Genomic DNA, 225,298 nt, shown 5'->3' with positions numbered 1-225,298 from the left:
CTGGAGCGGAAGAGGCCCAGGCTGCAATTGAACATTTGTTCATCTTCTACCGGAGGGCGCCCTTGCCGCTATCTCTGGCGGGCCAATGCTCAGTCTTATTACCATGCCCGGTCAGTCGAGTACGGCTACATTTATGGCTATGCACGCAGGTATGGGCATTGCCCGCCCGGGCAATTCAAATCTTGCAAGTAGGTGTGCGCAGTTGGTGAGATTCATTGGTTTAGAGATCTGGCCCGATGCACCTCTCTCGGCGCCGATGTACCAGGGGCGGAAGGTCCGCCAGTTCGCGATTGACGGGATGCTGTCTGCAGCAAACCTGACCATATGGGGGCGGCAACTGCAGCTCACATGTAGGAGACGGGGCTCCAGTCGGCTAATTGTCAATCAACAGTCAAGCTCGGCCATGAAGGATTGGGATCCGAGGGAATCTCAGACGATGGCGCCGGATGGTAGTGTCGGCACGCTGTATGCCCCGGTTGACTACGAGGCACAGAGCGTGAGTAGTCGGAATTCGTTCTACGCCAGAGCGTGGTTCCGTGCTCTCGGCTTGATAGGTGCCGACTGCGATGAGGCTGATTTTCCTGCCAACCTTCTTGGTCCAGTGGAAGTCAATATTCCTCTTAAGGGACTTGGCAAGCGGTACTCAGATATTAGCGCAACGGGGTTCCTCGAGACTGATGGAAATGCAGGAGTAGCATTCTATCGCAGAGCACCTGACGGCCAGCAGAAACTGTTGCGGAGGCTGGACGAGTTGCAGCCAACAGTCACCACCTGGCTTAGCCTGGGTCGAGATTTGCGGGTCACCTCAGGCGTCGTTCAGATCGAGGCCCCCTACGAGGATCCCGTTGTTCTCTTTCGCGTGTGACCTTCGGCGACCCTCGGAATTTACAGGCGCGCTCGGTGTCCCTGGAGGAGGCGGCGACCTCTGGCGGGTGGTGGCCTTGGGGTCTGTCCGGCGAACGGTGTAACTGGCCTGACACGCCGACCGTGGTGGTTGGTGAGGAAGGTCTGTGATGACCGAAACACTGGCGGGCGTGCCGCCTGAAGACGATCCTGGCCGTGATGTTCCCGACGAGGCCGTGGTGGCTGCCGAGGCAGCCGCTGCGGTGGAGGTGATGCTGCCGAGCGAGCGGGCGATGATCGCTCAGCTCGTGCGTGCTGCTCGGGCCAGGGGTGATGACCTGACCGGCCCGGACGGGTTGCTGAAACTGTTCACCAAGACGGTGCTGGAAACCGCCCTGGATGAAGAGATGAACGACCACCTGGGCTACGACAAGCACGCTGTGGCGGGTCGTGATGGCGGCAACTCCCGCAACGGAACCCGTACCAAGACCGTGCTGACCGATAACGTCGGCCCGATCACGATCGAGGTGCCACGCGACCGCGACGCCTCGGGGACTGCTGCACGGATAGGTGACAGGTTGGGTCACGCAGCCTGAGTGGCTGGCGTGGTCATGATGGTCCCGAGCTCCACAGGGATCAATCGTCCGAGCGCGGCATGTCTGCGGCGCCGGTGGTAGGTCTTCTCGATCCATGTCACGATCGCGATCCGCAGCTGTTCGCGGGTAGCCCAGGCGCGGCGGTCCAGGACGTTCTTTTGCAGCAGGCTGAAGAAGGATTCCATCGCGGCGTTGTCGCCGCAGGCACCGACGCGGCCCATCGATCCGACCATCTGGTGGCGGTTGATCGCGCGCACGAACTTCCGGCTGCGGAACTGGCTGCCCCGATCGCTGTGCACGATGCAGCCGACCACGTCCTCACCCGCAGCCAGCGGTAGTAGGGCTGGCGAGCGATCTTCAGTACCCGACACGTCACCGCGACCGGCACCCGCACAGGGGCATCGGCAGCGGCCAGCTCACGGACGAGCGGGTACATCATTTTCCCGGCAGGTTCGCCTGCGACAGGTACGCAGCCGCCCGGCGCAGGACCTCGTTCTCCTGCTCCAGCAGCCGCAGCCGCTTCTTCAACTCGCGGTTCTCGACACGATCGGCATCGGTCAGCCCAGGGGCGTTGCCGTCCTCGATATCGGCCTTCTTCATCCAGTTCGTCAGGCATGACTCAGAGATCCCGAAGTCCTTCGCGATCTGAGCCAGCGTGGTGTCCGCGTCACGATTCCGGGCAACCCGGACCACGTCCTCGCGGAACTCCTTGGGGTAGGGCTTGGGCACGAAGCACATCCTTCCAGTGGTGCTGCTCAGCACCACAGATCAGATGTCACCTATCCGGGCAGCAGTCCCATCGCCGCGTTCCCCGCCTTCCTGCACACCTACAATTACGACCGCGGCCACACCGCACTCAACAGCGCTTCACCCGCCGACCGCGTGCCCAACCTGGCGGGTCAGTACAGCTAGTCGCTACCGTGATCGGTGTGAGCTTCTTCGTCCAGCACTACGACCCATACGGGGGCAGGAACGGTGGCCCGCCAAAGGAAGTCAGACGCCTCCTCCAGGCGCGTGCGGCGATCATCACCGAACACTCGCGCCTGGACGACGGGTGGACCGTCTGGGCCGGTCGCCGCAACCGAAGGTTGCAGTTGGATGTGTTCCTCTCGGAGAAGCCGGCATCGAGCGGTCTGAAGCTCGACGGGGACTGGTGGTACGCCGACCTGAACCTCGGTGCTGACCACTTCTCGGAGCTTCCGGTCGGTCCGCAGGTCGGACTGCGGCTGGTCTCCACCATCGAGGCCGTCCTGGTGGCTTTATCGCACACCGTGGACGACCCACCTCCTACCGCGCTGAAGAGGACCAAGCGGGAGATCGAGTGGCTCGCAGCCGGCGGTGTAGACCCTGGGCCAGGGGCCGTGCCGCAGCTTCGAGTCCATCGCGCACGGTGTGCGATGTCAGTCGAGCGATTCTGGGGCCTCATTGCCGCGACCAGCGACAACGAGACCGGCGCCCTTCTCCTGTCGTCGGAGGAAGCCGACAAGTTCACCGCACGCATGCGACTACTGGTCGACGACCTCGATTCATCCGATCACATGACAGCCGCTGAGGTGGCGATGGGTTGGGTCAGCGACGACGTGTGGGAAAACGTCCGAGCATCCGTGGTCAGTCTCGGGAGGGACGCGTACGAGCAGGTGCGTACGACACCGGCGGCGCTCACCGAGCTGATCACAGCGACCGATGCGTTCGAGGGTGGCGAGAGCGATCGGGGCGAGGGTCTGCTCTACCTCCACGGAACCGACTGATGTCGGGCTCGGCCGTGCGGCGCAGACCCGTCGCATCCCTGCAACACCGGACTCGCGTTCCGAATCGATCGTTTCGAGCAGGCGGGAGACCCCCTGAGGACATGTCGACGAAGACTGTCTGATAACCCCTGCTCACTGACCTTCCTGCTCGAAACTTCTCATTTGCCGCCGGAACGGTGCAGGTGATGCCGCCACGCCCCCTCGCGAAATTTCGGGAGCATGAGGGGCATTGGGGGGATGACCTTCAAGACGACATGTTCGTCTTATTTCGGCCAGGCGATCTGCGCGAGGGGAAGACCGAGACGTCGGATGCGGGGAACACGCCGGTGTTGGCCTCTGAATGGGCGCAGTGCCGTTCTTGACAGCGATGCTGGCTCCGTTCAACGAGCTCGATGGCTTACCTGAAAGGCCATTGAATACGACGCCGGAGCTCGGCGGCGATACTCGGCATATCCGCGAGCCGGTGACGCTGACACGAGCCACCGCACGGGACGACGTGGCAGAGTGAGTCGCATGTCGTTCTTCGATCGCATCTTCGGCCGTTCTCAGGAACCTCGCGCCGACCGCAGCCCCGGACCAGCCATGGCGAAACCGGGCGCACCGCAACCGAGTTCGACGCCGGGCGATGCTGACCAGCGTGCGATCGAGCGCTACCAATACCTGCTGAGGACCGCTCCACCGGACAAGATCGAGCAAGCCCACCAGGAGGCCTTCTCCCAGCTCACCCCGCAGCAACGTCAACAGGTGCTGCAGGCCTTGAGCCAGGCCTCGCCAGCTGATCGACCGCAGAGCGACTCGGCGGCCGATCTGGCTCGCAGCGCGACCCGGGTCGAGATGCAGCGCCCGGGCAGCCTGACCCAGATTTTCGGCGGGCGCGGCATGGGCGTGGGCGGCGGGATGGGGATGGGCGGCATCGGCATGGGTATCGGCGGCATGCTGCTCGCTTCGGTGGCCGGCTCGTTCATCGGCACGGCTATCGCCCAGGAGATGTTCGACGACAACGACGGCGGCGATGTCAGCAGCGACACCGGTGACAACTCCGGCGACCAGCAGGACGACGCCACTCAAGACGCCGGGTCCGACATGTCGGCCAGCGACCAGTCCACCTTCGCGGACGACGGCTCGGCCGGATACGACAGCACGGGCTTCGACAGTGGCGGTTTCGACTCCGGCTTTGGCGGGGGCGATTTCGGCGGGGGAGACTTCTAGTTAGTCGGCGAGGAGGGCCGCGACGGTGCCGCCGAGGTCGTATGCCGCCTCGCGCGCCTGCTCGTCCACGTCACCGACAACGTCGAGCACGTCTCGCACCTGACGCCAGCCGAGCGCACCGGTGATCGACAGCACCGACCGGATCGCACCGGTGGTGTCGTAGCGGCCGTGCACGAACAGCCCGAACGGCCGGCCACTGGTCGCCCCGCCCGAGCTGGAGCCGCCCAAACCCGAGCCAGGCGAGCCGTCGTCGGACAGCGACCCGCCGACCCGCAGGAAGGTCGTGTCGAAGAAGTGCTTGAGCGCGCCGGACATATAGCCGAAGTTCGCCGAGGTGCCGAGGACATAACCATCGGCCGCGAGCACATCGTCGGCGGTGGCCTCCAGCGCCGGCCGGGCGACGACCTCGACCCCCTCGATCGCATCGTCACCGGCGCCGGCGAGCACCTGGTCGAGCAACGCGGTCAGTGACCGCGTCGGAGTGTGGTGCACCACCAGCAGGCGAGGCATCACACCGCCCCGAGCGCCGACCTCATCGGCAGTAGCTTGGCGTCGGACTCGGCCAGCTCGGCCTCCGGCTCCGAGCCCGCGACAATGCCGCAACCGGCGAAAAGCCTGATGCCACAAGGGTTTTCGGCGTCCAGCATGCCCGACCGCAAGGCAATGCCCCACTCGCCGTCGCCGTCGGTGTCGAGCCAGCCGACCGGCCCGGCATACCGCCCGCGATCCATGTGCTCGAGGTCCTCGATCACCTGCGCCGCGCGCATCGTGGGCGTGCCGCACACCGCCGCCGACGGGTGCAGCGCCGCGGCGAGCTCGAGCGAGGTCGCCTCGTCGCCGGCGACGCCGGCCACATCGGTCGCCAGGTGCATCACATTGGGCAGATGCAGCACAAACGGCGACTCCGGCACGTTCATCGACGAGCAGTGCGGCCGCAGCGCCTCGGCGACCGAGCGCACCGCATATTCGTGCTCCTCCAAGTCCTTCGAGGAGCGCGCCAGCCCCGCGGCGAGCGCCAGATCGTGCTCGTCGTCGCCCGTGCGCCGGATGGTGCCGGCCAGGATCCGCGAGGTCACCAGTCCCTTCTCGCGGCGCACGAGCAGCTCGGGAGTCGCCCCCAGCATGCCGTCCACGCTGAACGTCCAGGTGTTGTCGTATGCCGACGCCAGTCGCCCGAGTAGGTATCTCGGGTCGATCGGGTCGGCCCCGACGGCGTGCACATCGCGGGCCATGACGACCTTGTCGAGTTCGCCCGCACGGATCAGCTCCACGGAGCGACCCACCGCAGCCACCCACTCGGCGCGTGACAGCGAACCATCACGCATCGCCACCTCGCCCGGCGAGGCCGCCTCGGCAGGTGCGGGCAGCGAGACGGTGCGCGGCAGTCGGGCCGAGCCGGCGATCTGGGTCACCCAGGCGGTCCCGTCGCGCCGACCGACGATCGTCGAGGGCACGACCAGCGTGCTGGACTGGCCGGAGCGGCGGCTGAACGCGAAGGTGCCGAAGGCGACCAGGCCGGTGCCGGGCAGGTCCAGCTCACGGCGCACCACCGCGTGTGCGGCAACGCCCTGCCACCACGCGCTGGCCTCGGCGAACCGGTCCGGTCCGGTCGCGGTCAGCGTGGCCGCGCGACCCCACCCGACGACGCCTTCACCACGACGGATCCAGCACAACAGGTCATGAGGGGCGGCATCGGCGGGCAGCAACCGGGTGAGGTCACCGGGGTCGTCGATGCGAGTGGTGCGCGCGACCAGAGTGGGTGCGGCATCGAGGACGGGCAAGGTCACAGCCGATGAGCCTACGCCGCGGTAGCGCAGGTGCGGGCGGCACCCGGCATACGCGAGGATGAGGATCATGAACCGCGCCAGTCTCGACAAGCAGCCCCAGGACGTCGCCCGGATGTTCGACGACGTGGCGCCGCGCTACGACCTCACCAACGACATCATGTCCTTCGGGCAGGACCGCCGCTGGCGCACCGAGGTCCTGCGCGCGGTCGACCCCCAGCCGGGGCAGCGCGTGCTCGACATCGCCGCCGGCACCGGCACCTCCTCGCTGCCGTTCCGGGCCAAGGGCGCCCACGTCGTGCCCGCCGACTTCTCGCTCGGCATGCTGCGCCAGGGCAAGAAGCAGGCGAGCGGCCTGCCGTTCGTCGCGGCCGACGCGATGCGGCTGCCCTTCGCCGACGACAGCTTCGATGCGGTGACGATGTCCTTCGGGCTGCGCAATGTGGTGGACGCGCAAGGGGCGCTCGCGGAGTTCCTGCGGGTGACCAAGCCCGGCGGGCGCGTGGTGATCTGCGAGTTCTCGACCCCGACGCAGCCGCTCTTTCGCAAGATCTACTCCGAATACCTGATGACCGCGCTGCCCAAGGTCGCGGCCCGCACCGGCAGCAACGCGCCCTCCTATGTCTATCTGGCCGAGTCGATCGCTGCCTGGCCGGACCAGGCCGGTCTCGGTGCGGTCCTGCAGGACGCCGGCTGGTCGCAGGTCGAATGGCGCAATTTGACCGGCGGCATCGTCGCGCTGCACCGGGGAACCAAGGGTGTGGGTTAGGTGGGCCTTAGTAGGTCGTTCGGCGCGGCGGGGCATAGAGTGCCGCAGTTAGTGAACGCCTTCACAAGCAGGACGAGGGAGCACCGTGAGTCAGCCTGAAACCGCCGACGTCATCGTCGTCGGTGCCGGACCCGGAGGCTCGGCGACCGCGGCATACCTCGCGATGTCCGGACTCGACGTCCTGCTGCTGGAGAAGACCCACTTCCCGCGCGAGAAGGTCTGCGGTGATGGGCTCACCCCGCGCGCGGTCCGCGAACTGGTCACCCTCGGCGTCCCGACGCCCGAGGAGGACGGCTGGATTCGCAACAAGGGCCTGCGGATCATCGGCGGCGGCATGCGACTGCAACTGGACTGGCCGGAGAACGCGAGCTTCCCGCCCTACGGCCTGGTCCGCACCCGCCAGGACTTCGATGACATCCTTGCCCAGCACGCGGTCAAGCACGGCGCGCGGCTGCTGCAGGGCATGAATGTCGTCGCACCGATGCTCGACGGCGGCCGGATCGCCGGGGTCGAGGCCAAGGTGATGAATGCCGAGGGCCGCGCCACCGGCGAGACCCGCGAGTTCCGCGCCCCGCTGGTGGTCGCCGCGGATGGCAATTCCTCCCGGCTCTCGCTCGCGATGGGCCGGGAGAAGCGCGAGGACCGGCCGCTCGGCGTCGCGGTCCGCGCCTACTACACCAGCCCGCGCCACGACGACGACTACCTCGAGTCCTGGCTCGAGCTGTGGTCCACCGACCAGGACGGCAACAAGATCCTGCTGCCCGGTTATGGCTGGATCTTCGGTGTCGGCGACGGCACCAGCAATGTCGGCCTCGGCATCCTCAACACCTCCACGGCCTTCGGTCGCACCGACTACAAGGACGTCATGAAGCGCTGGGTCGCCACCATGCCGGCCGAGTGGACCTATTCCGATGAGACCATCACCGGCCCGATCCGCGGGGCTGCGCTGCCGATGGGCTTCAACCGCCAGCCGCACTATGCTGACGGGCTGCTGCTGGTCGGTGACGCGGGCGGCATGGTCAACCCGTTCAACGGCGAGGGCATCGCCTATGCGATGGAGTCCGGGCGGCTGGCCGCCGAGGTCATCGCCCAGGCCTTCGCCCGCGCCGACGACGAGGGCCGCGAACGGGTGCTGCGCTCCTACCCGGGCGTCATGAAGGACGCGCTCGGCGGTTACTACACGATGGGCCGCTGGTTCGCCCGGATGATCGGCAACCCCGAGGTCATGCGGCTCGCGGTGAAATACGGCCTGCCGCGCCAGACGATGATGCGCTTCCTGCTCAAGGTGATGGCCAACCTGGGCGACGAGCACGGCGGCAAGGCCGACGACCGGCTGCTCGCCATACTGTCGAAGGTGACGCCGGCGGCGTGATGAATACCATGTGTGCGCACGCTTCGGCGAGGAAGGAGTCGGCCCCCCGATGACCAACTACTCCTACGGTCCGCTGCTGTTCTTCGCAGCGATCGGTCTGGGTTTCGCGGCCTTCTCGGTCGTCGCCGGTGCGCTGGCCGGTCCGAAGCGCTACAACCGCGCCAAGGCCGACGCCTACGAGTGCGGCATCCAGCCCTCGCCGCACGCCGAGGGTGGCGGTCGCGTGCCGATCAAGTACTACCTGACGGCGATGCTGTTCATCGTCTTCGACATCGAGTCGGTCTTCCTCTATCCGTTCGCGGTTGCCTTCGACCGGATGGGACTGTTCGCGCTGATCGAGATGGTGCTGTTCATCCTGACCGTCTTCGTCGCCTACGCCTATGTATGGCGGCGCGGCGGCCTCGAGTGGGATTGATCGAGGCGATGACCTCCGCGAAGGATCAAAACCCTTGCGCGGCAACGATTTTCGTGTGTTTGGAAGCATGAGGCGGTAGACGAATGGGTATCGAGGAGAAGCTCCCAGCGGGCTTCCTGCTGACGACCGTCGAGAAGGTCGCCGGCTACATGCGCAAGAGCTCGGTGTGGCCGGCCACTTTCGGTCTGGCCTGCTGCGCGATCGAGATGATGGCGGTCGGCACGCCCGACTACGACATCGCGCGGTTCGGCATGGAGCGCTTCAGTGCGACCCCGCGCCAGGCCGACCTGATGATCGTCGCCGGCCGCGTGAGCCAGAAGATGGCCCCGGTCGTGCGCCAGGTCTACGACCAGATGCCCGAGCCGAAGTGGGTCATCTCGATGGGCGTGTGCGCCAGCTCCGGCGGCATGTTCAACAACTACGCGATCGTGCAGGGCGTCGACCACGTGATCCCGGTCGACATCTACCTGCCCGGCTGCCCGCCGCGGCCGGAGATGCTGCTCAACGCGATCCTCGAGCTGCACCAGCACATCCAGGACTCCAAGCTGGGCGTGAACCGGGTCGAGGCGGCGCGCGCCGCCGAGCGGGCGGCCCTGGAGGCGACTCCCACTCACCAGATGAAGGGGTTGCTTGCCTGATGGCGGATAACGGCAAGAACGAGCAGGACAAGCCGACCGTCGGCGACCCGGCGACCGGCCCGGTCGTCGAGCCGCCGACCGAGACCCGTCCGCCGGCGCAGCTGGCCCAGGAGGCCGGCCGGATCGTCGAGCCGCCGCAGGACAGCGAGCCGGTGAAGGTCGCCGAGCGGCACGGCATGTTCGGCCCGTCGCTCGGTGGTGACACCTCGGGGTATGGCGGGCTGGAGCGGCCGGTGCTCTTCCCGGGCGCAGCGCAGCGGCCCTATGGCGGTTACTTCGACGAGATCGCCGACCGGGTGGAAGGCGTTGTCGCACAAGGCATCGAGCGCGTGGTGATCGACCGCGGCGAGATGACCTTGTTCGTCCGCCGCGAGGATCTGCCGGCCGTGGCGCGGGCGATGCGGGATGAGCCGGGTTTGCGGTTCGAGATGTGTATGTCGGTGAGTGGCGTGCACTACCCGCAGGAGACCGGTCGCGAGCTGCACGCGGTCTACCACCTGATTTCGCTGACCAACGACAGCCGCCGGGTCCGTCTCGAGGTCACCGTCCCGGAGACCGACCCGCGCATCCCGAGCGTGGTCGAGATCTGGCCGGGCGCCGACTGGCACGAGCGGGAGACCTGGGACATGTTCGGGATCATTTTCGAGGGCCACCCGTCGCTGACCCGGATCTTGATGCCGGACGACTGGCCGGGCCACCCGCAGCGCAAGGACTACCCGCTCGGCGGCGTGCCGGTCGAGTACAAGGGCGCGACGGTGCCGCCGGCGGATGAGCGGAGGAGTTACACGTGAGCGGTAGCACGACGACTCAGAACGACGCGTTCGGCGCGTCCACGCCGGGCGATGCGCCCGAGGACACCCCGGTCATCAATGCCGTTGGCGGCGACTGGGATTCGGTGACCGACGAAGCGACCGCGCTGCACGAAGAACGCATCGTGGTCAACATGGGTCCGCAGCATCCCTCGACCCACGGCGTGCTCCGGCTCATCCTCGAGCTCGACGGTGAGACGGTGACCGAGGCCCGCGCGGGCATCGGCTACCTGCACACCGGCATCGAGAAGAACATGGAGTTCCGCACCTGGACGCAGGGCGTGACCTTCTGCACCCGGATGGACTACGTGATGCCGCTGTTCAACGAGGCGGCATACTGCCTGGCGGTTGAGAAGGTGCTCGGCATCACCGACCAGATCCCCGAGCGGGCCAATGTCATCCGGGTGATGATGATGGAGCTCAACCGGATCACCTCCCACCTCGTCGCCCTCGCGACCGGCGGCATGGAGATGGGCGCCACCACGGTGATGACCATCGGCTTCCGCGAGCGCGAGCGCATCCTGCGGATCTTCGAGATGGTCACCGGCCTGCGGATGAACAACTCCTACATTCGTCCCGGCGGCGTCGCCCAGGACATTCCGGCCGGTTGCATCGACGCGATCCGCGAGATGATGCCGTTGCTGCGCAAGGGAATCGGCGAACTCGAAGCCCTGCTCAACGAAAACCCGATCCTCAAGGGGCGCACGGTCGACGTCGGCTATCTCGATCTGACCGGCTGCATCGCCCTCGGCGTCACCGGACCGGTGCTGCGCTCGACCGGCTACCCGCACGACCTGCGCAAGTCCGAGCCCTACTGCGGTTACGAGACCTACGACTTCGACGTGCCGACCGCGGACACCTGCGATGCCTACGGCCGGCTGCGGATCCGCCTGGACGAGATGTACCAGTCGATGCGGATCGTCGAGCAGGCCGTGCAGCGGCTGGACGACACCCCCGGCCCGGTCATGGTGGCGGACAAGAAGATCGCCTGGCCGGCGCAACTCGCGGTCGGCAGCGACGGTCAGGGCAACAGCCTGGACCACATCCGCGAGATCATGGGCGAGTCGATGGAGTCGCTGATCCACCACTTCAAGCTGGTCACCGAAGGTTTCCGGGTCCCGCCGGGTCAGGCGTATGCCGCGGTCGAGAGTCCCAAGGGCGAGCTCGGCTGCCATGTCGTGTCGACGGGCGGCACTCGCCCCTACCGGGCGCACTTCCGCGACCCGTCCTTCAACAACCTGCAGGCCGTGGCGGCGATGAGCGAGGGCGGCGCGGTTGCCGACGTCATCGTCGCGGTGGCCTCTATTGATCCCGTGATGGGAGGGGTTGACCGCTGATGGGTGGTTGCAACCGAACGGAATTGCGGGGTCCCCGCGAAGTACCGAGCGAGGAACGAGTGAGGACTTCGTGGGGTGTGGGGATGGGAGGCGTCGATCGCTGATGGTCGATCACAGCCCGCTGCACGAACTCACGCCGCTGCAGGCCAGCGACCAGCCGTACACCGCTGAGCAGCTCGCCCAGCTCAACGCCGACTCCGATGCGATCATCGCGCGCTACCCGCAGAAGCGCTCCGCGCTGCTGCCGATGCTGCACCTGATCCAGAGCGTCGACGGCTATGTCACCGGCCGCGGCGTGACCTTCTGCGCCGAGAAGCTCGAGCTCACCGACGCAGAGGTGTCCGGTGTGGCGACCTTCTACACGCAGTACAAGCGCCACCCCAACGGCGAATACACCGTCGGCGTCTGCACCAACACGCTGTGCGCGATCATGGGCGGCGACGCCATCTGGGAGTCGGTGAGCGAGCACCTCGGCATCGGTCACGACGAGACGACGCCGGACGGCAAGGTCACCCTCGAGCGGATCGAGTGCAATGCCGCGTGCGATTACGCCCCGGTGGTCATGGCCAACTGGGAGTTCTTCGACAACATGACGCCGGAGTCGACCAACCGCCTGGTCGACGACCTGCGCGAGGGCGCCGAGGTGCGCCCGAGCCGCGGGCCGAACCGCGTGTGCACCTTCAAGCAGATGTCGCGCACGCTCGCCGGCTTCCCGGACGGCCTGGCCGACCAGGGCCCGGGCGCCGGCCCCGCCTCCCTCGAGGGCCTCAAGCTCGCCCACGAGCGTGGTTGGGTTGCCCCCGGCTCCGCGAACGAGGTGGGCGGCGAGCACCAGGCGACCGAGCAGGCCTCCGGCATACAGCAGGAGAATCTGCCGGGCACGACCCAATCCAGCACCGAGGGCCACGGCACCCCGGAAGCAGCGAAGGGTGAGCAGAATGACTGACCTCACGCCGATCCTCACCAAGTTCTGGGACGCCGCCCAGAGCTGGACCTTGCAGACCTATCTGGACAACGAGGGCTACCAGGCGCTCGACAAGGCGCTCGGCATGAGCCAGGAGGATCTGGTCGCGATGGCCAAGGACTCCGGGCTGCGCGGCCGTGGCGGCGCGGGCTTCCCGACCGGCATGAAGTGGGGCTTCCTGCCCAAGCCGGACGGCGGCCCTCGCTATCTCGTGGTCAACGCCGATGAGTCCGAGCCGGGCACCTGCAAGGACATCCCGCTGATGATGGCCGCGCCGCACTTCCTCATCGAGGGCGTGGCGATCACCTCCTACGCCATCGGCTGCAACCACGCCTTCATCTACGTGCGCGGCGAGGTCGTGCACGTCTACCGGCGGCTGCAGAAGGCGGTCGAGGAGGCGTATGCCGCGGGCCACCTCGGCAAGAACATCCACGGCACCGGTTTCGACCTCGATGTAACCGTGCACGCCGGCGCGGGCGCTTACATCTGCGGCGAGGAGACCGCGCTGCTCGACAGTCTCGAGGGCCGTCGCGGCCAGCCGCGCCTGAAGCCGCCGTTCCCGGCCGTCGCCGGTCTCTACGCCCGCCCGACCGTCGTCAACAATGTCGAATCGATCGCGTCGGTGCCGCCGATCCTGTTGCACGGCGCGGACTGGTTCAAGGGCATGGGCACCGAGAAGTCCAGCGGTTTCGGCATCTTCAGCCTGTCCGGCCACGTGACCCGCCCCGGCCAGTACGAAGCCCCGCTCGGCATCACGCTGCGCGAGCTGATCGACATGGCCGGTGGCATGCGTAATGGTCACCAGCTGAAGTTCTGGACGCCGGGCGGATCCTCGACGCCGATCTTCACCGCCGAGCACCTGGACGTGCCGCTCGACTTCGAGTCGGTCGCCGCGGCCGGCTCGATGCTCGGCACCCGTGCGCTGCAGATCTTCGACGAGACCGTCTCGGTCGTGCGCGCGGTGAGCCGCTGGATCGACTTCTATGCCCACGAGTCCTGCGGCAAATGCACCCCCTGCCGCGAGGGCACCTTCTGGCTGAAGCAGATCATGACCCGCCTGGAGCACGGGCAGGGCACGCAAGGGGACATCGACACCCTGCTCGACGTCTGTGACAACATCCTCGGCCGCAGCTTCTGCGCGCTCGGCGACGGCGCGACCAGCCCCGTCACCTCTGCGGTGCAGTACTTCCGCGAGGAGTTCGAAACCGGCATGCACACGCCCTGGTGGGTCGCCTTCCCGCCGGAGCGTTCGGTGCTGTTCGACACGAAGGAGACCGTCTCCGTATGACGACCGTCACCTCTCCCTCCGCCGGCGGCAATGCCGTCGACAAGGGTGGCAACGCCGCGCCGCCCATCGCGGCCGACGACATCACGCTGACCATCGACGGTGTGCCGGTGAGCGTGCCCAAGGGCACGCTCGTCATTCGCGCCGCCGAGAAGGTCGGCGTGCAGATCCCGCGGTTCTGCGACCACCCGCTGCTCGACCCGATCGGCGCCTGCCGGCAGTGCCTGGTCGAGGTGTCGACCAAGGGCCCGGACGGCTCGATGAAGCCGATGCCCAAGCCGCAGGCGTCCTGCACCCTCGAGGTCAGCGACGGCATGGAGGTCAAGACCCAGCAGACCTCGCCGGTGGCCGACAAGGCCCAGCAGGGCGTGATGGAGCTGCTGCTCATCAACCACCCGCTCGACTGCCCGGTGTGTGACAAGGGCGGCGAATGCCCGTTGCAGAACCAGGCGATGAGCAACGGCCGGCCGATCTCGCGCTTCGAGGACATCAAGCGCACCTACCCCAAGCCGATCAACATCTCCTCCCAGGTGCTGCTCGACCGGGAGCGCTGCGTGCTGTGTGCCCGCTGCACCCGGTTCTCCGACCAGGTCGCCGGTGATCCCTTCATCGCGCTGATCGAGCGCGGTGCGTTGCAGCAGGTCGGCATCTACGAAGAACAGCCGTTCGAGTCGTATTTCTCGGGCAACACGGTGCAGATCTGCCCGGTCGGCGCGCTCACCGGCTCGGCATACCGCTTCCGGTCCCGCCCGTTCGACCTGGTGTCGACCCCGAGCGTGTGCGAGCACTGCGCGAGCGGCTGCTCGCTGCGCACCGACCACCGACGCGGCGTCGTGCTGCGCCGGATGGCGCTGCTGGACGTCGACGTCAACGAGGAGTGGAACTGCGACAAGGGCCGCTGGGCCTTCCAGTACGCCACCCGCGACCGCGTGCAGACCCCGATGGTGCGCGACGCGAACGGCGAGCTGCGGGTCGCCGGCTGGCCTGAGGCGCTCGAGGCGGCTGCGCGCGGTCTCGCCGCGGCGCGGGACGCCCGGGGCGTCGGTGTGCTCACCGGTGGGCGCATCAGCGCCGAAGACGCCTATGCCTACAGCAAGTTCACCCGGCTGGTGCTCGGCACCAATGACATCGACTTCCGGGCTCGGCCGCACTCGGCCGAGGAAGCCGACTTCCTGGCTCACCAGGTCGTCGCCACCGGCCCCGAGGGCGGAGCCGTCACATATGCCGACCTCGAGCACGCCCCGTCGGTGCTGCTCGTGGGCTTCGAGCCCGAGGACGAGAGCCCGATCGTCTTCCTGCGCCTGCGCAAGGGAGCCCGCAAGGGCAAGGTCAAGGTCTTCTCGCTGGCGCCCTTCGCCAGCCGCGGCCTGGGCAAGCTGGGCGGAACCCTCGTGCCGACCGCACCCGGCACCGAGGCCGAGGTGCTCGACGCGCTGGCCAACCCCGGCGGTGGCCTGGACGAGGTCGCGGGCGAGTTCTCCTCCGGCAGCGTGATCCTCGTCGGTGAGCGGATGGCGAGCGTGCCCGGCGCGCTGTCGGCCGTGCTCGCCCTCGCCGCCGCCAAGGACGCCCGGGTGGCGTGGGTGCCGCGTCGCGCCGGTGAGCGCGGTGCGCTCGAAGCCGGTGCGCTGCCGACGCTGCTGCCCGGCGGCCGCAGCGTCGACAACCCGCAGGCCCGCGACCAGGTCGCCACCGTGTGGGGCGCCACCGACCTGCCCGCGCAGCCCGGCCGGGACGGCAACGCGATCGTGCGCGCCGCGGCGGACGGCTCCCTGTCCGGTCTGGTCGTGGGCGGCGTCGACCCGCACGACCTGCTCGACCAGGACGTCGTGCGCGCTGCGCTGCAGCGTGCTTTCGTGGTGTCCCTCGAAGTCCGCGATTCGGCGGTGGCCGAGCACGCTGACGTCATACTCCCGGTGGCTCCCCAGCAGGAGAAGGCCGGCATGTATGTCGACTGGGAGGGTCGCGTGCGCCCCTTCGAGCGCGCTCTGGACACCCAGGCGATGGCCGACCACCGCGTGCTCGACCTGCTGTCCGCCGAGATGGGCGACTTCCTCGGCACCCGGTCGGTGGACCAGGTGCGCGCCGAGATGGCCGAGCTCGGCCCGTGGACGGGGGAGCGCGTGGTCCGCCCGCGCGCCCGCCGCGGCCCGGCCCCGCGCCCGCTCGTCGGCGAAGCGGTGCTCGCCACCTGGGCGCAACTGCTCGACGCCGGGCGGCTGCAGGACGGCGAGCCCTATCTCGCCGGCACCGCCCGCCCGACCATCGCCCGCGTGTCGGCGGCGACCGCGGCCGGCGCCGGTGTCCGCGACGGCGACGCGCTCACCTTGTCCACCAAGATCGGCGAGGTCACCCTCCCGGTGCTGGTGACCGAGATGCCCGACCACGTGGTGTGGGTGCCGACCAATTCCCGCGACTGCGCGGTCCGCTCGATGCTCGGCGTCGACGCGGGCGCGCCGGTCGCCCTCCGCAAGGCAGGTGCCCGATGAACGCGCTGGCGAGCGTGACCGACAACCCGGTCGCCGACTTCAGCGACACCCCGTGGTGGTTGTCGCTGATCAAGGCGCTCATGCTGTTCGTCTTCCTGCTGCTCAACACCCTGCTCGTGATCTGGTTCGAGCGGCGGGTCATCGGCCGGATGCAGCAGCGTCCCGGCCCGAACCGCACCGGCCCGTTCGGTCTGCTGCAGACCCTTGCCGACGGCGTGAAGCTGGCGCTCAAGGAGGACATCGTCCCCAAGAACGCCGACAAGCTGATGTTCTGGCTGGCGCCGGCGATCGCCGGGGCGATGGCGTTCGTGTCCTTCGCGATCATCCCGCTGTCCAATGAAGTGTGGATGTTCGGCCACCGCACCCCGCTGCAGCTCACCGACACCCCGGTCGCCACGCTGCTCGTGCTGGCCGTCGCGGGCGTGGGTGTCTACGGCATCGTGCTGGCGGGCTGGTCCTCCGGCTCGACCTACCCGCTGCTCGGTGGGCTGCGCAGCTCGGCGCAGGTGATCTCCTACGAGATCGCGATGGGCCTGTCGCTGGTCGCGGTCTTCCTCTACTCCGGCTCGATGTCCACCTCGCAGGTCGTCACCTCGCAAAAGAGCCTGTGGCACGTGCTGCCGATGTTCTTCTCGTTCATCGTCTACGTCATCACCATGGTCGGCGAGACCAACCGGTTGCCCTTCGACCTCGCCGAGGGTGAGGGCGAGTTGACCGGTGGCTTCCACACCGAATACTCCTCGCTGAAGTTCGCGATGTTCTTCCTCGGCGAGTACGTCAACATGTTCACGGTCTCCGCCCTGGCGACCACGCTCTTCCTCGGCGGCTGGCAGGCACCTCCCGGGTTCGCCGCGCTCGGCATGAACGGCGGCTGGTGGGGCCTGCTGTGGTTCTTTATCAAGCTGTGGATGTTCATGTTCTTCTTCGTCTGGCTGCGTGGCTCGCTGCCGCGCGTCCGCTACGACCAGTTCATGCGCCTCGGCTGGAAGGTGCTGATCCCGCTGACCCTGGCCTGGGTGGTCGCGGTGGCGTTCATGCGCGCCGCCAACAACGGCTTCCTCGGCAACGGGCAGATCTCGTTGGGCTTCACCGACATTCGCCGCTCGCTGCTGCTCGTCATCGCGGCCGTCATCATCGTGGTCTTCGCCGCGGCATGGGCCTTCGATGTGCGCCGCTCGCGGGCCGAGGCGGAGAAGGCACCCCGCCAGCCGGAGGAGATCGACCCCTTCGCCGGCGGTCACCCGGTCCCGCCGATGCCGGGCCAGCGACTGCGTGAGTCGCGTCCCGCGTTGACCGGCGCCCGCACCACCACCGACCCGGAGGAACCCCGTGGCTGACAACGGCAACCGACGCCCCGATCCCGACAAGGGCGGGTCCTTCAAGGACCTCTTCGCGCCCGTCGCCGGGTTCGGCGTCACCTTCGCGACGATGTTCCGCAAGGTGCAGACCGAGGAATACCCCGAGCAGAAGCGCCCGACCCAGCTGCGCTTCCACGGCCGGCACCAGCTCAACCGCCACCCGGACGGGCTGGAGAAATGCGTCGGCTGCGAGCTGTGCGCGTGGGCCTGCCCGGCCGACGCCATCCTGGTCGAGGGCGCCAACAACGACGACGCGGCAGGGGAGCGGTTTAGCCCCGGCGAGCGCTACGGCCGCGTCTACCAGATCAACTACCTGCGCTGCATCTTCTGCGGCCTGTGCATCGAGGCCTGCCCGACCCGCGCGCTCACGATGACCAACGAGTACGAACTCGCCGACGACAACCGCGCCGACCTGATCTTCACCAAGGACCAGTTGCTCGCGCCGGTGTTGTCCGGCATGCTGCCCGCGCCGCACCCGATGGTCGAGGGCATGGACGAGCGCGACTACTACCTCGGCAAGGTCACCGGCGCCACCCCGGCCCAGCAGGAATGGGTCGAGCGGCACGACGGCGACACGACCGTCGATGAGCCGGACACCCTCCCGGTGGAGCACCAGGAGGCAGGACAACACGCTGGGGAGGGCCGCCCGTGATGAAGCTCGGGGGTGCCGAGTCCACCCTGTTCGCGCTTGCCGCACCGCTGTCGGTGATCGGTGCGCTCGCGCTGCTCTTCGCCCGCAAGGCGGTGCACGCCGCGATGGGTATGGCGCTGACGATGGTCGTGCTGGGCATCTTCTATATCGCCCAGCAGGCCGAGTTCCTCGGCGTCATCCAGATCTTCGTCTACTCCGGCGCGGTGATGATGCTGTTCCTGTTCGTCATCATGCTGGTCGGCGTCGACAGCTCCGACTCGCTGGTCGAGACCATCCGCGGTCAGCGCTGGGCCGGGTTACTGCTGGGCCTGGCCCTCGCCGCGCTCGGTCTGGCGACCATCGGCAAGGCCACCTTCCCCGCGGGCACCGGCCTGGACCGGGCCAACTCGCAGGGCAATGTCAGCGGCATCGCCCGGCTGATCTTCGGCAACTACGTCTGGGTCTTCGAGGCCACCTCCGCGCTGCTGATCACCGCCGCGCTCGGCGCGATGATGCTCGCTCACCGCGAGCGGCTGTCCGAGCGCCCGAGCCAGGCCGACTGGTCGCGCGCCCGGATCAAGAGCGGTCGCAATGTCGCCGGCCTGCCGGCGCCCGGTGTCTATGCCCGGCACAACGCGGTCGACACCCCGGCGCTGCTGCCCGACGGCAGCACCAGCGAGCTGTCGATCTCGCGCGTGCTCAAGGCGCGCGGCCAGGTCGCGACGGCGGACAAGGAGCTCGCCATCTCCCAGGAGCTCGAAGGCGAGACCGGTGACATGACCCGCCGCGGGAACGGAGACGACAAGTGAACATCACCGTCTACGTCTACCTGTCGACGATCCTCTTCGCGATCGGCGCGACCACGGTGCTGCTGCGCCGCAACGCGATCATCGTGTTCATGGGCGTCGAGCTGATGCTCAATGCCGCCAACCTGGCGTTCGTGACCTTCGCGCGCATGCAAGGCTCGCTCGACGGCCAGGTCATCGCCCTGTTCGTGATGGTCGTGGCGGCGGCCGAGGTCGTGGTCGGCCTCGCCATCATCATGGCCATCTTCCGTGCTCGCCGGTCGGCCTCGGTCGACGACGCGAACCTGCTGAAGCTGTAAAGAAGGAGCGGTGACCGGAGTGCTCTCCCTATCCCCCCACGTCGCGAGTCTGGCCGCCGAGGGTTCGGCGTTGACGACCCGTGACGCGTCGGGCGCCTCGGCGATCGGCTGGCTGATGATCGCGCTGCCGCTCGCCGGCGCCGCGCTGCTGCTCGTCGGTGGCAAGGCGCTCAACAAGATCGGTCCACTGCTGGCGACCGCCCTGTCCTGGGCGTCCTTCGGTGTCGGCGTCGCCGTGCTGCTTCAGCTGATGGGTATGGCGGCCGGCGAGCGGTCGCTGCACCTGAACCTCTACTCGTGGATCCCCGCCGGCAAGCTCGACGTGAACTTCGGCATGCTGATGGACCCGCTGTCGATGACCTTCGTCATGCTGATCACCTTCGTCGGCTCGCTGATCCACGTCTACTCCCTCGGCTACATGGAGCACGACCCGGACAAGCGCCGCTTCTTCGCCTACCTGAACCTGTTCATCGCGGCGATGCTCACGCTGGTGCTCGCCGACTCCTACCTCGGCCTCTTCCTGGGCTGGGAGGGGGTGGGCCTCGCGTCATACCTGCTGATCGGCTTCTGGAACTGGAACCCGGCCTACGCGACCGCCGCCAACAAGGCCTTCATCATGAACCGTGTCGGCGACCTCGGCCTGCTGCTCGCGATGTTCACGATGTTCGCCACCTTCGGCAAGCTCGACTTCGCCAGCGTGAATGCGAGCGTGGCCGGCGCCGGCAAGGGCACCCTGACGATCATCGGCATCCTGCTGCTCGTCGCCGCCTGCGGTAAGTCCGCGCAGTTCCCGCTGCAGGCCTGGCTCGGTGATGCGATGGCCGGCCCGACGCCGGTGTCCGCGCTGATCCACGCCGCGACCATGGTGACCGCCGGCGTCTACCTGATCGTGCGCAGCAATGCCATCTACACCGCGACCCCGGACGCGCGCCTGGCCGTCTGCATCGTCGGGGCGATCACGCTGATGTTCGGCGCCATCGTCGGTTGCGCCAAGGACGACCTGAAGAAGGCGCTCGCCGCCTCGACGATGAGCCAGATCGGCTACATGATCCTGGCCGCCGGGCTGGGCCCGGTCGGCTACGCCTTCGCGATCTTCCACCTCGTCACGCACGGCTTCTTCAAGGCCGGGATGTTCCTCGGTGCCGGGTCGGTCATGCACGGCATGAACGACCAGGTCGACATGCGCCGCTTCGGCGGGCTGTCCGCGGTCATGAAGATCACCTGGATCACCTTCGGCCTCGGCTGGCTGGCGATCATCGGTGTGCCCGGCCTGTCCGGCTTCTGGTCCAAGGACAAGATCATCGAGGCGGCCTTCATCGGCGAGGGCTGGCGGCCCTGGGTCTTCGGCCTGGCCGCGCTGATCTGCGCCGGCATCACCGCGTTCTACATGTCCCGGCTGTTCTTCATGACCTTCCACGGCAAGCGCCGCTGGACCGACGACGTGCACCCGCACGAGTCGCCGCTCACCATGACGATCCCGATGATGGTGCTCGCGGTCGGCTCGGCCCTGCTGGGTCTGGCGATCGGCCCGACGGGCATCATCACCGACTGGCTCGCTCCGGTGACCGGCGCGCACGAGGAGGGTGAGCCCGTCATACCGGTGCCGGTCTTGATCGTCCTCACGTTGCTGCTCGTCGCCGCGGGCGTCGCGCTGGCCTGGATGCGGTATGTCCGTGACGCGGTGCCGGTGGTGCCGCCGGTCGGGTCGCTCGCGACCCGCGCCGCGCGCAAGGACCTCTACCAGGACGACGTCAACGAGGCGATCTTCGCCCGCCCGGGTCTGCACCTGACCCGCGGTCTGGTCTTCGCCGACAACAAGGGCGTCGATGGTGCCGCCGGCGGCACGGCCGCGCTCATCGGCGGAAGTTCCTCGCGCCTGGCCAAGCTGCAGAACGGTTTCGTGCGCTCGTATGCCCTGACGATGCTCACCGGCGTCGTCGCCATCCTCGGTCTGGTCTGGGTGATTCAGTGATGTCGAGTAGTTTCCCCTGGCTGACGACGATCGGCCTGCTGCCGCTCATCGGTGCCATCGTCGTCGCGGCCCTGCCCAAGGCGGCCGCGGCGTCGGCACGGATGGTGGCGCTGGTCTTCTCGCTCGTCACCCTGGTGCTCGGCATCGCCGCCGCGACCCAGTACAAGTCCGGCAGCACCGCGCAGTTCCAGCTCACCGAGACGCACTCGTGGATCCCGCAGTTCGGGGTGTCCTACGCGCTCGGCGTCGACGGCATCTCACTCAGCCTGATCCTGATGAGCCTGGTGCTCGTGCCGATCTCGATCTTCGCCGCGTGGAAGGACGTCGACGGCCCGCGGGCGCGCGGCTATTTCGCGCTCATGCTGTCGCTGGAGACCTTCATGGTCGGCGTCTTCGCCGCCACGGACGTCTTCTTGTTCTACGTCTTCTTCGAGGCGATGCTGATCCCGGTCTACTTCCTGATCGGCAGCTTCGGCGGCCCGCGCCGGCAGTATGCCGCGGTCAAGTTCCTGATCTTCTCGCTGCTCGGCGGGCTGATCATGCTGGTCGCCGTGATCGGGCTGTTCCAGCAGGGACCCGGCGGTGACCAGGGCTTCCTGGTGACCAACCTGCACGGCCTGCGGATGTCGGCCACCACCGAGCGGCTGCTCTTCCTCGGCTTCTTCTTCGCCTTCGCGGTGAAGGCGCCGATGGTGCCGGTGCACACCTGGCTGCCCGACGCGGCCGCCGAGTCGCGCCCGGCCACGGCCGTGCTGCTCGTCGGCGTGCTCGACAAGGTCGGCACCTACGGGATGATCCGCTTCTGCCTCGAGATCTTCCCGAATGCCTCCAAGTGGGCGACGCCGGTCGTGATCACCCTCGCGCTGATCTCGATCGTGTATGCCGCGCTGGTCGCCATCGGCCAGAGCGACATGATGCGCCTGATCGCTTACACCTCGGTCAGCCACTTCGGCTTCATCGTGCTCGGCATCTTCGCGATGACCTCGACCTCGCAGGTCGGCGCGAACCTCTACATGATCAACCACGGCTTCACCACCGCGGCGCTCTTCCTCTTCGCCGGGTTCCTGATCGCCCGTGGGGGCAGCCGCAAGATCGAGGACTACGGCGGCTGGCAGCGGGTCACCCCCGTGCTCGCCGGGGTGTTCCTCATCGCCGGCCTGTCCGGCCTGGCCCTGCCCGGCATGAACTCCTTCGTCTCGGAGTTCCTCGTGATGATCGGCACCTTCAGCAAGTACAAGGTGGCCGGTGTCATCGCGGCGACCGGTGTCATCTGGGCGGCGCTCTACATCCTGCTGCTCTACAAGCGGGTGATGACCGGGCCCAAGCCGGAGCGGGCCGCCGTCGCCGACCTCGGCCCGCGGGAGAAGGTCGTCGCCGGAGCGTTGATCGCGATCATGGTCGTGCTCGGGTTCTTCCCGAAGCCGGCCCTCGACCTGCTGCGCCCCGCGGTGAAGACCACGCTGCAGCATGTCGGAGTCCAGGACCCCGCGCCCACCGGCGCGGCCGTTGACGGGAGCCACAACTGATGGGCGAGTTCGTCGCCACGAAGATCAACTACGCGGCGGTGCTGCCGATGCTGATCGTGTTCGCGGCCGCGATGATCGGGGTGCTCGTGGAGGCCTTCGTGCCGCGCGCGTCGCGGTATGTCGCGCAGCTGCCCCTCACGCTGATCGGCCTGGCCGGTGCGCTCGCCGCGCTGTTGCTGAACTCCCGGGACAACCAGGGCATCACCGCCGCCGGCGCGGTCGTCGTCGACGGCCCGACGCTGATGTTCCAGGGCATCGTGCTCGCGCTCAGCATCCTCGCGGTGCTGGTGATGGCCGAGCGGCTGGACCGGGAGGGCGCGGATGCCTTCACCCAGTCCGGTGCGTCCGTGCCGGGCTCGCCGCTGGAGGCCCAGGCCGAGCGGCTCGGAGCCACCACCACCGAGGTCTTCCCGCTGACGCTCTTCGCGGTGGGCGGCATGATGCTCTTCCCCGCCTCGGGCAATCTGCTCACGATGTTCGTGGCGCTCGAGGTGCTCTCGCTGCCGCTTTACATCATGACCGGGCTGGCGCGGCGCCGCCGGTTGCTGTCGCAGGAAGCCGCGCTGAAGTACTTCCTGCTCGGTGCGTTCTCCTCGGCGTTCTTCATCTTCGGCGCGGCGTTGATTTATGGCGCCACCACCAGCACCGACCTGAGCGTCATCGCCAAGGCCGTCGGGCAGGTCACCGGTCTGGACTCGCTGCTGGTGCCGGGCATCCTGCTCGTCGCCGTCGGGCTGCTGTTCAAGGTCGGCGCGGTGCCCTTCCACTCCTGGACCCCGGATGTCTACCAGGGCGCACCGAGCCCGGTGACCGGTTTCATGGCCGCCTGCACCAAGATCGCCGCCTTCGGCGCGATGGCCCGGGTGTTCTACGTCGGCTTCGAGGCGCTGCGCTGGAACTGGCAGCCGGTGCTCGCTGTCGTCGCCGCGCTGACCATGGTCGTCGGTGCCGTGCTGTCGATCACCCAGAAGGACGTCAAGCGACTGCTCGCCTACAGCTCGATCACCCACGCGGGCTTCCTGCTGCTCGGCATCGTGGCGATGGACCGCACCTCGATCGCCGGCCTGATGTTCTACCTGGCTGCCTACGGCATCAGCACCATCACCGCCTTCGCGCTGATCGCGCTCGTGCGCCAGTCCGGCGCCGAGGCCACGCATCTGTCGCAGTGGGCCGGCCTCGGCCGCACCAGCCCGGTCGTGGCCGCGGTCTTCGCGTTCATGATGCTGTCCTTCGCGGGCATCCCGCTCACCTCCGGCTTCACCGCCAAGTTCGCGCTCTTCGCCCCGGCGGTGGCGCACGGCGGGGTGTGGCTGGTCGTGCTCGCGATGCTCGCCAGCGCCGTGACCGCCTTCGTCTACGTGCGGGTCATCGTGCTGATGTACTTCTCCGACCCGATCGACGGCGTCTCGGTCGTGAACCCGTCCTATCTCACGTATGCCGCCGTCGCGGTCGGTGCCGCTCTCACGCTGATGCTCGGCGTGCTGCCGTCGCCGCTGCTCGACGCCGCGAAGTCGGCGTCGATCTTCCTGCGATGAGCGGGCCGACCGTCGCCCTGCCCGGGGCGACCGACGCGCTCAGCGAGCGGTTGGTCGAGGGCCTCGCGGCCGTCGGGCGCCGGCTGGACGAGGTCGTCGCCCACGACGACGACTTCATCGACGGTGCCTCTCGGCATCTGCTGGACGCGGGCGGCAAGCGCTTCCGGCCGATGCTCACTCTGCTGGCCGCCGAGGTCGGTGCCGGCGCGAACCCGCAGGTGGTCGACGCCGCCGTCGGGGTCGAGCTCACCCACCTCGCCTCGCTCTACCACGACGACGTCATGGACGAGGCCGAGGTGCGACGCGGGGTGACCAGCGCGAACGCGGCATACGGCAACACGACCGCGATCCTGGTGGGCGATCTGCTCTTCGGGCGGGCCTCGGAGGTCGTCGCCGGGCTCGGTGCGGAAGCGGTGCTGATCCAGGCCCGGACCTTCGTGCGGCTGTGCTCCGGGCAGATCGGCGATGACCGGCAGGCGCCGCCCGGTGCGGACCCGCTGCAGCACTACCTGGGCGTGCTGGCGGACAAGACCGGCTCGCTGATCGCGACCGCGGCGCGCTATGGCGCGATGTTCGGCGGCTGCGATGCCGCGACCGTCGAATTGCTCGCGGAGTATGGCGAGAAGGTCGGCATGGTCTTCCAGCTCGCCGACGACATCCTCGACATCGCGTCCGACACCTCCGGCAAGGAGCCCGGCACCGACCTGCGCGAGGGCGTGGTCACGTTGCCGGTGCTCTACCTGCAGGCCTCGACCGACCCCGCCGACGCGCGGCTGCGTGACCTGGTGTCCCGGCCGCTCACCGACCCGGCCGAGCACGCCGAGGCGCTGGCGTTGATGCGCGCACACCCGGCGCTGGAGCAGGCGCGCGAGCACACCGAGCGGATCGCGCGGGAGGCGACCGCGCTGCTCGACCCATTGCCGGACACCGATGCGGTGCGCGCCCTGCGCGAACTGCCGGGGTCGGTGGCCCGCCGGCTGAGCTAGTGCTACTCACGAGTTCTTGAACACACGTTCAACAGCTCGGCTACTGTGACCGCCATGGCACGGGTGGCGGCAGAGGTCCGACGTGGAGAGCTGGTGCAGGCGGCGATCCGGGTCGGCCTGGACGAGGGTCTCGAGGCGGCGACCGTCCGCCGGATCGCGCGTGAGGCCGGGGTTTCGCTGGGCACGGTGCATTACTGCTTCGGATCCAAGCGAGCGCTGTTCGAAGCGGTGGTCGAGAGCATCTCCCAGCCCTCGCTGGAGCTCGGCGACATCGAGCGGGACGATCCGCTGACGGTGATCCGCGCAGCCTTCGAGTCCTACTGGACCGAGGCGGGCGGCAACCGGGACCGGCAGCGGCTGGTCTATGAGTTGGTCACCCATCTGGTCCGCCAGGAGGACCCGGGCCCGGATCTGGCACGGATGATGTTCCGTCAGGCGTACGAGACGGTCGAGCAGTTCGTCGATCACTACGCGCTGCGGATCGACGGGCTGCCCGTCGACCGCGAGACAGTGGCCCGGATGGTCGTGGCGATGACCGACGGGGTGGCCCTCGCCTGGATCGCGGACGGGGACGACCAGGCAGCGCTGCGGGTGCTGGATGCCTATGCCTTGATGTTCGCCGCCACCCTGGGGCTGGGCCGGCGCACGTGATCTCGCCGCCGTGGGATGTGGTGCGCGGCGCCGGGGCTCCGGTCGCGGTGGTCGACCTGGACGCCTTCGACGCCAACGCCGACGCGCTGGAATCCGCCGCCGGGGGCGTGCCGCTGCGGGTCGCGAGCAAGTCGGTGCGGGTGCCGGAGCTGATCCGGCGGGTGCTGGCGCGGCCCGGCTGGCAGGGCGTGCTCGCCTATTCGGTCGCCGAGGCAATCATGTTGGCGCGCAACGGAATTGACGACGTAGTCGTCGCCTATCCGAGCGTGGACCGCGCGGCGATTGCCGAGGTGGCCGGCTCGCCCTCGCTCGCCGCGGCGGTGACCTTCATGGTCGATCTGCCCGAGCACCTGCGGCTGCTCGACGAGCTCGCGGCCGGGACACCCTTGCGCGTCTGCCTCGACATCGACTGCTCGCTGCGGATCGGTCGGCTGCGGGTCGGCGCGCACCGCTCGTCGCTGGGCACGCCAGCCGCCTCGAGTGCCCTCGCCCGGCTCGCCTCCGGTATGCCGGGGGTGCGCGTCATCGGCCTGATGTTCTACGAAGCCCAGGTGGCCGGGGTGCCGGACGACCACCAGGCAGGGGTCCGCGCGATGAAGCGAGCCTCACTGCGGCAGCTGCGCCGAGACCGGGCCCGGCATACCGCCGCGGTGGGGGAGCACGCGCGGCTGGAGTTCGTCAACGGGGGCGGCACGGGCTCGCTCGCGCAGACCCGCCTCGACCCGGTGGTCACCGAACTCGCAGCAGGCTCAGGCCTTTTCAAGCCAGCGAGCTTCGACGGCTTCGACGACAGCGGGCTCGTGCCGGCCGCGTGGTTCGCCTCGCCGGTCGTGCGCAAGCCGCGGCCTGATGTCGCGGTCACCTTCTCCGGCGGGTATGCCGCCTCGGGCGCGGCCGGCGCTTCGAGGTCACCGTCGCCGGTTTTCCCCTCGGGGTTGCGCTACTTCGGCTCCGAAGGCGCCGGCGAGGTGCAGACGCCGCTGCGGGGTGAGGCGGCGCGCTCACTCGAGGTCGGCGACCTGGTGTGGTTCCGGCATACCAAAGCAGGTGAGATGTGCGAACGATTCGACACGGTGACGCTCGTCAGCGCAGGCGAGGTCGTGGGGTCGGCGAAGACCTACCGGGGTGAGGGGCACAACTTTGGCTGAGTGGAGCAACTGGTCGGGCACCGTTGTGGCACAACCGGATCGCATCATCGCGGTGCGCGATGTGGCGCACGTGCAGGAGATCTGCGCGACGGCGACGCGGGATGGCTTGCGGGTCAAGCCGATTGGGTCCGGGCATTCGTTCACCGGGATCGGGGAGCCGGTCGACATCCAGCTGCGGATGGACGCGCTGGCCGGCATCCGGTCGGTCGACGAGGAGGCGGGGCGGGTGTGGCTCGGTGCGGGCACCCGGCTGGCCGATGCGGTCGTCGACCTGCATGCCCGCGGGCTCGCGCTGGCCAACCAAGGCGACTACGACCGGCAGACCTTGTCGGGTGCGACCTCCACCGGCACGCATGGCACTGGCATCGGGCTGACCGGCTTCGCCGGGATGGTGCGCGGGGTCGAGCTGGTGCTGGCCGACGGGTCGCTGCTGCGCATCACCGACACCTCGCACGCTGACTGGCTGCCGGGGGCGGCGTTGACGTTGGGCGCGCTCGGTGTGCTCACCGCAATCGAATTCCAGTGTGTCCCAAGCTATTTGCTGACCTCGGTGGAAAAGCCGATGGAGCTGGCGGAGGTGCTCGGCGGCCTGGACGACCTGGTGGACTCCCACGACCATTTCGAGTTCTTCTGGTTTCCGGCGAGCCGTCGCGTGCTCGCGAAGCTGAACGAGCGGCATACCGACCTGGCGCGCCGCGACCCCCTGCCGGGCTGGAAGGCGCGGCTGGACGACGACCTGATCGCCAACAGGCTGTTCGGGGTCGTCAACGAGCTCACCACGCGAGTGCCCCGGCTGTCCGCCCCGCTCAACCGGGTCAGCACGATGGCGCTGTCCGGCCGCAGCTACACCGACTGGTCGCACATCGTCTATCCGACCGACCGCGACGTGCGCTTCCGGGAGAGCGAGTTCTCGGTCCCGCGGGCGGCGGTGGCGCCGGTGCTGCGCGAGCTCGACGGCTGGCTGCGGCGGCATTCCTCCATCACCTCCTTCCCGCTGGAGGTGCGCTTCACCGCGGCGGACGATCGGTGGCTGTCCACCGCCTACGGGCGCGCCTCGGGGTATATCGCGGTGCACCAGTTCCACAAGCGCCCGCACCAGGACTATTTCGAGGCGTTCTGGTGGATCCTGCGCGCGCACTGCGGGGACGAGGCGCGCCCGCACTGGGGCAAGATGCACGATCTGGATGCCGCACGGCTGCGCGCGGCATACCCGAAGTTCGACGACTTCGTCGCGCTGCGCGACCGGCTCGACCCGGCGCGGACCTTCGCCAATCCCTATCTCGACCGGGTGCTCGGCGCCTGAGTTCAGCAGGCGGCGCCCTGGGCGGCGCGGGCCAGGCGGCGAGCGCGGGTGGTGGCCTGCAGCGAGTCGACGGTGAGGATCGCGAGGGCCACCCAGACGATCGCGAAGCCGATCCAGCGGGCGAGGTTCATGTGCTCGCCGAGCACGAGGACGCCGCAGAGCAACTGCAGCACCGGCGTGATGAACTGCAGCAGCCCGATGGTCACCAGCGGCACGCGCGAGGCCGCGGCGGCGAAGAGCAGCAATGGCACAGCGGTCGCGATGCCGGTGCTGAGCAGCAGCAGCGTGTGCCCGACGCCCTGGGTGGTGAAGGTCGTCTCGCCGCGCGCGGTGATGACCGCCAGGATCACCACGGCCACCGGAGCGAGGACGGCGCTCTCGGCGGCGAGGCTTTGCAGGGCGTTCGCGGAGCCGCCGATGCGCTTTTTCATCAGGCCGTATGCCGCGAAGGTCAGTGCCAGCGTGATCGAGATGAGCGGCGGACGGCCGTAGTCGATGGCGAGATAGACGCAGGCGATGACGCCGACGCCCACCGCGACCCACTGCAGGGGGCGCAGCTTCTCCCGCAGCACGATCACGCCGAGCGCGACGGTGACCAGCGGGTTGAGGAAGTAACCGAGGGCCGCCTCGACGGTGTGGCCGGTGACGACCGCGAAGATGTAGACGACCCAATTGATCGCGATGAGCACGCCCGCAACCGCCATGGTGCCAAGGCGGCGCGGGTCGCGTGCGAGGTCGCGCAGGAAGCGCAGCTGCTTGGTCGCCGCCAGGGCAATCAGGCAGACGACCAGCGTCCACAGGATGCGGTGGCACAGCACCTCGAAGGCGGTCGCCGGCTTGAGCGCGGCGAAGTAGAGCGGGAAGGCGCCCCACAGCAGATAGGCGAGGAAGCCGTACACGGTGCCCTGGCTCTGCTCACTGCGTTGCTTCACGAGCCGACGCTAGTGCAAAGCTTCGAAGTGCAATACATCGGTCTGCGATCCGAGCGCTGCCACCGTTGTCGCTGGTTGAGCAAGCGGGGGAGCGAAGCGGAGGAGCGCGTCGAAACCGCGCTGGCGAGACTTCACCGTGGCGCTGGGTGCCGCCTACCTCCCGCCTGCTCGCGCGGTGATGGGTGCCCGCTCGGTTAGACCGTCCAGGTGTCGTTGCCGGCGAGCAGCGTGGCCAGGTCTGTGTCGCTGTGGTGACCCTCACCGGAGGCGGCGGCGAGCTGGCGACGCACGCCGTCGTCATACGTCGGGCGGTCGACGGAGCGGAAGATCCCCATCGGCACGTGCGCGAACGACGGGTCGTCCAGTCGCGAGATCGCGAACGCGGTCGAGGGGTCCGGGTCGTCGACGCGGTGCCGTATGACGGCCGCCGGGTCCGCGTCCTGCTCCGGCACCACGCGCAGCCCGTCGACGTCACGCACCACGACGCGGGCGTCGGCACCCTCGCCGGCGCGGATGGGTTCGCCGTCAACGAGGTGCAGCAGCCGGGCCTGCGCCTCGTCGCGATCCTTCAGCAACTGGAAGGCGCCGTCGTTGAAGATCGGGCAGTTCTGGTAGATCTCCACCAGCGAGGCGCCCCGGTGCGCGGCGGCGGCACGCAGCACGTCGGTGAGATGCTTGCGGTCCGAATCCATCGTGCGCGCAACGAAACTCGCCTCCGCACCGAGCGCGAGCGACACCGGATTGAAGGGCGCATCGACCGACCCCACCGGCGTCGACTTGGTGATCGCGCCGACATCGGAGGTGGGGGAGTACTGGCCCTTGGTGAGGCCGTAGATCTTGTTGTTGAACAACAGAATCGTGATGTTGACATTGCGGCGCAGTGCGTGGATCAGGTGGTTGCCGCCGATCGACAGCGCGTCACCGTCACCAGTCACCACCCAGACCGACAGGTCCTCGCGGCTGGTCGCCAGCCCGGTCGCGATCGCCGGCGCCCGCCCGTGGATCGAGTGCATGCCGTAGGTGTCGAGGTAGTAGGGGAAGCGCGACGAGCAGCCGATGCCCGACACGAAGACGATGTTCTCCCGCTTCAATCCCAGCTCGGGCAGGAAGCCCTGCACCGCCGCGAGGATCGCATAGTCACCACATCCCGGGCACCACCGCACTTCCTGATCGGAGGTGAAGTCCTTGCGGGACAACGCTTCTCCGTCGGGCAGGCGGGGCACGCCGGAAGTCCCCACACTCGGCATACCAATATCAACGCTCACTTCAGCTCCTCCAACTGCTCGCCGATCGCGGTCGCGAGTTCGGCGGCGGTGAACGGCAGCCCGCGGACCGCCGTGTGCGAGTGGATGTCGACGAGATACCTGCCGCGCAGCAGCAGCGCGAGCTGGCCGAGGTTCATCTCCGGCAGCACGACGCGGTCATAGCCGCGCAGCACCTCGCCGAGGTTGGCCGGGAACGGGTTGAGGTGCCGCAGGTGCGCCGTCGCCACCCGCTCACCCCCGTTGCGCAGCAACCGCGCCGCGGCCTGGATCGGACCGTAGGTCGACCCCCAGCCGAGCACCAGCAGCCGTGCGTCGCCGCTCGGGTCGTCGACCGCCAGGTCGGGCACCTCGATGCCGGCGATCTTCGCCGCGCGGGTGCGGACCATGTGGTCGTGGTTGGTCGGGTCGTAACTAATGTTGCCGGTGATGTCGGCCTTCTCGATGCCGCCCACGCGATGTTCCAGTCCGGGAGTGCCCGGCACCGCCCACGGCCGCGCGAGCGTCTCGGGGTCGCGCTTGTAACCGTGGAAGACCGGTTTGCCTTGTGCGTCAACGTCATTCGGCTCGGTGGTGAACTCCACCGGCATCGTCGGCAGCGTCTCGACCGCGGGGATCCGCCACGGCTCGGAGCCATTGGCCAGGTAACCATCGGACAGCACGATCACCGGCGTGCGGTATGCCGTCGCGATGCGCGCCGCCTCCAGCGCGATGTCGAAGCAGTCGGCCGGCGTGGACGGCGCGATGACGGCGACCGGCGATTCACCATTGCGACCGAACATCGCCTGCAACAGGTCGGCCTGCTCGGTCTTGGTGGGCAGGCCCGTCGAAGGTCCGCCGCGCTGCACGTCGACCACGATGAGCGGCAACTCCAGGGAGACCCCGAGACCGATCGTCTCGGCCTTCAGCGCGAGGCCCGGGCCGGAGGTGGTCGTCACACCGAGCGAGCCACCGAAGGACGCACCGAGCGCCGCACCGACCGCGGCGATCTCGTCCTCGGCCTGCAGGGTCATCACGCCGAAACGTTTCAGACCCGACAGCGTGTGCAGCAGATCGGAGGCGGGCGTGATCGGATAGGACCCGAGCACCAGCCGCAGGCCGGTCTGATGCGCAGCCGCCACCAAGCCATAGGCCAAGGCGAGATTGCCGGTGATATTGCGGTAGGTGCCCCCCGGCATACGGGCCGGGGCGACGGCATACTGCACCGCGAAGGTCTCAGTCGTCTCGCCATAGGCGTGCCCCGCCTTGAGCGCGGCCAGGTTGGCCGCGAGGATCTCCGGCTTGGTCGCGAACTTGCGTTCGAGGAAGGAGACCGTGCCGTCGAGCGGGCGGGTGTAGAGCCAGGACAGCAGGCCGAGCGCAAACATATTCTTCGCGCGCTCCTTGTCCTTGCGGGTGAGCGCGTCGTGCTCGGCCAGGGCCTCGACCGTGATCGACGTCAGCGGCACGGCATGCACCTGCCAGGACTCGAGCGAGTCGTCCTCGAGCGGGTTGTCGGCATACCCGACCTTGGCGAGATTGCGCTTGGTGAACTCGTCGCTGTTGGCGATGATCGTCGCGCCGCGCGGCAGATCGCCGAGATTCGCTTTGAGCGCAGCGGGATTCATCGCGACGAGCACGTCCGGCGCGTCACCCGGGGTGAGCACGTCGTGGTCGGCGAAGTGCAGCTGGAAGCTCGAGACGCCCGGCAGGGTGCCCTGCGGCGCGCGGATCTCGGCGGGAAAATTGGGCAGCGTCGACAGGTCGTTGCCGAGCACCGCGGAGTCGGAGGTGAACCGGTCGCCGGTGAGTTGCATGCCATCGCCGGAGTCGCCGGCGAAGCGGATGACGACGCGGTCGAGCGTCTGGGTGGTCTTGCTGGTCACGGTGCCTGCACTGCTCCGTTCGCTGGGTCGGGGCCTGATCTCCACGGTACGCCGCGGCCGGTGCAACACAGCGGGTAGTCAGCCCGATTCCATAGGCTGGCCAGGTGTCCAGATGGTGGTCGCTCTATGTCGTCGACGCAGGCAAACTGCCGCTGGCCGTGTGCTTCGCGTCGTTCGTGCTCACCTTCCTCGGCACGCGGGCCGTCACCCGGCTGATCCGCAGCGGTCGTGGACCCTTCCGCAACCAGGCGCTGCCCGACGGCACGCGCGTGCACCACGCCGTGCCCGGCATCGTCTTGCTGCTGGCCGGCGCGATCACCGCGCTCGCCTCATCCCACCTCGTGCCCCTGATCATCGCCGGCGTGCTCGTGGGTTCCGGCGGCTCGCTCGTGCTCGACGAGTTCGCGCTGATCCTGCATCTGGACGACGTGTATTGGGCGCACGAGGGGCGCGCCTCGGTGCAGGCGGTCGCCTTGACCTGCATGTGTTTTGCCCTGTTGCTGCTCGGCTACACGCCAGCCTCGGTCGAAGCCCTCACCGACCGCGACGCGGCCGTGCGCTATGTCGTGCTCACCGTCGTGCTGCTGACGATCGTGTTCTGCATCGTCTGTGCGATGAAGGGCAAATACCGGCTGGTGCTGCTCGCGGTCTTTCTGCCGATCGTGGCGATCGTGGGGGCGTGCCGGCTCGCGCGACCCGGGTCGCCGTGGTTCCGGCGGTAGGCCGAGGGCTCCCGCAAACAGCGTCGGGCCGTGCGCCGCGCCGACCGGTTCGACCGGCACGTCGACCAGCGCCTCACCTGGCTCGGTGACCTCGTGGCGGGCGCTCCCGACGAAGACCGCACCCCCTATCCCCGCCACGACTGAGCCCCGATCTGAGTCGCCCACTCCTCGAAGGTTGCGTCCAGCGCGGTGTCATGAGCCCGTATGCCGACCGCGCGGGCTACCGCTCCCGGCTGCGCCAGCCGGAACGCGCGGGTGGTCGCCGCGGGTCGGGCACCGAGCAGGGTCACGGTGTCGATCACCCGGTGGGCGCCGAGCATGCCGGGCAGCGTGGCGTCGGCCAGGTCGAGTCGCTCGACCAGGGCAGGGCGCCCGGCATAGGTCAGCTCGGTGTCGCAGACGATGTCGCCGCCGGTCTCGCCGGAGCGTCCCAGGACGAGCGTGTCGCGCATCAGCAGGCGACCGCCCTCGGCCACCGTGGCGTGGGTGGTGCGACGCACCGATGCGCCCTGGGAGAGCACCAGGGGTTCGGCGCGCCATACGAGTGAGGCACCTTCGGCCACATCGATCTCGTTGTCCCACCACGCTTCCCGTCCGCGGGAGTGATAGGCCACGGTGCCAGCGACATCGCGGATGACAAGGTGCATCCCAGCGTCAACGGCGAGCTCGATCCGGACGTGATCCCCGCCGAGCAACGTCGCGTTGGTGGCAACGAGCGCGACCTCCAAGCAGGTGGGGCCGCGCTGCAGCACCCGTGGCGCGAGCAGGCCGGCGACGAGTGTCTGGCCGTCCTGGCGCAGGTGGACCCGAGTCAGACTCAATGCGCGTGCACCGTGCCGTCAGCATGGAAGTGTGGCGCCATCGGGCCCGGGTCGGTGGCGACATGCTCGCCGTGGCGGTGCCGCGCGAGCAGGTGTCGGACCCAGGAGGTCAGCGCCGCGATCGAGTCAGCGTCGTTGCGGGACAACGCGATCACCGGTCGTCCCTCGCGCGCCTGCTCGCCCTCGCGGCGCATCCGGTCGGCGTCGACGCCCACGTGGGGCGCGAGGTCGGTCTTGTTGACCACCAGCAGGTCGGCGCGCGCGATGCCGGGGCCGCCCTTGCGCACCACATCGCCCCCGCCAGCGACATCGAGCACGAAGATCTGGGCGTCGACCAGGGCTGGGCTGAAGGTCGCGGTGAGGTTGTCACCGCCAGACTCGATCAGCACGAGTTCCGTTGCGGGATAGTCGGATTCGAGATCTTCGATGGCGATCGCGTTGGCGGTGATGTCGTCCCGGATGGCGGTGTGCGGGCAGGCGCCAGTCTCGACAGCGCGGATCCGGTCGGGGTCGAGCACGCCCGCGGCGCGCAGCATCCGGGCGTCCTCGTCGGTGTAGATGTCATTGGTGACGACGCCGAGCTCGATCGTGCCGCCGAGCTCGCGGCACAACAGGGCGATGAGCGAGGACTTGCCGGTGCCGACCGGTCCGGCGATGCCAAGGCGCAGGGCGCGGGTTTCAGGCACGGAACAACCTCCTGGTTGCGGTCGAGTGGGCGTGCTGCCATAGCTCCATGAGCGGAGCGGTGGTGGCCGGAATCTGTTGCGGCTCAGTGAGTTTGGCGACATCGGCGACGGCCTCGTCGATCGGGTCGGCGCAGGCGAGCAACCAGCCGACCGGCGTGGCCGGGTCCATCGGGGCAAGCTTGAGCGCCGCCGCGCAGGCCGTCTGCAGGTCGTCGTAGATCGCGACTCGGGCGACCTCGGCGGCGGCGAGCCCCAGGTCGCGCGCCAACGAGCCGAGCGCGATCGGGCGGGGCGTGTCCCGCGGGAGGAGGGAGGTCGGCATACCAAGGGTGCGCGCGAGGCGCAGGTAGCCGCGACCAGCCTCCACGGCGGCGGCGCGGACGACTTCGGACGGCGTGCGCGCGGCCCAGGCGTCGAGCACCTGCTCGACCGGTGCGCCCGCCCGGGTGACGACGGCGGTCGCCGCATCGACCCGGGCGCTGGTGGCCAACCGGGTGCGCAGGAACCCCGGGATGTCCGTTGGCTCGAGCCCGCCCAGGAGCGCGGGCTCCAGCCCCGCGGACTGGGTGTGGCCACCCGCCGGCAGACGCGCATCGGCCAGCAGCAGCGCAGCGATGCCGGACATCAGAAGAGCGAATACCGTTGTGCAAGAGGGAGTTCCGCCACAGGTGCGGGCTCGACCGGCTCGCCGTGGATGGCGATCGCGAAGGACTCGGGGTCGATCTCGATCGCGGGACACAGGTCGTTATTGACCATGTCCGCCTTGGTCACCGACCGGGTGTCGCGAACGACCTCGACCGGATGCCGCAGGCCGAGCTGGTCACCGATCCCCGCCGCCAGCGGGCCGACGAAAGTGATCGAGTTGTCGGCTGCGGCCTCGGTCACCAGAGCGGGCCGCATCAGCACCGGCTGCGGCGTCGGGATCGAGGCATTGGGATCGCCGAGGGCGGCCCAGACGATCGCGCCGCCCTTGACCACGATCGAGGGACGCACTCCGAAGAACGCCGGATCCCAGAGCACCAGGTCGGCCAGCTTGCCGACGTCGATCGAGCCGACGAGGTGGTCGATACCATGGGCCACCGCGGGATTGATCGTGTACTTCGCGACATAGCGCCGGGCGCGCTCGTTGTCCGCCTGCGCGCCGAGCGGCCCGCGCCGGGCCTTCATCACGTGCGCGACCTGCCAGGTGCGGGTGATGACCTCACCGATGCGGCCCATCGCCTGGGCGTCCGAGGAGGTCATCGACAGCGCGCCGAGGTCGTGCAGGATGTCCTCCGCAGCGATCGTCGTCGCGCGGATCCGGGACTCGGCGAAGGCCAGATCCTCCGGCACCGACGGGTTCAGGTGATGGCAGACCATCAACATGTCCAGGTGCTCGGCGACCGTGTTGATCGTGTGCGGCAGCGTCGGATTCGTCGATCCCGGAAGGACATTCGGCTGTCCGGCGATGCTCAGGATGTCCGGGGCGTGGCCGCCTCCGGCGCCCTCGGTGTGGAAGGCGTGGATCGTCCGCCCGCCGATCGCGGCGAGGGTCGAGTCGACATAGCCGCACTCGTTGAGCGAGTCCGAGTGCAAAGCCACCTGCAGGCCGAAGTCATCCGCCGCCCGCAGTGCGGCGTCGATCGCCGCCGGCGTCGCGCCCCAGTCCTCGTGCACCTTGTATGCCGCCGCGCCGGCCTCGGCCTGCTCGCGCAGTCCCGCTGTGCTCACCGTGTTGCCCTTGCCCATCAGCAGCAGGTTGACCGGCAGGTGGTCCAGGCCGCGCAAGACTGAGTGCAGATGCCAGGGGCCAGGAGTGACGGTCGTGGCCTTCGATCCCTCGGACGGGCCGGTGCCCCCACCGCCCAGAGTGGTCAGCCCGCTGGCGAGGGCCTCGTGCACCTGCGAGGTGGAGAGGAAATGCACGTGCAGGTCGATGCCACCGGCGGTGAGGATGCGGCCCTCACCCGCGATCACGTCCGTGCCAGGGCCGATCTCCAGATCCGGTGAAATTCCTTGCGCCACAGCGGGATTGCCCGCACGCCCGATGCCGGCGATGCGCCCATCGCGGATGCCGACATCGGCCCGCACAACACCCCAGTGGTCCAGGACCACCACCCCGGTGATGACGGTGTCCAGCGCGCCGTCGCCGCGGGTGCGGGTGCCCTGCGCCATCGACTCGCGCACTGTCTTGCCGCCACCGAAGATCGCCTCGTCGCCATAGGACACGCCACCACCCGGCAGCTGAGCCACCAGATCGCGCTCGACCTCGATCCACAGGTCGGTGTCGCCGAGGCGCACCTGATCGCCGACGGTCGGGCCGTAGAGCCCGGCATACCTCTGGCGGGACAGCCAGGCCATGTCAGGCCCGCCCGATCCGCAGGCCCGGCACCTCGCGGGTGCCCTGCAGCGTCACCGCCGAGACTCGACGGGACACCCCGGGCTCGAAACGCACCGACGTGCCCGCCGGCACATCCAGCCGAAACCCTTGTGCCGCTTGACGATCGAAGTCCAACGCGTCATTCGCGTCGGGCAGGTGCAGATGCGAGCCGACCTGGATCGGCCGGTCGCCGGTGTTGGTCACCACCAGCTCGATGCGTTCACCCTCGGGGCGCGGGTTGAGCTCGAGCTCGCCGTCGGCGGGACGCACGGCGCCCGGCCGGTCGGCCGGATCCCCCTGGATCGGATGGTGCAGCGTCACCAGCTTGCGGCCGTCGGGGAAGGTCGCCTCGACCTGCACATCAGTCACCATCTCGGCGACCCCCGGCATACAGTCACCCGCGGTCAGCACCTCACGGCCGCGCTCCATCAGCTCCGCCACGGTCGCGCCTTCCCGCGCCCGCTCGATCACCCAGGTCGACAACAGCGCCACGGCTTCGGGGTGATTGAGCCGGACACCGCGAGCCTGCCGGTCACGCGCCACCATCCCGGCCACGGCGAGCAGCAACTTCTCGGTGTCCGAGGGCATGAGATGCATGACCGTAGTCAACCGGGCCCGCATGTCCGGTGTGTTTCGGCGCCGCAAAGTGCTCGTAATGTGCGCTGCCCGGCGCCCGCCACGGGTGCGCTCGGTAGGCTGCGGGCCGTGCATACCGGACTCGGCGGCTATCTCGTGCTCGGCGGGGTCACCGTCGCGGCGCTGCTGCTCTTCGCCGCGGCGATGGTCGCCCGCCGGTTGCTCGCGCCTCGCGCGCCGGGCCTGACCAAACAGTCGACCTACGAGTCCGGCGTCGACCCGGTCGGCGGCGGCTGGGCCCAGACGCACGTGCGCTATCTCGCCTATGCCTTCTTGTATGTCGTCTTCGCCGTCGACGCGGCCTATCTGTTCCCGTGGGCGCTCGTGCTGCGCGATCAGCGGGTCGGCGTCGCCAGCCTGGTCGAGATGGGCATCTTCATCAGCGTGATCCTGGTGGGGCTGCTGCACTTCGCCCGCCGCCGCGCCCTGAGTTGGGATGACGATGACTGACCTGCCGATGCCACGCGTCGGCCCGCTGCAGGAGGCCACGCCCAAGCCGATGCGCCTGATCCTCAACTGGGGCCGGCGCTACTCGCTGTGGGTCTTCAACTTCGGATTGGCTTGCTGCGCCATCGAATTCATCGCCGCCTCGATGGCGCGCCACGACTTCATCCGGCTCGGTGTCATCCCGTTCGCCCCCGGTCCGCGCCAGGCCGACCTGATGGTCGTGAGCGGCACGGTGACCGACAAGATGGCGCCGGCGGTGCGTCGCCTCTACGACCAGATGCCCGAGCCGAAATATGTGATCAGCTTCGGCGCCTGCTCCAACTCCGGCGGCCCCTACTGGGACAGCTACTGCGTCACCAAGGGCGTCGACCAGCTCATCCCGGTAGACGTCTATGTGCCCGGCTGCCCGCCCCGCCCCGAGGCGCTCTTGCAGGGAATCCTGTTGCTGCAGCAGCGGATTGCCTCCGAGCAGCCGGCCTCGCGGTCCCTGCGCAAGAAGTCGTATGCCGACCGCCGCGCCGCCGCGGCCGTGCTCAGCCGGCCGTTCGTGTCCGCGCAGGACCGGGAGCGCCTCGCCGGAGCGCCGAGCGAGAGTGACGTTTCGCGGGGAACTAGTGACGCTTCGCGGGGAACTGGTGACGTTTCGCGGGGAACTGGTGACGTTTCGCGGGGATCTACTGACGTTTCGGGGGAAGCGTGAGCGAGAGCCCTGCGCGCACCGTCGAACCCGGGCAGTGGCTGGAGGCGGCCCGCGAGCTGCGTGAGGAAGGGTTCACCTTCTTCGACTTCCTCACCGCGGTGGACGAGACCGACACCGAGGCGGGCGGCTTCGAGGTGGTGCTGCACCTGTATGCCGTCGAGCCCGAGGGCCTGCGCGACACCTTCCTCACCACCCGCGTCCCCGATGGCGAGCTGCTGCCGAGCCTGACCGAGGTCTGGCCGGGCGCCGCGTGGCACGAGCGCGAGACCTTCGAGATGTTCGGCATCGGCTTCACCGACTTCGTCGACACCTCCGGCCTCGGGCTGCGACCGCTGCTGCTGCCGGACGGCTTCGAGGGCACGCCGCTGCGCAAATCCTTCGTGCTCACCGCCCGCGTCTCCAAGCCCTGGCCCGGCGCGAAGGACCCGGCCGACGCCAGCCACGGCGATCAGAAGGGCGACAAGAAGCCCGCCCGCGCCCCGCGCCGCCGGATGCAGCCGCCCGGCATACCGGACGAGTCCTGGGGCCCGCGCTGAGATGACCGTCACCGAAGTCGTGCTGCGCTGCCTGATCGTGCTGGTCGGGTTCCTCGTGCTGCCGCTGCTCATCGGGCAGACCGAGCACAAGTTGATGGCCCACATGCAGGGCCGTCTCGGCCCGATGTATGCCGGTGGTTTCCACGGCTGGGCGCAACTCGTCGCCGACGGCGTGAAGTTCGTGCAGAAGGAGGATGTCGTCCCAAGCGCGGCCGACAAGCCGGTCTTCCGGTTCGCGCCGGCGCTCGCGCTCGCGTCATACCTGATGGCGCTCGCGGTCGTCCCGCTCGGCCCGGTGACCTGGGGCGCCAATGTGCCCGGCTCGCTGGTGTGGGTGCTGGCGGTGGGCGGCATCGGTACCCTCGGCACGCTGATGGCCGGCTGGAGCTCGGGCAACAAATACTCGCTGCTCGGTGGTCTGCGCGCCGCGGCCCAGCTCATCTCCTACGAATTGCCGCTGATCCTCAGTTGCGCATCCTTCGCGATGGCCGCCGGCTCCCTGTCGCTGGTCGCCATCGGGCACGCCTGGACCCCCTGGTGGCTGATCTGGCAGTTGCCCGGCGCCCTGGTCTTCCTCGTCGCCGCGACCGCCGAGCTGCAGCGCCCGCCCTTCGACATGCCGGTCGCCGACTCCGAGCTGGTCTTCGGGCCCTACACCGAATACACCGGTCTGCGGTTCGCGTTCTTCCTGCTCGCCGAATATGCCGGGATCGTCGTCATGTCGCTGCTGCTGGCGGTGCTGTGGCTGGGCGGCTGGACCGGCCCCTTCGATCACCAGATCGGCGTGCTCTGGACGCTGCTCAAGGGCTTCGGTATCGCGCTGGTGATCTTGTGGATGCGGATGTCCTGGCCCCGACTGCGCGAGGACCAGCTGCAGCGGATTGCCTGGCTGTGGCTGGTGCCGCTCGCCCTACTTCAGATCGCCATCACCGCGGCCGGCGTCGTGCTGATGTCGCGCTGAGGTCGCACGGACGCGGTCCGCGCCGCGAGATGTTCGCGCGCATCGCCGCGGTCGCACCGGGCACGCCCACGTGCGGCAGGTACCGTTACCACCCGTTGCACCGCTCGAAGACCGGATCAGGAAGGGCTGCTCATGGCCAGGCAGGAGAAGGAATCGCGCGGCCTGGTGCCGGGCCTCCTCTCCGGTATGGCGACGACCGCCCGCACCGCCTTCCGCCCGACCCACACCCGGCAATATCCGGATGTCGCCCCCGACCTGCCGCCGCGCTCCCGCGGGGTCATCGCGCTGCTCGCCGACAACTGCACCAGCTGCATGCTGTGCGCCCGCGAATGCCCGGACTGGTGCATCTATATCGACTCGCACAAGGAGACGATCCCGCCGGCGAGCGAAGGCGGCCGGCCCCGGCAGCAGAACGTGCTGGACCGGTTCGCGATCGACTTCTCCCTGTGCATGTACTGCGGCATCTGCATCGAGGTCTGCCCGTTCGACGCGCTCTTTTGGAGCCCGGAGTTCGAATACGCCGAGACCGACATCCGTGACCTGTTGCATGAGAAGGAGCGGCTCGGGGAGTGGATGGCGACGGTGCCGCCGCCCGCGGCCTTCGAACCCGGCGCGCTCGAGGAGGTCGTGGTCGACGAGCCGGCCACCGAGGAGGACGCGACGCAGCCGCCCGAGGCGACCCGATGACGGCATACGACCTGTGTTTCGCGATCGTCGGCCTGCTGTCCGCCGCCAGCGGGCTGCTCGCGGTCACCACCAAGCACCTCACCCACGCGGCGCTGTGGCTGGTGGTCTGCCTCGGCAGCCTGGCCGGCTGCTATCTGGTGCTCGGTGCTGAGCTGGTCGCGCTCGTCCAGGTGCTGGTGTATGTCGGGGCCGTGGTCGTGCTGGTGCTCTTCGCGATGATGGTGACCCGCGCTCCCATCGGCCGCAGCACCGAGCACGACACCTCCCTCACCCAGCGCGCCGCGGCGGTGGTCGTTGCCGCTTCGACCGCTGTGCTGGTCGGTGCGGTGCTCGTCTCCCTCTTCAGCGGACCGGCCCGGCGGATCGACGTGGCCGGCACCCACGCCCTGGCCACCGAACTCTTCGGCACCTGGGTGTGGCCCTTCGAGCTGCTGTCGCTGCTGCTGCTCATCGCCGTCGTCACGGCGCTCGCGCTCACCCGGTTGCGCTCCGAAGCGCCGGAGGACGACCGGTGATCCACGCGTGGCTGCCCGCGGTGCTCGTCGCCGTGCTCTTCGGTCTCGGGCTGTATGGCGTCCTCGCCCGCCGCAACGCCGTCCTGGTGCTCATCGGGGTCGAGCTGATGATCGCCGCGGCCGGGCTGCTGCTCGTCACCTCCGGGGCGGTGCACCCCGACCCGCGCCGAGCCGGGCTAACCTTGACGCTCTTCCTCATCACCATCGCCGCGGCCGAGATCGCGGTGGCGCTCGGCGTGGTGATCGCGGTCTTCCGCGCCCGCGGCGATGTCGACATGTCGCTGGCCACCGGTGAGACCCGGGTGGTCGATGCCACCGATCCCAATATCCCGGTGATGAGCCAGAGGGACGGAGCGTGAACCTGCAGGCGTGGCCGGTGCAGCCCGGCCAGTTGGTCGTGCTCGTGCCCGCCGCCACGGCGGTGCTCATGGTGCTGCTCGCCCGGCGGAGCAATGCGGTCAACTTCGCGATCGCGATCCTCGGCGCGCTGCTCGGGCTGGGCGCGGCCGGGCTGCTCGCCGCCCAGGCGGCCCGCGGCCCGCTGCCGGCCGACCTGCCGACGATCGGCGCGCTGCCGGTGGGCCCCGGCATCGCGATCCCGCTGCGCCTGCACATCGACCACATCGCGGTGCTGGTGACCGGCGCGGTCGCGATCGTCAGCCTCACCGTGCAGGCCTTCGCCCGCTGGTATCTCTTCCACGACCCGCGCTACCGCCAGTTCGCCGCGACCGTCGCGCTGTTCACCGCCGCCATGCAACTCGTCGTGGTCTCCGACGACGTGCTGCTCACCCTGGTCGGCTGGGAACTCATGGGCTGGTGCTCCTACCTGCTCATCGGTCACGACTCCGAGCGCGAGAAGGCGAGGCGGGCGGCATACAAGGCCTTCCTGGTGACCCGGTTCGCGGACGCACCCTTCGTCGTCGGCATCGCCGCGCTCGCAGTCGTCGCGCAGACCACCTCGATCCGCGCGATCGTGCAGCACTGGAGCGCGCTCAGCGGTTCGCTCACGCTGACCGCCGCGCTGATCTGCATCATCTGCGGCGTGGCCGGCAAGTCCGCCCAGGTGCCCTTCCAGGACTGGCTGCCGGACGCGATGGAGGGCCCCACGCCCGCGTCTGCTCTGATCCACGCCGCGACGATGGTGGCCGCCGGCACGATCGTGCTCGCGCGGTTCGCCCCGCTGCTGGCCGGCAATGGCACCGCCCGGCTGGTGCTCGCGATCAGCGCCGGCCTGTCGACCGTATTCGCGGCCGCGCTCGCCTTCTGCCAGCATGACCTCAAGCGGCTGCTCGCCTGGTCGACGGTCTCGCAGGTCGGGCTGATGCTGCTCGCGATCGCGGCGCTGCGCCCGGGCGTCACGCCGGACCTCGCGGTGCTGCACCTGCTGTCGCACGCAGCCTTCAAGGCGCTGCTCTTCCTCGTCGTCGGCTGGCTGGCCGTCCTCACCGGCTCGACCGTGGTCGAGCGGTTGTCGGGCGCCGTCACCGACCACCCGCGCACCCGCCGGCTGGTCGCGGCCGGTTTGCTCGCCCTCGCCGGTGTGCCGCCGACGATGGGTTTCGTCTCCAAGGACCTCATCGTCGATGAGGCGCTGCGGTCGGCCGCCGATCGTGACGCCGCCTCGGTGGTGGCCGCGCTCGCGCTGATCATCGTCGTCCCGCTGACCGCGGCCTATGCGATGCGGGCCTGGCTGGTGCTCACCCACCGCACGGTGTCCGAGCGCTACCAGGAGCTCGACGTCATCGACGACTCGCGCTCGGTGCGCGAGGTCGGCCTGGCCGAGATGCTGCGCGAGGCCGAGCCGGTCGACGCGCACGGTCACGCCCTCGAGCCGGCCCCGGCGCCCGATCCCGAACCCGTCGACGACAGCCCGCGTCCGCCGATCCCGACCCGCGGCCTGCTGTGGGTGCTCGCGCTGGTCGCGGTCTTCGGCGGCGTGCTGATCCTCAGCCCCTGGCTCACGGTCGACTATCTGCACCCGAACTGGTGGATCGTCGCGTCCGCGCTGATGGCGATGGCCGCGGCCGCCATTCTGGTCCGGGCGATGGCGCTGCGCACGGTGTATGGCGACGCCGCAGCTCGCCTGCCGAGGTATGTCCGCTCGGTCGCCTCCCGCGGCCTGGACCTCGACCGGGTGTATGTCGCGCTCGTCGCCACCCCGGTCCTCGCGCTGGCGCGGGTCGTGGCCCGGCTTGACGGCGCAGGGGAGCGCGGTGTCGCTGCGCTGCCCGGTGCGGCCGAACGGTTCGGGCGGTGGTCGGAGACCAAGCACCGGCGCACGCCGACCACCGGGCTGGTCGCGGTCGCCCTCGGAGTGCTGGTGATCGGGCTGCTCGGGGTGACCTTGTGGTAGCTGCACTCTGGGTCGCCGGGGTCCTCCCGCTGCTGACCGCTGCTGTGCTGCTGGCCCTGAGCCGGCTGCCGCGCCGCGTGCCCGAGACCGCGGTCTTCGTGATCTCGCTGGCGAGCGCGGCGATCTCGCTGGTCGCCGCGGTGCTGGTGGTATGGCGCCGCCCCTCCGTCGACCTGCCCTGGGTGCCGGGCCTCGGATTGCGCTGGCAGCTGGGCGTGGACGGCATCAGCGGGCCGTTGCTCGTGCTCGCCGCCGCGGTCACCGTGCTCGCGGTGCTGCAAGTGCGCACCGAACCCACCAAGGGCGGCTCGCCCGCGCTGCACCAGGCCTGCCTGGCCGCCGTCCAGGGCGGCGCGGCGCTGACCTTCCTCGCGCGCGACGCGGTGCTCTTCTTCGTCGCCTTCGAGATCGTGCTCATCCCGATGTGGGTGCTCATCGCCGTCTTCGGCGACCGCAGTGAGCCGGGCCGGGCCAAGGCCGCCGCCACGACCTTCGTCCTCTACACCGTGGCGGGCTCCACGATCATGCTCACCGGCATCGTCGGCCTGGTGTATGCCGGGGGCACCGCCGATCTCGCCCGGCTGTCGGGCTCCGGCATACCTGCGGGGCAGCAGACCCTGCTCGCCGCGGTGCTGCTGCTCGGGCTCGCGGTGAAGGTGCCGCTGTGGCCGCTGCACTCCTGGCTGCCCGCCGCGCACACGACCGCGCCGACGAGCGGATCGATGGTGCTTGCGGCGGTGCTGCTCAAGATGGGCACTTATGGCGTCGTGCGGCTGGTGGTCGGGCCGCTGCACGAGGGCTTCGCCCGGCTGGCGCCGATCGTCGGCACCCTCGCGGTCATCGGCATCCTCTGGGCCGGGCTGATCTGCCTGGTGGAGCGCTCGCTCAAGCGGGTCATCGCGTATTCCTCGGTGGCCCACATGGGCGTGGTGATGCTCGCCCTCGCCTCCGGCAGCGCGCTCGGACTGCAGGCCGCGCTCTACGGCAATCTCGCGCACGGCGTGATCTCGGCGCTGCTCTTCGCCGTGGTGGGCGGGCTGAAGCACCGCTGGCACGGTGACGACCTGCAGCTCGCCCGGCCCGGTGCTCGCGACCTCAGCCCCCGCCTCGGACTCGCGCTGGTGCTCGGCCTGGCCGCCTCGCTCGGCGTGCCGGCGCTGGCGGGCTTCTGGGCCGAGTTCCTCACCGTGGTCGCCGCGTGGTCGCCCGCCGACGGCCGCAGCGTCGGCTACTTCCGCGTCCTCGCAGCGCTCGCTGCGCTGGGAGCCGTGCTCGGGGCGGCATACGCCTTGCGGGTCGCCCGGCTGGTGTGGGCCGGCTCGGACACCGGGGATGCCCGCGAGCCGGTGGCGAAATGGCCGGACCTGCACGCCGCCGAATGGGTGGTGGTGAGCACGCTGGCGCTCGCGGTCGTCGTGCTCGGCGTCTGGCCGAACGGGCTGATGCAGCTGGCCGCCCCCGTCGTGCGCGACCTGCTGGGGGTGGCCCGGTGAAGGTCTCGGTCAACTGGCTGACGCTGCTGCCGGTGCTCGTGCCCGCGCTCGCGGCGATCCTCGTGCTGCTCGTCGACGCCGTGCTGCCGCGGCGCACGGCGCTCCACTGGTGGTTCGCGGCGGCCGCGCTCGTCGGCGGGATGGTGGCGACCGTGCCGGCCGCACGTGCCCCGGTGCGCACCTTGTGCGGCTCCGGCCAACCATGCCTGTATGCCGCCGACCGGGTCACCGCGGCGCTGCAGCTGGCAGCCTTCGCGTGCTCGCTGGTGGCAGTGCTGCTCGCGGTGCCGGTGCGCCGGGCCTCCCGCCTCACCGCGGTGGAGGCGAGCGCGGTGCTGTCGGCGACGGCTGGTGCGGTGGGCGTCGGTGCTGCGCGTGATCTCGGCGCCTGGCTGGTGCTGCTCGAACTCGCGACGCTCCCGCTCGTGGCGCTGGTCGCGTTCCGGGCTCGGCGCACCGCGGTGGACGGTGCTCTGTCGATGCTGACGACGGCGCTGACCTCCTTCGGCGTGACCGCCGTGGGTGCGGCACTCTGGTTCAGCGCCACCGGCTCGGCGACCTTCCTCGGGGACGCCGCCGCGCAAGCGATGCTGGACGACGACAAACGCCGCGGTGTCGTGCTGGCGGTGCTGCTGCTCGTCGCGGGCGTGGCCTTCAAACTCTCGCTCGCGCCCTTCCACGCCTGGACCCCCGAAGCCTTCGACGGGGCCTCGACCCCGATCGGTGCGCTGCTTGCCACCACCTCCAAGATCGCGGCCGTCGCGGCGCTGGTGGTCGTGCTGCGCAGCGCGAGCGCGATCAGCAGTTCCACCCTCTATGTCCTCGGCGCGCTCGCCCTGGCGTCGATGACGCTTGGCAACCTGATGGCCCTGCGCGAGCAACGCACCCTGCGCTTCCTCGCCTGGTCCACCATCGCGCAGGCCGGCTGGGTGGTGCTGCCGCTGTCGACGGTCGACCGCCCTGGTCTGCCCGCCTCGGTCGCCTATCTCGTCGTGTATGCCGTCGCCACCCTCGTCGTCTTCGCGGTGGTGACCCTCGTGGCCCATGCCGACGGCCGGGATGCGGCGACCGACCTGTCGGCATACCGCGGGATCCTGCGCACCCGGCCGGTGGCCGGTCTGGCGCTGGCGCTGGCGTTGCTGGTGCTCGCGGGGCTGCCGCCGGGCGTGGTCGGGCTGGTCGCCAAGGTCGCCGCGATCGTGCCGGTGGTGCATCAGCACGCGTGGTGGCTGGCGATCGGTGCCGCGCTCAACGCGATGCTGGGTGTGGCGGTCTACCTGCGGTGGTTGTGGCTGCTGTGGCAACCGGCCGGTGCGGCGCAGCGCGACCCGGCGCATCCGGTGCACCGGGTGGTCGTGGCGCTTGGCCTGCTGGCGTTGGTGGTGACGAGCGTCCTGCCGGGGACGGTGCTGGCCTTCCTGCGCTGAGTGCCGCACTCGCCTGCGGTCGCCGCACTCGCATGCGGCTGGCGCTCTTGCAGACGCTCCGGCCACTCGCATGCGCTGACCACGGTCTGCAAGCGGCGTTACCGCATGCAAGTGGGTGCATGGCATGCGAGTGCGCCGCACATCTGGCACACCACCTCAGATCTGGCACCGCACCTCAGATCTGGCACCGCACACCGTGCCAGACGTGCACATAGGTGCCAGATCTGCCCGCCCCGGCCGGAGCCTGAGCAGGCGGGCCGGAAGCGTGCGGTGACCGGCGGCGGCATACGGAACAACGGGGCTTCTCCTAGCCGTTGGAGGGGACGTGCGTTCCCATTTCAACGGCCTCAAGACCGCCGCGCTCTTCGGCGGCATCTGGGTGCTGCTGCTCGGCATCGGCAGCCTCGTGGCGGGCGGCCGGTTCATCTGGCTGTTCGCGCTGATCGGCGTCGCGACGACCTTCTGGAGTTACTGGAATAGCGACAAGATCGCCATCCGCGCCATGCAGGCCTATCCGGTCAACGAGCTGCAGGCGCCGCAGATGTACCGGATCGTGCGCGAGCTGTCGACGGCCGCCGGCAAGCCGATGCCGCAGTTGTATATCTCACCGACCCAGGCGCCCAACGCGTTCGCCACCGGCCGCAACCCGAGCCACGCCGCCGTCTGTTGCACCGAGGGCATCTTGAACCTGCTCGACGAGCGTGAGCTGCGCGGCGTGCTCGGCCACGAGCTGATGCATGTCTACAACCGCGACATCCTCACCTCCTCGATCGCGGCGGCGCTCGCGGGCATCATCACCTCGATCGCCCAGATGATGATGTTCGCCGGGATGTTCGGCGGCTCGCAGGACGACGACCGCCCCAACCCGATTGCGCTGCTCGCGATGTCCTTCCTCGCTCCGATCGCCGCAGCGCTGATCCAGCTGGCGATCTCGCGCACCCGCGAGTACGACGCCGACGAGGATGGCTCCAAACTCACCGGCGACCCGCTCGCACTTGCCTCCGCGCTGCACAAGATCGAGGTCGGAGTCTCCCGCGCACCGCTCGCGCCGACCCCAAGAGTGGTCAACGCCAGCCACATGATGATTGCCAATCCCTTTAGGGCACAGGACATTTCGCGGCTGATGTCGACCCACCCCGACACCGCCTCGCGGATCGAGCGGCTGGAGGAGATGGCGCGTCGCGGCCGGTGACCACCGAGCCACCGACCCAGGGATGGGAGAGTGACGGTCATGGCCGTCCTCACCCGCACCGAAGCTGTCGACCGCTCCGCCCTCATCGACGTCACGTCGTATGCCGTCGACCTCGACCTCACCCAGGGCGAGGAGCGGTTCGGCTCGCGCAGTGAGATCCGGTTCGTATGCCGGGAGCCGGGGGCGCAGACCTTCCTCGAGGTCAAAGCCGTCGAGGTGCGGTCAATCACGTTGAACGGCAACGCCATCGACCCAACCACCGTGACCGATGGCCGGGTCACGCTGAACAACCTGCAGGCCGACAACACCGTCGTCGTCGAGGCGACGATGGCCTATAGCCACGACGGTGAGGGCCTGCACCGGGCGGTCGACCCAGCCGACGGCTTGGTCTACACCTACGTGCAGGCCTTCCTCGACGCGGCGCCGGCGGTCTTCGCCTGCTTCGACCAGCCCGACCTCAAGGCGCCCTTCGAGGTCACGGTCACCGCGCCGCCGGACTGGATCGTCGCGGGCAACGGCGCGGCCACCCAGGAGCAGCCGGGCCACTGGCGCCTCGCGACGACGCGTCCCCTGGCGACCTACTTCTTCACGATCTGCGCCGGGCCTTATGTGAGCGTCACCGACGAGCACGACGGCATACCTCTGGGCGTGCACGCGCGGGCGTCGCTGCAGGACGAGCTCGTCAAGCACGCCCCGCACATGCTGCAGATCACCAAGCAGTCCTTCGACTACTACCACCGGCTCTTCGGCATCCGCTATCCCTGGGGGGAGTACCACCAGTTCTTCGTGCCTGAGTTCAACGCCGGCGCGATGGAGAACCCCGGGTGCGTCGTGCTGCGCGACCAATATGTCTTCCGCGGCGCGGCGACCCGCGCCGACGTGCTGCTGCGGTCCAACACGATCTCGCACGAGATGGCGCACATGTGGTTCGGCGACCTCGTCACGCTGAAGTGGTGGGACGACGTGTGGCTCAACGAATCGTTCGCCGAATATATGGCGCACCGCTGCGTCTCCGAAGCCACCGAATTCGCCGAGGCGTGGGTCGACTTCGGCGTCGCCCGCAAGCACTGGGGGTATGGCGCGGACCGCTCGCCCTCCACCCACCCGATCGCCGGCACCCCGGCCGAGGACGGCAATGCGGCGCTGACCAACTTCGACGGCATCAGCTACGCCAAGGGCGCTTCCGCGCTGCGGCAGCTCGCCGCCTATGTCGGCGACGAGGCTTTCATCGCCGGCGTGCGCGACCACCTGACCAAGCACTCCTTCGGCAATGCCACGCTCGCCGACTTCCTCGCCGCGGTGAGCAGGGCCAGCGGCAAGGACCTCGACCGCTGGGCCACGGCCTGGCTGCGCACGCCCGGCACCGACACCATCGCGGTCCGCTCGGGCGACGGCGAGCAGATGAGCGGCGTGCAGATCGTGCGGGCGACGCCAGCGCAGTTCCCCGCGGAGCGACCGCATGTGCTTGACGTCGCGGGCTTCACCGACGGTGCGCAGATCTGGCGCGAGGGTCCGTTCACGCTCGACTCGGCCGCCGAATCGCTGCCCGACCTCGACGGCAAACTGCGGCCAAAACTGTTGATTCCCAACGCTTCTGACCTCACCTGGGCAATCCCGAGCTTCGACATCGCGACGGTCGAAGCGATGGCCGACCAGCTCGGCCGGGTCACCGACTCGCAAGCGCGGCAGATCGCCTGGTCCGGCCTGCTCAACGGGATGGCGACCTCGACCGTCGACCCGCGCGTCGTGCTCGACGTCTTCACCGCGGCCTGGCCGGTCGAGACCGACGAGTCACTGCGGCAGATCCTCGCCGCTCGCGTGCCCCTGGGCCTCGAGGTGTTCCTGCCGTATGCCGAGCGCGAGTCCGCGACCGCCCAGTTGGCCGACGCGGCGCGCCGCTCGCTGGAGTCGAGCACCGGTCCGCAGCAGGTGGTCGCCGCCCGGCTGCTGGCGCAGACCTCCGCCGAGGAGGAGCTGCTCGGCCGGTGGGCGTCCGGCCGCGACCTGCCTCCGGCGCTGGAGGGCGATATCGACTTCCGCTGGGCGGCGATGCTGCGCCTGGCCGCCCTCGGTGCCGCCGACGAAGCACGCATCACCGAGCTTGCTGACGAGGACGGCACGATGAGCGGCCGCCAGTCGACCTTGGGCTGCCTGACCGCCCGGCCAACTCGCGAAGCCAAGGACTGGGCCTGGGACCAGCTGGAGCACCACACCGAGCTGTCCAATTACGAAGCGCTGGCGATCGCCGGTCAGCTCTTCGTGGCCTCCGATCCCGACCTAGTGCGCCGGGACGTCGAGCGCTATTTCACGGTGATCCCCGCCCTGGCCGGTCGCTACGGCGAGTTCGCGGTGAAGCGCATCGCGATGGCGGCCTTCCCGCTCACGCTCACCGAATCCGCCGCCGTGCAAGCGGTGCACACCGCGCTGGCCGCCGACCAGGAGATGACCGCGGGGGTGCGGCGGGCTCTCGTTGACTGCGCCGCCCGGCTGGATGAGGCGATGCTGTCCCAGCAGCGCTTCACCACCCCCGCGAAGCGTCAGTAAATCCCCGCGAAGCGTCACCAGTTCCTCGCGAAGCGTCACCAGTTCCTCGCGAAGCGTCACTTGATCCTCGCGAAGCGTCACTCGTTCTCCGCGAAGCGTCACTAGATCTTCGCGAAGCGTCACTAGATCCTCGCGAAGCGTCACTCGTTCCTCGCGAAGCGGATGCCGCCGACCACGCCGAGCGAACGGCATACTCGCTAGTCGGCGCGGACGGTGACAGGCTCTGGGACGTGGCTTCTTCAGGTGCTTCTTTCTCGCGGATCGCGATCGTCAACCGGGGTGAGAGCGCGATGCGGCTCATCCACGCCGTGCGCGACCACAACGCCGCCCTGCCCCCCGGCGAACCCCGGATCGAAACCATCGCGTTGCATACCGAAGGTGAGAAGCGCGCGATGTTCGTGCGCGAGGCGGACCATGCCTACAACCTCGGCCCGGCAGCGAACCGGCCCTACCTGGATTACGCCGTCCTCGAGCGCGCCCTGACCGACACCGAGGCCGACGCCGCCTGGGTCGGATGGGGCTTCGTCGCCGAGGATCCCGGCTTCGCCGAACTGTGCGAACGCATCGGCGTCACCTTCGTCGGGCCGAGCCCGGAGGCGATGCGCAAGCTCGGCGACAAGATTGGCTCGAAGCTGATTGCCGAGGAGGTCGGCGTGCCCGTCGCGCCGTGGAGCCGCGGCGGCGTCGACACCTTGGCGGATGCCAAGGCGGCGGCTGAGCGCATCGGATATCCGTTGATGCTCAAGGCAACTGCCGGTGGCGGCGGTCGCGGCATCCGGCGGGTCGACTCCGAGGCCGACCTCACCGACGCCTACGAACGCACCCGCGACGAGGCGGCCCGGGCGTTCGGCTCCGGTGTCGTCTTCCTCGAGCGGCTGGTCACCGGTGCCCGCCACATCGAGGTGCAGGTCATCGCCGACGGCCAGGGCACGGCGTGGGCGATCGGCGTGCGTGACTGCTCGGTGCAACGCCGCAATCAGAAGGTCATCGAGGAGTCGGCCTCGCCCGTGCTCGCGCCCGAGCAGGTCGCCGAGGTGAAGGCCGCCGCCGAGCGACTCGCCATCGCCGTCGGGTATGCCGGAGCCGGCACCGTCGAGTTCCTCTATCACCCGGGGGAGAAGTTCTTCGCCTTCCTCGAGGTCAACACCCGGTTGCAGGTGGAACACCCGATCACCGAGGCGACGACGGCCACCGACCTGGTCCGGTTGCAGCTGCACGTCGCCGCCGGTGGCCGGCTCGAGGGTGACCGCCCCACCGAGGACGGGCATGCCGTCGAGGCCCGACTCAACGCCGAGGACGCCGACCGCGATTTCGCGCCGTCGCCGGGACGGATCAGCCGTCTCGACCTTCCCTCCGGTCCTGGCATCCGGGTGGATACCGGTGTGGCAGAAGGGGATTCGATCCCCGCAGATTTCGACTCGATGATCGCCAAGATCATCGCGGTGGGCCGTGACCGGGACGAGGCGCTCGCCCGCCTGCGCCGCGCCATGGCCGAGACCACCGTCGTGATCGACGGCGGCGCGTCCAACAAATCCTTCATCCTCGACCTGCTCGACCAGCCCGAGGTGATCGACGGCAGCGCCGACACCGGCTGGATCGACCGGGTGCGCGCCGAAGGCCGGTTGCAGTCCCGCCGCCACTCCGGCATCGCCCTGGTGATGGCCGGCATCGAAGGCTACGAGGAGGAGGAAGGCGTCGAGCGCACCCGCCTGCTCGAGACGGCGCGCGGCGGCCGCCCGCAGGTGCAGCACCGCACCGCGCTCGCGATCGACCTCAAACTGCGCGGGACGGCATACAAGGTGACCGTCTCCCAGACCGGGCCGCACCGCTTCCGGGTGGTGCTCGCACACGGCGCGACCGAGGAGACCGTCGACGCCGAGCTCGACCGGCTGGACGACTTCACCGCGCGCATCACCGTCGGCGGTCGCACCCACCGGGTGATCACCGCGACCCACGGCCCGGTGCACTTCGTCGAGGTCGACGGCGTCGCCCACCGCGTGAGCCGCGACGAGGGTGGCGTGCTGCGGTCGCCCGTGCCCGCGCTCGTCGTCGCCACGCCGGTCTCGGTCGGCGCCGAGGTCGCCGCCGGTGCGCCGGTGCTCGTGCTCGAGTCGATGAAGATGGAGACCGTGCTCCCCGCGCCGTTCAAGGCGCGCGTCAAAGAGCTGCTGGTCTCGGCCGGCAGCCAGGTAGAGACCGGCACGCCGATGGTGCGCCTGGAGCCGGTGGGCGACGCCGAAGAAGCGGTCGCGGCTGCTCCGACCGACGCCGTCGAGCTGGATCTGCCGGTGGTCGACCCGGAGTCGACGGGTGCCGCTCAGCGGGCCTCCCGCTCGTGGTCGGACTTGCGCGCCATGGTCCTCGGGTATGACGTGGACCCCCGCGACGAGGGCGCCACGCTGCGCCGCTACCTCACGGCTCGGGACGAGCTCGCTGCCGACGGTCAGCCGCAGCTGGCGGCCGAGGTCGACCTGCTCGAGGTCTTCGCCGATATCGCCGAGTTGGGCCGCAACCGACCCGCCGGTGAGGAGGCACATGTCGAGCACCGGGTGCACAGCCCCCGCGAGCACCTGCACACCTATCTGCAGAGTCTCGACGCCGACCGCGGACACCTGCCGGCGGAGTTCCGCACCAAGCTCGAACGCGCCCTGCGCCACTACGACGTGGACGGTTTGGAGGTGACGCCTGACCTGCAGGAGGCGGTCTTCCGGCTGTTCCTCGCCCAGCAGCGCACGGCGCCGTCGATCTCGCTGGCGTCGGCGCTGCTGCAGCGCTGGGCCACCGACCCCGCGCCCGAAACGCCGCTGGATGCCCGCGCCCACGAGGTGCTCGACCGGGTGCTGCTCGCCACCCAGCTGCGCTTCCCGGCCCTCGGTGACCTCGCGCGCAGCGTGCGCTTCCGCTGGTTCGACCAACCCGCGGTCGACGGCGAGCGACTCGCCGTGCTGGGTGGTGTCCCCGACGAGCTCGCGTCGATCGCGGCGCTGCCCGACGGTCCGGAGCGGTCCGCCCGCACCGATGCGCTGGCCCAGATCCCGGAGCAGATCGTGAGCTTCCTCGGTCGGCGACTGGCGGGCGGCATACCGGATCGTGAACCCATGCTCGCGGTGCTGATCAAGCGGCACTATCGCGACCACGAACTCACTGATCTCGTTGAATCGCAACGGGATCGGCGGGCATACGCGACAGCCGACTATGTCCTCGACGATCGGCCGGCGCATCTGGTGAGCACGGTCGGCGCGGTCGATGAGCTCGACGCGGGATCTGCGCTGGTCGACCTGGTGACCGACCTGAGCGCCGGCGGCGATCAGGGCCAGTCGCGGGCTGTCGATCTCTACCTCACCTGGACCGACCAGCCGGAAAGTGTGGACGATGCGTCGGCTGCGCTCGCGCAGCGGCTGAGCCGGCTGCCCTTCGCGCGCGGCTCGCGGCGGATCACGGTGGCGGTGTTCCCCGGCGGCGATCGACCGGTCGGCTATTTCACCTTCCGCCCCTCCGGCGACGGGCTGGTCGAGGACGTGCTCGTGCGCGGCGTGCACCCGATGGTCGGCCGCCGGCTCGACCTGTGGCGGTTGCGCGATTTCGACATCGTGCGGCTCGAAGCGCCTCAGGACGTGCTGCTCTACCAGTGCACCGCGCACGACAACGCCGCCGACCAGCGGCTCGTCGCGCTCGCACAGGTGCGGCAGTTCTCGGTGATCCGCGACGACGACGGCACGGTCACTGCGCTGCCGCAGCTCGAGCGCGCCATCGCCAACTGCCTCGAGGCGATCCGGCGCGCCCGCAGTGCCCGCGGCGCGGCCGGCACCCGGCTGGACATGAACCACGTCTGGATCACCATCTGGCCAACCGTCGAGGCCGACCTGGACCAGTTGACGCAGTTGCAGGCGAAGATCGCGCCCCTCACCGCCGGTGCGGGCATCGAGGAGTTGCTGATCAACGGCCGGATCGCGGTCGGTGGCGGCGAGCGGCCGGTCTCGGTCCGCTTCGGTTACCAGCCCGGCTCCGGGGTCTCCTTCACCGTCGAGGACCAGCCGACCGATCGTCTCAAGCCGCTCGACGGGTATGCCGAAAAGGTGGTCCGCGCCCGTCGGCGCGGTGGCGTCTACCCCTACGAACTCCAGTCGATGATCGCCGGATCCGGTGGCACCGCAACGGAATACGACCTCGACGACACCGGTGTGCTGGTGCCGGTCGACCGGCCGAAGGGCCTCAACAAGGCCGGCATCATCGTCGGCGTCATCAGCTCGCCGACGCAGCGCTATCCCGAGGGCGTGACCCGGGTGCTGCTGTGCGGTGACCCGCTCAAGGCGCTCGGGGCGGTCAGTGAGGCTGAGTGCACCCGGATCATCGCCGCGCTCGACCTGGCCGAGCGGATGCAGGTGCCGGTGGAGTGGTTCGCGGTCTCGGCCGGTGCGCGCATCTCGATGGAGTCCGGCACCGAGAACATGGACTGGGTCGCGCGGGCGCTGAAGCGGATCGTGGAGTTCACCCAGGGCGGTGGCGAGATCAACATCGTGGTGGCCGGCATCAACGTGGGCGCCCAGCCCTACTGGAACGCCGAGGCCACGATGCTCATGCACACCAAGGGAATCCTGGTGATGACGCCCGACAGTGCGATGGTGCTGACCGGCAAGCAGTCGCTGGACTTCTCTGGTGGAGTCTCGGCCGAGGACAACTTCGGCATCGGCGGTTACGACCGGGTGATGGGGCCCAACGGTCAGGCGCAGTACTGGGCGAACGACCTCGTCGGGGCCCGCGACGTGCTGATGGCGCACTACGACCACACCTATGTGCACCCGGGGGAGTCCGGCCCGCGCCGAGCTCGCACCAGCGACCCGGTCGATCGCGATGTGTCGAGCTTCCCGCATGTCGCCGACGGGTCCGACTTCGCCACCGTGGGTGACATCTTCAGCCCGGCGACCAACCCGGACCGCAAGAAGCCCTTCGACATCCGCGTGCTGATGGCCGCCGTCGCCGACCAGGATCACCCGACCCTGGAGCGCTGGGCCGGTATGGCGGACGCCGAGACGGCCGTCGTGCAGGACGCCCACCTCGGCGGAATCCCGGTGTGCCTGTTGGGGATTGAGTCCAAGGCGGTGCCGCGGCGCGGCTTCCCGCCCACCGACGGCCCGGACACCTACACCGCCGGCACGCTGTTCCCGCGGTCGTCGAAGAAGGCGGCACGCGCGATCAACGCGGCCTCGGGCAACCGCCCGCTCGTGGTGCTGGCGAATCTGTCGGGCTTCGACGGATCACCGGAGTCGATGCGCCAACTGCAGTTGGAGTATGGCGCGGAGATCGGCCGGGCGATCGTCAACTTCGAGGGCCCGATCGTGTTCGTGGTGGTGAGTCGCTACCACGGCGGGGCGTTCGTGGTGTTCTCCAAGGCGCTCAACCCGCAGATGACGGTGCTGGCTGTGGAGGGCTCCTTCGCCTCGGTGCTCGGTGGGGCACCGGCGGCCGCGGTCGTCTTCTCCCGCGATGTCGACGCCCGCACGGCGGCCGACCCGCGGGTGAAGGAGGTCGAGGAGCAGCTCGCCACCGCCGACGACACGCAGCGGGCGGGGCTGGCCGCGCGGCTGGCCGAGCTGCGCACGTCGGTGCGAGCGGAGAAGCTGACCGAGGTGGCGCAGGAGTTCGACCGGGTGCACAGCATCCACCGTGCGGTGACGGTGGGCTCGGTCGATCGGGTCATCGCTCCGGAGGAGTTGCGCCCGGCCATCATCGAGGCCCTCGGCGGCTGAGTCGGAGCACACAGCAAGAAGGCCCGCGTCGAAATCGCCTGTCCGGCAGGGGTTTTCGACGCGGGCTCTCGCTTGTCGCCCCGACTACGGGACGATGAGCGTGATGGTCTCGGCGACCAGCGCGGGGCGGTCGGATCCTTCGATCTCCACGGTGACCTTCATCGTGCACTGAGCACCCTTGGGCCCGGACTCGACCGAGCCGACCTCGACGCCGGCGCGCACCTTCGACCCCACCGGCACCGGCGCGGGGAAGCGCACCTTGTTGGAGCCGTAGTTGATGCCCATCGAGATGCCCTCGACTTTGTAGATCTCCCACACCAGCATCGGCACCATCGACAGGGTCAGGTAGCCGTGGGCAATGGTCCCGCCGAACGGGCCGGCCTTGGCCTTGTCGACGTCGACGTGGATCCACTGGTGGTCACCGGTGGCGTCGGCGAAGGTGTCCACCTGCTCCTGGGTGATCTCGTGCCACGAGGAGTAGCCGAGGTGCTCGCCGACGGCGGCCTGGATCTCGTCAATCCCGTTGAAAACCTTCATGATTCAGTCCCGTGGCCCGCCGGCGACATACAGCACCTGACCGCTGACGTAACCGTTCTCCTCGCGGCAGAAGAAGGACGCGGCGGCGGCGATGTCCTCGGGGTAGCCCACGCGGGCGACCGGGATCTGCGAGGCGGCAGCCTTCTTGAACTCCTCGTAGTCCATCCCGACCCGGTCGGCGGTCGCCTTGGTCATGTCGGTGACGATGAATCCCGGGGCGATGGCGTTGGCAGTGACGCCGAACTTGCCGAGCTCGATCGCGAGGGTCTTGGTGAAGCCCTGCATGCCGGCCTTGGCGGCGGCGTAGTTGACCTGGCCGCGGTTGCCGAGCGCGGAGGTGGAGGACAGGTTGACGATGCGGCCGAACTTCGCCTCCGTCATGTGCTTCTGCGCGGCGCGAGTCATCAGGAAGGAGCCGCGCAGGTGCACGTTCATCACCGTGTCCCAGTCGTCCGCGCTCATCTTGAAGATGAGGTTGTCGCGCAACACGCCCGCGTTGTTGACCAGCACGGTCGGCGCGCCTAGCTCGCTCGCCACCCGCTCGACCGCGGCGTTGACAGCCTCCTCGTCGGACACATCGCAGCCCACGGCCAGCGCCTCACCACCGTCGCTCTTGATCTGGTCGACAACCTGCTGGCAGGCGCTCTCGTCGAGGTCGATGACGGCAACCTTCATGCCGTCCTTCGCGAGTCGCTGCGCCACCGCCGCGCCGATGCCGCGGGCGGCTCCGGTCACGATCGCAGTGCGCTGCTGGGTTGCTTCGGTCACGATGACTCCTTCGTCGTTGTATGCCGGGTCGCAGGCTATCGACCACCGCGTGGGGCCCGGGTGGGATCACCCGCAGGCGCCGCACGCCGGCTCCGTCGTCTGCTGATGCCCAAACTAAGCGATCGCTCAGCGTGACACGCCGGCACGGTACGGTCAACGCTGACGAACGGAGGTCCGATGTCCACCGACGACATGCTGCCGGCGCGGCAACGCCTCCTGGAGGCTGCGCAAAAGTCCTTTGCCGACAAGGGTTTTCACGGCACGAGCACGCGCGACATCGCCTCGGCGGCGGGCCTCAGCCCCGGCGGCGTCTATGTCCACCACCGCTCCAAGGAGGACATGCTCTTCGAGCTGTCCCTGGCGGGCCACGAGCAGATCGTCCGGCTGCTGGAGGAGGCCAAGGCCGACCACCCGGACGATCCTCGACAGCAATTGCACCGGATGGTCCACCAGTTGGTGCTCATGCACGCCCGCGACAACTCGGTGGCCCGGGTCGTCAACTACGAACTGGCCGCGCTGAACGCGCCACACCGCGAGCAGATCGACGCACTCCGTCACCGCATCCAGGAGTTGCTGCGCGAGGCCATCGAATCCGGTGTCACCGCAGGTGTTTTCGTCGTCGACGAGGTCGGCATGACCGCCAACGCGATCTCCGGGATGAGTGTCGACGTCGGCCGGTGGTACCGCCCGGACGCGCACTGGACGCCCGAACGGTTGGCGGTGCATTTCGCCGATCTCGCCCTGCGGATGGTGTCCGCGGCCTGACAATGGCGGGGCGCCCAGGCATTCACCTGAGCGTCAACCGGACGTTGCCTCCGGTCGGCCTCGGTCCGTCACGCTGGACGACGCACCTGCTCAGAATCAGCCTGCTCGGAGTCAGCCGCATCTCGCACAGGGAGTCCCCCATGACCCGGATCAACCGCCGCACACTGCTGCTCGGAGGTGTCGCGGGCCTCGGCTCGGCGACCCTCGCCCGGGGCAGCGCCGCCGCCCTCGACCGCGCCGCGACGACGACCGCCCGGCGCACGGTCGCGCCGATCGCCGGGACGACGCTGCAGCAGGCGGCCACCCCGGTGAAGGCGAGCGGCTATTCGCGACTGACGGCCGGGCCGGCATACCCCTTGGTCGTGCGCACCGAACTGTGCCCTGCCCAGGCGACCCGCGACGACACCCGCACCGCGCTGGCGAGCATCGTGCAGTTCACCGACCTGCACATGGTCGACGCCCAGTCCCCGGTGCGCTTCGAGTGGCTGCACGGTTACACCGGCTCGGCCTTCCGTCCGCAGGAGGCGCTCGGCACCCAGGGTGCGGCGCAGCTGGTCCGCCGGGTCAACCAGGTGCAGCGTGGGCCCTTCGGCGGGCGGCGCTTCGACTGCGTCGTCTCGACCGGGGACAACACCGACAACCACGAGCAGATCGAGCTCGACTGGTTCCTCGCCGCGATGAGCGGTGGCTCGATCACCCCCAACACCGGCGCCACGGCGTGGGAGGGCGTGCAGACCGGCGGTGACACCTACTACTACAACCCGGAGTTGCCGGTCGTCGACGACTACAAGAAGGCCGGCTTCCCCCAGGTCGGTGGCTTCTTCGCGCGCGCGACCGCCACGCACACCAGCCCGGGGCTGAACACGCCGTGGTTCAGCGTCTTCGGCAACCACGACGACTCGATCGAGGGCACGCTGCCGTCCAACTTCCCGGTGCTGTCGCAGATGTACACCGGCAACATCAAGTTCACCGGCTTCGCCGACCCGATCTCCAACACCGCCCTGCGCGCGGCGCTGCAGACCGGTGACCGGAGCATCCTCAACCTGAGCGTGAGCGCCACCAACAAGTGGATCGTCACCCCGGACTCCCGTCGCCGGCCGTTCACCCCGCTGGAGTTCGTGCAGGCCCATTTCCGTTCTGGCGCAACGGGTCCCGGCCCGGTCGGGCACGGCTTCACCCAGCAGAACCTTGCCGACGACACCGGCTATTACGCCTTTTCGATCGCGCCCGGCGTCACCGGCATCGCGATGGACTCGACCAACCGCGCAGGCTTCACCGAGGGCTCGATCGGCGACGCGCAGTGGCGATGGATCCAGCGCCGGCTGGCCCAGGGCAGCTCGCTCTACTACGACGCGTCCGGCGCTGCCGTGCGCACCAGCGCGACCGACGAACTCTTCGTGCTCTTCAGCCACCACACCAGCGGGTCGATGAACAACCTGCTGCTCGACCCCGCGCTGCCGCTCGACACCCGCCACTCCGGCAGCGAACTCGTCACCATGCTGCAGCGCTTCCCCAATGTCGTCGCGTGGGTCAACGGCCACACCCACCGCAACCAGATCACCCCGCACGGCCACGCCGACCCCGCGCGCAGCTTCTGGGAGATCAACACCGCCTCCCACATCGACTACCCGCACCACGCGCGGATCATCGAAGTCAGCGACAACCGCGACGGCACGGTGTCGCTGTTCACCACGCTGCTCGAGTCGGCCGCGCCCTACCAGGCGTCCTACAGCGACGGCTCCCAGGCGGGGCTCGCCTCGGTCTATCGCGAGTGGGCCTACAACGACATCGAGGGCGATCCCTCCCAGCTGGGTGCCGCCGGCGACCGCAATACCGAACTGTTGCTCGCCCGCCCGCGCGGCTGACCCCGGCATACCGCGCTGCGCGCCAGCGGTATGCCGGACCGCCGCGCCTACCGCTGTCCCGGCAGCGTGGCGCGGTGCAGGACGGTGCGCTTGGTCGGGCGGTAACCGAGGTGTTCATACAGGCCCATTGCGCCCGAGGGGTTCTGGGTGTCGACGCCGAGCTCGGCAGCGTCCATGCCGTCGTCGGCGAACAGCCGCATCGATCGCAGCAGCAGGGCCGAGGCGAGCCCGCGGCCGCGATGACTACGCAGCACGCCGAGCCCATCGGTGTAACCCGACCGGTGCCCGGCCTGCCAGTCCTGCTCCCACGCAGCGTTGAGCGCGTAGCCGACGACCTCCTCGCCGTCGAGCGCGATCAGTGACCAGGCGGGCCGGAAGCCGTGCGAAGTGATGTGTTCCTTCCACTGCTGCTCGTCCATGGGCAGCGTCGACCAGTGGTCGGCGAAGGCGGTGTTGTGGGCGACCCGCACCTGCTCCGAGCGCGCCGGGTCCCAGCCGACGATGTCGACGCCGTCGACCGCCGGCACGTCATAGGACTCACCCGGGAGGAGCGGGCGCGACATCTCGGTGAACCAGCGCACCGCCGGCAGCCCGAAGCGCTCGGCGAGCCGCTGATGGTCGGTGGCCGCCTCCTCGGCATACGCGCTCAGCGACAGCTCGCCGTAGCCGTCCTGGCGGGTCTGGGCGTCCCAGGATTTCGCGTGCTCGATCTCCCAGCGCATGATCGCCCGGCCGAGGCCCTGCCCGCGACGGCTCGGAGTCACCGACCCGATGAGCGTCACCCGCCGCTCGGTGGTGGCGCTGTCGTTGGGCCGGCTCTGCGCGAGGGCGACGACCGCGCCGCTGCCGTCGCGGCCGACCAGGTCGTGCAGCTCGGGGTGGCTGCGAGGGGAGTCGAAGTACTCCTGCAGATCCGTGAGGGACTGCCGCTCTGCCGCGTCCTCGTGCTCGTAGACCCGCTCCAGCATCGCGGCGACATCCGGCAGGTCGTCGCGGGTCAGCGCCGACCAGGTGAGGTCGGGCAGCTCATCGAGCTGCGCGCGGGCGGCGACTTCGGCGGGCGAGGCGAGGTGGGTCGGCATACCTGCGACCCTGCGGCAACCCGCCCCGCCCGGCAACCCATTTACTCCCCCCGAAACGTCACTTATGCGCGCCGAAACGTCACTTATGCGCCGCGAGACGTCACTTATGCGCCGCGAGACGTCACTTATGCGCCGCGAGACGTCACTACGGCAACCGGCAGTGACGTCTCGCGGTGCATTACTGACGTTTCGGCGAGGGGTCAGCGGTAGTTGACGAACTGCAGCGCCACGTCGAGGTCGGCGCTCTTCAGCAACCGCTGCACCTCCTGCAGGTCATCGCGCGACTTGGAGGTGACGCGCAGCTCGTCGCCCTCGATGCGCGATTTGACCGACTTGGGGCCTTCCTCGCGGATGATCTTGGAGATCTTCTTGGCGTTCTCGGCGCTGATGCCGTCCTTCAGCGTGCCCTCGAGGCGGTACTCCTTGCCGAACAGCTTGGGCTCGCCGTCGTCGGACAGCTCGATCGACTTCAGCGAGACGCCGCGCTTGACCAGCTTGGTCTGGAACACATCGAGCACGGCCAGGCAGCGCTCCACCGCATTGGCGCGCATGACGATTTTCTCCCCGGACCACTCGATCGAGGCCCCGACGTTCTTGAAGTCGTAGCGGGTGGAGATCTCCTTGGCGGCCTGGTTGAGGGCGTTGGCGACCTCCTGCTTGTCGGTCTTGCTGACGATGTCGAAGGACGAGTCGGCCATGGCGGTCTCCTTGCGTCGGCGGTGGATATCTGCGCCAGTATGCCGGGTGCCGCGCCCGCCGCTGCGACCCGAACGCGGGTGCCCGGTGCCCGATTGGCCGCACCCGAGCGTCGTTGTTATCCTTGCGGCGCACTCATGCCAGGTTGCCCGAGCGGCCAATGGGAGCGGACTGTAAATCCGTCGCGAAAGCTACGAAGGTTCGAATCCTTCACCTGGCACCAGTGCGAAGGCCCGTCCCGGATCCGGGACGGGCCTTCGATCATCATCGGCGGTTGCGAGGGGGCGGCGTGAGCGGCACAGCGCTGGGCCTGGTGCTCGCCGCCGCTCTGTGTCACGCCATCTGGAATATCGCGGCCAAGCGGGTGCGCGGCGACGGCTATGTCTTCGTCTGGTGGTATGACGTGTGGTCGGCAATCGTGTGGGTGCCGGTCGGGCTGGTGATCCTCGCGCGCGCCGGCTGGCCCTGGTCCTGGGGCCTGCTCTATGCCCCACTGGTGTCCGCGGTCGCGCACATCGCCTACCAATTGTTCCTGCAGACCGGTTACGACAAGGCCGACCTCGGCGTGGTCTACCCGGTGGCGCGCGGCGTCGGGCCGCTGCTCACGATGGCGGTCGCCCTGCTCGCCTTTCAGGAGCGACCGGGTTGGCTGGGTGTGCTCGGCGGGCTGGTGATCATTGCCGGCATCGTCGTGGTGGCCACGGGGCGCGGCAGCGCGCATCGTCACCGGACCGCCGACGGCATCCTCTGGGGCGGTCTCACCGGCGCGGCGATCGCGGCATACACCTTGTGGGACGACCACGCGGTGACCACGCTCGCGCTGCTGCCGGTGACCTATTTCGCGTTCGGCACGTTGTGGCAGGCGGTGCTGATGGCGCCGGGCCTGCGCCGCCACCGGGAGGCCGGGCTGGTCGCGGTGCTGCGCCGCTACCGGTGGGAGGTCGGCATCGTGGCGATCCTGTCGCCCTTCGCCTACATCCTGGTGCTGGAGGCGATGCGCACGACGCCGGTCGCGCTGGTGGCGCCCGCTCGCGAGTCGAGCATCGTGGTCGGTTCGCTGCTCGCGTGGTGGCTGTTCAAGGAGCCCAACCCGGTGCGCAAGCTCGTCGGTGCAGCCGTCGTGCTGAGCGGCATCGCCCTCATCGTCGCCTGACCGGCGTCAGTCCTCGTCGATATCGCGCGGAGCGGCGTCCTGCATCAGCCGGTCGACCTCGGCGAGCGCCTCCCGCGCCCACTGGCGCTGTTCGGGGGTGCCCACCCGGTCGGCGAGATCCGCCGCGTGCTCGAACTCCTCGTAGGCCTGTACCAGGTCGCCGCGCTCGCGGTGGGTCCAGCCCAGGTTGTTGTGCAGCGACACCTGCCAGCGCTGGGTGCGCGCGTCCCCGCGTTCGGCGACGGCGAGCGCGTGCCAGGTCCATGCCTCCGCCTGCGCAGAGTCGGCGATCGCGAGCATGTGCAGCGCGTCCACCTCGAGGAACCGGTCGCCGGCCCGCCGCGCGAGTTTGGCGGCCTGCTTGAACATCGGTATGGCGCCCGCCGGGTCACCGGCGCTGTTGCGCACCCGGCCGTTCTCCAGGGCCACCCTGGCCTGCACGATCGGGTCGGTGGAGGTCACCGCGGCGAGTTCGCGCTCGGCTTGCATCCACTCACCCTGCAGGCCGAGGGCGCGGGCGACCTGAGTCTGCAGTTCGGCGCGTTCATCCGGATCGGTGCTGGTGTCCGCAGCGCCGCGCAGCCGCTGCTCCGAGCTCTGCGGGTCGGCGAAGTCCCACAGCTCGTCGAGGCGTTCCTGACGCAACACCCTTGCATCGTGGCACAGGTCGCCGCTGCCGCGCCCTCCTTGACGTTCGCGCGCGGCGCCCGGGTCGGTCGGGAAGCGGACCGCCAGGGCTAAGGTGCGCTGGTGAACGCTCCTGACGAACCGTTGCGCCTGCACGAACCTGCCGGCCGTCGGTTGCTCGCCACCACGGTGCTCGGCTCTGGGGTGGTCTTCCTCGACGGCACGGTGACCAATGTCGCCCTGCCGCATATCGGCACCGAACTGCACGCCGACCTGGCCGGGCTGCAATGGGTGATCAATGGCTACACGCTGGCGCTGGCCTCGCTGATCCTGGTCGGTGGTTCGCTCGGTGACCGGTTCGGCCGCAAACGCGTCTTCGCTTGGGGGACAGCGGGTTTCGCCGTCGCGTCGGTGCTGACCGCACTCGCTCCGACGATCGAACTGCTGGTGGGAGCCCGCGTGCTGCAGGGCATCGCGGCGGCGATGCTCACACCCGGGAGCCTGGCGATGCTGCAGTCCTCCTTCCACCCCGACGACCGCATGAAGGCGATCGGCGCGTGGACCGGCACGCTCGGGGTCGCGACCGCGGGAGGTCCGCTGCTCGGTGGCTGGCTGGTCGGCATCGACTGGCGCTGGGCGTTCTGGATCAACCTGCCGCTGGGTCTGCTGGTGCTGTGGTTGCTGCGCCCGGCTCCGGAGACCCGTGACCCGAAGGCCGCACACCATCTCGACCTCGCCGGGCTGGTGCTCACCCCGGTCACGCTCGCCGGCATCACCTGGGCGCTGACGGTCTGGCCAGCGCGCAGTGCCGTGGTCGCTGGAGTGGTCGGCCTGCTGGCGGCGGTGGCCTTCGTGGTGGCCGAGCGGCGGGAACGCGCGCCGATGGTGCCGCTCGGGCTCTTCGCCGACCGGGTGTTCGCGGCGATCAACCTGGTGACCCTGTTCATCTACGCCGCGTTGTCCGGGTCGATGCTCTTCCTCGCGATCTTCCTCCAGGTGAGCGCGGGGTGGACGCCCTTGGCAGCCGGCGCCGCCACGGTCCCGCTGTCGATCGTGATGCTCTTTCTCGCATCCCGGGGCGGCGACCTCGCGACCAAGATCGGCGCCCGCACCCCGATGGTCGCCGGCGCGCTGGTGCTGGCGGCCGGCCTCGCCCTGCTGGCGTTCGCGCCGGACCACCCACGCTTCCTGGTCAACATCCTGCCGGGCGTGCTGCTGATGGGTTTCGGCCTGTCGTTGCTCGTCGCACCGCTCACCGGCACCGTGCTCGCGGCCGCCCCCGACGAGTTGTCCGGCCTGGCGAGCGGCATCAACAACGCGGTATCCCGCACCGCCGGGTTGCTCGCCGTCGCCGCGCTGCCGCTGCTGGTGGGGCTGAGCGGTGAGGCCTACCGCAACGGCCCGGCGGTGGCGTCGGCATACCGCCAGTCGATGTGGTGGTGCTGCGGGCTCGTCCTGCTCGGTGCCGCTCTCACCTTCCTCGGCCTCACCCCGAAACGTCGCTAAAACCTCGCGAAACGTCACCAAGTCCCCGCGAAACGTCACCAAATCCCCGCGAAACGTCAGTAATGCTCTGCGAGACGTCGCGGGTGACGTTTCGGCGCGCACAAGTGACGTTTCGGCGCGCACAAGTGACGTTTCGGCGCGCACAAGTGACGTTTCGCGAGGAACTACTGACGCTTCGCGAGGAACTACTGACGTTTCGGGGTCAGGCGTTGGAGGTGGTCCGCTCCCCGGTCGCGATCGGCGCAGTGATCAACTGCTCCGGTATGCCGAGCCCGTCCACCAGGTCGTCGACGTCGCCACGCAGTTCACCGCACAGGTCGTTGATCGCCGCGGTGACCTGGCGCGACCGGGTGGTGTTGAGCCGCCCGTGCTCGAGGAACCACGCCTTGTCCTTCTCGATCGAGGACAGCGCATAGAGCGACAGCACTCGGCCGAGCAGGTCCTTCGCCGGACCGTCGGGCATCTCGGCGTGCGCCTCTTGCGCGTCCTCCAGCACACACCGGTCGATGTGCGCCCGCGCCGCGAACAGCACGTGGTCCTGAGCGTTGTTGAACAGCTCAAAAGCGTTGTCCTTGTTGGCTTTTCGCAACCGCTTGCCGACCGTTTCCAACGCGTGGTCGGCGCGCTGCTCGAACATCGACAGCTGCCAGCCGGCGTCGTCCATCGCGCTCTCGTCGTCGCGGCCCTTGGCGATATCGCGCAACCGCTGCAGACCGGCCCGCCCGGTGGTGCGCTCGACCAGCCCCTCGGCGACCTGCTTGGTCACCAGGGACGCCAGCTCGGCCATCGCCAGGTCGCCGAACATCTCCTTGAACTCCGTCAGCAGGCCCTTGGCGACGAGCTGCAGCAGCACCGTGTTGTCGCCCTCGAAGGTCGCGAAGACGTCGACATCGGCGCGCATCTGGGTGAGCTGGTTCTCGGCGATATAACCGGCGCCACCACATGCCTCGCGCGCCGCCTGGATGGTGTCCACGGCGTGCCAGGTGGTGATCGCCTTGAGCCCCGCGACGCGCGTCTCCATCTCGCGCCCGGCCTCCTTGGGCAGCTCGCCCTCGGGGTGCTCCACCCCGTGCAGCTCCTGCAGGGTCTCGGTGATCGCGTTCTGCGCCAAGGCCAGGGCGTATGACGTCGCCAGCCGTGGGAGCAGCTTGCGCTGGTGCGCCAGGTAGTCGAGGATCACGATTTCCTGCGCGTCCCCCGGGGCCTGGAACTGGCGGCGCTTCTGCCCATACCGCAACGCGATCAACAGCGCCTTGCGGGCGGCCGCACCGGCGCCACCGCCGACGCACACCCGCCCACGCACGAGCGTGCCGAGCATGGTGAAGAACCGCCGGTTCTCGTTGTCGATCGGCGAGACATAGCGGCCGTTCTCGTCGATGCCGCCGTATTTGTCGAGCAGCATCTCGCGTGGCACGCGGACCTCGTCGAAGGAGAAGGTGCCGTTGTCGACACCGGGCAGACCGCCCTTGGCGCCGTTGTCCTCGATCGTGACGCCCGGCATCGTCGCGCCGTTCTCGTCGCGCACCGGCACGAGGATCGCGTGGACGCCGAAATCGCCCTCGGCAGAACGCAATTGGGCGAAGACGACCGCCAGGCGGGCATCGCGCGCCGCGTTGCCGATGTAGGTCTTGGTGGCCGACGGGGTGGGGGAGTCGATGACCAGCTCGTCGGTGGCCGGGTCGTAGGTCGCGGTCGTCTCGATGTGCTGGACGTTGGACCCGTGGCCGATCTCGGTCATCGCGAAGGAGCCGAGGATCTTGCCGGTCATGATGTCTTCGAGGTACTTCTCGTGGTGGCGTGCGGTGCCGAGGCGCGCCACCGCACCGCCGAAGAGGCCGAACTGCACGCCGGCCTTCACCTGCAGCGACAGATCGCCATAGCCCTGCATCTCGAAGAGCACGCAGGAGGCGCCGTAGTCGTAGGTGCCGCCATACGCCTCGGGGAAGCCCACCCGGCCGAGGCCCTCGTCGCAGATGATGCCGATCTGCTTGGTGACGCGTTCGCGTTGTGCCTCAATGGATTCGCCGGGTTCGCCGAGCACCCACTCGGGGCGCACGCGCTCGCGGAACTCCTGGCGGATGTCCTTCCAGCGGCCGTCGAGCGCGTCGCGCAGGGCAAGGGCACGGGGGGAGGGGGAGGTCATGACCGTTCTCCTCGGTTGGGGGTCGGGGTCTGATCGAGGACGCCGGTGAGTCCGACGGCAGCGAATCGCGCCAGGTGTTCGACGACATCCTGGCGGGGCGGGCGGTCCGGTGTGGCCAACCAGCGGTCGGCCGCTTCGCGGACGAAACCGACCAGGCCGTGCGCCCAGTAGCGCGCACCGTCGGTCGGCGCCCCGCGCTCGGCGAGGCCGGCGGTGAACAACCCGGCCAGCCGGGTTGCGATCGCGTCGGTCAGGCCGGTCACCGGATCGGCCTCACCGGGCAGGTCCACGAGTGGTCGCCGGATGACGAAGCGATAGAGCTCGGGGTCGCGTTCGACCAGGCTCAGGTAGGAGTCGATGACCGCCCGGATCACGGCAAACGGATCACCGCGCAGCGGATCGCTCACTCCGGACTCCTGCGCACCGCGGGCGATCGCGGCGTCGAAGTCGCCGAGGATCTGGGCGTCGACCGCCTCGCACACGGCGAAATACAGGCCGAGCCGGTCGCCGAGGTGGCGGTAGATCACCGTCTTGCTGGTGGCCGCCTCGGACGCGATCTCCTCCATGCCGACGGTCGCCCCGTGGCGCCGGATCGCCTTGATGGCGGCCTCGACCAGGGTGCGGCGCCGTTTGACCCGATGGCTGGTCCAGCGGGCGTCGCGGCCGTCCACGCGCGGTTCGTCGACCGCGCCCGGCTCGTCGGGAGAAGGCGTCAGATCCATGATGTCCGTCAAGGTACCCGAAACTCGACGTACCTGCTACTGTCGGTATCGGTAAATCTGCTCGGTGCTCCTCAGCGCGCTCCGAGCTCGTCCCCGAGTGGAAGAGACCCACCATGAGCCTGCGTGACGTCTATGTCATCGGCGGTAACCGCATCCCCTTCGCGCGCTCCGGCGGCAAATACCTCAAGGCCTCCAACCAGGACATGCTGACCGCCGTCATCGACGGCCTGGTCGCCCGCTACGGCCTGGCCGGCGAGCGCCTCGGCGAGGTCGCGGCCGGCGCCGTCATCAAGCACGCGCGTGACTTCAACCTCACCCGCGAGGCCGTGCTCGGCTCGCACCTCAGCCCCGAAACCCCGGCGTATGACGTGCAGCAGGCCTGCGGGACCGGCCTGGAGACCGCGATCCTGGTCGCCAACAAGATCTCGCTCGGCCAGATCGACTCCGGCCTGGCCGGCGGCTCCGACACCACTTCGGACGCGCCGCTTGCGCTCAATGACGAACTGCGCCAGACCTTGATGCAGGCGAATTACGCCAAGACCCCGCAGCAGCGGATCAAGGCGCTGGCCAAGATCCGGCCGAATCAGCTCGTGCCCGAGCAGCCGCGCAACGCCGAGCCGCGCACCGGCCTGTCGATGGGCGAGCACATGGCGATCACCACCAAGGAGTGGGGCATCAGCCGCGAGGCCCAGGACGAGCTCACCGTCAACAGCCACCACAACCTGGCGGCGGCATACGACCGCGGTTTCTTCGACGACCTGGTGACTCCCTACCTCGGGCTCACCCGCGACCAGAACCTCCGCCCCGACTCCAGCGTCGAGAAGCTCGCCACGCTCAAGCCGGTGTTCGGCAAGGGCGAGGGCGCGACGATGACCGCGGGCAACTCGACCCCGCTGTCGGACGGCGCGAGCATGGTGCTGCTGTCCAGCAAGGAGTGGGCCGACGAGCACAAACTCACCCCGCTCGCCCGCTTCGTCGACGGTGAGGCCTCGGCGGTCGACTATGTGCACGGCAAGGAGGGCCTGCTGATGGCGCCGCCTTACGCGATCGCCCGCCTGCTCAAGCGCAACAACCTGACCCTGCAGGACTTCGACTTCTACGAGATCCACGAGGCCTTCGCCTCCACCGTGCTGTGCCACCTGGCCGCCATGGAGGACGCGGAGTTCTGCAAGACCCGCCTCGGTCTCGACGAGCCGCTCGGCGCGATCGACCGCAGCAAGCTCAACGTCAACGGCTCCTCGCTCGCCGCTGGCCACCCCTTCGCCGCGACCGGCGGCCGCATCGTTGCGACCCTCGCAAAGATGTTGCACGAGAAGGGTTCTGGCCGCGGACTCATTTCCATCTGTGCAGCCGGCGGCCAGGGGGTCGTCGCGATTCTGGAAGCAACTTCGGAGGACAACAAGTGAGTGACACCTACGCCAACCTCGTCAACAACGGCGTCGGCAAGGAGGTCGCCAACAAGCTCGGCCTCCCGCGCCCGGCGCAGCTGCGCCGCTACGAGAAGGGGCAGGACCTCGTCGATGGACCCGTCGCCGTGGGCGGCCTCGGTACCGCCCCCGTCGCGGCCACCGCGCGCACCGTGCTGAGCGGTGCGGGGGCCACCGTCGTCGAGGCGACCGCCGAGAGTTCGTATGACGGCCGCCTGGGTGCCGTGGTCTTCGACGCCTCCGCGGCCCGCACCCTGGATGAGCTCGAGGGCCTGCGCGCCGTGCTCGCACCGGCGGTGAAGAGCCTCGGCAAGAGCGCCCGGGTGATCGTGATCGGCACCCCGCCGGACCAGGTCGAGGGCGCTGAAGGGGCCGCGACGCAGCAGGCGCTCGAGGGCATCACCCGCTCGATCGGCAAGGAGCTGCGGGCCGGCGCCACGGCCAACCTGCTGTGGGTCGACACCGATGCCCAGTCCGACGCCGGGTCGCTCGCGGCTCCGCTGGAGTTCTTCGCCTCCAGCCGGTCGGCCTATGTCTCCGGCCAGCCGTTGCGGGTGCGCAAGGCGAGCGATGACCAGGCCAGCGACTGGCGTGCGCCCTTCGTCGGCGAGGTCGTCGTGGTGACCGGTGCCGCCCGCGGCATCGGCGCCGAGATCGCCAAGGTGTTCGCCCGTGGCGGCGCCAAGGTGATCGCGGTCGACATCCCTGCGGCTGGCGACGCGCTCGCCAAGGTCGCCAACACCATCGGCGGGGTGGCGCTGCAGCTCGACATCACCGCGGCCGACGCCGGCGAGCGGATCGCCAAGGCGGTCGCCCAGCACGCCGACAAGCTCGACGTCATCGTGCACAACGCCGGCATCACCCGCGACAAGCTGTTCGTCAACACCGACGCCGACCGGTGGGGCAGCGTGGTCAATGTCAACCTGCAAAGCCAGTTCCGGATCAACAAGGTGCTGCTCGACCCGGCCACCAAGGGCGGGTTGCGCGACGGCGGCCGGATCGTCTCGGTCGCCTCGACCAGCGGCATCGGCGGCAACCGCGGCCAGGCCAACTACGCGGCCTCCAAGGCCGGCGTGATCGGTCTGGTGCGCTCCCTGTCCGCCGAACTCGCCGACCGGCACATCACCGTCAACGCGGTCGCCCCTGGTTTCATCGAGACCGACATGACCAAGAAGATCCCGTTTGCCACGCGCGAGGTGGGCCGCCGGCTCAACTCGGTGCTGCAGGGTGGCCAGCCGGTCGACGTGGGCGAGGCCATCGCCTTCTTCGCCGAGCCGGGGTCGAGCGGTGTGACCGGCCAGGTGCTGCGTGTCTGCGGCCAGTCCCAAATCGGAGCATAAGTCACCCCACGAAGTTCTCCGCTCGTTCCTCGCTCCGATACTTCGCGAGGACCCCGACCACCCCACGAAGTTCTCCGCTCGTTCCTCGCTCCGATACTTCGCGGGGACCCCAACGAAAAAGAGAAACAAATGACTCGGACGATCGAACTGCGCTCGGCGCCCGCGCTCGGCCAGGTCTTCGCCAAGGCGGCGGCGACCGGCCCGATGCGCAAGGGGCGCACGCTGCCCGACCTGGAGGTGGTGCGCCGCGGCGTACGCATCGACCAGGGCGCGCTCGCGGCATACGACCAGGTGTGTGGCTTCCCGGTCACGCACCTGGTCCCCGCGACCTACCTGCACGTGCTGGTCTTCCCGCTACAGGTGACCCTGATGGCGGACAAGGAGTTCCCGTTCCCGTTGGTGGGCAGCGTGCACCTGTCCAACACGATCACCCAGCACCGCCGCGTGGACGCCCACGAGACGCTCGACCTGGCCGTGCGGATCGAGAACCTGCGCCCGCACCACCGCGGCGCGCAGGCCGACCTGATCGGCGAGGCGCGGGTGGGCGACGAACTCGTGTGGGAGGACCGCTCCACCTACCTCTTCCGCGGGCAGAAGGTCGACGGGCAGGCGGCGCCGCGCACCGAGGACCCCGAGCCGCCCAGCGGGCCGGGTGTCGTCTGGCCGCTCGCGGCCGACCTCGGGCGTCGGTATGCCGCTGTGTCCGGTGACGTCAACCCCATCCACATGCACCCGCTGACCGCCAAGGCCTTCGGCTTCCCCACCACGATCGTGCACGGCATGTGGACCAAGGCCCGCATGCTCGCCGCGGTGGACAACCGGTTGCCGGAGGCGTTCACGATCACCGTCGACTTCAAGAAGCCGGTGCTCATCCCGTCCAAGGTGCGCTTCACGGCAGCCGAAACCGACGGGCGCTGGCAGCTCGGTCTGGTGAACGCGGGCAAGGGGTCGGTGCACGCGCTCGGGTCCGTCATACCGGCGTCATGACGGCCGATTTCGCAGATCGTGGAGGGCTCGGGTAACCTCTTCGACGCGCTGCCCGCGGGCAGCGCGATGCCGCCCCTATAGCTCAGTCGGCAGAGCGTCTCCATGGTAAGGAGAAGGTCAACGGTTCGATTCCGTTTGGGGGCTCTGGTGCACGTCGGTGCCCGGGAATGCCACCGGGTGCGCAGGTGTTCCGCAGGGCGGGATAGCTCAGCTGGTTAGAGCGCACGACTCATAATCGTGAGGTCGCGGGATCGAGCCCCGCTCCCGCTACAACGTCCGTCCCAAGATCGCATACATCCGTTTTCGAGAGCAGGTAGCCCGGTGGCTAGCAAGAGTGCAGACGTCCGCCCCAAGATCACCTTGGCGTGCGTGGAGTGCAAGGAGCGCAACTACATCACCAAGAAGAACCGCCGCAACGATCCCGACCGGATCGAGCTGGCGAAGTTCTGCCCGCGCTGCGGCAAGCACACCGCGCACCGCGAAACTCGCTGACGCGCAAACAATCGCGTTCACGGCGGCGGTCACCCGAGCAGGGTGGCCGCCGCCGTTGCGTTTCCCCGTCGCTGGTTGAGCGAGCGCTTGTCGTTGGTTGAGGAAGGCCGAGGGACGAGGCCGCCTCGAAACCCTTGGGTTGAGGAAGGCCGAGGGACGAGGCCGCCTCGAAACCACCCCGATAGGCTCACTCGCATGCCGGTCAATGCTGAGATCGAGGGGCGCACCTATCCCGCCACCCCGCCCTACACGGTGTCCCGCGCCAAGATCGCCGAGTTCGCCGCGGCCGTCGGTGCGAGCGACGCCGCGCACACCGACCCGAAGGTCGCCCAAGAGCGGGGGTATGCCGATGTCATCGCCCCGCCGACCTTCGCCGTGCTCATCGCCCAGCAGGCCGAGGCCGCGGTGATGGTCGACCCCGAGGCCGGCATCGACTTCTCGATGCTCGTGCACGGCGAGGAGAACTTCACCCATCACCGGCCGCTCGTCGCCGGCGATGAGGTGACCGCCGCGACAACCGTGTCGAAAGTCCGCGCGGCCGGCGGCCACTCGATGGTCACCATGAGCACCGAAATCCACACCACCGCAGGCGAACTCGTGACCACCGCCGGTTCGGTCGTCGTCATCCGCGGAGGTGGCGCGTGAGCGAGGTGCAGGCCGGCCAGTCGATCGGCGAACTCAGCGTGCCCGTCGACCGCGCGCGTCTGGTGCGGTATGCCGGGGCCAGCGGCGACTTCAACCCGATCCACTGGGACGACCGCTTCGCGACCTCGGTCGGGCTGCCGGACGTCATCGCTCACGGCATGTGGACGATGGGCGCGGCCGCCGAACTCGTTGCGCGCTGGATCGGCGACGCGGGACGGATCACGTCATACGGCGTCCGGTTCAGCAAGCCGCTGCCGGTGCCCTACGAGGGCGGCGCGACGCTCACCGTCACCGGAGAGGTGAAGTCGGTCGACGGCGACACCGCGACGATCGCGATCACCGCCACGAACGGCGAGGAATCGGTGCTCACCCGCGCGCTCGCGACCGTGCGGCTGTGACGGCGACGATCGAGTCCGACGCCCCGCTCGCTCCGCTGACGACGATGCGCGTCGGCGGGCCGGCCGCGCGTCTGGTCACCGTCACCACGCCCGACGGGCTTGTCGACGCGGTGCGCGAGGTCGACGACGCCGACGAGCCATTGCTGCTGCTTTCGGGCGGTTCCAACCTGGTCATCGCCGACGACGGTTTCCCCGGCACGGTCGTGCGGATCGCCACCGAGGGCATCGAGGTCGAGTCGGCGGACGCCTGCGGCGGCGTCACCGTGCGAGTCGCCGCGGGGGAGTCGTGGGACTCCTTCGTGGAGCGAGCGTGCGGTGAGGGCTGGTCGGGAGTCGAGGCGCTGTCCGGCATACCGGGGCTGGTCGGCGCCACCCCGGTGCAGAACGTCGGCGCCTACGGCCAGGACGTCAGCCAGACCATCGCCCAGGTGCGGGTCTTCGACCGCGACCGGCAGACCGTGCGGACCTTCGCCAACGCCGACTGCGCGTTCACCTACCGCCACTCGGTCTTCAAGCAGACCGGCCGGTATGTCGTCCTCGATGTCACCTTCCAGCTCCGCCCGACCGAGCTGTCGCAACCGATCAGGTATGCCGATCTCGCCACGGGTCTCGGTGTGGCACAAGGGGATCGGGTGCCACTGGGTGATGCTCGCGAGGCGGTGCTGGAGCAGCGGCGCCGGCGCGGGATGGTGCTGGACGCAGCCGACCATGACACCTGGTCGTGTGGGTCGTTCTTCACCAACCCCATCCTGGCCGTGGCGGATTTCGCGGCCTTCGAGCGGCGAGCCGCCGAGCGGCTGGGCCCGGACGGACCGGTGCCGCCGCGCTTCCCCGAGGCGGACGGCCGGGTCAAGACCTCGGCCGCGTGGCTGATCGACAAGGCCGGTTTCGGCAAGGGTTTCGGCCTGCCCGGCCCGGCGGCGCTGTCGACCAAGCACACGCTTGCGGTGACCAACCGCGGCGCAGCGACCGCCGCCGACATCCGCGCGCTGGCAGGCGAGGTGCGCGACGGGGTGCAGGCGGCGTTCGGCATACGGCTGGTGAACGAACCGGTGTTCGTCGGTCACGAACTGTGACCTGTGTCACCTCCGCGGCGTACCGTCGTGGTGGAGGTGGTCACCATGCACCCGCTCGTCAACTACGCGGTGGTGTGTGCCCTGCCCGCCGTGCTCTTCGGCGTGATCGAGAAGGGTGCCCGGGTCTGGATGGGCACCTCGCCGATGCCCGGCCGTGCCCGACCGGTCGCGACCCCGGTTGCCGACACCGAAGGGCGGCGTTCGCGCCGGCCGATCGAGCAGCTCGCCGAGGATCTGCGGCGCATCGGTGACGAACTCACCCGGCTGAGGAGCGCCGACGGTTATGCCCGCCGCCACCGCCGGGAAGCCACGGCGCTGGCCTACGACGACGTGCTGCGCGAATGCGCCCGGGCGCTGGAAGTGCCGGTGCCACCGTGCCCGTTCGACGACGTGATGCGGCTGCAGGTCGAGGCCGATCTGGCCCGCGCCGGTCTGCTCTGGTAGCCGAGCGGGCACTGGTCCGCCGCTCGACGATCAAGAAATCGATCTGCGGAGCGGGCACCTATCGTCGCCCGAGCGGCGAGAAAAGGTTCACTCGGCGCGCAGTGCGGCGCGCAGCCCGCGGATCTCGTCCTCGCTCCAGCCCTGCGTGCGCAACCAGCCCGCGCTGCCGCCCCAGCGCTCGCGGATCGCGTCCAGCAGCCGGACCATCGTCTCGGCCTGCGGGACGTGCTGGTCCAGCGTCGTGCCCTGCATCGCCTCGGCGTATGCCGGGCGCCGGCCCAGACGCTCCACCACCCGCTCGATGCGTTCGGAAGTGAGGGCATATTCCTCGGCGATGACCTCCGGTGCGACGCCGGCCACGTCCAGTGCCATGGCCACGACGGTGCCGGTGCGATCCTTGCCGGCGGCGCAGTGCACCACCGTCGCGCCCTCGCTGGTGGCGACCACCCGCAGCGCCTCGGCGACGGCATCGGGCCGGTCCAGCAGGTAGCCGAAATACGGCCCGATCGCGATTTCGTCCGGTGATCGCTCGGGGCGGGTGCGGTCGGCATTCGGCGACCACGGCAGCACCGCGTCCTCGGCCACCTCGACCGCGTCCTGGCCCTCGTCCTCCGGCAGCAGCGAGAGGTGATGGTGGGTCACGTCATACCGCTGCAACGGCCCCTCGCCTTCGATGGCGCGCTCGATGTTGGCGCGCAGGTCGACGATGTCGGTGACGCCGAGCCCGGCCCGCAGGTGGTCGATGTCGGCCTCCGACAGATCCTGCAGGTTGTCGGCCCGGATCAGCCGGTGCTCGGCGATCCGGCCGCCGTCCTCGGTGGGGAGCCCGCCGACATCGCGGACATTGACGGCACCGTCGAGTTCGATCCACTGGGTCACCTGCCCGAGCCTAGGCGCCGGGGATGAACCGCTCGCTGACGTCTCGCGAGGGATAAGTGACGTTTCGCGAGGCATTGGTGACGTTTCGCGGGGTTAGGCGAGCCAGGCGTCGATGTCGCGCAGCGTCTGCGCCTTCACCTCGTCCGGCGCGAACGATGCCCGCACCGACCGGCGCGCCAATTCGGCCAGCTCCTCATCGGCGAAGCCGAGGGTCCGCGCGTTCTCGTATTGCGCCACCAGCCGCTGCCCGAACAACAGCGGGTCGTCGGCTCCGAGCGCGACGGTCGCACCCGCGTCATACAGCCGGCGCAGCGGCACGTGCTCCAGGTCGGGGTAGACCCCGAGCGCGATATTGGACCCGGGGCAGACCTCCAGGGCGACGCCCGCGTCGAGCACGCGCTGCAGCACGATGTCGGATTCGACCGCCCGCACGCCGTGCCCCAGCCGGGTCGGTGCGAGCGCGTCGAGCGTCTGGCTCACCGCCCGTGGCCCGAGCAGCTCGCCCGCGTGCGGTACCCCGGGCAGCCCCGCGTCCCGCGCGATCCGGAAGGCCGGCGCGAACTCCTCGGTCACCCCGCGCCGCTCGTCGTTCGAGAGCCCGAAACCCACCACCGCGCCGGTATGCCGGGCCGCCAGCCGCGCGAGTGTCCGGGCATCGAGCGGATGCCTGATCCGGGATGCGGCCACGATGACGCCCACCCCGAGCGGCAGTTCGCGCGAGCAGGCGGCCGCTTCGTCGAGCACGATCTCCAGGGCCGGCGTCAGGCCACCCACGCGGGCGGCATACGAGGTCGGGTCGACCTGCAACTCCAGCCAGCGCGACCCTTCGGCGGCGTCGTCCTCGGCTGCCTCCCGCACCAGCCGGCGCAGGTCGGCCTCGCCCTGCACGCAGGCGCGCGCGGCGTCATACAGCCGTTGGAAGCGAAACCACCCGCGCTCGTCCGCGCCCGACAGCTGTGGCGGCCAGCCCGCGGTCAGGGCTTCCGGCAGCCGCTGGCCGTGGTGGGCGGCGAGTTCGTGCAGGGTGCTCAACCGCAGCGAACCGGTGAAGTGCAGATGCAGGTGCGCCTTCGGCAACAACGCAAGATCGCGACCCGGCTCCGGCATAGGGGAACGCTAGTGGTCCGGGGACATAGAGGCGACGCGCCGCTCTCGCCAGCCAGGGCGAGTTGGAATGTTGCAACGGTCCTGCCGTAGACTGGCGTGTCGGTGGTCCCTCGGGCCACCACCTGTGTGCTGACCGCCCACCGCGGCCAGCGCGGAGGGCACTAGCTCAACTGGCAGAGCACCGGTCTCCAAAACCGGGGGTTGGGGGTTCAAGTCCCTCGTGCCCTGCATCGTCGGACCATCGAACGGGAGAATGACGTCGTGACGGACACGAGCACTACACCCGCTCGCGCCACCGAGTCGGCACCCGGCGGATTCTTCGGCCGCATCATCCTGTTCATCCGGCAGGTGATCGACGAGGTCCGCAAGGTCGTGCGCCCGACGCGCGAGGAACTGTGGAACTACACCGCGGTCGTGGTGGTGTTCGTCGTGCTGGTCATGTTGTTCGTGGTCGGCCTGGATCAGTTGTTCCAGCGTGTGGTCGAGTGGGTCTTCGGCTCCGGCAGTTGACCCGAGCGCCACGAGCACGCCATACCGGTCTGATGACCGACCCGAAGTAGACGAGAAGGAAGCAGGTCCATGACGCAGCACGACCTCGACGACCAGCAGGTCGAGCAGGCCGCCGACGAGGGCATGACCGCCCCCGTGGAGGGCGCTGCCGTCGACGCTCTGCACGCGCACGACGAGGCGGCAGACCCCGGCCAGGTCGCGGACGCCGAAGAAGAAGGTATGCCGGCCCGCGCCGACGACGTGGACGGCGAGGGCGAAGGCGAAGGCGACACCGCTGACGCCGAGCGCTCGGACGATGACGGCACCGACACGGCAGCATCAGCCGATGAAGCTGCCGACGCGCCCGCCGTCGACCCGCGCGAGGCCTTCATGACCGAGCTGCGCTCGCAGTTTGGCGACTGGTACGTCGTCCACTCCTACGCCGGCTACGAGAAGCGGGTGAAGTCCAACCTGGAGACCCGCATCACCTCGCTCGACATGGAGGACTACATCTTCCAGGTCGAGGTGCCGATGGAGGACTTCACCGAGATCAAGAACGGCCAGAAGAAGTCCGGCACCCGCGTGCGGATGCCCGGTTATGTGCTGGTCCGGATGGATCTCACCGACGCCAGCTGGGGCGCCGTGCGGCATACCCCGGGCGTCACCGGCTTCGTCGGCAACGCGCACGCGCCGTCGCCGCTGAGCCTGGATGAGGTCGTCACGATGCTCAACCCGGTCTTCGAGGAGCCCGAGGCTCCCGAGACCGGCGCCGCCGCGGCGAGCTCCGGTGGCGGTCGCGCCGCCAGCGCCCCGGCCGCCGAGGTCGACTTCGAGGTCGGCGAATCGGTCACCGTCATGGAGGGCCCGTTCGAGACCCTCCCGGCGACCATCTCCGAAATCAACACCGACACCCAAAAGCTCAAGGTGTTGGTCTCCATCTTCGGCCGGGAGACCCCGGTCGAGCTGGGCTTCAACCAGGTCGCCAAGATCTGACGCTGCCCCAGCACTGCAACCGGGTCATCGCCCACGGCGTGGGCCCATCACCAAAGGAAGAACATGCCTCCCAAGAAGAAGGTCGCAGGCTTCATCAAGCTGCAGATCCAGGCCGGTCAGGCCACCCCGGCGCCGCCCGTCGGTCCGGCACTCGGCCAGCACGGCGTCAACATCATGGAGTTCGTCAAGGCGTACAACGACGCCACGGCGGACCAGCGTGGCAACGTCATCCCGGTCGAGATCACGGTCTTCGAAGACCGCTCGTTCACCTTCATCACCAAGACCCCGCCGGCCGCGGAGCTGATCAAGAAGGCCGCCGGTGTCGCCAAGGGCTCGGGTGAGCCGCACAAGTCCAAGGTCGGCAAGCTGACCAAGGACCAGGTGCGCACCATCGCCGAGCAGAAGATGAAGGACCTCAACGCCCACGACCTGGACATGGCCGAGCGCATCATTGCCGGCACTGCCCGTTCGATGGGCATCGACGTTCAGTCCTGACGAAGGATGCAGCGGAGGTTGGGGGCGAGCGCAGCGAGCACCCGGCCGAAGCGGAATCCGAGGAAGGGCTGACAACGGCACAGTCCTGACGAAGGATGCAGCGGAGGTTGGGGGCGAGCGCAGCGAGCACCCGGCCGAAGCGGAATCCGAGGAAGGGCTGACAACGGCACAGTCGTGAACGTCGACGATCAGGTATGCCGGCCCGGCATACCTGGTCGTTCGTGGAAGGGCCCGCTTCGGCCCGTCACACCACACCTCACCCAAGAGAAAGAAGAAGCATGAAGCGCAGCAAGACCTACCGCGCAGCGGAGGAGAAGATCGAGGCCGGCAAGGTGTACCCGCCGCTGGCCGCCGTGCGTCTCGCCAAGGAGACCACCAAGACCAAGTACGACTCGACCGTCGAGGTCGCGATGCGCCTCGGTGTCGACCCGCGCAAGGCCGACCAGATGGTGCGCGGCACCGTCAACCTGCCCCACGGCACCGGCAAGACCGCCCGCGTGCTGGTGTTCGCCAATGGTGACAAGGCAGCAGCTGCCGAGGCCGCCGGTGCGGACTTCGTCGGCTCGGACGACCTGATCGCCAAGGTCGCCGGTGGCTGGACCGATTTCGACGCGGTCGTCGCCACCCCGGACCTGATGGGCAAGGTCGGCCGGCTGGGCAAGGTGCTCGGTCCGCGTGGCCTGATGCCGAACCCGAAGACCGGCACCGTGACGATGGACACCGCCAAGGCCGTGTCCGACATCAAGGGCGGCAAGATCGAGTTCCGCATCGACAAGCACGCCAACCTGCACTTCATCATCGGCAAGGCGTCCTTCGACGACAAGGCGCTGGTGGAGAACTACCAGAGCGCGCTTGAGGAGATCCTGCGGCTCAAGCCGGCCGCGTCCAAGGGTCGCTACATCACCAAGGCGACCCTGTCGACGACGATGGGCCCCGGCATCCCGCTGGACTTCACCAAGACCCGCAACCTGCTGGCCGAGGACACCCCGGTCGAGGCCTCCGAGATCGAAGAAGAGGCCTGAGCCGCAACGGCTTTCGCATCGAAGAGGCCGCCCACCGACGCACCGTCGGTGGGCGGCCTCTTCGTTGGTTGAGCGCCGTCCCTCCCGCTGGTTGAGCAAGGGCGCCCCTCGTTGGTTGAGCAAGGGCGCCCCTCGTTGGTTGAGCAAGGGCCGAGGAACGAGGCCCGCGTCGAAACCAGTCCCTCGCACTCGCATGCCACCACCGCACTGGCATGCCCCAACCCGACCTGCAGGCCGTGACCAGCGCATGCGAGTGAGGTCAACGCATGCAGGTGGCCACAACGCATGCAACCGGGCGTCAATCGGTGTCGGCGAACTGAGGTGCCCAGGTCGCGACGACCGCGACGCGCCGGCTTCGGCGATGATCCACCGATCGTGGCGAGGATGCGGCGAGCAGTTTCGCCGCGTCGACCTGGGGGACGGGCAGGTCGACATACGCCTGTCGCAGTTCCTCTTCGATGCTGTTCATGGCCGCGCCTTTCTGTCGGAGACCTGTCACCCCTCCAGACGCGATAGTCGGGTCCCCGGGTTACATCATCGCCCCGCCGGCCCGATTTGGCGGGTGGCCCCGTGCGCCGTACCCTTGAGGCACCAATGACCGCCGGTCGTCGCGTGCTGTTCGCAGCAAGCGGCCGAAGGTCCCGCCTCGAGGCGGGCGACCTGCGCAGGTGAGCCAGGCCGACGGCCTTCGTCATACATGCTCGTATGACGTGCCTCCGTGAGCCCCGTGCGCATCTGCGCCGGGGCTCTTCTCGTTGCAGGATCGGCGCCAGACCGGCCCAGCACCCGGAAGGAGGATCGCATGCCGAACCCGAGCAAGCAGGCCGCGATCTCGGAGCTGACGGAGAACTTCCGCAACTCCGGCGCTGCCGTGTTGACGGAGTACCGCGGGCTGAGCGTCGCTCAGCTGACGGAGCTGCGCAACTCGCTGCGCGAGCACGCGACCTACGCCGTGGTGAAGAACACGCTCACCCAGCGCGCGGCCAAGGAGGCGGGAGTCTCCGCCTTCGACGACCAGCTCGTTGGCCCGTCGGCCATCGCCTTCGTCACCGGTGACCCGGTCGAGGCGGCCAAGAGCCTGCGTGACTTCGCCAAGGCCAACCCCCTTCTCGTGATCAAGGGTGGTGTCCTCGACGGCAAGGCGTTGTCGGCCGAGGAGATCACCAAGCTCGCGAGCCTGGAATCCCGCGAGGTCCTGCTCGCCAAGCTGGCCGGCGCCATGAAGGCGTCGCTCAGCCAGGCGGTCTACCTCTTCGCGGCCCCGCTCAGCAAGACCGCCCGTGCGGTCGACGCGCTGCGGGCCAAGGTCGAGGCCGAGGGTCCCGCGACCCCCGAGTCCGACACCACCGAGGCGCCCGCTGCGGACGCCACGGACGAGGCGCCCGCCACGGACGCCGCTGCTGAGGCTCCCGCCGCGGACGCCGAGGCCACCACCGACGTCGCCGAGGGTGGCGACGAGAGCTGATTTCAGCTCGCTCACAACACCAGCCACTCACGGCATAACGAAAGGAAAGCCATCATGGCGAAGCTCAGCACCGACGAGCTGCTCGACGCGTTCAAGGAGATGACCCTCATTGAGCTGTCGGAGTTCGTGAAGCAGTTCGAGGAGACCTTCGACGTCACCGCTGCGGCCCCGGTTGCGGTTGCCGCTGCGGGTGCCCCGGCGGGCGGCGGCGACGGCGCCGGCGCGGCCGAGGAGCAGGACGAGTTCGACGTGGTCCTCGTGGCCGCGGGCGACAAGAAGATCGGCGTCATCAAGGAGGTGCGCGCGCTGACCTCCCTGGGCCTGAAGGAGGCCAAGGACCTGGTCGACGGTGCGCCGAAGCCGGTCCTGGAGAAGGTCGACAAGGCTGCGGCCGAGAAGGCCAAGGAGCAGCTCGAGGGCGCGGGCGCGACCGTCGAGCTCAAGTGAGCCCCGCGGGCTGAGCCCGCACTCACCGACTCCGCGAGGGCGGGGTCACCGTTCATCGGTGACCCCGCCCTCGTGCGTTGTCGGTATGCCGCTCGCGCCCGCACAAAACGCCCAGTTGGGCGTTCGGCGCCACCCCGAGCCGAGGCCACCGGCAGAAAACGCCCAGTTGGGCGATCGGCGCCACCCCGAGCCGGGGCCACCGGCACAAAACGCCCAACTGGGCGTTCGGCGCCACCCCGAGCCGAGGCCACCGGCACAAAACGCCCAGTTGGGCGTTCGGCGCGACCCCGAGCCGGGGCCACCGGCACAAAACGCCCAGTTGGGCGAAAATTGGGAGGCGCGCTGTCGGTGCCGACCCGTAGCGTTGCGGCGCGATGACCCTCACCACCACCCCTCCCTCCGCCGACCGGCTCCCCGTCACCGATTCCGTCACCTCGGATCCGCGTCGACAGGTCACCTGGCGGCGATTGCGTTCCGGCGTGGCCGGACTCGCCGTGTTCTGTCTGGCCATCGGCGCGCTCGGCACCACCCTCGGCACGGTCGTGGCCGGACGTCTGGCCGAGCATGCGACCGCCGCGCTGCTGTGGCTGCTTGTGTTCTGCGTCGTCGGCGGAGCGCTGCTCGACACGGTCGGGCGCTATGCCTGGGCCGGCGTCGTCGACCGCGCCGAAGGGCGGTTGCGCGAGGACCTGCTCGACGCCGCGCTCCACCAGCCGCTCGCCGCCCTCGGCGAACAAGCCGTCGGCGAAGTGCTGGACCGCGTCGACGACGACACCCACGAGGTCGGCACCCTGGTGCGGCAACAGTTCTGGATGGTGCTGCGCGCCGCGCTGTCGGTCATCCCGTTGTGGATCATCGGTGCGATCACCTGGTGGCCGGCGTGGTTCGTCTTCCCGATCGCGGCGACGCTCGTGGTGCTGGTCATGCGCCCGCTGCTGGGCAAGATCGCCGCCGCCAAGGTCATCGAGGAGATGGCCTGGACCGACCACGCCGCGGCGCTCGAGGAGAGCATCGCCGGCCGCGACGACCTGCGCACGAGCCTGGGTCAGTCGTTCGCGATCTCCCGGCTGACCAAGCTGTCCCAACTCGTCCACCAGCGCTTCTTCACGGTGATCACCCTGGAGCGGCGGGTGACGCTGCGCGCCGCGATGGTGCTGCACCTGTTGCTCGCGGTGGTGCTCGTGGTGGGCGCCTGGCTCACCAGTCGCGGCTCCCTCTCGGTCGGTGAACTGGTGACGCTCTTCCTGGTCACCAGCACCTTCGTCGGCCTGATCGGCAATGTCGCCCACCAGTTGCCGGACCTGCAGGCCGGGCTCGGCGCCGTCATCCGGCTGCGCCAGATGCTCGCGGTGGCACCGGAGCCGGCCGGGGGAGACGAACTGCCGGCCGGAGGCCTCGACCTGGACTTCCGCGACCTGCATTTCTCCTATGGCGAGGGCACCTTCGCGCTGCAGGGCATCACGATGCACGTGCCGAGCGGCCAGACCGTGGCCCTCGTCGGCCGCACCGGCTCGGGCAAGTCCACCCTGGCCTCGCTGATTTCCCGAGCAGTCGACCCCGAGCCCGGGTCGGTCCTGATCGGTGGGGAGGACGTGCTCGACCTCGACCTGCACGCGCTGCGCGACGCGGTCGGCGTGGTCACCCAGCGCACCGAGGTCCTGGCCGGCACCCTGCACGACAACATCACTCTCTTCGCACAGCGCTCCCGGACCGAGGTGGAGGCGGTCGTCGCCGAACTCGGTCTGCAGGACTGGGTCGCCGGTCTGCCCGAGGGTCTGGACACCCTGCTCGGCCCCGGCGGCACCTCGCTGTCGGCGGGCGAGGAGCAGTTGCTCGCCTTCGCCCGTCTGCTCGTGCGCGATGTGCGGGTGGTGGTGCTCGACGAGGCCACGGCGCGGATGGATCCCTTGACCGAAGCGCTCGTCGTGGCGGCCTCGGCACGGTTGTTGCGCGGGCGCACCGGCATACTCGTGGCGCACCGCCTGTCGACGATCGCGCGGGCCGACCTCGTCGCCGCGCTCGACCACGGCCGGCTCGTCCAGTTCGGCCCCCGGACGCGGCTGGCGAGCGAACCCGGCCCGTTCCGTGATCTGCTCACCGCCGCCGATGTCGACCACACCGACGATCCGGCGACGGTCGAGGACGGCACCGCCGTGGGAGGCGCGCGGCGTCGCGGCACCCCGCCCGAGCGCGCCGATGTCGGCACCGGGCCGTCGCTTGCGCGCGGCATCGCCCACGCTCTCAGCGTCACGCCGCGGTGGGGACTGCTGTCGATCGGCCTGTTCGCCGGCTTCGCACTCACCGGCGCGCTCGGCGCGATCACCGGTTATCTGTGGGGCCACACCGTGCAGTCGCTGCGGGGCGGCCAGCTGCACTGGCCGTGGGTGATCGGGGCGACGCTCAGCGTGCTGATCGGCCCCTACCTGCTGGCCGAGGCGATTTCGCGCTATCCCCGCTGGTGGGTCGAGATCCTGCTTCGCGTCCGTATGTCGGTGTTGCTCGGCCAGACCGCGCAACGTCGCCTCACCCGCACCCCGCCGGGGGAGGTGGTCGCGCGGGCGATGGACGCCGACCGTTATGCGCGGTATGCCGACCGCTGGGTCGACTTTTGCAATGGCCTGTTGATCGCGCTCGTCACGGCGATCGCCGGCGGCACCTACCTGGCCGGGCTGGTGCTCCTCGCGGTGATGGTGTGCGCTGCGTTGGCGTCCGCGGTCGGCCGACCGGTCGCGGGCCGCTCGGCAGCCCAGGCATCGGCGGCGCGCGCTCGGTTCGGGCGGGCGTTGGTCTCGACGCTGGAGTCGGTGCGCACGATCAAGCTCGCCGGCCGCACGCCGCAGGTGCATCGCCATCTGCGCGAGGTCGACGGCGGGCGCGTGGATGCCGCGGTCCGCGAACACCGGGTGCAGGCGGTGCTCGACGGCGTGCCGATCGTGATGGTCCAACTCGGTGCGGTGGCCGCCTGGGCAGCCCTGCTCGGCGGGGTCTGGGGCCTGGCGACCACGCTGCTGGTCGTCAATGCGGTCAACGGTTTCGACTGGTTCGGGCGCGTCGCCGGCTCAGTGGTCACCGAGGCGCCCGGCACGCGCGCCTGGCAGAAGGTCACCAGCCGGATGGCCGGTGGCACCGACCTGACCCGCATCCCCGCCGACATCGACCTGATCGAGGGCCGGTCGCCCGAGCCGCCGCAGGTGCAGCGCATCCCCTTGCAGACGCTCACGCTGCGTGGGCTCGGCGCGGTCCACGACGACGGCACGATCGGGGTGTCCGGCGCCGACCTGCAGGTGCAGCGGGGCGAGCTCGTGCTGCTGCTCGGTCAGGTCGGGTCCGGCAAGTCCAGCCTGTTGTCCGCGCTCGCCGGTCTGCTCGATCACACCGGCTCCCTGCAGTGGAACGGCATCGAGGTCGAGGACGCCGAGGTCTTCCTCCGGCCCGGTCAAGTGGCGCACGTCGCTCAGGTGCCGCGCGTGCTGTCGGGGTCCTTCGCCGACAACGTGCAGCTCGGCTTCGGCCGCGATTTCGACCAGCCGGTCGCCGATGCTCGGTTGGGCGGGGACGTCGCCGACGCCGGTGGACCGTTGGCGATCGTCGGCCATCGCGGCGTGCGACTGTCCGGCGGCCAGGTGCAGCGCCTCGCTCTCGCCCGGGCGCTTGCGACCGACGCCGAGCTGTTGCTCGCCGACGATGTGTCGAGCGCGCTCGACGCCCGCACCGAGATCGAGTTGTGGGCGGCGCTGCGGCAGCGTGCCACCACCGTGATCGGCGCGACCTCCAAGCGAGCGGCCCTCGCCCAGGCCGACCGCGTCGTCGTGCTGGTCGACGGCCAGGTGGCAGCGGTCGGTCCGTGGCAGCAGCTGAGCCCCGACTGGGCTCACCTCGCCGGCTGACGGGCGCCCGCGTGCGTCCGCGGCCGAGCATCACGGGTCGTGCGGAAGCGCGGACGCGTGGGGCGCCGCTGTCGCGCCCACCGAGGCCGAGGACACGCGGATCGGGCGAGATGCTTGACCACTGGGCCGGGCAGGTGTCAGGCTCGTGTCCAGCGTTCAGCGGGTAGGGATCTCTGTGTCCCCGAAGTGGACATGCCTTCCCATCTCATATATGCTCCTGCTTTGCGCTGCCCTCTTTCGGTCAACCTCCTTCCCTGCTCGGCGACCACGCTTCGCGTGCTGACGCCCTTGTCCTGCCCAGGACAAGTCCCTGGCATGGAATCCGGACGGCTGGAGCGGGCCTCGCGCCGAACCGCCCGCTGTTAGGCCTGTGGAAGGACCCTCCTTGGCTGCCTCGCGTACTGCGACCCCGTCCCTGTCCTCGGCAAAGACGGCTTCTGGCCGTTTGTCCTTCGCGAAGATTCGCGAACCTCTGGAGATGCCCGATCTGCTTGCACCGCAGACCGAGAGCTTCGACTGGTTGCTCGGCAACGAGCGCTGGCAGGCGCGCGTCGCCGAGGCGAAGGCCGAGGGCCGTGACGACATCAACGACCGTTCCGGTCTCGAAGAGATCTTCGAGGAGATCTCGCCGATCGAAGACTTCTCCCAGTCCATGAGCCTGTCCTTCCGGGACCACCGCTTCGAGGACGTGAAGTACTCCATCGACGAGTGCAAGGAGCGGGACATGACGTATGCCGCTCCGCTGTTCGTCACCGCGGAGTTCATGAACAACAACACCGGTGAGATCAAGAGCCAGACGGTGTTCATGGGCGACTTCCCGCTCATGACCGACCGCGGCACCTTCATCATCAACGGCACCGAGCGTGTCGTCGTCTCCCAGCTGGTCCGCAGCCCGGGTGTCTACTTCGAGCGTTCGCTCGACAAGACCTCCGACAAGGACATCTTCACCGCCAAGATCATCCCGAGCCGCGGTGCCTGGCTGGAGTTCGAGATCGACAAGCGCGACCAGGTCGGCGTGCGCGTCGACCGCAAGCGCAAGCAGTCGGTGACCGTGCTGCTCAAGGCCCTCGGCATGTCCGAGGCCGCGATCCTGGAGGAGTTCGGCGACTACGAGTCGATGCGCTCCACCCTGGAGAAGGACAGCACCGCCACCCAGGACGAGGCGCTGCTCGACATCTACCGCAAGCTGCGTCCGGGCGAGCCGCCGACCCGTGAGGCCGCCCAGACCCTGCTGGACAACCTCTACTTCAACGGCAAGCGCTACGACCTGGCCAAGGTCGGCCGCTACAAGATCGACAAGAAGCTCGGCGTCGACCTCGGTCTGTCCGAGTCCACGCTGACGCTGCAGGACGTCGTCGCCACCATCAAGTACCTCGTCGCGCTGCACGCCGGCGAGACCTCGATGAAGGGCACCCGCGACGGCCAGGAGGCCGACATCCGGGTCGAGGTCGACGACATCGACCACTTCGGCAACCGTCGCCTGCGCAATGTCGGTGAGCTCATCCAGAACCAGGTCCGCACCGGCCTGTCGCGCATGGAGCGGGTCGTGCGCGAGCGGATGACCACCCAGGACGTCGAGGCGATCACGCCGCAGACGCTGATCAACATCCGGCCGGTCGTTGCCTCCATCAAGGAGTTCTTCGGCACCAGCCAGCTGTCGCAGTTCATGGACCAGAACAACCCGCTCGCGGGCCTGACGCACAAGCGCCGGCTGTCCGCGCTCGGTCCGGGTGGTCTGTCCCGTGACCGCGCCGGCATGGAGGTCCGCGACGTCCACCCGAGCCACTACGGCCGCATGTGCCCGATCGAGACCCCGGAAGGCCCGAACATCGGCCTGATCGGCTCGCTCGCCTCCTACGGCCGGATCAACCCCTTCGGCTTCGTCGAGACGCCCTACCGCAAGGTCGTCGACGGCCAGGTCACCGACGAGGTGCAGTACCTCTCCGCCGACGAGGAGGACGAGTTCGTCATCGCCCAGGCCAACGCGGCCCTGGGTGACGACGGTCGTTTCGTCGAGGAGCGGGTGCTGGTGCGCACCAAGGGTGGCGAGGCGAGCGACGTCCCGGCCGGTGAGGTCGACTACATGGACGTCTCGGCCCGCCAGATGGTGTCGGCCTCGACCGCGCTGATCCCGTTCCTGGAGCACGACGACGCCAACCGTGCGCTCATGGGTGCCGCGATGCAGCGTCAGGCCGTGCCGCTGGTGCGCTCTGAGGCGCCGCTGGTCGGCACCGGCATGGAGTACCGCGCCGCGCTGGACTCCGGTGACGTCGTGCGGGCCGAGAAGGCCGGCGTCGTCGAGGAGGTCTCGGCCGACCTGGTGACCGTCGCCAATGACGACGGTTCGCGCACCACCTACCGGATCGCCAAGTTCGACCGCTCCAACGCGGGCACCTGCTACAACCAGCGGGTCGTCGTCGACACCGGCGACCGGCTCGAGCAGGGCGCGGTCATCGCCGACGGCCCGGCGACCGACGGCGGCGAGATGGCGCTCGGCAAGAACCTGCTCGTGGCGTTCATGCCCTGGGAGGGTTACAACTTCGAGGACGCGATCATCCTCAGCCAGCGTCTGGTGCAGGACGACGTGCTCTCCTCGATCCACATCGAGGAGCACGAGATCGATGCTCGTGACACCAAGCTGGGTCCGGAGGAGATCACCCGGGACATCCCGAATGTCTCCGAGGAAGTCCTGGCCGACCTCGACGAGCGGGGCATCATCCGCATCGGCGCCGAGGTCCGCGACGGCGACCTGCTGGTCGGCAAGGTCACGCCCAAGGGCGAGACCGAACTGACCCCGGAGGAGCGCCTGCTGCGCGCGATCTTCGGTGAGAAGGCGCGCGAGGTCCGCGACACCTCGATGAAGGTGCCGCACGGCGAGACCGGCACGGTCATCGGCGTCAAGGTCTTCGACCGTGAGGAGGGTGACGAGCTCGCCCCGGGCGTCAACCAGCTGGTGCGCGTCTATGTCGCCAACAAGCGCAAGATCACCGACGGTGACAAGCTCGCCGGCCGCCACGGCAACAAGGGCGTCATCGCCAAGATCCTGCCGGTGGAGGACATGCCCTTCCTCGAGGACGGCACCCCGGTGGATGTCATCCTCAACCCGCACGGTGTGCCGCGACGGATGAACCTCGGCCAGATCCTCGAGTTGCACCTCGGCTGGTCCGCCAGCCGCGGTTGGGACATCGAGGGCGACCCGGAGTGGGCCGCGCAGATCCCGAAGGACGCGCACACCGCGCCCGCCGGATCCCGCGTCGCCTCGCCGGTGTTCGACGGTGCGTCCGAGCAGGTCATCACCGGGCTGCTCGACTCGGCCACCCCGTCGCGTGATGGTGAGCGCCTGGTCGACGGCACGGGCAAGGCCCGGCTCTTCGACGGCCGCTCGGGCGAGCCGTTCCCGGAACCGGTGTCGGTGGGCTACATGTACATCCTCAAGCTGCACCACCTGGTCGACGACAAGATCCACGCGCGCTCGACCGGTCCGTACTCGATGATCACCCAGCAGCCGCTCGGCGGTAAGGCCCAGTTCGGTGGCCAGCGCTTCGGTGAGATGGAGGTGTGGGCGCTCGAGGCGTACGGCGCGGCATACGCACTGCAGGAGCTGTTGACGATCAAGTCCGACGACGTGACCGGCCGGGTCAAGGTCTACGAGGCGATCGTCAAGGGCGAGAACATCCCCGAGCCCGGCATCCCCGAGTCCTTCAAGGTGCTCATCAAGGAGATGCAGAGCCTGTGCCTCAACGTGGAGGTCCTCTCCAGCGACGGCCAGGCGATCGACTTGCGCGACTCCGACCAGGAGGTCTTCCGCGCAGCCGAGGAGCTCGGCATTGACCTGTCCCGGCGTGAGCCGAGCAGCGTCGAAGAGGTCTGACAAGCAGACAACCGGTGAGGTATGCCGGCTGCCCGCCAGTCGGCATACCTCACCAAAGCCCTTCATTCACAAGACTTTTCAGACTTCTCAAGAAACGAAAGAAGGAAGCACCAAGTGCTGGACGTCAACTTCTTCGATGAGCTTCGGATCGGCCTGGCCACCGCCGACGACATTCGCCAGTGGAGCCACGGTGAGGTCAAGAAGCCCGAGACCATCAACTACCGCACCCTCAAGCCGGAGAAGGACGGACTCTTCTGCGAGAAGATCTTCGGCCCGACCCGTGACTGGGAGTGCTACTGCGGCAAGTACAAGCGCGTCCGCTTCAAGGGCATCGTCTGTGAGCGCTGCGGCGTCGAGGTGACTCGCTCGGCCGTGCGTCGTGAGCGGATGGGTCACATCGAGCTGGCCGCACCGGTCACCCACATCTGGTACTTCAAGGGTGTCCCGAGCCGCCTCGGCTACCTGCTCGACCTGGCCCCGAAGGACCTGGAGAAGGTCATCTACTTCGCGGCCTACATGATCACCTCGGTCGACACCGAGCAGCGTCACAAGGACCTGCCGTCGCTCGAGGCGCAGATCGAGGTGGAGAAGAAGGAGATCGAGAACCGCCGCGACTCCGACATCAACACCCGCGCCGCCAAGCTCGAGGCCGACCTGGCCGAGCTGGAGAAGGAAGGCGCCAAGGCCGACGTGCGCCGCAAGGTGCGCGAGTCCGCCGAGCGTGAGATGAACCAGCTGCGCAAGCGCGCCGACCAGCAGGTCGAGCGGCTCGAGCAGGTGTGGGACCGCTTCAAGAACCTCAAGGTCCAAGACCTCGAGGGCGATGAGGTCCTCTACCGCGAGATGCGGGACCGGTTCGGTCTCTACTTCGAGGGTGGCATGGGCGCCGCGGCGCTGCAGAAGCGGCTGGAGACCTTCGACCTGGAGGCCGAGGCCGAATCGCTGCGCGAGATCATCGCCACCGGCAAGGGCCAGCGCAAGACCCGTGCGCTGAAGCGCCTGCGGGTCGTCACCGCCTTCCAGCAGACCACCAACAACCCCTCGGGGATGGTGCTGGACTGCGTGCCGGTGATCCCGCCGGACCTGCGCCCGATGGTGCAGCTGGACGGTGGCCGCTTTGCGACCTCCGACCTGAACGACCTCTACCGTCGCGTCATCAACCGCAACAACCGTCTCAAGCGGCTGCTCGACCTCGGTGCACCCGAGATCATCGTCAACAACGAGAAGCGAATGCTGCAGGAGGCCGTCGACAGCCTCTTCGACAACGGTCGTCGCGGTCGCCCGGTCACCGGGCCGGGCAACCGCCCGCTGAAGTCGCTGTCCGACATGCTCAAAGGCAAGCAGGGCCGGTTCCGCCAGAACCTGCTCGGCAAGCGCGTCGACTACTCCGGCCGTTCGGTCATCGTGGTCGGCCCGCAGCTGAAGCTGCACCAGTGCGGCCTGCCCAAGCAGATGGCGCTGGAGTTGTTCAAGCCGTTCGTGATGAAGCGGCTGGTCGACCTCGACCACGCCCAGAACATCAAGTCGGCCAAGCGCAAGGTCGAGCGCGCCAACCCGGTCGTGTGGGACGTCCTCGAAGAGGTCATCACCGAGCACCCGGTGCTGCTCAACCGGGCGCCCACGCTGCACCGACTCGGCATCCAGGCCTTCGAGCCGCAGCTGGTCGAGGGCAAGGCCGTGCAGATCCACCCGCTGGTCTGCACCGCGTTCAACGCCGACTTCGACGGTGACCAGATGGCGGTCCACGTGCCGCTGTCCGCCGAGGCCCAGGCCGAGGCTCGCATCCTGATGCTGTCGAGCAACAACGTCCTGAAGCCGGCCGACGGCCGCCCGGTCACCATGCCGAGCCAGGACATGATCACCGGCATTTTCCACCTGACGACGCCGGAGGACCCGATCCCGGCCGAGGGTGGGCAGGACGGCCAGCTGCGTTCGTTCGTCTCGGCCGCCGAGGCCCGGATGGCGTTCGACCGCGGTGAGATCAAGCTGGGCTCGCTGGTGTCGATCCGGTTGCGCGAGCAGGTCCCGCCGGCCGGCTTCGAGCTGCCCGAGGGCACGGAGACCGACGAGCTGGGCCGGGCGACCTTCGCCCTGGACACCAGCCTGGGCCGGGTGCTGTTCAACGAGGCGCTGCCGGAGGACTATCCCTACCTCAACGAGGTCGTGGACAAGAAGGCGCTCTCCGGTGTGGTCAACGACCTCGCCGAGCGCTACCCCAAGGTCCAGGTGGCCGCGTCGCTGGACGCGCTGAAGGAGGCCGGTTTCTACTGGGCGACCCGTTCGGGCTGCACGGTGGCCATCTCCGATGTGCAGACGCCGGACCGCAAGATCGAGATTCTCGGCAAGTACGAGCCCAAGGCCGCCAAGGTCCAGGGTCAGTACGAGCGCGGTCTGATCACCGACGAGGAGCGCCGCGAGGAGCTCGTTGAGATCTGGACGCAGGCCACCAACGAGGTCGCCGCGGAGATGCAGGCGAACTTCGGTGCCAAGAACCCGATCAACCGGATGGTGTCCTCGGGTGCTGGTGGTAACTGGTTCCAGGTGCGTCAGATCGCCGGCGCGCGAGGCCTGATGGCCAACCCGAAGGGCGAGATCATCCCGCGTCCGATCAAGTCCAACTTCCGCGAGGGCTTGTCGGTGCTGGAGTTCTTCATCTCCACCCACGGTGCGCGTAAGGGCCTGGCCGACACCGCGCTGCGGACCGCCGACTCGGGTTACCTGACCCGTCGTCTGGTGGACGTGTCGCAGGACGTCATCATCCGCGAGCTCGACTGTGGCACCGACCGTGGCCTCACGCTGCCGATCGCGCAGCGCGACGCCGACGGCCAGCTGGTCGAGCACGAGAATGTCGAGTCCTCGGTCTATGCCCGCACGCTCGCGGCCGACGTCGAGGTCGACGGCAATGTGCTCGCCAAGGCCGGTGACGACCTGGGTGACGTGAGCCTGGACAAGCTCATCGCTGCCGGTGTCGAGGACGTCAAGGTCCGCTCGGTGCTCACCTGTGAGTCCCGCGTCGGCACCTGCGCCAAGTGCTACGGCCGTTCGCTTGCGACCGGCAAGCTGGTCGACATCGGTGAGGCGGTCGGCATCATCGCCGCCCAGTCCATCGGTGAGCCCGGCACCCAGCTGACGATGCGGACCTTCCACACCGGTGGCGCCGCGGGTGACGACATCACCCAGGGTCTGCCGCGCGTCGTGGAGCTCTTCGAGGCCCGCACCCCCAAGGGTGTCGCGCCGATCGCCGAGGCGGCCGGTCGGGTCCAGGTCGAGGAGAACGACAAGGCTCGTCGCATCCTGCTCACCCCGGACGACGGCTCGGAGGAGCACGCCTACCCGGTGAGCAAGCGTGCGCGTCTGCTCGTGCAGGACGGCGACCACGTCGAGGTCGGCACGCTGCTCGTGCAGGGTGCCATCGACCCCAAGCAGGTGCTGCGCATCCAGGGTGCCCGCGAGGTGCAGAAGCACCTGGTGGACGAGGTCCAGGGTGTGTACCGCCAGCAGGGTGTGTCGATCCACGACAAGCACATCGAGGTCATCGTGCGGCAGATGCTGCGTCGCATCACGATCATCGAGGCGGGCGACACCGACCTGCTCCCGGGCGAGCTGGCCGAGCGTTCTCGCTTCGAGGACGCTTCGCGTCGCGCGGTCGCCGAAGGTGGCCGGCCGGCCTCGGGTCGCTCCGAGCTGATGGGCATCACCAAGGCGTCGCTCGCGACCGAGTCGTGGCTGTCGGCGGCCTCCTTCCAGGAGACCACCCGCGTCCTCACCGAGGCCGCGATGCAAGGCAAGCGCGACCCGCTGCTCGGCCTCAAGGAGAACGTCATCCTGGGCAAGCTCATCCCGGCCGGCACCGGGTTGACCCGGTACCGCAACCTGGCGGTCGAGCCCACCGAGGAGGCCAAGGCGGCGCTCTACGCCCTGCCGGACTACCAGCCCTACGACTACCCGATCTTCGGACCGGGCTCGGGCGAGGCGGTCCGTCTGGACGACGAGTCGCTCGGCTTCACCAGCTAAGCCGGATGGCGAGCGGCCCCGGTCACCCTTCGTGGGTGGCCGGGGCCGCTTCGTTATGCCGAATGCCGGTCAGGCATGCCGTATGCCGGTCACGGCCGGTTGAGCGTCCACACCGCCGCTGCGGGGTTCTGGTAGACCAGCCTCGCGTAGGGCGCCAACCGAGTGCGGGGGGTAGTCAGCTTGTCGACATAGATCCACCGCACCCCCCGGTTCCACAGCTCACGGGCCGCCTGGGGCGTGGGCGAGGTGTAGAAGCCGTCGTTCAACCGCAGCAGGGCCGGGTCGTTGAACGGCGCTGTGATCGAGGTGCGTCCCTTGACGTAGGCGGCGGTGATCGGCGGCGAATAGCCCCAGCCCTCGACGAGCACCTGTCGCCCGCTGAAGGCGGCCACGAGATACCACCGGCTCTCACACACGCCACGGACCGGGCGTGGCGTGGTGCAATGCCGGTTCGTCATCACCAGCGCGTCGGGTGAGGAATGGTTGCCGATATAGGTGGCGGCATCCAGCTGACCCTGCCGCACCGCGCCCGCGACGCCGGGAAGGACGGGGCCGGCGTAGTCGCCACGTCCGCCGAAACTGTCGGCCACCGACACCGCGCCGGTCAGCAGCAGCGCACCGGAGGTCACCGTTGCCGCCGTCAGGGCGCGTTGCCGGCGGTCCAGCGCGGCGACCACGGCACCGGCGAGCAGGCACAGGACGACGCCGAGCAGGACGACCAGAAAACTGGTGCTCGGTCGGTGCGGGCGGACCGGGACCCATGAGATCGGCAGCTGATAGGCCATCCAGGCGAGGATCGTGGCCGCAGCCACCGCGGCGACCAGTTGGACCCGCGATCGGTTGTGCCACCACAGGGTCAGCCCGGCGGCGCTCAGCACTGCCGCGAGCGGCAGGGCCTGGATCCGGAAGTAGTTCTGGCTCACGCCCGGTTGCACGAACAGGGCCGGCCCGAACGCGCCGGCGATGACCGAGCCGAGCAGGATCCACACGATCGGGTCGCGGCGGCCGAGCCGTTCGTCCGGCCGCCAGAGCAGCACCACGCCCAGCACGGCCTTGCTCAGCCCCCAGAGCACGAGGAAGACACCCCCGGCGAGCAGTACGGCGGTCGTGCTCGTGCCGCCGATCGCCGCGACCGGCCAACTGCGCTGCACCGCCTCGGTGGGGTTGAGCACCAGCCCATCGGTCGAGCCGTTGAAGATCACCTTCATGGTGACCAGCAGGCCAACGGTGACCAGGGCGAAGTCCACGAGCGGCCGGCTGATCGCGCGACGGTCCCACACGACGGCTGCGGCCACGGCGAGCGCGAGGCCGGCGACCACCAGCGGCGTCGCCGAACCCTTGGTGCCCGCAGCGACGATCGCCAGCGCAACGACCGCCGCCGCGCTCGCCGCATCACGGCGTTCGCCGCGCAGCCGGAAGGCCAGGACCGCGACGAGAGCGGTCAGCACGATCAGGCTGGGCGCCAGCGTGGGCGAGAACGGCGTGATCGGCAGGGCGGTGCCCGGCGCTCGCCATACGACCACGTAATTGGTGAACATCGACACCACCGCTGCGACCGCAGCGGCCGAGGCCCTCCCGGTGACGCGCAGGGCGAGGGCCGCGATGGCCGCCACGGCCAGCACCGGCAGCAGCGCCGGCGCGAAGCGCAGCACGACCTGGGCTGCGGGCACATCGGCGACGGCCGCGAGCTGGCCCATCCACGCGTGCGTGAACCAGTGGTAGTCCAGGCGTTCGCCGGCGATCATCGGCCAGCCGGCCGGACCGCGGAAGCGCAACTCGTTGGTGAGCGCGACCTGGAAGTACTGGTCGACATGGGGCCGGCCAGCAGTCTTGATCGGCCAGTCCAGCCGGTTTTGCCGGAAATAGCCAGACAGGTCGCGCACGCAGCCGAGGCTGGCGACTGCGATCACCACCGGTAGCCACCACGGGGTGCGGGTCCAGCGCGCGTCGAGGATCCGCCGCCGCGCCGCCGGCACGACCAGCAAGGCCAGCGCGACCAGGAGGGGGAGGCTCGCGCTCACGACTGCGCTGTCCAGGAAACCGCCGATGACCTGGGCCGGCACACTGAGGGCGAACCCGCAGGCGAAGCCGGCCGCGAGATCCTCGACCAGCCAGCCGTCCCGCGGGCGCAGGAATCGCCACAGCAGTATGCCGGGGAGCCATTGCACCACGACGGTCGTGACAAGGAGTCGAGCGAGCGATCCGGCGGGGAGTCCGGCGTACACGGCATACGCGCCAAAGAGGCCGACGGCCGCCAGGAGGATCAGGCCGGTCCAGGCGTCGCCGGCTGCGAGTGGAACGCGCGAAGGCCGCTCGGTCGAGGACGACACCGATCGGGTAGGTGCCGTGCCGTTCAGGGCCGTCGAGCCTTGACCCACAACGACACACCGGGCAGGGAGCGGACGGGCAGGTAGCGCTCGAGGGTCACGACGCCCTTCAGGGCGGTGTTGACCAAGGCCCCGGGCTCGTCCAGGTCGCTGCCGGAGGTGCTCTTGCGGCGCAGCGCCACGACGGGGCGCAGCAGCACCATCCAGGACGAGCATTCCTCGACGACCAGCCCATTGCGTTGCAACACATCGAGCAGCGCGGGCCGGGTGTAGCGGCGCACGTGGTTGACCGCGACATCGTGGGCCGACCACAGCTTGGGATCGGCCGGCACGGCGATCACCGCGGTGCCGCCGGGGCGCAGCACCCGCCGGATCTCGCTGACCGCAGCGTCGTCATCCTCGATGTGCTCGATGATGTCCAGGGCGGTCACCAGGTCTACCGACTCATCCGCCAGGGGCAGCTTGGTGGCGTCGGCCCGGGCCACATTGAGTCCGCGGGAGGCGCCGACCTGCGCGCCATCGGGACTGAGCTCGAAGGCGATCGCCCGCCAGCCGTGGTCGAGCAGCACGCGGGTGTTGCCACCGCCGGCCGCTCCGATATCGGCCGCGTCACCGGCGGGGAGGTCCTTGATCAGTTGCCCGACCAGGTGGCGGCGCTCGGCATACCACCAGTGTCGATCCTCGACAGCGGTGAGCTTGCGTACTTCATCGGCTCTCACGGCGGTCACCCTAACCCGGCCGGCTGCCGTCGGCCCGGATGCGCGCGCGGGACTCGCGCTGCGGATTTGGTCGTGTATCGGCGCGTCGGTAGACTCGTGGCTTGTGCGTGGGCTCTGCCCTGCCCGGTTCTTCGACGGGGCATCAGGCCCGCCACACGCTCTCGCCGGGCAGTCGCCCGGATCGACCGTGGTGCGCCTTGGCGTAACCCCGGCCGGCTCGGTGCGGAAGTGCGGGGGAGGGCGCCGTCGCGACACACCCGACCTCGGGTTACGGCCCGAGGGTAGCGCGCGGTCATCACCAAGGAGTCGGTCCCACCGCGGACCGGCGCGACAAGACACCGATCAGACGGAGAACAGGTTGCCTACCATCAACCAGCTCGTCCGCAAGGGCCGGCAGGACAAGATCACTAAGGTCTCGACCCCGGCCCTGAAGGGCAGCCCCCAGCGACGCGGCGTGTGCACCCGCGTCTACACCACGACCCCGAAGAAGCCGAACTCGGCGCTGCGGAAGGTGGCGCGTGTGCGCCTCACCTCCGGCATCGAGGTGACGGCCTACATCCCGGGCGTCGGCCACAACCTGCAGGAGCACTCGATCGTGCTCGTGCGTGGCGGCCGGGTGAAGGACCTCCCCGGCGTTCGCTACAAGATCATCCGCGGCGCGCTCGACACCCAGGGTGTCAAGAACCGCAACCAGTCCCGCTCCCGTTACGGCGCGAAGAAGGAGAAGAAGTAATGCCTCGTAAGGGCCCTGCTCCGAAGCGCCCCCTGGTCGTCGACCCGGTCTACGGCAGCCCGCTGGTGACCCAGCTGGTCAACAAGATCCTGCTCGACGGGAAGAAATCTGTCGCCGAGCGCATTGTGTATGGCGCACTCGAGGGCTGCCGTGAGAAGAACGGCACCGACCCGGTGGTCACCCTCAAGCGCGCGCTCGACAACATCAAGCCGAGCCTGGAAGTCAAGTCCCGCCGTGTCGGTGGTGCGACCTACCAGGTGCCGGTCGAGGTCAAGCCCGGCCGGGCGACCACCCTCAGCCTGCGGTGGCTGGTCGGTTACAGCCGTCAGCGCCGTGAGAAGACGATGACCGAGCGGCTGATGAACGAGATCCTGGACGCCTCCAACGGCCTGGGTGCCGCGGTGAAGCGTCGCGAGGACACGCACAAGATGGCCGAGTCCAACCGGGCCTTCGCGCACTACCGCTGGTGACCCGCGTGGTGCCCGGCCTCGGCCGGGCACCGGGTCCCCCAGGGGAACCGCACTAGGGCTGCCCACGCAGCCACCCGACATACGACGAACGAGATCGAGGACGACAGTGGCACAGGACGTGCTGACCGACCTGAAGAAGGTCCGCAACATCGGCATCATGGCGCACATCGATGCCGGTAAGACCACGACCACCGAGCGCATCCTGTTCTACACGGGTGTGAACCACAAGATCGGTGAGACGCACGACGGTGCCTCGACCACCGACTGGATGGAGCAGGAGAAGGAGCGCGGCATCACGATCACCTCCGCCGCGGTCACCAGCTTCTGGGAGGGCACCCAGATCAACATCATCGACACCCCGGGGCACGTCGACTTCACCGTCGAGGTGGAGCGGTCCCTGCGCGTGCTCGACGGTGCGGTCGCGGTGTTCGACGGCAAGGAGGGTGTCGAGCCGCAGTCGGAGACCGTGTGGCGGCAGGCCGACAAGTACGACGTCCCGCGCATCGCGTTCGTCAACAAGATGGACAAGATGGGCGCCGACTTCTACTTCACGGTGCAGACCATCAAGGACCGCCTCGGCGCGGAGCCGCTGGTGATGCAGCTGCCGATCGGTTCCGAGAGCGACTTCGTCGGTGTCGTCGACCTGCTCTACATGCGCGCGCTGGTCTGGCCGGGCGACGCCAAGGGTGACGTCACCATGGGCGCCAAGTACGAGATCCAGGAGATCCCGGCGGACCTGCAGGCCAAGGCCGAGGAATACCGCGAGCACCTCGTGGAGCGCGTCGCCGAGTCCGACGACGAGCTGATGGAGAAGTACCTCGGCGGCGAGGAGCTGTCGATCGACGAGCTCAAGGCCGGCATCCGCAAGCTCACCGTCAACTCCGAGCTCTACCCGGTCTTCTGCGGGTCGGCGTTCAAGAACCGTGGCGTGCAGCCGATGCTCGACGCGGTCGTGGACTACCTGCCGAGCCCGCTGGACGTGCCGCCGATGAAGGGGTACAAGCCGGGCGACGAGGAGACCGAGCTCACGCGTGCTCCGTCGGTCGACGAGCCCTTCTCGGCGCTGGCCTTCAAGGTTGCCGCGCACCCCTTCTTCGGGACGCTGACCTTCATCCGCGTGTACTCCGGCCGGGTGGCCGCGGGCTCGCAGGTGGTCAACAGCACCAAGGGCAAGAAGGAGCGCATCGGCAAGCTGTTCCAGATGCACGCCAACAAGGAAAACCCGGTCGACGAGGCGCTCGCCGGTCACATCTACGCGGCCATCGGTCTGAAGGAGACCACGACCGGTGACACGCTGAGCGACCCGAACCAGCAGATCGTGCTGGAGTCGATGAGCTTCCCCGAGCCGGTCATCTCGGTGGCCATCGAGCCCAAGACCAAGGGTGACCAGGAGAAGCTCGGCACCGCGATCCAGAAGCTGGCGCAGGAGGACCCGACCTTCCAGGTCGAGCTCGACGAGGAGACCGGCCAGACCATCATCAAGGGCATGGGCGAACTCCACCTCGACATCCTGGTCGACCGCATGAAGCGGGAGTTCAAGGTCGAGGCCAATGTCGGTGCCCCGCAGGTGGCCTACCGCGAGACCATCCGTCGTGCGGTCGAGAAGTACGACTACACGCACAAGAAGCAGACCGGTGGTTCGGGTCAGTTCGCCAAGGTGCAGGTCACCCTGGAGCCGCTGGACACCTCCGAGGGCGAGCTCTACGAGTTCGACAACGCCGTCACCGGTGGTCGTGTCCCGCGTGAGTACATCCCGTCTGTGGACGCCGGCATCCAGGAGGCCATGCAGCTCGGCATCCTCGCCGGTTACCCGGTCGTCGGCGTCAAGGCGACGCTGGTCGACGGTGCCTACCACGACGTCGACTCCTCCGAGATGGCGTTCAAGATCGCCGGTTCGATGGTCTTCAAGGAGGCCGCCCGCAAGGCCGACCCGGCCCTGCTCGAACCGATGATGGCCGTCGAGGTGCGCACGCCCGAGGACTACATGGGCGACGTCGTCGGCGACCTCAACTCCCGCCGTGGCCAGATCCAGGCCATGGAGGATGTGAGTGGCGCCAAGGTCGTTCGCGCTCTTGTGCCGCTGTCGGAGATGTTCGGGTACGTTGGCGACTTGCGGTCCAAGACCCAAGGTCGGGCGAACTACTCGATGCAGTTCGACTCGTACGCCGAGGTTCCCCGGAACGTCGCGGACGAGATCATCAAGAAGGTCCGGGGCGAGTGATCGCGGGCTTTTCGCCCTCGATCGGTTGACCCTTACGATTCACACCAACCCAGAAGTCGACGCCGCCCCGGCGTCAGTACCCAAGTCCTGAGGAGGACCAGCAGTGGCTAAGGCCAAGTTCGAGCGGACCAAGCCGCACGTCAACATCGGAACCATCGGTCACATCGACCACGGCAAGACGACGCTGACGGCTGCCATCTCGAAGGTTCTGCACGACAAGTACCCGGACCTGAACCCGCAGTTCGCGTTCGACGAGATCGACAAGGCGCCCGAGGAGAAGCAGCGCGGCATCACGATCTCGATCGCGCACATCGAGTACCAGACCGAGAAGCGTCACTACGCGCACGTCGACTGCCCGGGTCACGCCGACTACGTCAAGAACATGATCACCGGTGCGGCGCAGATGGACGGCGCCATCCTGGTCGTGGCGGCCACCGATGGCCCGATGCCGCAGACCAAGGAGCACGTCCTGCTCGCCCGTCAGGTGGGTGTGCCCTACATCGTCGTCGCGCTGAACAAGGCCGACATGGTCGACGACGAGGAGATCATGGAGCTCGTGGAGATGGAGGTCCGCGAACTGCTGTCCTCCTACGAGTTCCCCGGTGACGACCTGCCGGTCGTCAAGGTCTCCGCGCTCAAGGCCCTGGAGGGCGACGAGGAGTGGGGCAAGACCGTTCTCGAGCTCATGGACGCGGTCGACGAGTCGATCCCGGACCCGGAGCGCGAGACCGACAAGCCGTTCCTGATGCCGGTCGAGGACGTCTTTACGATCACCGGTCGTGGCACCGTCGTCACCGGTCGTATCGAGCGCGGCGTGCTCAACGTCAACGAGGAGGTCGAGATCGTCGGTCTGCACCAGACCGGTCCGGTCAAGACCACCGTGACCTCGATCGAGATGTTCAACAAGATGCTCGACAGCGGCCAGGCCGGCGACAACGCCGCCCTCCTGCTGCGCGGCATCAAGCGTGAGGACGTCGAGCGCGGCCAGGTCATCTCCAAGCCGGGCACCACGACGCCGCACACGAACTTCGAGGCGAGCGTCTACATCCTGTCCAAGGACGAGGGTGGCCGTCACACGCCGTTCTACGACAACTACCGTCCGCAGTTCTACTTCCGCACCACCGACGTCACCGGCGTCGTGAAGCTGCCGGAGGGCACCGAGATGGTCATGCCGGGTGACAACACCGAGATGTCGGTCGAGCTCATCCAGCCCATCGCGATGGACGAGGGTCTGCGGTTCGCGATCCGCGAGGGCGGTCGCACCGTCGGTGCGGGCCGCGTCACCAAGATCACCAAGTGATGATCTGAACCCGCGAGAGTGGCCCCGAGACTTCGGTCTCGGGGCCGCTTTTTCGTATGCCGCCACCGTCGCGCAGTTGTCGCGCGCTCGCATACGCGCAGCAGTGCGCGCCCGCGGAAGCTGCGCGATGGTGATTCACGCTGCCCGGAACCCACGCCGGCGCTTCGCGGCAGGCACATGCGCGAGCGGGGACCGCAGCCACTGCGCCCCACGGTCCGGTCGGATGCCGATCTCGCCGAGCCGGTGCAGCATCGGGACTCGAGTGAGCGCATCGGCCCAGATCCAGCGGGCGATCCGGTGGTTGCGTCTGATCCGGTCCTCGCGGGTCTTCTCCAGCGCGAGTGCGTTGGCCGGGCTACCAGCCGTCAGTCCGTACTTGACCATCCCGTCGAACTCGCCCACTGCCTGCTCCCACCCGAAGTCACTCCAGCCGATGAGTCCGTCGGCATCCCGCACCTCGACCTGCAGCTGCGGCTGCGGTAGCCCGCCGGCATACATCCCAGCGCGGCTCAGTGACTCGCCGACCGACTCCGAGCCGGCATCGGCAATGGCGATCACGGCGCGCGCAATGGGCAGACCCCGAGCTCGTCCGGGCACCGCAGCAAGCTCCGCATCCAGGTCCGCCGGCGTGCACAACTCATGGCGTAGGGCGGCATCGGCGATCACCAGGCCGGCGGCCAGCGAGCTCGACCGCACGACGTCCAGGACGGTGCGCGCCGCGCTGGTGACTGCGAATCCGGAGACGTACACCGGCTCGGGAAGGCTCGGCACATGCCATCGGTGGACGTGTCCGCTGGACCCTTGCCGGGTGTCGACCAACACGTCGATCCGCTGCGGCCACTTCCCGAGGATGGGCAGGCCCCAGACCGCCGCGGCTGCGTGATGCGACAGCAGCGGCTGGCTGCTCATGCTGTCCAGCGTGCCGATCACCAGCACCTGGTGGCGTTGCAGCGGTGACAGCTGATGCCACCGTGCGCTGTCGACATACGTGCCCCTGCGTGCGCGAGTGAAGGACGCGGCGGCGGCGCCGCGCCACGGTTCGATCCCGGACCGGATCAGCTCACGCGCGGTGTGCACCTCGTGTCCCTGGAGTGGCTCGGCCATCACCACACCGTGGCACGGCGCGCCCCGCAGTCGCCCGGGTTATCCACAGGGTCGCCGAGCATCGCGCAGCTCACGCGCTCTCGCGGCGCTGCGCCGGTGCGAGAGCGCGATAACTGCGCGAAGCGGCGCCGGGGCCGGGCGCTCATCCTCGGGCTCACCGCACGCAGCACCGCAAGGAGACCCGGACCTGTTGGTCCGGGCCTCCTTCGTGTTCTGCTCGCCGGTCAGCGACCGCCGACGAAGCACTTGGTCGGCTGGTAGCCCTGCTGCACACCCAGCATCTTCAGGGTGAACGGCGCCCAGTTGGAGCCGGACAGCGTCGGGGCGTTGTCGTCGTCGGCCTGCACCAGGCCCTGCGCGTCGGCACAGACCACGTTGATCGACATGATCATCCCGTCGCCGGACGCCTTGCGGATCTGGCCGGACACCGTCGGGACATTGGAGCTGCTGTCCCGACCGATCGACAGGCCCTTCACGTCGGACACGGCCGCGAACTGGTTCGCCTCGTTGGAGGTGATCGACAGCCGCACCATCTTGATCTTGCTGCGCTCGACGGGCAGCTTGCCCTTGGCATTGGTGATCTTCAGTTCGCCCTGGGTTCCGCCCACGGCGATGCTGTCGTCCACGCTGCCGAGCACCTGACCGTTCGCGTCGAGCATGTCGTAGCGCAACTTGACCAGGCCGTTGGTGGTGGAGTTGGTCTGCAGCACGGCATAGAAGGTGCCGTAGTCCGAGGACTGGCTCTGGCCGTCGCCGGAGTAACCGCCGAGCACCAGCACCTTGACCGCGTTGAGCGGGCCGGACGGCAGTGTGGTGACCTGGGCGTCGAGGCCGTTCTTGTCCTTGACGTCGCGGCTGCCGGCCGCATCGGTGGCGGTGCCGCCGGGAGCCGAGGACTGCGAGTCGCTGCTGCTCGAGGAGTCCGAGCTCGAGCTGCTCGAGCTGTCCGAACTGGTGCTGCTGCTCTGGTCCGAGGTCGGGCTCGAGCTGTCGGACGTCGAGCTGCTGCTCGACGAGGAGCTGGTGCTCGTGTTGTCACCCGAGCCGCTGGTCGAAGTGTTGCAAGCGGTCAGGCCGAGGGTCGCGGTGAGCGCGAGTCCGGCTAGCACTGTCGGTGTCTTCTTCATGGGTCCTCCCTGGGCGATGTAACGGTTGTGCCGCTTACGACGGCGAGGGGCAAGGCCGGGTTCCACTTGGAAACTCGCCGGTGTCAGCGATGCGGACGCGCCGGCACTGGTTCTCCCCCCTTTTGGGAGGATAGTGCGGTCAAGCTCGCACCACCCCCCTTGCAGGAGCAATCCACCGTGGCCCTCGCCGACCTGTCCACCCAAGAACTCGCTGCCCTCACCCAGTCGTTGCGTTCGTCGTATGACGAACTCGCCTCGCGCGGGCTGAAGCTCGACCTGACCCGCGGCAAGCCGTCGGCGGCGCAGCTGGACCTGTCCAACGAATTGCTTTCTCTGCCAAAGGGTTTCACCGCGAAAGACGGCACGGACACCCGCAATTACGGTGGCCTCGACGGCCTGCTCGAGCTGCGCGAGATCTTCGCCGAGCTCCTCTGGGTTGACCCCAATCAGCTTCTGGCACAAGGCAATTCGAGCCTGTCGCTGATGCAGCAGGTGCTGGTCGACTGCTTGCTGCACGGCGCGGTCGACTCCGAGCGGCCGTGGGCGGCCGAGGAGAAGATCCGCTTCGTGTGCCCGGTGCCGGGCTACGACCGGCACTTCTCGCTGCTGCACTCCTTCGGCATCGAGATGATCCCGGTGCCGATGCGTGCCGACGGCCCGGACGCCGACGCGATCGCGGCGCTGGTCAAGGACGACCCGAGCATCAAGGGCATGTGGGTGGTGCCGACCTACGCCAACCCGACCGGTGACACCGTCACCCAGGAGGTCGCGGTGCGGCTGGTGTCGATGCCGACGGCGGCCCCGGACTTCAAGATCTTCTGGGACAACGCCTACGCGCTGCACCACCTGACCGAGGAGGAGACCAAGACGGCCGATGTGCTCAGCCTGGCGTCGGCGAGCGGCAACCCCAACCGGCCGATCATGTTCGCCTCGACCTCCAAGATCACCTTCGCCGGTGCCGGCGTGGCCTTCCTCGCCGCCTCAACCGACAACATCGCCTGGTTCAAGAAGCACCTGTCGATGGCGTCCATCGGCCCGGACAAGATCAACCAGCTGCGGCACGCGCAGTTCTTCGGTGACGCCGAGGGCGTGCGGGCCCACATGCGCAAGCACGCGCAGATCATCGCGCCCAAGTTCGAGGCGGTGCACCGCATCCTCACCGAACGGCTCGGTGGCCAGGATGTCGCGGAGTGGACCCAGCCGATCGGCGGCTATTTCGTCAGCCTCGACGTGGTGCCCGGCACCGCATCGCGGGTGGTCGAACTCGCCAAGGAGGCAGGGATCGCGCTCACGCCGGCGGGCTCGTCATACCCCCTCGGGCAGGACCCGGATGACGCCAACATCCGGCTCGCGCCGACCATGCCTCCGCTGGAAGAGGTCGAGACCGCGATGGACGGGGTGGCGACCTGCGTGCTGCTCGCGGCCGTGGAGCACCTCGCCCGCTGAGGCGGTCCGCCCGTCCTGACAGGATGGGCGGTATGAAATACGCCGAGCACATCGCCGACCTCGTGGGCAACACCCCGCTGGTCCGGCTGAACAAGGTCACCGAGGGCATCACCCCCGCCACGGTCCTGGCCAAGGTCGAATACTTCAACCCGGGCGGATCGGTCAAGGACCGAATCGCGCTGCGGATGGTCGAGGCCGCCGAGGAGTCCGGTGCGCTGCAACCGGGCGGCACGATCGTCGAGCCGACCTCCGGCAACACCGGCGTGGGGCTGGCGCTCGTCGCCCAGCGCAAGGGCTACCAGTGCATCTTCGTCTGCCCCGACAAGGTCGGCGAGGACAAGATCAATGTGCTCAAGGCGTATGGCGCGCAGGTCGTGGTGACGCCCACCGCGGTGGCGCCGGACCACCCGGACAGCTACTACTCGGTCTCCGACCGGATCACCGCCGAGACCCCGGGGGCGTGGAAGCCGGACCAGTACTCCAATCCGAACGGTCCGAGGTCGCATTACGCCAGCACCGGCCCGGAGATCTGGGTGGACACCGACGGGCGCATCACGCATTTCGTGGCAGGCATCGGCACCGGCGGCACGATCACCGGCACCGGCCACTACCTGCGCGACATCAGCGCGGACCGGCCGAGCGGCCGGGTGCAGATCATCGGCGCGGACCCGACCGGGTCGGTCTACTCCGGCGGCAGCGGCCGGCCCTATCTCGTCGAGGGCGTGGGGGAGGACATGTGGCCGCGCGCCTACGACCCCAAGGTCGTCGACCGGGTCATCGCCGTCGATGACGCCGACAGCTTCGCGATGACCCGGCGGCTCGCCGAGGAGGAGGGGCTGCTCGTCGGCGGATCCTGCGGTATGGCGGTCGTGGCTGCCCTCGAGGTGGCCCGGGACCTGACCGCGGACGACGTGCTGGTGGTGCTGCTGCCGGACTCCGGCCGCGGCTACATGGGCAAGATCTTCAACGACGAGTGGATGAGCTCCTACGGCTTCCTGCGCACCGACGCGGGCCGCACGGCCGGGGACGTGCTGCGCGCGAAGTCCGACCAGTTGCCGCAGCTGGTGCACACCCACCCGAACGAGACGATCCGCGAGGCGATCGCGATCCTGCGCGAATACGGCGTCTCGCAGATGCCGGTCGTCAAGGCCGAGCCGCCGGTGACCTCCGGTGAGGTGGCGGGTGCGGTGTCCGAGCGCGAGCTGCTCGACCTGCTGTTCACCGGCAAGGCCCAGCTGTCCGATGCCGTCGGCGATCACCTCAGCCCGGGCCTGCCGCTGCTCGGCGCCGGCGAGCCGGTCGAGAATGCCCGGCGCGCCCTCGAGGACGCCGACGCCCTGCTCGTGGTGGAGGGCGGCAACCCGATCGGCGTGCTCACCCGGGTGGATTTGCTGCAATTCCTCGCCGAGTGACCCCGCCGCCTGCGCCAACCACGAAATGATGTGACCGCTATGACCGACCAGACCCTCGGCTTCTCCTCGCGCGCGATCCATGCGGGGCAGGAGCCCGACCCGACCACCGGCGCCGTCGTGCCGCCGATCTACGCCACCTCCACCTACAAGCAGGACGGCATCGGCGGCCTGCGCGGCGGCTATGAGTACTCCCGCTCGGCCAACCCGACCCGCACCGCGCTCGAGGAATGCCTCGCCGCGCTGGAGGGCGGTGAGCGCGGGTTTGCGTTCGCCTCCGGCCTGGCTGCCGAGGACACCCTGATCCGGTCCGTCCTCGCTCCGGGCGATCATGTGCTGCTGCCCTCCGACGCGTATGGCGGCACCCATCGCCTCTTCGACAAGGTCGCCCGGCCGTGGGGCATCTCGTTCGACACCCCGCCGCAGTCCGACCTGGATCGGGTCCGCGCCGCGGTGCGACCCGAGACGCGGCTGATCTGGGTGGAGACACCGACCAACCCGATGCTGGGCATCGCCGACATCGAGGCGCTCGCCACCATCGCGCATGACGCCGGCGCGCTGCTGGTGGTCGACAACACCTTCGCCTCGTCATACCTGCAGCAGCCGATCGCGCTCGGCGCGGATGTGGTGCTGCACAGCACCACCAAATACGCGGGTGGGCACAGCGATGTCGTGGGCGGCGCGCTCGTCGCCCGCCAGGGCGCCAAGACCGCCGCGGGCGACGACGTCAGCGAGCGGATCGGCTTCCACCAGAACTCCATGGGCGCGGTCGCCGGGCCGTTCGATGCCTGGCTGGTGCTGCGTGGCCTCAAGACGCTCGCGGTGCGGATGGAGCGGCACTGCGACAACGCCGAGAAGGTTGTGGACTTCCTGCTCAGCCACCCCGGCGTGAGCACGGTCCACTACCCGGGGCTGGCCGATCACCCCGGCCACGAGATCGCCAAGCGGCAGATGCGCCGCTTCGGCGGCATGGTGTCCTTCCAGCTCAAGGGCGGTGAGGACGTCGCTGCCAAGGTCGTCGCCGAGACGCAGCTGTGGACCCTCGGTGAATCGCTCGGTGGGGTCGAATCGCTCATCGAGCACCCCGGCCGGATGACGCATGCCTCGGTCGCGGGCACCGACCTGGCGGTGCCCGCCGACCTGGTGCGGCTGTCGGTCGGCATCGAGGACGCCGACGACCTGATCGCCGACCTGCGGCAGTCGCTGGACCGGTTGGCATGAACGATTCCGGTATGCCGTCCGCGGACCAGGAGCAGGAGCCGACGCCGGTCTTCTTCGTCGCGGGCGGCACCGGAATCTCCGCCGAGACCCTCGGCAACATGATGCTCGGGCAGTTCCCTGGGCTGCGCTTCGAGCGCACCAAGATCCCGTTCATCACCACGGTGGAGCGCGCGGCCGAGGTGGTCACCACGCTGGATGCGGCCAAGACCGACACGGTGACGCCGCTGGTCTTCTCGACCGTCGCCGACAACGACGTCCGCGACACCCTGATGCGCACCGAGTGCGCGTTCATCGACCTGTTCGGCTCCCACCTGGAGGCGGTCGAGCGGGTGCTGCACGTCAACGCCGCCCATGTCGCCGGCACCGTGCACGGCGTCGGTGACCAGGGCCGCTACGAGGCGCGGATGAAGGCCATCGACTACGCGATGGAGCACGACGACGGGCAGAGCCTGCGCAATCTCGAGGGTGCCGACCTGATCCTGATGGCGCCCTCGCGCTGCGGCAAGACGCCGACCTCGATGTACCTCGCCCTCCAGCACGGCCTGTTCGTGGCCAACTACCCGCTGGTGGAGGAGGACTTCGACTCCGCTGAGCTGCCCCGGCCGATCCGGCCCTATCAGGCCAAATGCTTCGGCATTCTGTCCACGCCCGCGCGCCTGTCGCAGGTGCGCGGGGAGCGCCGGCCGAACTCGACCTATGCCTCGATCCAGCAGTGCAGTTATGAGTTGCGCCGGGCCGAGGCGATGTTCCGCGCCCACCGGATCCCGACGATCAACTCCGCCTCCATGTCGGTGGAGGAGATGTCCGCGGTGATCCTGCAGTCCCGGCCGGGCACGCCCGGGTGAGCACCCGGCATACTGCCCCCCAAACTCCGAAATCCCCTCCCGAGAGGACGCGCGATGGCCCACGAAGAGAATGTCGTCTGGTTCAAGGACCTCGGCCTGGACGATGTCGACAGCGTCGGTGGCAAGAACGCCTCTCTCGGGGAGATGGTGCAGCACCTCGCCGAGGCGGGCGTGTCGGTGCCGGACGGTTTCGCGACGACCGCCTCGGCCTACAAGCGCTTCCTCGCCCACGAGGGCCTGGCCGACAAGATCAACGAGTCGCTGCGCGGGCTCGACGTCGACGACGTGCGGGCGCTCGCCGCGGCCGGAGCGCAGATCCGCGCCGATGTGGAGAACCAGCCCTTCCCGCCCGACCTCGAGGCCGACATCCGGACGGCCTACGAGAAGCTCGGCGGCGAAGAAGGCGTCTCCTGGGCGGTGCGCTCCAGCGCGACCGCCGAAGACCTGCCGGATGCCTCCTTCGCCGGTCAGCAGGAGACCTTCCTCAACATCAGCGGGATCGACAACATCCTGCACGCGATCAAGCTGGTCTTCGCCTCGCTGTACAACGACCGGGCGATCGCCTACCGCGTGCACCACGATTTCGACCACGAGCAGGTGCTGCTGTCGGCCGGCGTGCAGCGGATGGTGCGCTCCGACATCGGCGCCAGCGGCGTGATGTTCACCATCGACACCGAGTCCGGCTTCTCCGACGCGGTCTTCATCACCTCCTCCTACGGGCTCGGCGAGGCCGTCGTGCAGGGCGCGGTGAACCCCGACGAGTTCTATGTCTACAAGCCGGCGCTGCGGGCCGGGCGCCCCGCGATCCTCAAGCGCGGCATCGGGTCCAAGGCGACCAAGATGATCTACACCTCCGACGCCGAGGTCGGCCGCACCACCGAGTTCGTGCCGGTCGACGACGCCGAGCGACAGCGGTTCTCGATCACCGACGAGGACGTGACCACGCTCGCGGCATACGCGCTCAAGATCGAAGAGCACTACGGCCGGCCGATGGACATCGAGTGGGGCAAGGACGGCGAGGACGGCAAGCTCTACATCCTGCAGGCGCGCCCCGAGACGGTGAAATCGCGCCAGAGCGGCAGCACCACGCTGCAGCGGTTCGTGATGGGCAAGGAGCGCGGCGACGTGCGCGTCGAGGGTCGCGCGATCGGCCAGAAGATCGGTGCCGGCCAGGTCCGTCTGCTCGACCACATCGACAAGATGAGCGACTTCCAAGAAGGCGAGGTGCTCGTCGCCGACATGACCGACCCCGACTGGGAGCCGATCATGAAGCGCGCCTCGGCGATCGTCACCAACCGTGGCGGGCGCACCTGCCACGCGGCGATCATCGCCCGCGAGCTCGGCATACCGGCTGTGGTCGGCACCGGCACGGCCACCTCCGACCTCAAGGACGGCGACAAGGTCACCGTCTCGTGCGCCGAGGGCGACACCGGCTTCGTGTATGACGGCGAGCTGGACTTCGAGGTCAAGGAGACCTCGCTGGACTCGATGCCGGACATCCCGGTGAAGATCATGATGAACGTCGGCACCCCGGACCAGGCCTTCGAGTTCTCCCGGCTGCCCAACAAGGGCATCGGCCTGGCCCGGCTGGAGTTCATCATCAACCGGCAGATCGGCATCCACCCCCGGGCGCTGCTCGAACTGGACGACCAGGACGCGGCGGTGAAGGCACAGATCGAGCCGCTGATCGCGGCCTACAACAGCCCGCGCGATTTCTTCGTGCAGCGGGTCGCCGAGGGCGTCTCGATGCTCGCGGCGGCCTTCGCGCCCGAGCCGGTGATCGTGCGGATGAGCGACTTCAAGTCCAACGAATACGCCGGGATGATCGGCGGCGAGCGCTACGAGCCGCACGAGGAGAACCCGATGATCGGCTACCGCGGCGCGGCGCGGTATCTGTCGCCGGAGTTCGCCGACTGCTTCGCGATGGAGTGCGAGGCGCTGCGCTATGTGCGCGACGAGATGGGCCTGACCAACCTCAAGATCATGATCCCGTTCGTGCGGACCCTCGAGGAGGCGCAGGGCGTGATCGACCTGCTCGGCTCGCACGGGCTGAAGCGCGGCGAGAACGACCTGCAGGTCGTGATGATGTGCGAGGTGCCCTCCAATGCGGTCATCGCCGATCAATTCCTCGACCACTTCGACGGCTTCTCGATCGGCTCGAACGACATGACCCAGCTGACCCTCGGCCTGGATCGCGACTCCTCGCTGGTCGCCGGCTCGTTCGACGAGCGCAACCCGGCGGTCAAGCAGATGCTGTCGATGGCGATCACCGCCTGCCGCGAGCGCGGGAAGTATGTCGGGATCTGTGGCCAGGGCCCCTCGGACCACCCCGACCTCGCCGAATGGCTGATGGAGCAGGGCATCGAGTCGATGTCGCTCAACCCCGACACGGTCGTGGAGACCTGGATGGCGCTGGCCAAGAAGGGCTAAGGCCGACGGCAGCCCCGGCATACGCCACCATGGGCGCGTGACACAAGCAGCCACACCAGCACCAGCCAAGGCCCCGGGCGGCGAGAGCCTGCTCACGGTCATCGTCGCGTTCTCGGCCAACGCCATCATCGCCATCGCCAAGACCGTCGCCGCGGTGCTCAGCGGCTCGGCGTCGATGGTGGCCGAGGCGGCGCACTCGTGGGCCGACACCGGCAACGAGATCTTCCTGCTGATCGCCGAGAAGCGTGCGGGTCGGCCGCGCGACACCGACCATCCGTTCGGCTTCGGTCGGGAGGCCTATGTCTGGTCGATGTTCGCCGCCTTCGGGTTGTTCACCGTCGGTGCGGTGGTGTCGATCGCCCACGGCATACAGCAACTCGGGGCGGGGGAGGAGAGCGGGGACTATCTGCTCGGTTACCTCGTGCTCGGAGTGGCCTTCGTGCTGGAGGGCGTGTCCTTCCTGCAGGCCCTGCGCCAGACGCGCGGCGCGTCGCGGCGGATCGGGATGCGCACCCTGGGGTACATCAACATCACGTCCAATCCGACGCTGCGCGCGGTCTTCGCCGAGGACGCGGCGGCCCTCATCGGCCTGGTGATCGCGGCGCTCGGCATGGTGTTGCACCAGGTCACCGGCGAAGCGGCATACGACGCGATCGGTTCCATCCTCGTCGGCCTGCTGCTCGCCGTGGTCGCGGTCTTCCTGATCCGCCGCAACCGCGACTTCCTCACCGGCAAGCCCGGCTCGGACCGGCTGCGGCGCCTCGTGCTGGCCGATCTGCAGGCCGATCCGCGGGTTGCCGCGGTCACCTTCCTCCATCTGGAGTATGTCGGCGCCGATCGGGTGCTCGTGCTGGCCTCCCTCGATCTGGTCGGGGACGACGACGAGCCGACGCTCACCACCGAACACCAGGCGATCGAGGACCGGCTCGAGCAGTTGCCGTTCGTCGAGCGGGCCTTCGTCACGCTGCCGCGGCCGGGCGCCCAGCCGCTGCCTCCGGCCCAGAGCGAGGCCCGCTGACGGCGAGGCGGGTATCACGCCGGCTCGATTTGGCCGGTCCGCCACGCCTCTGGCACACTAGACAAGTTGCTTGACGCGCGATGGTTCGCGCGCCCGACCAGGTGTCGGGTGTGAGGGTCGTCGCCGCCTCGGAATCACGACCAGGTGAGGACCTCCGCAGCGAGGGCCGATGGGCGGGTCCGGGGAGCGCAAGCCCTGGCCCTTTCGGGCCGCTCGAAGACTCCAGGTCGGCAGGTCGAGTTCACGCATGTGCGTGCACGGGACGACACGCCCGACCTCGGGGGTCGGGGTGGTCGAGGGTCAGCCATAGACGGATCAGCAGTACGGCGAGAGAGAGACGCGACAAAGATGGCGGGACAGAAGATCCGCATCCGGCTGAAGTCGTATGACCACGAGGTCATCGACAGCTCGGCGCGCAAGATTGTCGACACGGTCACCCGTGCCGGCGCCACGGTGGTCGGCCCGGTGCCGCTCCCGACGGAGAAGAACGTCTTCTGCGTCGTCCGGTCGCCGCACAAGTACAAGGACAGCCGCGAGCACTTCGAGATGCGCACCCACAAGCGGCTCATCGACATCGTTGACCCGACGCCGAAGGCCGTCGACTCGCTCATGCGGCTCGACCTGCCGGCCGACGTCAACATCGAGATCAAGCTCTGAAAGGCGGGCTGACTCATGACTCACACCACTGAGCGCTCCGTCCAGGGCGTCCTCGGCGAGAAGCTCGGCATGACCCAGGTCTGGGACGAGAACAACCGGCTGGTGCCGGTGACCGTCATTCAGGCCGGTCCGTGCGTCGTCACCCAGGTCCGTGGTGACGAGGACGGCTACCACGCGGTCCAGATCGCCTACGGGCAGATCGACCCGCGCAAGGTCACCAAGCCGCTCACCGGTCACTTCGAGAAGGCCGGCGTCACCCCGCGCCGCCACGTGATCGAGATCCGCACCGCGGACGCCGGCTCCTACGAGCTCGGCCAGGAGATCACCGTCGAGTCCTTCGAGACCGGCTCGAAGGTCGACGTCGTCGGCCGCACCAAGGGCAAGGGCTTCGCCGGTGTTATGAAGCGTCACGGCTTTGCGGGCGTCAGCTCCAGCCACGGCGCGCACAAGAACCACCGCAAGCCGGGTTCGATCGGTGGCTGCGCCACCCCCGGCCGCGTGTTCAAGGGCATGCGTATGGCGGGCCGCATGGGCGGCGTGCGCCAGACCACCCAGAACCTCACGATCCACGCCGTCGACGCCGACAAGGGCGTGCTGCTGGTGAAGGGTGCCGTCCCCGGCCCCCGCGGCGGCATCGTCCTGGTCCGCACGGCCGTCAAGTCCGCGAAAGCTGAGGCCTGATTTCGATGACCACGATTGACATCGTGAGCCCGTCGGGCTCGGCGAACGGCTCGGTCGAGCTGCCCGCCGAGATCTTCGACGTGGCCACCAACGTCCCGCTGATCCACCAGGTTGTGGTGGCTCAGCTGGCCGCGGCCCGCCAGGGCACGCACGCCACCAAGACCCGCGGCGAGGTCCGCGGTGGTGGCCGCAAGCCCTACCGCCAGAAGGGCACCGGCCGCGCCCGTCAGGGTTCGACCCGGGCGCCGCAGTTCGCCGGCGGTGGCGTCGTGCACGGCCCGCAGCCGCGCGACTACAGCCAGCGCACCCCGAAGAAGATGAAGGCTGCCGCTCTGCGCGGAGCCCTGTCGGACCGGGCGCGTCATGGCCGCATCCACGTGCTCACCTCGATCGTCGACGGTGACACCCCGTCGGCGCGCACCGCTGCCAAGGTCCTGGCCGGTCTGACCGACCGCAAGAACCTGCTGGTCGTCGTGGACCGCGCCGAGGAGATCGCGGTGCTGTCGGTGCGCAACCTGGCCGGTGTCCACCTGCTGTGGGCCGACCAGCTCAACACCTACGACGTGCTGTGCTCCGACGACATCGTCTTCACCAAGGCGGCGCTGGACAGCTTCCTGGCCGGCCCGCTGCAGGCGGCCAAGCTGGACAAGGCTGAAGCCAAGCCGGTCAAGACTGAGGCGAAGCCGGGCAAGGCTGAGACGCCCGCGAAGGCTGCTCCGGCCGCGAAGGTGGAGGCTCCCGCCGCCGCGTCCTCGGACGCGACCGACGGTGGCTTTGGCGCCGAGTCGGCTGCCCCGCTGGCCGACGGCGCGTCGCCCGACCCGGCGAAGTTCCAGGTCAAGGGCAACAAGGACTCGATGAAGTACCACGTGCCCGGTTCGCGCTGGTATGACGCGACCGTCGCCGAGGTCTGGTTCACCACGGGTGAGGCTGCTGCCGCAGCCGGCTTCGCGCCGGCCGGTGGGGCCGCCGCCCAGCAGGTCAAGGAGGACGACAAGTGAGCAGCTTCGCGCTGAACAAGGACCCGCGCGACATTCTGATCGCGCCGGTTCTCACCGAGAAGTCGTACACGCTGCTCGACGAGGGCAAGTACACCTTCATCGTCGACCCGCGGGCGAACAAGACCGAGATCAAGATCGCCGTCGAGCGCATCTTCGACGTCAAGGTCGACTCGGTCCACACGATCAACCGTCAGGGCAAGACGCGCCGTACCCGGTACGGCATGGGCAAGCGCAAGGACACCAAGCGCGCCATCGTCTCGCTGAAGGAAGGCACCATCGACATCTTCGGCTCGGCGAGCTGAAGGTCGGGCGAAGGACATAAGGAACTAGCTGATGGGTATCCGTAAGTACAAGCCGACGACGCCGGGACGTCGCGGCTCGAGCGTGGCCGACTTCGTCGAAGTCACCCGCTCGACCCCCGAGAAGTCCCTGGTGCGCCCGCTGTCCAAGACCGGTGGCCGCAACGCCTCGGGCCGCATCACGACGCGCCACATCGGTGGCGGTCACAAGCGCGCCTACCGGGTGATCGACTTCCGCCGCGCCGACAAGGACGGCATCCCGGCGAAGGTCGCGCACATCGAGTACGACCCCAACCGCACCGCGCGCATCGCGCTGCTGCACTACGCCGACGGTGAGAAGCGCTACATCATCGCGCCGAACCGGCTGCGTCAGGGCGACGCGATCGAGAACGGTCCGGGCGCCGACATCAAGCCGGGCAACAACCTGCCGCTGCGCAATATCCCGACCGGTACGGTCGTCCACTGCATCGAGCTGCGGCCCGGTGGCGGTGCGAAGATCGCCCGCTCGGCCGGTTCGCGCGTGCAGCTGGTCGCCAAGGACGGTCCCTACGCCCAGCTGCGTATGCCGTCCGGTGAGATCCGCAATGTCGACGCGCGCTGCCGCGCCACCGTGGGCGAGGTCGGCAACGCCGAGCAGAGCAACATCAACTGGGGCAAGGCCGGCCGGATGCGGTGGAAGGGCAAGCGCCCGACCGTCCGTGGTGTGGCGATGAACCCCGTGGACCACCCGCACGGTGGTGGTGAGGGCAAGACCTCCGGTGGACGTAACCCGGTCAGCCCGTGGGGCCAGAAGGAAGGCCGCACCCGTCGCCCCGGCAAGCCGAGCGACAAGATGATCGTCCGCCGCCGTCGTACTGGAAAGAAGCGCTGAGCCATGCCTCGTAGCCTGAAGAAGGGCCCCTTCGTCGACGATCACCTCGCCAAGAAGGTCGAGGCTCAGAACGAAGCCGGCACCAAGAACGTCATCAAGACCTGGTCGCGCCGGTCGATGATCACCCCCGAGATGCTCGGCCACACCCTGGCTGTGCACGACGGCCGCAAGCACGTCCCGGTCTTCGTGACCGAGGCGATGGTCGGCCACAAGCTGGGTGAGTTCGCCCCGACTCGGACCTTCAAGGGTCACGAGAAGGACGACAGGAAGGGTCGCCGCCGCTGACGCGGCGGGGTGCATCCCTCATGACTGCAACTACTGAGAGCAAAGGACAGGCGATGGAAGCCAAGGCGCAGGCGCGGTTCGTTCGCGTGACGCCGATGAAGGCCCGCCGTGTCGTGGACCTCATCCGGGGCAAGAACGCCCAGGAGGCGATCAACGTGCTGACGTTCGCGCCGCAGACTGCGAGCGAGCCGGTGCTGAAGGTGCTCAACAGCGCCATCGCCAACGCCCGGGTCCAGGCCGACAAGCACTCGGTCGCGTTCGACGAGCGCACGCTCGTCGTGACCGCGGCCTTCGTGGACGAGGGTCCGACGATGAAGCGGTTCCGTCCGCGGGCGCAGGGCCGCGCGAGCCGCATCAACAAGCGCACGAGCCACATCACTGTGTTCGTGGCCCAGCCGAGCAAGAAGGACGGTGACCGCTGATGGGTCAGAAGGTCAACCCGAACGGCTTCCGCCTCGGTGTCACCACCGAGCACACCAGCCGCTGGTTCGCCGACAGCACCAAGACGGGTCAGCGGTACCGCGACTACGTCAAGGAGGACGTCGAGATCCGCAAGCTCATGTCCGAGGGCATGGAGCGCGCCGGCATCTCGCGCGTCGACATCGAGCGCACCCGCGACCGCGTGCGCGTCGACATCCACACCGCGCGTCCGGGCATCGTCATCGGCCGCCGTGGTGCGGAGGCCGACCGCCTGCGCAGCGCGCTGGAGAAGCTCACCAAGAAGCAGGTCCAGCTGAACATCCTCGAGGTGAAGAACCCCGAGGCCGACGCTCAGCTGGTCGCGCAGGGCATCGCCGAGCAGCTCGCTGCTCGCGTGAACTTCCGTCGTGCGACGCGCAAGGGCATCCAGTCCGCGCAGCGCGCCGGCGCGAAGGGCATCAAGGTGATGGTGTCCGGTCGCCTCAACGGCGCCGAGATGTCCCGCATGGAGCAGTACCGCGAGGGCCGTGTCCCGCTGCACACGCTGCGCGCCAACATCGACTACGGCTTCTACGAGGCCAAGACGACGTTCGGTCGCATCGGCGTGAAGGTGTGGATCTACAACGGTGACCTCACCGCCAAGGAGCTCGCCCGCGAGCAGGCCGCCGCGCCGTCGCGTCCGCAGCGCCGTCGTGGTGAGGGCGAGCGTGGCGCCCGCGGCCGTGGCCGTGGTCAGCGCGAGCAGCAGATCGCCGCAGAGAACAACGTGCCTGAGGCCACCGAGACCGTCCCGGCCTCCGGTGAGCAGCAGCAGACCGAAGGGGCTGAAGCCTGATGTTGATCCCCCGTCGTGTGAAGCACCGCAAGCAGCACCACCCCAAGCGGAGCGGGGCTGCGAAGGGCGGCACCGCCGTGTCCTTCGGTGACTACGGCATCCAGGCTCTCGAGCCGGCCTATGTCACCAACCGGCAGATCGAGTCCGCTCGTATTGCCATGACCCGTTACATCAAGCGAGGCGGAAAGGTGTGGATCAACATCTACCCCGACCGCCCGCTGACCAAGAAGCCGGCCGAGACCCGTATGGGTTCCGGTAAGGGTTCGCCCGAGTGGTGGGTCGCCAACGTCAAGCCCGGCCGCGTCATGTTCGAGCTGTCGGGTGTGTCCGAAGAGGTTGCACGCGAGGCCCTGCGCCTGGCGATGCACAAGCTGCCGATGAAGTGCCGCTTCGTCGCGCGTGAAGGTGGTGACTTCTGATGGCCGTCGGTTCCAAGGACCTGGCGCCCGCGAAGCTGCGCGAGCTGAACGACAACCAGCTCGTCGAGAAGCTCGGCGAGGCCAAGCAGGAGTTGTTCAACCTGCGCTTCCAGTCGGCCACCGGCCAGCTGGAGAACCACTCGCGGCTGCGCGCGGTCCGCAAGGACATCGCACGCATCTACACCGAGATGCGCGAGCGTGAGCTCGGCATCGGCCGCACCCAGTCCGACGATGTGAAGGCGGGCTGAGCATGACCGAGAAGACGGAGCAGGCAGTGAGCACCGACCGCAACTACCGCAAGACCCGCCGCGGCTACGTGGTGAGCGACAAGATGGACAAGACCGTCGTGGTCGAGGTGGAGGACCGCGTCAAGCACGCGCTCTACGGCAAGGTCCAGCGCAAGACCGCTCGCCTCAAGGCGCACGACGAGGCCAACGAATGTGGTGTCGGCGACCGCGTGCTGCTGATGGAGACCCGGCCGCTGTCGGCGCAGAAGCGCTGGCGGGTGGTGCAGGTGCTCGAGAAGGCCAAGTAGACCGCGTTCGCGCGCCTACGCGGATTTCGTCGTAGGGCGGCCCCCGGCCTAGACTGGATGGTCGCCCTACGGCACCCGCCCGCCGCGTGATCGGCAGGCGAAAGACATGTATCCGTTCCACCAGGCTCGGACCCCGATCCGAGGGCCGAGAACCAGTGAGACGACAGGAGAAGAACTGTGATCCAGCAGGAGTCGCGACTGCGCGTCGCCGACAACACCGGTGCCAAGGAGATCTTGTGCATCCGTGTGCTCGGTGGCTCCGGACGTCGCTACGCCGGCATCGGTGACACGATCGTGGCCACCGTGAAGGACGCCATCCCCGGCGGCAACGTCAAGAAGGGCGATGTCGTCAAGGCGGTCATCGTGCGCACCCGCAAGGAGAAGCGCCGCCCGGACGGCAGCTACATCCGCTTTGACGAGAACGCTGCGGTGATCCTCAAGAACGACGGTGACCCCCGGGGCACCCGCATCTTCGGCCCGGTGGGCCGCGAGCTGCGCGACAAGCGGTTCATGAAGATCATCTCGCTCGCGCCGGAGGTGCTCTGAAGCCATGGCGAAGATGAAGATCAAGAAGAACGACCTGGTCCAGGTCATCAGCGGCCCCGACAAGGGCAAGCAGGGCAAGGTCATCGGTGTCAAGACCGAGACCCAGCGGGTCACCGTCGAGGGTGTCAACCGCGTTACCAAGCACCTGCGTGCCGGTCAGCCGGGCCAGGCCAGCGGCGGCATCCAGGTCGTCGAGGCGCCGATCCACGTGAGCAACGTGATGATCGTGGACCCGGAGACCAACCAGCCCACCCGCATCCGCACCCGCGTCGAGCAGGTCGAGCGGGACGGCAAGACCAAGACCGTCCGGACCCGCGTGTCCGTGCGATCGGGCAAGGACTTCTGAGATGACCACCGAAGCCCCCGAGAAGACCGCGCCGCGTCTCAAGCAGCGCTACCAGGACGAGATCAAGCAGGCGCTGCAGAGCGAGTTCGAGTTCGCCAACGTCATGCAGGTGCCGACGGTGACCAAGGTCGTCGTCAACATGGGTGTCGGCGACGCCGCCCGGGACAGCAAGCTCATCGAGGGTGCGATCCGCGACCTGTCGGCGATCACCGGCCAGAAGCCGGCGGTCACCCGCGCCCGCAAGTCCATCGCGCAGTTCAAGCTGCGTGAGGGTATGCCGATCGGTGCCCACACCACCCTGCGCGGTGACCGGATGTGGGAGTTCCTCGACCGGCTCGTCTCGATCGCGCTGCCGCGAATCCGCGACTTCCGCGGTCTGTCGCCGAAGCAGTTCGACGGCAACGGCAACTACACCTTCGGTCTCAACGAGCAGTCGATGTTCCACGAGATCGACCAGGACAAGATCGACCGCGTGCGCGGCATGGACATCACCGTGGTGACCACCGCCCGCACCGACGACGAGGGTCGCGCGCTGCTGCGTCAGCTGGGCTTCCCGTTTAAGGAGAACTGAGCATGGCCAAGACTGCGCTCATCAACAAGGCGAACAAGAAGCCGAAGTTCGCGGTGCGGGCCTACACCCGCTGCCAGCGGTGCGGCCGTCCGCACTCGGTGTACCGCAAGTTCGGGCTGTGCCGTATCTGCCTGCGCGAGATGGCGCACCGTGGCGAACTGCCCGGCGTGACCAAGTCCAGCTGGTAAGCCAGCCACCCGTCATACATCACACTTTCGAAGAAGAACATCTGCACCGTAGGTCGGCCGCGCCAAGCGGCTGAAACCCCGGTGAGAGAGGGCGGAGCAGCCCCATGACCATGACCGATCCGATTGCGGACATGCTGACCCGGGTCCGGAACGCCAATTCGGCGCACCACGACTCGACCAAGATGCCGTACTCGAAGTTGAAGGCCCACATTGCCGAGATCCTGCAGGCGGAGGGCTATATCGCTGGCTTCCGCGTCGAGGACGCCGAGGTGGGCCAGACCCTGATCATCGACCTGAAGTACGGCCCCAACCGGGAGCGTTCCATCGCGGGCGTGCGCCGGGTGAGCAAGCCGGGCCTGCGGGTCTACGCCAAGTCCACCAACCTGCCCAAGGTGCTCGGTGGTCTGGGTGTGGCGATCATTTCCACGTCGTCCGGCCTCCTGACCGACAGGCAGGCGGCCTCCAAGGGTGTGGGCGGGGAAGTCCTCGCCTACGTCTGGTAATTCGGGAAAGAGGAGGAGAAGACAATGTCGCGAATCGGACGTCTCCCCGTCACGATCCCGAACGGTGTCGATGTGACCATCGAGGGTGACTCGGTGGCCGTCAAGGGCCCCAAGGGCGAGCTCGCGCTCACCGTGCCGGCACCCATCACCGTTGCCAAGGGCGACGACGGCTCGATCGAGGTCAGCCGCCCCGACGACGAGCGCGAATCGCGTTCGCGTCACGGCCTGACCCGCAGCCTGATCCACAACATGGTCGTCGGCGTGACCGATGGCTACACCAAGAAGCTGGAGATCCACGGCACGGGTTACCGCGTGACCGCCAAGGGTTCGGACCTGGAGTTCGCCCTCGGTTACAGCCACCCGATCCTGGTGAAGGCGCCGCAGGGCATCACCTTCGCGGTGGAGAACCCGACCCGGTTCTCGGTCTCCGGCATCGACAAGCAGCAGGTCGGCGAGGTTGCGGCGAACATCCGCAAGCTGCGCAAGCCCGACCCCTACAAGGCCAAGGGCGTGCGCTACGAAGGTGAGCACATCCGCCGCAAGGTCGGAAAGGCCGGTAAGTAAGTCATGGCACGCGCAAAAATCGTCAAGCGCTCCACCAGCAAGGCCGCGGCCCGGCTGCGGCGGCACGCCCGGCTGCGCAAGCGCCTGGCCGGCACCGCCGAGCGGCCCCGTCTGGTCGTGTCGCGGTCGTCGCGGCATGTCTTCGTGCAGGTCGTCGACGACAGCATCGGCAAGACCGTTGCGTCGGCGTCGACCATGGAGACCGACCTTCGCTCCTTCGAGGGTGACAAGACCGCCAAGGCGCGCAAGGTGGGCGAGCTGATCGCCTCCCGCGCCAAGGACGCGGGCGTCGACGCAGTCGTCTTCGACCGTGGTGGCAACCGGTATGCCGGTCGGGTGGCCGCGATCGCCGAGGGCGCTCGCGAAGCCGGTCTGGCCCTGTAAGGCTCGATGACCATGTCTATTGCGAAGAAGAGGAATCACTGATGGCTGGACCCCAGCGTCGAGGTGCCGCTGGCTCCGCCCAGGGCGCCGAGAACAGCGAGAACAACGACCGCCGCGGTCGGGGTAACGACCGCGGTGACCGTCGTGACAACCGTCGCGGCAACGACGACCGCAACCAGTACCTGGAGCGCGTCGTCACCATCAACCGCGTCGCCAAGGTCGTGCAGGGTGGCCGCCGCTTCAGCTTCACCGCGCTCGTCGTGGTGGGCGACGGTGAGGGCACCGTGGGCGTCGGCTACGGCAAGGCCAAGGAAGTCCCGACCGCGATCGCCAAGGGCGTCGAGGAGGCGAAGAAGAACTTCTTCCGCGTCCCGACCATCGGTGGCACCATCCCGCACCCGGTGCAGGGTGAGGCCGCTGCCGGTGTGGTGCTGCTGCGTCCGGCCTCGCCCGGTACCGGTGTCATCGCCGGTGGCCCGGTGCGCGCCGTGCTGGAGTGCGCCGGCATCCACGACGTGCTGAGCAAGTCGCTCGGTTCGGACAACGCGATCAACATCGTGCACGCCACGGTGACCGCGTTGAAGGAGCTCGAGCGGCCCGAGGCTGTCGCTGCCCGTCGCGGGCTGCCCGTCGACGCTGTCGCGCCCGTCGCGATGCAGCGGGCGATGGCCGCGGCCGCCGCAGAGAAGGCAGGTGCCTGATGGCGACCCTGAAGGTGACCCAGGTTCGTTCCGAGATCGGTAGCAAGCCGAAGGCCCGCGAGACGCTGCGCTCGCTCGGGCTGAAGCGCATCGGTCACACGGTGGAGAAGGAGGACCGCCCGGAGATCCGCGGCATGGTCCAGGCCGTTCGCCACCTGGTGACGGTGGAGGAGACGAAGTAACGATGGCTGAAGACAAGACCCACGCGCTGAAGGTCCACCACCTTCGGCCCGCGCCGGGTGCGAAGACCGCCAAGACCCGTGTTGGTCGTGGTGAGGGCAGCAAGGGCAAGACCGCCGGCCGCGGCACCAAGGGCACGAGCGCCCGTTACCAGGTGCCGGAGAGCTTCGAGGGTGGTCAGACCCCGCTGCACATGCGTCTGCCGAAGATGCGTGGCTTCAAGAACCCGTTCAAGGTCGAGTACCAGGTCGTGAACCTGGACAAGATCAACGCGCTCTTCCCGTCCGGCGGCGACGTCACGGTCGCCGACCTGGTCGAGGCGGGCGCGGTCCGCAAGGGCCGGCCGGTCAAGGTGCTCGGCACCGGCGAGATCTCGGTCGCGGTGAACCTCACCGTGACCAAGGTGTCGGACTCGGCCAAGCAGAAGATCGAGGCGGCGGGCGGTTCGGTCACCATCGCGTGACCCTGCCCCGCACCTGACGACGTCCCGCGCTGACCTTCGGCCGTATGCCGAAGCAGCCGGGACGTCGTCGCATCTCGGGGCGGCGCCCCGGGGCAGGCTCCTCACCGCCGGAGGGCGGCGAGAGCCTCGACATCCATCGGGTATCGTCAAGTCAGTTTGACCCCCACCGCTTGGCAGCGGCCGAGCATCCACCGTTCGACCCCGCGTGCGACGCGGGCCACGATCTTTAGGTCACGCCCCGGCGTGACTTCAGGAGGAACAGTTGCTCTCGGCTTTCGGTCGCGCCTTCCAGACGCCCGACCTGCGCAAGAAGATCCTCTTCACGCTGGCGATCATGGCGATCTTCCGGTTGGGATCGCATATCCCCACGCCCGGCATCGACTACAACTTGGTCGCGCAATGCCAGAAGGCGGCCGGTGGTGAGCAGACCCTGCTCGGCCTGGCCAACCTCTTCTCCGGCGGTGCGCTGCTGCAGCTGTCGATCTTCGCGCTCGGGATCATGCCGTACATCACGGCCAGCATCATCATCCAGTTGCTCACCGTGGTCATCCCGCGGTTCGAGCAGCTGAAGAAGGAGGGTCAGGCCGGTCAGACCAAGATGACGCAGTACACGCGTTATCTCACGATCGGTCTGGCGCTGCTGCAGTCCTCGACGCTGGTCGCCGGCGCCACCGCGGCGCCCTACCGGCTGCTTGGTGTGTCCCCGTCGGCCTGCCCGACCGTCACCACCGACGACAACATCCCGACCCTGGTGATCATGGTGCTGGTGCTCACCGCCGGCACCGGCCTGATCATGTGGCTCGCCGAGCAGGTGACCGAGCGCGGCGTCGGCAACGGCATGTCGCTGCTGATGCTGACCGCCATCGCGGCCCGCGTGCCCGGCTCGATCTGGTCGATCCGCAGCCAGGGCTGGGGCAAGTTCGCGCTGGTTGTGGTGATGGGCCTGGCGATCACCGTCGCGGTCGTCTTCGTGGAGAACTGCTTCCGGCGCATCCCGGTGCAGTACGCCAAGCGGATGATCGGCCGGCGGATGTATGGCGGCACCTCGACCTACATCCCGCTGAAGCTCAACATGGCCAACGTGATCCCGATCATCTTCGCCAGTTCACTGTTGTCGCTGCCGGTGATGATCACCCAGTTCGCCGGCAGTCAGTCGGGGTGGTCGCAGTGGGTGGCCGAATATCTGGCCCGGGGTGACACCCCGACCTATATGGCGATCTACACCGTGCTGGTGGTCTTCTTCACCTTCTTCTACGTCTCGATCACCTATCAGCCCGATGAGGTGGCCGACAACCTCAAGCAGAGCGGCTCCTTCATCCCGGGTGTCCGCGCAGGATCAGCGACCGCGAAGTACATCAACTACGTGCTGACCCGGGTCACCGTCGTCGGAGCGCTCTACCTGGCGGTCCTGGCACTGATCCCGTTGATCGCGCTCGCCCTGGTGGGTGCGAACTCCAACTTCCCGTTCGGTGGCGCCTCGATCCTCATCCTGGTGGGTGTGGGCCTCGAGACCGTCAAGCAGATCGACTCCAAGCTGCAGCAGCACCACTACGAAGGGTTCCTCCGGTAAATGAAACTCATCATTCTCGGGCCACCCGGGGCCGGCAAGGGCACGCAGGCCGAACGCCTCACGAGCGCACACGGCATACCGCATATCTCCACCGGTGACATCTTCCGGGAGAACATCAAGAACCAGACCGAGCTCGGCCGGCAGGTCAAGGGCATCCTCGACGCGGGCGGCTATGTCACCGACGACATCACCAACGCGATCGTCGCCGACCGGCTGGCGCAGGATGACGCCAAGGCCGGTTTCCTGCTCGACGGTTACCCGCGCACCATCGCCCAGGTGCAGGCGCTGGACGAGATCCTCGGCGACGACAGCCTGACCGCCGTGCTCGAACTCGTCGTCGACGACGAGGAGATCGTGCAGCGGCTGGTGAAGCGCGCCGAGACCAGTGGCCGCAGCGACGACACCGAGGACGTCATCCGCGAGCGGCAGGCGATCTATCACCGCGAGACGGCTCCGCTGTCGGCGGAATACCGCAAGCGCGGGCTGCTCGTCGAGGTCGACGGTGTGGGCTCGATGGACGAGGTCACGGCGCGGCTTGAGCAGGCTCTGGCGGAGCGCTGACCGCGGCGTGTTCGGCCGGGAGAAGCTGCCCACCAAGACCCCCGAGCAGCTGCGGGCGATGCGTCGCGCCGGGCTCGTGGTCGGTGGTTGCCTCGAGCAGCTGCGCGGTGTGGTCGCACCCGGTATGACGACCGCTCACCTCGACGCGGTCGCCGAGGACTTCATCCGGGGCCGGGGAGCAGTGCCCTCGTTCAAGGGTTACCACGGCTTTCCCGGCACGCTGTGTGTCTCGGTGAACGAGGAGGTCGTGCACGGCATACCCGGGCAGCGGGTGATCGAGTCGGGCGACCTGGTCTCCATCGACTGCGGCGCGATCGTCGACGGCTGGCACGGTGACTCGGCGATCACGGTCGCAGTCGGCGAGGTGGGCGCCGAGGACAAGGCTCTGTCACGGGCCACCGAGCAGGCCATGTGGGCCGGTATCGGTGGCTTCCGGGAAGGGCGCGGTGTCTATGAGCTCGGCGGTGACATCGAGGACTCGGTGCGGGCTTCCGGTCGGGAGGCGGGCCTCGCCTTCGAGATCGTCGACGGCTACACCGGCCACGGCATCGGCCAGCAGATGCACATGGAGCCGACCGTCTACAACGAGCGGGTGTCCGCCGCCGGGCCGAAGATCCGGGTGGGCGCGACGGTCGCGATCGAGCCGATGGTGACGCTTGGCGGTTGCGAGACGCACGAGCTCGAGGACGACTGGACCGTGGTCACCGACGATGGTGCGCGCGCCGCCCATTGGGAGCACACGGTCGCCCTGACCGAGCACGGTCTGTGGGTGCTCACCGCCCTCGACGGCGGGGAAGCCGAACTCACCGCGCGCGGCCTGCCCTTCGGCCCGCTGGACTGACCAGCTCGCTGCTGCACGCTCGCGCTGCTCCTGCCCTGAGTCGTTCGCAGCGGCTTGGGGCGGGTGGATGCCGCTGGTGCTGACGGCGTCATCAGGACCTGGCTTGTGTCAGTCGCTGCGGCTTTGTTCGTGCCGCTGGTGCTGACGGTCGGTCGTGGCGGGGCCTGGGGTCAGCGGCTGCGGCTTTGTTCGTGCCGCTGGTGCTGACGGGTCACCAGAACCCGGGCTTGTGTCAGCCGCAACGGGCTCCTTCATCTCGTCACCTGCGGACGCTGGCGGGTCGTTTGGCCAGGGTCCGTGTCAAGGAGCACTCCATGCGTCTGGGTTGCGGACGCTGGCGGGTCGCGGAGCGGGCGTCCGAACCTGGTATGGCGAGGTTGCACCCGCCCGCACCTTCCGCCGGGTCCGCCCGCTGGTTGCACCCGCGCTGTCAACGCGTCGATTTGGGCGGTGTGCCGGGGTCACGGTAATCTGGTGCGTCGGCCGGAGTGTGTCCAATGCTCCGTGCCGGCTTCGAGGTCCCGCTCAACCGGAGCGAGGCCGTCAGCACAGCCGTTCGGTGACCACGGGGGAGTCGATCCCTCGCGGGCGCAGAACGCAGGAGTATGTGGAGGATATGGCCAAGAAGGACGGTGTCATCGAGATCGAGGGCACGATCGTCGAGGCTCTCCCGAACGCAATGTTCCGGGTGGAGCTCACCAACGGTCACAAGGTGCTCGCTCACATCTCGGGCAAGATGCGCCAGCACTACATCCGGATCCTCCCCGAGGACCGTGTGGTGGTGGAGCTCAGCCCATATGACCTGACCCGCGGCCGCATCGTCTTCCGCTACCGCTAACCGACTCCGCTGACAACACCGTTCGCAACGCCGGGGAAACCCGGCCCGACTTCAAGACAAAAGGTGCGATGAAGGTCCAGCCGAGCGTCAAGAAGATCTGCGACAAGTGCAAGGTGATCCGCCGCAACGGCCGGGTCATGGTGATCTGCGAGAACGCCCGCCACAAGCAGCGGCAGGGCTGATCGCGCGCCATACCGCGCACGAGTCGTGTCTTCGTAGGACGCAGACGAACAACTGAATACCCCTAGATCCGCACCGCCCGACCCCGGCATACCTCTGCCGGACGGCACCCTCGGCTCGGAGGCCGAGGACCCGCACCACCCACTCCGGGTGACCACGGGACCGGCGAGTGCACCAGACCTCCGGACGATCAACCAAGGAGAACGCCACCATGGCACGACTCATCGGTGTCGACCTGCCGCGCGACAAGCGCGTCGAGGTCGGCCTGACCTACATCTTCGGCGTGGGCAAGACCCGCGCCGCGGAGGCGCTGGAAGCCACCGGCGTCAGCCCGGACACTCGCATCCGTGACCTCAGCGAGGAGGAGCTGGTCAAGCTCCGCGACCACTTGGAGCAGTACCGCCTCGAGGGCGACCTGCGCCGCGAGGTTGCTGCAGACATCCGTCGCAAGGTCGAAATCGGTTCCTACGCGGGCCTGCGCCACCGTCGTGGCCTGCCCGTCCACGGGCAGCGCACCAAGACCAACGCGCGCACCCGCAAGGGCCCGAAGAAGACCATCGCGGGCAAGAAGAAGAAGTAAGCCCGCGGACCACCGCTGACTTCACGAAGACGAGAGATTCGAGATAGCTATGCCTCCCAAGAGCCGTCAGGCCTCCGGCGCCAAGAAGGTGCGCCGCAAGGAGAAGAAGAACGTTGCTGCGGGCCACGCGTACATCCGCAGCACCTTCAACAACACCATCGTTTCCATCACCGACCCGACCGGTGCGGTGATCTCGTGGGCCTCGGCCGGCCAGGTCGGCTTCAAGGGCTCGCGTAAGTCCACCCCGTATGCCGCCCAGATGGCGGCCGAGGCCGCCGCCCGCCGCGCCATCGAGCACGGCATGCGCAAGGTCGAGGTGTTCGTCAAGGGCCCGGGCTCGGGCCGCGAGACCGCGATCCGCTCGTTGGCCGCTGCCGGCCTCGAGGTCGGCGCGATCCAGGACGTCACCCCGCAGGCCCACAACGGTGTCCGCCAGCCGAAGCGTCGCGGCTGACCCGACGAGACATCGAAGGAGAGATTGACCTATGGCCCGTTACACCGGACCCATCACCAAGAAGTCCCGTCGGCTCAAGACCGACCTCGTCGGTGGCGACAAGAACTTCGAAATGCGCCCCTTCCCGCCCGGCCAGCACGGCCGCGGCCGGGTGCAGGAGAAGGAATACCTGACCCAGCTGCAGGAGAAGCAGAAGGCCCGCTTCACCTACGGCGTGATGGAGAAGCAGTTCTCCCGCTACTACAAGGAGGCGGCGCGCCGCACCGGCAAGACCGGTGAGAACCTGCTGTCGATCCTGGAGTCGCGCCTCGACAACGTGATCTACCGCGCCGGTCTGGCCCGCACCCGTCGTGCCGCCCGCCAGCTGGTGACCCACGGTCACTTCGAGGTCAACGGCAAGCGCGTGGACGTCCCGTCATACCGCGTCTCGCAGTACGACATCATCACCGTGCGCGAGAACTCCCGGGAGATCTTCCCGCTGCAGCTTGCGCGGGAGACCTTCGGCGACCGCCCGATCCCGGCGTGGATGCACGTCGTGCCGGGCACGCTGCAGATCCTCATCCACAGCCTGCCCACCCGTGAGCAGATCGACATCCCGCTCACCGAGCAGCTCATCGTCGAGTACTACTCGAAGAACTGATCGTCCGGCGCTTCGCGCCGTCCGCTCAGTCCTTCGATTCCTTTTGTTCGATCTCCTCCTCCGGAAGGCGGGTCGCAAGCTCCCCGCCTCCCGGCATCGTCGATCGAACGAGGCCCGCTCGCACGCTCGCGGGTCGTGGGGAGGATGGCCGTTCTCGGCCGCCCCTCCCCGCCCCGCCGGTTGAGCAAGGCCGACGAAGGAGGCCGCGTCGAAACCTGGCGGGCTACAACTTCATACTGATCACTGCAATGGGCGTCATATAGCGGTCGCCCCACGCGAAAGGAAAATACGTGCTCATCGCACAGCGTCCCTCGCTCAGCGAGGAAGTCGTCGCCGAGAACCGCTCCCGGTTCGTCATCGAGCCGCTGGAGCCGGGCTTCGGCTACACCCTCGGCAACTCCCTGCGCCGCACCCTGCTCTCCAGCATCCCCGGCGCCTCCGTGACCAGCCTGCGCATCGACGGTGTGCAGCACGAGTTCTCCACGATCCCCGGGGTCAAGGAGGATGTCACCGAGATCATCCTGAACATCAAGGGCCTGGTCGTCTCCTCCGAGCACGACGAGCCGGTCGTCATGTACCTGCGCAAGCAGGGCCCCGGTGTGGTCACCGCCGCGGACATCGCGCCGCCGGCCGGTGTCGAGGTGCACAACCCCGACCTGGTTATCGCCACGCTCAACGACAAGGGCAAGATCGAGATGGAGCTGACCGTCGAGCGCGGCCGCGGCTACGTCTCGGCCCAGCAGAACAAGTCCGCTGACCAGGAGATCGGGCGCATCCCGGTCGACTCGATCTACAGCCCGGTGCTCGCCGTGACCTACAAGGTCGAGGCGACCCGTGTCGAGCAGCGCACCGACTTCGACAAGCTCATCGTCGACGTCGAGACCAAGAACTCGATGGCACCGCGCGACGCGATGGCGTCGGCCGGCAAGACCCTGGTCGAGCTGTTCGGCCTGGCCCGCGAGCTCAACGTCGAGGCCGAGGGCATCGACATGGGCCCGTCCGCCAGCGACGCCGCGATGGCCGCCGACATGGCGCTGCCGATCGAGGACCTCGACCTGACCGTCCGGTCCTACAACTGCCTCAAGCGCGAGGGCATCCACACCGTGGGTGAGCTCGTCGGGCGCAGCGAGGCCGACCTGCTCGACATCCGCAACTTCGGTGCGAAGTCGATCGACGAGGTCAAGGACAAGCTGACCGAGATGGGCCTGCAGCTGAAGGACAGCCCGCCCGGGTTCGACGCCTCGGTCATCGCCGACCGTTACGACGACGACTCGGACGCCGGCTTCGCCGAGGACGAGCAGTACTGAGCCGCTGAATCACGCTGTGGCACAGCGTGATTCGTAGACCAAGGAGAAATCATGCCTACCCCTACCAAGGGTCCCCGCATCGGCGGCGGTCCCGCGCACGAGCGGCTCATCCTGGCCAACCTGGCCACGGCGCTCTTCGAGCACGACCGCATCACCACCACCGAGGCCAAGGCCAAGCGGCTGCGTCCGCTCGCCGAGCGGCTGGTCACCTTCGCCAAGCGCGGTGACCTGCACGCTCGTCGCCGGGTGCTGACCGTCGTCCGCGACAAGGGCGTCGTGCACCGCCTGTTCACCGAGATCGCGCCGGACATGGCCGACCGCCAGGGTGGTTACACCCGGATCACCAAGATCGCGCCGCGCAAGGGCGACAACGCCCCGATGGCCGTGATCGAGCTCGTCCGCGAGCCGGTGAACGCCAAGCCGAAGCGCGCCGTCGTCGCCGAGGCGGAGGCCGCCACCAAGCGCTCCGCCAAAGACAAGGACGCCGCGGCCGAGGCGAAGGCCGAGGAGTCCACCGAGCCGGCGACGCTGGCCGAGGGTGCCGCGGCGACGGACGGCGGCTACGGTGCCGAGTCCGCCGCCCCGCTCGAGGACGGCGCATCGCCCGACCCCTCGAAGTTCGACGTCAAGGGCAACAAGGACTCGATGAAGTACCACGTGCCCGGTTCGCGCTGGTACGACTCGACCGTCGCCGAAGTGTGGTTCACCTCCGGTGAGGCCGCAGCCGCCGCCGGCTTCGAGCCGGCCGGTGGCGAGGACGCGCAGAAGGAAGACTGAGCGTCCGGCATACGCCGATAGTGAGGGGCCCTGCATCGATCACGGTGCGGGGCCTCTCGACGTTGTCGGTCAGGAAGGGCCGAAGCCGCCGTCGGAACCCCTCATGCCGGTCCGGTGCTGCTGCATGCTGCGGAACGCCTCGGGCGCGGCACTGCCGAGGTCTTGCTCAAACAACCGATCGCGACGCGCGCCGCGCAGGTTCCAGTGACCGTTGCGGACCTTGTCGATCACGAAGACGACCGCGCACAACACGACGATGAAACCGATGACCCACAACCAGAACATGGAGCCTCCCCTGAGTAGCCCGTCCGGCCTGGACGGTCTGGCGCACAGCGTATGCCGGTCGGGGCCGCGGGTGGCGACTCAGACGCGCACGGCGCCGTCGGTGGGACAGCGGCGTAGGCTCGCGGTCGTGCGGCTGCGGATCGATTTCGGGTATGACGGCACCGACTTCTCCGGGTGGGCCGCGCAGCCGGGGTTGCGCACGGTGGAGGACGTCTTGTCCGAAGGCTTCGGCCGGATCCTGCGCACTGACCCGCCGAGACTCACGGTCGCCGGTCGGACGGATGCCGGCGTGCACGCGCGGGGCGCGGTCTGTCACCTCGACGTGTTGCCCGAGGCGTATGCCGCCCTGCCGGGCCGCTCGACCCGTTCGCCGGCGGAGGCTGCGGTGACCCGGCTGAACGGCGTGCTGCCGGCGGATGTGCGGGTGCATCGGGTGGCCGAGGCGGCGGAGGGTTTCGATGCTCGCTTCTCGGCGACCTCGCGGCGCTACCTCTACCGGATCGCGGATGCTGAGGCGGTCCAGGATCCATTGCGCCGCCGCGACACGCTGTGGCTGCGGTCGGTGCTATCGGTCGATGCGTTGAATGCAGCATCGGCAAACCTGTTGGGGCTCAAGGACTTTGCCGCGTTCTGCAAGCAGCGCGAAGGTGCGACGACGGTGCGGACCTTGCTGGCGTATTCGTGGCGTCGGGCCTCCGACGGGGTGCTGGAAGGCACGGTCGTGGCCGACGCGTTCTGCCACTCGATGGTGCGCTCGCTGGTGGGCGCCGTGGTGCCGGTCGCCGAGGGCAAGCGCGGCGTTGAGTGGCCGGGGGAGGTGCTGGCTGCCGGTCGCCGCGACCCTGCGGTCGCGGTGATGCCGGCGCACGGTCTCAGCCTGGAAGAGGTCACCTACCCGCCCGATGCCAAACTCGCGGTGCGCGCGAACCAGGCACGCGCCATACGGACGCTTCCCGGCCCCGACTGAGCGAGCGGCGGGGAACGCTCTCGCCCGCAGCCATCGGGTGCCCGCGAAGGGCTAGCGCTGCCGTCGGACAAGTGGTTTCATGGTGGTCTGCGCGTAGGAGGCACGTCATGACCATCAAACGCGCTGTAGCGCTCGCAATGGCCGCGACGGTCGGGTCCTTCTTACTTGGGAGCTGTGGATCGGAGGTCGCTGCGCCTGGCCAGACGCAGGCCACCAAGCCGCCGCCGCCTGTGAAGACGAGCGAGCCGGAGGTCGGGGCGTCGGCGTTGCCCTCGGAGACTAACTTGGGACCGCGGCCAGGTCGTGCCCGGCTTGTTGTCAAGCGTGCTGGCGCTGGCTTGAGGTTCTCCGGCACTTGCCCGCTCCCATCGAAATCTGTTGCCATCAACGTGTCTGGGCGAAACGCTAGCGATGAATCGCTCGCGGTGTTGACTGCTGACGTCGACCCGCGCACGGGGAGATACACAGCACGCACCGTCCTTCTTTACGCGGCGGGACATGAGCGTGCCCCCTTCGAACGAGCGCAGACCCTCTGCTTTTCGAGCGGGCGTGGCGACAAGGCGCCGACCGATGCGGATTTGATCGCCTCAAGCACATTGACGCCAGTAAAATGAATTCACGCAAGAAGCCCACGATATGGAGCTATTTTGCTCCCGGGTATTTCGTCGCCAGTATGACGCTCGTGCTTGCGCTAGGAGGGTGTCGCTCCAGCAGTCAGGAAATCATCGTCGCAGGGGGCTCTGTTCAGTATCTAACCGCACCGGGCAAGGGGGTCGTGTCATACGTGGTCTTGCGCGGCTACTTTTCGATCAGCGGCCAGTGTTTGCAATTTGTCACAGTTGACGGGGAAGCGCACACGCCCGTCCTGTACACCAACGGCGTCAAGCCACTGGGCGAACCTCTCAACGCCATAGAGGTGACCGCCGAGAGTCGGCGTTACCCCCATTGGGCCGCGCGGCACTCGATACTGGCTCGCTAGTCAGTCTCGCTCCGACAACATGCCGGTCATCCGCGGATGTCCGCGAACCAGTCCAGTTGACGTGTTTGGCTGATGCAGTGATGAAATTTCGCTCTGCGGTAGTTCTTACCATCGTGATGGTTACAATGCTGGCTGTCGCAAACAGCACCATTGCCGTCGCTAGGGACTCGGCCAGTTCAAATGGGCGGTTTATCGTAATGCTCCAACCGGGGAGCGAGTGCCAGTGACCTCACCCGTGTTATAGATGACGCGCGCCGGATCGGTGCTGGCGTGGATCAATACTATACGCATCTGCGAGGTTTCTCTGGAATAATGACGACCGCGAGAGCCCTAGCACTACGAAAGAACCCGGCCGTCGCGATAGTTGAGCGGGATGGATGGTCGAGTATGTCGGACGTGCAGAACGGGGCCCCATGGGGGTTGGACAGGTTGGATCAACGATCGCTGCCATTGGACACAAAGTTCCGCTATTCATCTACGGGTCAGGGAGTCCAAGTTTACGTAGTTGACTCCGGAATAAACGCCGCCAGCGTTGATTTTTCGGGCCAGATTGGGGCGGGTTACGTGGCGGCATATGATGGCGGAACGGTTAATGACTGTGCGGGCCACGGAACACATGTGGCTGGAATTATTGCCGGCACCACGTACGGCGTCGCCAAGGCGGCCACAATCATCCCCGTGAGAATCTTCGCCTGTGGGTCCCAGTCTGCGCGAAACAGCGACATCATGAAAGGGTTAAACTGGATTCTTTCGCGGTCCCATGTTGGAGTTCGGGATGTTATCAACATGAGTTTTGGAACGGGTGGAGTGAGAGACCCTGCTATAGATTCGGCGGTCAGCTCTCTACATGACGCCGGTTTCACTATGGTTGCGTCAGGCCCGAATGCGAACATCGACGCGTGCAGCGAATCGCCCGGGGGAATCCCGGCGTAATATCGGTTGGAAGCACCGATTCTAACGACGTCAAGCAGGATGGATCCGGGTGGGGATCGTGCATTGGACTGTTCGCGCCAGGTGTGAATATCCAATCGGACTGGATAGGCGGTCCCGAGGCGACCGCGACGATTTCGGGGACGTCCATGGCCGCGCCTCACGTGGCAGGTGCAGCGGCCGCCTACCTGGCCGACAACTCGGCCAACACCTCTCCCGACACTGTCGCTAGCGCACTCTTGGGGAGGGCGACCGTGGGCGCCGTTGTCAACCCGGGAACGAACACCCCGAACCGCCTGCTGTACAGTCCGCCGCCGACAACAGGAAGTGTTGATGTAGTTAATGCTGGAGCGCTCTCTGCGTGGCGGTCGGCGATGTCCAATGCTGTCGGGCAGTCGGTAAAGCTGGGGGTCGCGGGAGATTCAGTGTTTGAGGGTCAAGGGGTCTCGCCCGGTCCGAGCGCTCTTAGTAACCGGGTGATCGAAAAGCTGCAGAGCAAGATCCGGGCTAAGAGTTCCATCCCGTACTGCTATACGGATCCGACTGTATATCGCAAATCGTCGACGCTCATTCCAGGTTGGTATCAGTCGTCTCCTCAGATGGAGTCGGCGGAGGTGCCGAAGAGCGGACCTGTGAACGATGCGTGGCTCCGCGACTCTACTGTCGGTCCTGGCGGCCGCGCTGCGCACCTGGAACTCAAAGGTGACAGCGCCTCTAATGTGCAGGCCCGAGGTACGAGCGCGACTTTCTCCGGCGTGTTCACCAAAGTTGATATCGACTACTACGCCAGCGCTTGGGGTCGGCGCATCGAGGTTGTCGTGGACGGCGTCGTTGTGCTCAATACTCCGACCTATCTTCAGCTCGGGGCATACGAGTACAAACCCATGCGATTCACGTGGAGTCAACCAAGTGGTGCTGCCGCCCAGCACACTGTGGTAGTAACTGCCATTAGGGATACGAGGTTCTTTGGAGGCTCAGTTGTCCTCGTGGGTTCACGCCCTATGATGCGGATCAGGCTCGCTGCGTGAAGGTCCTCGACCTAAGTCACGGCGGGTTTGGTGTTCACTTCCTGTTGACGTACTCGCCCCAGGTTGTCCGCGATAACGTCTTGGTGGGAGATGGTTCGGCCTCTCTGGCGGTGCGTCCGTTCCTCGGGGACTGGACTTGCTGGCTTTTGAGTATGGATACAACGACCCTGAATATTACACGCCAGCAGAGTTCGGAGTCGCGTTGCGACAATTGATCTCGCAGACTAGGGCGAACGGATATTCGGGCCCGATCGTATTGGTCGGAATGCCCCAGCCGAACATGGCGCCAGAATGGAAATCGAAAGACTGGGGGGCGTATCTGGCGGAAATGAAGGCGATCGCAGCGGTTCAATCCAATAACGTCGCATACATCGGATTGAACAACGCTATGCCTGCCTATCCGAATGGGCCCTATTGGGCAGACACGGTGCATCTTAATGAGGCTGGTTGTGACCTGGCGGCGCAGTTATTGACCAACGTGCTCGGGTAAGGATGTCTTCTATAGTTCGCCTCCGCCGCGTTGCCCGAGGCGTCCGAAACCGCGACCATTGCCGCCTCCGCATGATGCTCACCGGCGGCGCACTCACTCACCCTCACCTCAGGTAGGAAGAGCCCGTTAGAACGCGGCTCGACCGACGAGAAGGCGCCGTTCGGCCGACGATCTTCCGTCAACGTGAGTGGTGCTCTTTCGTCAGGTGGGGGTGTCCCTACGACGGGAGTGTCCGTTTAGCGGTGTAACTGGCGTTGTTCATTTAAAGGTTCTCCGCTGCGGGCATGCGGTCGGCGAAGGTGACGGCGAACGCGTTCAGCGCTGGCTTCCACCGCATGGTCCAGCGTGCCTGACCGGTGCCCTTGGGGTCCAGGGACCGGGTCACCAGGTACAGCGTCTTGAGCGCGGCTTGCTCGGTTGGGAAGTGCCCTTTGGCGGTGACAGCACGCCGGTAGCGGGCGTTCAACGACTCGATGACGTTGGTGCTGCATAGGACTCGGCGGATCTCCACGTCGTAGTCCAGGAAGGGAACGAACTACTCCCACGCGTCACGCCACAGCCGGGAGATCGCTGGGTACATCGCCGCCCAGGTTTCTTCGAACTGCTCGAACGCTGCCCATGCCGCGTCCGCTGAGGGTGCGGTGTAGATCGGGCGCAGGTCCTTAGCGATCCGCTCCCAGTACTTCTTGGAGGCGTACCGGAAGGTGCCGCGGATGAGGTGGATGATGCAGGTCTGGACGGTCGCGAGCGGGAACACTGCGTTCGCTGAGTCCGGGAGCCCCTTGAGCCCATCGCACACGATGAAGAACACGTCGGTCACGCCGCCGCCGCGTACACCGGCAGCAACGGGCGGGCACACCAGTCGGTCATCTCACCGATCACCCGGTCGGTGATCACGCTAATCCTGTCCTTGGACAACGACGCACCGTAGACCTCGGCGAAATGCGAACTGATCTCGCCGGTACTCAGGCCTTTGGCGTACAGCGATAACACCATGGTGTCGACATCGCCCAGGCGGCGTTGCCGCTTCTTGACGATGACCGGGCCGACGTTATCGGTCAGCACGGTCTTGGTACGGGTTCCGTTGCGGGAGTTGCCGCCATCACGACCCGCCACACGACCTTCATAGCATTTCTCAGACTCGCCGGTGGCGGGGTGTACCTCGACCGGCGATAAGGCGCCGCTCGACCGGCGATAACTACCTGCTCGGCGAGATGGGTCGCGTGAGTGGCGCTGTTTCGTCAGGCGGGCGGGTCGACGGGCAGCAGGGCGGCATAGGCGACGAGGCGTCGCGCCCCGGGGGAGCCAGCACCGATCCGGCGATAGCGCTCCAGCAATTCGTCGAGTTCGGCCGCGAACGCGGTCGCCTGGTCACCGGTCATCAGCAGCGGCTTGTCGCGCAGCCCGAGCAACTCCTGCCAGACGGCCGGCCAGTCGGCCGCAGCATCGATGAGGGCGTGCGAACGCTCGGCGAAGTGGTCGACGTAGTCGTGCTCCAGCCACCGGTCGGCGGCCAGCTCGTCGGGGTCGGTGGGCAGGTCCGGCTCCGCGTCGTCATCCTCGACCAGCGCCCACACCCGCGTCTTGGCATTGCCGAGCCCGGTGTCCTCGACCAGGCCGGCGCCCTCCAGCACCCGCAGGTGATAGGACGTCGCGCCGGTATTGGTGTCGAGCGCACGAGCGAGTTCCGCGCTGGTCGCGCCGCCCTCCAGCCGCAGGTGGGCGACCAGCCGGGAGCGCAAGGGGTGGGCCAGCACCCGCCGCGGTTGAGGAGCCATGGATTGCACAATACTTGTGCAATTACGGGGAAGGCAACTGGTGCGAATCGCCCAAAGACTGTCGTATGCCGTTGTGCCACAAGGGATCGGCGCGATTTGGGGGCCGCGCAGAGCCCTCCGTAGAATGGACGACTGTTGTGCTTCGAGCGCCGGGCCGGTTGCGGCCCACGCGACGAGGCGCGACGTAAGACCTGCGGCGGCCACGGTCGCCATACTCACCGATCAGAAGAGGGTACGAGAGTGCGCACCTACACGCCGAAGCCGGCGGAGGTCCAGGCTGACCGCGTCTGGCACATCATCGACGCGACCGACGTCGTGCTCGGCCGCCTGGCCACCCAGACCGCGACGCTGCTGCGCGGCAAGCACAAGCCGACGTTCGCCCCCCACGTGGACACCGGCGACTTCGTCATCATCATCAACGCCGACAAGGTCGCCCTCACCGGCGCCAAGCTGGAGAAGAAGAAGGCCTACCGCCACTCCGGCTTCCCGGGCGGTCTGAAGGCCGTCTCCTACACCGAGCTGATGGCCAAGGACCCGGCCAAGGCCGTCGAGAAGGCGGTCCGCGGCATGCTGCCCAAGACCACCCTCGGCCGCAACCAGCTCAGCAAGCTCAAGGTCTATGCCGGCGCGGAGCACCCGCACGCCGCGCAGCAGCCGAAGCCGTTCGAGATCACCCAGGTCGCGCAGTAATAGCCGCGCCCCGACGCTTACAGAAACTCAAGGAGAATCGTGGCTGACCAGACCACCGACGTCGAGGCCCTCGAGGCCGACGAGCCCCAGCTGACTTCCTACACTTCCGAGTCGTCCGCCGCCTCCAGCGACGAGCCGACCCGCCGCCCGTCCGCGTCCGCCCCGGGCGCCGGCACCGGCCGCCGCAAGCAGGCCATCGCCCGCGTGCGCATCGTGCCCGGCAGCGGCGAGTGGAAGATCAACGGCAAGTCGCTCGCGGAGTACTTCCCCAACAAGGTCCACCAGCAGATCGTCAACGAGCCGCTCCAGGCGCTCGAGCTCGACGGTGCGTATGACGTGCTCGTGCGCGTCCACGGTGGGGGCACCTCCGGCCAGGCCGGCGCGGTGCGCCTCGGTGTGGCCCGCTCGCTCAACGAGGTCGACGCCGAGCTCAACCGTCCGATCCTGAAGAAGGCCGGCTTCCTGACCCGTGACGCCCGCGTCCCGGAGCGCAAGAAGGCTGGTCTGAAGAAGGCCCGCAAGGCGCCTCAGTATTCCAAGCGCTGATCCGCTCCGCGCAAGTATTCAGCGCTTGGCTCCAGAAGCGCTGACCCCAGCGCAAGAGGGGCCCGACCGTTGTGGTCGGGCCCCTTTTCGTATGCCGGGCGTCCGCTGCTAGGAGACGGGCGGGATCAGCACGCCCGGGTTGAGCACGTCGTGCGGGTCGAGCTCGGCCTTCACCGCGCGCAGGATCCGCGCCCCCACCTCGCCGATCTCTTCCTCGAGGTAGTCGCGGTGGTCGCGTCCCACGGCGTGGTGATGGGTGATGGTGCCCTCGGCGGCGACGATCGCCGACGACGCCGCGGCCTTGACCGCGCGCCACTGCTCGGCCGGGTCGTCGGCTTCGCGCGCGAGATAGGTGAAGTAGAGCGACGCCCCCGAGTGGTAGACGTGGGAGATGTGGCATTGCACGATGCCAGATGTGTCCAGGCTGGCGAGCGCGGTCGAAATCGCTTGTCGCACAACGGCATACAGCCGCGGCAGGTTGCTCCAGGTGGTCGCTGTCTCGAGCGTCTCGACGAAGACACCACGGGTCATCAGCTCGTCGCGCAGATAGGGCGCGCGGAATCGTCCGTGCTCCCAGCCTCGGGCGATGCGCGCCGGCAACGCCACCGCTCCGTGCGCCCGCAGGATCGGGGTGGCGCGTTTGGCCCGTGCTGCCGCTGCCGCATCGGAGCTGTCATGCCACAGCAGGATCATCAGGCTGGCATCCGGCATACGGCGACCGCGCAGATAGCTCCCGAGCACGCGACCGGCCCGGCCGGCCAGCATCAGCGACACTCGCGTCTCGTCGGCGTCGGAGACCCGGGTGACATCCGGCTGTCCGTCGTGACCGAGCGTCTGCACCATCTCGCGCAGTGCCGCCGCGGCCGCCTCGAAGGACGGGAACGCGTAGGCCGCATGCCGGGTGGCCGACGGCGCGCGGTGCACCCGCAGCGTGGCCTGGGTGATCACGGCACACGCACCCTCGTTGCCGACGACCAGGTCGAGCAAACGCGGCCCGGCTGCCGTCGCGGGGGAGCGCTCGCCGAAGGCGACCTCCCCGGCCGGCGTGACCGCGCGGGCGGCCAGCACCATGTCGTCGATCCGGCCGTACCCGCTGGAGCTCTGCCCGGCCGAGCGCGTGGCGACGAATCCGCCGATGCTCGCCTGCTGATAGCTCTGCGGGTAGTGGCCGAGCGTCCAGCCGCGCTCGCGCAGCGCCCGCTCGGCGTCGATGGCGCGGGTGCCGGCGCCGAAGGTCGCGGTGCCGCTCACCTCGTCGAGCGCGACGAGCCCGGCGAGGCGCCGCAGGTCCAGGCTCAGATGAGGACGCGGGTCGGAGGCGGTGAGGCCGCCCACGACGCTGGTGCCGCCGCCATACGGGATGACCGTGAAGCCGTGCTCGGCCGCGAGCGCGAGCACTCCCGCGATCTGCTCACCGTCCGCGGGCAGCAGGACAGCGTCGGGCGCGTATGCCGTCTCACCGGTCCTCGCGCGCAGCAGGTCCAGGTAGCTCTTGCCGCCGGCATGCTCCATCCGGGCCCGGGGGTCGGTGAGCACGTGGTCGGCGCCGAGCAGCGCGGTGACGGCGTCGCGCGTGGCCGGGGTCCACCGGGGTGCCGGCAGGGACAGGTCGGCGAGGGCGACCGGCGGGCGGTGGACCTCGGACAGGGACAGTTCGTCGCGCAGCCGGCGCAGGGCAGTGGCCGGCACCGAACCCGCGCGAGCCGGGTCACCCCAGCCCCACCAGACCGAGCGGCCAACCTCTTCGAGCGTCACATCGTCCACGAGTGACAGTGTGACATACTCTGTCACTGTGTCACAGGACTCGGATCCGACCCACCAGACCTTGCTCGCTGCCGTGCGCGCCGAAGTCGTCGCCGGCGGCACGAGCCGCACGACCGTCACCTCGGTCGCCAAGCGCGCCGGCGTCTCGCGGATGACCGTCTATCGGCGCACCACCGGGCTCGAGCAGCTCTTCCGTGACGCACTGGCACAGGAGTTCGCCGACGCCGCGCAGCTCAGCGCGACCAACGGGACGGTGCGCGAGCAGATCGTGGCGCAAGCGCGGCAGATCGTGCACCGGCTGCGCGCCTCCGAGCTGTTGCGCACGCTCTTTCGCGATGAACCCGCGCTGATTGCGGCCTACCAGCGCGACCAGTTCGGTCGTGGGCAGGCGCTCTTCGCCGACCTGCTGCAGGACGCGATCGCCGAGGGGCAGCGCGACGGGTCAGTCTGCGCCGGCGATCCGGCGCTGCTCGCTCGCGTCCTGTTGATGGCCGTGTCACCCTTCGTGCTCGCCGAGCCGACGGTGCTCGGGCCGCCCCGGGAGTCCGCGCCGGACGACGACGCGCTGGATCGCGAACTCGCTCGGCTGGTCGATGGCTATCTGCGGCCGGACGCGTCGTGACCGCGCTCAACCGAAGCCAACGCGATCTCGCTCTCGCCCGGATGGCGCAGGAGCGGCTTGACCTGTTGGTCGTCGGCGGCGGCATCACCGGAGCCGGCGTCGCGCTCGACGCTGCCTCACGCGGTCTGCGCACCGGACTGGTCGAGGCCGACGACTACGCCTCGGGCACCTCGCAATGGAGTTCGAAGATGGTGCACGGCGGGCTGCGCTATCTCGCGACGGGGCAGGTCGGCATCGCTTGGGAGTCAGCCCGCGAACGGCATCACCTGCTGACCGTCATCGCACCGCACCTGGTGCGACCACGCCGCAGCCTCGCGCCCTTCCTGCCCGGCATGAGCCGGCCGGACGCGCGCATCATGCGCTCCGGCATCGGTGTCGCCGACCTGCTGCGCCGCGGGGCCCGCACGCCGTCGTCGGTGCTGCCCTCGCCGCGCACGCTCAGTGCCCGCGAGCTGGCCACCACCGCCCCGGCGCTCGCGGCCAGTGGCCAACGCGGCGGGGTGGAGTACTGGGACGGTGAGCTCGAGGACGACGCCCGCCTGGTGCTGACCGTGCTGCGGACGGCGGTGGCGCATGGGGCGTTGGTGGCCAACCACGCTGCGGCGTCGGACCTGCACTGCGATGGCGCGATCGTGCGAGATGCGTTGAGCGGCAACGAATTCGGCATACGGGCCCGGGTTGTCGTCAACGCAACCGGAGTGTGGGTGGCCGAGCACGAGAAGTCTCTGCACGTCATACCGAGTCGTGGCTCGCATCTCGTGGTCGATGCTGCTCGTCTGGGCGGGCTGGACGCGATGGTGAGCTTCCCGGTCGCCGGCGAGCGCGGCCGTTATGTGCTCGCCAAGCCGTATGCCGACGGGTTGGTGCTGATCGGACTGACCGACGAGGAGGACCGGGCCGCTGATGGTCACCGGCCCGCCGTGCCCGACGTGGACGAGAGGTTTCTGCTGGAGGCGGCGTCGGCGGGATTCGGGATCGAGCTGGGGCATGGCGATGTCGTCGGGCGATTCGCCGGGTTGCGGCCGCTGGTCGAGCAGGCCGGGCGCAGCACGGCCGATGTGTCCCGCGACCATGTCGTGGTGGACCAGCCGGACCGGCCGATCGCGATCGTCGGCGGCAAGCTGACGACCTATCGCGCGATGGCCCAGGATGTCGTCGACCGGGTCGTCGGCCGGCTCGGGCTGGAGCGCGACTGCCGCACGGCGACTCTGCCGCTGGTCGGAGCGGCCGCGCCTCAGGTGTTGCGCCGGCTGCCGGAGCGCCCGGAGTGGATCGCCCGTTACGGGACGCTCGCTCGTGATCTGGACGCGCTCGTCGCCGCCGACCCGCAGCTTGGGCTGCCCGCGGTCGAGGGCAGCCGGTTCACCCGCGCCGAACTCCGCTACGGCGTCACCCACGAGGGCGCGCTCACCGCCGAGGACGTCGTCGCCCGGAGGGCCAGGATCGGCCTGCGATCCCGCCTCGCGGACGCCGCGATGACAGTCGCGGAGGGCTTGCTGGCCTGCAGTGAGGCCCGTCACCCGGCGGGGTGAGGCCGCGCGAGGATTCCTGCGACCAGACGGGGAGCGGCTATCTTGGTCCGGTTCATCGCACGCAACGCGGAAGGCAACACCGGCTCCATGGCACGTCTCTTCGGCACCGATGGGGTGCGTGGACTCGCCAACGGCGACGTCATCACCGCAGATCTCGCGCTCAAGCTGTCGGAGGCGGCCGCCAAGGTCTTCGGTCGCTCCTCCAGCGTCCAGGACCACCGCCCGACCGCGGTGGTCGGCCGCGATCCGCGGGCGTCGGGTGAGTTCCTCGCTGCCGCTGTTGCCGCCGGTCTCGCCTCCAGCGGCATCGATGTGTATGACGTGGGCGTGCTGCCCACTCCCGCCGTCGCGTTCCTCACCGCCGACCTGGGCGCGGACTTCGGCGTGATGCTGTCCGCGTCGCACAACGCGATGCCCGACAACGGGATCAAGTTCTTCGCCCGCGGCGGTCACAAGCTGCCCGACGAGGTCGAGGACCGCATCGAGGCCGAGCTCGACGAAGCCCCGTGGCGGCCGACGGGAGCCGAGGTCGGCCGGGTGCGCCCGATCGACGATGGTGGCGAACGCTATGTGCAGCACCTCGTCGCGGCTGCGCCATACTCCCTCACGGGCCTGCACGTCGTGGTGGACGCCGCACACGGGGCCGCGAGCACGGTCGGCCCGGAGGTGTTGCGGCGCGCCGGTGCGCGGGTCACGGTCATCGGTGCCGAGCCGGACGGTCTCAACATCAACGACGGTTACGGCTCCACTCACCTCGACCGGCTGATGGCCGCCGTGCCGGAGGCGCGCGCCGACCTCGGCGTCGCCTTCGACGGTGACGCCGACCGTTGCCTCGCCGTCGACGCCGCCGGTCAGGTGGTGGACGGCGACCAGATCATGGCGATCCTCGCGATCGACCTCAAGGAGCGCGGAGAACTCGCCGGCGACACCCTCGTCGCCACCACGATGAGCAATCTCGGGCTGCTGCATGCGATGCGTGACGCGGGCGTGCACGTCGTGCAGGCCAATGTCGGCGACCGTTATGTGCTGGAGGAGATGCGCAAGGGCGGTTTCGTGCTGGGTGGCGAGCAGAGCGGGCACGTCATACAGCTGGCGCACGGCACGACCGGTGACGGGGTGCTCACCGCGCTGGTGCTCGCGGCGCGGGTGGCCGCGACCGGCAAACCGCTTGCCGACCTGGCCGCTTGTATGACGGTGCTGCCCCAGAAACTCGTCAACGTCAAGGGCGTCGACAAGCACGCGGTCGACGGCCATGCGGGAGTGCTTGCCGCGGTGGGTGAGGTCGAGCGTCAGCTCGGCGATCAGGGGCGCGTCCTGCTGCGCAAGTCCGGCACCGAACCGGTGGTGCGCGTGATGGTCGAGGCGCCGACTGCCGAACTCGCCAACAGCTTCGCCGACCACCTCGCCGGAGTCGTGCAGCGCGAACTCGCGCTCTAAGTCTCTGCTGCACGGGGGCTCGTGTCCGCGAGGGCGCATGTGTCCGCAGTTGTGCGTCAGGGGTGGTGCGGATCTGCGGACGCTTTCGCGTGGGTCGGCGGGTGTGTCCGCAGTTGTGCGTCAGCGGTCGTGCGGATCTGCGGACGCTTTCGCGTGGGTCGGCGGGTGTGTCCGCAGTTGTGCGTCAGCGGTCGTGCGGATCTGCGGACGCTGGTCGGTGGGCGCGGGGGTGTGTCCGCAGTTGTGCACCAGCGGTGGTGCGGATCTGCGGACGCTGGGCGCAGCTGCGCGTGGGCGTGCGTGGCTCGGAGCGGTTTTCGGGCCGCTGGTGCTGACGGTTTAGCGGTCGTGGGCTGATGTCAGGGGCGGCGACGCTCTGCCGACCGATGAGCCAACGCTGCCCGCATGGCAGGGAACGTCACCTCTCGGAAGCCAGCGCGTTCGTAGATGGTGCGGCCGCTCGCCGTGGCCATAAGTTCTGCCCGGCTGATGCCGAGCCGACCCGCCCACGACATCACCGCTTCGAAGGCTGCCTCGCCGTGTCCGCGACCACGGCTATCGGCGGTGCAGACATTGCTGATCAAGACGTCACGTCCATGCGGTGCTGACGGTGAGGGTGCGGCGTCTCGCACGGCCCCGACGGCACAACTCACGACTCGACCGTCCACCTCGACGACGGCGAAGCAGTAGTCGGCATCGTCGATGCGATCCTCGAACCACGTCGCGGCCTGTCTGCGCCATTCCTCGCCGGAGGCATCCGTCCCCATGGCCTCGAACATCGCGGCACGTAAGTCGACGAGCGCCGCCACGTCGGTGGGGCGGGCTCGTCGCACCATCGCTTCACCCACGTTGCCAGCGTAGGGAGCACGAGCACGTGGGAAGATCACCGGTCCGGTGGACGGTGGGCGTGGGCGACGGCGGTGTGTCCGCAGTTTTGCGTCAGGGGTCGTGCGGATCTGCGGACGCTTTCGCGTGGGTCGGCGGGTGTGTCCGCAGTTGCGCACCACGGTTCGTGCCGATCTGCGGACGCTCGGCGCAGGTCAGGCGGACGCTGGGCGTCCGGCACCGCGCTTGGGCGGTGCCGGACGACGTATTCAGGCCGCGACCGGCTTGCCGACAGCGTCGATCAGCGCCTGCACGGTGGCGCGCAGCGAGTCGTTGATCGGGGTGTGGGCCGACACGTCGACGTCAGCGAGTTCGCCGAGCGCGAAGGTCGAGCTCGCCTCGGGCAGGGGCCGGCCGCCGGCGATGGTCACCGCGAGGTGGGTGTGGTCGACGACGGTGCTGGTGTTGTGCGCCGCGGAGGCCACGGCGACCGGCTTGCCGCTCAGCGACGACTCGCCGTAGGGGCGCGACGCCCAGTCGATGGCGTTCTTGAGCACTGCGCTGAGCGTGCCGTTGTTGGCGGGGGAGAGCAGCAGCACGGCATCCGCGCCGCTCAGCCGGTTGCGCAGCCGCTGCACCGAGGACGGAGCAGGAGCGATGTCGAGGTCCTCGTTGTAGAAGGGCAAAGCGTCGAGCCCGTCGATGATCTGCACGTCGACGTCCTGGGGCGCCACGGCGGCGGCCACATCGGCGAGGCGACGGTGGATCGAGGCGGCGCGCGGGCTGCCGACGACGACGGCAAGGGTGGTGGTCATGGAGAGGGAGCCTTTCGAAGCGAAGTGATGATCCGTATCCGTAAACGGACCGTAGTCCGCTTTGTTCCCAACGCGCAACCCCGGATGGGACAATGGCCGTATGCCGACCCCGTCCCGCCTGCTGCCCGTGGCCGGTCCGCCGACCCGAGTGCGGCGTGATGCCGCCGCCAACTCCGACCGAATCCTTTGTGCCGCAGTCGAACTCGTGCAAAGCGAAGGCGTCGACGCGATCACCATGGACCGCGTGGCCGAGCGCGCCGGTGTGGGTAAGGGCACAGTGTTCCGCGCCTTCGGCAGCCGCAGCGGGCTGCTCGCGGCGCTGACCGACGAGACCGAGCGAGACTTCCAGCGCGGCATGCTCCAGGGCGCTCCACCCCTCGGCCCCGGCGCCGCGCCGCTCGACCGCTTGCTCGCCTTCGGCGAGGGGCGGCTGCGGTTGCATGCCGTCCACGGTCAGCTCTTCCGCGAGATCGCGCGCACACCGACCGGCAAGTATGACGTCCCCGCTCGCCAGGTCTCGATGACGCACGTGCGGATGCTGCTGCGACAGCTCGGCGTGGACGCGCACCTGGAGGTGCTATCCGAAGCCCTGGTCGGCACGCTCGACGCCGATGTCGTCAGCCAGCTGCTCGAGCGCGGTCTGAGCGAGGCCGAGCTCATCGCCGGCTGGCGCGACCTGGTGCTCCGCCTCGTCGGCGGGTGCCGGCCCTAACCGCCGGCCGACAGGATGCTGACCACCACGGCCAGCGCGTTGAACACCGCGTGCACCACGATGCCGGGCACGATCGAGTCGGTGGCGCGCACCAGCAGGCAGTTGACCAGGCCGAGCAGGAAGACCACCAGGCCCAGCGTGGCCGCACCGAGCAGTGTCGTCACCTGGTAGGTGTGCAGCAGGCCGAAGGCCGCCGACGACGCCACCGCGGCCGGCCAGAACGACCAGCGCCGGGCCAGCGCTCGCAGCAACAGCCCGCGGAAGAGGAATTCCTCGACGACCGGTGCGATCACGGCCGCCACCACCAGGAAGCCCAGCGCCGCCAACACCGGCATCCGTGGCAGGTGCAGGTTGCTCGACTCCTGCACCGCGCGCCCGTTCGTGAGCACCTGGGCGGCGACGCCGATCACCATCCGCGTCGCGAAGACCAGGGCCACGCCGGCCGCCGCCGCGGCGAGGTCGGACAGTCTGGGCCGGCGCACACCCCACGCGTCGCCCCAGCCGAAGCGCGCCGCCACCGGCCGGGCCGCCAGCAGCCCGAGGGCCCCGGCGAAGAGTTCCGCGCCGGCCATCAGGGCAAGCACCAGGCTGATGCGGGCGGCATACCCCGTGGGAAGCAGGCTCGCCGAGACGCCGGAGAGCACGAGCTGACCACCCACGATCGCGAGGACTGGCACGACGACGACCAGCCACCCGAACGGCCGAGGGTCGCGCGCGCGGAGCCGGCCCATCGTGCGGTCCATCGTGGCGAGCCGTTCGCCCGGCGTGGTCACCCGTTGCTGCACCGCGGGCGTCCAGCGCATCCCGTCCCACCAGCGCAACCGGTCGGGGTCGGCGGGGTCGGAATACCAGCCGGGTTGCGGGTCAGTCATCGACGATCACCGGATCGCCCACGCGGATCGTGCCCTCGCCGTCCGGCAGCAGATGGACCGCCATCCAGGTCTTGCCGTCCTCGCGACGGTGCCGAGCCAGGGTGCGAATCGGCTCCTTGCCCTTGACCGCCGACACCGGGTCGATGGTCGTCATCACGCAACGGTCGACCCGGCGGCCCACGCGGAAGGGCACCGCGCCGATGCGGATCCGCCGCCAGCCGTCCTCGGCGAACGCAGCTGCACCGCTGATCACGACGTTGGGCCGAAATCTGTTGTGCGACAACGGATCTGATCCGATCCACTCGTTGAGTTGTCGCACCGATTCCTCGCCGAGCAGGGTGACCGGTGAGTTGTCCTGGTATGCCGCGTGGTCGCCTTCGCGGGTGAAGGCCGGGTTGAGCGTGCGGCGGGTGGGGTCATCGCACCACACCAGGCGCAACCCGGCTCGGCCGGTCGCGGCCTCCAGCCAGGCGGTGGCCCGCGGGTCTGCCGGCCGGGCGGTCATCGGGGGCCGGGTGAACATCCGCACCGGCACAGCGCCCGCGGCGGGCCGAGGCACCTGCAGCTCAGGCAGCCCGTCGGCGCGCAGCCACAGGTCGCCCCGGTCGTCGCTGTCGGCGGTGATGCGAAACAGCGCCGGCAACTCGCGGGCGGTCACGAGTTGACCCTCCGCGTCGACGACCATCCACTCGCGGTCGCCGCGCAGGCCCGCGCGGCCGGCATACGCCTCGGGGACCGGACGGATCGCCGTGCTCTTGACGGGGTGGACGAACAGCCCGGTCACCTGCATGACCTCACCCTACGGTCCGCATGGTGGGCGAGCGGGAAGGGCAAGTGCGCACCGCTCGTTGGCGTCAGTGGACCCGGCCGACCCCGTGCCGGGCGCACACACCAAGGAGTTTCGATGCCGCACGAGTCCCTCAACGAGACGCTCTACACGATCGCCGCGACCTCCCAGGGCGGCCGCGACGGACGGGTCAAGAGCGAGGACGGTGTCGTCGACCTCGCCCTCGGCAAGCCGGGCAGCGCGAGCAACCCGAAGGCCAACCCGGAGACCCTCTTCGCGGCCGGCTATTCCGCCTGCTTCGGCGGCGCGCTGGCCAAGGTCGCCGAGGCCGAGGGCATCGACGCCAGCCAGGCGCCGGTCACCGCGGCCGCGACTCTCGGCAAGACCGACTCCGGCTTCGGCCTCGCCGTCGAGATCACCGCCCAGATCGCCGGCGTCGACGCCGAGACCGCCCAGCGCCTGGCCGAGAAGGCACACGAGGTGTGCCCCTACTCCAAGGCCACCCGCGGCAATATCGACGTCACCGTCAAGGGCGTCCCCGCCTGAGCCGACAGCGCTCTCACACGCGACGGTCGAGCAGCCCGGTGTCGACGTCGTAGATGAAACCAGCGCAGTCCACCCGCGCCGGGATGAGCGGGTGGCTGCGCACCTTGCCGACGTCCTCGCGCAACGCGCGCTCCTGGTCTTCGACCACGTGGAAGTGGCTCCAGTGCGCGTCGACGCCGGACAGTTCGGTGATCTTGTCCCGCAGTTGCGGCTCGGTCATCGAGGTCATCGCGCACCGCGTGTGCGGGATGACCAGGACACGCCGCACATTGAGCAGATGCACGCCGAGCACGAGCGCCTCCAGCGCCGCCTCTGAGACGCGGCCGCCGGGATTGCGGAAGATCTTCGCGTCGCCCGGCTTGAGTCCCAGCATCCCCAACGGGTCGATGCGGCTGTCCATGCAGGTCACGATCGCCACGCCAGCGGCCGCCACACCGTCAAAACCCTTGAGCGCGAACGAATCTGCGAACTTCCGGTTCGCTGCGATCAGGTCATCGAAGGCGTGCTCGCTAGCCATCGGTGCCGCCGCCGTGTCCTGCTCACTCGCTGCCTTGTGCGCGTCCGCTCCCATGCCAGCTCCTGTTCGCTCGAGGCCCTCTCCGATCACCCTAGTTGCGCTCGCCGAACGCGCTCTGGAGGGTCCACCCGAGAGGGTGCCGATCGCGGACCCTCGCCATACGTGCGGAATTCAGTAAGGTCGTATGTCGTGACATAGCTCACGACTGCGGTATAACGCGGGGTGAACAAAAGCCGAACCAACGGCAGGGAGCACAACATGAGAAGTCCCCGACCACGACGCGGAGTCGCCTTCGGGCTGGCCTCGGCGCTCGTCGCGAGCATGGGTGTCGCGGCGTGTGGCAGCAGTTCGAGCGGCGGCGCGCCGACGCTCACGTGGTACATCAACCCCGACGGCGGTGGCGCCGACCCCACCAAGGGTGGCCAGGCGCAGATCGCCAAGACGTGCACCAACGCGTCCGGTGGCAAGTACAAGATCAGCATCCAGCAGTTGCCCAACAGCGCGAGCGACCAGCGCACCCAGCTGCTGCGCCGCCTTGCGGCCGGTGACAGCAGCATGGACCTGATGAGCATCGACCCGGTGTTCGTGGCCGAATTCGCCGAGGCGGGCTATCTCGCACCGGTGCCGGCCGCGATGGAGCAGGACTTCACCGCCGACCGCGTGCAGTCCGCGATCGACGCGTCCAAGTGGAAGGGCAAGCTGGTCGCGGTGCCGTTCTGGGCCAACACCCAGTTGCTCTGGTATCGCAAGTCGGTCGCTCAGAAGGCCGGGCTCGACATGAGCAAGCCGGTGACCTGGGAGCAGATCATCGGTGCGGCCAAGAAGACCAACACCAAGATCGGCGTGCAGGGCAAGCTCTACGAGGGCTACACCGTGTGGATCAGCGCCCTGATCTCCGGCGCCGGCGGCAAGATCGTGTCCAACCCGGGTGCGAACTACGAGAACCTCAAGCTCGGCGTGGACAGCCAGGCGGGCAAGGACGCGGCCAAGATCATCAACCAGGTCGCCACCTCCGGGGTCGGCGGTCCGGCGGTCGGCTCGGCCGACGAGACCGCGGCGCTCAACCTGTTCCAGTCCAATTCCACCAGTGGGTTCCTGGTCAACTGGCCTTATGTGTATGCCGCGCTCAGTGGCACGACACCCAAGATCCCCTGGCTGAAGGATGTCGCCGCCACGGAATATCCGCAGACCGTCGCGGGCAAGACTTCGGCGCCACCCTTCGGTGGCATCGAGCTGGCGGTCGGCAAGTCCAGCAAGAACCCCGCCCTCGCGTATGACGCGATCAAGTGCATCACCTCCACCAAGAACCAGGCGATGTACATGGTCAAGACCGGCAACCCGGCCAGTTCCAAGTCGGTGTTCGATGACCCCGAGGTCAAGAAGGCCTTCCCGAACGGGATCGCCGACGTGATCCGCACGTCGCTCCAGCACGCGGTGCCGCGGCCGCAGTCGCAGTACTACGGCGATATCTCCACCGGGCTGCAGCAGAAGTTCAGCCCGCCCGGGTCGGTCAACCAGAGCACTCCTGGCCAGGCCCAGTCATTCATCCTCAACGTGTTGAAGGGGAAGTCGCTGCTATGAGCACCGCTATCGACACCGGCAGGTCCACCGCGGCAGGGCCGAAGAAGGCCAAGCTGTCGGACCGGGCGCGCGGTGAGCGCTCCCTCGGCTGGAAGCTCGCCGGGCCGGCCTTCCTGGTCATGCTGTTCGTCACGCTCTACCCGATCGTCTACGCGATCTACCTGTCGCTGTTCAACTACCGGCTCACCGACCCGACCGGACGCAGGTTCGTCTTCCTCGGCAACTATGTGACCGCGCTCGGTGACCCGCTGTTCTGGCAGGCCTTCGTGACGACCTTCATCATCGTGATCGTCACCCTGATCTTCGAGTTGATCCTCGGCATGGGCATCGCCATGGTGATGAACAAGATCGTCATACCGCGGCGGACGCTGCGCACGGTCGTGCTGATCCCGTACTCGATCATCACCGTGGTCTCGGCGTTCTCCTGGCTGTATGCCGCGAAATTCGACACCGGCTTCTTCAACCACTGGCTGAACTTCTTCACCTTCGGTGCCTGGGACCTCAACTACGACTGGTTCGGTGGCCGCTGGTCCTCGCTGCTGATCATCTGCCTGTCGGAGATCTGGAAGACCACGCCCTTCATGTCGCTGCTCCTGCTGGCCGGCCTGGCTCAGGTCGACAGCGCCCAGGAGGAGGCGGCGAAGGTCGACGGCGCCACCTGGTGGCAGCGCCTGACCAAGGTGATCCTGCCCAACATGAAGGCGGCGCTGATGGTGGCGGTGCTCTTCCGCACGCTGGACGCGGTCCGCATTTACGACAACCCCTATGTGATGACCGGCGGCGCGAACAAGACGCTCACGCTGTCGATGCTCGTCGGCACCGAGACGATCGACCGGGTCGAGATCGGCATGGGCTCGGCGCTCGCGGTGATCTTGTTCCTGATCGTCCTGATCATCGCGTTCATCTTCGTCAAACTCTTCAAGGTCGACCTGACCGGTGGGAGGAACTGAGCCGTGGAAAGCAATATCTCCGACAAGACCAAATGGGGTCTGGCGGCCGTCTCGATCCCGATCATGATCTGGACGATCATCCCGATCCTGTGGATCGTGGCGACCTCGCTGAAGAGCGACGCCGCACTGGCCGACCCGTCCAAGAACATGTTCGGCAACTTCTGGCCCAAGAGCCCGTCGCTGGACAACTACCGGCTGATCCTCACCGGTGGCGCGAGCGAGTTGTTCAACCCGGCGCTGCTGAACTCGATCATCATCTGCCTGGTCGCGACCTTCATCGCGGTGCTGCTCGCGACCTTCTGCGCCTACGCGATCTCCCGGCTGGACTTTCCGGGCAAGCGCCTCATCTTGACCACGGCGCTCGCGGTGTCCTTCTTCCCGGTCATCGCGATGGTGACGCCGCTGTTCAACCTGTGGCGGCAGATCGGGTTGTTCGACACCAAGATCGGCCTGATCATCCCCTACCTGTCGCTCACCGTGCCGCTGTCCATCTGGACGCTGTCGGCCTTCTTCCAGCAGATCCCGTGGGAGATGGAGCAGGCCGCGCAGGTCGACGGCGCCACCAGCTGGCAGGCCTTCCGCAAGGTCATCGCCCCGCTGGCCGCGCCGGGTGTCTTCACCACGGCGATCATCGCGTTCTTCACCGCGTGGAACGACTTCGTCTTCGCGGTGAACCTCACCTCGTCCAATAACGCGCGAACCGTGCCCGCCGCGCTGGCGTTCTTCACCGGAGCCAGTCAGTTCACCCAGCCGACCGGAGCGATCTGTGCGGCCGCGGTCATCGTCACCATCCCGGTCGTGATCCTGGTGCTGCTCTTCCAGCGGCGGATCGTGGCCGGCCTGACCTCCGGCGCCGTCAAGGGCTGACCGGGCCCATCGTCATACGAGATCTTCTCGAAAGCAGGAGAAACCAATGTCAAGCATCGAGCTGAAGAACATCGTCAAGAAGTACGGCGACGGATTCCCGGCAGTCAACGACGTGTCCCTGGACATCGCCGACGGGGAATTCATGATCCTCGTGGGCCCGTCCGGGTGCGGCAAGTCGACGCTGCTGCGGATGGTTGTGGGTCTGGAGGACATCACCTCCGGAGACCTGCTGATCAACGGCAAGCGGGTCAACGACCTCGCGCCGCGGGACCGCAACCTGTCGATGGTGTTCCAGAACTACGCGCTCTACCCGCACCTCACGGTGTTCGAGAACATCGCCTTCCCGCTGCGACTGGCCAAGGGCAAGCACAGCGACGACGAGATCCGCTCCAAGGTCAACGACGCGGCGAACATGCTGGAGTTGAAGGACCACCTCGAGCGCAAGCCGGCGAACCTGTCCGGTGGTCAGCGGCAGCGCGTCGCGATGGGGCGGGCCATCGTCCGCGACGCCGAAGCCTTCCTCTTCGACGAGCCGCTGTCCAACCTGGACGCCAAGCTGCGTGGCCAGATGCGCACCGAGATCGCGCGCATGCAGCGTCGGCTCGGCGTGACCACCATCTACGTCACGCACGACCAGACCGAGGCGATGACCCTCGGTGACCGGGTGGCCGTGCTGAAGAAGGGCGTGCTGCAGCAGGTCGCCTCGCCGCGCGAGCTCTACGAACAGCCGGTCAACCTCTTCGTGGCGGGCTTCATCGGATCGCCGCCGATGAACTTCCTCCCGGCCCGGGTGGACGGCAGCACTCTCAAGCTGCCGTTCTGCGAGGTGCCGGTGGGTGGCCCGCTGGCCGAGAAGCTGCGGGGTCTCGACATCGTCATCGTCGGGTTGCGCCCGGAGTACATCAAGGACGCCTCGGTCGCCGATGTGCCGAATGGCGTGCACTTCAGCGCGGTGGTGGACCAGACCGAGTGGCTGGGCAACGAGCAGTACGCCTACATCCCGTACGAGGCCGACCACGCGGTGCAGTCCAAGCTGGACGAACTCGACCGCGACCTCGACGGCGAGGGGATGCGCACCCAGATGATCGTCAACCTCGACTCGCGCTCGCGCATCCTGGAGGGCGACGAGGCGCAGTTCGCCTTCGACCCGGCGATGATGCACGTCTTCAACCCGGAGACCGGTGAGAACCTCACCCGGGACGACGAGAAGGCGGCGCAGATCGCCCGCGACTCCGAACAGCAGCGCAAGGCCGCACTCGAGCGCGCCCGGGCCCGTGAGGCCCAGGGCGCCGATCGTTCAGCCGGCGACCGGTCGGCCGCCGACGGTTCGGCTGCCGACGGTGAGGCGCGCGCCTCGTAATTCGGTTGCTTCCGCTCCTCGGGGCGGGTGGGCTGACCTTTCGTCAGTTCGCCCGCCCCGAGGAGTTTTCATGCGCCGGGCTGCTCGTAGGTTGGGGGTATGAGCCAACCCACCGTCCTCATCACCGGAGCCACGCGCGGCATCGGCCGCGCGATCGCCGACGCGCTCGCCGACGACCACCACCTGCTGATCGGTGGCCGGTCCGCGGCCGATGTCGATGCCGTATGCCGCGCGCTGCCGTCCGCGGCGCCCTTCGTCGCCGATATCGCGGACGAGGCCTCGACGGAGGCGGCGGTGCAGGCCGCCGGGCTCGAACGCCTGGACGGGCTCGTGCACAGTGCTGGCGTGTCCGGTGGCTGGACGACGCCCGAGTCCACACGCGAGATCTGGCGAAAGATGTTGGAGATCAACGTGATTGCCGTCTCCGACCTCACCCGGCTGCTGCTCGAACCGCTGCGTGCGGCGCAGGGCACGGTGGTGATGATCAACTCCGGGTCGGGGTTGGTGGCGCGGGGCAAGGGCGGTCACTACCCGGCCTCGAAGTTCGCGCTCACCGCGCTCACCGATGTGTTGCGTGAGGAACTGCGGCCGGACGGCATCCGGGTGTGCTCGGTGCATCCCGGCCGGGTCGACACCGACATGCAGCGCGAACTCGTGGCCTCTGAGAACCGGCCCTATGACCCGCAGGAGTTTCTGCGCCCGGAGTCGGTGGCGACGGCGGTGCGCACCGCGCTCACCGCCTCGCCGGACGCGACCTACGAGACGATCTCGATCCGGCCGGGCCCGTTCGCGACCAACCGCTGAGCGCTCGTCGTCGGTTGAGCTTGTCGAAACCACTCGCCGGTTGAGCTTGTCGAAACCCGGCCCGTCGTCGGTTGAGCTTGTCGAAACCCGGCCCGTCGTCGGTTGAGCTTGTCGAAACCCGTTGTTCCGCAAGTGATTTCGACGCGGGCCTCCTTCGTCGGCCCTTGCTCAATCAGCGAACGGTCGGGGTGATTTCGGCACGGGTCGGGGGTTGAGCACCAGCGCGGGACACGGTGATCGCCGAGGCCTGGATCGCCCGCTCGACCGCCGGGCGCAGATCGTCCCAGCGCGCGGAGCGGAGGCGCTCGCGAGCGGACCGGCCACCGAGCAGCCCGGCATCAAGCAGGCCCGAGAGCAGGCCGGACATGAACGAATCGCCCGCCCCGACCGTGTCGGCCACCTGCACCGACCGGCCCGGCAGCATCTGCACCTCGGCCTCGCCGTTGACATAGGCGGAGGCACCCTCCGCACCGCGGGTGAGCACCACCAGCGAGGGACCGAGCCCCGCCCACAACCGCAGCACGGTCTCGGCCGGCGCGTCCTCGCCATACAGCCAGGCGATGTCCTCGTCACTGGCCTTGACCACATCGGCCAGCCCGACGAGTTGTTCGATGTCCTGGCGTGCGTCCTCCGGCCGGCCCATCAAGGACGGCCGGGCATTGGGGTCGAAGGAGATCGTGCTGACCTCACGGGCCGCGAACACGATGTCGCGCACCTGGGAGGCGCCGGGTTGCAGCACCGCGGCGATCGAGCCGGTGTGCAGATGCGAAGGCGGGCGCGGCACGGCATACGGCAACTGCCAGTCGATGTCGAATTCGTAACTCGCAGAACCAGATTCGTTGACCGTCGCCACCGCCGTCGCGGTGCGAGCCGCGTCGTCACTGCCGGTCACCAGCGGCACGGAGTCGGCGGCCAGATGTTCGGTGATCGCCGCGCCATGAGCGTCGCGACCAATCCAGGTGGCCAGCTCGACCGGATGACCGAGCCGCGCCAGCCCGATCGCGACGTTGAGCGGCGAGCCGCCGACATGTTCACGCACGCTGCCGTCGGGGGAGCGGACGACGTCGACCAGCGCCTCTCCGACGACGAGGGTGCGCGCGGCCATCAGTCGGTGCCGACGGCGCCCAACTGGCGCAGCTTGGTCAGCGTGTGCTCGGCGTCGATGGTGCGCACGGTGCCGCTCTTGGAACGCATCACCAGCGACTGGGTGGTGCAGCCGCCGGGCCGGTAGCGCACACCCTGCAGCAGCTCGCCGTCGGTGATGCCGGTGGCGACAAAGAAGCAATTGTCGCCGCGGACCAGATCGTCGGTCGAGAGCACCGCCTCCAGATCGTGGCCGGCGTCGATGGCCTTCTGCCGCTCCTCGTCATCCCGCGGCCACAGGCGGCCCTGGATGACACCGCCGAGGCACTTCATCGCACAGGCGGTGATGATGCCCTCCGGGGTGCCGCCCACACCGAGCAGTAGGTCGATGCCGGTGCCAGGGCGCGCGGCCATGATGGCGCCGGCGACGTCGCCGTCGGTGATGTAGCGGATGCGGGCGCCGGTGGCCCGGATCTCCTCGGCCAACTGCTCGTGACGCGGCCGGTCGAGCAGCACGACGGTCACATCGGACTTGCTCATGCCCTTGACCTTGGCGACCCGGCGGATGTTCTCAGCGACCGGGATGCGGATGTCGACCACATCGGCCGCCTCCGGGCCGGTCGCGAGCTTGTCCATATAGAAGACCGCGCTCGGGTCGTACATCGAGCCGCGCTCGCTCACCGCCATCACCGACACGGCATTGGTCATGCCCTTGGCGGTCAGCGTGGTGCCGTCGATCGGGTCGACCGCGACGTCGACGTCCGGACCGGTGCCGTCACCGACCTCTTCGCCGTTGAACAGCATCGGCGCGTTGTCCTTCTCACCCTCGCCGATCACCACGGTGCCGCGCATCGATACCGACGAGATCAGGTGACGCATGGCGGCGACCGCGGCGCCGTCGGCGTCGTTCTTGTCGCCGCGACCCACCCAGCGACCGCCGGCCATCGCGGCGGCCTCGGTGACCCGCACGAGTTCGAGGGCGAGGTTGCGGTCCGGCGGCTCGGGGTGGTGCTGCGACATGACTCTCCTACGGGCGACGGGGCTTCGACGCGACTCTATCTGCCCCGTCGTCCGGGGGCGCCGGCCGATGAGCGACGATGGAGGGCGTGAGTTCTCCCGCCGCCCCTGCGCCTCGCCGTCGCGGTATGACGGGGTCCGCGCGCAGCCTGATCATCTCGATGGTGCTCGTCGCGCTCGGCGCGGTGATCTGGCTGGCGCTGGTGCCTCGTCCGAGCAAGGTCGACGCGCCGACCGCGGATGTCACCGGGATCGCGAGGGAGCGCTCCCGGGCCCAGCAGTGGAGCCTGGCCTACCCGCAGGGGCTGCCGAGCGGCTGGCGTCCGGTGAACGTGCGGATGCTGCCCGCGCAGAACGAGCAGCCCACCTGGCAGGCGGGTTACGACGGTCCGAACGGTGGTTACGCGGCTGTGCTGCAGACCTCGGGCAAGCCGACGAGCTGGATGCGCTCGCAGACCGACGGTGCCGCGGCACGGGGCATGGTCACCATCGGGGGCACCGGCTGGGCGAAGGTCGAAAAGTCCGACCCGGACCAGAGGAGCCTGGTGCGCACCGCGCCCTTGAACGGCCTGACCACCGTCGTCACGGGGACCGGCTCGTGGGAGCAGTTGCAACAGTTCGCGGCCGCGCTCAAGCCGGGGAGTTAGTCCTCGGCCGGGTCGTCGTCCTCACCGGTCATCTGGCGGATCCGCTGCTCAGCGCCGTCCAGCCACCGGTGGCAGTGCGCGGCAAGCGCTTCGCCGCGTTCCCACAACGTCATCGATTCCTCCAGTCCGATCTGCCCGCCCTCGAGCCGGCTGACGATGGTGGCGAGTTCGTCGCGCGCCTGCTCGTAGCCGAGCTGCGCGACGTCGGGGGCTTCCTCGGTGGCCATAGAGCGCGAGTTTAGGAGACCGGGCGCACGCCGAAGTCGCCGTGCGCGACGGTGACCCGCAGAATCTCGTCGGACTCCACCTGCTCGACATCGGTGACGACGGTCCCGTCCCGGTGCCGCACCACGGCATACCCGCGCTCGAGGGTCTGCTGGGGTGACAGGGCCCGCAGCTGGCCCCGCAGGTGGGTCACCTGGTCGTGCGCGCGGGCGATCCGGTCGGTGAGGCGGTATGCCGCCCGCTCCCGCAGCCGGTCGATCTCGTCTCGACGGGGGGTCACCATCGAGGCCGGGTCGGTCATCACCGGGCGGCTGCGCAACAGACTGAGGTGCCGGCGCTCGGCGGCCACCCGGCCGGTGAGGGCCCGCCGGCCGGTGGCGACGAGCGCGTCGAGCCGCTGCTGTTGCTCGGCGAGATCGGGGACGATCAGCTTGGCCGCGTCGGTCGGCGTGGACGCGCGCACGTCGGCGACGAAGTCGAGCAGCGGGGTGTCGACGTCGTGGCCGATCGCGCTGACGATCGGAGTGCGCGCCGCCGACACCGCACGCAGCAGGGTCTCGTTGGAAAAGGGCATGAGGTCTTCGAAGGACCCGCCGCCACGCGCGATGACGATGACGTCGACCTGCTCCAGCGCGTCCAGCTCGCGCAGGGCCGCGGTCACCTCGGGCACGGTGTCGGTGCCCTGCACGGCCACCTGGCGGATCTCGAACCGGGTGGCCGGCATCCGCCGCCGGGCATTCTCGACGACATCCTTCTCGGCGGCGCTCGCCCGCCCGCAGATCAGCCCGACCGTGCGCGGCAGGAAGGGCAGCGGCCGCTTGCGGTCGGTGTCGAACAGGCCTTCGCTGCGCAGCAGTTGCTTGAGGTGCTCCAGCCGGGCGAGTAATTCGCCGACGCCGACGGCGCGCATCCGTCGTGCGTCGAGGTGCAGCGAGCCCCGCTTGGCCCAGAAGGTCGGTTTGGCATGCACCACCACCCGGGCGCCGGGCTGGATGGCCGGGCCCATCGCGTCGAGCGTGTTGACATGCACGGTCACCGACAGCGACATGTCCACGTCGGGATCGCGCAGCGTGAGATAGCAGGTCGGCGACCCCGGCCGCCGGTTGAGTTGAACGATCTGCCCCTCGACCCACAGCGGCGACATCTTGTCGATGTAGTCGCCCATCTTCAGGCTGAGCGTGCGCACCGGCCACGGGGACTCCGCGGTCGTGTCGGACGCGCGCTCGGGCAAGGGGGTCGGCATACGGGTCAGGGTATGCCGGGGCTCCGTCGCCCGCGAGCGTCCGCGGCTGCGCACGAGCGGTGGTGCGCAGGTGCGGACGCTGGGCGGGGGTCGGCGGGTGTGTCCGCGGATGCGCACGAGCGGTGGTGCGTTGGTGCGGACGCTGGGCGAGAGCCGTCTCATCAAGTGAGCTGATTCGCGGTCAAACTCTCCGCTGAGGCAACCGAATCCGCCTGCGACAACGTCTACGACAGCGAAGGTTCGCCACAACGCAGGAACTCCGCGGAATATCGAAGCGAGGTACGAGCGGAGCACTTCGTGGGGCGAAAGGCGGGGCCGTGCCGGTCAGGGGACAGCACGGCCCCGTTTGCCGTATCGGCCCCACGTAGCATGGGTGATATGACCAACACCCAGACCGTGGACAGCAAGCGCGTGCTGCTGGCAGCGCCGCGCGGATACTGCGCCGGTGTCGACCGGGCGGTGGTCACGGTCGAGAAGGCGCTCGACCTCTATGGCCCGCCGGTCTACGTGCGCAAGGAGATCGTGCACAACAAGCATGTGGTCACGACCCTCGAAAAGCGTGGCGCGATCTTCGTCGACGAGACCGACGAGGTGCCCGAGGGCGCCACCGTGATCTTCTCCGCGCACGGCGTGGCGCCGGTCGTCCACGAAGAGGCGAAGGCGTTGAACCTCAAGACGATCGACGCCACCTGCCCACTGGTGACCAAGGTCCACCGCGAGGCGAAGCGGTTCGCTGCCGACGATTTCGACATCCTGCTCATCGGCCACGAGGGGCACGAGGAGGTCGTGGGCACCTCGGGCGAGGCGCCGGAGCACATCGTGCTGGTGCAGAGCCCGGACCATGTCGAGCAGGTGCAGGTGCGCGACCCGGACAAGGTCGTGTGGTTGTCGCAGACCACCTTGTCGGTGGACGAGACGATGGAGACCGTGCGGCGGTTGCGGGAGAAGTTCCCCAAGCTGCAGGATCCGCCGAGCGACGACATCTGTTATGCCACCCAGAACCGGCAACTCGCGGTCAAGCAGATGGCGCCGGAAACCGACCTGATGATCGTGGTCGGCAGCCGCAACTCCTCCAACTCGGTGCGTCTGGTCGAGGTCGCCATCGAGCACGGCGCCAAGGCCGGTCACCTGGTCGACTACGCCGATGAGATCGACGAGTCCTGGCTGCAGGGCGTGACCACCGTGGGCGTGACCTCGGGTGCTTCGGTGCCGGAGGTGCTCGTGCGCGACGTGCTGGAATATCTGGCCGAGCGCGGCTATCAGGACGTCCGCCCGATCGTCGCGGCCGAGGAGAGCCTGCTGTTCGCCCTGCCGAACGAGCTGCGTCGCGACCTCAAGGCGCGCAACGGCTCGGATGCCGACCAGGTGCGCCACGACGCCGGCTCCTTGCACTGAGGGCTGGTCAGCCCGCGTCGCGCCGGGTGACCTGGTCGTCTGCCGCTGGCTCGAAGTCGAGCATCGGGCGCTGGATGTCCTCGCCGAGAGCGTCGATCAGCTCGCGGGCAGTGAGCACGCGCGGTGTCGCCTCGACCACCGGGACCTCCGCGATCGAAGACGAGGCGACCCCGAGGTCGTTCATCCGGCGCGCCGACACCAGCACCCGCGACTCGAGCGTGCCAACCATCGCGTTGTAGGACTCCACCGCCTTGCGCAAGGACGCGCCGAGGGCACTCGTGCGGTCGCCCAAGGCGGACAGCCGGGCATAAAGCTCCTGCCCGAGCCGCAGCAACTCCTCGGCATTGCGTGACAGCGAATCCTGTTGCCAGACAAGGGAAACCGCTTGCAAGGCGGCAAGCAAGGTCGACGGTGAGACCAGCACCACGCGAGCCCGCATCGCCCGGTCGACCAGCCCCGGATCGTGGCGCACCGCGGCGGCCAGCACCGCGTCGGCGGGCACGAAGCACAGCACCAGCTCCGGCGACCGGCGGAAGGCCGTCCAATAAGCCTTCCCTGCCAGCCCGTCGACATAGCGCCGCAGCGCTGCCGCATGGTCGCCCAGCAGCGAGTCGCGCTCGTCGTCGGAGATGCCGGTGGCCTGCGCGTCGAGGAACTTGGTCACCGGCGCCTTGGCATCGATCACCAGCGACCGGTCGCCGGGCAGCCGCACCACCACATCGGGCCGGACCGCGCGATCGTGGGCGCTGACCGTCGAGACCTGCTCCTCGAAATCGCACTGTGGCAGCAGCCCCGCATGCTCGAGCACCCGGCGCAGCTGCACCTCACCCCACAGGCCGCTCGTCGTGGACGAGCGCAGCGCACCGGACAGCGACGCGGTCTGCTCGCGCAATGCGTCGGTCGTCACGCCCATCGCCGACAACTGCTGCTCGAGCGCGCCGAACTGGTCGACCCGGTCGCGCTCCAGCACCGACACCTGCCGCTCCACCCGCTGCAGCGTCGAAGCCAAAGGCGCCAGCACCTCCTGAGTGGCCCGCTCGCGCTGGTCACCGCGCGAGAGATCCTCGACGCGAGCGTGCAGCAGGTCGCGCTCGGCGGTCAGTGCGGCGAGGCGGGCGGCATACATCGATCGCAGAGCCAGCCAGGCGAGCAGGCTCCCGAGCACGAAGGCCAGGATCACGAGAAGCACCGTCATACCGACAGGCTGACAGCCACCACCGACAGGGTTGGCGCGGCGCAGCGGCGGTGTGTTCAAATGACGCGCCGTGACGAGGAGGTGACGCGGTGGACGTCCTGGTGATCGACAACCACGACAGCTTCACCTTCAACCTCGTCGAACTCCTGCGGGCCCACGACCGCGTGCAGGTGACCGTGCAGCGCAATGACGAACCGCTGCCGGCGGACTGGGCGGCCCGCTTCGATGCGGTGGTCATCTCTCCGGGGCCTGGACGGCCCGACGTGCTCGCCGATGTCGGGTGTTCGCGCGAGGTCGTCGAGCACGCCGCCCTGCCGGTGCTCGGAGTCTGCCTCGGGCACCAACTGATCGCCTCGCTGCACGGCTGTCCGGTCGCCGAGTCCGCTCACCCACGGCATGGCGAGGTCTCACCGGTCACCCACGACCGCGATCCGCTCTTCGCGGGCATCCCGGACACCTTCGAGGTCGTGCGCTACCACAGCCTCGATGTGCCGGCCGTGCGCGCGCCGGTGCGCCCACTCGCGTATGCCGACGACGGCACGCTGATGGCCCTGCGCGTCGCTGACCAGCCGCTCTGGGGAGTGCAGTTCCACCCCGAGTCGATCCGCAGCGCCTGGGGACACACCCTGATCGGCAACTTCCTCCGCCTCGCGGGGGAGCACGCGCGGTCCACCACGACGTGGCGGCAGCGCTCCCGCCAGGTGCCGGCCGTGGGCCTGGAGCAGGTGCTCGCGGCCGGTCCGGCCCCGCGAGTCGTGCTCGACGGCGTGATCGGTCACACCCTGGTCGGCTGGGATGTCGGATCACACGAATTGCAGTACCGCTGTGGGGGATTCGCGCGCATCGTGAGCCGTGACGGGGCGATCGAGGACTCCGAGATGGGGTTGCTGGATCTGCTTGAGCGGCGCCTCGGCGGCTTGACCGGTGAGGGTCCGGTGCGGCTGGGCTATGCGGGCTACCTCGGTTACGAGTTGGGCGTGGAGCTGCTCGGTCATGCGGCGCTGCCGTCCGACGAGTTGCCCGCCGAAGGCCCGCCGGACGGGTGGCTGGCGCTGATCACCCGGGGCGTGCTGCTCGCCGCGGACGGTGAGGTGACCCTGGTCGGCCTGGACGATCCGAACGATCCCGCGTCGGTCGCCGCGCTCGACGAATGGTTCACCACCACGACCGAGCAACTCGCCGAATCCATTGTCGGACAGTCATATTCACCGCCCACGGCAACGGATCTCAGGTGGACCGAACCAGCCGACTATCTCGCGCTGATCGCCCGTTGCCAGGACGCCATCACTCGCGGTGAGTCCTACGAGCTGTGCCTCACCCACCAGGTGCGGGGGCGGTGGACCGGCGATCCGTTGCAGCTCTTCCTCACCCTTCGCGCCGGCGGCACCGTGCCCTATGCCGCCTTCCTCGACCTCGGCGATGGGCGGTATGCCGTCTCCGGGTCGCCGGAGTTGTTCCTGTCCGTCGACGCTCACAGGCATGCAGTCAGCCGCCCGATCAAGGGGACGAGGGCGACGACGGGTGACCCGGCGCGTGACCCCGGCATACGGCAGGAACTGGCCGAGTCGGCCAAGGACCGGGCGGAAAACCTGATGATCGTCGACCTGGTGCGCAACGACTTCGCCCGGGTGGCGGTGCCGGGATCGACCACGGTGACCGAACTCTTCGGAGTGCACAGCTTCCCGACGGTGCTGCAGATGATCAGCACGATCGAGTGCGATCTGCCGCCCGGGGTGAGTGCGGTGCAATTGGTGCGGTCGGCGTTCCCACCGGGCTCGATGACCGGGGCGCCGAAGGCGCGGTCGGTAGCGATCCTGCGCGCGCTGGAGGGACGGCCGCGCGGGATCTATTCCGGGACGATCGGTCTGTTCGGGCTGGACGGCAGCGCCAGCCTCAATGTCGCGATCCGCACGATCGTCCTCGACGGAGGCGACTTCTCGATCGGCGTCGGCGGGGCGATCACCCGGCTGTCCGACCCCCAGGCCGAATGGCGCGAGACCGTCGACAAGGCACGATCCTCGCTGACCGCCCTCGGCGCGACTATGGGCGAAATGGACGGCGCCGGTTGGGGCGAAACAACGGCTCGGTCAGCCGATCGACCTTGCGCCACAGGAGTTTTTGGGCCAGCAGGGTGAGCGTGCCGGCGACGATCATGCCGAAGATGTTGACCGCGAGTTGCGCCGACGATCCGCGGATCTCGCCGAGGGAGCCGGTCGCGATCCCGAGCGCCAGATTGCCGGCGGCGGGGACGGTGGTCACCGAGATGAACACGCCCACCATCGTTTGCGATTTCTCGACCGACAACGCGATCACGCCCGCGGCACCGGCGAGCAGGGCCACCAGGAAGGACCACAGGTCGGGGTGCCAGATGAACCCGGTCTGCGGGCGCGGCCGGGTGACGATCTCGCCGGTGACCCACCCCAATCGCACGGCGAGCCAGGACACCACCGTGACGATGGTGATCGCGAAAAGGAAGGCGAACACCAGCAACCGCACACCGGCCAGGATCAGGTGCGGGCGCCAGAAGATGATGCCGGTGCAGATCGCCGCGATCGTGGCGAATTCCGGGCCGACGACCATCGCGCCGACGACCAGCACGGCCGAGTCGGTGACGACCGCGATGCTGGCAAGGAACACCGCGATGAGCAGGAACAGGTGGAAAGACACCGTCGGGCGGACCGCGTTGGTGGCCTGCTCCTTAATGACGTCCCAGATCACCGCGTCGTCCGGGTCGCCGAGGGCCGCTTCTTCGAGTTCGTGCGCCTTGTCGAAGGGGGTCGCGGTCAGGGGGCTGAGGACGACGCCGGCGTGCTGGCCCAGGTGGATCGAGTCGAACGCCTCGAGCAGGTCGCTGGCCACCTCGCGCGCCACATCGGCCTCGATGAGGTCGCCCTTGGGCTCCAGCGAGGCGCCCCGGAGCCGGACGAGGTTGGTGACGGTGTCATTATCCGCGAGGATCGCGCAGACCTCGTCGGCCTGCGCTTCGGGGACATTGATCCGGACGTGGACGAGCATGGCCCACAGGGTAGGACGCGTTGCGACGGGGTGGTGGCGCGCATCCGGGCGCTCGGCCGCGGGCTCGGTCGCGACCGCCGAGGAGGTGCAGTTCGCGGCGGACGCCTAAACTCCTGTCCTCGTGGCCCTCACCATCGGAATCGTCGGACTGCCCAATGTCGGCAAGTCCACCATGTTCAACGCCCTGACCAAGAACAACGTGCTTGCCGCGAACTACCCCTTCGCGACGATCGAGCCGAATGTCGGGGTGGTGCCCCTCCCCGACCCGCGGCTGAAGGTGCTCGCCGAGATCTTCGGCTCGGCGCAGATCGTCCCGGCGACGGTGTCCTTCGTCGACATCGCCGGCATCGTCAAGGGTGCGTCCGAGGGGGAGGGGCTGGGCAACAAGTTCCTCGCCAACATCCGCGAGGCGGACGCGATCTGCCAGGTCGTGCGCGCCTTCGAGGACGACGACGTGCATCACGTCGACGGCAAGGTCTCACCCGCCTCGGACCTGGAGACGATCAACACCGAGTTGATCCTCGCCGACCTGCAGACCCTCGAGAAGGCGTTGCCGCGCCTCGACAAGGAGGTCAAGGGCAAGAAGACCGAGCGCGCCGTGCTGGACGCCGCGCAGGAGGCGCAGCGCATTCTCGAAGCGGGAGACACGTTGTCCGCCAAGGGTTTTGACACCGCGCCGATCCGCGAGCTGGGTCTGCTCACGGGCAAGCCGTTCATCTATGTCTTCAATGTGGACGAGTCACAGCTGACCGACGAGGCGTTCCAAGCCTCGATGCAGGAGTTGGTCGCTCCGGCCGACGCCATCTTCCTCAATGCCCAGCTCGAATCCGAGGTCGCCGATCTCGATGAGGACGAGGCGCGCGAGCTGCTGGGGTCGGTCGGCATCAACGAGCCGGGCTTGGAACAGTTGGCGCACAAGGGTTTTCATACCCTCGGCCTGCAGACCTATCTCACCGCCGGCCCAAAGGAGACCCGCGCCTGGACCATCCGCAAGGGCGCGACGGCCCCGGAGGCGGCGGGCGTCATACACACGGATTTCCAGAAGGGCTTCATCAAGGCCGAGGTCATCTCGTATGACGACCTGGTCGCCTTGGGCTCGGTCGCCGAGGCCCGCGCACACGGCAAGGCCCGGATGGAGGGCAAGGACTACGTCATGGCCGACGGCGACGTGGTCGAGTTCCGCTTTAACGTATAGCGTTATTGACGCATGTCGTCATAGACTGTCCTCGTGATCAGATCGTTCGGCGACAAGGACACCGAGCGCATCTGGCACGAGCAGTATGTCAAGCGTGTCGACCGGACGGTGCAGAGAGCCACACTGCGGAAGCTCGAACTGATCCACGCGGCGAAGGCTGTCGAGGATCTGCGGATCCCGCCGGGGAACCGGCTGGAGCGGCTGGTCGGCGACCGGCGTGGGCAGCACAGCATCAGGGTGAACACGCAGTGGCGGATCTGCTTCGTCTGGAGAGATGGAGGCGCAGAAGATGTCGAACTCGTCGACTACCACTGAGATGGACGACCTGATTGAACCGATCCATCCGGGAGAGATCCTGATGGAGGATTTCATCAACGGTTTCGGGATTACTCAGAACAAGCTGGCCGTGTCGATCGGCGTGCCGCCGCGCCGGATCAACGAGATCGTGCACGGCAAGCGGGGGATCACTGCTGACACTGCGATTCGACTGGCGCGGTACTTCGGGACGTCCGAGGAGCTCTGGATGAACCTCCAGTCGAACTACGAGTTGCGCCTTGAGCGACGGCAACTTCGCGACACTGTCGACGCGATTACTCCGTTGAAGTCCGCATGAGTGGGTCGCGCCCACGTGTCTCGTTCGAGCCGTTGACCGATGACGACTTCGATTGGGCGTGGGACGTGTACCGGTCCACGACTCAGGGTCACGTGGAGCTGGTCACCAATGCGTCCGATGAGGAGCAACGCAGTGAGCGTCTTGCGGCGCTGCGCCGTGGGTCGTTCGATGCGATCCTCGACGAGCGCGGCAGTCGTATCGGGCTGGTCGAAGTCACCGACGATGGTGTCGACCTCACGATTCGCACCACCGCGACCCACACCTCGCCCGTAGATCAGCGACGACGGGTGGACCGCGACCAGGCTGCCGCCAAGGGGGCCGAGCTCGGCCTCACAGACGACGATTTCTGAGGCTGCTAGCATCAAAGTAGGCATCAGATGATGCCGTCCTCGATGCATGGGAGACGTCATGAGGACCACCGTCACGATCGATGACGAACTGTATGCGCGCGCCGCTGAGCTGACGGGCGTCCGCGAGAAGTCCGCGCTCCTGAGGGACGGACTCGAGACCCTGATCCGGGTCGAGAGCGCACGTCGACTCGCCGCCCTCGGAGGCTCCGACGCACGTGCTCAGGGCGCGCCCCGCAAGCGCCGTCGCGCGTCGTGATCCTTGTCGACACGTCCGTCTGGATCGACCATCTGCATCGACGCGACGAGCATCTCGCGTCCCTTCTCGAACGCGACGAGGTCGGGTGTCACCCGATGGTCATCGAGGAGCTGGCGCTGGGCTCCGTCCGCGACCGCGCCACGGTGATCGGGCTCCTGGCCAGCCTGTGGTCGTTCCCCGTCGTCTCGCATGACGAGGTCATGGTGCTGGTGGATCGGCAACAGCTGTGGGGCCGTGGGCTGAGCGCCGTTGATGCCCACCTGATGGGCTCGGCGATGGTCGTGCGGGGTGGTCAGTTGTGGACTCGGGACAAGCGCCTTCGAACTGCCTGCGAGGAACAGGGTGTCGCAGCAACGACGCCGCGCTGACCGGCATCCTGCCGTTAATCCCTATCCTGGGGATATGGACGCTCCGGTCGCTGCCGCGCCTGAGTTCTGGCACGACCCGGGGTTTCCCGAGGTCGAGTCTCGGCGGTCGGCCCGGGAAAACAGCTGTTACCGCTCGCACACCCACGATCGGTTCGCGATCGGGATCATCGACGAAGGGCGCAGCGAGTTCGTCGGGCGCTCCGGAACCCCCGTCATACTCGAGGCCGGTGATGTCGTCTTCATCCCGGCTGGTCAGCTGCATCAGTGCAATCCCGTGGGTGGTCGCTGGGTCTACCAGATGATGCTCGCGGACGAGACGTGGCTGCGCGATCAGGTGTGGACCGATGGCGAATCAATCAGCGCCGCGATCCAGGTGCACCGAAGCGAGAAGACGCGCGAGGCCTTCGATGTGGCAAATGCTGCGTTGTATGCCGGCGAGGGTCGGGAGACCTTCGCCGGGCTGCTGAGGCGAGCGTTCTGCCTGGCCGGCACCACTGAAGTCCTTGAGCCGACGCCCGATGCGGTTGTGGCACAACGACTTCGGCCGGTGCTGAGGTTGCTCGCCGAACAGGTGGGTGATCCGCGGGTCGATGAACTTGCGGCGATGGTCGGGATGAGCCGCTTCCAGTTGATCCGCGCGGTTCGGTCCGCCACCGGGCTGACACCGATCGCGTGGCGCAACGATGCGCGCGTCGTGCGTGCGCGGGCCCTGTTGCGGGGCGGTGAGCCCATCGCGTCGGTCGCCCACGTGCTGGGGTTCGCCGACCAAAGCCACTTTCACCGCGTGTTCCGGGCGCACGTCGCCGCGACACCCGGGCGCTATCGGCGCTGACGCACTTTTGTTCAAGACCGGCGACCTGGTCGACCGCGAAGGTGAGGGACCTCAGTCCCTCGACCTTCGAAAGCTCCATGGAACAGTTCGTCGCCGTCGCCCTGGCGCACTTTCTCGCGCTGCTCATTCCGGGCGTCGACTTCTTCTTGATCGTCCGCACTGCCGCGGCTCATGGGTGGCGGTTGGCCAGCGGCGTGTGCCTCGGCATCGCCATCGCGAACGGGGTCTTCATCGCGGCGGCGTTCGGAGGGCTGTCGTTGGTCGGCAATGATGTCGTGCTCGCCGTGGTCGAACTCGCCGGCGGTCTCTTCCTGCTCTGGATGGGCGTCGCGTTCTGGCGGGCGCGGGTGAGCGTGCCCTACGACGAATCCGGGTCTGCGAGGCGCACATCGTGGAGCAGGAGTTTCGGCCTCGGTCTGGCATCGGGACTGCTCAATCCGAAGAACCTGCTCTTTTACCTCAGTCTCGCGGCTGCCACGTCGAGCGCTGCGACCGCGGCGCGGGCACTGTATGGCGTGTGGATGTTCACCGTCGTGCTTGTCTGGGACCTGCTGGTCGCGGGCCTGATGGGAGCATCGCGCAATCGAAGGGCCCTGTCTGCAGCGCTTCCGTGGATCACGCGGGTCGCCGCGGTCGTCGTGGCAGTGTTCGGCGCGGCCGCGATCGTCGCTGCGGCTCGCATTCTGCTGGGATGAGCGGATGGGGTCATCGGTTGTAGCGCGCGTGCTACATTTTGCGGATGAGCGGGAGTGAGCCGTCGATCGAGAGCTTGTCGCAACGCGAGTTGCGCAACGAGTCGGGGCGAGTCCTTCGTGCCGTGAGCGAGGGCCATTCGTTCGTGCTCACCAACCGCGGGGTTCCCGTCGGTCGCATCATTCCGCTCGATGCGCCCAGTCCCGCGCTGACCATTGCCCGACCGGCTAAGCGAGTCGGCGGATGGGCGCAGTTGAGTCCGAGGCGCTCGGAGAGCGACCCGTCGTTGTCTCAGATCCTCGGTGAGCTGCGTGAGGACCGCAGGTGAACGAGCTCTCGCTCGTGTATGTCGACACCTCGGCGCTCGGAGCGCTCCTGCTCTGGCAGCCCGAGACCTCGGAGCTGATCGACTGGCTTGACCACACGCCTGCCGACCTTGTCTCAAGCGACTTGCTGGAGACTGAATTGCGCCGCATCGCTGTGCGGGAAGGGCTCGAGCAGTCGGCGGTGAGCGACCTCGTGGACGGGGTTGCACTCGCTGCCTTCGATCGGGCCACCTTCCGCGCGGCCGGGCTCTTGCCGATTCCGAATCTGCGCACCGTGGACGCATTGCATCTGGAAGCCGCGCTGCGCCTCGACGTGGACGCCGTGCTCACTTACGACCATCGCTTGGCGGAAGCCGCCCGCGCGCTCGGTCTCGACGTCCTCGCGCCCGGCCGGGCCCTCTGACGCCGCGGCGTGCGATTCGGCGCCGACGGTATGCCGCTCGCGGAGTCAGCGTGTCAGGATCGGCCGGTGGCCTCGATCCAGACCTTGAGCGAACCTGACCACCGCACCATCACCCCGCTGGGCCGCGCCTCGGGTGCTCACAGTGGCCGCTCATGGTCGCGGCACAACACTACTGTTTTCGGTATAGTTGTGACATGGTTGCCGGGGTGAAGTACCGAGAGATCGTGCGCGAGATCGCTCTCGATCACTACGGATATGTCACGACGAGGAAGGCTGCCGAGGCTGGCGTGCCAGCAGTCGAACTGCCAAAGCTCGCAGCACGGGGCGGTCTGGAGAACATCGCGTACGGGTTGTACCGGGTCCCTGACATCCTGCCGACGGCGTACGACCAGTTCGCCGAAGCGCTCCTGCGCGCAGGCGACGGGGCGTACCTCCACGGTGAGTCGGTGCTGGCCTTGTTCGGGCTTGCTGATGTCAATCCCCGGAAGATCAAGGTGGCGGTCAGTCGACGGGCTCGTCCCAAGCTGCCGCCGTTCGTGCACTTGACCCAGGTCAAGCACCACGCCCGCACAACGGTCTACGAAGGCCTCGAATCGCAGCCCGTTGCCGACGCCATCCTTGAGTGTCGCGGTCGCATCGAGACCGAGCGCTTGCTGGACGCGGCCAAGCAGGCTCGCGGCGACGGACTGCTGACGACCTCCGAGTGGCAGCGGGTGAGGAAAGGACTTCGGTCGTGAGCTACTCGGATACGCCGACGAACGTTCGATCGCTGGAACAGCGCATTCGCAACCTAGAGGCCAGCGACGGACTCGCCCTTCGCCGTCGCGTCGGGATGGCCCTTGTGGTGGTTGGGCAGATGCTGCCCGAGGGTGCGATCAAAGGAGGAAGCGGGATGGCGCTGCGATATGGACGGGGTACCCGCTTCACCCGAGACCTCGATGCCGCGCGTGTCCAGCCGCTGGCCAAATTTCGCAGCGATTTCGAGGACTCGCTAGCCGCTGGTTGGGCCGGTTTCACGGGCAGGCTGATCGAGAAGGCGGCACCTCGCCCGAGCGGTGTTCCGAGGGCGTACGTCATGCAGCCCTTCGACGTGAAACTCGACTACCGCGGCCAGCCGTGGTGCACAGTGAAGTTCGAGCTCGGACATAACGAGATCGGCGACGCGGATGAGCCGGAGTACCAACTCGCCCACGACCTGGCGCAGCTTTTCAGAGAGGTCGGGCTCGAGGCGCCCAATCCGGTGCGGGTAACGCGCGCCGATCATCAGATCGCCCAGAAGCTGCATGCGCTATCGGAGCCTGAAAGCGAACGAGCGCGCGATCTCGTCGACCTCCAGTTGCTCGACAAGGGCGAGGAACTCGACCTCGCGCAGGTCGAGGCCACCTGCTTCCGACTTTTCGAGTACCGGCGCCAGCAAGCATGGCCGCCGACCATCGTCCCAGGTGATGGCTGGGCCAGGCTGTACGAGGCGGCAGTTGAAGACCTCGACGTGCTCCCCGACGTCGACGATGCTGTCGCTTGGGCAAATGACTTCGTTCAGCGCATCGCTAACTACGGCGGCTGACAGGCGGTGGCGCGCGAGCCAGGAGGGCCGTTCGGGACGGTGCTGCCGAACTCGCAACCGCGCCCAGTTGTCGGACCCACCACGTAGTTTGCTGCCGTGAGCGTTCCCACGGCGAACCAGCACAAAGGTCCGATAGCCCACCACGTCCGGAGGGGACGTGTCTACATGTCCCGCTCGCCGCGACTGGCGCGCTCCAGATTGAGAACTGGTTCAAGCACGGCCTTCCTGACTTCCTGTGACCCGCGCTCGTTCTTGCAGAGAAGGGGAACGACAGCGTCCGGCGGTTCGTGCGGTGGCAGATGGCAGTTCAGGAAGATCTCGCTGTCCATGGCGAGACCGCCTTTGTTGCCGAGTTGTTGGACGGACGCCTGACGCACCGGCCGCGCCGTATGCCGCTCGTGGAGTCCGTCGCCCACGCGGCAGCCGTGGCCCATGTGGGCTCGCACGCGCTCGGCGCGACGGTGGTCGCTGACGAAATCCGTTGGCAGATCACGCAATTGACCGAAGTAGACCGAGAGATCCTGCGTCAGTTGCCTGCGCTCGGGACCGCTCGGTCCGGCCCGCTCGGGCCTGGTCTGCTGACCCAAGGCATCCTCGCCACGACGATTCGTGAGTTGCAGTCCGCCGTCGACGCGTAGGCCTGCTGGCCACGGTGGCGCTCCTGACGCGTTCAGCCGCCTCTGGCATTCTCTGCACCATGAGGCGCACACGGATCGGGACACGTGGCTGAGTCGAGCGGCCGACTGTCGCGCCGCGTCTTCGTCGGGCTGCCCGCTCTCGCGGCCGCTGCCTGCTCGGGTCCGAAATCTTCGAGCTCGCCGTCGGGCACGCCGTCCGGGTCATTCACGGCATCCGGCTCGCAGAACCGCTCCGTCGACTGGGTTGTGGCAGAGAATGCCCGGCCCGGAGCGGACTGGCGTCGCCCGGCCGCCGCGATGGCCCGCGACGAGGAGCTGTGCGGCTATCCACGGCGGATCGTGCTGTCGGCGGGGGAGCCGCTCGAGCTTGCCGTCCGGAGCACCATCGGCGCGTGGACCGCGACCGTCCTGCGGGTCGGCCACTACGGCGGCAAGGGCGCCCGCGAAGTGCATCGCACGGCGTCGACACCCGCGCGGCCCAAGCCGCAGCCGCGCATCGACCCGGCCACGCACTGCGTGACCGCTGGCTGGGAGGCCGATGTGTCCGTCCCGACGGACGGCTGGCCGGCGGGCGCCTACCTTGTCGTCCTGGAGGCGCAGAAGCGTTGGCGCTACACGACATTCGTCATCCGCTCGGAGGCGACCACCGACCGGCTGGCCCTCGTGGTCGCGACCTCCACCTGGGCGGCATACAACACGTGGGGCGGCTACTCGCTCTACAAGGGTCCGACGCCGAACGACCCGCGCGCCTACCGGGTGAGCCACGACCGGCCGCAGGAGAGCAATGGCGCCCCTAAGCTCCTGTCCTTCGAAGCGGCGACGATCCGGCTCGCCGAGTCGCTCGGCCTGCCCGTCGCCTATGTGACCTCGTACGACCTCGAAGACCCGGCGCGCGTCCGGGGCGCGACCGGGATCGTCTCCCTCGGCCACGACGAGTACTGGTCGCGGGCGATGCGAGACAACGTCACGACCGCCCGCGACGCCGGCACGAACCTCGCCTTCCTCGGCGCGAATGCCTGCTACTGGCGGATTCGCCACGAGGACGATGGACAGTCGGTCGTCTGCTACAAGGTCGATGACCGCCTCGACCCCGTCCGCGGCCGCGAGCGCACCTCGCTCTGGCGGGCCGGGCAGCAACCCGAACCGGAGAATTCACTGACCGGGATGCTCTACGAATGCTTCCCCGCGCACGGCGACCTGGCCGTGCGCCGACCGGATAGCTGGCTCCTCGACGGGACGGGCGTGCAGGCCGCAGACCGTCTCCCCGGCATCGTCGGCACCGAGGTCGACCGGGCCTACCCCATCCCGGGCACACCCGCGTCGCTCGAGGTCGTCGCGCACAGTCCGGTCGAGGGGCGGCCGGGCGTGCGGACGCATTCGGACTTCACCTACTACCGCGCGGACAGCGGAGCCGGCGTCGTCGCGGTCGGCACGATGCAGTGGACATGGGCGCTCCTCGGGGTCAACAAGCGGCTCGGGACGAATGCCGCGAGCGTCGCCTTCGTCGAGCGTGTCACCACCAACCTCCTGCGCGGAGTCGCGACACGGCGCCTCGGCGACGTGCACCCGCCCCGCCCCGATCTTGCGTCGCTCGGGGCGAGCCCGGACACCCGCACGGGCACGGGTGGCGCGGTCGGCGCTCGCTAGGCTTAGTGGATCGGCCGTTAGCAGGCGGTGATGTCCTCGGCCAGGCCGACCAGGATGCCCTCGGGACCGCGGACGTAACACAGCCGATAGACGTTCTCGAAGCGGACGACCTCGCCCACCAATTCGGTGCCGTGTGCGGCCAGCTGCTGCAGCGTCGCCTCCAGATCGTCGACCTCGAACATCACTCGCAGATACCCGAGCGAGTTCACCGGCGCCCGCCGATGATCGGCGGCAACGGCGGGCTGCAGGAAACGCGACAACTCGAGCTTGCCGTGCCCATCGGCCGTGCGCAGCATGGCGATCTCGACACGCTGTCCGGGCAGCCCGGTCACCCGCCCGGCCCACTCACCCTCGACCACCGTGCGGCCCTCGAGCTCCAGCCCGAGCGCCTCGAAGAAGGCGATCACCGCATCGAGATCCTCGACGACGATCCCGACGTTGTTCATCCGCGCGCTCATGACCCGCAGACTAGGCGAGCTATCATGACCGATATCAGAAAGGGGCGAGGTATGGCGTCGATCATCGTGCGCGGCCTGGACGAGTCGGTGAAGCAGAGCCTCGCCGCGCGGGCGAAGCGACACGGCCGGTCCATGGAGGCGGAGGTGCGTGAGATTCTCACCGAGGCCGCTGACCGGCCGCATATCGGCGTGGCCCTGCTGGCCGCGGCGCGAGAGGTCGGGGGAGTCGGCGACCTTGCCGTGCCGCCGCGCGCGGATGTCGCCCGCGCGGCGGACCTGCCGTGATCGTCCTCGACACCAACGTCATCTCCGAAGTCTTCCGCCCGCGGCCGAGCCCCGCCGTGGTCGATTGGCTCCAGTCCCTCACGGGCGAGGTGGCCATCACCGCGATCACGCTCGCGGAACTCCAGGCCGGATTGGAGGCACTCCCCGCCGGCCGGCGAAGTCGTGCGCTGAGAGCGCAGGTGAGCGCCGCGCTCGAGCCCTATCTGAACGACGGTTCGGTGCTGCCCTTCGATGCCGCTGCCGCGCCGCACTACGCGGGCATCCTTACCGCGCGGCAGTCCGCCGGCCTGCCGATCAGCACGGCCGACGCCCAGATCGCCGCCATATGTCGGGCGCACGGGGCCACCTTGGCAACCCGCAACGTTAAGGACTTCGTCGAGGCCGGTGTGGAGGTGGTGGATCCGTGGACGGCCTAGCGCGCGAAGATGGACGTATGACGAGTGACACCTTCCCGCTTGCCGGTCACCAGGTCCGCCGCATGGGGTTCGGCGCGATGCAGCTGCCCGGCCCCGGAGTCTTCGGCCCGCCGCGCGACCACGACGAGGCGATCGCGGTGCTCAAGCGCGCAATTGCGTTGGGCGTCAACCACATTGACACCTCGCAGTTCTACGGACCGGACGTGGCCAACGCGCTGATCCGCGAAGCGCTCGCGCCCTATCCGGACGATCTCGTGCTGGTGTCCAAGGTCGGCGCGCGCCGCGACGACCAGGCCGGCTGGCTGCCCGCACAGGCGCCCGAAACGCTCAAGGCCGACGTGCGCCGCAACCTCGAAGCGCTCGGCGTCGACCGGCTGCCGGTCGTCAACCTGCGGGTGATGCCCGCCGACGAGATCCCGGCCGAGGAGGTCTACCCCTTCGCCGACCAGCTCGCCGCGATGCGCGAACTCGTCGACGAGGGCGCGCTCGAAGCCTTCGGCGTCAGCAATGTCTCCACCGAGCAGGCGGCCACCGCCCTCGACGCCGGCGCGGTCTGCGTGCAGAACGCCTACAACCTACTGATGCGCGACGACGAGCCGACGCTGCGGCTGTGCGCCGAGCGCGGGGTCGCCTATGTGCCCTTCTTCCCCCTGGGCTCGGCCTTCCCCGGTATGCCGAAGGTCACCGAGGACGACACCGTCGCACGAGTCGCCGCAGACCGTGGGTGCACGCCGGCCCAGGTCGGCCTTGCCTGGTTGTTGCAGCGGTCGGACAACATCCTGCTGATTCCCGGCACCTCCTCGGTGACCCACCTCGAGGAAAACATCGCGGCCGCCGAACTGACGCTGACCGACGAAGAGCTGGACGCGCTCGGTCGCTGAAAACGGCTGCAGCACAAGCAAATCCGCGTTCGGTGACTAGCGGACGATGGCCACCGGACACTTGGCGTTGTGCAGCACGCCGTGACTGACCGAGCCGAGCATCATGCCGCGCAAACCGCCGCGGCCCCGGCTGCCGGTGACCAACAGGCCCGCGCCGGCGGACGCCTCGGCCAGCGTCGAGGCCGGGTCGCCGTCCAGCACCTCTGCGGTGATCGTCACCGATGGATGCTGTCGGCGCAGTGACTCGGCGATCTCCTCGACCGTGACGCGGGCGGAGTCGCGCAACTGGTCGCCCATTGCCAGGCCGGTGGTGTCGAGATAGGAGGACGCCGCGAGCAAGGCGGCCGGATTCGACCACACCACAACACAATGCAGCGGTGCTCCGGTGGCCTCGGCCGCCCGCGCGGCGAAATCCGCCGCCACCAAGGAGCGCTCCGACCCGTCGACGCCGACCACGATGGGCCGGTCGGCGTCCGGCTTCGGAGCCTCGGTGCGCACCACCACGACAGGGCACGGGGCGTGCGCACACACGGCATACGACGTCGATCCGAGCAGCGCGGACAGCAACGGCGACCGGCCGTGGCTGCCGATGACCAGCAGCCGGGCTCCCTGCGCCGCGTCGACGAGTTGTTCGGCGACGGTGCCGAGCGCCGAGCGGGTGGCGACTTTCTCGACCCCGCGCTCGCGGGCCTGACGTGCGCCCTCCTCGGCAAGATCCGCGGCAGCCTGTTCGAGATCGGTGGGGTCGAGGACCACCGCGCCTCCCGCGTCGACGAACCGCGGGTGCGCCATGACGGATACGACCAAGAGTTCCTCGTCGAGCCGTTTGGCCTCGTGGGCAGCCCAGGCGAGCGCGCGCTCGCAGTCCGGAGTGTTGCTGAAACCGACGACGATCATGGCGTCCTCCTCGATCAGCGGCTCGCCCGCCGAGCGGGCTGCACCCCTCCAGTGTCCCCCTCCTCGGGACGTGGTGCACCCCGCGCAGACAAAAGCGTCCGCAGATGCGCACGATGGATCGCGCGCATCCGCGGACTGCTCCGGGGGTGAGGGCTTACTTGCCCATCAACACCGTGTCGATGATGTAGACGGTGGCGTTGGCGGTCTGCACGTTGCCGCAGATCACCGAGGCCTTGCCGTCGACCTTGAAGGTCTCACCGGAGCCGGTGACATTGATCGTGGTGCCGGCCAGCGACTTGTGCGTGCCGGCGAGCTGCGCCGGGGTCAGCCGACCCTGCACGACGTGACCGGTCAGCAGCTTGGTGAGCGCCGGCTTGTCGGCGAGCACCTTGTTGAGGTCGGCGGCCGGGATCTTGTCGAAGGCCGGGTTGGCCGGCGCGAAGACGGTGATGTCCTTGCTGTTGTTCAGCGTGTCGACCAGGCCGGCCTTCTTGACCGCGGTGACGAGGGTGGACAGCACCGGGTTGTTGGAGGCCGCGGTGGCGACCGGGTCCTGGGTCATGCCGGAGAACGACCCCTTGCCGTCCTTCGGGACCGCCGCACAGCCGGCGCCGAAGGGCTTGGTTGAAGCCGAGCCCATCGAGGTGTCGCTGGAGGTCATCGAGCTGGAATCCGAGCTCGTCGAGGAGCTGCTGTCGGAGCTCATCGACGACGAGCTGTCGGAGGGGGTCATCGAGGAGCTGCTCGAGGTGTCGCTGGCGGAGCCGCCGGCGTTGCTGTCGGAGGAGGAGCCGCAGGCAGCGAGCCCGAGCGAGGTGGTCAACACGAGTGCGCTGGCGGCGAGGCGGGTCTTCATGGCGTGACTCCTTGAGTCCTGGTCGATAGTGCTTACACCAGGTATTCGCCGCTGACGTCATGCCGGATTGCGCTGGTGCACAACTATTTTCAGCGAAGGAAGAAAATCTGTTCCTGTATGCCGCTGGACCCGCTGGGAAAGACTCCCGCGCGGGCCGACGACTGCACCTGCCCCTCGCCGTAGACCACCCGCGCCCGCACCGAGTGCTGGCCCGGCGCTGCCTTGCGGGCATCCCAGCGGTGGATCCACTGCCGCCAGAAGTCGACATTGACCGACGGCCCGAGCGTCGCAGCGACCCACGGTCCGTCGTCGATCGACACCTGCACGCCGACCACGCCGTGGCGTTGCGCCCAGGCGATGCCGCCGATCGTGACGATGCCGCGGTCGAGCTGAGCGAGGCCTCGGGGGAGGTCGATCCGTGCCGACGGCTTGACCGGACCATTGGTCGTCCAGCCGCGCTGGGTCCAGTAGGCCCGCTTGGCCGCGTAGGTCGTCACGGTCAGCCGGGTCACCCATTTGGTCGACCCGAGCATGCCGTAGAGGCCGGGGGTCACCAGCCGGGCTGGATAGCCGTGCTCACGGGGAAGCGCCTTGCCGTTCATGCCGATCGCGAGCAACGCATCCCGGTCGTCGAGCATCGCCTCGAGGGGAGTGCTGATCGTGAAGCCGTCGCTCGAGGTCGACAAGACCTGTCGCTCGGCGCCTGCGGCCCGCACCCCGGCCAGCCGGAGAAGGTCACGGGTGCGGACACCCAGCCAGGTCGCGCCCCCGGCATACGAACCGCCGACCTCGTTGCTCACACAGGTCATCGTGATGTTGCGCTCGATCAGGTCCATGCGAGCGATCTCGTTGTAGGACAACGTGATCGGGTGCGCTACGTCGCCGTCGATACGCAGCCGCCACCGATCGCGGTCGAGCGAGGGAACGGTGAGCGCGGTGTCGACCCGGTAGAACTTCGCATTCGGTGTGCGCAGGGGAGTGAGGTCTCGCACCTGGGCTTCCAGACCCGCAGGTATGCCGGGAGCCGGTTGCCTCGCGCGCGGAAGCGCCAGCCCGCTCGTGTCCTCGGCGGAGCTCAGCCGCACCCCGGCGAGGGCACCGCCCGCACCGACCACGGACGCGGCGCCGGCAGCCGCAACGAAGGCGCGCCGGGAAGGTGCCGCCGTGCCCGCGCCCCCTCCTCTGCGCCGGACACGGGACACGACGGCACCGGCTGTGGGATGCCCGGCCAGCGCGAGCAGGCCGAGCAGTGCGACGACACCGACGATCAGGGTCAGCGCTGTGGGCAGCAACCAACTGACACCGGCACCCGGCCGGCGCAGCACGGCGGCTGCGGCGAGGGCGACGAGCAGCATCAAGCCGGCCAGCCCCCACCGAAGCCGCCGTCGGGCGAGCAGCCCGACCGCAGCCGCGAGGACCACCGTCATGACGGTCACCGAGCCGAGCAGCACGGCCTTGTCCGCGGTGCCGAAGGTGCGAATCGCCCAGTCCTTCAACGGAGTTGGCGTCCGGTCAATCACCTCGGCGCCGACCGCCAGCACCGGCGAGCGGGCAGGATCGGTCAGCGCCGCGGCGAGGTGACCCACCGCCATACCGACTCCGGCAGCGATGACACCGGACAACGCGGCAGCGGGACGGGAAACGAGCGGTGCGGCCATACCCGGTGTTCGGAGCGCTCCGCCCCGCGGCTTGGATCAGACGAGGAGGCGCCTCAGGCGAAGACGTCGACCTCGGCGTGGTCGCTGACGTCGCGGGCGAGCTGGCCCAGGTGATAGCGGGTGTCACCGAAGGTGTGCTCGATCGCGGTGAGCCGGGTGGTGTAGTGCCCGACGGCATATTCGGCGGTCATGCCGATGCCGCCGTGCAGCTGGATCGCCTCCTGGCCAACGTGCCGGCCGGTGCGACCGGTGAGCACCTTGACCCGGGACGCCGTCGCGTTGTCCGACGGGCGCTCGGCCAGCGTCATCGCGCCGTAAAGCACTGTGCTGCGGGCGAGTTCGACACTGACGTACATGTCGGCGGCGCGCTGGGTCAGCGTCTGGAAGGTCATCAGCGGCACCCCGAACTGCTTGCGCGTCTTGAGGTAGTCCACCGTCATCGCGAGCGCGGCGTCCATCGCACCGAGCGCCTCACCGGCGAGCGCGACGATGCCCAGGTTGAGTGCGGCGTCAAGGTCATCGGCGCTCACGTTGAGCTTTGTGGCGGCGGTGCCATCCAGCTTCAGCGCACCATCGGACACCTGCGGCGAGTCGACCAGGTAGACCCCGGTCTGGTCGCCCTCGCAGGCGGTCACCAGCACAGCATCGACCTCAGCGATCGGCACGGGCGCCTTCACACCACTGAGCGATCCGCCCGATGCCGTCACCGACGGGTCGTGCGGCGCCCACGCGCGCATGGGCTCGGCGAAGGCCGGCAGCACCAGCGCCGAGCCGTCGATCACCTTCTCCAGCAACGCTTTCTGGTCACCTGCCGCCGCGAGCAGGGACGCCGCGACGAGGGCTTCGCCGTATGCCGTCTGCACGCGCGCCTTGCCGAGTTCGGCGGCAGCCAGCACCACCTCGACCGCAGTGGCGTCCATGCCGCCGGCGTCCTCGGCGAACGGCAGGCCGAGCAGGCCCATCTCGGCCAGCGCCGTCCACGCCTTGGCGTCGTGGGCTCGCGGCCCGGTCGGCACCTTGTCGCGTTCCTCCGGCGGGGCGAACCGGCTCGCCATATCGCGCACCGCGTCGCGCAGCGCCCGCTGTTCGTCGTCGATCGTGAAGTCCATGTCTCAGCCCTTCAGTCCGAGGATGCCGCCGGAGATGATCTGCCGCTGGACCTCGTTGGATCCGCCGTAGATCGACGCCTTGCGGAAGTTCAGGTAGGTCGGGGTGGAATGCGTTGCCCAGCCCGGCAATTCGTCGCCGGCTGCCCACTGCAGGCCCATCGGCCCGGCGATGTCGACGATCAGCTCGAGCACGTCCTGCTGCAGCTGGCTGCCGCGCAGCTTCAGGATCGAGGAGGCCGGGTCGGGCTTGCCGTCCTTGGAGTTGGCGGCCACCCGCAGCACGGTGAGGTCCAGTGCCATCACCTCGGTCTCGAGCTCGGCGATCCGCGCTGCCAGCAGCGGGTCGTCGAGCAGCGTGCCGGTCGGGGTGGCGATGGAGGCGGCATACGTTTTGGCGTCGGCGAGCTTGCGCTTGATCGACCCGACCGGGGCGACGCCGACGCGCTCGTTGCCGAGCAGGAATTTCGCGTAATCCCAGCCCTTGTTCTCCTCGCCGACGAGCTGGTCGGCGGGCACGCGGACGTTCTCGAAGAACACCTCGTTGACCTCGTGGCCGCCGTCGATCAACTGGATCGGGCGCACGGTGATGCCGGGGGTCAACATGTCGATGAGCAGGAAGGAGATGCCCATCTGCTTCTTCGGCGCCTTGGGATCGGTGCGCACGAGGGCGAAGATCCAGTCGGCATACTGCCCGAGGGTCGTCCAGGTCTTCTGGCCGTTGACGACATATTCGTCGCCCTCACGCACCGCTGTCGTGCGCAGCGAGGCCAGGTCCGAGCCGGCGTCCGGCTCGGAGAAGCCCTGGCACCACCAGATGTCGAGGTTGGCGGTGGCGGGCAGGAAGCGCTGCTTCTGCTCCTCGCTGCCGAAGGCCGCGATCACCGGGCCGACCATATTGGCGTTGAAGGCCAGCGGCGGCGGCACCGACGCGGCCTGCATCTCTTCGTGCCAGATCTGCCGCTGCAGGGTGGACCAGTCCTGGCCGCCCCACTCCTTCGGCCAGCCCGGCACGGCGAGGCCGTTGGCATTGAGCAGCTGCTGCGAGCGGCGGATCAGGTCATCCATCCCCTCCTCGGCGCCGGCCGCCCATCGGGTGCGGATGTCTTCTGGGACCTGGGTCGTGAAGAACTCGCGCATCCGCTGACGGAAGGCGGCGTCCTCATCGGAGAGCTGTCGCTTCATGGCCCCACCGTAACTGAGCGATCGCTTAGTCGGGAGACCCCCATGCCGCTCGATAGGGTTGAGGGGTGCGTGCGAGAGAGATGGCCGAACCCTTCCCGGTGGTCGACCTGGATACCGATGCGCTGCAGGCGGCGGCCGCGATGGCCAAGCGCAATCTGCCCGGCATCGTGGTGCGCGGCGAGGACGGCAAGCCGCACACCGTCATACCGGGTTCGCAGGTGCTCAACTTCGTGATCCCGCAGTACGTCCAGGACGACCCGCACCTGGCGCGCGTGTATGACGAGGAGGCCTCCGACGCGTTCGCGCGCAAGTTGGCCTCGGTCACGGTGCGCGACGTGTTGCCCAAGAAGAAGGACCTCGAGGACCTGCCGGTGGTCGACGGCGACGCCACCGGCATCGAGGTGGCCGCGGTGATGGCGCGCATGCACAGCCCGATCGCGGTGGTCTGTGAGGGCGAGGGCGGAGAGATCCTCGGCGTCATCCGCATGGGCAAGCTGATGTCGCACCTGCTGCCCGAGCACGGCCAGGAGGGCTAGTGCAGACAGCCGCTGTGGTCGCCGTCTTCCTGGCGGCCTACGTCCTCATTGCCACCGAACGCATCCACCGGGTCGCCGCTGCCCTCGGAGGAGCCGCACTCATGGTGCTGCTCGGCGCCGTCGACGAGGAGACGGCGTTCTTCAGCACCGAGACCGGCGTCGACTGGAATGTCATCTTCCTGCTGCTCGGGATGATGATCCTGGTCAGCGTGATCCGGCAGACGGGCGCCTTCGAGTTCCTCGCCATCTGGGCGGCCAAGAAGGCGCGTGGGCGCCCGCTGCGGATCATGGTGATGCTGGTGCTGATCACCGCGATCGCCTCGGCGCTGCTCGACAATGTCACGACCGTGTTGCTGATCGCGCCGGTGACCCTGCTGGTGTGCGACCGGCTCGACGCGCCACCGGTGCCCTTCCTCATCGCCGAGGCGATGGCCTCCAATATCGGCGGTGCCGCGACGCTGATCGGTGACCCGCCCAACATCATCATCGGGTCGCGAGCAGGCTTGTCGTTCAACGACTTTCTCGTGCACATGGGCCCGATCGTGGTCGTGCTGCTCGGGGTCTTCCTGCTGCTGTGCAAATTCCTTTTCGCGCGCGGTTTGGAGTATGACGCCGCCAAGGCGGCCGCGCTGATGAAGCTGGACGAGAAGGAAGCCATCCGGGACAAGCGCCTGCTGGTCACCTCCGGTGGCGTCCTGGCGCTGGTGATCATCGGGTTCGTCACCCACTCGCTGACCGGCCTGGCTCCGTCGATGGTGGCGCTGCTCGGCGCGGGAGCCGCGGTGGCGTTGTCACCGAAGCTCGAACCGGCCGAATACCTCGAAGAGGTCGAGTGGCCGACGCTCGTCTTCTTCGCCGGCCTGTTCGTCATGGTCGGCGGCCTGGTGCACGTCGGTGTGATCGGGGACATGGGCAAGTGGCTCACCAGCGCGATCGGCAGCCACTGGCTGGCCGGTGCCTCGGCGATGTTGTGGGTGTCCGGCCTGCTGTCGGGCATCGTCGACAACATCCCGTATGTCGCGACCATGGCACCGCTCGTCGTCGACCTCACCAAGGGCGCCGACCCCACCCAGGCGCACGCCATGTGGTGGTCGCTCACCCTGGGCGCCGACCTGGGCGGCAACGCGACCGCGGTCGGCGCGTCGGCCAATGTCGTCGTGCTCGGCATCGCCGCGCGCAACGGTCACCCGATCTCGTTCTGGCGGTTCACCAAATATGGCCTGATCGTCGCCCCGATCACGATCGCGATCGCGTGGGGTTATGTCTGGCTGCGCTATTTCGCGCTCGCCTAGCGCACGACGGTGACCAGCGGGGCGTAGAGCTCCATCAGGCCGAGCGCGCGCTCGTGCTCGGCGGGCGTCGAGCCCGCGCAGCCAGCGGCGAGCACGCGGGTGCGCACCCCGGCGTCGGCCATCGCCAGCACCGTCGACACCACACAGCAGTCGGTCGAAACCCCAACCACGTCAACGGTATTCGTGCCCTCGAGCAGCTCCGCCAACTCCGGTCCCCATTTGCCGAAGGTCGTGCGGTCGAGCGTCTGCTCGGCGGTGAACGGCGGCATCAACGCATACAACGGGTCGTCCGCCGACACCTTCGCCCAGGGCCATTGCTCGAAGTAATCGCGCCACGCGCCGACGGGACGTTCGGGGGCGACATACCGGGTGAAGATCGTGCGCGGATAGTCCCCGAGGATCCCTTCGATGTATGCCGAAGCCGGTCCCCACATCGGCGAACCCCACGGGCTCTTCGGGTCGGCGAAAACGCGCTGCAGGTCGATGCAGACCAGGGCGTCGCCGCGGGTCACGCGGTCGCCTCCTCGCGGCGTACGACCGACTTGGTGAGCAGGGTGCCGAGGAAGCCGATGAGCAGGGCAGCGAGCACGCCGAGGTTGGCGTAGGCCCAGTCGCCCTCCTTGCCACCGATCGGGCCGAGCAGGTAACCCTGCCACTGCAGCCAGGAGGCGAGGCTGTTGGTCACCAGGCCCCAGCCCACCACGGTGCCGATTGCGATGAGTGCCAACGGGATTGGCTGCACCGACCCGTAGCGGCCGCGGGCGTCGAAGAGCGAGGGTTCGTCATAGTCGCGCTTGCGCAGCAGCAGGTCGCCGAGGAAGATCCCGCACCACGCCGCGATCGGCACGCCGACGGTGATGAGGAAGCCCTGGAAGGGGCCGAGGAAGTCCTTGGCGACGAAGACGACCAGCGCGGCACCGATCGACATGATGATGCCGTCGATGAGGGCGGCGACCGGTCGCGGCACGGGCAGGCCCGCGCTCATCAGCGCGAGGCCGGAGGAGTAGATGTCCATCACCGCGCCGCCGATGAGCCCGAGCAGCACGACGAGCAGGAAGGGCAGCAGGAACCAGGTCGGCAGGATCGGGGTCAGCGCGCCGATCGGGTCGGCGCCCACCCCGTCGGCGAGCTTCTGGTCGCTGGCCGACAGCATCAGACCGAAGACGATCAGCACGATCGGGCCGAGCGAACCGCCGAGGGTGGTCCAGCCGACGACGCCGCCGCTGGACGCCGAACGCGGCAGATAGCGGCTGTAATCGGCCGCGCAGTTGACCCAGCCGAGCCCGAGCGCGGTCATCACCATCACCAGAGCCCCGAAGAACTGCGGCGCACCACCGGACTTGTGCGCGGTGACGGCGCTCCACTGGATGTGCGAGGCGGCGAGGATCATGTAGCCGACGGTCAGCACCGCGGTCGCGATGGTGATGAAGGTCTGCACCCGCATGATCAAGTCGAAACCGAAGATGCCGGCAAGCACCGTCACGCCGGCGACGAGGATCAGCACGATGATCTTGGAGATCGTGCCGCCGCCCCAGCCGAGCCGGGTCAGCACGGTGGAGGTTGCCAGGGTCGCCAGCACGACCAGCACGGTCTCCCAGCCCACGGTCAGCACCCACGACAGGAATGACGGCACCCGGTTGCCGTGCACGCCGAAGGGCGCCCGCGACAGGGTCATCGTGGGTGCCGAACCACGCTTGCCGGCCAGCGAGACGAAGCCGCACAGCGCGAAAGACGCGACCGTGCCGACGATCGCCGCGGCGAGCGCCTGCCAGAAGGACAGGCCGAAGCCGAGCACGAAGGCGCCATACGAGATCGACAGCACCGAGATATTCGAGGCGAACCACGGCCAGAACAGTGACGAGGGCCGGCCCTTGCGCTCGGACTCGTCAATCACGTTGAGGCCGTTGGTCTCCACGCCGGCCGGCACGGCGGTGCTCTTCACGTCGGTCATGCGCGAAGGCTACTGCCGCCAACCGCTCAGGGGCAGGTGACAGACTCAGGGACCATGACTTCTTGGCCCTCCGACGTCGACATCGCGGCGTCCCGGCCGATGCGCCCGATCGACCAGATCGGTGAGCGTCTCGGCATACCTCCCGCTCACCTGTTCCGGTATGGCGACCACGTCGCCAAGGTGGACCACCGCTGGCTGGAGGGCCTGCCGCGGCGCGCCGACGCCAAGCTGGTGCTGGTGACCGCGACCAGCCCGACGCCGGCGGGGGAGGGCAAGACCACCACCACGGTTGGGCTGACCGACGCGCTGAACCTGTTGGGGCACAAGGCAGTTGCCGCGTTGCGCGAGCCGTCGATGGGTCCGGTCTTCGGCATGAAGGGTGGCGCGGCCGGCGGCGGTTACGCCCAGCTCAACCCGATGACCGACATCAATCTGCACTTCACCGGTGACTTCGCGGCCATCGCCGCGGCCAACAACCTGCTCGCCGCGATGCTCGACAACCACCTGCACCAGGGCAACGCCCTCGGCATCGATCCGCGCCGAATCATGCTCAAGCGCGTGCTGGACGTGAACGACCGCGCGCTGCGTGACATCGTCATCGGTCTGGGCGGCCCGACCCATGGCGTCCCGCGGGAGACCGGCTTCGACATCGTGGTCGCCTCGGAGGTGATGGCGATCTTCTGCCTCGCCACCTCGCTCGCCGACCTGAAGGAGCGATTGGGGCGCATCGTCGTCGCCCGTCGGCAGGACAAATCACCCGTGACCGCGGCCGACCTTAAGGCCCACGGAGCGATGGCCGCCCTTCTCGCACAGGCAATCTCGCCCAATCTGGTGCAGACGCTCGAGGGCAATCCGGCCTTCGTGCACGGCGGCCCGTTCGCCAATATCGCCCACGGGTGCAATTCGGTGGCCGCGACGACCGCCGGGCTGGCGCTCGCGGACTGGACGGTGACCGAGGCCGGCTTCGGCGCTGACCTGGGTGCGGAGAAGTTCCTCGACCTGAAGTGCCGGATGGCCGGTCTGCGGCCGGACGTCGCGGTGGTCGTCGCCACCGTGCGCTCGATGAAATACCACGGTGGCGTCGCCGTCGCCGACCTGGAGCGCGAGGACACCGCGGCGCTGCAGCGCGGCCTGGCCAACCTCGACCGGCATGTCGGCAATCTGCGCGAGGTCTTCGGGCTGCCGGTCGTCATCGGCGTCAACCGGTTCCCCAGCGACACCGAGGCCGAGCTTGACGTGCTGCGCCGGCGGGCCGGTGAGCTGGGCGTCGCGCTGCAAGTGGCCACCCATTTCACCGACGGTGGCAAGGGCGCCGCCGACCTGGCTGGCGCGGTGGTGACGGCGGCCGCCCCGGGGACCCTGCGAACGGCATACGACACCGACGCCTCGTTGCTCGAGAAGGTGACCGCGGTCGCGACCCGCATCTACGGCGCGGCCGGCGTCGAGATGTCCTCGGCGGTGCAGCGGCAGCTTGAGCAGTTCGAGGAGGAGGGCTATGGCGCGCTGCCGGTCTGCATCGCCAAGACGCAGACGTCCTTCTCGGCCGACCCGAGCCTGCGCGGCGCCCCGAGCGGGCACACCCTCACCGTGCGCGAGGTTCGCCTCAACGCCGGCGCCGGGTTCGTGGTGTTCGTCTGCGGTGACCTGATGACGATGCCTGGGCTGCCGAAGAAGCCCGGGGCCGAGCGGATCGATGTCGACGAGGACGGCGCGATCCACGGGCTGTTCTGAGCCGGGTCAGACGCTGACTCCCAGGGAGTGGCCGATCGCGTAGGTCACCGCCATCGCGATCGCGCCGCCGCCAACATTGCGCAGCAGCGCGCGCCGCGGGTCGGCGTCACTCATCCGCGCGCTCGCGAAGCCGGTGATCGCCAGCATGATCGCCACCGCGACGAAGGTCACCGGCACGTTCACCGAGCTCGGCAACAGGATGGTGAGCACGGGCAACAGGGCACCGATGGTGAACGACGCCATCGAGGCCCAGGCCGCGTGCCAGGGGTTGGTGAGTTCGTCCGGGTCGATGCCGAGCTCGACCTCGGCGTGGGCAGCGAGCGCGTCGTGCGCGGTGAGCTCGGCGGCGACCTGCTCGGCCAGCTCGCGGCGCAGACCCTTGCCCTCGTAGATCTGGGTGAGCTCCTCGAGCTCCTCGCGCGGCAGGTTCTCCAGCTCCCAGCGCTCCTTGTCCAGCAGCGCCTTCTCCCCGTCACGCTGGGTGCTCACCGAGACATATTCACCGGCGGCCATCGACAGGGCCCCGGCGACGAGCCCGGCGACCCCGGTGACGAGCAGGGTCGAGCGGGCATGGTCGGTGCCGGCCACCGCGCCGGCGACACCCACGACTAGGCCGGCCACCGAGATGACACCGTCGTTGGCGCCGAGCACCGCGGCGCGCAGCCAGTTCAGCCGCCCGGCGTCGGCGGCGTCGTGTGGCTCGTGGTGTTGCAGTTCGACGGGCTGCTCGGCGGTCATCGCCTCAACTCCTTCTGCGGGGTGCGGGCCTGCCTACTCTGGCCGCCGACGGCGGCATCGTCCACGAAGGTGAGGCAATGCTGAGCTGTCAGAGCCGGGGTCTAGCGTGAGCGCAATGACACAGGTCGCCGGGCGCCACCGCGCCGCCCCGAAGCAGGACGCGAGCCCCTGGCGGGCGCTCTTCGCGCTGCTGTTCGGTTTCTTCATGATCCTCGTCGACTCGACCATCGTGTCGGTCGCGACGCCGGCGATCATCGCCGACCTGCACAGCGACATCAACGGCGTCGTGTGGGTCACCAGCGCTTATCTGCTCGCGTATGCCGTGCCGCTGCTGGTCACCGGCCGTCTCGGCGACCGGTTCGGGCCCAAGCGGGTCTACCTGCTGGGGTTGACGATCTTCACCCTGGCCTCGCTGTGGTGCGGGCTCACCGGCAGCATCGGCATGCTGATCGCCGCGCGGGTGGTGCAGGGTCTCGGCGCCGCGCTGCTCACCCCGCAGACGATGGCGATCATCACCCGGATCTTCCCGGCCGAGCGCCGGGGCCAGGCGATGGGCGCATGGGGTGCCACGGCCGGCGTGGCGACCCTGGTCGGCCCGATCCTCGGCGGCGTGCTGGTCGACAACGCGGGCTGGGAGTGGATCTTCTTCGTCAACGTGCCGGTCGGTGTGCTGGCCTTCGTGCTGGCGGCGCGGCTGGTGCCGACCCTGCCGGTGCACAGCCACCGCTTCGACCTGGTCGGCGTCGCGCTCTCGGCGGTCGGCATGTTCCTGCTCGTCTTCGGCATCCAGGAGGGGCAGAAATACCACTGGGGCACGATCACCGGGTTCGTCTCGGTGCCGCTGCTCATCGTGCTCGGCCTGGTCGTGCTGGTGGCCTTCGTGGCGTGGCAGCGCCGCAGCCCAGAGCCCCTGGTGCCCTTGGTGCTCTTCGCCGACCGCAACTTCTCCCTGGCCAATCTCGCGATCGGCGTGGTCGGCTTCGGCATCACCGCGATGGCCTTCCCGATCATGCTCTACGCCCAGGTGGTGCGCGGCTGGTCGCCCACCCGGGCCGCGCTGCTGCTCGTGCCGATGGCCGTGGTCACCGTGGTGCTGTCCCCGATCGTCGGGCGGCTGGTGGACCGGTTGCACCCGCGCATCCTCGCTGCCTTCGGGCTGAGTTGCTTCGCCTACGCTCTCGCGTGGTTCGGCTTCGTGGTCGGCAGCGACACCCCGGTGTGGCAGCTGGTGTTGCCGGTGGTCCTGCTCGGCGTCGCCAATGGGTTCATGTGGTCGCCGCTGTCGGTGACCGCGACCCGCACGCTGCCGCCGCAACGTGCCGGGGCCGGCTCGGGCGTCTACAACACCACCCGGCAGGTCGGCGCGGTCCTCGGCAGCGCCGCGATCGCGACCCTGATGGAGTCGCGCCTCGCCGCGCATCTCGGTGCGGCCGTGGGCAGCATGTCCGAGGGCGCCTCGGCCGGAGCCCGGCGGTTGCCGCCGCAGGCCGCGGAGGCCTTCTCCCGCGCGATGGGGGAGTCGCTCTACCTGCCCGCGGCGGTCGTGGTGCTCGCCGTCGTCGCGGTGCTCTTCTTCCGCAACCCGCACGCGGTCAAGCCGGCCGCCGGTCGGCCCTAGATCTCGACCGCTGAGGCCGGCGCCGAGGGGCCGTGCTCGTCGGACTCGACGGCATTCGGATCGGTCGCAGTCGCCTCGACCTCGTGCGGCTGCAACTCGCCCGAGCGGATCTGCTCGGCGAAGTGGCAGGCCACCCGATGGGTGGCGGTAGCGCCCGGGATGTCGATCACCCGCAGCTCGGGCCGCTCGTCGTCGCAGCGCGTCGGTTGGCGCCACGGGCACCGGGTGTGGAACCGGCAGCCCGACGGCGGATTGGCCGGGCTCGGCAGGTCACCGGCCAGGATGATCCGCTCGCGCTTGTCCTCGACTACCGGATCGGGCACCGGCACGGCGGACATCAGCGCGCGCGTGTAGGGGTGCAGCGGTTCGGCATACAGGTCATCGGCGTCGGCCTCCTCGACCAGTGCGCCGAGGTACATCACGCCGATCCGGTCGCTGATGTGCCGCACGACCGCCAGGTCGTGGGCGACGACGAGATAGGTGAGGCCGAACTGCTCCTGCAGAGACTCCAGCAGGTTGATCACCTGGGCCTGCACCGACACGTCCAGCGCGGACACCGGTTCGTCGGCGACGATGAGCTTCGGGTCGACCGACAGGGCCCGCGCGATCCCGATGCGCTGACGCTGACCGCCGGAGAACTCGTGCGGGTACTTCTTCAGCGCCGCGACCGGCAGCCCGACCGCGGTGAGGAGTTCGCGCAGCCGGGCGCCCGCCGCCGCCTTGTCCTTGGTCAGCCCGTGCGCCTGCATGCCTTCCAGCAGCAACGCCTCGACGGTCTGGCGCGGGTCGAGGCTGGACAGCGGGTCCTGGAAGACCATCTGCATGTCCTTGCGTTTGCGGCGCAGCGCCTCGCCCTTGAGCGTCGACAGGTCGGTGCCGTCGAAGACCACGGTGCCCTCGGTGGGCTGTTCGAGCTGCAGCAGCGCCCGGCCGAGCGTCGACTTGCCGCAGCCGGATTCGCCGACCAGGCCATAGGTTTCGCCGGAGTTGATCTGCAGGTCGACGCCGTCGACGGCATACACATAGCCGACGGTCTTGTCGAAGATCACGCCGCGCTTGATCGGGAAGTGCACCTTCAGCCCACGCACCTCGACGAGCGCGTCGCCCGTCGCGGCCGGGCGGTCGGCGGTGGTGTCGAGGGCGGTGCTCACGAGGTCTCCTTCGTGATCGGGTTGAAGCAGCGCAGCAGCCGCGGACCGTCCAGGCCGGGGTCGGTCTCGACCAGCTCGGGACTCTGCTCACGGCACTGGGCGATCGGCTGGGAGCACCGCGGTGCGAAGGCGCACGCGCTCGTCCACGGCAGGTTGTCGGCAACCGAGCCCGGCACCGGGTTCAGTCGCTGCCCGCGCGGACTGTCCAGCCGGGGGATCGAGCCGAGCAGACCGTAGGTGTAGGGATGCCGCGGGTCGGCGAACAGATCGTGGCGAGCTGCCCGCTCGACGATGCGGCCGGCATACAGCACGTTGACCTCGTCGCACATGCCCGCGACCACGCCGAGGTCGTGGGTGATCATGATCAGCGCGGTGCCGGAGTCGCGCACCAGGTCGGTGAGCAGGGTGAGGATCTGCGCCTGGATCGTCACATCGAGCGCGGTCGTCGGCTCGTCGGCGATCAGCAGCCGAGGCTGGCAGGCCAGCGCCATCGCGATGAGCGCCCGCTGCCGCATGCCGCCGGACAACTGGTGGGGGTAGTCCTTCAGCCGCCGGTTCGGGTCGGGGATGCCGACCTTCTCCAACAGGTCGCGCGCCTCGGGCATGGCCTGCTTGCGCTTCAGCCCGCGGTGCCGCTCCATCACCTCGGTCACCTGGATGCCCAGAGGTATGACGGGATTCAGCGACGACAGCGGATCTTGGAAGATCATCGCCACGTCACGGCCGCGACGATCACGCATCTGCTTGTCGGACAACGAGATCAGGTCGGTGCCTTCGAACACGGCCGAGCCGGAGATCCGGTTGCCGCGCTTGGGCAGCAGCCCCATGATCGCCAGCGAGGTGACCGACTTGCCACAGCCGGACTCACCGACCAGGCCGACGATCTGGCCGGGCCGGACGTCGAAGGACACACCATCGACGGCGCGGAAGGGATCCTTGCGTGCACCGAACTCGACGGTCAGGTCGCGCACCGCGAGCAGTGCGTCGCCATCGGCGCGAGGGGCGGGTCGGATGTCCGTGGTCTGGGTGCTCATCGTGAGGTCACCTCCGGGACTTGGGGTCGAGGGCCTCGCGCAGCGATTCGCCCATGAGCGTGAAGCCAAGGGCGACGACGATGATGCAGATCGCCGGATAGACCGCGAGGTGGGGATAGGAGTCGATCAGATTCTGCGCCTGACCGAGCATCTGGCCCCATTCGGGCTGAGTGTCGTCGGCATTGCCGGCACCGATGTACGACAGGGCCGCTGCGTCGATGATCGAGGTGGCTACCACCATCGTCGCCTGGACCAGCACCGGGCTGAGTGAGTTGGGCAGCATGTGCCGCAGCACGATCGAGCCCGGTTTCACCCCGAGCGACCGGGCGGCCAGCACGTGGTCACTGTGGCGCTGGGCCATCATCGCGCCGCGCAGCAGGCGGGCGAAGATCGGGATCTGCGCGATACCGACGGCGAGGATCACGCTCCATTGCGAAGCGCGGCCGAAGAGGGCGGCGATCGAGAACGCCAGCAGCAGCGACGGCAGGGACAGCATGATGTCGACCACGCGCATGACGACCGAATCGACCCAGCCGCCGAAGGCGCCGGCCAGCGACCCGAGGATCAGGCCGCCGACGAAGCCGGTCAGCGTCGCGAGCACCGCCACCAGCAAGGTGTTGCGGGCGCCGAAGACCAGGCGGGCGTAGAGATCGCGGCCCACCGGGTCACCGCCGAGCGGGAAGCCCGGGCGGGCCTTGGGCACCGGGTTGTTCTGCTGGCTGACCTCGCCGATCAGGTAGCGGGTGCTCGGGTCGTGTCCGGTCAGCACCGGCGCGAAGAGCGCGACCAGCACGAAGAGGACGACGACCACCGCGCCGATGAGGAAGGCCGGGTTGCGGCGCAGCCGGCGCCAGGCGCTGGCGAGCAGGCTGACGCCCTCGGCGTCCTTGATGCCCCCTGCGTCGACATTGCCTTCGACGCGGGCGCCGGTGGTCGCGGCGAGCTCGTCGACACGTTGCTTCTTGCGGTTCAGGTTCATGGCAGCCATCGGGTCACCTCGTGCGCACGCGCGGGTCGATATAGGCATAGGCGATGTCGACGAGCAGGTTGACGACGACATACGTGGTGGCGGCCATCACGATCAGGACCTGCAAGACCGAGAAGTCCTTCTGCTGGAAGGCCAGGTTCATCGCGTCACCGAGCCCGGCGATCGAGAACACCGTCTCGGTCAGCACCGCGCCGGTGAGCAGGCCACCGACCTGCAGACCGATCGTGGTGACCACCGGCAGCAGCGCGTTGCGCAGCACATGCCGGCGGCGGATCACCTGGCGGGTGAGGCCCTTGGCCTCGGCCGTGCGGACGAAGTCCTCGTCGAGCACGTCGAGCACGGAGGCGCGGGTTATCCGGAAGACCACCGCGAAGGGGATGGTCGCCAACGCGACGCCCGGCAGGATCAGGTGCAAGAAGGCATCCCAGGACGCGTCGAACTCGCGGGTGAGGATGCCGTCCAGGATGAAGAATCCGGTCACGCGGGTGGCATTGAGGTCGGGGTTCTGCCGGCCGTTGAGCGGCAGCAACTGCCAGTCCACGGCGAAATACTGCTTGAGCACGAAGGCGAGGAAGAAGACCGGCACCGCGACGCCGACCAGGGACAGCAGCACGCCGAGGTTGTCGAAGATGCCGCCGTGCCGCTTGGCCGCGAGATAACCCAGCGGTATGCCGGTCGCGAGCGCCAGCACGATCGCGACGCCGGTGAGCTCCATGGTGGCTGGCAGGCGGGTGAGGAAGACCTGCATCGCGTCCGTGCCCGGTTGCACAGCACTGCTGACCCCGAAGTTGCCGTGTGCCGCGTTGTCGAGGAACTTCAGGTATTGCACCGGCAGCGGCTGATCCAGCCCCAGCACCTTGCGTAGCGCGGCGCGGCGCTCCGGGGTGGCGCGCTCACCGAGGAGCGCGTCGACCGGGCCGCCGGGGAGGGCCCGCAGCCAGGCGAAGATGAGCAGTGACAGCGCGAACATCACGCCGATCATCTGCAGCACCCGGCGGGCGATATAGCGAAGCAAAGACGGTCGTCCTTTCGGTATGCCGGCGGTCGTGCAGCGGGCGGCGGCCGCGAAAGGTCCGCGGCCGCCGCCCGATTCGCCCTTACTTCTTGACCGCGGTCGAGAAGTCCTCGGCGGTCAGCGGGCTCGCGACGACCCCGCTCACGCCCTTGCCGAAGACGACCGCCGGCGGCGAAGAGCTGATCGGCAGGCCGGGCAGCCACTGGCTCATGATCTGCTCGTTCAGCTTCTTGTATGCCGCGGTGCGCTGCGTCGGGTCGACAATGCTGTCGTCCTTGGCCAGGTCGGACGCGAGCGTCGTGCCCCACGGGTAGGCGCCGGTGTCCATCTGGCCCTTGGTCGAGCCGAAGAAGCTGCCGAGGAAGTTGTCCGGAGTGTTGTAGTCACCGGTCCAACCCATCAGGTATGCCGGGGCCGCGCCGCCCTGCGTGCCGGTGATGTAGCCGCCGGCCCACGGCTTGGTGACCGGCTTGACCTTGACGCCGACCTTCTCCCAGTCGCCCTTGATCGCCTGGAAGATCGCCTGCGGGTCCGGCATGTAGGGCCGGCTGACCTCGGACGGGTACCAGAAGTCGATCGTGAGGTTGGACTGGCCGGCCTGCTTGAGCAGGTCCTTGGCCTTGTTCGGGTCGTAGTTGTACTTCGTGACGCCGTCGCTGTAACCGTCGACGGTCTTGGGGTAGAACTGCGTCGCGACGCTCGCGCCGTCGGGCAGCTGAGACTTCACCAGCTGCTCGCGGTTGATCGCGTAGTACAGCGCCTGGCGCACCTTGAGGTCCTTCAACGCCGGGTTCTTCTTGGCGTTCAGGCCGAGGTAGAGGATGTTGAACGCCGGGCGGACCTCGAGGTTCATCCCCGCCTTCTTCAGCGAGTCCCAGTCCACCGGGGCGGGCAGGTCGTAGCCGTCGATCTGGCCGGCGAGGAGCGCCTGCTTGCGCTGGGTGGCGTCCGGGATGATCTGGAAGACCAGCTTCTTCACCTTGGCCTTGTCGCCCCAGTAGTTGTCGTTGCGCACCAGGGTGACGGTCTTGTTGGCCACGTCATACGAGGAGAAGGTGAACGGCCCGGTGCCGGTCGGGCGGCTCTTGGCGTACTCGGAGTAGGCGAAGCCCTCACCCTGAGCGCTGATGTTGTTGGCCTTGTACTTGTCCATCGCGGTCGGGCTCTGCATCGAGAAGGACGACAGGCCGAGCAGCGCGGGGAACTTGCTAGTGGCGCGTAGCAGCTTCAACTCCACCTCGGCGTCGCCCTTGGCGGTGCAGCCCTGGAACAGGTCGTCCTTGGACTTCTTGAAGCCGATCATGTTGGTCGCCCAGTACTCCGCGGCGCTCTGGCCGGCGTCGTTCTGGTTGTCCATGCGCTCGAAGTTCTTGCAGACCGCGGCCGCGTTGAAGGGCGTGCCGTCGCTGAACTTCACGCCGGTGCGCAGCTTGAAGGTCCAGGTCTTGCCGTCCTTGGAGGAATTCCAGCTGGTCGCCAGGCCCGGGGCGAGGTCGGCGGTGCCGGGCTTGAAGCTCACCAGGCCCTCGAACAACTGGCGGGTGATCCGGAAGGTCTCACCGTCGCTGGCGTAGAAGGGGTCGAAGGTCGACGGGGCGCCGGCGGCGGCGAAGGTCAGCGTGGCGTCGGAGTTGCCACCCGCCCCACCACTGCCGGAGGTGCCGCTGCCGCGGTCGGATTTGGCGCAGGCGGACAGGCTCAGCGCGGCGGCGCTGAAGACCACAACCGCGGCGGCCTTTCGGGAGACGGTCATGCGTTCTCTCCTCAAACGGATCTGAAAGGGGGGCGACGGTGGCCGCCCGCAAGTGAGAGGGACCATAGTCGGGTACCGGGTGGTAGCGACACCTTCGGTGAAGGTGAAACCGTTCCGAGACCTTCGCGGCCAGTGCCGGTGAACGGTGGGCCGGGCCGTGGTCAGGGCACCGCGGAATCCCTGAGAGAATGGCCCTCATGCCCCAGCAGACCCGCAGCGACATCCGTAATGTCGCGATCGTCGCCCATGTCGACCACGGCAAGACCACCCTCGTGGACAAGATGCTCTGGCAGACCGGTGCGTTCAGCGAACGCCAGACGGTCGAGACCACCGGCGAGCGGGTGATGGACTCCGGCGACCTCGAGCGGGAGAAGGGCATCACCATCCTCGCCAAGAACACCGCGATCTCGTATGACGGCCCGTCGGCTGACGGCACCCCGGTGACGATCAACATCATCGACACCCCGGGGCACGCCGATTTCGGTGGCGAGGTGGAGCGCGGCCTGTCAATGGTCGACGGTGTGGTGCTGCTGGTGGACGCCTCCGAGGGTCCGCTGCCGCAGACCCGGTTCGTGCTGCGCAAGGCGCTCGCCGCGCGGATGCCGGTGATCTTGTGCATCAACAAGGTGGACCGTCCCGACTCGCGGATCGAGGAGGTCGAGGAGGAGACCTACGAGCTGTTCATGGACCTGCTCGACGACGCGCAGGGCCACGCCGACCAGCTCGACTTCCCGGTCGTCTACGCCAGCGCCAAGGCCGGGGTCGCCTCGACCGACCGGCCCGGTGACGGGCAGCTGCCCGAGGGCAACGATCTCGAGCCGCTCTTCCGCACCATCCTGCAGACGATCCCCGCGCCGACCTACGACGAGGGCGCGCCACTGCAGGCGCATGTCACCAACCTGGACTCCTCCAACTTCCTCGGCCGCCTCGCGCTGCTGCGCGTGCACCAGGGCGAGATCGCCAAGGGACAGCAGGTCACCTGGTGCAAGGCGGACGGCAGCCAGCAGAAGGTGAAGATCACCGAGTTGCTGATGACGCGCGGGCTGGAGCGCGAGCCCGCCGACCAGGCCGGCCCCGGCGACATCATCGCGGTCGCCGGCATCCCGGAGATCACCATCGGTGAGACTCTCGCCGACCCCGACAACCCGATCCCGTTGCCGCTCATCACCGTTGACGAGCCGGCGATCTCGATGACGATCGGCACCAACACCTCCCCGCTGGCCGGCAAGGTGCGCGGCGCCAAGGTCACCGCGCGGCTGGTGAAGGACCGCCTGGACCGCGAGCTGATCGGCAATGTGTCGCTGCGCGTGCTGCCGACCGACCGCCCCGACGCCTGGGAGGTGCAGGGCCGTGGTGAGCTCGCGCTGGCGATCCTGGTGGAGCAGATGCGCCGCGAGGGTTACGAGCTGACCGTGGGCAAGCCGCAGGTCGTCACCCGGGAGATCGACGGCAAGGTGCACGAGCCGGTCGAGGCGCTCACCATCGACACCCCCGAGGAATATCTCGGCGCGATCACCCAGATCCTCGCCGCCCGCAAGGGCCGGATGGAGCAGATGACCAACCACGGCACCGGCTGGATCCGGATGGAGTTCAAGGTGCCCTCGCGCGGTCTGATCGGCTTCCGCACCGAGTTCCTCACCGAGACCCGCGGCACCGGCATCGCCCACCACGTCTTCGATGGTTACGAGCCGTGGTTCGGCCCGATCACCACCCGGCTGACCGGGTCCCTGGTCGCGGACCGGACCGGCGCGGTCACGGCATACGCCATGGTCAACCTGCAAGAACGTGGCACCCTGTTCGTGGAACCGGCCACCGAGGTCTACGAGGGGATGATCGTGGGGGAGAACTCGCGCGCTGACGACATGGACGTCAACATCACCAAGGAGAAGAAGCTCACCAACGTGCGCGCCTCCTCGGCCGACAACTTCGAGAAGGTGATCCCGCCGCGCAAGCTCTCGCTCGAGCAGAGCCTGGAGTTCTGCCGCGAGGATGAGTGTGTCGAGGTCACCCCTGAGGACGTCCGCATCCGCAAGGTGATCCTGGACCAGACCGAGCGCGCCCGCGCGCTCGCCCGCAGCCGCCGGTAATCCCCCCGCCTGCGCCCATGACCCGTCTCCTCTACCTCCATGCACACCCGGATGACGAGACGCTGTGGACCGGCGTCTCGATCGCGCAGCACGTGCTGGACGGTGACGAGGTGCACCTCATCACCTGCACCCTCGGCGAGGAGGGCGAAGTGATCCCGCCGGAGCTGCGCCACCTCGAGTTGCCCGCCGGCGAAGCCCGCGACCCCGACGCTCCTGACCCGCTCGCCGAGGTCCGGCGCGACGAACTCGCCTGTGCGACAAGCAAACTCGGCGTCGCTCGGGCGAGTCTGCTGGCCGACCTGGCCGGCCGTCCGCTGCGCGACTCCGGTATGGCGGGGTCGCCGTCGGCTCACCATCCGCGCGCCTTCGCGGCCGCCGAGGTGGAGCCGCTCGGGCAGGTCGTGGCCGATTACATCGACGAGCAGCAGATCGACATCGTGGTGGCCTACGACGAGCACGGGGGCTACCTGCATCCCGACCACGTCCAGGCCCACCGGGTCGCCCTGGCCGGGGCCGCACGGTCGGCGCGCCGCCCGGAATGCCGGATCACCCTGGTGCCGCGGTCGTGGGCGCAGCAGCGGCGCAGGTGGGTGCGGGGCACCGTGCGCGCGGGTGCGGGTGTGCGGCTGCCCGACCCGGACGCGGCATACCCTCCCTCGGTCGTGGACGACGACCTGGTGACGATCATCGAGGGCTCACCGCGCGCGGCCGCCGTGCGAGACGACGCCCTGCGCTGTCACCGCACACAGGTGCAGGTGCGCCAGGGTTGGTTCATGTTGTCCGACGACCTGGCCCAGCAACTGCCCGACCGCGACGGTTTCGCGCTCGTCGATCCGGCCACCGGACGGCTGATCGCCGGCGACGCGGCAGGAGACCCGCGGTGACGGTCGACCCCAATGACTACCGCCGGGTGGTCGGTCGGCTCGCCACCGGCGTGAGCATCGTGACCACCACCGCCGGCGAGATCGACCACGCGATGACCGCCAACTCCATCATCTCGGTGTCGCTGGAGCCGGTGCTGATGCTGGTGTCTGTCGAGCGGGAGGCGCGCTTCCACGACGCGGTGATCGACGCCGGGGTCTGGGGCGTCAGCATCCTGCGCGCCGAGGCGCGGCCCGCGGCCGCCTGGCTCGCGACGCGCGGTCGCCCCCTGCACGGCCAACTTGACCGGATCGCCCACCATCGGGGCGAGACCGGTGTGGCGCTGGTGGACGACGCGCTCGCGACGCTGGAGTGCCGCACGGTCGACACGCATGTCGCAGGTGATCACACCTTGGTGATCGGGGCCGTACTCTCGATGGACACATCGGATCGCGCGGGGGACGCCCTGGTGTATTACCGCGGGCAGTTCGGCACGGTGAGTTGAGGACGTAGATGACCAAGCAGCAGGCCACGGCCCCGCGCAAGCGGCGTCGTGGCGCGTGGATTGCTGGTGGCAGCGCCCTGGTCGTGCTGCTCGCCGGAGGGTATGTCGGGGCCGCCGCGATGACGACCGACACCGTGCCCCGGGGCACGACGGTCGACGGCGTGCCGATCGGCACCCTCGATGGCGCCGACGCCCAGCTCAAGGCCAACAACGCAGCGCGCGCCAAGGTCGCCAAGGCACCGCCGATCACGGTGGCCGCGGGCGGCAAATCCTTCACCATCAACCCGGCGCAGGCCGGGCTGGGTTATGACGCCGCCGGCACGGTCGACGGCCTCACCGGCTTCTCGTTGTCGCCGACCGTGGTGTGGCACCACCTCACCGGTGGCGGACCGCAGCGCACGCTCAAGCCGACCGTCGACAAGGAGGCTCTTGCCGCCGCGGTCTCCCAGGCGGGCCAGGTGATCAAGGGTGCGCCGGTCAATGGCTCGGTCAAATTCGTCAACGGCAAGGTCCAGGTGGTGCGCTCGACCCCCGGCAAGGGCGTCAACGCGGCCGCGCTCGCGGACCAGATCGCGGCCGGCTGGCCGCGCACGACGGCATACACCGCTCCGATCAGTGAGCAGGAGGCGGTGATCAGCAATGCCGACATCGACCGCTATCTCACCTCCTTCGCCAACCCGGCGATGTCCGCACCGGTCAAGGTCGTGGTCGGCGGGCGCAGTGCGTCCCTGACGCCTGCGAATATCTCCGCGGTGCTGTCGACCAAGGTCGTCGGTGGTGAGCTGCAGGGCTATGTCGACCAGGCCAAACTCGCCTCGGTGCTCGACTCGATGTCGCCCGAGCTCGCCACGCCGCCGGTGAACGCGCACTACCAGGGCGACCAGATCGTCGCCGAAAAGGACGGCAGCACCGTCGACCCCACCGGCGCCGACAAGTTGCTGCTGGCGGCCCTCACCAGCCCGTCGCGCACGATGACGCTGGCGGCCAAGCCGGCCAAGGCCGAGGTCACCAGCGCGATGCTGAAGAAGTCGCCCCCGGGCGATGAGTTGATGTCGGAGTTCGTGTCGAACTTCCCGACCGCCCCCAAGGATGCCGCGCGCACTCGCAACATCCGGGTGGCCCTCGCCAAGATCAACGGCATGGTCGTCGCGCCGGGCGAACAGTTCTCCCTGCTCAACGCGCTGCTGCCGATCGACGCCGCGAACGGCTATGTCAACGCGCCGGTCCTCGTCAACGGCGTGGACGAGCTCGGCATGGGCGGCGGCATCTCGCAGGTGTCGACGACGCTCTACAACGCGACCTTCTTCGCCGGGTTGCAGCTCGATCAGCACACCGCGCACGCCTACTGGATCCCGCGCTATCCGATGGGGCGTGAGGCGACCTTGTGGGATCCCACGATCGACAACAAGTGGACCAATGACTCCGGGTCCTCGATCCGCATCCGGGCCGGCATCGAGGGGCACGCCGCGGTGATCCGGCTCTACGGCAAGAAGGTCTTCACCGTGAGCTCGAGCACCGGCAAGCCGTTCAACATCAAGCCGCCCAAGACCCAGACCGTGAAGAAGAAGGGTTGCATCCCGCAGCCGCCGATGGACGGTTTCAGCGTGACCGTGACCCGGGTGGTGAGCCGGGGTGGCGTGGTGGTCAAGAACGAAGCGCTGACCACGACCTACATCCCGGCCGACAAAGTCGTGTGCACCAATCCGTGAGCTCGCCCGCTGAGTTGCTCGCCGCGCTGACCGCGGCCGGTGTGCGAGATGTGTTGAGCGACAACACATCTCGTGCTGCCTTCTCCTCGGACGCCTCGCTCTATCGGCTGGTGCCGCAGGCGGTCGTGCGACCGCACGACCGCGACGAAGTGCTCGCCGCCCTGTCCGTATGCCGCTCGCTGGGCGTGCCGGTCACCGCGCGGGGCGCGGGCACCTCCTGCGCCGGCAATGCGGTGAGCACCGGGGTCGTGCTGGATTTCAGCCGGCATATGAACGCCGTGCTCGAGCTGGATGCCGCCGAGGGGTGGGCGCGGGTGCAGCCGGGCATCGTGCACGCAGCGCTGCAGCGGGTGGCCCTGCCAGCCGGCTGGCGCTTCGGGCCGGACCCATCGAGCCACAGCCGCTGCACGATCGGCGGCATGATCGGCAATGACGCCTGCGGATCACGGGCGCTGGGTTACGGCAAGACCTCGGACAATGTGCTCGGCCTGGAGGTGGTGACCGCGGGCGGCCAGGTGTTGAGCACCCGGCACGGTCAGCCGCGCGCCGAACTAGTCGCGAATCCCGGCTGGGCCACCCTCGACGCGTTGGTGTCCGAGCACCTGGCGACGATCCGCACCGAGTTCGGCCGGTTCGGGCGGCAGGTGTCCGGCTACGCGATGCAGCGGTTGTTGCCGGAGCACGGATTCGACGTCACGCGCTTCCTCGTGGGCAGCGAGGCGACGCTGGCGATCGCGACAGAGGCGACCGTCCGGCTGGTCCGCGAGCCCGCGCACCGACTGCTCGTGGTCCTCGGGTATGCCGATATCGCCGCCGCGGGCGATGCCGCGCCGGCGCTGCTGCCCTTCGGCCCGGTGGCGGTCGAAGGCATGGACAAGCGGATCGTCGACGTGGTGCGTGCCCGGCGCGGGCCGGGCGCGGTGCCGGACCTGCCGCGAGGCGCCGGCTGGCTCTTCGTGGAGATCGCTGGCGACGACCCGGGTGAGGTGACCGCGCGGGCACGTCAGGTCGTCGCGGGCGCGGATGCGCTCGACGGCCGGATCGTCGAGGATCCCGTTGCGGCACAAGCGTTGTGGCGCGTCCGCGAGGACGGCGCCGGCCTGGCCGGACGCAGCCCGCGCGACCGGCCGGCGCACGCGGGATGGGAGGACGCCGCCGTGCCGCCGGAACGGCTGGGCGGCTATCTGCGGGAGTTCGACGCGCTGCTCGCGACGCACGACCTGTCCGGTCTGCCCTACGGCCATTTCGGCGACGGCTGCCTGCACATCCGCATCGACTTCCCCCTGGCCGCGCCGGGTGGCACCGCCCGGTTCGGTGAGTTCCTCTCCGCGGCGGCGACGCTCGCCGCGTCCTACGGCGGCTCGATGTCGGGCGAGCACGGCGACGGCCGGGCACGCTCGGGTCTGCTGCCGGCGATGTATTCACCCGAGGCAATCGGCCTCTTCGAGCGGGTGAAGGGCATCTTCGATCCCGCCGATCTGCTCAACCCCGGCGTGCTCGTGCGGCCGGACGCGCCGACCGAAAACCTGCGCGTGCCGGAAGCCCGCCAGGTGCGAACAGGCTTGGCGCTCAAATACATCCACGACGACGGTGATTTCACCCAGGCGGTGCATCGCTGCACTGGGGTGGGCAAATGCCGGGCCGACAATCCGGCACCCGGGGTGATGTGTCCGTCCTACCTCGCGACCGGGGAGGAGAAGGATTCCACGCGAGGCCGCGCCCGGGTGTTGCAGGAGATGCTCAACGGCTCCCTGGTGCGCGGCTGGGACGCGCCGGAGGTGCACGACGCGCTCGACCTGTGCCTGTCGTGCAAGGGCTGTCTGTCCGACTGCCCGACCGGCATCGACATGGCGTCGTACAAGTCGGAGGTGCTGCACCAGACCTACAAGGGGCGGGTGCGGCCGGTGGCGCACTATTCGCTGGGGCAGTTGCCGAAGTGGATTCGCTTGGGCGGCAAGGCTCCTCGGCTCGCTCGGCGGGCGCTGGGCATCGGCGACGGTGTCGGCATGTTCAAGCGGCTGGCCGGGGTGGACGCGCGGCGGTCGTTGCCCGATCTGGCGCCGCGCAGCTTCCGCTCGTGGGCGGCGGACAACGGCGTGCGCACGGTGGAGGAGAGCGCCGGAGCGCCCGATCGCGTCGCGCTGATGATCGACACCTTCACCGATCACTTCTCGCCCGAGGTCGGCATCTCGGCCGTGCGCGTGCTGCGAGCCGCCGGTGTCGAGCCGGTGATCCCGTCGCGTGACGGTTGCTGCGGGCTGACCTGGATCTCGACCGGCCAACTGGACGCCGCCCGCAAGATCCTGAGCGAGACCATCGGCGACCTGGATGTCGCTGTGGCACAAGGGATTCCGATCGTCGGACTCGAACCATCGTGCACCGCCGTTTATCGCAGCGACGCGCGCGAACTCGTGGGTGACGAACGAGCTGAGCGGGTCGCGGGTGCGGTGCAGACGCTGGCGGAGTTCCTGTGGGAGCTGCCCGGGTGGACCCCGCCCGACCTGTCCGGAGTGTCGGTCATCGCCCAGCCACACTGTCACCACCACGCGGTGATGTCGTGGTCACCAGATGCTGCGCTCTTGCAGGCAGCCGGTGCCCAGGTGCAGCGTCTCGGCGGTTGTTGCGGGCTGGCCGGCAACTTCGGCGTCGAGGTCGGGCATTACGAAGTGTCGGTCAAAATCGCTGAACGACAACTGCTTCCAGCGCTCGACGCGGCGCCGGATGCCGTATTGCTGGCCGATGGATTCTCCTGCCGGACCCAGGCACGGGACTTGCGCGACCGACCCGGCATACATCTGGCGCAGTTGCTCGATCCGGAGCGCGGCTGAGTTCAGCCCGCCTACGACCGGGCCTCATGGATGAGCAGGGCCGCCTGGACGCGGTTTTCGACGCCGAGCTTGGTGAGCACCCGCGAGACATGGGCCTTGACGGTCGGCACGCTCATGAAGAGCTGGCCGGCGATATCGGCGTTGGACAGGCCCTGGCCGATCAGCTCGGCCACCTCGGTCTCACGGTCGGTCAGCTCGGCTGCGGCCACCCGGTGGGCGGCGACGCCCGTGGGAGCCTGCGCGGTGACCCGCTCGACCAATTGCCGGGTCACCGAGGGGGACAGGATCGGCTCGCCGGCGCAGACGGCGTGCACAGCTCCGACCAGCCGCTCGGGCCGTGAGTCCTTCAGCAGGAAACCGCTGGCGCCGGCCCGAAGTGCTTGCACGACAAGGTCATCCGCGTCGAAGGTCGTCAGCACGATGACATGCGGCGGATGTTCACCGGCCGTGATCCGGCGGGTCGCCTCGATGCCGTCCAGGACCGGCATACGGATATCCATCAGGACAACATCCGGCCGGTGCTGCGCAACGGCAGCGACCGCAGCCTCGCCGTCGGTCGCCTCGCCGACGACCTCGAGATCGCTCGCGCCGCCGAGGATCATCCGCAGGCCGGCGCGCACCAGCGCGTCGTCGTCGACAAGCAGCACGCGGGTCATCCGGCGGGTTCCTTCGGCTCGGTGGGCAGCACGGCTCGCAACGAGAACCGGCCACCCCGATCGGTCTCGTGCTCCAGCGTGCCACCGGCGAGTGCGAGCCGCTCGCTCAGACCGATGAGCCCGAGCCCCGCGCCTGGCACCTCGGAGCGGTGGCCGGGCAGCATTGGATTGGTGCAGCGGATGGTCACGGCGTGGTCGTCACGTTCAACGACGATCTCGATGGGCTGCCCGGGTGCGTGCTTGCGACGGTTGGTGAGCGCCTCTTGAACAACACGAAAAGCGTTGCGCGACAACGAGTCCGACAGACCTGTGAGGTCCTCGTCCATGGCCAGCGAAGCCGGCCCGTCGGAGGCCGGCGTGTCGGCGACCAGGGCGGACAAGTCGGCGATGGAGGGTTGCGGCGGCTCGATGCCGTGCAGCTCCGTGTCACGCAAGACACCGAGCACCTCGCGCAATTCGGCCAGGGCCAACTGGGCGTTGTCTCGGATGAGCTCGGAGGTCGCCCGAACCTCCGCGGGCGGCAGGTCGGTGCGATAGGCGAGAGCGCCGGAATGCATGGCTACCAACGAGATTCGATGGGCCAACACGTCGTGCATCTCGCGGGCGATGCGCGCGCGTTCGCCGATCCGGGCCTGCACCGCGCGGGCGTGCTGCTCGGATTCGGCGATGCGCACTCGCTCGCGCAGGCTTGCCAGTAGCTCGCGGCGGGACCCGATCGCCACTCCCAGGGCGATGGCCAGACCGGTGGCCAGCACTCCGATGACGACATTCGCGATGAACTGGGCGGTGTCGTCTCCCGGTGTCGGGTGAACCCGGTCGAACAGCAGGCCCGCCGCGACCGAGACGACGGCGGCCAGGATGATCTGCCGCGCGCGGCGATGGGTCGCGAGGGAGATCAGGCAGACCATCGCGGCTCCGGTGGCCGTGACGGCAAATGCGGTGAGCGCCAACGTGATCAGTGTGATGAGGAGTGGGAATCGACGGCGCAGCAACATGAGGCCGAGGCAGACCAAGCCGATGAGCAGGTCGACGAAGATCCAGGGGTGGCCATCCTCATAGCCGCGTGGGGGCTGGCCGCCCATGATCGCGTAGATGCTGAGGCCGAAGAACGCCGCGGCGAGCACCCGCCATACCTCGCCCCAAGCGCGTCGCCAACGCGGCGGCGAGGGCAGGAGGACATCGGACACCGCAGCAGCCTAGATCGACCGCCCGTCAAGGGGCATCCGTCTCTGGTCGGTGCCGACCCCCTACCAAAGTCTGCGAACGGCATACCTGCGCCCGATGTGCGCGACCGGCGGCGAACGCGAGGGTTGACCCATGATCACCGTGAACCAGTTGACCAAGCGATACGGCCAGCACGCGGCCGTGGACGCCGTCACCTTCGATGCCAAGCCCGGCCGGGTGACCGGATTCCTCGGTCCGAATGGCGCGGGCAAGTCCACCTGCATGCGGATGATGTGCGGGCTCACCCCGCCCACCAGCGGGACCGCGACGATCCTCGGACGGTCGTATGCCGATCTGCCGAACCCCGGGCGACACGTGGGTGTCCTGCTCGACGCCCAGGCCCAGCACGCTGGTCGCACGGGACGGGAGATCCTCACCCTCGGGGCGCTGACCCTTGGTTTGCCGAGGACTCGGGTCGACGAGCTGCTCGAGGTTGTCGGCCTCACGCAAGTTGAGGCCAAGCGGCGGCTGCGCGACTACTCGCTCGGCATGCGCCAGCGGCTGGGGATCGCGCATGCGCTCCTGGGGGATCCGCAGGTGCTCGTGCTCGACGAGCCGGCGAACGGGCTCGACCCGGCCGGCATCCGATGGATGCGCAGTCTGCTGCGCGGGTTCGCCGACCAGGGCGGCACGGTGCTGCTGTCGTCGCACCTGCTGCACGAGATTCAGGTCATCGCCGACGACCTGGTCGTCATCGGCCGGGGCCGGATCGTGGCCGAAGGCGCCAAGGACGACCTGCTCGCCGCGGCGGGCACGACGGTGAGGAGCACTGACAATGCACGGCTGGCAAAAGCTTTGCAGGACAACGGGATTGACGTCACACAGGGGTTCGGTTCGCTGAGCGTGCAGGTGACGCCGGAGCGCGTCGGACGGATTGCGCTCGAGCACCAGATCGTCCTCACCGAGCTCGGTTCCACGAGCTCGACCGGGCTGGAGGAGATGTTCTTGCAGCTCACCGCCGCGGACGCACGAGAAGGAGCAGCAGCATGAGCACCATCGCAAGCGCGGCAACGCCGCACGCCGGCACGAGGTTGCCGAGCCGCCTGGCCGAAGCAGCGACCACCCCGATTCCGTTCCTGCGCCTGCTCAAGGTCGAACTGCGCAAGCTGGTCGACACGCGCGCCGGTCGGTGGCTGCTGATCACCATCGGTGCGCTCACCCTGGTGGTGATCGGCATACTCCTGTTCACCGGAAAACCCAACGAGGGCAAGGGGTTTGGTGATTTCATCGCCGGGACGGTCGGTCCGCAGGCGGTGCTGTTGCCGATCCTCGGCATCCTCACGGTGACCAGTGAATGGTCCCAGCGGACCGGTCTGGTGACCTTCACTCTCGAGCCGCGGCGGTTGCGCGTCGGCCTCGCCAAGTTCCTTGCAGCGTTGCTGGTGGGGTTCGCCGCGATCATCGTCGGGGTGGCGTTCGCCGCGGTCGGGACCGGGCTCGGCGCACTGGTGCGCGGGTCGAACCCGTCGTGGGCGCTGTCCGCAGGAGCGTTCTTCGGGATGTTCCTCGCGCAGGCGGTCGGGATCGCCATGGGTGTCGGTTTCGGGATGTTGCTGCGCAACACCCCTGGCGCGATCGTCGCCTACTTCTTCCTGCCGACGTTGTGGTCGATCGTCTCCTCGATCTCGTTCATGAAGACCGCGGGTGAGTGGCTGGACACCAACAAGACACTGGCGCCCGTGTTCGACGGGTCCATGAGCGGTGAGCAGTGGGCTCACTTCCTCGTCTCGACGCTCGTCTGGGCGGTCCTGCCGCTCGCGGTCGGGATGTGGCGGATGACCCGAGCGGAGGTCAAGTCCGCCTAGGGCGACGGTGGGCAGTCGCCAGCGGCGGCGTGCGTGGGGGTCGGGGGGCCTCGCGCACGCCGCCGACGTTCGTCAGTTGATCGCCGGCTTCCCTCGTTGTTGAGCACGCTTCCCCCGTTGGTTGAGCAAGCGAGCGAGGAACGAGCGAGCGCGTCGAAACCATCGGTGGACCGGGGTGTTGTCGGTGGTGGCTGGCATACTTGCCCACACCCGTTACGCCCGTGCCAGGTCGGTCGAAAACCGTTGTGCCGCAACGAAAAAACTCTCCACATGGTCTTCTATCCGCACACCTGTTCGGGTAAACTTCGGGGTATGCCGATCACCGCACCCGCCCAGCCGAGCAGTGCCGAGGCCGCTGCCGAGAAGGCTGTCAGCGCGCGCGAGTTGATCGAGTCGGTGATCTTCGAAGACGGGTTACCGGCGGCGATGGAGGTAGCGACCGACCCTGATATCGCCGCGTTGCACGGGTTGCACCCGATCGAGGTGCAGTTGGCCGCGATCAGCGTGCTCACCCGCAACGTGTTCGACCGGCTAGCAGCGGACAACCCGTTCGAGCCCGGTGTGGTGGATCGGTTCTTCGCCGACACTGAGGTGTCCGCGGACCCGGGCGCGGGGGTGCCTGAGGTGATCGGCCCGATCAGCGACACCTGGCAGGTGACCGATGGGTGGATCACCCCGGAGCAGGCCGGGCAAGCCGAACGGGCCCGGCTGCTGAAGGAGCGGTACCTGGCGACGGTATCCGCGGCGCACGCGGTGGCTCAGCAGTCCTTGGCGGTGCGGGCGCGAGCGTTGGGCCGGTTCGCCCGGTTCGATCGAGCTGACCTGGCCGATCGGCGGCGTGAATCCTTCCTGGAACCGCCGGTGGAGCACGCCCCGGGGCACTGGTGTTCCGATACGGCCGACGAGGTCGGTCCGGCACTGGGGTTGGGGGACTATGAGGCGTGCACGCTGGTGCAGGAGGCCGCGTGGGTGACCGCCGGACTACCCAAAGTGTTGGAGCAGGTCGGTGCCGGGACAGTGAATTGGGCGACCGCAGCCACGATGGGACGGGAACTGTCGGAGGCCAGCTCGACGACCTGTGAGACGGTCGAAGAGTTGATCCTCAAACGGGGTGTGCAGCATCGGCCGCGCAGTATCGCCCGGCGGTCGGTGCGGGCCTTGGTGCAACGGTTGGAGGCCCCGGCGGCGCGGCGCACCAAGGAGCGGACGCAGGCGCAGGAGACCGGGGTTTGGTTGGACGCGCACTCGGTGCCGGGGTTGGCGTTGCTGACCGCGGCGATGCCGATCGCTCAGGCGGCGGCGTTGAGGGACGCGGTCGAAGCGCGTGCTGCCGCGCGGAGGCTGGAGTTCGCGAGCACCCCGGGTGGTGACCCGTACACGCTGGGTGAGCACCGGGCCGCGGCGTTGTTCGAACTCGCGATGCATAACGTGACCCTGGTCGTGCACGTGGACGTGCTCAAACCCCAGTCCGCGTCCAACACCTTCACCGCGAATGCGTCCGACACTGACGCTGAGGAGGGTGCCGCGAGTTCCGATAACGCCACACGCGATGACTCCGAGACGAGCGCGAGCAGCGAAACGGCAAGCGCCGCGACTGAGGGTGACCACCGACCTGGCACGACTACGGCCAACGAACCCGCTGAAGTCGACGAGGTCGGCGAGGTCGACGAGGTTGCTTCGCCTGGTGGTGTCTCTCCGGAGGAGGTGGTGCAGCATCCGACGGCGGGGCCGATCACCGGGAGTGATCTGGCCGAGTTGATCGGGCACCCGGCCTTCACGGCGTCGAAGGTGACCACCAGCCACCGAAATTTCGACCCGGTGGATTACCGCCTGGACGATCAAGCGATCAGTAAGTCCTACCGGCCGCCGGAGTTGATGCGGGAACGGGTGAAACGCCGCGATCAGCGCTGCCGGTTCCCCGGGTGTACGCGCGGGGCGAGGTTTACCGACCTGGACCATGTGGTCGCCTGGCCGGACGGTCCGACGGCGGACTGGAACCTGCAATGCCTGTGTCGGCGGCATCACCGCACCAAGCAATCGGGGTGGTCGGTGACGATGACCCCGGGTGGGCGGTGCACCTGGACCAGCCCCACCGGACGGGTGTACATGACCTGGCCCGGGCTGCTGGAAACCTACTGGGACACCACCGAACCCGACACCGGTTGAGGACGGTCAATCGCGGCGGCCGTAGACGTACTCGTGATGCGTGTCGAACCCGAGGCCCCGGTACAACTCAACTGCGGCGTGATTGTCGGCGCTGACCTGCAGGTACATCGACGGTATGCCGGCGTCGTGGACTGCCCGTGCACCCTCGACCACCAGCGCCCGACCCAGGCCGTCGCGCCGCCGGTCGGGCAGCACGTGCAGATCGAAGACGCCTGCCCAGCCGGGCGCGAAGGCCAGGCGACCGGCGCTGGACGGGGTGGGGAAGTCCTCCTGCCGGAAAGCCAACAGGTGGGCCGCCGCTCCGATGCGATTCAAGGTCGCTGTGTAGGTCTCCCGGTGCTCGACCGAGCGCGGGGCTGCGACCGACCACCAGCTCTCGTCCGGCTCGGGCAGCACGGCGACCGCGGTGTTGGGACGCATCGGCGCATCAGCGACCACAGCGGAGGCGGCTGTCATGACGAGCACCCGCCCGAAGAAGCGCCACCCCCGCTCCGCGGCGACGGCTCCCGCGGGCGTCGCCCCAGGATCGAAACCGGACGGCCCGGCGAGCTGCGCCAGCGGCGGGAGGCTGCGGTCGGCATACCAACCTTCCACCTGTTCGAACGCCCTGGCGAGGGGAACACCCGGATCGCCTTGCACGAGAACAGAATTCGCGCGGCCGGTGAATCCATCAGCCGCGCGCAGCAGCCAGTCACCGATCACCCCATGCTCGAGCGGCGGCATGCCTCCCACCATCAGGCGCTCGAGGTCGTCGATGCCAATGGCTTGGTGCGGCGCCCCGCGACGAACCGGCCGAGGCGGGATCTCCTTCCACAGCTGCACGTCGCCGCGATCGACCGTTACCTCGCCCTGCCGCGTCCGCACTGTGATCGCGTCTGGGGTGACCTCTGTCACATCGCCCACTACATCTGTCAGGGTCTCACCGGTGGGAGTCCGCGGAATGCGGCAGCGCAGCGTGATCCGGATGCCGGGTCGAAGCCCAGCAGCAGGGTCGGGCTGACTAAGGTCTGGGCTCACGGTTCGCCATACTAGGAACCCACAGGCCGCCCCGGCCGCCACCAGCAGGAGGATCCGCTTCCATGACCTACGTGATCGCCCAGCCGTGCGTCGACCTCAAGGACAAGGCGTGCATTGAGGAATGCCCGGTCGACTGCATCTACGAAGGTGAGCGCAGCCTCTACATCCACCCGGACGAATGCGTCGACTGCGGCGCGTGCGAGCCGGTCTGCCCGGTCGAGGCCATCTACTACGAGGACGACGTCCCGGAGCAGTGGGCCGACTACTACAAGGCCAATGTCGAGTTCTTCGACGACCTCGGCAGCCCGGGCGGCGCGGCGAAGATGGGCCTGATCAACAAGGACCACCCGATCATTTCTGCGCTGCCCCCGCAGGAGCACGCGGAGTGACGACAGCCGTCCGAGGACCCGAGCGTCAGCGAGGCCCGGAGGGCGGCGTGGAGTCACGACCACGAATTCGCGTGACGACGTGGTGATGGCATCGCTCCCGGATTTTCCGTGGGACACCATCGCCGCCGCGAAGGCGCGCGCCGCCGAGCATCCTGACGGCATCGTCGACCTGTCGGTCGGCACGCCCGTCGACCCCACACCTCAGGTCCTCCAGGACGCCCTGGCCGGCGCCGCCGATGCGCACGGATACCCGACCGTCTGGGGCACGCCTGAACTGCGCGAAACTGTCGCCGCGTGGTACGCCCGCCGCCGCGGCGCAACCAGGGTCAACCCGGACGGCGTGATGCCCACCGTCGGCAGCAAGGAGCTCGTCGCCTGGCTGCCCACCCTGCTCGGTCTGGGCGCGGGTGATGTGGTCGGCTTCCCGAGCATCGCCTACCCGACGTATGACGTGGGTGCTCGCCTGGCGGGCGCGACTCCCGCCCCAGCTCGGTCGTTGCTGGAGTATGGCCCGAGCGCGCCAAAACTGTTGTGGCTCAACACTCCTGCCAACCCGCACGGGCAGGTGCTCCCGGTCGACCACCTGAAGAAGGTCGTTGACTGGGCGCGGCAGCGCGGCGTGGTCGTGGCCAGCGACGAGTGCTATGCCGAACTCAACTGGCAGGGCGACGACCCGACCCCCGGCATCCTGGACGACCGGGTGAGCGGTGGTGACCACACCGGTCTGCTGTCGGTCTACTCCCTGTCCAAGCAGAGCAGCGCGGCCGGTTACCGCGCGGCCTTCGTGGCGGGCGACCCGGCGATCGTGAAGCGGCTGGTCGACATCCGCAAGCACGCGGGGATGATGGCGCCCTGGCCGGTGCAGCAGGCGTTGATCGCCGGGCTGAGCGATGACACCCACGTGGCCGAGACCAAGAAGCGCTATCGCGCCCGGCGGGCAACGCTGCGCCCGGCGCTGGAGGCGGCCGGGTGGCGCATCGACCACTCCGAGGCCGGCCTCTACCTCTGGGCGACCCAGGGCGAACCCTGCCGGACCAGCGTGGCGAAGTTGGCCGACCTCGGCATCCTCGCCGCTCCCGGTGATTTCTACGGCGCGGCCGGTGCGCAGCACGTCCGGATCGCGCTCACCGCCACCGACGAGCGCATCGCCGCCGCGGCGTCCCGGCTGGCCGGACGCTGAGAGGCGAGCTTTCACGCCATACGAAATTTTGCTGATCTTCACGTCCGGACCCCCGAGGGGAGCGCTGTGACGCTGGGGTAGCGTTCGGGAAGGTTCGCACGGACCAGGCCCTGGCGCCTGCACAGTCCATGAGTAGGACGGAAGAGATCCAGACATGACCGACCAGACTCCGGCCACCTTCACCGCCGAGGGCAAGACCCTCGAGTTCGGTGTCGTTCCCTCCACCGAGGGCAACTCCGGATATGACATCTCCGCGCTGCTGAAGGAGACGGGCAACGTCACCCTGGACGTGGGTTTCGTCAACACCGCCTCGTGCCAGTCCAAGATCACCTACATCGACGGTGACGCCGGCATCCTGCGCTACCGCGGTTACCCGATCGACCAGCTCGCCGAGAAGTCCACCTTCATCGAGGTGTCCTACCTGCTGATCTACGGCGAGCTGCCGGACAGCAAGCAGCTCGAGGCGTTCACCGAGCGGATCCGCCGGCACACGATGCTGCACGAGGACCTGAAGGACCTGCTCGCGGCCTTCCCGCGCGACGCGCACCCGATGTCGGTGCTGTCCGCCGCGGTGTCCGCGCTCGGCACCTTCTACCAGGACAGCCTGTCGATCACCGACAAGGACCAGATCGAGCTGTCCACGGTGCGCCTGATGGCCAAGCTGCCCACGATCGCGGCATACGCCCACAAGAAGAGCCAGGGTCAGCCGACGCTCTATCCGGACAACAAGCTCGGCCTGGTCGAGAACTTCCTGCGGATGGTCTTCGGCTTCCCCTCGGAGGACTACCAGGTCGACCCGGTCGTCGCCAAGGCGCTCGACCAGCTGTTCATCCTGCACGCCGACCATGAGCAGAACTGCTCCACCTCCACGGTGCGCCTCGTCGGCTCCGGCCACGCCAACCTGTTCGCCTCGATCTCGGCCGGCATCCACGCCCTCTCCGGCCCGCTGCACGGCGGCGCCAACTCCGCGGTGCTGGAGATGCTCGACACCATCGAGAACCAGTTCGGCGGCGACGTCGACAAGTTCGTGGAGAAGGTGAAGAACAAGGAGGACGGCGTCAAGCTGATGGGCTTCGGCCACCGGGTCTACAAGAACTACGACCCGCGCGCCACCATCGTCAAGAAGGCCGCCGACGAGGTCCTCAAGAAGATGGGGGTCAACGACCCCAAGCTCGACATGGCGATGCGCCTGGAGGAGATCGCGCTCAAGGACGACTACTTCGTCTCGCGCAAGCTCTACCCGAATGTCGACTTCTACACCGGCATCATCTACAAGGCGATGGGCTTCCCGACCGAGATGTTCACGGTGCTCTTCGCCATCGGCCGCCTCCCGGGCTGGATCGCCCAGTGGCGCGAAATGATGGAGGACCCGGCCACCAAGATCGGGCGTCCGCGCCAGATCTACATCGGTGAGACCGAGCGCAACTACCCGGGCTGATGACGTTCTCCCACGACGCGTGGGAGCGGGCACGTCCCGTCCTGCAGGCCATCGAACGGCACCCCTTCGTGCTGGGCCTGGGGGACGGGACGTTGTCACGTTCGCGCTTCGACTACTACATGGCCCAGGACGCGCTCTACCTGGTGGACTACGGGCGGTCTCTTGCGCTGGCCGGCTCGCAAGCCGGTGACGTCGACTCGGTGGAGTTCTGGTCGCAGTCCGCGATCGGTGTCGCGGTCGCCGAGCGCGAGCTGCACGCCTCCTTCCTCGGGGGCGAGCTCACCGCGGCCACGATGTCGCCCACCTGCCGCGCGTACACGTCATACCTGCTCGCGGTCGGCGCCGGCGGCAGCTATCCGGTGCTGACCGCGGCCCTGCTGCCGTGTTTTTGGATCTACGAGCACATCGGCGCGCTGTTGCTCTCCCGCGCGTCGCTCACCGATCACCCCTACGCCGCGTGGATCCGCACGTATGCCGACCCCGACTTCGCGGCCGCCTCGGCTCGCGCTCGGGAGCTCGCCGACGAGGCCCTGTCCGGTATGCCGGAGCCGGTCCTCGCCCGCGCCCACGAAGCCTTCGCGACCTGCGCCCGCTATGAGTGGATGTTCTGGGACGCCGCGTGGCGGCAGGAGACCTGGCCGGTCTAGCCCGATTTGCACTTGAGCTAAGCAAAGTGCAAAACTGCACTCCATGAAAGAGAGTGCAAGCGCGGCCGACCGGCGCCGGGCCGAGCGGTTGCTGCGCATCCACATCGAGGCGGTGCGGCTGGTCACCGAGCATGGTTACGCCGGCTTCACCATGGACGACCTGGCCGACGCCGTCGGCATCAGCCGTCGCACGCTCTTCAACGAGGTGAGCGACAAGGCGACGGCGGTGCTCGGCTTCGACGATTTCGCCGACCAGCCTGCGATTGCCGACTTCCGGGCCGGCCAGCCGACCGGCGAGCTGCTGCCCGACCTCGTGCACACCGTGAAGACGCTCGTCGACCTCACCGCGGCCGACGACCCGCGCGCCCAAGAAGCCCACCAGTTGCTGGACGCGGCGATCGCCGCCGACCCCAAGCTCGCCCAGATCGTCTCCGAGCGGCTGGCCGAGATGGCGACTCTGCTCGGCCAGGAGATCTGCCTGCGCGAGGGCTGGGAGCCCGAGGATCTGCGTGCGCGAGCCCTCGCCGCCTCGCTCTTCGCGCTGATCATGCTCACCCTCGAGATCCACAAGACCCAGACCGGGCGCACCTTTAGCCAGATCTTCACCGAGGTGCTCGCCGCCGAGGCCGCAGCTCGGCAGATCACCCGCTGACCCACCAGGAGATTCGCGTGGCAACCTTCCTCTACCGGCTCGGCCGGACGGCATACCGCCGATGGCCGTTGGTCTTCGTCGGCTGGCTCGTCGTGATCCTCGGCGTCGGCGGTTTCGCCGCCGCGAAATCGCAGCCGATGAGCACCACCTTCTCGATCCCCGGCGTCCCGTCGCTGCAGGCAGCCGACACCCAGGCCGAACTCTTCCCCGGCCAGCTGCCGGCCGACAAGCAGGTGGCCGGGCAGATCGTGGTGCAGGCCCCACCGGGCCGCACCCTCGCCGAGCAGCCCTACAAGGGACAGGTCGACCGGCTCGTGGCGGCCGTGCAGCAGGCGCCCCAGTTGCCGCCGGGCACCCGGCTGGCCAACCCGGTCGTCGCCGCGCCCGCCCTGGAGAAGCAGCTCGTCGGCGCCGCCCAGCAGCAGGGGCTGCCGGCAGCGGCAGCCCGGGCGAACGCGGCCTACATCTCTCCGCTGTCCAAGGACGGCCGGATCGGCACCATCAGCTGGAATTTCGCGGTCACCAACCCGATGGAGGTGAAGCCGGAGACCCAGGACTACATCCGCAAGGCCGCAGCCGACGCGCAGCGCGGCGGGCTCACCGTGGTCACGGGCGGGCAGGGCATGCAGGAGGCGATCAACCCCGGCAGCACCGCCGAGGCGATCGGCATCCTCGTCGCGCTCTTCGTGCTCGTGCTCACCTTCGGCTCGCTCGTCGCAGCCGGTATGCCGATCCTCAATGCCGTCGTCGGGGTCGGTCTCGGCACGCTCGGGGTCACCGCGGCCACCGCCTTCTTCGACATCCCGGACACGGCGACGGCGCTGTCGTCGATGCTGGGGCTCGCGGTCGGCATCGACTACTCGCTGTTCATCCTGTCGCGCTATCGCGCCGAGCTGCGCCACACCGGCGACCGGGCCCACGCGATGGGCCGGGCCCTCGGCACTGCCGGATCGGCGGTGGTTTTCGCCGGCCTGACCGTGGTCATCGCGCTGGTGGCCTTCGCGCTGCTTGGCATCCCGATGCTGACCTCGATGGGCATCGCGGCGGCGGCCACGGTGGTCTTCGCCGTGCTCGTGGCGCTGACCCTGCTGCCGGCCTTCATGGGTCTGCTCAAGGGCAAGGCCTTCGCCGGCCGGGTGCGCAAGGACACTGCAGCGGATGAGTCGGACCACGCATCGGTCAACGGTTCGGTGCGGCTCGGCAACGGCATCCGCCGGGCTCCGGCGCTGGTCGCCCTGGCCGTCGTGGCGATCCTCGGCGCGCTCGCGATCCCGGTGACGGGCATGCACCTCGGGCTGCCGTCCGATGCGACCGCCGCGGTCGGCAGCGAGGCGCGCACCTCCGCCGATCTGCTCGCCGAAGGTTTCGGCCCGGGCAAGAATGCCCCGATGGTCGCCGTCGTCGACGGGCGGCAGGTGACGGGCGGCGCCCAGCAGCACCTCGCGGCATACGGGCGGGTGGTCCAGTGGGCCGCCAAGGATCCGAATGTCGCCAACGCCCAGATCGTGCAGGTCAACCGGGACTCCACCGGCGCGGTGGTGCTCATCACGCCGAAGACCGGACCGGCCGACAAGGCCACCGACGATCTGCTGCAGCGGCTGCGGGGCAGTCAGCCGGCGGTGGAGGCAAGCAGTGGCGCGAAGGTCGGCGTGACCGGGCAGACCGCGATCGCCGCCGATGTGTCGGACAAGCTCAACGCCGCACTCGCGCCCTATCTGGCGATCGTGGTCGGGCTGGCGTTCCTGCTGCTGGTGATCGTCTTCCGGTCGCTGCTGGTGCCGCTGCTCGCGACCGTGGGGTTCCTGCTGTCGGTGCTCGGCGCGCTCGGTGTCACCGCGAAGCTGGTGCAGGACGGCATGTTTGGCATCTTCGACCCGCAACCGGTGATGAGCTTCCTGCCGACGTTGATGATCGGCATCGTCTTCGGCCTGGCGATGGACTACCAGGTCTTCCTCACCACGCGGATGCGCGAGGCGCATGTGCACGGGATGGGCGCGAGGGACGCCGTCATCGACGGTTTCCGGCACTCCGGGCGGGTCGTCATCGCCGCCGCGCTGATCATGATCTCGGTGTTCGCGGCCTTCGCCACGCAGGACAACGCGTTGATCAAATCGCTCGGCGTCGCCCTGGCGACCGCGATCGTGCTCGACGCCTTCCTGGTGCGGATGCTGCTCGTGCCGGCGGTGATGCTGATGGTCGGCGATGCCGCCTGGTGGATGCCGCGGTGGCTGGATCGCCTGCTGCCCACCGTCGACGTCGAGGGCGAAAGCCTCACCCGCGGCGCGGTCAGCGAGCCAGCTCTAGCCTGACCTCGCCGGCTCGAGTCGGGTTGTCGGCGGTCGTCCAGGTCCAGGCGCTGCGACCGCGGTCGCGGTTCCAGGCCCGATCGCCGACGACCACCGAGGTGATGTTCTCGGCCTGGGCGTGCGCAACGGCCCAGGAGGCCACCGCCCACACCTGCGCGTTGTCGCCGCGATAGGTCACATAGCCGCCCGAGCCGGTGGCTCGCAGCCCGGACGCGTCGGCCAGCTTGGCGACGACCCGGCTGACCGAACCCGGCCCGGTCGGCGGGTCCATGCGGCAGCCCACGCCGCCCGGTTGCCCACCGGAGAAGACCGACGCGATGACCCGGCCCTGCGTCTCGTGGTCGGCATACGCCTGCGGATAACCGCTGCGCTGAACCTCCTGGGCGACCTCGGTCAGCGTGCGGGTCTGCCAGTCCGGGATCTTCACCAGCGCACGGTAGAACGCCTTGCTGGCGTAGATCGGGTCCTGGATCTGCTCGGCGGTGCCCCAGCCCTGGCTCGGTCGCTGCTGGAACAGGCCGAGCGAGTCGCGGTCACCCGAGCGCAGGTTGCGCAGCTTGGACTCCTGGATCGAGGTCGCCGCGGCGATCTGGGCGGCGCGCTCCGGCAGGCCCTCGTCATACCGGCCGACGAGCGCGATCGTCGCGGCGTTAGCCGTCTGCTCGGTCGACCACTGATAGTCGAAGCGGCCGTCGGTCACCTTGCAGGTGTTGTTGCCGATCGCGTCCATCACCCGCTGATAGCCGTAATAACCCGCCCCACCGAGCGCGGCGAGCATGACGATGGGCAGCACACACCCGAGCGTCGAGCGCAGCCGGCGCGGCCGCTCTTCCTCGTAGTCGCCAAACGCCATACGGGCTAGTGGGAGGTGTGCAGGGCCGGGTTGAGCGCGATGCCCTCGCCCTGTCGCTCGCGGCACTCGACCACGCCGGTGGTGGAGTTGCGGATGAACAGCATGCTGTCGCCACCGGACAGCTCGCGGGCCTTGACCACGCGACCGTCGGGGAGGGTGACCTTGGTGCCGGCGGTGATGTAGAGGCCGGCCTCCACCACGCAGTCGTCACCGAGGGAGATGCCGATCCCCGCCTCGGCGCCGATCAGGCAGCGCTTGCCGATGGTGACCCGCTCGGTGCCCCCACCGGACAGCGTGCCCATGATCGAGGCCCCGCCGCCGATGTCGGAGCCGTCGTCGACGGTGACTCCCTGCACGATGCGGCCCTCGACCATCGAGGTGCCGAGCGTGCCGGCGTTGAAATTGCAAAAGCCCTCGTGCATGACCGTGGTGCCCTCGGCGAGATGGGCGCCCAGGCGCACCCGGTCGGCGTCGGCGATCCGGACGCCACTCGGCACGACGTAATCGGTCATCCGAGGGAACTTGTCGACGCCGAAGACCTGCACCGGTCCGGCGCCGCGCAACCGCAGCCGGGTCTGCTCGAAGTCCGCCACGGCGCACGGGCCGTGGTTGGTCCACACCACATTGGCGAGCACGCCGAAGAGGCCATCGAGGTTGATGGTGTTGGGCGCGACCAGCCGGTGCGACAGCAGGTGCAGGCGCAGGTAGGCATCCCGGGCGTCCGCCGGGGCGGCATCCAGGTCGATGTCGACGAGCTCGACCGAGGTGCGCACCTTGCGGCGCGGGTCATCGCCGGCGAGGTCGGCCAGGTCCGGGGGAGCGGCATACGGGTCCTCGACCGGAGCCTGTCCCAGCTGCGGCTGCGGGAACCAGGTGTCGAGGATCTGCCCGGCGTAGGTCGTCGTGGCAAGGCCGTAGCCCCAGGCGTGGCGAGTGGTCATGGGCCAAGGCTAAGGGAGGCGTCCGACCAGGCCTGACCCTCGGTGCGATGATGGCCGCCATGGCCACCCTGGACCTCAGCACCGATGTCGTGGATCTGACCGCAGCGCTGTGCGACATACCGTCGGTCAGCAAGGACGAGCGCGTCATCGCCGATGCGATCGAGCAGGCGTTGCGCGGCCTGGACCACCTGCAGGTGGAGCGTGACGGCAATGTCGTCGTGGCGCGCACCGACCTCGGTCGCGACGAGCGGGTGGTGCTGGCCGGGCATATCGACACCGTGCCGCTCACCGACCCGCCGAATATCCCCACCCGCCGGGTCGACGGGATGCTCGTCGCCCGCGGCAGCACCGACATGAAGGGCGGCGTCGCCGTCCAGCTCAAGCTCGCCGCCGAGCTCACCGAACCCAGCCGCGATGTCACCTATGTCTTCTACGACTGCGAGGAGATCGAGGAGGAGTTCAACGGGCTCAAGCGGATCGCCGCCGAGCACCCGGACTGGATCGAGGCCGACTTCGCAGTGCTGCTCGAACCCACGGCCGGTGGCATCGAGGGTGGCTGCAAGGGCACGATGCGCGTCGAACTCACCACCAAGGGCATCGCCGCGCACTCGGCCCGCCCCTGGAACGGCCACAACGCCATCCACGACGCCGCCGACCTGCTGCAGCGGTTGTCGGACTACGAGCCGCAGACCGTCACCGTCGACGGGCTGGACTATCACGAGGCGCTCAACGCGGTGCACATCAGCGGTGGCATCGCCGGCAACGTCATACCGGATCGGTGCACGGTGGCGGTCAACTACCGGTACGCGCCCGACAAGGACACCGAGGCCGCCCTCGCGCACGTCCGCTCGGTCTTCCCCGGGTATGACGTCCGCCTCACCGACGCTGCCGACGGCGCCCGCCCGGGTCTGGACCGGCCGGCGGCGCAGGCGTTCGTGGCCGCTCTCGGCCTGCCCGTCGTCGCGAAGGAAGGCTGGACCGATGTCGCCCGGTTCTCGGCGATCGGGGTGCCGGCGGTGAACTTCGGCCCGGGCGACCCGAACCTCGCCCACACCGACGACGAGCGCTGCCCGGAGCAGCAGATCAGAGATTGCGAAGAGGCGTTGACGAGGTGGCTGGCATGACCGATGAGGACTACCAGCGGGGCGCGACCACGCTGCGGGGCAAGCTGGTGCCCCGGACGACGACCGACCAGCGGTTGCTCGACGAGCACACCGACGCCGACTGGCTGCACACCGATCCGTGGCGGGTGCTGCGGATCCAGGCGGAGTTCGTCGAAGGTTTCGGCGCGCTGGCCGAGCTCGGTCCGGCGGTCGCGGTCTTCGGATCGGCCCGGCTGACCAGCGATTCGGAGCATTACGCCCGTGGTGTCGAGGTCGGTCGCCGGCTGGTCGAAGCCGGGTATGCCGTGATCACCGGCGGCGGCCCCGGTGCCATGGAGGCGGCCAACAAGGGCGCTCGCGAGGCCGGCGGCACGAGCGTCGGCCTGGGCATCGAGCTGCCCTTCGAGACCGGCCTGAACAGATACGTCGACCTCGGGGTCAACTTCCGCTACTTCTTCGTGCGCAAGACGATGTTCGTGAAGTACTCCCAGGGGTATGTCGTGCTGCCGGGCGGCTTCGGCACCCTGGACGAGCTCTTCGAGGCGGTGACGCTCGCGCAGACCCAGAAGGTCACCAGCTTCCCGTTGGTGCTGCTCGGCCGAGACTTCTGGACCCCGATGCTGGACTTCGTGCGCGGCACCCTGCTGGGCGAGGGGATGATCAGCGAGCGCGATGTCGAGCGGCTGCAGGTCGTCGACGACCCGGAGGAAGCGGTGCGGCTCGTGGTCGAGGCTCGTCTACCCTGAACCCCGTGATCGTCCTGCTCATCGCCGTCCTCGTCATCGTGGTCGGCGTCGTCGTCGCCGCGGTGCTCGGCCGGTTCGAGGCCTCGATGGACCAGCCGGTCCGCACGACCGCCTTCCAGCCGCTGCCCGAGGGCGCGTTGAGCGACGCGGACCTGGATCAACTGCGCTTCGACCAGACCCTCCGCGGTTACCGGATGGGGCAGGTCGACGATGTGATCGACCGGCTGCGCGAGGAGCTCGCCGACCGCGACGCCGAGATCCGCAGACTGCGCGACGAGGCCGGGGCCTGACCCAAGCCGTGGTGGGGGGCGACGGCATCCTGGTGGGTGCGGACGGTGTGGCGCGGTGCGCGTGGGCGGGGTCCTCGCCTGACTACCTGCGCTATCACGACGCCGAGTGGGGAGTGCCGGTCCACGGTGAAACCGCCCTGCTCGAGCGGCTGATCCTCGAGTCCTTCCAGTCCGGCCTGGCGTGGATCACCATCTTGCGCAAGCGGGAGAACTTCCGGGCGGCCTTCGCCGGTTTCGACGCCGACGCGATCGCGGCCTTCGGCGAGGCGGATGTCGCCCGCTTGATGGCCGACGCGGGCATCGTGCGCAACCGGCGCAAGATCGAGGCCGCCATCGCCAATGCGCGGGCCACCGTGGCGCTGCGGGACGAGGGCGGACTCGATGCCTTCGTCTGGTCGTTCGTGCCGGCCACACACACTCCGCCGGCCACGCTGGCCGATTTGCCGACCACCTCACCCGAAGCCAAGGCCTTGGCAAAAGCCTTGAAGGACAAGGGTTTTCGTCATCTCGGACCCACCACGGTGTATGCCGGGATGTCCGCCTGTGGCCTGGTCGACGACCACCTCACCGGCTGCTTCCGCTCGGGGGCGGGCCGGTGATGGCCTCGGTGCGAGCCCTGATCACTCGACGGTTGGGGCTCAGCGTGCTGGTGGCCTATCTGGGGTTCCGGGCGATCTCGACGGTCTTCATCCTGATCACCGCCGCCCACCAGGTGCCCGCCGGGGTGCCGGGCGGCACGGGCGGTGCCGCGCACCCGGCATACCTGGACATGATGCGGATGTGGGACGGCACGTGGTACCGCGAGATCGCGGTCAACGGCTATCCCGACCAGATCCCGCGCAACGAGGCCGGCGTCGTCCAGCAGAACGCCTGGGCCTTCTATCCGCTGTTCCCGTTGCTCGCCCGCCTCGGCATGGACCTGACCGGCTTCTCCTTCGAGGCCGTCGCCGCGGTCCTCACGCTCGCGATGGGTGCCGGCGCCGCGGTGCTGATGGCGCGTCTGCTCGCCCCCCGGGTCGGCCCGCTCGTCGCCTTCGGCGCCGTCTGTGTGTATGCCGCCTCGCCGCCCTCGCCGACGCTGCAACTGGCCTACACCGAATCGCTCGGCATGCTCCTGCTGCTGGCGGCGCTGCTGGCGCTGGCTCGACGCGACTGGCTGGTCGCCTCCGGGTTGGCGCTGCTCATCGGGCTGACCCGGCCGATCGCCCTGCCGTTGGCCGTGGTGGCGCTCGTCGCGGTCTGGCAGCGCTGGCGCGAGCGCCGCGAAGACCCGATCCGGGCCGGTGACTGGGCCGGGATGGTGTGGACCCTCGTGGCCTGCGGCGTCGCGGGCTTCTTGTGGCCGGCGATCGCGTGGTGGGTCACCGGTGAGCGCAATGCCTACACCGAGACGATGGCGACCTGGCGGATCGGCAACACGATCAAGCCCTTCGACCCGTGGATCACCAACCTCAGCTATCTCGTCGGCACCGGCTGGGCGGTGTTCTGGGTGGCGGTGATGATCGCCGCCCTGGCCGCGATGCTGCTCGGACCCTGGGCCGAGGCGCTCGGGCTCCAGCTGCGGGTGTGGTGTGCGGTCTACGCCGCCTATCTCGGTGCGGTGCTGGATGTGTGGACCAGCGTCTACCGCTACCTGCTGTTCCTCTTCCCGCTCGCGGTCATCCTGATCGGCGGGGGATGGCGGCGACAGCCCGACGAACCTCGTCGGCTCGTCGGGCTGCGCACGGTGGTGCTGGTGCTGCTCGGGATCGGCTGGCAGCTGTGGTGGTGTCTGGAGTTGCTCCAGATCACTCCGCCGGCCGATTACCCGATTTAGGCAGCTGCACGCCCGGCTGGGACGGCGGAAGGGTCGGCATACCTGCCGTCTGGGCGTTCTCCTTCGCGACCGGGAGCTCGGGGTCGACCGAGGTGCGGGCGACGGCTTCGGCGTCGGCGACGGCCTTGGCCACCGCCGGGTCGCGGGTGAGCTCGAACCAGTCGGCGACGTCCTCGTCGTTCGGCTCGGGCACATCGTCGACCTTGGACGGCTCGAACCGGAACACGCCGTCGGACCCCTGCGCGCCGAACGAACGCGCGAAGGACTGCAGGGCCGAGCCGAAGTCGGCGGGCAGCACCCAGGTCTTGTTGGCCTCACCCTTGGCCATCTCGGGGATGGTCCGCAGGTATTCGTAGGCGAGCAGTTCCGGCGTCGGGCGGCTGGCGCGCACGGCGTGGAAGCGCTTCTCGATCGCCTTCGCCTCACCCTGGGCCATCAGGAAGCGGGCGGCCCGCTCACCCTCGGCGCGCAGGATCTGCGACTGCCGCTCACCTTCGGCCGCGAGGATCGACGCCTGCTTGGCACCCTCCGCCGCGAGGATCTGCGACTGCTTGTCACCCTCGGCCGACTTGATCGCCGACTCGCGGTGCGCCTCGGCCGCCAGGATGGTCGCCCGCTTCTCACGGTCGGCCTTCATCTGCTTCTCCATCGACTCCTGGATGGAGGGCGGCGGGAAGATGCTCTTCAACTCGACGCGGGCGACGCGCAGGCCCCACCGGCCGGTCTCCAGGTCGAGCACGCCGCGCAGCTGCGCGTTGATCGTCTCGCGGGAGGTGAGCGTCTCCTCCAGCGTCATACCGCCGATGACATTGCGCAGCGTGGTGGTGGTGAGCTGCTCGACGCCGACGATGTAGTTGTTGATCTCATAGACCGCCGAGCGCGGGTCGGTCACCTGGAAGTAGACGACCGTGTCGATCTGGACGGTCAGGTTGTCCTGGGTGATGACCGGCTGCGGTGGGAAGCTCACGACCCGCTCGCGCAAGTCGACCTTCGCGCGGATGCGGTCGATGAACGGCACGAGGAAGACCAGCTGCCCCGAAATCGTCTTGGTGTAACGACCGAGCCGCTCGATCACCGCGGCCTCCGCCTGCGGCACGAGCGCCACCGACTTCACCACGATCACCACCGCCAGGATGACGATCGCGGCGATGATGACCAGAAGGACTGGATCCATGTCTCACTTCCCCCGTTCTACGACGGCCGTTGCGCCGTCGATGCGTTGGACCACGACGGTGGTGCCGGGTCCGATGTGCTGACCGTCCGTGGTGCGAGCGGTCCAGCGCTCGCCGCCGATTTGCACCAGCCCACGGTCGTGGGTGACCTGCTCGAGCACTGTCGCCGACGCTCCCACGAGCGCGTCGGTTCCGGAAGGGATCATCGGGTTGGAGGTGAAATGCCGCTTGAGCACCGGTCGCACGACCGCGAGCAGCAGCACCGACACGACCGCGAAGACGATCGCGCTGACCCACAGGTCCGCGCCGACGGCGGATGATCCACCGGCCGCGAGTGCGCCACCGGCGAGCATGAGCAACACGAAATCACCGCTCAACGCCTCTCCGGCGATCAGCAGCAACCCGACGGCGACCCAGATGATTGCGGCCATGGTGCGTAGTCTCCTCCCCTTGCCTGATTCAACGACCGTTGAAGCTCGGTTTCTCCTTGGCGAGGAAGGCGTCCACCGCCGCGCGGTGATCCTCGGTGGCTCCGGTCAGCCGCATCTTGTCGGCCTCGAAGGCGAGCGACTGCGTCAGATCGTGCCCGGCCGAGTATTCGACCGCCTGCCGGATCGCGCCGTATGCCGCGGTCGGGCCGTCGGCGAGGGTGCGGGCGACCTTCGCCACCTCGTCGGCGAAGGTGTCCGCCGGGATCACGGTCGTCGCCAGGCCGAGTTCGAGCGCCTCGTCCGCGGGGATGGTGCGCGGCATCAGCAGCAGTTGCTTGGCCTTGGCCACCCCGACCAGGCGGGGTAGATGCCAGGAGGCGCCGGAATCGCAGGAGAGCGCGATCGCGCTGAACGCGGTGTTGAACCCGGCGGTGTCGGCCAGGATCCGCAGGTCGCAGGCGAAGGCGAAGGACGCACCCGCGCCAGCGGCGACCCCGTTGACGGCCGCGATCACCGGCTTGGGCATCGTCGCGAGCAGCTCCACGATCGGGTTGTAGTGCTCGACCACGGTGTCGCTCAGCACCTGCCCGGACTTCAGGCCTTCGACGTGCTCCTTCAGGTCCTGGCCCACGCAGAACGCCCGGCCGGTGCCGGTCAGCACGACGACACGGGCCGCCGGATCCTGCGCCGCCGACCGCAGCGCCGCCAGCAGGCCCTCCTTGGTGGCGAGGTCGAGGGCGCACATCGCGTCCGGGCGGTCGATGCGCACGGTCGCGACACCGTCGGTCACGTCGAAGGCGACGGGTGGGTTCGGCATACGTCCTCCTGGGTTCAGGTCTGCAGACAGTGCTCAACGTAGGCGGCCGCTCGCGGCTGCCAGCGGTCGGCCAGATCGAGGAACCGCTCGGCGGCGCTCGCGCCTGGCCAGTCGGCGGGCAGCGCTTCCGGTGGCAGGTCGGGGTCACTGAAGAGGAACTTGCGCCATTCGTGCACGGCCAGGGCGCGGGCGGCATACACCTGCTCGTCGCTCGCGGGGCCGGTGAGCGAGGCGGCCAGCTCGTCCAGCCAGCTCAGGTAGCGCCGGTGGCTCGCGGCGAGCGCACCGAGATCCCAGGCCGATGCGGCGAGCGTGCGCGGGTCGTCGTCGAAGCGTGCGGTGAAGGCGCGGTATGCCGTGCCGGTCAGGGACCGCTCGAGGTCGTCACTCGGGCGGGGGGCGATCCAGGTGTCGGGCGCGAGGCGGGCGTAGCCGAGATAGGACATCGAGGCGCGCAACCGGGTGCGCGCGCTGCGGTCGCCGGTGTGGTCGGTGACCACGACGTGCCATTGGCCGTCCCACGGTCGCGGGTCGGCGCGATAGATGCGCTGCCACGCCGAGGCGAGCCGGCCGCGAGCCCGATCGGTCATCGCGTAGCCGCGGGCACCCGCCCGCGCATCGGCCCGCAACCACCCCTCGCGCACCATCCGGGAGATCGCCGTGCGTGTTGCTGCGGGGGCCACGTCGACCGCTGACGTCAGCCGCACCAGACCCGCCACCGAGGCCCAACCGTCGGTGCGCAATAGGTGGTCTCCGTAGACGTCGAAGACCGCGGATCGGGCGTGCATGAGCGTCATTGTGCCGCAGCCGTTTTCGGGCGCTGATTTCCGCTGGACCGCCGGACAGGGGATAATGAGCCGTCTGCGGACAAGCCACAGCACCTGGAAGGGGAACACCCATGGCGGCGATGAAGCCGAGGACCGGCGACGGTCCGTTGGAGGTTACGAAGGAAGGCCGCAGCATTCTGCTGCGCATGCCGCTGGAGGGTGGCGGGCGCCTCGTCGTCGAGATGAACGCCGAGGAAGCTAAGGCCCTCGAGGACGCCATCAAGGGTTGCCTGGGCTGACCATCAGCCTGTGACCGAACGGTCCGGCGCTCCGTCCCGCTGCTGCGGGGCGGGGCGTTTCGTATGTCCTGCCCCGGGCGTCCGCCTGGCTCATGCGGCCATCACCAGTCGCAGGAGTTCCTGCTCGAACCGGGAGGGATGCTGGGCGTCGATGGTCGGCAGCGGCAGGGGTGGTGGGGTGCTGGTGTACGCGTGGCCGGTGGGGGTGGTGGTGCTGACGGTATGCCGCCGACTGCCTCCGCTGCCGCTGTGGTCGCTGCTGGTGTCGCGTCGGGTGTGCCAGTCGGGGTGTTCTTTGAGGTAGTTGCAGCTGGCGCACAGGCCTTGACCGTTGTCCATGCTGGTGGGTCCGCCGTCGGTGTGGCGGCGGATGTGGTCGATGTGGCGG

At 68.6% G+C, this 225,298-nt stretch carries 223 protein-coding genes, 4 tRNA genes and 4 pseudogenes (1 of these 231 cut by a window edge); 166 read left to right on the top strand and 65 right to left on the bottom strand.

The annotated features are described in order from the left end of the window. From G9U51_RS05715 to G9U51_RS05705, 3 genes and pseudogenes are all read left to right on the top strand, one after another. Positions 1-209, top strand: partial view of an RHS repeat-associated core domain-containing protein gene (locus G9U51_RS05715; protein WP_166194510.1) — the final stretch only. Its footprint begins 1,729 nt before the window's first position; the window shows 209 of its 1,938 coding nt (coding positions 1,730-1,938); its start codon lies beyond the left edge, outside the window; the stop codon is at positions 207-209. Positions 210-403: 194 nt separating this feature from the next. Beyond that, the gene (locus G9U51_RS05710) at positions 404-865 is read left to right on the top strand and encodes a hypothetical protein (RefSeq protein ID WP_166194507.1); all 462 of its coding nucleotides are present in this window, start codon (positions 404-406) and stop codon (positions 863-865) included. Between the two features lie 250 nt (positions 866-1,115). Beyond that, positions 1,116-1,394: pseudogene (locus G9U51_RS05705) on the top strand (transposase); the annotation flags it as partial. 32 nt (positions 1,395-1,426) lie between these two features. Here the strand turns inward: G9U51_RS05705 and G9U51_RS05700 are convergent. Next, positions 1,427-2,168 (bottom strand): annotated as a pseudogene (locus G9U51_RS05700) (integrase core domain-containing protein). Between the two features lie 78 nt (positions 2,169-2,246). Here G9U51_RS05700 and G9U51_RS05695 point away from each other — a divergent pair. The 3 genes and pseudogenes from G9U51_RS05695 to G9U51_RS05685 all read left to right on the top strand — a co-directional run. Beyond that, a pseudogene (locus G9U51_RS05695) lies at positions 2,247-2,351 on the top strand (IS481 family transposase); the annotation flags it as partial. Positions 2,352-2,368: 17 nt separating this feature from the next. Continuing rightward, positions 2,369-3,187, top strand: a complete 819-nt coding sequence (locus G9U51_RS17775; protein WP_166194504.1) for a DUF4240 domain-containing protein — start codon at positions 2,369-2,371, stop codon at positions 3,185-3,187. A gap of 513 nt (positions 3,188-3,700) precedes the next feature. Then, positions 3,701-4,396, top strand: a complete 696-nt coding sequence (locus G9U51_RS05685; RefSeq protein ID WP_166194501.1) for a hypothetical protein — start codon at positions 3,701-3,703, stop codon at positions 4,394-4,396. Here G9U51_RS05685 and G9U51_RS05680 read toward each other — a convergent pair whose 3' ends face one another. Together G9U51_RS05680 and G9U51_RS05675 are read right to left on the bottom strand one after the other, a co-directional pair. Beyond that, positions 4,397-4,906: a flavodoxin family protein gene (locus tag G9U51_RS05680; RefSeq protein ID WP_166194498.1), complete on the bottom strand. Its 510-nt coding sequence runs from the start codon at positions 4,904-4,906 to the stop codon at positions 4,397-4,399. Further along, positions 4,906-6,183 carry an isochorismate synthase gene (locus G9U51_RS05675; protein ID WP_328823333.1) on the bottom strand — a complete coding sequence of 426 codons (1,278 nt, stop codon included), beginning with the start codon at positions 6,181-6,183 and terminating at the stop codon, positions 4,906-4,908. The genes G9U51_RS05680 and G9U51_RS05675 overlap by 1 nt, the downstream gene beginning before the upstream one ends. A 67-nt stretch (positions 6,184-6,250) precedes the next feature. On the opposite strand from G9U51_RS05675, the gene G9U51_RS05670 reads away from it, so the two are divergent. The 20 genes from G9U51_RS05670 to G9U51_RS05575 all read left to right on the top strand — a co-directional run bounded on the left by G9U51_RS05670 (position 6,251) and on the right by G9U51_RS05575 (position 28,473). Next, entirely contained in the window at positions 6,251-6,949 is a 699-nt protein-coding gene (locus G9U51_RS05670; protein WP_166194492.1) for a demethylmenaquinone methyltransferase, read from the top strand. A gap of 85 nt (positions 6,950-7,034) precedes the next feature. Beyond that, a complete protein-coding gene (locus tag G9U51_RS05665; protein WP_166194489.1) occupies positions 7,035-8,321 on the top strand; it encodes a geranylgeranyl reductase family protein in 1,287 nt (428 codons plus the stop codon). 49 nt (positions 8,322-8,370) lie between these two features. Then, positions 8,371-8,736: an NADH-quinone oxidoreductase subunit A gene (locus G9U51_RS05660; RefSeq protein ID WP_166194486.1), complete on the top strand. Its 366-nt coding sequence runs from the start codon at positions 8,371-8,373 to the stop codon at positions 8,734-8,736. An 83-nt stretch (positions 8,737-8,819) separates the two neighbouring features. Continuing rightward, positions 8,820-9,374: a NuoB/complex I 20 kDa subunit family protein gene (locus G9U51_RS05655; protein ID WP_166194483.1), complete on the top strand. Its 555-nt coding sequence runs from the start codon at positions 8,820-8,822 to the stop codon at positions 9,372-9,374. Next, the gene (locus tag G9U51_RS05650) at positions 9,374-10,165 is read left to right on the top strand and encodes an NADH-quinone oxidoreductase subunit C (RefSeq protein ID WP_166194480.1); all 792 of its coding nucleotides are present in this window, start codon (positions 9,374-9,376) and stop codon (positions 10,163-10,165) included. Before G9U51_RS05655 ends, G9U51_RS05650 begins: the two co-directional genes overlap by 1 nt. A 74-nt stretch (positions 10,166-10,239) precedes the next feature. Then, positions 10,240-11,520: an NADH-quinone oxidoreductase subunit D gene (locus tag G9U51_RS05645; protein ID WP_328823357.1), complete on the top strand. Its 1,281-nt coding sequence runs from the start codon at positions 10,240-10,242 to the stop codon at positions 11,518-11,520. 103 nt (positions 11,521-11,623) lie between these two features. After that, positions 11,624-12,466, top strand: coding sequence for an NADH-quinone oxidoreductase subunit NuoE (gene nuoE / locus G9U51_RS05640; RefSeq protein ID WP_166194472.1), 843 nt, complete (start codon positions 11,624-11,626; stop codon positions 12,464-12,466). Next, a complete protein-coding gene (gene nuoF / locus G9U51_RS05635; RefSeq protein ID WP_166194469.1) occupies positions 12,459-13,772 on the top strand; it encodes an NADH-quinone oxidoreductase subunit NuoF in 1,314 nt (437 codons plus the stop codon). The genes nuoE and nuoF overlap by 8 nt, the downstream gene beginning before the upstream one ends. Continuing rightward, positions 13,769-16,258, top strand: a complete 2,490-nt coding sequence (locus tag G9U51_RS05630) for an NADH-quinone oxidoreductase subunit G (protein WP_166194466.1) — start codon at positions 13,769-13,771, stop codon at positions 16,256-16,258. The genes nuoF and G9U51_RS05630 overlap by 4 nt, the downstream gene beginning before the upstream one ends. After that, a complete protein-coding gene (gene nuoH, locus G9U51_RS05625; RefSeq protein ID WP_166194463.1) occupies positions 16,255-17,595 on the top strand; it encodes an NADH-quinone oxidoreductase subunit NuoH in 1,341 nt (446 codons plus the stop codon). The genes G9U51_RS05630 and nuoH overlap by 4 nt, the downstream gene beginning before the upstream one ends. Next, positions 17,588-18,268: an NADH-quinone oxidoreductase subunit NuoI gene (gene nuoI / locus G9U51_RS05620; RefSeq protein ID WP_166194460.1), complete on the top strand. Its 681-nt coding sequence runs from the start codon at positions 17,588-17,590 to the stop codon at positions 18,266-18,268. The genes nuoH and nuoI overlap by 8 nt, the downstream gene beginning before the upstream one ends. Then, positions 18,268-19,056, top strand: coding sequence for an NADH-quinone oxidoreductase subunit J (locus G9U51_RS05615; RefSeq protein ID WP_166194457.1), 789 nt, complete (start codon positions 18,268-18,270; stop codon positions 19,054-19,056). Before nuoI ends, G9U51_RS05615 begins: the two co-directional genes overlap by 1 nt. After that, entirely contained in the window at positions 19,053-19,352 is a 300-nt protein-coding gene (nuoK, locus tag G9U51_RS05610; protein WP_166194454.1) for an NADH-quinone oxidoreductase subunit NuoK, read from the top strand. The genes G9U51_RS05615 and nuoK (G9U51_RS05610) overlap by 4 nt, the downstream gene beginning before the upstream one ends. A 115-nt stretch (positions 19,353-19,467) precedes the next feature. Continuing rightward, positions 19,468-21,324, top strand: coding sequence for an NADH-quinone oxidoreductase subunit L (gene nuoL, locus G9U51_RS05605; RefSeq protein WP_166194914.1), 1,857 nt, complete (start codon positions 19,468-19,470; stop codon positions 21,322-21,324). Further along, positions 21,324-22,850 carry an NADH-quinone oxidoreductase subunit M gene (locus G9U51_RS05600; RefSeq protein ID WP_166194451.1) on the top strand — a complete coding sequence of 509 codons (1,527 nt, stop codon included), beginning with the start codon at positions 21,324-21,326 and terminating at the stop codon, positions 22,848-22,850. Before nuoL ends, G9U51_RS05600 begins: the two co-directional genes overlap by 1 nt. After that, complete coding sequence (nuoN, locus tag G9U51_RS05595) at positions 22,850-24,385, top strand: NADH-quinone oxidoreductase subunit NuoN (RefSeq protein WP_166194448.1); 1,536 nt, start codon at positions 22,850-22,852, stop codon at positions 24,383-24,385. Before G9U51_RS05600 ends, nuoN begins: the two co-directional genes overlap by 1 nt. Further along, on the top strand, positions 24,382-25,371 hold the full coding sequence (locus tag G9U51_RS05590) for a polyprenyl synthetase family protein (protein ID WP_166194445.1): 990 nt from the start codon (positions 24,382-24,384) through the stop codon (positions 25,369-25,371). The genes nuoN and G9U51_RS05590 overlap by 4 nt, the downstream gene beginning before the upstream one ends. 54 nt (positions 25,372-25,425) lie before the next feature. Further along, positions 25,426-26,022 (top strand): TetR/AcrR family transcriptional regulator, encoded by a 597-nt coding sequence (locus G9U51_RS05585; RefSeq protein WP_166194442.1) that lies wholly within the window; start codon positions 25,426-25,428, stop codon positions 26,020-26,022. Next, a complete protein-coding gene (locus G9U51_RS05580) occupies positions 26,019-27,170 on the top strand; it encodes an alanine racemase (protein WP_166194439.1) in 1,152 nt (383 codons plus the stop codon). The genes G9U51_RS05585 and G9U51_RS05580 overlap by 4 nt, the downstream gene beginning before the upstream one ends. Next, positions 27,163-28,473 carry a D-arabinono-1,4-lactone oxidase gene (locus tag G9U51_RS05575; protein ID WP_166194436.1) on the top strand — a complete coding sequence of 437 codons (1,311 nt, stop codon included), beginning with the start codon at positions 27,163-27,165 and terminating at the stop codon, positions 28,471-28,473. Before G9U51_RS05580 ends, G9U51_RS05575 begins: the two co-directional genes overlap by 8 nt. A gap of 2 nt (positions 28,474-28,475) precedes the next feature. Here the strand turns inward: G9U51_RS05575 and rarD are convergent, their stop codons facing one another. The 3 genes from rarD to G9U51_RS05560 all read right to left on the bottom strand — a co-directional run bounded on the left by rarD (position 28,476) and on the right by G9U51_RS05560 (position 32,532). Continuing rightward, complete coding sequence (gene rarD / locus G9U51_RS05570) at positions 28,476-29,405, bottom strand: EamA family transporter RarD (RefSeq protein WP_166194433.1); 930 nt, start codon at positions 29,403-29,405, stop codon at positions 28,476-28,478. Between the two features lie 194 nt (positions 29,406-29,599). Next, a complete protein-coding gene (locus G9U51_RS05565) occupies positions 29,600-30,670 on the bottom strand; it encodes a 2-oxoacid:ferredoxin oxidoreductase subunit beta (protein ID WP_166194430.1) in 1,071 nt (356 codons plus the stop codon). Next, on the bottom strand, positions 30,667-32,532 hold the full coding sequence (locus tag G9U51_RS05560) for a 2-oxoacid:acceptor oxidoreductase subunit alpha (protein WP_166194427.1): 1,866 nt from the start codon (positions 32,530-32,532) through the stop codon (positions 30,667-30,669). The genes G9U51_RS05565 and G9U51_RS05560 overlap by 4 nt, the downstream gene beginning before the upstream one ends. Positions 32,533-32,636: 104 nt before the next feature. On the opposite strand from G9U51_RS05560, the gene G9U51_RS05555 reads away from it, so the two are divergent. Beyond that, positions 32,637-33,254: a hypothetical protein gene (locus tag G9U51_RS05555; protein ID WP_166194424.1), complete on the top strand. Its 618-nt coding sequence runs from the start codon at positions 32,637-32,639 to the stop codon at positions 33,252-33,254. Positions 33,255-33,379: 125 nt separating this feature from the next. On the opposite strand, the gene G9U51_RS05550 is transcribed toward G9U51_RS05555, so the two are convergent. The 5 genes from G9U51_RS05550 to G9U51_RS05530 are packed head-to-tail and all read right to left on the bottom strand — an operon-like array spanning position 33,380 to position 37,717. Beyond that, complete coding sequence (locus tag G9U51_RS05550) at positions 33,380-34,075, bottom strand: urease accessory protein UreD (RefSeq protein ID WP_166194420.1); 696 nt, start codon at positions 34,073-34,075, stop codon at positions 33,380-33,382. Further along, the gene (gene ureG / locus G9U51_RS05545) at positions 34,072-34,761 is read right to left on the bottom strand and encodes an urease accessory protein UreG (protein ID WP_328823332.1); all 690 of its coding nucleotides are present in this window, start codon (positions 34,759-34,761) and stop codon (positions 34,072-34,074) included. The genes G9U51_RS05550 and ureG overlap by 4 nt, the downstream gene beginning before the upstream one ends. Next, positions 34,754-35,386 carry an urease accessory protein UreF gene (locus G9U51_RS05540; RefSeq protein WP_166194413.1) on the bottom strand — a complete coding sequence of 211 codons (633 nt, stop codon included), beginning with the start codon at positions 35,384-35,386 and terminating at the stop codon, positions 34,754-34,756. Before G9U51_RS05540 ends, ureG begins: the two co-directional genes overlap by 8 nt. After that, positions 35,386-37,101 (bottom strand): urease subunit alpha, encoded by a 1,716-nt coding sequence (locus tag G9U51_RS05535; RefSeq protein WP_166194410.1) that lies wholly within the window; start codon positions 37,099-37,101, stop codon positions 35,386-35,388. The genes G9U51_RS05540 and G9U51_RS05535 overlap by 1 nt, the downstream gene beginning before the upstream one ends. Before the next feature lies 1 nt (position 37,102). Beyond that, a complete protein-coding gene (locus G9U51_RS05530; RefSeq protein ID WP_166194407.1) occupies positions 37,103-37,717 on the bottom strand; it encodes an urease subunit gamma in 615 nt (204 codons plus the stop codon). A 108-nt stretch (positions 37,718-37,825) separates the two neighbouring features. Between G9U51_RS05530 and G9U51_RS05525 the strand changes: the two genes are divergently transcribed. The 13 genes from G9U51_RS05525 (at position 37,826) to G9U51_RS05465 (ending at position 56,358) form a co-directional block, all read left to right on the top strand. Further along, positions 37,826-38,206: an NADH-quinone oxidoreductase subunit A gene (locus tag G9U51_RS05525; protein ID WP_328823330.1), complete on the top strand. Its 381-nt coding sequence runs from the start codon at positions 37,826-37,828 to the stop codon at positions 38,204-38,206. Next, positions 38,193-38,903, top strand: a complete 711-nt coding sequence (locus G9U51_RS05520; RefSeq protein ID WP_235945554.1) for an NADH-quinone oxidoreductase subunit B — start codon at positions 38,193-38,195, stop codon at positions 38,901-38,903. Before G9U51_RS05525 ends, G9U51_RS05520 begins: the two co-directional genes overlap by 14 nt. Further along, positions 38,900-39,439 (top strand): NADH-quinone oxidoreductase subunit C, encoded by a 540-nt coding sequence (locus tag G9U51_RS05515; RefSeq protein WP_166194400.1) that lies wholly within the window; start codon positions 38,900-38,902, stop codon positions 39,437-39,439. The genes G9U51_RS05520 and G9U51_RS05515 overlap by 4 nt, the downstream gene beginning before the upstream one ends. Before the next feature lies 1 nt (position 39,440). After that, the gene (locus G9U51_RS05510) at positions 39,441-40,400 is read left to right on the top strand and encodes a complex I subunit 1/NuoH family protein (protein WP_166194396.1); all 960 of its coding nucleotides are present in this window, start codon (positions 39,441-39,443) and stop codon (positions 40,398-40,400) included. Positions 40,401-40,532: 132 nt separating this feature from the next. After that, positions 40,533-41,087: a NuoI/complex I 23 kDa subunit family protein gene (locus G9U51_RS05505; protein WP_166194392.1), complete on the top strand. Its 555-nt coding sequence runs from the start codon at positions 40,533-40,535 to the stop codon at positions 41,085-41,087. Further along, positions 41,084-41,602 (top strand): NADH-quinone oxidoreductase subunit J family protein, encoded by a 519-nt coding sequence (locus G9U51_RS05500; protein WP_166194389.1) that lies wholly within the window; start codon positions 41,084-41,086, stop codon positions 41,600-41,602. Before G9U51_RS05505 ends, G9U51_RS05500 begins: the two co-directional genes overlap by 4 nt. Further along, complete coding sequence (gene nuoK, locus G9U51_RS05495) at positions 41,599-41,961, top strand: NADH-quinone oxidoreductase subunit NuoK (RefSeq protein WP_166194386.1); 363 nt, start codon at positions 41,599-41,601, stop codon at positions 41,959-41,961. Before G9U51_RS05500 ends, nuoK (G9U51_RS05495) begins: the two co-directional genes overlap by 4 nt. Continuing rightward, positions 41,958-43,955, top strand: coding sequence for an NADH-quinone oxidoreductase subunit 5 family protein (locus tag G9U51_RS05490; RefSeq protein WP_166194384.1), 1,998 nt, complete (start codon positions 41,958-41,960; stop codon positions 43,953-43,955). The genes nuoK (G9U51_RS05495) and G9U51_RS05490 overlap by 4 nt, the downstream gene beginning before the upstream one ends. After that, complete coding sequence (locus G9U51_RS05485; protein WP_166194382.1) at positions 43,949-45,448, top strand: complex I subunit 4 family protein; 1,500 nt, start codon at positions 43,949-43,951, stop codon at positions 45,446-45,448. Before G9U51_RS05490 ends, G9U51_RS05485 begins: the two co-directional genes overlap by 7 nt. After that, a complete protein-coding gene (locus G9U51_RS05480) occupies positions 45,445-46,875 on the top strand; it encodes an NADH-quinone oxidoreductase subunit N (RefSeq protein WP_166194380.1) in 1,431 nt (476 codons plus the stop codon). Before G9U51_RS05485 ends, G9U51_RS05480 begins: the two co-directional genes overlap by 4 nt. Positions 46,876-47,200: 325 nt before the next feature. Beyond that, positions 47,201-48,067 carry a zinc metalloprotease HtpX gene (gene htpX, locus G9U51_RS05475; RefSeq protein ID WP_166194378.1) on the top strand — a complete coding sequence of 289 codons (867 nt, stop codon included), beginning with the start codon at positions 47,201-47,203 and terminating at the stop codon, positions 48,065-48,067. Positions 48,068-48,106: 39 nt separating this feature from the next. Continuing rightward, positions 48,107-50,611, top strand: a complete 2,505-nt coding sequence (gene pepN / locus G9U51_RS05470; RefSeq protein WP_166194376.1) for an aminopeptidase N — start codon at positions 48,107-48,109, stop codon at positions 50,609-50,611. Positions 50,612-50,841: 230 nt separating this feature from the next. Continuing rightward, complete coding sequence (locus G9U51_RS05465) at positions 50,842-56,358, top strand: ATP-binding protein (protein WP_328823328.1); 5,517 nt, start codon at positions 50,842-50,844, stop codon at positions 56,356-56,358. A gap of 84 nt (positions 56,359-56,442) precedes the next feature. Here G9U51_RS05465 and G9U51_RS05460 read toward each other — a convergent pair whose 3' ends face one another. Both G9U51_RS05460 and fabG read right to left on the bottom strand, forming a co-directional pair. After that, positions 56,443-56,895, bottom strand: coding sequence for a MaoC family dehydratase (locus tag G9U51_RS05460; protein WP_166194374.1), 453 nt, complete (start codon positions 56,893-56,895; stop codon positions 56,443-56,445). A gap of 3 nt (positions 56,896-56,898) precedes the next feature. Continuing rightward, positions 56,899-57,663 carry a 3-oxoacyl-ACP reductase FabG gene (gene fabG, locus G9U51_RS05455; protein ID WP_166194372.1) on the bottom strand — a complete coding sequence of 255 codons (765 nt, stop codon included), beginning with the start codon at positions 57,661-57,663 and terminating at the stop codon, positions 56,899-56,901. 177 nt (positions 57,664-57,840) lie between these two features. Here fabG and G9U51_RS05450 point away from each other — a divergent pair, with 177 nt between their 5' ends. Beyond that, positions 57,841-58,428, top strand: a complete 588-nt coding sequence (locus G9U51_RS05450; protein ID WP_166194370.1) for a TetR/AcrR family transcriptional regulator — start codon at positions 57,841-57,843, stop codon at positions 58,426-58,428. Positions 58,429-58,568: 140 nt separating this feature from the next. Next, positions 58,569-60,293: a TIGR03767 family metallophosphoesterase gene (locus G9U51_RS05445; protein ID WP_166194368.1), complete on the top strand. Its 1,725-nt coding sequence runs from the start codon at positions 58,569-58,571 to the stop codon at positions 60,291-60,293. A 47-nt stretch (positions 60,294-60,340) separates the two neighbouring features. Here the strand turns inward: G9U51_RS05445 and G9U51_RS05440 are convergent, their stop codons facing one another. Then, positions 60,341-61,375 (bottom strand): GNAT family N-acetyltransferase, encoded by a 1,035-nt coding sequence (locus G9U51_RS05440; RefSeq protein WP_166194366.1) that lies wholly within the window; start codon positions 61,373-61,375, stop codon positions 60,341-60,343. Positions 61,376-61,575: 200 nt separating this feature from the next. Further along, positions 61,576-62,073, bottom strand: a complete 498-nt coding sequence (locus tag G9U51_RS05435; RefSeq protein ID WP_166194364.1) for a YajQ family cyclic di-GMP-binding protein — start codon at positions 62,071-62,073, stop codon at positions 61,576-61,578. A 137-nt stretch (positions 62,074-62,210) separates the two neighbouring features. Between G9U51_RS05435 and G9U51_RS05430 the strand changes: the two genes are divergently transcribed. Continuing rightward, a tRNA-Tyr gene (locus tag G9U51_RS05430) sits at positions 62,211-62,294 on the top strand. 66 nt (positions 62,295-62,360) lie between these two features. Continuing rightward, on the top strand, positions 62,361-63,224 hold the full coding sequence (locus G9U51_RS17770) for an EamA family transporter (protein ID WP_166194362.1): 864 nt from the start codon (positions 62,361-62,363) through the stop codon (positions 63,222-63,224). A gap of 6 nt (positions 63,225-63,230) precedes the next feature. On the opposite strand, the gene G9U51_RS05420 is transcribed toward G9U51_RS17770, so the two are convergent. Beyond that, positions 63,231-63,872: a hypothetical protein gene (locus tag G9U51_RS05420; protein WP_166194360.1), complete on the bottom strand. Its 642-nt coding sequence runs from the start codon at positions 63,870-63,872 to the stop codon at positions 63,231-63,233. 102 nt (positions 63,873-63,974) lie between these two features. Here G9U51_RS05420 and G9U51_RS05415 point away from each other — a divergent pair, with 102 nt between their 5' ends. Then, on the top strand, positions 63,975-65,357 hold the full coding sequence (locus tag G9U51_RS05415; protein ID WP_207948058.1) for an MFS transporter: 1,383 nt from the start codon (positions 63,975-63,977) through the stop codon (positions 65,355-65,357). A 202-nt stretch (positions 65,358-65,559) separates the two neighbouring features. Here G9U51_RS05415 and G9U51_RS05410 read toward each other — a convergent pair whose 3' ends face one another. Together G9U51_RS05410 and G9U51_RS05405 are read right to left on the bottom strand one after the other, a co-directional pair. Then, the gene (locus tag G9U51_RS05410; RefSeq protein ID WP_166194358.1) at positions 65,560-67,500 is read right to left on the bottom strand and encodes an acyl-CoA dehydrogenase family protein; all 1,941 of its coding nucleotides are present in this window, start codon (positions 67,498-67,500) and stop codon (positions 65,560-65,562) included. Then, on the bottom strand, positions 67,497-68,222 hold the full coding sequence (locus tag G9U51_RS05405; RefSeq protein ID WP_166194356.1) for a TetR/AcrR family transcriptional regulator: 726 nt from the start codon (positions 68,220-68,222) through the stop codon (positions 67,497-67,499). The genes G9U51_RS05410 and G9U51_RS05405 overlap by 4 nt, the downstream gene beginning before the upstream one ends. Before the next feature lie 113 nt (positions 68,223-68,335). Between G9U51_RS05405 and G9U51_RS05400 the strand changes: the two genes are divergently transcribed. The 10 genes from G9U51_RS05400 to G9U51_RS05355 all read left to right on the top strand — a co-directional run bounded on the left by G9U51_RS05400 (position 68,336) and on the right by G9U51_RS05355 (position 75,031). Beyond that, positions 68,336-69,628 (top strand): acetyl-CoA C-acetyltransferase, encoded by a 1,293-nt coding sequence (locus G9U51_RS05400; protein WP_166194354.1) that lies wholly within the window; start codon positions 68,336-68,338, stop codon positions 69,626-69,628. Next, on the top strand, positions 69,625-70,989 hold the full coding sequence (locus tag G9U51_RS05395; protein ID WP_166194352.1) for a 3-oxoacyl-ACP reductase: 1,365 nt from the start codon (positions 69,625-69,627) through the stop codon (positions 70,987-70,989). Before G9U51_RS05400 ends, G9U51_RS05395 begins: the two co-directional genes overlap by 4 nt. 129 nt (positions 70,990-71,118) lie before the next feature. After that, complete coding sequence (locus G9U51_RS05390) at positions 71,119-71,976, top strand: MaoC/PaaZ C-terminal domain-containing protein (RefSeq protein WP_166194350.1); 858 nt, start codon at positions 71,119-71,121, stop codon at positions 71,974-71,976. Between the two features lie 71 nt (positions 71,977-72,047). Further along, positions 72,048-72,120, top strand: a tRNA-Thr gene (locus tag G9U51_RS05385). A gap of 52 nt (positions 72,121-72,172) precedes the next feature. Then, positions 72,173-72,246: transfer RNA gene (locus G9U51_RS05380), tRNA-Met, on the top strand. A gap of 51 nt (positions 72,247-72,297) precedes the next feature. Then, positions 72,298-72,468 (top strand): 50S ribosomal protein L33, encoded by a 171-nt coding sequence (rpmG, locus tag G9U51_RS05375; protein ID WP_166194348.1) that lies wholly within the window; start codon positions 72,298-72,300, stop codon positions 72,466-72,468. A 195-nt stretch (positions 72,469-72,663) separates the two neighbouring features. After that, positions 72,664-73,113, top strand: a complete 450-nt coding sequence (locus G9U51_RS05370) for an FAS1-like dehydratase domain-containing protein (protein WP_166194346.1) — start codon at positions 72,664-72,666, stop codon at positions 73,111-73,113. Continuing rightward, positions 73,110-73,511 carry a MaoC family dehydratase gene (locus G9U51_RS05365; protein WP_166194344.1) on the top strand — a complete coding sequence of 134 codons (402 nt, stop codon included), beginning with the start codon at positions 73,110-73,112 and terminating at the stop codon, positions 73,509-73,511. Before G9U51_RS05370 ends, G9U51_RS05365 begins: the two co-directional genes overlap by 4 nt. Then, positions 73,508-74,587 (top strand): UDP-N-acetylmuramate dehydrogenase, encoded by a 1,080-nt coding sequence (locus G9U51_RS05360; RefSeq protein ID WP_171715540.1) that lies wholly within the window; start codon positions 73,508-73,510, stop codon positions 74,585-74,587. The genes G9U51_RS05365 and G9U51_RS05360 overlap by 4 nt, the downstream gene beginning before the upstream one ends. A gap of 45 nt (positions 74,588-74,632) precedes the next feature. After that, positions 74,633-75,031 carry a hypothetical protein gene (locus tag G9U51_RS05355; RefSeq protein ID WP_166194342.1) on the top strand — a complete coding sequence of 133 codons (399 nt, stop codon included), beginning with the start codon at positions 74,633-74,635 and terminating at the stop codon, positions 75,029-75,031. A gap of 87 nt (positions 75,032-75,118) precedes the next feature. Here G9U51_RS05355 and G9U51_RS05350 read toward each other — a convergent pair whose 3' ends face one another. Further along, entirely contained in the window at positions 75,119-75,910 is a 792-nt protein-coding gene (locus G9U51_RS05350; RefSeq protein WP_328823327.1) for a tyrosine-protein phosphatase, read from the bottom strand. Between the two features lie 93 nt (positions 75,911-76,003). Beyond that, positions 76,004-77,017 (bottom strand): adenosine deaminase, encoded by a 1,014-nt coding sequence (locus tag G9U51_RS05345; protein WP_166194338.1) that lies wholly within the window; start codon positions 77,015-77,017, stop codon positions 76,004-76,006. Between the two features lie 155 nt (positions 77,018-77,172). On the opposite strand from G9U51_RS05345, the gene G9U51_RS05340 reads away from it, so the two are divergent. From G9U51_RS05340 to rplA, 5 genes are all read left to right on the top strand, one after another. Further along, positions 77,173-77,245, top strand: a tRNA-Trp gene (locus G9U51_RS05340). Positions 77,246-77,278: 33 nt separating this feature from the next. Next, the gene (secE, locus tag G9U51_RS05335) at positions 77,279-77,527 is read left to right on the top strand and encodes a preprotein translocase subunit SecE (protein WP_166194336.1); all 249 of its coding nucleotides are present in this window, start codon (positions 77,279-77,281) and stop codon (positions 77,525-77,527) included. Between the two features lie 69 nt (positions 77,528-77,596). Continuing rightward, positions 77,597-78,499: a transcription termination/antitermination protein NusG gene (gene nusG / locus G9U51_RS05330; protein WP_235945553.1), complete on the top strand. Its 903-nt coding sequence runs from the start codon at positions 77,597-77,599 to the stop codon at positions 78,497-78,499. A gap of 63 nt (positions 78,500-78,562) precedes the next feature. Next, positions 78,563-78,994: a 50S ribosomal protein L11 gene (gene rplK / locus G9U51_RS05325; RefSeq protein ID WP_166194334.1), complete on the top strand. Its 432-nt coding sequence runs from the start codon at positions 78,563-78,565 to the stop codon at positions 78,992-78,994. Between the two features lie 278 nt (positions 78,995-79,272). Next, entirely contained in the window at positions 79,273-80,016 is a 744-nt protein-coding gene (gene rplA, locus G9U51_RS05320; protein WP_166194332.1) for a 50S ribosomal protein L1, read from the top strand. A gap of 298 nt (positions 80,017-80,314) precedes the next feature. Here the strand turns inward: rplA and G9U51_RS05315 are convergent, their stop codons facing one another. Further along, positions 80,315-80,485, bottom strand: coding sequence for a hypothetical protein (locus G9U51_RS05315; protein WP_166194330.1), 171 nt, complete (start codon positions 80,483-80,485; stop codon positions 80,315-80,317). Positions 80,486-80,818: 333 nt separating this feature from the next. Here G9U51_RS05315 and rplJ point away from each other — a divergent pair, with 333 nt between their 5' ends. From rplJ to G9U51_RS05290, 5 genes are all read left to right on the top strand, one after another. After that, positions 80,819-81,481 carry a 50S ribosomal protein L10 gene (rplJ, locus tag G9U51_RS05310; RefSeq protein ID WP_166194328.1) on the top strand — a complete coding sequence of 221 codons (663 nt, stop codon included), beginning with the start codon at positions 80,819-80,821 and terminating at the stop codon, positions 81,479-81,481. A gap of 54 nt (positions 81,482-81,535) precedes the next feature. After that, a complete protein-coding gene (rplL, locus tag G9U51_RS05305) occupies positions 81,536-81,928 on the top strand; it encodes a 50S ribosomal protein L7/L12 (RefSeq protein WP_166194326.1) in 393 nt (130 codons plus the stop codon). Between the two features lie 374 nt (positions 81,929-82,302). Next, entirely contained in the window at positions 82,303-85,815 is a 3,513-nt protein-coding gene (locus G9U51_RS05300; RefSeq protein ID WP_166194324.1) for an ATP-binding cassette domain-containing protein, read from the top strand. Positions 85,816-86,200: 385 nt separating this feature from the next. Next, positions 86,201-89,686, top strand: coding sequence for a DNA-directed RNA polymerase subunit beta (gene rpoB, locus G9U51_RS05295; protein ID WP_166194322.1), 3,486 nt, complete (start codon positions 86,201-86,203; stop codon positions 89,684-89,686). Positions 89,687-89,800: 114 nt separating this feature from the next. Then, positions 89,801-93,700 carry a DNA-directed RNA polymerase subunit beta' gene (locus G9U51_RS05290; protein WP_166194320.1) on the top strand — a complete coding sequence of 1,300 codons (3,900 nt, stop codon included), beginning with the start codon at positions 89,801-89,803 and terminating at the stop codon, positions 93,698-93,700. A gap of 89 nt (positions 93,701-93,789) precedes the next feature. Here the strand turns inward: G9U51_RS05290 and G9U51_RS05285 are convergent, their stop codons facing one another. Then, positions 93,790-96,030 (bottom strand): hypothetical protein, encoded by a 2,241-nt coding sequence (locus G9U51_RS05285; RefSeq protein ID WP_166194318.1) that lies wholly within the window; start codon positions 96,028-96,030, stop codon positions 93,790-93,792. A gap of 23 nt (positions 96,031-96,053) precedes the next feature. Next, positions 96,054-96,746 (bottom strand): class I SAM-dependent methyltransferase, encoded by a 693-nt coding sequence (locus G9U51_RS05280; RefSeq protein WP_166194316.1) that lies wholly within the window; start codon positions 96,744-96,746, stop codon positions 96,054-96,056. Positions 96,747-97,104: 358 nt separating this feature from the next. Between G9U51_RS05280 and rpsL the strand changes: the two genes are divergently transcribed. The 4 genes from rpsL (at position 97,105) to tuf (ending at position 101,470) form a co-directional block, all read left to right on the top strand. Beyond that, positions 97,105-97,479 (top strand): 30S ribosomal protein S12, encoded by a 375-nt coding sequence (rpsL, locus tag G9U51_RS05275; RefSeq protein ID WP_166194314.1) that lies wholly within the window; start codon positions 97,105-97,107, stop codon positions 97,477-97,479. Then, positions 97,479-97,949: a 30S ribosomal protein S7 gene (rpsG, locus tag G9U51_RS05270; RefSeq protein WP_166194311.1), complete on the top strand. Its 471-nt coding sequence runs from the start codon at positions 97,479-97,481 to the stop codon at positions 97,947-97,949. Before rpsL ends, rpsG begins: the two co-directional genes overlap by 1 nt. Before the next feature lie 106 nt (positions 97,950-98,055). Further along, positions 98,056-100,170 carry an elongation factor G gene (gene fusA, locus G9U51_RS05265; RefSeq protein WP_166194308.1) on the top strand — a complete coding sequence of 705 codons (2,115 nt, stop codon included), beginning with the start codon at positions 98,056-98,058 and terminating at the stop codon, positions 100,168-100,170. A gap of 103 nt (positions 100,171-100,273) precedes the next feature. Next, positions 100,274-101,470: an elongation factor Tu gene (gene tuf / locus G9U51_RS05260; protein ID WP_166194305.1), complete on the top strand. Its 1,197-nt coding sequence runs from the start codon at positions 100,274-100,276 to the stop codon at positions 101,468-101,470. A 135-nt stretch (positions 101,471-101,605) separates the two neighbouring features. Here the strand turns inward: tuf and G9U51_RS05255 are convergent, their stop codons facing one another. Continuing rightward, positions 101,606-102,574 carry a hypothetical protein gene (locus tag G9U51_RS05255; RefSeq protein ID WP_166194302.1) on the bottom strand — a complete coding sequence of 323 codons (969 nt, stop codon included), beginning with the start codon at positions 102,572-102,574 and terminating at the stop codon, positions 101,606-101,608. Positions 102,575-102,798: 224 nt separating this feature from the next. Next, positions 102,799-103,701 carry a hypothetical protein gene (locus G9U51_RS05250; RefSeq protein ID WP_166193945.1) on the bottom strand — a complete coding sequence of 301 codons (903 nt, stop codon included), beginning with the start codon at positions 103,699-103,701 and terminating at the stop codon, positions 102,799-102,801. Positions 103,702-103,878: 177 nt separating this feature from the next. On the opposite strand from G9U51_RS05250, the gene G9U51_RS05245 reads away from it, so the two are divergent. From G9U51_RS05245 to rplQ, 37 genes are all read left to right on the top strand, one after another. Further along, the gene (locus tag G9U51_RS05245) at positions 103,879-105,147 is read left to right on the top strand and encodes an aminotransferase class I/II-fold pyridoxal phosphate-dependent enzyme (protein ID WP_166194299.1); all 1,269 of its coding nucleotides are present in this window, start codon (positions 103,879-103,881) and stop codon (positions 105,145-105,147) included. Positions 105,148-105,179: 32 nt separating this feature from the next. Next, the gene (locus G9U51_RS05240; protein ID WP_166194296.1) at positions 105,180-106,559 is read left to right on the top strand and encodes a cystathionine beta-synthase; all 1,380 of its coding nucleotides are present in this window, start codon (positions 105,180-105,182) and stop codon (positions 106,557-106,559) included. Positions 106,560-106,598: 39 nt separating this feature from the next. After that, positions 106,599-107,777: a cystathionine gamma-synthase gene (locus tag G9U51_RS05235; protein WP_166194293.1), complete on the top strand. Its 1,179-nt coding sequence runs from the start codon at positions 106,599-106,601 to the stop codon at positions 107,775-107,777. Positions 107,778-107,788: 11 nt separating this feature from the next. After that, positions 107,789-108,622, top strand: coding sequence for a pyruvate, water dikinase regulatory protein (locus G9U51_RS05230; RefSeq protein ID WP_166194290.1), 834 nt, complete (start codon positions 107,789-107,791; stop codon positions 108,620-108,622). Between the two features lie 54 nt (positions 108,623-108,676). Then, the gene (ppsA, locus tag G9U51_RS05225) at positions 108,677-111,052 is read left to right on the top strand and encodes a phosphoenolpyruvate synthase (protein WP_166194287.1); all 2,376 of its coding nucleotides are present in this window, start codon (positions 108,677-108,679) and stop codon (positions 111,050-111,052) included. 37 nt (positions 111,053-111,089) lie between these two features. After that, on the top strand, positions 111,090-112,070 hold the full coding sequence (locus G9U51_RS05220) for a cation diffusion facilitator family transporter (RefSeq protein WP_328823326.1): 981 nt from the start codon (positions 111,090-111,092) through the stop codon (positions 112,068-112,070). A 348-nt stretch (positions 112,071-112,418) separates the two neighbouring features. Next, positions 112,419-112,727, top strand: a complete 309-nt coding sequence (gene rpsJ, locus G9U51_RS05215) for a 30S ribosomal protein S10 (RefSeq protein ID WP_166194284.1) — start codon at positions 112,419-112,421, stop codon at positions 112,725-112,727. A 15-nt stretch (positions 112,728-112,742) separates the two neighbouring features. Beyond that, on the top strand, positions 112,743-113,408 hold the full coding sequence (gene rplC / locus G9U51_RS05210) for a 50S ribosomal protein L3 (RefSeq protein ID WP_166194281.1): 666 nt from the start codon (positions 112,743-112,745) through the stop codon (positions 113,406-113,408). Between the two features lie 5 nt (positions 113,409-113,413). Beyond that, positions 113,414-114,409 carry a 50S ribosomal protein L4, sunset domain variant gene (rplD, locus tag G9U51_RS05205; protein ID WP_166194278.1) on the top strand — a complete coding sequence of 332 codons (996 nt, stop codon included), beginning with the start codon at positions 113,414-113,416 and terminating at the stop codon, positions 114,407-114,409. Further along, on the top strand, positions 114,406-114,711 hold the full coding sequence (rplW, locus tag G9U51_RS05200) for a 50S ribosomal protein L23 (protein WP_171715539.1): 306 nt from the start codon (positions 114,406-114,408) through the stop codon (positions 114,709-114,711). Before rplD ends, rplW begins: the two co-directional genes overlap by 4 nt. A gap of 31 nt (positions 114,712-114,742) precedes the next feature. Beyond that, the gene (gene rplB / locus G9U51_RS05195) at positions 114,743-115,579 is read left to right on the top strand and encodes a 50S ribosomal protein L2 (protein WP_166194275.1); all 837 of its coding nucleotides are present in this window, start codon (positions 114,743-114,745) and stop codon (positions 115,577-115,579) included. 3 nt (positions 115,580-115,582) lie between these two features. Then, positions 115,583-115,864: a 30S ribosomal protein S19 gene (rpsS, locus tag G9U51_RS05190; RefSeq protein ID WP_166194272.1), complete on the top strand. Its 282-nt coding sequence runs from the start codon at positions 115,583-115,585 to the stop codon at positions 115,862-115,864. Positions 115,865-115,917: 53 nt separating this feature from the next. Continuing rightward, entirely contained in the window at positions 115,918-116,286 is a 369-nt protein-coding gene (gene rplV / locus G9U51_RS05185; RefSeq protein ID WP_166194892.1) for a 50S ribosomal protein L22, read from the top strand. Next, positions 116,286-117,119: a 30S ribosomal protein S3 gene (gene rpsC, locus G9U51_RS05180; protein ID WP_166194267.1), complete on the top strand. Its 834-nt coding sequence runs from the start codon at positions 116,286-116,288 to the stop codon at positions 117,117-117,119. The genes rplV and rpsC overlap by 1 nt, the downstream gene beginning before the upstream one ends. Then, a complete protein-coding gene (gene rplP, locus G9U51_RS05175) occupies positions 117,119-117,538 on the top strand; it encodes a 50S ribosomal protein L16 (protein ID WP_166194264.1) in 420 nt (139 codons plus the stop codon). Before rpsC ends, rplP begins: the two co-directional genes overlap by 1 nt. Continuing rightward, complete coding sequence (gene rpmC / locus G9U51_RS05170; protein ID WP_166194261.1) at positions 117,538-117,786, top strand: 50S ribosomal protein L29; 249 nt, start codon at positions 117,538-117,540, stop codon at positions 117,784-117,786. The genes rplP and rpmC overlap by 1 nt, the downstream gene beginning before the upstream one ends. Before the next feature lie 2 nt (positions 117,787-117,788). Further along, a complete protein-coding gene (gene rpsQ / locus G9U51_RS05165; protein ID WP_166194258.1) occupies positions 117,789-118,073 on the top strand; it encodes a 30S ribosomal protein S17 in 285 nt (94 codons plus the stop codon). A 177-nt stretch (positions 118,074-118,250) separates the two neighbouring features. After that, positions 118,251-118,619, top strand: a complete 369-nt coding sequence (gene rplN, locus G9U51_RS05160) for a 50S ribosomal protein L14 (protein ID WP_166194255.1) — start codon at positions 118,251-118,253, stop codon at positions 118,617-118,619. A gap of 4 nt (positions 118,620-118,623) precedes the next feature. Beyond that, a complete protein-coding gene (gene rplX / locus G9U51_RS05155; protein ID WP_217361277.1) occupies positions 118,624-118,965 on the top strand; it encodes a 50S ribosomal protein L24 in 342 nt (113 codons plus the stop codon). A 1-nt stretch (position 118,966) separates the two neighbouring features. Continuing rightward, positions 118,967-119,536, top strand: coding sequence for a 50S ribosomal protein L5 (gene rplE, locus G9U51_RS05150; protein WP_166194252.1), 570 nt, complete (start codon positions 118,967-118,969; stop codon positions 119,534-119,536). Between the two features lie 2 nt (positions 119,537-119,538). Next, on the top strand, positions 119,539-119,724 hold the full coding sequence (locus G9U51_RS05145) for a type Z 30S ribosomal protein S14 (RefSeq protein WP_048552970.1): 186 nt from the start codon (positions 119,539-119,541) through the stop codon (positions 119,722-119,724). A gap of 104 nt (positions 119,725-119,828) precedes the next feature. Continuing rightward, on the top strand, positions 119,829-120,227 hold the full coding sequence (rpsH, locus tag G9U51_RS05140; protein WP_166194250.1) for a 30S ribosomal protein S8: 399 nt from the start codon (positions 119,829-119,831) through the stop codon (positions 120,225-120,227). 24 nt (positions 120,228-120,251) lie between these two features. Then, positions 120,252-120,791, top strand: coding sequence for a 50S ribosomal protein L6 (rplF, locus tag G9U51_RS05135; protein WP_166194247.1), 540 nt, complete (start codon positions 120,252-120,254; stop codon positions 120,789-120,791). A 3-nt stretch (positions 120,792-120,794) separates the two neighbouring features. Further along, positions 120,795-121,175 (top strand): 50S ribosomal protein L18, encoded by a 381-nt coding sequence (rplR, locus tag G9U51_RS05130; protein ID WP_166194244.1) that lies wholly within the window; start codon positions 120,795-120,797, stop codon positions 121,173-121,175. Positions 121,176-121,216: 41 nt separating this feature from the next. Continuing rightward, complete coding sequence (gene rpsE / locus G9U51_RS05125; protein ID WP_166194241.1) at positions 121,217-121,876, top strand: 30S ribosomal protein S5; 660 nt, start codon at positions 121,217-121,219, stop codon at positions 121,874-121,876. Next, positions 121,876-122,058, top strand: a complete 183-nt coding sequence (gene rpmD / locus G9U51_RS05120) for a 50S ribosomal protein L30 (protein ID WP_166194238.1) — start codon at positions 121,876-121,878, stop codon at positions 122,056-122,058. Before rpsE ends, rpmD begins: the two co-directional genes overlap by 1 nt. Before the next feature lie 2 nt (positions 122,059-122,060). Beyond that, positions 122,061-122,519, top strand: a complete 459-nt coding sequence (gene rplO / locus G9U51_RS05115) for a 50S ribosomal protein L15 (RefSeq protein ID WP_166194235.1) — start codon at positions 122,061-122,063, stop codon at positions 122,517-122,519. 262 nt (positions 122,520-122,781) lie between these two features. Continuing rightward, positions 122,782-124,089, top strand: coding sequence for a preprotein translocase subunit SecY (gene secY, locus G9U51_RS05110; RefSeq protein ID WP_166194232.1), 1,308 nt, complete (start codon positions 122,782-122,784; stop codon positions 124,087-124,089). Then, positions 124,090-124,650, top strand: a complete 561-nt coding sequence (locus G9U51_RS05105) for an adenylate kinase (protein WP_166194229.1) — start codon at positions 124,090-124,092, stop codon at positions 124,648-124,650. It abuts the gene before it with no gap. Then, entirely contained in the window at positions 124,625-125,491 is an 867-nt protein-coding gene (gene map / locus G9U51_RS05100; RefSeq protein ID WP_268921487.1) for a type I methionyl aminopeptidase, read from the top strand. Before G9U51_RS05105 ends, map begins: the two co-directional genes overlap by 26 nt. Positions 125,492-126,107: 616 nt before the next feature. Continuing rightward, entirely contained in the window at positions 126,108-126,329 is a 222-nt protein-coding gene (gene infA / locus G9U51_RS05095) for a translation initiation factor IF-1 (RefSeq protein ID WP_006946284.1), read from the top strand. 68 nt (positions 126,330-126,397) lie between these two features. Then, a complete protein-coding gene (rpmJ, locus tag G9U51_RS05090) occupies positions 126,398-126,511 on the top strand; it encodes a 50S ribosomal protein L36 (RefSeq protein WP_019286332.1) in 114 nt (37 codons plus the stop codon). A 209-nt stretch (positions 126,512-126,720) separates the two neighbouring features. Beyond that, positions 126,721-127,089: a 30S ribosomal protein S13 gene (gene rpsM, locus G9U51_RS05085; protein ID WP_166194226.1), complete on the top strand. Its 369-nt coding sequence runs from the start codon at positions 126,721-126,723 to the stop codon at positions 127,087-127,089. 49 nt (positions 127,090-127,138) lie between these two features. After that, complete coding sequence (rpsK, locus tag G9U51_RS05080) at positions 127,139-127,543, top strand: 30S ribosomal protein S11 (RefSeq protein ID WP_166194223.1); 405 nt, start codon at positions 127,139-127,141, stop codon at positions 127,541-127,543. A 31-nt stretch (positions 127,544-127,574) separates the two neighbouring features. Continuing rightward, a complete protein-coding gene (gene rpsD, locus G9U51_RS05075) occupies positions 127,575-128,183 on the top strand; it encodes a 30S ribosomal protein S4 (protein WP_166194220.1) in 609 nt (202 codons plus the stop codon). Between the two features lie 290 nt (positions 128,184-128,473). Then, entirely contained in the window at positions 128,474-129,490 is a 1,017-nt protein-coding gene (locus G9U51_RS05070; protein ID WP_166194216.1) for a DNA-directed RNA polymerase subunit alpha, read from the top strand. Between the two features lie 51 nt (positions 129,491-129,541). After that, the gene (gene rplQ / locus G9U51_RS05065) at positions 129,542-130,267 is read left to right on the top strand and encodes a 50S ribosomal protein L17, sunset domain variant (protein ID WP_166194212.1); all 726 of its coding nucleotides are present in this window, start codon (positions 129,542-129,544) and stop codon (positions 130,265-130,267) included. A gap of 69 nt (positions 130,268-130,336) precedes the next feature. On the opposite strand, the gene G9U51_RS05060 is transcribed toward rplQ, so the two are convergent. After that, entirely contained in the window at positions 130,337-130,552 is a 216-nt protein-coding gene (locus G9U51_RS05060) for a hypothetical protein (RefSeq protein ID WP_166194209.1), read from the bottom strand. 127 nt (positions 130,553-130,679) lie between these two features. On the opposite strand from G9U51_RS05060, the gene G9U51_RS05055 reads away from it, so the two are divergent. The 4 genes from G9U51_RS05055 to G9U51_RS05040 all read left to right on the top strand — a co-directional run bounded on the left by G9U51_RS05055 (position 130,680) and on the right by G9U51_RS05040 (position 134,946). Then, positions 130,680-131,519: a tRNA pseudouridine synthase A gene (locus G9U51_RS05055; protein WP_328823356.1), complete on the top strand. Its 840-nt coding sequence runs from the start codon at positions 130,680-130,682 to the stop codon at positions 131,517-131,519. A gap of 1,291 nt (positions 131,520-132,810) precedes the next feature. Beyond that, on the top strand, positions 132,811-133,431 hold the full coding sequence (locus G9U51_RS17975; protein ID WP_407941426.1) for a S8 family serine peptidase: 621 nt from the start codon (positions 132,811-132,813) through the stop codon (positions 133,429-133,431). Continuing rightward, positions 133,398-134,456 carry a S8 family serine peptidase gene (locus tag G9U51_RS17605; protein ID WP_166194203.1) on the top strand — a complete coding sequence of 353 codons (1,059 nt, stop codon included), beginning with the start codon at positions 133,398-133,400 and terminating at the stop codon, positions 134,454-134,456. The genes G9U51_RS17975 and G9U51_RS17605 overlap by 34 nt, the downstream gene beginning before the upstream one ends. Before the next feature lie 130 nt (positions 134,457-134,586). Next, positions 134,587-134,946, top strand: a complete 360-nt coding sequence (locus tag G9U51_RS05040) for an SGNH/GDSL hydrolase family protein (RefSeq protein WP_328823355.1) — start codon at positions 134,587-134,589, stop codon at positions 134,944-134,946. Positions 134,947-135,208: 262 nt separating this feature from the next. Here G9U51_RS05040 and G9U51_RS05035 read toward each other — a convergent pair. Both G9U51_RS05035 and G9U51_RS05030 read right to left on the bottom strand, forming a co-directional pair. Then, positions 135,209-136,059: pseudogene (locus G9U51_RS05035) on the bottom strand (IS256 family transposase); the annotation flags it as partial. 128 nt (positions 136,060-136,187) lie between these two features. Continuing rightward, the gene (locus tag G9U51_RS05030; protein ID WP_166194197.1) at positions 136,188-136,724 is read right to left on the bottom strand and encodes a winged helix-turn-helix domain-containing protein; all 537 of its coding nucleotides are present in this window, start codon (positions 136,722-136,724) and stop codon (positions 136,188-136,190) included. Positions 136,725-136,964: 240 nt separating this feature from the next. On the opposite strand from G9U51_RS05030, the gene rplM reads away from it, so the two are divergent. Then, entirely contained in the window at positions 136,965-137,414 is a 450-nt protein-coding gene (gene rplM, locus G9U51_RS05025) for a 50S ribosomal protein L13 (protein WP_166194194.1), read from the top strand. A 39-nt stretch (positions 137,415-137,453) separates the two neighbouring features. Further along, entirely contained in the window at positions 137,454-137,960 is a 507-nt protein-coding gene (gene rpsI / locus G9U51_RS05020) for a 30S ribosomal protein S9 (RefSeq protein WP_166194191.1), read from the top strand. Positions 137,961-138,068: 108 nt separating this feature from the next. On the opposite strand, the gene G9U51_RS05015 is transcribed toward rpsI, so the two are convergent. After that, a complete protein-coding gene (locus tag G9U51_RS05015) occupies positions 138,069-139,724 on the bottom strand; it encodes an FAD-binding oxidoreductase (RefSeq protein ID WP_328823324.1) in 1,656 nt (551 codons plus the stop codon). A gap of 28 nt (positions 139,725-139,752) precedes the next feature. Between G9U51_RS05015 and G9U51_RS05010 the strand changes: the two genes are divergently transcribed. From G9U51_RS05010 to glmM, 3 genes are all read left to right on the top strand, one after another. Beyond that, positions 139,753-140,346, top strand: coding sequence for a TetR/AcrR family transcriptional regulator (locus tag G9U51_RS05010; RefSeq protein ID WP_166194188.1), 594 nt, complete (start codon positions 139,753-139,755; stop codon positions 140,344-140,346). Beyond that, positions 140,343-141,878 (top strand): glycerol-3-phosphate dehydrogenase/oxidase, encoded by a 1,536-nt coding sequence (locus G9U51_RS05005; protein ID WP_328823323.1) that lies wholly within the window; start codon positions 140,343-140,345, stop codon positions 141,876-141,878. Before G9U51_RS05010 ends, G9U51_RS05005 begins: the two co-directional genes overlap by 4 nt. Positions 141,879-141,965: 87 nt before the next feature. Beyond that, positions 141,966-143,315, top strand: a complete 1,350-nt coding sequence (gene glmM, locus G9U51_RS05000; protein WP_166194185.1) for a phosphoglucosamine mutase — start codon at positions 141,966-141,968, stop codon at positions 143,313-143,315. 359 nt (positions 143,316-143,674) lie between these two features. Here the strand turns inward: glmM and G9U51_RS04995 are convergent, their stop codons facing one another. Together G9U51_RS04995 and G9U51_RS04990 are read right to left on the bottom strand one after the other, a co-directional pair. Continuing rightward, a complete protein-coding gene (locus tag G9U51_RS04995) occupies positions 143,675-144,163 on the bottom strand; it encodes a GNAT family N-acetyltransferase (RefSeq protein ID WP_207948054.1) in 489 nt (162 codons plus the stop codon). Positions 144,164-144,409: 246 nt separating this feature from the next. Then, positions 144,410-144,955 carry an NADPH-dependent FMN reductase gene (locus tag G9U51_RS04990; protein WP_166194182.1) on the bottom strand — a complete coding sequence of 182 codons (546 nt, stop codon included), beginning with the start codon at positions 144,953-144,955 and terminating at the stop codon, positions 144,410-144,412. Positions 144,956-145,055: 100 nt separating this feature from the next. Between G9U51_RS04990 and G9U51_RS04985 the strand changes: the two genes are divergently transcribed. Then, positions 145,056-145,667, top strand: coding sequence for a TetR/AcrR family transcriptional regulator (locus G9U51_RS04985; protein ID WP_166194179.1), 612 nt, complete (start codon positions 145,056-145,058; stop codon positions 145,665-145,667). Here G9U51_RS04985 and G9U51_RS04980 read toward each other — a convergent pair. After that, positions 145,664-146,539 (bottom strand): CPBP family glutamic-type intramembrane protease, encoded by an 876-nt coding sequence (locus G9U51_RS04980; RefSeq protein ID WP_166194176.1) that lies wholly within the window; start codon positions 146,537-146,539, stop codon positions 145,664-145,666. The genes G9U51_RS04985 and G9U51_RS04980 overlap by 4 nt on opposite strands. After that, on the bottom strand, positions 146,532-147,329 hold the full coding sequence (locus tag G9U51_RS04975) for an MOSC domain-containing protein (protein WP_166194173.1): 798 nt from the start codon (positions 147,327-147,329) through the stop codon (positions 146,532-146,534). The genes G9U51_RS04980 and G9U51_RS04975 overlap by 8 nt, the downstream gene beginning before the upstream one ends. A gap of 114 nt (positions 147,330-147,443) precedes the next feature. Between G9U51_RS04975 and G9U51_RS04970 the strand changes: the two genes are divergently transcribed. Continuing rightward, positions 147,444-147,872, top strand: coding sequence for an Ohr family peroxiredoxin (locus tag G9U51_RS04970; protein ID WP_166194170.1), 429 nt, complete (start codon positions 147,444-147,446; stop codon positions 147,870-147,872). 13 nt (positions 147,873-147,885) lie between these two features. Here G9U51_RS04970 and G9U51_RS04965 read toward each other — a convergent pair whose 3' ends face one another. Beyond that, the gene (locus G9U51_RS04965; protein WP_166194869.1) at positions 147,886-148,389 is read right to left on the bottom strand and encodes a beta-class carbonic anhydrase; all 504 of its coding nucleotides are present in this window, start codon (positions 148,387-148,389) and stop codon (positions 147,886-147,888) included. 258 nt (positions 148,390-148,647) lie between these two features. On the opposite strand from G9U51_RS04965, the gene G9U51_RS04960 reads away from it, so the two are divergent. From G9U51_RS04960 to G9U51_RS04940, 5 genes are all read left to right on the top strand, one after another. Further along, on the top strand, positions 148,648-149,970 hold the full coding sequence (locus G9U51_RS04960) for an extracellular solute-binding protein (RefSeq protein WP_166194167.1): 1,323 nt from the start codon (positions 148,648-148,650) through the stop codon (positions 149,968-149,970). After that, positions 149,967-150,920: a carbohydrate ABC transporter permease gene (locus G9U51_RS04955; protein ID WP_166194164.1), complete on the top strand. Its 954-nt coding sequence runs from the start codon at positions 149,967-149,969 to the stop codon at positions 150,918-150,920. The genes G9U51_RS04960 and G9U51_RS04955 overlap by 4 nt, the downstream gene beginning before the upstream one ends. Before the next feature lie 63 nt (positions 150,921-150,983). After that, entirely contained in the window at positions 150,984-151,787 is an 804-nt protein-coding gene (locus G9U51_RS04950; RefSeq protein WP_166194866.1) for a carbohydrate ABC transporter permease, read from the top strand. Between the two features lie 46 nt (positions 151,788-151,833). Then, positions 151,834-153,147, top strand: coding sequence for a sn-glycerol-3-phosphate ABC transporter ATP-binding protein UgpC (gene ugpC / locus G9U51_RS04945; RefSeq protein WP_166194161.1), 1,314 nt, complete (start codon positions 151,834-151,836; stop codon positions 153,145-153,147). A 99-nt stretch (positions 153,148-153,246) separates the two neighbouring features. Then, positions 153,247-153,951, top strand: coding sequence for an SDR family oxidoreductase (locus tag G9U51_RS04940; RefSeq protein ID WP_166194158.1), 705 nt, complete (start codon positions 153,247-153,249; stop codon positions 153,949-153,951). Between the two features lie 172 nt (positions 153,952-154,123). On the opposite strand, the gene G9U51_RS04935 is transcribed toward G9U51_RS04940, so the two are convergent. Both G9U51_RS04935 and glpX read right to left on the bottom strand, forming a co-directional pair. Continuing rightward, positions 154,124-155,056: a PfkB family carbohydrate kinase gene (locus tag G9U51_RS04935; RefSeq protein ID WP_166194155.1), complete on the bottom strand. Its 933-nt coding sequence runs from the start codon at positions 155,054-155,056 to the stop codon at positions 154,124-154,126. Beyond that, positions 155,056-156,054, bottom strand: a complete 999-nt coding sequence (gene glpX, locus G9U51_RS04930) for a class II fructose-bisphosphatase (protein WP_166194152.1) — start codon at positions 156,052-156,054, stop codon at positions 155,056-155,058. Before glpX ends, G9U51_RS04935 begins: the two co-directional genes overlap by 1 nt. Before the next feature lie 125 nt (positions 156,055-156,179). On the opposite strand from glpX, the gene G9U51_RS04925 reads away from it, so the two are divergent. After that, positions 156,180-156,698, top strand: coding sequence for a DUF4245 domain-containing protein (locus tag G9U51_RS04925; protein WP_166194149.1), 519 nt, complete (start codon positions 156,180-156,182; stop codon positions 156,696-156,698). On the opposite strand, the gene G9U51_RS04920 is transcribed toward G9U51_RS04925, so the two are convergent. After that, complete coding sequence (locus G9U51_RS04920) at positions 156,695-156,925, bottom strand: exodeoxyribonuclease VII small subunit (RefSeq protein WP_166194146.1); 231 nt, start codon at positions 156,923-156,925, stop codon at positions 156,695-156,697. The two genes, G9U51_RS04925 and G9U51_RS04920, sit on opposite strands and share 4 nt — an antisense overlap. Positions 156,926-156,936: 11 nt before the next feature. Beyond that, the gene (gene xseA / locus G9U51_RS04915; RefSeq protein ID WP_166194143.1) at positions 156,937-158,166 is read right to left on the bottom strand and encodes an exodeoxyribonuclease VII large subunit; all 1,230 of its coding nucleotides are present in this window, start codon (positions 158,164-158,166) and stop codon (positions 156,937-156,939) included. Positions 158,167-158,544: 378 nt separating this feature from the next. Between xseA and G9U51_RS04910 the strand changes: the two genes are divergently transcribed. Next, complete coding sequence (locus tag G9U51_RS04910; RefSeq protein ID WP_207948053.1) at positions 158,545-159,561, top strand: 4-hydroxy-3-methylbut-2-enyl diphosphate reductase; 1,017 nt, start codon at positions 158,545-158,547, stop codon at positions 159,559-159,561. Positions 159,562-159,568: 7 nt separating this feature from the next. On the opposite strand, the gene G9U51_RS04905 is transcribed toward G9U51_RS04910, so the two are convergent. Further along, positions 159,569-160,756, bottom strand: coding sequence for a DNA recombination protein RmuC (locus G9U51_RS04905; RefSeq protein WP_166194137.1), 1,188 nt, complete (start codon positions 160,754-160,756; stop codon positions 159,569-159,571). 89 nt (positions 160,757-160,845) lie between these two features. On the opposite strand from G9U51_RS04905, the gene G9U51_RS04900 reads away from it, so the two are divergent. Next, on the top strand, positions 160,846-162,891 hold the full coding sequence (locus tag G9U51_RS04900; RefSeq protein WP_166194134.1) for a chorismate-binding protein: 2,046 nt from the start codon (positions 160,846-160,848) through the stop codon (positions 162,889-162,891). Here the strand turns inward: G9U51_RS04900 and G9U51_RS04895 are convergent. Next, positions 162,797-163,771, bottom strand: a complete 975-nt coding sequence (locus G9U51_RS04895) for a DUF389 domain-containing protein (RefSeq protein WP_166194131.1) — start codon at positions 163,769-163,771, stop codon at positions 162,797-162,799. The two genes, G9U51_RS04900 and G9U51_RS04895, sit on opposite strands and share 95 nt — an antisense overlap. Positions 163,772-163,892: 121 nt before the next feature. Between G9U51_RS04895 and ychF the strand changes: the two genes are divergently transcribed. The 12 genes from ychF to G9U51_RS04835 all read left to right on the top strand — a co-directional run bounded on the left by ychF (position 163,893) and on the right by G9U51_RS04835 (position 170,371). Beyond that, complete coding sequence (ychF, locus tag G9U51_RS04890; RefSeq protein ID WP_166194128.1) at positions 163,893-164,966, top strand: redox-regulated ATPase YchF; 1,074 nt, start codon at positions 163,893-163,895, stop codon at positions 164,964-164,966. A 33-nt stretch (positions 164,967-164,999) separates the two neighbouring features. Next, a complete protein-coding gene (locus G9U51_RS04885) occupies positions 165,000-165,281 on the top strand; it encodes a type II toxin-antitoxin system RelE/ParE family toxin (RefSeq protein ID WP_166194125.1) in 282 nt (93 codons plus the stop codon). Next, entirely contained in the window at positions 165,256-165,579 is a 324-nt protein-coding gene (locus tag G9U51_RS04880) for a HigA family addiction module antitoxin (RefSeq protein ID WP_166194863.1), read from the top strand. Before G9U51_RS04885 ends, G9U51_RS04880 begins: the two co-directional genes overlap by 26 nt. After that, the gene (locus tag G9U51_RS04875; RefSeq protein WP_166194122.1) at positions 165,576-165,929 is read left to right on the top strand and encodes a hypothetical protein; all 354 of its coding nucleotides are present in this window, start codon (positions 165,576-165,578) and stop codon (positions 165,927-165,929) included. The genes G9U51_RS04880 and G9U51_RS04875 overlap by 4 nt, the downstream gene beginning before the upstream one ends. Before the next feature lie 58 nt (positions 165,930-165,987). Next, on the top strand, positions 165,988-166,185 hold the full coding sequence (locus tag G9U51_RS04870) for a type II toxin-antitoxin system VapB family antitoxin (RefSeq protein ID WP_166194119.1): 198 nt from the start codon (positions 165,988-165,990) through the stop codon (positions 166,183-166,185). Further along, positions 166,182-166,553, top strand: coding sequence for a type II toxin-antitoxin system VapC family toxin (locus G9U51_RS04865; protein WP_166194116.1), 372 nt, complete (start codon positions 166,182-166,184; stop codon positions 166,551-166,553). The genes G9U51_RS04870 and G9U51_RS04865 overlap by 4 nt, the downstream gene beginning before the upstream one ends. 34 nt (positions 166,554-166,587) lie before the next feature. Next, positions 166,588-167,385, top strand: a complete 798-nt coding sequence (locus G9U51_RS04860) for a helix-turn-helix transcriptional regulator (protein WP_166194113.1) — start codon at positions 166,588-166,590, stop codon at positions 167,383-167,385. 77 nt (positions 167,386-167,462) lie between these two features. Next, positions 167,463-168,080, top strand: coding sequence for a LysE family translocator (locus G9U51_RS04855; protein WP_166194110.1), 618 nt, complete (start codon positions 167,463-167,465; stop codon positions 168,078-168,080). Positions 168,081-168,124: 44 nt separating this feature from the next. After that, positions 168,125-168,406, top strand: a complete 282-nt coding sequence (locus tag G9U51_RS04850; RefSeq protein ID WP_166194107.1) for a type II toxin-antitoxin system Phd/YefM family antitoxin — start codon at positions 168,125-168,127, stop codon at positions 168,404-168,406. 14 nt (positions 168,407-168,420) lie between these two features. Continuing rightward, positions 168,421-168,807, top strand: a complete 387-nt coding sequence (locus G9U51_RS04845) for a type II toxin-antitoxin system VapC family toxin (RefSeq protein WP_328823322.1) — start codon at positions 168,421-168,423, stop codon at positions 168,805-168,807. A gap of 194 nt (positions 168,808-169,001) precedes the next feature. Beyond that, the gene (locus G9U51_RS04840; protein ID WP_166194101.1) at positions 169,002-169,544 is read left to right on the top strand and encodes a type IV toxin-antitoxin system AbiEi family antitoxin domain-containing protein; all 543 of its coding nucleotides are present in this window, start codon (positions 169,002-169,004) and stop codon (positions 169,542-169,544) included. Then, positions 169,541-170,371, top strand: coding sequence for a nucleotidyl transferase AbiEii/AbiGii toxin family protein (locus G9U51_RS04835; protein WP_207948052.1), 831 nt, complete (start codon positions 169,541-169,543; stop codon positions 170,369-170,371). Before G9U51_RS04840 ends, G9U51_RS04835 begins: the two co-directional genes overlap by 4 nt. 161 nt (positions 170,372-170,532) lie before the next feature. On the opposite strand, the gene G9U51_RS04830 is transcribed toward G9U51_RS04835, so the two are convergent. Next, entirely contained in the window at positions 170,533-170,958 is a 426-nt protein-coding gene (locus G9U51_RS04830; protein WP_166194099.1) for a hypothetical protein, read from the bottom strand. Positions 170,959-171,093: 135 nt separating this feature from the next. On the opposite strand from G9U51_RS04830, the gene G9U51_RS04825 reads away from it, so the two are divergent. Beyond that, complete coding sequence (locus tag G9U51_RS04825) at positions 171,094-172,656, top strand: N,N-dimethylformamidase beta subunit family domain-containing protein (protein ID WP_166194096.1); 1,563 nt, start codon at positions 171,094-171,096, stop codon at positions 172,654-172,656. Between the two features lie 17 nt (positions 172,657-172,673). On the opposite strand, the gene G9U51_RS04820 is transcribed toward G9U51_RS04825, so the two are convergent. Continuing rightward, positions 172,674-173,114: a VOC family protein gene (locus G9U51_RS04820; RefSeq protein WP_166194094.1), complete on the bottom strand. Its 441-nt coding sequence runs from the start codon at positions 173,112-173,114 to the stop codon at positions 172,674-172,676. Between the two features lie 24 nt (positions 173,115-173,138). On the opposite strand from G9U51_RS04820, the gene G9U51_RS04815 reads away from it, so the two are divergent. The 3 genes from G9U51_RS04815 to G9U51_RS04805 are packed head-to-tail and all read left to right on the top strand — an operon-like array spanning position 173,139 to position 174,696. Further along, complete coding sequence (locus tag G9U51_RS04815; RefSeq protein WP_235945548.1) at positions 173,139-173,399, top strand: FitA-like ribbon-helix-helix domain-containing protein; 261 nt, start codon at positions 173,139-173,141, stop codon at positions 173,397-173,399. Continuing rightward, entirely contained in the window at positions 173,396-173,815 is a 420-nt protein-coding gene (locus G9U51_RS04810; protein WP_166194091.1) for a type II toxin-antitoxin system VapC family toxin, read from the top strand. The genes G9U51_RS04815 and G9U51_RS04810 overlap by 4 nt, the downstream gene beginning before the upstream one ends. Positions 173,816-173,832: 17 nt before the next feature. Continuing rightward, on the top strand, positions 173,833-174,696 hold the full coding sequence (locus G9U51_RS04805) for an oxidoreductase (protein WP_166194088.1): 864 nt from the start codon (positions 173,833-173,835) through the stop codon (positions 174,694-174,696). A gap of 36 nt (positions 174,697-174,732) precedes the next feature. On the opposite strand, the gene G9U51_RS04800 is transcribed toward G9U51_RS04805, so the two are convergent. Continuing rightward, positions 174,733-175,593, bottom strand: coding sequence for a universal stress protein (locus tag G9U51_RS04800; protein ID WP_166194085.1), 861 nt, complete (start codon positions 175,591-175,593; stop codon positions 174,733-174,735). A 154-nt stretch (positions 175,594-175,747) separates the two neighbouring features. Further along, positions 175,748-176,155 carry a fasciclin domain-containing protein gene (locus G9U51_RS17765; RefSeq protein ID WP_328823321.1) on the bottom strand — a complete coding sequence of 136 codons (408 nt, stop codon included), beginning with the start codon at positions 176,153-176,155 and terminating at the stop codon, positions 175,748-175,750. Here G9U51_RS17765 and G9U51_RS17760 point away from each other — a divergent pair. After that, positions 176,154-176,456, top strand: a complete 303-nt coding sequence (locus tag G9U51_RS17760) for a hypothetical protein (RefSeq protein ID WP_328823320.1) — start codon at positions 176,154-176,156, stop codon at positions 176,454-176,456. The genes G9U51_RS17765 and G9U51_RS17760 overlap by 2 nt on opposite strands. Before the next feature lie 82 nt (positions 176,457-176,538). Here the strand turns inward: G9U51_RS17760 and G9U51_RS04790 are convergent, their stop codons facing one another. The 3 genes from G9U51_RS04790 to G9U51_RS04780 are packed head-to-tail and all read right to left on the bottom strand — an operon-like array spanning position 176,539 to position 180,398. Continuing rightward, positions 176,539-178,107: a molybdopterin-dependent oxidoreductase gene (locus G9U51_RS04790; RefSeq protein WP_166194079.1), complete on the bottom strand. Its 1,569-nt coding sequence runs from the start codon at positions 178,105-178,107 to the stop codon at positions 176,539-176,541. Between the two features lie 53 nt (positions 178,108-178,160). Further along, a complete protein-coding gene (locus G9U51_RS04785; RefSeq protein ID WP_166194076.1) occupies positions 178,161-179,216 on the bottom strand; it encodes an acyl-CoA dehydrogenase family protein in 1,056 nt (351 codons plus the stop codon). 3 nt (positions 179,217-179,219) lie between these two features. Then, positions 179,220-180,398 (bottom strand): acyl-CoA dehydrogenase family protein, encoded by a 1,179-nt coding sequence (locus G9U51_RS04780; RefSeq protein WP_166194072.1) that lies wholly within the window; start codon positions 180,396-180,398, stop codon positions 179,220-179,222. Between the two features lie 65 nt (positions 180,399-180,463). Here G9U51_RS04780 and G9U51_RS04775 point away from each other — a divergent pair, with 65 nt between their 5' ends. Both G9U51_RS04775 and G9U51_RS04770 read left to right on the top strand, forming a co-directional pair. Continuing rightward, positions 180,464-180,934 carry a CBS domain-containing protein gene (locus G9U51_RS04775; RefSeq protein WP_166194069.1) on the top strand — a complete coding sequence of 157 codons (471 nt, stop codon included), beginning with the start codon at positions 180,464-180,466 and terminating at the stop codon, positions 180,932-180,934. Then, the gene (locus G9U51_RS04770) at positions 180,934-182,226 is read left to right on the top strand and encodes an ArsB/NhaD family transporter (protein WP_166194066.1); all 1,293 of its coding nucleotides are present in this window, start codon (positions 180,934-180,936) and stop codon (positions 182,224-182,226) included. Before G9U51_RS04775 ends, G9U51_RS04770 begins: the two co-directional genes overlap by 1 nt. Here G9U51_RS04770 and G9U51_RS04765 read toward each other — a convergent pair. Together G9U51_RS04765 and G9U51_RS04760 are read right to left on the bottom strand one after the other, a co-directional pair. After that, positions 182,223-182,738: a cysteine hydrolase family protein gene (locus tag G9U51_RS04765; RefSeq protein WP_171715538.1), complete on the bottom strand. Its 516-nt coding sequence runs from the start codon at positions 182,736-182,738 to the stop codon at positions 182,223-182,225. The two genes, G9U51_RS04770 and G9U51_RS04765, sit on opposite strands and share 4 nt — an antisense overlap. Next, the gene (locus G9U51_RS04760; protein ID WP_166194063.1) at positions 182,735-184,177 is read right to left on the bottom strand and encodes a purine-cytosine permease family protein; all 1,443 of its coding nucleotides are present in this window, start codon (positions 184,175-184,177) and stop codon (positions 182,735-182,737) included. Before G9U51_RS04760 ends, G9U51_RS04765 begins: the two co-directional genes overlap by 4 nt. Before the next feature lie 54 nt (positions 184,178-184,231). Between G9U51_RS04760 and G9U51_RS04755 the strand changes: the two genes are divergently transcribed. Continuing rightward, entirely contained in the window at positions 184,232-185,908 is a 1,677-nt protein-coding gene (locus G9U51_RS04755) for a formate--tetrahydrofolate ligase (protein ID WP_166194060.1), read from the top strand. A 6-nt stretch (positions 185,909-185,914) separates the two neighbouring features. Here G9U51_RS04755 and G9U51_RS04750 read toward each other — a convergent pair whose 3' ends face one another. Then, positions 185,915-186,646 carry a VIT1/CCC1 transporter family protein gene (locus G9U51_RS04750; RefSeq protein ID WP_166194057.1) on the bottom strand — a complete coding sequence of 244 codons (732 nt, stop codon included), beginning with the start codon at positions 186,644-186,646 and terminating at the stop codon, positions 185,915-185,917. 115 nt (positions 186,647-186,761) lie between these two features. Between G9U51_RS04750 and G9U51_RS04745 the strand changes: the two genes are divergently transcribed. Then, entirely contained in the window at positions 186,762-188,264 is a 1,503-nt protein-coding gene (locus tag G9U51_RS04745) for a DHA2 family efflux MFS transporter permease subunit (RefSeq protein WP_166194054.1), read from the top strand. On the opposite strand, the gene G9U51_RS04740 is transcribed toward G9U51_RS04745, so the two are convergent. The 5 genes from G9U51_RS04740 to G9U51_RS04720 form a co-directional block, all read right to left on the bottom strand. Continuing rightward, entirely contained in the window at positions 188,261-189,415 is a 1,155-nt protein-coding gene (locus G9U51_RS04740) for an ABC transporter ATP-binding protein (protein ID WP_166194051.1), read from the bottom strand. The genes G9U51_RS04745 and G9U51_RS04740 overlap by 4 nt on opposite strands. After that, a complete protein-coding gene (locus tag G9U51_RS04735; RefSeq protein WP_166194048.1) occupies positions 189,412-190,449 on the bottom strand; it encodes an ABC transporter ATP-binding protein in 1,038 nt (345 codons plus the stop codon). Before G9U51_RS04735 ends, G9U51_RS04740 begins: the two co-directional genes overlap by 4 nt. A 7-nt stretch (positions 190,450-190,456) precedes the next feature. Beyond that, positions 190,457-191,428 carry an ABC transporter permease gene (locus tag G9U51_RS04730; RefSeq protein WP_207948068.1) on the bottom strand — a complete coding sequence of 324 codons (972 nt, stop codon included), beginning with the start codon at positions 191,426-191,428 and terminating at the stop codon, positions 190,457-190,459. 13 nt (positions 191,429-191,441) lie between these two features. After that, a complete protein-coding gene (locus tag G9U51_RS04725) occupies positions 191,442-192,452 on the bottom strand; it encodes an ABC transporter permease (protein WP_166194042.1) in 1,011 nt (336 codons plus the stop codon). 82 nt (positions 192,453-192,534) lie between these two features. After that, positions 192,535-194,205 carry an ABC transporter substrate-binding protein gene (locus tag G9U51_RS04720; RefSeq protein WP_166194039.1) on the bottom strand — a complete coding sequence of 557 codons (1,671 nt, stop codon included), beginning with the start codon at positions 194,203-194,205 and terminating at the stop codon, positions 192,535-192,537. 197 nt (positions 194,206-194,402) lie between these two features. On the opposite strand from G9U51_RS04720, the gene typA reads away from it, so the two are divergent. The 5 genes from typA to G9U51_RS04700 are packed head-to-tail and all read left to right on the top strand — an operon-like array spanning position 194,403 to position 202,195. Next, on the top strand, positions 194,403-196,292 hold the full coding sequence (gene typA, locus G9U51_RS04715; protein WP_166194036.1) for a translational GTPase TypA: 1,890 nt from the start codon (positions 194,403-194,405) through the stop codon (positions 196,290-196,292). A 17-nt stretch (positions 196,293-196,309) separates the two neighbouring features. Beyond that, entirely contained in the window at positions 196,310-197,176 is an 867-nt protein-coding gene (locus G9U51_RS17275; protein WP_235945547.1) for a PIG-L family deacetylase, read from the top strand. Beyond that, positions 197,173-197,658: a flavin reductase family protein gene (locus G9U51_RS17270; protein ID WP_328823317.1), complete on the top strand. Its 486-nt coding sequence runs from the start codon at positions 197,173-197,175 to the stop codon at positions 197,656-197,658. The genes G9U51_RS17275 and G9U51_RS17270 overlap by 4 nt, the downstream gene beginning before the upstream one ends. An 8-nt stretch (positions 197,659-197,666) precedes the next feature. Next, a complete protein-coding gene (locus tag G9U51_RS04705) occupies positions 197,667-199,367 on the top strand; it encodes a VanW family protein (RefSeq protein WP_166194033.1) in 1,701 nt (566 codons plus the stop codon). Continuing rightward, complete coding sequence (locus G9U51_RS04700; RefSeq protein WP_166194030.1) at positions 199,364-202,195, top strand: FAD-binding and (Fe-S)-binding domain-containing protein; 2,832 nt, start codon at positions 199,364-199,366, stop codon at positions 202,193-202,195. Before G9U51_RS04705 ends, G9U51_RS04700 begins: the two co-directional genes overlap by 4 nt. 11 nt (positions 202,196-202,206) lie before the next feature. Here G9U51_RS04700 and G9U51_RS04695 read toward each other — a convergent pair whose 3' ends face one another. Continuing rightward, positions 202,207-202,851 (bottom strand): response regulator, encoded by a 645-nt coding sequence (locus G9U51_RS04695; protein ID WP_166194027.1) that lies wholly within the window; start codon positions 202,849-202,851, stop codon positions 202,207-202,209. After that, complete coding sequence (locus tag G9U51_RS17265) at positions 202,848-204,038, bottom strand: sensor histidine kinase (protein WP_166194024.1); 1,191 nt, start codon at positions 204,036-204,038, stop codon at positions 202,848-202,850. Before G9U51_RS17265 ends, G9U51_RS04695 begins: the two co-directional genes overlap by 4 nt. A 130-nt stretch (positions 204,039-204,168) precedes the next feature. On the opposite strand from G9U51_RS17265, the gene G9U51_RS04685 reads away from it, so the two are divergent. From G9U51_RS04685 to G9U51_RS04675, 3 genes are all read left to right on the top strand, one after another. Further along, positions 204,169-205,065: an ATP-binding cassette domain-containing protein gene (locus tag G9U51_RS04685; protein ID WP_166194020.1), complete on the top strand. Its 897-nt coding sequence runs from the start codon at positions 204,169-204,171 to the stop codon at positions 205,063-205,065. Further along, positions 205,062-205,880: an ABC transporter permease gene (locus tag G9U51_RS04680; protein ID WP_166194017.1), complete on the top strand. Its 819-nt coding sequence runs from the start codon at positions 205,062-205,064 to the stop codon at positions 205,878-205,880. Before G9U51_RS04685 ends, G9U51_RS04680 begins: the two co-directional genes overlap by 4 nt. Before the next feature lie 312 nt (positions 205,881-206,192). After that, a complete protein-coding gene (locus G9U51_RS04675) occupies positions 206,193-208,046 on the top strand; it encodes an HNH endonuclease signature motif containing protein (protein ID WP_166194014.1) in 1,854 nt (617 codons plus the stop codon). 6 nt (positions 208,047-208,052) lie between these two features. Here G9U51_RS04675 and G9U51_RS04670 read toward each other — a convergent pair whose 3' ends face one another. After that, positions 208,053-209,063, bottom strand: a complete 1,011-nt coding sequence (locus G9U51_RS04670; RefSeq protein ID WP_456238026.1) for a GNAT family N-acetyltransferase — start codon at positions 209,061-209,063, stop codon at positions 208,053-208,055. A gap of 62 nt (positions 209,064-209,125) precedes the next feature. Between G9U51_RS04670 and fdxA the strand changes: the two genes are divergently transcribed. From fdxA to G9U51_RS04640, 6 genes are all read left to right on the top strand, one after another. Then, positions 209,126-209,452 (top strand): ferredoxin, encoded by a 327-nt coding sequence (gene fdxA, locus G9U51_RS04665; RefSeq protein WP_166194007.1) that lies wholly within the window; start codon positions 209,126-209,128, stop codon positions 209,450-209,452. Positions 209,453-209,537: 85 nt separating this feature from the next. Then, positions 209,538-210,632 carry a succinyldiaminopimelate transaminase gene (dapC, locus tag G9U51_RS04660; protein ID WP_166194004.1) on the top strand — a complete coding sequence of 365 codons (1,095 nt, stop codon included), beginning with the start codon at positions 209,538-209,540 and terminating at the stop codon, positions 210,630-210,632. 154 nt (positions 210,633-210,786) lie between these two features. Beyond that, complete coding sequence (locus G9U51_RS04655) at positions 210,787-212,070, top strand: citrate synthase (protein WP_166194001.1); 1,284 nt, start codon at positions 210,787-210,789, stop codon at positions 212,068-212,070. Further along, positions 212,070-212,717: a TenA family protein gene (locus G9U51_RS04650; protein WP_166193998.1), complete on the top strand. Its 648-nt coding sequence runs from the start codon at positions 212,070-212,072 to the stop codon at positions 212,715-212,717. Before G9U51_RS04655 ends, G9U51_RS04650 begins: the two co-directional genes overlap by 1 nt. 43 nt (positions 212,718-212,760) lie before the next feature. Next, positions 212,761-213,369, top strand: a complete 609-nt coding sequence (locus G9U51_RS04645; protein WP_166193995.1) for a TetR/AcrR family transcriptional regulator — start codon at positions 212,761-212,763, stop codon at positions 213,367-213,369. A gap of 17 nt (positions 213,370-213,386) precedes the next feature. After that, a complete protein-coding gene (locus G9U51_RS04640; RefSeq protein WP_166193992.1) occupies positions 213,387-215,678 on the top strand; it encodes an MMPL family transporter in 2,292 nt (763 codons plus the stop codon). On the opposite strand, the gene G9U51_RS04635 is transcribed toward G9U51_RS04640, so the two are convergent. Both G9U51_RS04635 and dapD read right to left on the bottom strand, forming a co-directional pair. After that, positions 215,656-216,528, bottom strand: a complete 873-nt coding sequence (locus tag G9U51_RS04635; RefSeq protein ID WP_166193989.1) for a hypothetical protein — start codon at positions 216,526-216,528, stop codon at positions 215,656-215,658. The two genes, G9U51_RS04640 and G9U51_RS04635, sit on opposite strands and share 23 nt — an antisense overlap. Before the next feature lie 5 nt (positions 216,529-216,533). Then, positions 216,534-217,469: a 2,3,4,5-tetrahydropyridine-2,6-dicarboxylate N-succinyltransferase gene (gene dapD, locus G9U51_RS04630; RefSeq protein ID WP_166193986.1), complete on the bottom strand. Its 936-nt coding sequence runs from the start codon at positions 217,467-217,469 to the stop codon at positions 216,534-216,536. 59 nt (positions 217,470-217,528) lie between these two features. Between dapD and dapE the strand changes: the two genes are divergently transcribed. From dapE to G9U51_RS04605, 5 genes are read left to right on the top strand one after another with little or no spacing between them, the layout of a single operon-like run. Continuing rightward, entirely contained in the window at positions 217,529-218,593 is a 1,065-nt protein-coding gene (gene dapE / locus G9U51_RS04625) for a succinyl-diaminopimelate desuccinylase (protein ID WP_166193983.1), read from the top strand. Continuing rightward, positions 218,590-219,318, top strand: coding sequence for an LOG family protein (locus G9U51_RS04620; RefSeq protein WP_166193980.1), 729 nt, complete (start codon positions 218,590-218,592; stop codon positions 219,316-219,318). The genes dapE and G9U51_RS04620 overlap by 4 nt, the downstream gene beginning before the upstream one ends. A gap of 5 nt (positions 219,319-219,323) precedes the next feature. Next, the gene (locus G9U51_RS04615) at positions 219,324-219,608 is read left to right on the top strand and encodes a DivIVA domain-containing protein (RefSeq protein ID WP_166193977.1); all 285 of its coding nucleotides are present in this window, start codon (positions 219,324-219,326) and stop codon (positions 219,606-219,608) included. A gap of 11 nt (positions 219,609-219,619) precedes the next feature. Further along, the gene (locus tag G9U51_RS04610; RefSeq protein WP_328823315.1) at positions 219,620-220,207 is read left to right on the top strand and encodes a DNA-3-methyladenine glycosylase I; all 588 of its coding nucleotides are present in this window, start codon (positions 219,620-219,622) and stop codon (positions 220,205-220,207) included. A gap of 8 nt (positions 220,208-220,215) precedes the next feature. Further along, a complete protein-coding gene (locus G9U51_RS04605) occupies positions 220,216-221,424 on the top strand; it encodes a hypothetical protein (RefSeq protein WP_407941422.1) in 1,209 nt (402 codons plus the stop codon). Here the strand turns inward: G9U51_RS04605 and G9U51_RS04600 are convergent. From G9U51_RS04600 to G9U51_RS04585, 4 genes are read right to left on the bottom strand one after another with little or no spacing between them, the layout of a single operon-like run. Next, positions 221,396-222,598 carry an SPFH domain-containing protein gene (locus tag G9U51_RS04600; protein WP_166193968.1) on the bottom strand — a complete coding sequence of 401 codons (1,203 nt, stop codon included), beginning with the start codon at positions 222,596-222,598 and terminating at the stop codon, positions 221,396-221,398. The two genes, G9U51_RS04605 and G9U51_RS04600, sit on opposite strands and share 29 nt — an antisense overlap. Positions 222,599-222,601: 3 nt before the next feature. Next, positions 222,602-223,027, bottom strand: a complete 426-nt coding sequence (locus tag G9U51_RS04595) for an NfeD family protein (protein WP_166193965.1) — start codon at positions 223,025-223,027, stop codon at positions 222,602-222,604. A gap of 28 nt (positions 223,028-223,055) precedes the next feature. Then, a complete protein-coding gene (locus G9U51_RS04590) occupies positions 223,056-223,844 on the bottom strand; it encodes an enoyl-CoA hydratase/isomerase family protein (protein ID WP_166193962.1) in 789 nt (262 codons plus the stop codon). 14 nt (positions 223,845-223,858) lie between these two features. Then, positions 223,859-224,632 carry a PaaX family transcriptional regulator gene (locus G9U51_RS04585; protein ID WP_166193959.1) on the bottom strand — a complete coding sequence of 258 codons (774 nt, stop codon included), beginning with the start codon at positions 224,630-224,632 and terminating at the stop codon, positions 223,859-223,861. 110 nt (positions 224,633-224,742) lie between these two features. Here G9U51_RS04585 and G9U51_RS04580 point away from each other — a divergent pair, with 110 nt between their 5' ends. After that, complete coding sequence (locus tag G9U51_RS04580) at positions 224,743-224,910, top strand: DUF3117 domain-containing protein (RefSeq protein WP_166193956.1); 168 nt, start codon at positions 224,743-224,745, stop codon at positions 224,908-224,910. Positions 224,911-225,000: 90 nt separating this feature from the next. Here G9U51_RS04580 and G9U51_RS04575 read toward each other — a convergent pair. Then, positions 225,001-225,298: HNH endonuclease (locus G9U51_RS04575; protein WP_166193952.1), on the bottom strand; the 298-nt coding region annotated here is incomplete at its 5' end.

The sequence above is a fragment of the Metallococcus carri genome (genome assembly GCF_011440275.1).
Taxonomy (GTDB): Bacteria; Actinomycetota; Actinomycetes; order Actinomycetales; family Dermatophilaceae; genus Metallococcus; species Metallococcus carri.
This window is presented reverse-complemented; position numbering and strand designations above follow the sequence as displayed.

What these genes read in the sequence shown, in the direction of transcription:
- G9U51_RS04780 (WP_166194072.1), bottom strand. Translation starts at nt 180,398, where the DNA reads ATGAAGCGACAGCTCTCCGATGAGGACGCCGCCTTCCGTCAGCGGATG.
- rplJ (WP_166194328.1), top strand. Translation starts at nt 80,819, where the DNA reads ATGCCGAACCCGAGCAAGCAGGCCGCGATCTCGGAGCTGACGGAGAAC.
- G9U51_RS04905 (WP_166194137.1), bottom strand. Translation starts at nt 160,756, where the DNA reads ATGACGGTGCTTCTCGTGATCCTGGCCTTCGTGCTCGGGAGCCTGCTC.
- nusG (WP_235945553.1), top strand. Translation starts at nt 77,597, where the DNA reads ATGACGCAGCACGACCTCGACGACCAGCAGGTCGAGCAGGCCGCCGAC.
- G9U51_RS04745 (WP_166194054.1), top strand. Translation starts at nt 186,762, where the DNA reads ATGACACAGGTCGCCGGGCGCCACCGCGCCGCCCCGAAGCAGGACGCG.
- rpsQ (WP_166194258.1), top strand. Translation starts at nt 117,789, where the DNA reads ATGACCGAGAAGACGGAGCAGGCAGTGAGCACCGACCGCAACTACCGC.
- G9U51_RS05355 (WP_166194342.1), top strand. Translation starts at nt 74,633, where the DNA reads ATGCACCCGCTCGTCAACTACGCGGTGGTGTGTGCCCTGCCCGCCGTG.
- G9U51_RS05460 (WP_166194374.1), bottom strand. Translation starts at nt 56,895, where the DNA reads ATGAAGGTTTTCAACGGGATTGACGAGATCCAGGCCGCCGTCGGCGAG.
- G9U51_RS04655 (WP_166194001.1), top strand. Translation starts at nt 210,787, where the DNA reads ATGACCGACCAGACTCCGGCCACCTTCACCGCCGAGGGCAAGACCCTC.
- G9U51_RS05105 (WP_166194229.1), top strand. Translation starts at nt 124,090, where the DNA reads ATGAAACTCATCATTCTCGGGCCACCCGGGGCCGGCAAGGGCACGCAG.
- rpmD (WP_166194238.1), top strand. Translation starts at nt 121,876, where the DNA reads ATGGCGACCCTGAAGGTGACCCAGGTTCGTTCCGAGATCGGTAGCAAG.
- G9U51_RS05370 (WP_166194346.1), top strand. Translation starts at nt 72,664, where the DNA reads ATGCCGGTCAATGCTGAGATCGAGGGGCGCACCTATCCCGCCACCCCG.
- G9U51_RS04645 (WP_166193995.1), top strand. Translation starts at nt 212,761, where the DNA reads ATGAAAGAGAGTGCAAGCGCGGCCGACCGGCGCCGGGCCGAGCGGTTG.
- G9U51_RS04760 (WP_166194063.1), bottom strand. Translation starts at nt 184,177, where the DNA reads ATGACCGACGTGAAGAGCACCGCCGTGCCGGCCGGCGTGGAGACCAAC.
- G9U51_RS04985 (WP_166194179.1), top strand. Translation starts at nt 145,056, where the DNA reads ATGCCGACCCCGTCCCGCCTGCTGCCCGTGGCCGGTCCGCCGACCCGA.
- G9U51_RS05240 (WP_166194296.1), top strand. Translation starts at nt 105,180, where the DNA reads ATGAAATACGCCGAGCACATCGCCGACCTCGTGGGCAACACCCCGCTG.
- G9U51_RS04595 (WP_166193965.1), bottom strand. Translation starts at nt 223,027, where the DNA reads ATGGCCGCAATCATCTGGGTCGCCGTCGGGTTGCTGCTGATCGCCGGA.
- G9U51_RS05500 (WP_166194389.1), top strand. Translation starts at nt 41,084, where the DNA reads ATGACGGCATACGACCTGTGTTTCGCGATCGTCGGCCTGCTGTCCGCC.
- G9U51_RS04975 (WP_166194173.1), bottom strand. Translation starts at nt 147,329, where the DNA reads ATGCAGGTGACCGGGCTGTTCGTCCACCCCGTCAAGAGCACGGCGATC.
- G9U51_RS04860 (WP_166194113.1), top strand. Translation starts at nt 166,588, where the DNA reads ATGGACGCTCCGGTCGCTGCCGCGCCTGAGTTCTGGCACGACCCGGGG.
- G9U51_RS04880 (WP_166194863.1), top strand. Translation starts at nt 165,256, where the DNA reads ATGTCGAACTCGTCGACTACCACTGAGATGGACGACCTGATTGAACCG.
- G9U51_RS04855 (WP_166194110.1), top strand. Translation starts at nt 167,463, where the DNA reads ATGGAACAGTTCGTCGCCGTCGCCCTGGCGCACTTTCTCGCGCTGCTC.
- G9U51_RS04805 (WP_166194088.1), top strand. Translation starts at nt 173,833, where the DNA reads ATGACGAGTGACACCTTCCCGCTTGCCGGTCACCAGGTCCGCCGCATG.
- G9U51_RS04685 (WP_166194020.1), top strand. Translation starts at nt 204,169, where the DNA reads ATGATCACCGTGAACCAGTTGACCAAGCGATACGGCCAGCACGCGGCC.
- dapC (WP_166194004.1), top strand. Translation starts at nt 209,538, where the DNA reads ATGGCATCGCTCCCGGATTTTCCGTGGGACACCATCGCCGCCGCGAAG.
- G9U51_RS05505 (WP_166194392.1), top strand. Translation starts at nt 40,533, where the DNA reads ATGGCCAGGCAGGAGAAGGAATCGCGCGGCCTGGTGCCGGGCCTCCTC.
- G9U51_RS05300 (WP_166194324.1), top strand. Translation starts at nt 82,303, where the DNA reads ATGACCCTCACCACCACCCCTCCCTCCGCCGACCGGCTCCCCGTCACC.
- ugpC (WP_166194161.1), top strand. Translation starts at nt 151,834, where the DNA reads ATGTCAAGCATCGAGCTGAAGAACATCGTCAAGAAGTACGGCGACGGA.
- G9U51_RS05540 (WP_166194413.1), bottom strand. Translation starts at nt 35,386, where the DNA reads ATGTCCGGCATCGCTGCGCTGCTGCTGGCCGATGCGCGTCTGCCGGCG.
- rplP (WP_166194264.1), top strand. Translation starts at nt 117,119, where the DNA reads ATGTTGATCCCCCGTCGTGTGAAGCACCGCAAGCAGCACCACCCCAAG.
- G9U51_RS05535 (WP_166194410.1), bottom strand. Translation starts at nt 37,101, where the DNA reads ATGGCCTGGCTGTCCCGCCAGAGGTATGCCGGGCTCTACGGCCCGACC.
- rpsS (WP_166194272.1), top strand. Translation starts at nt 115,583, where the DNA reads ATGCCTCGTAGCCTGAAGAAGGGCCCCTTCGTCGACGATCACCTCGCC.
- G9U51_RS05585 (WP_166194442.1), top strand. Translation starts at nt 25,426, where the DNA reads ATGGCACGGGTGGCGGCAGAGGTCCGACGTGGAGAGCTGGTGCAGGCG.
- G9U51_RS04950 (WP_166194866.1), top strand. Translation starts at nt 150,984, where the DNA reads ATGATCTGGACGATCATCCCGATCCTGTGGATCGTGGCGACCTCGCTG.
- G9U51_RS04785 (WP_166194076.1), bottom strand. Translation starts at nt 179,216, where the DNA reads ATGGACTTCACGATCGACGACGAACAGCGGGCGCTGCGCGACGCGGTG.
- G9U51_RS05315 (WP_166194330.1), bottom strand. Translation starts at nt 80,485, where the DNA reads ATGAACAGCATCGAAGAGGAACTGCGACAGGCGTATGTCGACCTGCCC.
- rplV (WP_166194892.1), top strand. Translation starts at nt 115,918, where the DNA reads ATGGAAGCCAAGGCGCAGGCGCGGTTCGTTCGCGTGACGCCGATGAAG.
- G9U51_RS05615 (WP_166194457.1), top strand. Translation starts at nt 18,268, where the DNA reads ATGAAGCTCGGGGGTGCCGAGTCCACCCTGTTCGCGCTTGCCGCACCG.
- pepN (WP_166194376.1), top strand. Translation starts at nt 48,107, where the DNA reads ATGGCCGTCCTCACCCGCACCGAAGCTGTCGACCGCTCCGCCCTCATC.
- G9U51_RS04600 (WP_166193968.1), bottom strand. Translation starts at nt 222,598, where the DNA reads ATGGATCCAGTCCTTCTGGTCATCATCGCCGCGATCGTCATCCTGGCG.
- G9U51_RS04895 (WP_166194131.1), bottom strand. Translation starts at nt 163,771, where the DNA reads ATGCTCGTCCACGTCCGGATCAATGTCCCCGAAGCGCAGGCCGACGAG.
- G9U51_RS05400 (WP_166194354.1), top strand. Translation starts at nt 68,336, where the DNA reads ATGAGCCTGCGTGACGTCTATGTCATCGGCGGTAACCGCATCCCCTTC.
- G9U51_RS05030 (WP_166194197.1), bottom strand. Translation starts at nt 136,724, where the DNA reads ATGGCTCCTCAACCGCGGCGGGTGCTGGCCCACCCCTTGCGCTCCCGG.
- G9U51_RS17975 (WP_407941426.1), top strand. Translation starts at nt 132,811, where the DNA reads ATGACGACCGCGAGAGCCCTAGCACTACGAAAGAACCCGGCCGTCGCG.
- G9U51_RS04870 (WP_166194119.1), top strand. Translation starts at nt 165,988, where the DNA reads ATGAGGACCACCGTCACGATCGATGACGAACTGTATGCGCGCGCCGCT.
- G9U51_RS04735 (WP_166194048.1), bottom strand. Translation starts at nt 190,449, where the DNA reads ATGAGCACCCAGACCACGGACATCCGACCCGCCCCTCGCGCCGATGGC.
- fdxA (WP_166194007.1), top strand. Translation starts at nt 209,126, where the DNA reads ATGACCTACGTGATCGCCCAGCCGTGCGTCGACCTCAAGGACAAGGCG.
- rpsJ (WP_166194284.1), top strand. Translation starts at nt 112,419, where the DNA reads ATGGCGGGACAGAAGATCCGCATCCGGCTGAAGTCGTATGACCACGAG.
- G9U51_RS04875 (WP_166194122.1), top strand. Translation starts at nt 165,576, where the DNA reads ATGAGTGGGTCGCGCCCACGTGTCTCGTTCGAGCCGTTGACCGATGAC.
- G9U51_RS05410 (WP_166194358.1), bottom strand. Translation starts at nt 67,500, where the DNA reads ATGACCTCCCCCTCCCCCCGTGCCCTTGCCCTGCGCGACGCGCTCGAC.
- G9U51_RS04590 (WP_166193962.1), bottom strand. Translation starts at nt 223,844, where the DNA reads ATGCCGAACCCACCCGTCGCCTTCGACGTGACCGACGGTGTCGCGACC.
- xseA (WP_166194143.1), bottom strand. Translation starts at nt 158,166, where the DNA reads ATGCCGACCCCCTTGCCCGAGCGCGCGTCCGACACGACCGCGGAGTCC.
- G9U51_RS05230 (WP_166194290.1), top strand. Translation starts at nt 107,789, where the DNA reads ATGCCGTCCGCGGACCAGGAGCAGGAGCCGACGCCGGTCTTCTTCGTC.
- rplO (WP_166194235.1), top strand. Translation starts at nt 122,061, where the DNA reads ATGGCTGAAGACAAGACCCACGCGCTGAAGGTCCACCACCTTCGGCCC.
- G9U51_RS05530 (WP_166194407.1), bottom strand. Translation starts at nt 37,717, where the DNA reads ATGCATCTCATGCCCTCGGACACCGAGAAGTTGCTGCTCGCCGTGGCC.
- rpsD (WP_166194220.1), top strand. Translation starts at nt 127,575, where the DNA reads ATGGCCCGTTACACCGGACCCATCACCAAGAAGTCCCGTCGGCTCAAG.
- rpsG (WP_166194311.1), top strand. Translation starts at nt 97,479, where the DNA reads ATGCCTCGTAAGGGCCCTGCTCCGAAGCGCCCCCTGGTCGTCGACCCG.
- G9U51_RS04675 (WP_166194014.1), top strand. Translation starts at nt 206,193, where the DNA reads ATGCCGATCACCGCACCCGCCCAGCCGAGCAGTGCCGAGGCCGCTGCC.
- G9U51_RS05435 (WP_166194364.1), bottom strand. Translation starts at nt 62,073, where the DNA reads ATGGCCGACTCGTCCTTCGACATCGTCAGCAAGACCGACAAGCAGGAG.
- G9U51_RS04970 (WP_166194170.1), top strand. Translation starts at nt 147,444, where the DNA reads ATGCCGCACGAGTCCCTCAACGAGACGCTCTACACGATCGCCGCGACC.
- G9U51_RS04755 (WP_166194060.1), top strand. Translation starts at nt 184,232, where the DNA reads ATGACTTCTTGGCCCTCCGACGTCGACATCGCGGCGTCCCGGCCGATG.
- dapD (WP_166193986.1), bottom strand. Translation starts at nt 217,469, where the DNA reads ATGACCACTCGCCACGCCTGGGGCTACGGCCTTGCCACGACGACCTAC.
- G9U51_RS05710 (WP_166194507.1), top strand. Translation starts at nt 404, where the DNA reads ATGAAGGATTGGGATCCGAGGGAATCTCAGACGATGGCGCCGGATGGT.
- rplC (WP_166194281.1), top strand. Translation starts at nt 112,743, where the DNA reads ATGACTCACACCACTGAGCGCTCCGTCCAGGGCGTCCTCGGCGAGAAG.
- G9U51_RS04965 (WP_166194869.1), bottom strand. Translation starts at nt 148,389, where the DNA reads ATGGCTAGCGAGCACGCCTTCGATGACCTGATCGCAGCGAACCGGAAG.
- G9U51_RS04650 (WP_166193998.1), top strand. Translation starts at nt 212,070, where the DNA reads ATGACGTTCTCCCACGACGCGTGGGAGCGGGCACGTCCCGTCCTGCAG.
- G9U51_RS05680 (WP_166194498.1), bottom strand. Translation starts at nt 4,906, where the DNA reads ATGCCTCGCCTGCTGGTGGTGCACCACACTCCGACGCGGTCACTGACC.
- G9U51_RS04990 (WP_166194182.1), bottom strand. Translation starts at nt 144,955, where the DNA reads ATGACCACCACCCTTGCCGTCGTCGTCGGCAGCCCGCGCGCCGCCTCG.
- G9U51_RS17765 (WP_328823321.1), bottom strand. Translation starts at nt 176,155, where the DNA reads ATGACCCAGGACCCGGTCGCCACCGCGGCCTCCAACAACCCGGTGCTG.
- G9U51_RS04585 (WP_166193959.1), bottom strand. Translation starts at nt 224,632, where the DNA reads ATGCACGCCCGATCCGCGGTCTTCGACGTCTACGGAGACCACCTATTG.
- rplF (WP_166194247.1), top strand. Translation starts at nt 120,252, where the DNA reads ATGTCGCGAATCGGACGTCTCCCCGTCACGATCCCGAACGGTGTCGAT.
- G9U51_RS04820 (WP_166194094.1), bottom strand. Translation starts at nt 173,114, where the DNA reads ATGAGCGCGCGGATGAACAACGTCGGGATCGTCGTCGAGGATCTCGAT.
- G9U51_RS04955 (WP_166194164.1), top strand. Translation starts at nt 149,967, where the DNA reads ATGAGCACCGCTATCGACACCGGCAGGTCCACCGCGGCAGGGCCGAAG.
- rplR (WP_166194244.1), top strand. Translation starts at nt 120,795, where the DNA reads ATGGCACGCGCAAAAATCGTCAAGCGCTCCACCAGCAAGGCCGCGGCC.
- G9U51_RS04635 (WP_166193989.1), bottom strand. Translation starts at nt 216,528, where the DNA reads ATGGCGTTTGGCGACTACGAGGAAGAGCGGCCGCGCCGGCTGCGCTCG.
- G9U51_RS04980 (WP_166194176.1), bottom strand. Translation starts at nt 146,539, where the DNA reads ATGACTGACCCGCAACCCGGCTGGTATTCCGACCCCGCCGACCCCGAC.
- G9U51_RS05685 (WP_166194501.1), top strand. Translation starts at nt 3,701, where the DNA reads ATGTCGTTCTTCGATCGCATCTTCGGCCGTTCTCAGGAACCTCGCGCC.
- G9U51_RS05390 (WP_166194350.1), top strand. Translation starts at nt 71,119, where the DNA reads ATGACTCGGACGATCGAACTGCGCTCGGCGCCCGCGCTCGGCCAGGTC.
- G9U51_RS05450 (WP_166194370.1), top strand. Translation starts at nt 57,841, where the DNA reads ATGTCCACCGACGACATGCTGCCGGCGCGGCAACGCCTCCTGGAGGCT.
- G9U51_RS04815 (WP_235945548.1), top strand. Translation starts at nt 173,139, where the DNA reads ATGACCGATATCAGAAAGGGGCGAGGTATGGCGTCGATCATCGTGCGC.
- G9U51_RS04910 (WP_207948053.1), top strand. Translation starts at nt 158,545, where the DNA reads ATGACCAACACCCAGACCGTGGACAGCAAGCGCGTGCTGCTGGCAGCG.
- rpmC (WP_166194261.1), top strand. Translation starts at nt 117,538, where the DNA reads ATGGCCGTCGGTTCCAAGGACCTGGCGCCCGCGAAGCTGCGCGAGCTG.
- rplB (WP_166194275.1), top strand. Translation starts at nt 114,743, where the DNA reads ATGGGTATCCGTAAGTACAAGCCGACGACGCCGGGACGTCGCGGCTCG.
- rpmJ (WP_019286332.1), top strand. Translation starts at nt 126,398, where the DNA reads ATGAAGGTCCAGCCGAGCGTCAAGAAGATCTGCGACAAGTGCAAGGTG.
- G9U51_RS05345 (WP_166194338.1), bottom strand. Translation starts at nt 77,017, where the DNA reads ATGCCGGAGCCGGGTCGCGATCTTGCGTTGTTGCCGAAGGCGCACCTG.
- G9U51_RS04800 (WP_166194085.1), bottom strand. Translation starts at nt 175,593, where the DNA reads ATGATCGTCGTCGGTTTCAGCAACACTCCGGACTGCGAGCGCGCGCTC.
- rplQ (WP_166194212.1), top strand. Translation starts at nt 129,542, where the DNA reads ATGCCTACCCCTACCAAGGGTCCCCGCATCGGCGGCGGTCCCGCGCAC.
- G9U51_RS05670 (WP_166194492.1), top strand. Translation starts at nt 6,251, where the DNA reads ATGAACCGCGCCAGTCTCGACAAGCAGCCCCAGGACGTCGCCCGGATG.
- G9U51_RS05440 (WP_166194366.1), bottom strand. Translation starts at nt 61,375, where the DNA reads ATGCCGACCCACCTCGCCTCGCCCGCCGAAGTCGCCGCCCGCGCGCAG.
- G9U51_RS05145 (WP_048552970.1), top strand. Translation starts at nt 119,539, where the DNA reads ATGGCCAAGACTGCGCTCATCAACAAGGCGAACAAGAAGCCGAAGTTC.
- G9U51_RS05660 (WP_166194486.1), top strand. Translation starts at nt 8,371, where the DNA reads ATGACCAACTACTCCTACGGTCCGCTGCTGTTCTTCGCAGCGATCGGT.
- G9U51_RS04925 (WP_166194149.1), top strand. Translation starts at nt 156,180, where the DNA reads ATGACGGGGTCCGCGCGCAGCCTGATCATCTCGATGGTGCTCGTCGCG.
- G9U51_RS17760 (WP_328823320.1), top strand. Translation starts at nt 176,154, where the DNA reads ATGCCGGAGAACGACCCCTTGCCGTCCTTCGGGACCGCCGCACAGCCG.
- G9U51_RS05250 (WP_166193945.1), bottom strand. Translation starts at nt 103,701, where the DNA reads ATGAAGAAGACACCGACAGTGCTAGCCGGACTCGCGCTCACCGCGACC.
- G9U51_RS05445 (WP_166194368.1), top strand. Translation starts at nt 58,569, where the DNA reads ATGACCCGGATCAACCGCCGCACACTGCTGCTCGGAGGTGTCGCGGGC.
- rplK (WP_166194334.1), top strand. Translation starts at nt 78,563, where the DNA reads ATGCCTCCCAAGAAGAAGGTCGCAGGCTTCATCAAGCTGCAGATCCAG.
- nuoF (WP_166194469.1), top strand. Translation starts at nt 12,459, where the DNA reads ATGACTGACCTCACGCCGATCCTCACCAAGTTCTGGGACGCCGCCCAG.
- rpsH (WP_166194250.1), top strand. Translation starts at nt 119,829, where the DNA reads ATGACCATGACCGATCCGATTGCGGACATGCTGACCCGGGTCCGGAAC.
- G9U51_RS04935 (WP_166194155.1), bottom strand. Translation starts at nt 155,056, where the DNA reads ATGGCCGCGCGCACCCTCGTCGTCGGAGAGGCGCTGGTCGACGTCGTC.
- rplE (WP_166194252.1), top strand. Translation starts at nt 118,967, where the DNA reads ATGACCACCGAAGCCCCCGAGAAGACCGCGCCGCGTCTCAAGCAGCGC.
- G9U51_RS17275 (WP_235945547.1), top strand. Translation starts at nt 196,310, where the DNA reads ATGACCCGTCTCCTCTACCTCCATGCACACCCGGATGACGAGACGCTG.
- rpsM (WP_166194226.1), top strand. Translation starts at nt 126,721, where the DNA reads ATGGCACGACTCATCGGTGTCGACCTGCCGCGCGACAAGCGCGTCGAG.
- G9U51_RS05590 (WP_166194445.1), top strand. Translation starts at nt 24,382, where the DNA reads ATGAGCGGGCCGACCGTCGCCCTGCCCGGGGCGACCGACGCGCTCAGC.
- G9U51_RS05235 (WP_166194293.1), top strand. Translation starts at nt 106,599, where the DNA reads ATGACCGACCAGACCCTCGGCTTCTCCTCGCGCGCGATCCATGCGGGG.
- nuoH (WP_166194463.1), top strand. Translation starts at nt 16,255, where the DNA reads ATGAACGCGCTGGCGAGCGTGACCGACAACCCGGTCGCCGACTTCAGC.
- G9U51_RS04750 (WP_166194057.1), bottom strand. Translation starts at nt 186,646, where the DNA reads ATGACCGCCGAGCAGCCCGTCGAACTGCAACACCACGAGCCACACGAC.
- nuoL (WP_166194914.1), top strand. Translation starts at nt 19,468, where the DNA reads ATGATCGCGCTGCCGCTCGCCGGCGCCGCGCTGCTGCTCGTCGGTGGC.
- rplL (WP_166194326.1), top strand. Translation starts at nt 81,536, where the DNA reads ATGGCGAAGCTCAGCACCGACGAGCTGCTCGACGCGTTCAAGGAGATG.
- rplA (WP_166194332.1), top strand. Translation starts at nt 79,273, where the DNA reads ATGAAGCGCAGCAAGACCTACCGCGCAGCGGAGGAGAAGATCGAGGCC.
- rpsK (WP_166194223.1), top strand. Translation starts at nt 127,139, where the DNA reads ATGCCTCCCAAGAGCCGTCAGGCCTCCGGCGCCAAGAAGGTGCGCCGC.
- G9U51_RS04790 (WP_166194079.1), bottom strand. Translation starts at nt 178,107, where the DNA reads ATGGCCGCACCGCTCGTTTCCCGTCCCGCTGCCGCGTTGTCCGGTGTC.
- G9U51_RS05255 (WP_166194302.1), bottom strand. Translation starts at nt 102,574, where the DNA reads ATGGCCGAGCCACTCCAGGGACACGAGGTGCACACCGCGCGTGAGCTG.
- nuoE (WP_166194472.1), top strand. Translation starts at nt 11,624, where the DNA reads ATGGTCGATCACAGCCCGCTGCACGAACTCACGCCGCTGCAGGCCAGC.
- rplX (WP_217361277.1), top strand. Translation starts at nt 118,624, where the DNA reads ATGGCGAAGATGAAGATCAAGAAGAACGACCTGGTCCAGGTCATCAGC.
- glmM (WP_166194185.1), top strand. Translation starts at nt 141,966, where the DNA reads ATGGCACGTCTCTTCGGCACCGATGGGGTGCGTGGACTCGCCAACGGC.
- rpsE (WP_166194241.1), top strand. Translation starts at nt 121,217, where the DNA reads ATGGCTGGACCCCAGCGTCGAGGTGCCGCTGGCTCCGCCCAGGGCGCC.
- G9U51_RS04620 (WP_166193980.1), top strand. Translation starts at nt 218,590, where the DNA reads ATGACCGATGAGGACTACCAGCGGGGCGCGACCACGCTGCGGGGCAAG.
- G9U51_RS05060 (WP_166194209.1), bottom strand. Translation starts at nt 130,552, where the DNA reads ATGTTCTGGTTGTGGGTCATCGGTTTCATCGTCGTGTTGTGCGCGGTC.
- G9U51_RS04705 (WP_166194033.1), top strand. Translation starts at nt 197,667, where the DNA reads ATGACCAAGCAGCAGGCCACGGCCCCGCGCAAGCGGCGTCGTGGCGCG.
- rpsC (WP_166194267.1), top strand. Translation starts at nt 116,286, where the DNA reads ATGGGTCAGAAGGTCAACCCGAACGGCTTCCGCCTCGGTGTCACCACC.
- G9U51_RS05650 (WP_166194480.1), top strand. Translation starts at nt 9,374, where the DNA reads ATGGCGGATAACGGCAAGAACGAGCAGGACAAGCCGACCGTCGGCGAC.
- G9U51_RS04695 (WP_166194027.1), bottom strand. Translation starts at nt 202,851, where the DNA reads ATGACCCGCGTGCTGCTTGTCGACGACGACGCGCTGGTGCGCGCCGGC.
- ppsA (WP_166194287.1), top strand. Translation starts at nt 108,677, where the DNA reads ATGGCCCACGAAGAGAATGTCGTCTGGTTCAAGGACCTCGGCCTGGAC.
- glpX (WP_166194152.1), bottom strand. Translation starts at nt 156,054, where the DNA reads ATGTCGCAGCACCACCCCGAGCCGCCGGACCGCAACCTCGCCCTCGAA.
- rplD (WP_166194278.1), top strand. Translation starts at nt 113,414, where the DNA reads ATGACCACGATTGACATCGTGAGCCCGTCGGGCTCGGCGAACGGCTCG.
- typA (WP_166194036.1), top strand. Translation starts at nt 194,403, where the DNA reads ATGCCCCAGCAGACCCGCAGCGACATCCGTAATGTCGCGATCGTCGCC.
- G9U51_RS04720 (WP_166194039.1), bottom strand. Translation starts at nt 194,205, where the DNA reads ATGACCGTCTCCCGAAAGGCCGCCGCGGTTGTGGTCTTCAGCGCCGCC.
- G9U51_RS04960 (WP_166194167.1), top strand. Translation starts at nt 148,648, where the DNA reads ATGAGAAGTCCCCGACCACGACGCGGAGTCGCCTTCGGGCTGGCCTCG.
- G9U51_RS05630 (WP_166194466.1), top strand. Translation starts at nt 13,769, where the DNA reads ATGACGACCGTCACCTCTCCCTCCGCCGGCGGCAATGCCGTCGACAAG.
- G9U51_RS04840 (WP_166194101.1), top strand. Translation starts at nt 169,002, where the DNA reads ATGGTTGCCGGGGTGAAGTACCGAGAGATCGTGCGCGAGATCGCTCTC.
- G9U51_RS04730 (WP_207948068.1), bottom strand. Translation starts at nt 191,428, where the DNA reads ATGAACCTGAACCGCAAGAAGCAACGTGTCGACGAGCTCGCCGCGACC.
- G9U51_RS05655 (WP_166194483.1), top strand. Translation starts at nt 8,820, where the DNA reads ATGGGTATCGAGGAGAAGCTCCCAGCGGGCTTCCTGCTGACGACCGTC.
- dapE (WP_166193983.1), top strand. Translation starts at nt 217,529, where the DNA reads ATGGCCACCCTGGACCTCAGCACCGATGTCGTGGATCTGACCGCAGCG.
- infA (WP_006946284.1), top strand. Translation starts at nt 126,108, where the DNA reads ATGGCCAAGAAGGACGGTGTCATCGAGATCGAGGGCACGATCGTCGAG.
- G9U51_RS04920 (WP_166194146.1), bottom strand. Translation starts at nt 156,925, where the DNA reads ATGGCCACCGAGGAAGCCCCCGACGTCGCGCAGCTCGGCTACGAGCAG.
- G9U51_RS05520 (WP_235945554.1), top strand. Translation starts at nt 38,193, where the DNA reads ATGACGATGACTGACCTGCCGATGCCACGCGTCGGCCCGCTGCAGGAG.
- G9U51_RS04680 (WP_166194017.1), top strand. Translation starts at nt 205,062, where the DNA reads ATGAGCACCATCGCAAGCGCGGCAACGCCGCACGCCGGCACGAGGTTG.
- G9U51_RS05600 (WP_166194451.1), top strand. Translation starts at nt 21,324, where the DNA reads ATGTCGAGTAGTTTCCCCTGGCTGACGACGATCGGCCTGCTGCCGCTC.
- nuoN (WP_166194448.1), top strand. Translation starts at nt 22,850, where the DNA reads ATGGGCGAGTTCGTCGCCACGAAGATCAACTACGCGGCGGTGCTGCCG.
- G9U51_RS04940 (WP_166194158.1), top strand. Translation starts at nt 153,247, where the DNA reads ATGAGCCAACCCACCGTCCTCATCACCGGAGCCACGCGCGGCATCGGC.
- G9U51_RS04850 (WP_166194107.1), top strand. Translation starts at nt 168,125, where the DNA reads ATGAGCGGGAGTGAGCCGTCGATCGAGAGCTTGTCGCAACGCGAGTTG.
- G9U51_RS05510 (WP_166194396.1), top strand. Translation starts at nt 39,441, where the DNA reads ATGACCGTCACCGAAGTCGTGCTGCGCTGCCTGATCGTGCTGGTCGGG.
- G9U51_RS04580 (WP_166193956.1), top strand. Translation starts at nt 224,743, where the DNA reads ATGGCGGCGATGAAGCCGAGGACCGGCGACGGTCCGTTGGAGGTTACG.
- G9U51_RS05405 (WP_166194356.1), bottom strand. Translation starts at nt 68,222, where the DNA reads ATGGATCTGACGCCTTCTCCCGACGAGCCGGGCGCGGTCGACGAACCG.